Raw genomic sequence first — 230,686 nt, 5'->3', positions numbered from 1 at the left:
CCGGTACGTCATTCGGGTCGTGCCAGTACCTTATCAGTGTCTTGGGAACGAGAGCGGACTGGGTTGGGCCGCCAATGCTGAAAGTTGTGAAGCGGTCAAGCTGCTGCAGCGTGAGGTCTCGGATGAAGGCAGATCGCAGGCGATCGTCATCCTCGAAGCCGACTGGGTACGAATCCATATTGTGCATGTACTTGCTGAGGTCTATAGATCTGATTGGAGCATCCTACCGACGTGTCCTTTTCCGGGCGTGAAGCGCGGCGTAAATGCACCCTAGCCGCTGCTAAGCGAACGTGCCGCCGCAGCTGTATGACCCGATGTCCCTTTGTATGCTTGATACCGTTGGGAATTCTTTAGAAGATAGGCCCGCCCTTCAATCACGAACCCGTCCAGTCCGCGCTCCACGGCGTAGGCATCGAGATCAACTATGTTGTTGATGAAACCTTTCCCGTTAAAGTTCAGAGACGTGTTGCACAAGACTCCGTAACCGGTGCGTGCTTGAAATGCGACAAGTAGGTCATAAAGTCTCTTGTTGGTTGCAGACGTGACGGTCTGGATGCGCGCCGTTCCGTTCACATGCGTGACGGCTGCCAGCAGATTTGTCGTTGCACGGTGCGTGAAAAGCATATGTGGACTTTCGTGATCGCAGCCAAACCAATTTTCTGCATCATCTCGAAGGCATACGGGGGCAATCGGACGGAACTGCTCGCGCTGCTTGATCTCGTTCAGTCGTATTCGTGTGCTATCTCGGAACGGAGCAGCGAGGATCGACCTATTGCCAAGTGCGCGCGGACCGATTTCGTATCTGCCGCTTACCCATCCGAGGATAAGGTCGCTCGCCAGCATGTCGGCAATCTGCGCGCAGTCCGTATCGTGAATGTCATATTTTCCAGTATCGAATGAGCCGTCCGCGCGAAAAGTCAAGCCGGCATAGACATCCCATTCGATCTTCGGATTGCCCGTAAAGCGGAACTGAGCATCGATAGCCGTGCCTATGGCGGATCCAGAATCGTTGGCGACCGGGGGTACGAATATCTCCGAAAAAAGGTTAGTCTCCTTCCATTTAGTGTTCCAGTCGCAGTTGAGGCCGCATCCACCCGCGATGACCAGCGGTAGTTTTTTCTTCAACTTTGCCCTCGCGAACTGATGAAAAATATCGAAGATCGCGTTGCTATATATTCCCGAGAAGTTGCGAAACTCCTGATCGTCCAATCCCACATTGAAGTGAGGCGCATGCTCAAGACCCTCATACGCGCTCAGTTCCTGGAACGGGCCATCCAACAGAAAATTAAGCAGTTTCTTCTCTTCAGCAGAGGGCGTGCTTCGATTCGAAAATGACGCTAATGCCATGAGCTTTCCCGCGTCCGAGTTGCGGGGATATGGTCCATTCTTGGGGAAGCTCGGGTCGGCTAAGCCGTAGAGCAGGCCGTAGCGATTTCCAGGTTGACCTAGAACATCTGCAAGTAAAGTGATGTTTAACTCTGAATCGATCTCGTAGAATGCACCTATTGAGCCCTCCCACACCAGCGCATAGCATGGGGTACCTCTCGGTAGAGCTGACATACCGAAAGCGCAAAGTACGTGTGCCCGTTCGTGAGAAGATGAAAAGTATTTAACTTCTCTTCCTAAAAAACGCCGTTGGCTTACGATAACATCGCTATTCGATACACCGCGATATCCGACATTAGTTTTTGAACCATATAAGTATTCGTGGTGATCTCGAGGCCACCAACCTCCGGCACAAATGACATCAGGTATTTCTTCTAGGTTACCGATGGCATCCAACACATCAGGAATAGAAAGTGAAGAATATCGATAGTTCGAATCCTTCTCCGCTTCGAGAGACGTCATTAGGCGGCCATCTTGAAGAAGTACGATGGCGCCATCGTGGCCTGGATTGTAGGAGAGAATTTTCACGTGGAGGAAACCCCGTCATTCAGCAATTTACATTACTAATGATGCCGTCAACTATTAAATAGCAATCGACACACGATTTTATTTCGCAGCACAGCACCGTACCACAATTTGAGCCTGTTCTGCTGGCGCGCCTGTAATCATTCGCGTGCGACCGCAAACCGCTTCGGCCGAGGGCTCGTCGACCGTCATACTTACCCCAACGGCCGTTGTACCTTGGAGGCCGCCATTATGCGTACTCCGTCGAACTTAAGACTAGCTATGCGCCATCCCTGAAAGAAGGGTCTTCCATTCCGAGAAATAACTTCCTCCGTAACTTGCAAAGAAGCTTTGATTCAATCCTGTGTAGTCGGGGTCGGCAAGAGCATCCGCGAAATCTGCGCTATGACCGTACCCATTCCCTGTGGGCGTCCCTCTGAACATGACGAACTCCACTTGGTCATCGGGAAGAATCCTGACGAGCGCCATTCCAGAATTATTTGCGAACTCAAGAGCCTCGCTAGAATAGGCGCTCTTTGTAACCATGATCCCCTTTCTATTAAACGGAGCGACCTGGTTCAAGTGTGCAGAGAATGTCTCAAGTGCGGTCACCGGAACGGTGCGGGCGTAGTCTTTGCACTCGAATGCCCAGAGCATAGACCAGCGAGGCGCATTTGGAGCCCAAATCTCAATCGAGACATCCAAGTGGATGTCCCCTTTGCGCATATTCGCGGGATAGCCCTTCTCACGGTAAACCCTGCAATAACTTGCTGGGACGGCGAGTCCGCCTTTTGTTGCAATGTCGAGAACACGTGAATACACGCTATCGGAGAAAGCATCTCCTTTTTTGCGAGCTGGTTGGGTTCTCATTCTAATATCTTGCCTACAGAGAACGTCGTTTTGTCATTGACTAGCTTGAGTTGATGAGCTCGAACTCCGAGTGTTTCTATTGTCATGTCGGCGCGAGCACAATTTAGTATTATTTCAGCTTGGTCAGGGAGGCGTATTTGGTCGTGCAGCACAGATTGAAGTGCAGCCTTGGCTCCTTCTAGGCAGGCGATTCGATATTCAACTTTCCGACTAGACCTATATTGATCGAAATAAGTGTCAAGGTAGTGAAGGGAGGCGAGCGTTCGGACGTTGTTGTCGGGATGCACGCGTTTGCAGTCGGGAATCTTAGATTCCAATGCATCAAGGGCGCGAAATATGAAGCCGATTAGAAATCCGAAATCGTAAAAGCGGTCTGCATCTTCGGCGTAACGCAATGACGGATTGTTGGAGAGCGCGAGGTCTACTACAGCTAATAGCCATTTCGATGCCTGTCTGTCCGCATCATATTCGAGTGATTGCGATGCGCCTCTCACGTCCTCGTGCGATGCGGCCATTGGCAATTCAAACAAAGCTTGCTCGGAGCCTTGTGCACCTAACCAATCAAGGTGTCCGAGGACAATATGCGCCAACTCGTGCCAAAAAACAGCGCTTACCATGAAGTGGAAGAAGAAATCGTGCAATAGCCTAGCTTTTCCAAGCGCTCGCGCGGCATCAGTCAGGAAACGTGCGCTACGCATACCTTTGAGCACCGTTTCATCCGCAACCATCGCCTGAGCAAAAACGTCAAACTGCAAAAGCAGGCCCGCGCCAATTCTGATTCTGTAGCGATGCTGGTCTACTTTTCCAGCGTATGCGTTGTAAAACCTGAAGCGATCTTTGGGGTTCGTGTCGATATCAACCTCGACAGCGAGCGGATCGTCAGCCTTAGTCACTAAGCGCATCTTTGGTGTCAGTGACCGTACATGACCTAAGGCATCGTCACGAAGCCGCTTTATCACTTCTACCGTCACGTCCTCGGGGTGAATTGCCATCGACAAGTATATGATCTTCTTCACACCTTACTCTTAGCAGGCTTACGTTGCGCAGATCAAAAAAAGCGCACGCTTCATGGGGGAGCAATTGCCTCTTATGATTCGACAGGGAGAACCAACATTAATATCGACAGAAATCAAGAGAACTTAAGGGGTGCGGTTCTTCATCGTCGATGGCGAACCGACGTTTTAGGGCACTCGCGTTGTCCGGCGAATTCCAAGACGATGGCGACACTGCCAGTTCCAGTACATTGCAGCTCTTCGGGGATATGACGAGTTATTGGCATGATGGCGGTGGCTTTGAACCGCCTAGATCGACCGACAGCAGCGGGGTAGCGCCGCTGCGCCCCCGCCTAATCCCTACTTCACCGCCCCCAACGCCAACCCCTTAACCAAGAACCTCTGCAACCAAGCAAACACAATCGAAACCGGCAACGTCGCACAAAGAGTAGCAGCCATCACCAAATGCCACTCAACAACATACTTCCCAGCCACCATATCCGTAACTTGCACGGTCAAAGTCTTATTCTCCGGTGACCGAATCAACGTATAAACCACCGCAAACTCATTCCAAGCATTAATGAAGGTAAAGATCGCCGTAACAACAATCGCCGGCACAGCCAACGGCAAGAAGACCTTAAAAACAGCCCTCGTCCTCCCACACCCCTCCAACCAGGCCGACTCCTCCAGATCCCTCGGAACCGTCTGAAAGTAAGAAGACAACATCCAAACCGCAAACGCGATATTGAACGCAGCATAAGAAACGATGACACCAATCTTGGAGTCAACCAGATTCCCATCCCCATAAGGAATCATCGCCGCGAGCCGGAACAACCCAACAACCAGCAAGATCGGCGACAACATCTGCGTCACCAGCAGAAACTGCGAATACAACCCTTTCCCACGAAACGGAAACCTGGCCAACGCATAAGCCGCCGGCAAGCTCACCGCCAACGCCAACGCAGTCGACAAAAAGCTGATCACGCAACTATTCCTCAGCGCCACGCCGAAGTTAGCCGCAACCCACATATCCGAAAAGTTGCTCCACTGCCAATGCACCGGCAACCACCTCGCCGGATAAACAAAAATCTCAGTAGCCGGCTTCAAAGCAGTAAACAACATCACAGCAAACGGAAACAGCACGGCCACAATCAGCGGCGAAAGTGCCAACCAGCACCACAGTGAGCGCTTCATCTTGACGCTGAGACTCATGACGTTTCTCCTTCTTTCGCCGGCTGCAGGCGCAGATAGGCGATCGAGAAAACGAACAGCATGACGAGCATGATCAGCGACACCGCCGCGGCTTCGCCGGGACGTCCCAGCCGGAACCCGAGCTCATAGAGATACGTAACGAGAATATGCGTGCCGTTATCCGGCCCGCCTTGCGTCATCACCCAGATGATCGGGAAAGAATTGAACACGTAGATCACGTTCAACAGAATCGTCATGTTGATGAACGGCCGCAAGAGCGGCATCGTCAGCTTGCGAAACTGCTGCCACGCGCTGGCGCCATCCATCCGCGCCGCTTCGTAAATGTCTCCCGGCACCGACGACAACCCGCCCAGCAGAATCGTCACCGTAAATGGAATCGACACGAGAATACCGACGGCGATCTCCACCGGAAACGCGAGCTCCGGCGTCGCGAGCCAATGTATCGGACCGTTGATCAAGCCAAGCCGCTGCAACGTGACGTTGACCATGCCGTAGTCATCGTTGAAGGCCCAGCGCCACACCACGGCGGTCATCGTCAGCGAGACGGACCACGGCAGCATCACAATCGTGCGCGCCACGCCGCGTCCATAGAAATCCTGATTCAGTATCAGCGCAACCGGCACCGAAATCAGCACCGTGCCGCCCACCACGCACACGGTCCAGACAATCGTCCGCTTGGCAGCAGCGAGAAACGAGGGGTCCGTGAAAATCGTATAGAAGTTCTGCAGACCGGTGAAATCGCGGATCGCGCCGAAGCGCGAGACCTCGTGCAGCGATTGCCACACGATGTTGAAAATCGGATAGCTGATGATGAAAAGCGCCAACACCAGACTCGGCGCAATCAGCAACCAGGGCGCCTGGAGGCGCGAAGAAGCGGAACGGCTCATGCGTGCTCGATCGTAAGACGCGTTCACATTAAAAAGCGGACGCGACGGGATGGGCCGGATAGTGCACTACGGACATGACAACCGGAACGCGCGCCGCCTTCGCAACGGCGGCGCGCGTTCCGTATTCAGCAAATCACTACGAGACTACGCGATTACTTACCGAGCGATTTGTTCGCTTGCGTCGCTGCTGCATTCAACGCGTCCGCCGGCTTCGCCTTGCCCAGGTAGATCGATTGCATTGCATCGGTCACAGCCTTCGCGGTGTCTTCCCAACCGGTCACAGTCGGCGCGAAGTGAGCCGTCGGCAGCAGCGCGACGAAAGCTTTGGTATCCGGATCGTTGAACGCCGGATCGGTCGCCTCAGCCTTGGTGGTCGGCAGGAAGCCTTCGGTCGTCGTGAACTCGACGCGCGGTTCCTTCGTGAACAGATAGTCCAGGAACTTCCAGGCCGACTTCTTCACCTTGGAGTTCTTGAACATCACGATCGAGTCGGTCACCGCATACGTGGCGTGCGTCGTGCCCATCGGGATCGGATCGATGCCGTACTTCAGGTTCGGCGCTTCCTTCTTGATCTGTTTGGCGAGGAACGGTGCGGAGATCATCATCGCAACACGGCCCTGCTTGAACAGGTTCTGCACGTCTTCACGGCTGTAGCCGGTCACGCCAGGCTGCGTCAGGCCGTCGTCGATCATCGTCTTGTACAGCGTGGCCGCCTTGATGCCGGCCGGCGAATTGAACGCCGCCTTGCCGTCCTTGCCGACGACGTCGCCCCCGTTGGTCCACAGGGCGTAGTAATAGTAGACGTCGGTTTCAATTTCCTTGCCTTGCAGACCGAAGCCGGCAATGCCCTGCGCCTTCAGTTTCTTCGACGCTTCGATCACGTCATTCCACGTTTTCGGGCCGTCGGGATAGCCGACCTTCGCGAGCAGATCTTTGTTGTAGTAGAGCGCGCGTGCCGACGCGGCGATCGGCAGGCCGTACACCTTGCCGTTGATTTCGCCCGGTGCGAGGAACGGGCCGATGAAGCGGCCCTTGAAGCTGGCGTCCATGTAGCCGTCGAGCGGTTCGGCGACGTCGTCCTTCACGAAGTCGAGCAGCCAGCGCGTGCCGACAATCGCCAGGTCGGCGTTGGCGCCGCCAGAGATGTCCGTTTGCAGTTTCTGTTGCAGCGTGTCCCAGTTCACGTCTTCGATCTTGATCGTGGTGCCGGGATTGGCCTTCTCGAAGTTACGGGCCATCTTTTCGAAGTACGGCGCGGTCGCATCGCTGTAATGCGCGACCGTCACGCGAACCGTGTCGGCGTGAGCCGCGACGGCGATACCTGCAAACGCGAGCGCCACGGCAACTTTGCCTAGCGCGAGGGAAGCACGGGCATGCAACGACATTTCTCTCTCCTGTGTCGATCGGAGTTAGCGTTTTGGCGCTTGCTCCGGTCCCATCCGATGATGGTGGGGGTGGTCTGCTGCCGTCGCCGGCCGCTTTGGGTTAAATTGTTTGAAAAAATCCTACATGACGCAAAATAGCTTGTCACGTAGGGTCTGCCATATTTTTTCTCAGCCAGTTTTGTGCATAAGATGCTGTAAAGCAGGGGTATTCTGCGTAACGCGAAGTCACGGATACCCAATCTTCGGGATGACTAGACAACTGTTCGATGCCGGTTTTGTAGGAAATTTACACGCTAAACCGGCTCTGCAACGAGGTTGATGGGCGAGGGCAGACATGAATCGTGTGGTGTTAGTGACGGGCGCTTGCGGTGGGATCGGCAGCGTGTTGTGCAAGCGTTTCGTGGAGCAGGGCGACACGGTGCTGGCGCTCGATGTCGACGCGGTCGCGCTGCACGGATTGGTTGCGCAACTCGGCGACGCGCATGTCACGCCGATCGCGGTCGACCTGGGTGACGCTGCCGCAGTGCAGCAAGCGGTCGCCGAGGCGGTGAAAACGCGCGGTCCGGTGGACGTGCTGGTCGCCAACGCGGGTGCCGCCAAAGGTTTGACGCTCGCCACGACGGATGCCGCCAGTTGGCAGCGCGACATCCATCTGAATCTGAACGGCACGTATCACTCGGTGGAAGCGGTGCGCGCGTCGATGATCGAACGGCAGAAGGGCGTGCTGGTGCTGATCGGCTCGGTGAACGGCATGGCCGCGCTCGGGCATCCGGCGTATAGCGCGGCGAAAGCGGGTCTCATCAGCTACACGAAAGCCCTGGCGATCGAACTGGGCCGCTATGGCATTCGCGCAAACATCGTCTGTCCGGGCACGGTGAAGACGCAGGCGTGGCAGGCGCGCGTCGACAAGAATCCGCAGGTCTTCGAGGATCTGAAGAAGTGGTACCCGCTGCGCGACTTTGCGACACCGGACGACATCGCCGATGCGGTGCTGTTCCTTTCATCGCCGATGGCGCGCGTGATTACCGGCGTCGCATTGCCGGTCGACGGTGGACTGATGGCCGGCAACCGTTTGATGGCGGAAGAGCTGACGCTCGAATCGCTTTGAATGGATTGGATTCGCTTTGAACTGCTTTGACCCGATAGCGCGGCGTGTTCTTTGCTCGATGAAGCAAGGCAACACGTTCGCATGACAGCACGACGATGAGGACAGCATGGCAGCAGTGCAACTAAGCGGCATCTTCAAACGCTATGGCGACACGCAAGTGGTGCACGGCATCGATCTCAACATCGACGACGGCGAGTTCGTCGTGCTGGTCGGCCCGTCGGGTTGCGGCAAGAGCACGCTGATGCGCATGGTGGCCGGGCTTGAAGAAATCAGCGGCGGTGATCTGATGATTGGCGGCACGCGCGCGAATACGCTCGCGCCGCAGCAGCGCAATATTTCGATGGTGTTCCAGAGCTACGCGCTTTATCCGCATCTGTCGGTCTACGAAAACATCGCGTTCGGGCCGCGAATTCGCAAGGAATCGTCGGCGAGTTTCAAGCCGCGGATCGAAGCTGCGGCGAAGATGCTGAACCTTGGCAGTTATCTGGATCGCTTGCCGCGTGCGTTGTCGGGTGGTCAACGTCAGCGGGTGGCAATGGGCCGCGCGGTGGTGCGCGAGCCGTCGCTGTTTCTGTTCGACGAACCGCTGTCAAATCTCGACGCCAAACTGCGCGTGCAGATGCGCACGGAAATCAAGGCGCTGCATCAGCGTCTGAAGAATACGGTGATCTACGTCACGCACGATCAGATCGAAGCGATGACCATGGCCGACCGCATCGTCGTGATGAACGCGGGGCGGATCGAGCAGGTCGGCCGTCCGCTCGACTTGTACGACCGTCCGGCGAATCTGTTCGTCGCGAGTTTCCTCGGTTCGCCGTCGATGAATTTTGCGGAAGGCGTGTTGGTCAATCGCACGGATGGGCAGGGTTTCGCGTTAAAACTCACGGACGGTGGCGAGATCGTGCTGGAAGGCACACCGGCCTCGGCGGTGCTCGGCGCAAAAATCACGCTTGGCGTGCGTCCCGAACACATTGAAACGATGGCTGACAAGCCGGACACCACGATGGAAGTCGAAGTGGTCGAGCCGACTGGCGCCGAGACCCATTTGTACGGGAAAATAGGCGGCAACACGTGGTGCGTGACGACTCGCCAGCGCTCGAAAGTCGAGCCCGGTCAGCGCGTCACGCTGCGTCTGCCGGCCGAGCATATTCATCTGTTCGATACGGAGAGTGGACGCAGGCTGGTCTGAACCGCGTGTTGCCGCTTGAGGCTGATTCAAGCTGACTGAAGCTGCGACGCGACGCGGATTCAATTAACCCTTAAGGAACACCGGGTGTCCGCACCGAACTTGATTCCCCACATCCGCGGCGCGCTGGCCAATCTGCGGCCCGCCGAGCGCAAGGTTGCCGAGATGGTGCTGAGCGACGTCGACTTTGCGATGCGCGCGAGCATCACCGAGCTCGCCCAGCGCGCGGACGTGTCCGAGCCTTCCGTCACGCGCTTTTGCCGCGCGATCGGCGCGCATGGTCTGCGCGACTTCAAGATGCAATTGGCGCAAAGCGTGGCGGGCGGGGTGCCGTATGCGTCGACGGCGGTTGCGCGTGACGATGACGTGCAGACGTTGATGGACAAGGTGGGTGAGGCAGCAGTCGATGGGATCACGCATGCGTGTAGCGCGTTGGATCCGGCGGTGGTTGAGAGTGCGATTGCGGCGTTGTCGAGCGCGGGGCGGGTTTTCTTCTTTGGTGTTGGGTCGGGTTCGGGGCTTGTTGCGCAAGATGCGGCTTTGAGATTTTTGCGGCTTGATATTGCGGCGACTGCGTTTACCGATGGTCATTTGCAGCGGCTTTATGCGGGGCTCATGGAACCGGGTGACGTGGCGTTTGCGATTTCGCATTCGGGCCGTAGTGTCGAGGTGAATGAAAGCATTCAGATCGCCAAGGAGCGTGGCGCTACTACGATTGCGCTGACGAATGTCGGCTCGCGGTTAGCGTGGCTGGTCGATATTCCGCTGCTGCTGCGCGTGCCGAGTCCGATCGATCCGAATACGCCAGGCGTGTCCCGGCTCGTGCATCTGTGCATCATGGATGCGTTGGCGATCGGCGTCGCGTTGAAGGCAAGGCCCAAGACACTTGAAAAGATGCGGCACGCGAAGGCGCGGTTGTCGTCGCATGAGCCGGAAGCGGCGGGGGATTGATTAGGATGGATGGCCCGCTTCTTCAGCCCTGCGACGAACGCGTGAACAGTTACGCTGCTTGAGGACGCCAGGCGATCATGCCCGCCGTCCGTGCTCGAACCTCCGGCGAGGCTAAACAGGTCGCAACGGCTTCATATCCCGGTGTTCCCGGATAGGCGGCGACGAGAGTGGGCGGGCTGTGATTGGCGGGGCACAGAATAATTGATTCGCTAGGGCCGATTGCAGTCAGATCCAGGATCGCTGAAGAGCGCGTCATCAGAAACAGCGGACGTCCACCCACTTCGGCGCGTTGACGGAGATGGATGATCAATGCTTCCTGCGTGGCCTGATCTAACCCTTGCTCCACCATGTCAACGACAAGGGCAGCCGGCCCTTCAGATTCCAGGCCGACGAGTAGAGCGATTAACGCTTCCGATTCTGCTGCACCTTCTCCGATAAGCCACGCCAGAGTCTGATCCACTCGCGATTTGAGCGCGGCGTCCGCTTCAAGGCGGCCTACGGTCGCGGCATTTCCATCCTGCAGCCGTTCAAGACCTAGGAATGCGGCATTCGGTAAGTTCTCAGCCAGGCATTTCGCCAGCCGTGTCTTGCCGCTTCCCAACGGACCGATGATGTAGTTCAGTGGCCGGATGTCGCGAAGTTCGAATCGTTCGCCACCCCACGGCCACGGAAGATCAAAGGCAGTGGCGAATTCTGAGGAAGGGTTGAGCAGGCGTGCCAGCTCTCCGTCCGCAGGCGCCTGACCTCGGGCAAGATCGGACCGGAGTCCCCTGACCTTGGCTATCGCATCCACGAGCTGGCGAATTTCCGCTTCAAGCGTCGCCTCGTGGGCAGCCAACGCGGGTTCCAGACTCTGAGGGTCGCCTTTCAACACCTGTGCCACTTGAGCGAGGCTGAGGCCAAGCGCACGCAGGGCCACGATCTCCGCAGCACGATTCATCTCCTCGGGACCATAGGTGCGATACCCGGAAACTGTGCGTGCCGGCGTCACCAAGCCTCGCTGTTCATAGAGTCGCAGGGCCTTGGTCGAGACGCCAAGCTGTCTCGCCGCTTCGGAAGCACTTAAAAATGGAGTGGAACAACGCATGAGTCACCTCTTCGTTTGCTGATCACTCACATCATGGAGTTGGCCCTTGGGGCCGAGTCAATCGAATAGTTACGGGGCGGCATTTTTTCAGCGTTTCGATTACTTCGCTCGTAAAACGATTACAAACGGCCTGTTTTCTCGCAAAACGATTACGAGATGGCGTGTCGTCTTGTTGAGATGACTTCGGCTCGCTCAAGCTTTGAATTGCCGACGCTTCACGACGCCACCGCCATCCACCCAAACCGCCGCGACAATCTCAACGTCGCCGCGCGCAAAGTCTGCGCCGGGCCGCCCGTCAGCTCGCTATCGAAGCTGCCGCTCGGTCCCATCACCGCGAGCACCAGACAGATGCTGCCGGTATGGTCCAGCACCGGCGCGGCCAATGTATTGATACCCGGCACGGGCTTGCTCAACGCGGTATCGATACCATCCGCGCGGATTTGCGCGAGCCGCTGCGCGTAGGCTTTTGTCAGCTGCTGCGGTGACGGTGCCGTCCCCGCAAAAATCTCCCCCGCCTCAGCCCCCGCCAACCGCAAATGATCCTGCGCCAACAACCCAGCACGCACATCATCCGCGACATAAGCAGCAAACACCCGCCCAATCGCCGTATTCACGAGCGACATCACCGTGCCGACCCGCAAGCTCACATGCAGCGGCCGCGTCGACTCTTCCAGTCGCACGACGGTCGGCCCGAGCGGCCCAAGCACTGCCATCGCGACACTCATTCCCGTCGATACCGCCAGTTCGACGACTTCCGGCTCAGCTTCCCGCGTCGGCGACAAACGCTGCAAGCCGATCAGCCCAAGCTCAAGCGCTAAAGGCCCGGCTTCAAAACAACCCGCAGCATCGCGGTTCAGCAAACCGATCTTGAGCAGACTCACCAGATGCGGAAACGCTTTGGCCGGCGGCATGCCCGCAGCGGCCGCAAGATCGCGCAAGCTCAATGGCCGCGCAGCCGCAACCAGCGCGCCGAGCAATTCGCCCGTGCTATCGAGCGACTGGATACCGCGCTGCGGCTTCGCATCGGCAGAAGCGGCGGAAGCGCCGGAGGCAGCGTAAGAAGGGTCGAGAGAGTCAGTCACGATGCTGAAGAAGCTAACAAAGAAGGCGCTGCCGCAAGTCCAGCGCTAATGTCATGAGCCGCAGCAAGCAGCGCGCGAGCCGTCGGACCATCGGCGGCAACGTCGATCACGCCGGTCGAGCCGATCACCGTCAGCGCGAGGCACAAGCGGCCGTCCGCATCGAGCACCGGCGCGCTCAAACTGCTGATACCCGGACTCGGCGCATCGACGCTGCATTCCAATCTGTGTGCACGGATAGCATCCAAAGCTGCTTCGAACGCAGCACGTTCATCAGGCGGCGTCATCGCGCTATCCTGCGATCCCGACTGATTCGCCCACATCCCCGCCAACGCCTCGCGCGGCAGATAAGCGCAAAACACGCGACCCGTCGATGTCGCCGGCAGCGACATCACCGTGCCCACATGCAGATTCACATGTAACGGAAAGCCCGCATGCTCATAGCGGACGATGGTCGGCCCTTGCGGCCCGGCAATACAGATCGCGACGCTGAACCCGATCGCTTCAGCCAGAGCCGCGACGCGCGGCACGGCGGCGCGAAATGCCGGCTGGTTCTCCAGATGCATCAAACCCAGCCGCAACGAAAGCGGACCCGGTTCATAACGGCCGGACAGCTCGTCGCGTTTGATCAGACCTAAGCGGCTCAGGCTCACCAGATAGGCATGCGCCTGCCCCGGCGCGATCTGCGCGGCGGTGGCGAGATCGGACAAAGCCAGCGGGCTGCGTGCCTGCGCGAGCGCCAGCAACACGCGGCCGCCCACTTCAACGCTCTGAATCCCGCGCTGCGTCTTGCCGCCGTCCGTTGTCTCGCTGCCGCCCGCGCCTTTGCCGGCGGCCGATTTCGCTGCTTTGCTCACACCCGCGCTCGTCCGTAAAAAGGGTCCATGTTAGCCGAAGCCCCGCGCGAAAACCGCGCCTTCCTGTCCTTATCTTAGGCGCTCTGTTATTTGCGTATGGCGATACATTTCGCTATTGACAAATAAACTGGCCCGGCCATAAGATGCATTCACCCCGACATACCGGTGCAGTCACAGAGTCAAAACGGGGCGAGACAACCCCCAATACCGTCAGCCCGCGCCTCTGAAATCCGAACGCGCAGCCGGCCGTCTCGCCTCACGTCCAACTTTTGAGGGAGACAAGCATGGCAAAGGCATTCGCATCCCAGGCCGACCTGGAAGTCAAGAAAGTCACGTGGACCAAGCTGTCCGAGAACGCTTACGCGTACACCGCTGAAGGCGATCCGAATTCGGGCGTGATCATCGGCGACGACGGCGTGCTGATCGTCGACACCACCGCCACGCCGGCCATGGCGCAAGACCTCATCGCGAAGATTCGCAGCGTTACCGATAAACCGATCAAATACGTCGTGCTGTCGCACTACCACGCAGTGCGCGTGCTCGGCGCGTCGGCGTATTTCGAAGAAGGTGCGCAACAGGTGATCGCGAGCCGCGGCACGTACGAGATGATCGTCGAGCGCGGCGAGCAGGACATGAAGTCGGAAATCGAACGCTTCCCGCGTCTCTTCGCCGGTGTCGAAACGGTACCGGGCCTGACGTGGCCGACGCTTGTGTTCGAAAAAGAAATGACGCTGTTCCTCGGCAAGCTCGAAGTGCGCATCGCGCATCTGGGCGCAGGGCACACGAAGGGCGATACGGTGGTGTGGCTGCCGTCGCAGAAGGTGCTGTTCTCGGGCGACCTGGTCGAATACGACGCGGCCTGCTATTGCGGCGACGCTCAACTCGAACAATGGCCTGCCACGCTCGAAGCGCTGCGCGCGCTGAAGGCGGAAAAGCTGGTGCCGGGCCGCGGTCCTGCATTGACCACGCCGGAAGACGTCAACAAGGGCCTCGATTACACGAAAGACTTCGTCACCACGCTGCTGCAGCAAGGCCGCGAAGCTGTCGAACAGAAGCTCGATCTGAAGGCCGCGATGGCGCACACGCGCAAGGCAATGGATCCGAAGTTCGGCCACGTGTTCATCTACGAACACTGCCTGCCGTTCGACGTCTCGCGTGCCTTCGACGAAGCGAGCGGCATCACGCATCCGCGCATCTGGACCGCGCAACGCGATAAGGAAATGTGGGACGCGCTGCAAGCCTGATAACAACATAGAAACGCCGGAAAGCGTCAAGCAGAGCAGAGAAGGACGGAGACAAAAGATGAGCATCAACTACCAGACGCTGTCGTTCGACTATAAGCCGTGCCGGGAGCAGGCCGGGCAGGGCGATGCGGAACAGGCGGCCTATCCCGTGATCGTGGTCGGCGCAGGGCCGGTGGGCCTCGCTACCGCGATCGATATCGCGCAACAGGGTGTACCGGTCGTATTGGTGGACGACGATTGTTCGTTGTCCACCGGTTCGCGGGCGATCTGCTTCTCGAAGCGCTCGCTCGATATTTTCGACCGGCTCGGCTGCGGGCAGCGCATGGTAGATAAGGGCATCAGTTGGAATGTCGGCAAGGTGTTCCTGAAAGATGAACTGGTGTACACGTTCAATCTGCAACCGGAAGCGGGCCATAATCGGCCCGCGTTCATCAACCTGCAGCAGTACTACGTCGAAGGCTTTCTGCTCGAACGCGCGCAGGAGATGCCGAATCTCGAGATCCGCTGGAAGAGCAAAGTGGTCGGCGTGCAGCAGAACGGCACGGCTGGCACTGCTGAAGCCAGTGTGACGCTCACGATCGATACGCCCAATGGCCAGTACCCGTTACGCGGCCGCTATGTGGTGGCCGCCGACGGCTCGCGCAGCCCGATGCGCAATCTGATGGGACTCGACAGCCACGGCGTCACATTCAAAGACCGCTTCCTGATCGCGGACGTGAAGATGGAAGCGGAGTTTCCGACCGAGCGCTGGTTCTGGTTCGATCCGCCGTTCCATCCGAATCAATCGGTGCTGTTGCATCGTCAGCCGGATAACGTGTGGCGGATCGATTTCCAGTTGGGCTGGGACGCCGATCCAGTGCTGGAGAAAACACCGGAACGTGTGATCCCGCGCGTGCGCGCGTTGCTCGGACAGGATGCGAAATTTGAACTGGAATGGGTCAGCGTTTATACGTTTTCGTGTTTGCGCATGGACCGTTTCCGGCACGGCAACGTGTTGTTCGCGGGCGACTCCGCGCATGGCGTGTCGCCGTTCGGCGCACGTGGCGCGAATAGCGGCGTGCAGGACGCGGAAAACCTCGCATGGAAACTGGCGATGGTGCTCGAAGGTAACGCCTCCGACGCCTTGCTCGATACGTATGCAAGCGAGCGCGAATTCGCCGCTGATGAAAACATCCGTAACTCCACCCGCTCGACCGATTTCATTACGCCGAAGAGTCCGGTTAGCCGGGTGTTTCGCGATGCTGTGCTGAAGCTCGCGCGGCATCACCCGTTTGCACGGCAGTTGACGAATAGCGGCCGCCTGTCGGTGCCGGCGGTGTTGCGAGATTCCCCGCTGAATACGGCGGACAGTGACGGCTTCGAAGGTCTGATGGTGCCGGGGGCATCGTGTGTCGATGCGCCGGTTCATGCCGCCGGGCAACCGGCATGGCTGTTACAGCAACTCGGTCAGCAATTCACGGGCGTGTTGTTCTGCGGCTTGCAAGGTATCGATCAGGCGACGCAAGCTGCGCTGGATACGTTGCGTAGCGGGCCGATTCCGCTGAAGCTCGTCGTCGTGGTGACGGGCAACGATGCGCGAGTTGCTGCGGCTCCGGGTGCGAAGGTAGTGCACGACGTCGACGGTCTTGTAGCCGCTCGTTACGACGGCAAACCCGGCACGTTCTATTTGATCCGGCCGGACCAGCATGTCTGCGCACGCTGGCGGCAACTCGACGCGAGCTTTGTTGGAGGCGCGTTGAAGCGAGCGTTGTGCGTTGAGGGCACGGCCTGAAGGCAGGGCAAACGCAGCACATCGGCAAAAGAAAATAGCAGGAGACAGTGATGGCATTAAACACGCAACCCAATCTCGCCCGCCCCGACGATTTCTACGAGGCATTGATCGACATGCATCGCGATCTGGACGATGCGCAAAGTCAGTCAGCCAACGCGCAACTGATCCTGTTGCTCGCCAACCATATCGGCGATCACGCAACGCTGCTCGAAGCAATGCAGCACGCACGTGAAGGCGTGACCGATGCTTCGGGACAAGGTGCGCAGACGCATTCGCTGGCTGCCTGAACCCGAATCACGACAAGCGGTAACGATATAACGCTGCACGCGCGTGGCCGTTCGAGCCACGCGCAATTCACCACGGCGCGCGACGCATCGATACCGCCGCATGCCGTTCCAGTAGAAAACCGAAACGCGGCGCATCAAGACGCCGGACCCAGCGGGTCCGTTGGACCCTCACGTTTGGAGATAACCGATGAGCCAATCCCTCGCCCCCGCGCTCGAGCCGGGCGCATCCGCTGCTGCGCACGACGACCTGTTATATCGCAAGGTCTCGATGCGGATCATTCCGTTTCTGTTCCTGTGTTACGTAGTGTCGTTTCTCGACCGCATTAATATCGGCTTCGCGCAATTGCAGATGAAGCACGACCTCGGTTTCAGCGACGCCATGTACGGTTTGGGCGCAGCGGTCTTCTATATCGGTTACGTGTTGTGTGAAGTGCCGAGCAACATGCTGCTCGCGCGCTTCGGCGCGCGCCGGACCTTCACGCGGATCATGCTGCTGTGGGGCATTGCATCGGTCGGCATGATGCTGGTGTCGAAACCCACGCACTTTTACGTGCTGCGTTTCATGCTCGGCGTTTTCGAAGCGGGGTTCTTCCCCGGCATCGTGCTGTATCTGACCTACTGGTATCCGGCGCGGCGGCGCGCAGCCGTGCTGTCGATTTTCTTTGCGGGCGTCGCCGTGGCGGGGGTGCTCGGCGGCTTGGTGTCCGGCTGGATCATGCGCGATATGGGCGGCGTGATGGGGCTGTTCGGCTGGCAGTGGATGTTCGTGATCGAAGGTGCGCCGGCCATCGTACTCGGCCTGCTTGCCGCGTTTTATCTGGTTGACGGTCCGCAGCGTGCAACGTGGCTCAACGCCGCTGAGAAGGCGAAACTGATCGCGCAGCGCGATGAAGATCGCCGCGTTTCGTCGGACGCGCATTCATCGCGTGCCGTCATAGAAGCGCTGCGTAACCCGCGGGTCTATCTGTTCGCGTTCATCTATTTCTCGCTCACCTGCGCGTCGCTGACGCTGAACTTCTGGATGCCGCTGATGATTCGCGACTTCGGCATTCACGATGTGCTGGCGATCAGCCTGTACACCGTGATTCCGAATGCGGTCGGCGCAGTGGGCCTGATTCTGATTGCGCGGCACTCGGATCGTCGTGGCGAACGGCGCAGGCACTTTGCGGTGTGCACGATCGGCGGCGGCATTGCGCTGTCTCTGCTGACGCTGCATTTGAGCAGCTTTCCGGCGATGCTCGCGATTCTCTCGCTGGCGGCCGTGCTGATCTTCGCGGCGTTGCCGATTTTCTGGACCGTGCCGTCGGGCTATCTGTCCGGCACTGCGGTAGCGGCCGGCATTGCGTTGATCAGTAGCATCGGTATTACGAGCGGGATTGTCAGCCCGTGGGTGATCGGTCTGATCAAGACGCACACGGGCAGCATGGACAATGCGTTGTATGTACTGACCGCGCTGCTGTTCGTCAGCGGCGTGGCGTTGTTGATTGGCGTGCCGAAGGAAGCGAAGCGGATCTAAAGATCGAAAGGGTTCGGACGTCATATCGGGTAGAGTCACGCATATTCCTTGCGACTCTTAGGAGTGAGGCCCGAACCTGCAATGCATTCCGTTGAACCTGTTCCCTTACCGCATGACTGCCCGTCCGACGTTTCGTTGTGGCGAATCGATTTCGCTTTCGACGCGTCCTTGGAGGATGCTGCCTTCGCCGCACTCAGCGACGACGAACACGCGCGAGCCGGCAAATTTCTCCGTCACGAAGACGCGCTTCGTTTCGCATCAGTGCGTGTGGCGCTGCGCGAGCAACTCGCGTGGCATCTTGGCATCGCGGCGCACGCGGTTCGGTTCAAGCTGGATGCAAACCGTCGCCCGCATCTAGCCGATTCCAACACGCTCGACTTCAACGTATCGCATGCAGGCTCGCATGGGCTCATCGCGATGTCGTCCAAGCGGCGTGTCGGCGTCGATATCGAACATCGCGGCGAGAGCTTCGATTGGCATTCGATCACGACATTGACGCTCGACGCAAGCGAAGCGGCGTGGATCGACCACCTCGATATTGAAGCGCAGCGCGCCGCGTTTTACGACGCATGGGTCGCCAAAGAAGCGCTCGTCAAAACGACGGGCGTGGGCATCGCGCGCGGCTTGCAGCATCTGACCGTGCTGCCGCGTGACAGCGCCGAGGTGACGCTACGCAATGTGATTCCGGATGACATGCGGGAGATTACCGCGCGCTGGATCGCGGCGCCTGAGGCCTATGCGGCATGTGTGGCGTGGTCGACGAAAACCTTCACCCGCTAAACGTTTCGTTCGCCAAACGCCAACGCCTTCGGCCATCCAACTGCATGCACGTGCGTGACGGGCTGGGCGAGTGCAACCGCCGCGCGAATCTTGCCCGACATCGGCAGATCGAGCACATGCCAGCGGCCATGTTCGGCAAGATCGAACGCACAGGATGCGGCATTGCTCGAGAGCAGATCCAGATCGATATCGACAGGCGCATAGCGCAACGCATTGCACAAGCTGCCGTAGCGCGCGCGTTGGCGTGAGGCTTCCTGAGCCTCGTCAAGCACGGCGCCCGGCGCGGGCACAACAACGCTAAGACCTAGTGCTGTCGACGCAATGCCGATCACGATCCAGATACCGGCGTACGCGATATCGATTGTGATGCCGCGGCCGTCGTGCGGGTGTCGGGCGCGCAGCTTCTCGCTGCCGTCGTCCTGCAGATCTACCACATGCGGCTCGCAGTCGAACAGATTCGCGACGATCCAGCGCGTCACCACGCGTGCGCTGACAAAGCGTTTGCGTAGCGCCGAATTCGGGTGAAGCCGTGCGCGTTCGCGCTCTCCCTTCGAAATCCACGTTTCGCCTTCCTGCACCGGCACCGGTAGCCATTCGCAGCGGAACCGCCACAAATGCAACTCGCCCGCGCGAGGCGCCGCGACGCGGTGCGGATAGTGCCGCGTTAGCGGATACGAGACGAATTGCGGCGCGGCCGCGCTGACGATCGCGTGTGCGGTTCGAGCAGATTGAGCAGGTTGATCGGCGTGCAAGGCGTTAGCGCTATTCGTCGCCTGCGAGTCGATGCTGTCACGCACGCGCGAGGGTGCGAGATAAGCGAGTTCCGACGGCATACGCTCGGGTCCTCAATGCATATAGGTGACGCGGCGCGCTTGCACGTCGAGTTCGACACCGGCGTCGAGCAGATCGATGGCGAACCAGCGGATCAGCTTCAACACGCCACTCACGGCCGGCGCCGGCAGCCATTCGCTCAGCATGCGCAATGCCGCGCCGCTGTGCGTCTTTTGCAGCAGCGCGATGGTTTGCAGGATCACGGCTTCGTCCTTGCCGAGATCGCTGGCGCAGCGGCATCGCATGTCGAGCGGACGATAGGACACGTGCATCAGCGAACGCATCAGCAGATCGAAATGTTCGATGCCGTCTTGCCGCAAGCCCACGCCGGTCAGGATGTCGCGCCAGTGCACTCCGCCGCGCACGGTTTCACACGCCGGCCGCAGCCAGGTGCGCACGGCGCTGAGGACCGTACGATCGGGCGCATCGGTGGAATCCGTGACGTGATCGTCGACCAGTTCGGGACGGCTGCTGTATTGAGAGCGGAAGTTCATCGAGGCTCCTGAATGGACACGGTCCAATGAGTCGCGCCGGCCTGATCGGAGGAGGCCACGTCGCAGGCCAGCGCTTGTCGCTCGCGACGGATAGGCGGTGACGCGGTGCTTGCGCCAGGTGCTTGTTTCAATTTTTGGCCGGCTGCGGCGGCAGCCATTCGCGCACGTGTTCGCTGCGTGCCGGGCGTGCCGTTGCTTGGCCCGGGTTTTTCGGCGTGCCGACAAAGAGGAAACCGAGCAATCGCTCGTTCGGCGCGAAACCCAGCGCGTCGTGCAATTGCGCCTCATAGCTGTCGGCGCCCGTGGCCCAGAAGCCGCCGTAGCCGAGCGCGTGGATCGCATTCAGCATGTTCATCGTCGCCGCGCCGACCGCCAGCAATTGCTCGGTCTCGGGCACGGTCGATTGGGACGAGATTGCCGCGCCGAGCGCGATCACGATCGGCGCCGCGTAGGCCTTCTGCCGCCGATGCGCATGCGCGGAGCGCGGCTCGCCTGGCGAACGGGCGCAGGCGAGGTCGACCAGCACGTCGCCGAGCGGGCCGCGTGCGTCGCCGCGGATCGTGACGAAGCGCCACGGCCGCAGATTGCCGTGATCGGGCGCGCGCAAGGCGGCATCGAAGATCAGATCGAGCTCCGAGTCGGCCGGGGCCGGCTCGGTGAGCGGCCAGTGGGACTGGCGCGACAGCAGCACTTCAAGCGCAGCCGTCGCCTTCGATCCGGCGGCGGTGTCAGGCGTCGCGGCGGCTGTGCGTTCGCTTTCGGTTTCGGGGCGGCTGAGGTCGACTGTGATCATGATTTCGGTATTCGTCTGATGGCATGGGCTGAATGATGAGCTAATTTCCACGTAAATGCAAATCATTCTCATTTAGAAAATGAATTGGACGAAGCATCAAACGGAGGCTTGGCATCGGCCGCGCGCGGCCAGAAGGCTTTGCAGCCGAGCGTCGGGCGTCCGCTCCGCAACTAACCGTCAGCCGAACGGGGCGCCCCCAGATATGATGGCGAAATGCCGCAGCAAGCCTGCCGCATCCTTGTCTACCCACGCTAGCCAATGCCAACAAAATCTCTCGACGCCGCATCGACCGCCACGCCCACCGAGGCGGCGCAGCGCTTCCCCACCTTGATGCTGGCCGCCGGCCTGTCCTTAGGCAGCGCGATCGCGCTGGGCCTCGCGCGCTTCGCCTACGCGTTGCTGTTGCCCTCGATGAAACTCGACCTCGGCTGGAGCTTTGCTCAAGCCGGCGCGATGAATACCGCCAACGCGCTGGGCTATCTGCTGGGCGCGCTGGCTTATCCGCGGCTCGCACGCCGCTGGTCGGCCGGTGCCTTGTTTGGCGCTGGCTGTGTGGCCACGGCGCTGCTGATGGCCATCAGCGGTCTGCTGGACGACACGCATTCGCTACTCGTGTTGCGCGTGATCACCGGCGTAAGCAGTGCGGCGGTTTTCGTCAGCGGCGGCGTGCTGGCGGCGCGGCTTGCTTCGGCGAGACCGCACGATGCGGGGCTCGTGCTCGGCTTGTATTACGGCGGGACGGGGTGGGGCATCGTCGCTTCGTCGGTGCTGGTGCCATTGACGATTTTCAACGTCGTGCACGGCTGGCAGTTCGCGTGGTTCGCATTGGCAGTGGCGTGCGCTGCGTTCTCCGCGATCGCCATCGGCGCCGCGAGAAAAATCGAAAGCGTGCACACGATTCGGGCCTCGACCGCGGATGCTTCCGATACCGCCGACGCGCCACGTTGGCCGCGTTTCAGCCCCGCACTGGCAGGCTATGGATTGTTCGGCGTCGGCTATATCGGCTACATGACGTTCATCGTCGCGCTGTTGCGCAACGCGGGCATGAGCGCGGCGGTGGTGACGGGCTTCTACTTGCTGTTAGGCGTGGCGACGGTCGTTTCAGCACGCCTGTGGTCCACTTTGCTCGACCGCATGCGCGGCGGCCACGCGCTCGCGATACTCAACGCGTTGCTCGCAGTGGCGACGCTGTTGCCCGCGTTGTTCACGCAACCGTGGGTGGCGTTTGTCTCCGGCGTGCTGTTCGGCGCGACGTTTCTCTCCGCCGTGGCATCGACCACGGCTTTCGTTCGCCACAATCTGCCGGCGAGCCACTGGGGCAAGGGCATTAGCGCGTTCACGATCGTGTTCGCGTTCGGACAGATCGTGGGGCCGATGATCATCGGCTGGGTCTCGGACGGCGCGGGTCTCGCACGGGGGCTGGTCTATTCCGCGTTGCTGCTTGCGGCCGGTGCGGTGCTGGCGGCCTGCCAGAAGCCGTTACGCGGCGCCTGACTGAACGATCCCCAGGTATTCCCGGAGTACCAGGCTACTGTCTTAAGCACGTACACTCATCGCTTGTTCCTTGCGCTGAGAGAAACCGTGCCTGTCATCACCTGCATCGAAGATTTACGCGTGCTTGCCGAGCGGCGTGTGCCGCGCATGTTCTACGACTACGCCGATAGTGGTTCGTGGACCGAAAGTACCTACCGCGCCAATGAAAGCGACTTCCAACGCCTGAAGTTGCGCCAGCGCGTGGCGGTCAACATGGCGGGCCGCAGCACGCACACGGAAATGATCGGGCAGGCGGCCGCCATGCCCGTGGCGCTCGCACCGACGGGGTTGACCGGCATGCAGCATGCCGACGGTGAAATCCTCGCGGCACGCGCGGCGGAGAAATTCGGCGTGCCGTTCACCTTGTCCACCATGAGCATCTGCTCGATCGAGGACGTGGCCGCCCAGACCACCCAACCGTTCTGGTTCCAGCTTTACATGATGCGCGACCGCGATTTCATCATGCGGCTGATCGAGCGCGCCCGCGCGGCACGGTGCAGCGCCTTGATGCTGACGCTGGACCTGCAGATCCTCGGCCAACGCCACAAGGACATCAAGAACGGCTTGTCAGCGCCGCCCAAATTGACTCCCGCGAACCTCATCAATCTCGCGACCAAACCGCGCTGGTGCCTCGGCATGCTCGGCACCAAGCGGCGCACGTTTGGCAACATCGTCGGTCATGCGAAGGGCGTGGGCGATCTGTCGTCCCTGAGTTCGTGGACCGCCGAACAGTTCGATCCGGCGCTGAGCTGGGCAGACGTCGAGTGGGTCAAGAAGATGTGGGGCGGCAAACTCATTCTGAAAGGCATTATGGATGTCGAAGATGCGCGCCTTGCCGCCGAAAGCGGCGCTGACGCGTTGATCGTCTCCAACCATGGCGGCCGACAACTTGACGGCGCGCCTTCTTCGATCTCGGCGCTCCCCGAGATCGCGCGCGAGGTCGGCTCGCGCATCGAAGTGTGGATGGATGGCGGCATCCGCAGCGGACAGGACGTGTTGAAGGCCGTTGCGCTCGGCGCGAAAGGCACGCTGATCGGCCGCAGCTTCCTCTATGGGCTGGGCGCAATGGGAGAGGAGGGTGTTACCACGTGCCTGCAGATCATCCAGAAGGAACTGGACATCACCATGGCCTTTTGCGGGCACACCGACATCCGTCAGGTGGACGAGCGGATCTTGCTGCCTGACAGGCGGTGAACGGTGAAGACAGACGCCAGGCGTGACGTCTGACGTCTGGCGCTTGGCGGCGTTCAGCCAGATGTCCGGCCTGTGCCGTTCTCCGCCACTTCATTCGGCTCGCAGTCTTCCAGCGTTTGCAGAAACGTCGAACTCCACCAGTGCACATCGAACTTGCGGATGCGGTTAAGAAGCGCTTCATGCCGATTGATCCGCTCATCAAGCGACATGGTTAGCGCCCGCTGAATGGCCTGCGCCGTTCCTTGCGTGTCGTAGGGATTGACCAGCAGCGCTTCCTTCAATTGCTCCGCGGCTCCCGCAAAACGCGAGAGCACCAACATGCCCGGGTCGGCAGCGTCTTGTGCGGCGATGAATTCCTTTGCGACCAGATTCATGCCGTCCCGCAAAGGCGTGACGAGCGCCACGCGACTCGCGCGAAAAAGACCCGGCAGGCGCTTACGGGCCACGTTCCGATGAATGTAGCGCACCGGCATCCAGTCCAGTTCACCAAAGTCGCCATTGATCGCGCCGCACAGGCTATCCATCTGCCGCCGCAGATTGTCGTAGGCGCCGACGTCCTCGCGGCTGGGGGACGCGATCTGGATCAGCGTCGCGCTATCGCGGTTTTCCGGGTAGTAGGTCAGCAGTTCGCGGAAAGCATGCACGCGTTGCGGCAGCCCTTTCGAGTAGTCCAGCCGGTCGACACCCACCAGCAATCGCCGCCGCGAATACTCGTCGCGCATCCGCACGAACATGTCGCGCCCTTCCTTCGAGTCGGCAAGACGCTTGAAATCGTCGACGTCGATGCCGATGGGATAGGCACCGACCCGCAGCGTTCGATTGAATGCCCGAAGGCGATCCGGACTCAAGCGTTGCGCGTGCGCTTCCGATTCGACGTAGTGAGAAAAATGCGTCAGGTCGGCTTCGCTCTGGAAGCCCACCAGATCGTATGCGAAGAGCGAGCGCATCAGCCATTCGTGTTCCGGAATCGCGGCCATGATCAGCGGCGGCGGCATCGGAATATGCAGGAAGAAGCCAATGCGGTTGGTGCAGCCCATGGCGCGCAACTCGGCCGCGAGCGGGATCAACTGGTAATCATGAACCCAGATGAGGTCGTCCGGCTTCAGGAGCGGCAGCAGCTTTTGCGCGAATAACTGGTTGACCCTGCGATAGCCTGCTGCGAATCGCGTGTCGAAATTGGCCAGGTCCAGCCGGTAGTGGAATACCGGCCACAGGACATCGTTGGAGTAACCGAGGTAATACGTGTCGTGATCCTCGCGGCTCAGATCGAGCGTCGCGAGCGTGACGTTGCCGGCCGTTTGGACATGAACTTCCCCCTGGCCGGATTGCGTGCCATCCGCGGCTTCGCGGATCTTGCCGCTCCAGCCGAACCAGAGGCCGCCGGTTTGTTGGAGGCTTTCTCGTACCGCTACGGCGAGTCCGCCGGCTGCGGGCTTGCGAGGGTCGGCAGTGCGATTTGAAACGACGACGAGACGGCTCATGAGGTCCTTGTGTTGTTGCTTCCATTTGCGATATCCGGCGCGGCCAGCCGTGCCGGACAAGGATCACTTCCTGATTGACGCAGTTTACTCTGTCCTCAGCACATGCTTACGACTGCGCTGCACCTGAACGCTTCGCTCCTGCTGCCTCGCATGTGCGCGGGGCCGTGCAAGTTAACGATTTCTTCAGATTGCCTCGATAGTGATTTCTGCAGTCAGACCGCAACATGAGGCAAGCGCTACGAACGGGACGCTACGCGCGAAATCGTTCGAAACGCCATTGCGGCCAACCGTCTGTTCGTCTGTTGACCGTGTCCGCATGACCTTGCTGGAGTCAGTCAACATGAAAACACTTCGACTCGTAGTGACGTGCGCCGCCGCCCTCTCGCTTGGACAAGTGTGGGCGCAAGACAACCCGGTGCAGTCTGCAACACCACCTGCCGCTCAGGATGTCGGCGGCACAATCAGCTCGTCGACAGGCGAATCAGGATCCACAGCGGCGCTCTCGCGACAACAGGTGAGCCAGGAGCTCATTCGTTCACAGCAAAGCGGAGAACAAAGCCGCTTGCGGAACGGGCTCTACCACGGCAAATGACGAACCGGCAGCCCGCGCCGCAAATCGGTATTCACGCCGAAAGGCGTCATACGCACGACGTATGACGGTGTGTGCGCGGGCTCAACGGAATCCAGTCGACAAGCCGCATGCAAGGATTACTTCCGGGCTTTGCCACGACTGCCCGATCAGTAACCAACATGCTTTTCGACTTTCCGGAACCGCCCTGTCGACCGAAAGTGCAGGAACCATGGATTAGTGCGCAGTTCACATAGTCGTGGCGAGCGCTCGGCAACCGCGACCTCGAGCCAGTGAAACATCTCGTCTGCTTGTGCGAGGCGTGCGTACAATTCCGCAAACAGGAGCGGCGATGTATAGCGCGTTCGGCTCCTTGCCTGTAAATCCTGCAGATACCACTGCAGAACCTTCTGATAGCCACCCGAGTCCCAGATCGCTCGAATGGACGCCGCGCGGGCAAACTCGTTGCAACGTGTCAATGCATCGACGGTCGCTTCGATCGCCTCTTCGTGCTGCCCCTGGACTTCAAATGCAGTAGCCAGCAACTGGTAGATCAACGGCGATCTATTCCCGTGCCGGCTGTGAGATACTCGCGGATCACTTCCTCGTATCTGCCCGACTGTATGAGACCGAATACGCGCGACCCTTCGCACCCCAGTGGGTCGACACTCTCGGCGAGCTCGAACTGCGCTCTTCCTTCTGCTTCCCGCCCGAGCACCAGTAGAAGTCGTCCGTACAGGCGGCTGGTTTCCGCATGGCTCGGGTTGAGCCGCAATGCCTTCAGAAACTCGGCTTCCGCGCGCTGCCAGTCCCAGTCGTAGAAGTAGTGCACACCGGCAAGCGCCTGGTGAGCCTCCGGAAGATTTGCGTCGAGCGCGAGGGCGCGAAGTGCCGATTCGCGCGCTTTAGGGTAGCCCTGCGACGGCGCATAGAACCCATGCGTGGCGGTCGAGCCGAAGATATTCGACAAGCCGACGTAGCCGAGCGCGTAAGTCGGGTCCCGATCGACTGCACTTTCGAAATAGCTCCGCGCGCGAATGAAGTCCTCGTCATTTAACGCATGATGTGCGGCGAATCCCGCATCGAAATGAACGCGCCGGGTCCAGAAGTATCGGCCACGCAGGTAGGCATCGTGCGCCAACGGATCGACCGGCAGACGCCTTGCGAGCATGTGTTGCTGCTGTTGCGCGAGCGCCGGCGAGACTTCCTGGGCAAGGGCGGTTCCGACCTCTTTCTGGATATCCAGTGCGCCGCGTGTCATCGGCTCATGCGCGCGGCTCCAGATCTGCACCTGATCGACACAGCGGATCAGTTGCGCCAGGATGCGAACCCGTCCTGCGTCCCGTGTCAGCGAACCTTCGAGTACATAGTCGACTGACAGCTCGTGCGCGATCTCCGCGATGCTCTTGTTCACCCGCCGGTAGCGGGCGGCCGTTGTCCTCGCAATCACGAGAATCCGCTCGGGATTGAGCACTCCGATGTTGGCGGAGGTCTCGTCTGCGAGCGCGTCGCAGAGACTGTCCTCGCTTGAATCGCCGGTCTTGTTTTCGAAGGGCAGCACCAGCACGCGAACCGCTTCCACGGGAATATGCGAAGGTTCTTCGGAGAAAGTCCGCGTACCGTTCAGGCGATACCCCTTCCCCTTGACTGTAGTCAGATGCACTGGGTGATCGGGATTTTCATCTAGCGCAATCCGGATTTTTCTAACTGCTGTATTAATGCTGTTGTCCGTTTCGCGAAAAGCGTTACCGCCCCATAGCGCCCTGACGATGTCCGCGCGCGTCACAAGTTGTCCGTCGCGGGATGCCATCAGGATCAGCAACTCCATCGGCAGGCGCTCGAGAGGGATCTGCTGTCCAGCCCGACGCAATTCGTAGCGCTGGATATCGAGTTCGGTGCCGCCAATCCTGACGAACTCCTGAGGATTCATTTGCGCTCCTGCAGCAGCGACTCATTGCCCATTTTGACGCTTGCGGCCTCCTCGCGGTGACGCTTCATTCGGAACGACGCAACGAATGCGAAGGTCGCGCAAAGCACCATGACAAGCGCGGGTGAAAATGCCCAGTTCGTCGTGGCTGCAAGAATGCTTGCGGCGAGCGGCGCCATTGCCATCGGCGCGGCCAGACCGACATTCATGGCGGTGGCGAGGCCGCTGAATCGCACGTCGACGGGAAACATCTCCGCAATCGCACACGCGTAGGTTCCATTTGCAAACGAAGCGACGACACCGGCCATCAGAAAGAGCAGGGGCAAGCTGGCTTGATGACGGGTCACCTCAACGTAAAAGAAGGGGGCGAACAGCGCCGACAGTACGGCCCCGGTCATGAAGACATAACGTCGCGACAACAGCTCGCCGAAGTACGCTGTGACGAGGATGCAGCCCGAGATGGCGGCCACATACAGGGCCTGGGCGTTTGTAATCTTCCGCGGGTCATAGTGCAGCGTCTGAAGATAGGCTGGCATGTGCGCCACGAAGAGACCACTCGACGCCCCTACCAGTGAGGCCGCAGCGACGCCCGTCAGCACGGACGCGGCATGCTTGCGGAACAGAACAGCAAGCGGCTCCCGATGCCGGGCGCTCATTCTCCCCGCATATTCGTCGGTTTCCGCCAACGTGCGCCGCACAACGAAACTCAGCAGACCTAGAAGACCACCAACCAGAAAGCCGATCCGCCAGCCAAAAGCGTGGACCTGATCCGAAGTAAAAATCATCTGCACGCTGAGATTGATGCTGATGGCAAGCATCAGCGCAATATTGACAGCGAGAAACACCATGCCGCACAAGATCCCGGGTCTTGCGTGCGCTGTTTCGACGGCATAGATGACCGCGCCCGGCAATTCACCGCCAAGGCACAGACCCTGTGTGATTCGCAGCAGAACCAGGAGCGTTGGCGCGGCAACACCCAGTGATTCGTATGAAGGAAGTATTCCAATGAGCAAGGTCGACACAGCAGCGACCATCGCCGACGAGGTGAAAACAATGCGCCGGCCGTACTTGTCGCCGAGCCGGCCGAGAAAGATGCCGCCCACGAGCCTCGACATGGAACCGGCAGCCAGAACAGCGAACGACAGTGTCTCCGCGGGCACACCTATTCGTGCCGGGAAGAATTCGCGGCCAATGCTTTGTGCGAAAAATCCGTAGACGGCGAAATCGAATACCTCGAGGGCGCCGCCTGTGCTCGCGACGAAAATCATCCAGCGTTGGCGGGGGCTCAAGGAGCAGATCTCAGCTCTTTCGGGACGTCTTGGCGACAAATGGTGTCGGTACGTGCTGACACGTCTCGCTTCCGCATTTCGGGCAACGCGGATGGGCGACCTCATGTTCCGCGAGATGTTCAGCGTGTTCGAATAACTCGCCACATTTTTCACAACGATATTGGTACGTCGGCATTGCGCTTCTCCAGCACGAATCCCACCTGCGTTGGCCAGCTACGGCTCGCCAGCGCTTTCCGGTAGTCTGAAAATGAATTCTAGTGCAGCAAATGCGCAGTCATGCGTCTCATCGTAGGCAGTGCGCGCTGGTGACTACGACGCCACCCGCGCCTCACGCTTCCGCTGACGACGGGTTCGTACTAGGCTTGATCGTGGAAGGCAGTCGCCGGCTGGCGAAATTTGATGATTGGGATAGGTTGATGCAAGCAGCCCTTCCCGCTGGTGTTCCCGCCGCCACACAGCGAGGTCCGATATGCAAATCCAGCCCGGCACCCTGTGGCCGGCCATCCTGCGCCAGACTGAGCATGCGCTGCGTTGTGGTGCTCTGCGACCAATTGATACAACCCAGGCGCTGATCGACGAATGTGGCGTGAGCTTCCTTGTCCGCCAGGTCTCAAGCCTCACTCGCAAGGATGAAGCCCGACGAGCGCCTAAGCTCAACGCTGCGATGTTCAATCCGTTCCTTCCTTATGACCCGGACCTTTTTGTGGCCGATATCTCGGACACTCATGTTGCGTTGCTCAACAAGTTCAACGTCATCGATCATCATCTTCTGATCGTTACCCGCAGTTTCAAATCGCAGGAAACGCTGCTCGATCTGACGGACTTTGCTGCGTTGGTCGCGTGTATGGCCGAGTTTGACGGCCTGGGCTTCTACAACGGCGGCGAGGAGGCCGGCGCGAGTCAAGTTCACAAGCATCTCCAGATCGTGCCGCTGCCGTTAGGAGAATCAGGTCCGTCGGTCCCTATTGAGTCGGTTCTTGGGTCCGCGTGCATGGACGATGCGATTGTTGGCACGATAGCCGGTCTGCCTTTCAGGCACGCGTTCGCCCGTCTGGAGTTGGCGCCTGCCGCCTCACCGCACGCCGCACACGCCGCGTTAGATTGCTACCACGCGTTGCTCGAAGCGGTTGGCCTGCAAGCGATCGAAGTGAACGGCGAACGGCACCCTTCGGCGCCATACAACCTGCTTGTCGCCCCTCGATGGATGCTGCTCGTGCCGCGGTCTTCGGAACGCGTCGAGGGCATTTCGGTGAATGCGCTGGGCTTCGCGGGATCGCTCTTCGTGCGAGACACAGCGCAGATGAACGTCATCAAGAGGCTCGGTCCGATGACCGTGCTGCAACGAGTCGCGGTCTCCGCAGATGAATGAGAACGGCCAGGCGCGATTTCTCTGGTCACCTAAAATACAGGCATGGTCCTGACCTCAAAGGAGGTTGCCATGACCCAGTCGATGACCAGTTTTGTAGTGGGAATCGTGGTGGTGCTATGCATCGTGATATTCACCGCGATACGTTACAGGCGGGAACACAACGACCAGCCGGTTGCCCGCTGGCTGCACGCGCATCCAATCAAGGACTGGCTGCACCATAAGCACTGAATGGCGCAACGTGATGTCTACTAGATCGCAATCGACGGAATGCTCTTCATGCAGCGCAGGGCAAACATCGAGCGACTATGGCGAATACCCGCGATTTTATAGAGCTTCTCGCGCAGAAATCGCTCGTAGCCCGCCGTCCCGTCGACTGCGACTTTGACCAGGTAGTCGTAATCGCCTGATACCAGATACGCCTCCAGCACTTCGCTCAACGTCGCCAGTTCGGCGCCGAAGCGGGCGAGGGCGTCGTCGTCGTGACGGTCGAGCGTCACTTCGAGCAGTACCACGTCGGCGAAACCGAGCTTCTGCTGATCGAGCAACGCGACGTAGCCGCGAATGTACCCCTCAGTCTCCAACTGGCGCGTGCGATTCCAGCACGCCGTGGTCGACATGCCGACCAGCTCGGCGAGTTCGGCATTGCTCAGGCGCGCGTTCTTCTGCAACTCGCGCATGATCTTCCGATCCTGGTTGTCCAGTGGGCGATTTCGAGTGGTCATGGCATTCTCGGAAGTCTATTCAGATAAATGCCATTCTAGAGGAAGATTGTCCTGTCCCCGGCCAATTCTACGAACTGTGTCAAACATGCCGTGTGGGTGCGATGCGCATGAGGCAATGGAAAAACCCGGTCTCACCAAGGGACGGAAGCCTTAGGCGATAGCGACGCGTAGTAAAACTAATCAGCCTCGCGCAGGGCATGGAGATTGTCCAACGCTTCGGCGAGGCACTCGGCAAATGCATGACAAGTTCCGCTGATCGGATCGGATTCGAGGGATGCTATCCCGGTCTCGAAGCTGATCGTCGGCACGAATGGCCTCATCACGAACTGTTCCGAGTCGCAGCATTGCGCGATCAAGCGGTTGACGATCGCCGCGCCGACCCCACGCGCCGCCATCGCGCATGCCACGCTCACCGAATGCACCTCAGCCACCACATTGGGCGTCACCCGCGCGCTGCGGAACGCCGCGTCCACTTCGTGACGAAGCGCGCTCTGGCGCCATAGCAGCACGAGCGGTACGCCGTCCAGATCGCGCGCGGAGACGGTCGCGTTCTGGGCGAGCGGATGCGAGCGTGGTATCACGCACACCGATTCACTGTTGAACTGCCACTTGACTGAAAAGCCGGACAGGCGCGTTGGTAGTCGAACGAACGCCAGATCGACCTCCCGGCTCAGCAATGCGCGTTCTGACGCGTCGTAGGTGCCCGAAAACACCTCCAATACCGCATCGCGATGCGTTTCGTAGAAATGCTGCATCACAGCGGGCAGCAGGAACTGCGCAAAGGTATTCGGAACCATGATGCGTACGAGCTTGCGCTGCGTGCCGGCCAGCCGCAGTTGCTGGGCATGCCGTTCGAGGCACCGCGCCGCTTCGACGATCGTCTCCACTTCCTGCACCAGCGCGTCTCCCTCACGCGTTGGCGTCAGGCGGCCCTGTTCGCGCACAAACAGGCTCAGGCCGAGATCCTCCTCCAACTGGCTCAGCAGGCGACTCACCGCCGACTGCGAGCATCCCAGCCGCTGCGCGGCCGCCGTCGTCGTATGCAGCGTTGAAATCGCCACAAAAGCCTCGAGTTGCTTAAGGTTCATTTCAGGTTCTGCATAGGGTTATGTTGATTCGACATAAGGTTGCGGACAGTTTTTTGCCATCGAATGATCGGGGCGTTGCATGAGCCCGGTGTCGTTTGCGCCACCGGACCCCCCGCATTTTCATCATTTGAGGTTTCACACGCAATGATCGCCTTCATCATCCGGCGGCTCATCCAGAGCATCGGCGTGTTGCTGCTCACGTCCGTGCTCGTCTTCTGTGGCGTGTTCGCCATCGGCGACCCGATCGCGATTCTCGTCCCGGCCGACGCGAGCCCGGCCGAAATCGCGCAGGCCGTGCAATCGCTCGGACTCGACCAGCCGCTCTGGCAACAGTATCTGCATTTCATCGGGCGAGCACTGCACGGCGATCTCGGGCGCTCCTTCGTGTTCAACCAGCCGTCGATCCAGCTGATTCTTGAACGCCTGCCGGCAACGCTGGAACTCGCGCTCGTGGCGCTGGTGCTTGCGCTGATAGTCGGTCTGCCGCTCGGCCTGATCGCCGGGCTGAAGGCGGGATCGGTGTTCGACCGCACGGTGATGACGGGCTCGATCCTCGGCTTCAGCCTGCCGAACTTCTGGCAAGGCATCATGCTCGTGCTGATCTTTTCGGTCACGCTGGGCTGGCTGCCGTCGGCCGGCCGTGGCCAACCCGGCATGCTGTTCGGCATCCACACCAGCCTCGCGACGTGGGACGGGTTTCGGCACCTGCTGCTGCCCGCGCTCAATCTGTCGCTCTTCAAGATGTCGCTCGTCACGCGCCTCACGCGCGCCGGTGTGCGCGAAACGCTGCCGCTCGACTACGTGAAATTCGCCCGGGCCAAAGGCCTGCGCGAGCGGCGCGTGATCTTCGTGCATGTCCTGAAGAACATCCTGATTCCCATCGTCACGGTTGTCGGCATGGAGTTCGGCTCACTGATCGCATTCGCCACCGTGACGGAGACGATCTTCGCGTGGCCAGGCGTCGGCAAGCTGATCATCGACAGCATCACGAAGCTCGACCGTCCGGTGATCGTTGCCTATCTGCTGATCGTGGTCGCGATGTTCACGCTACTCAACCTCGCCGTCGACATCATCTATTCGCTGCTCGATCCGCGCGTGCGGCTGGAGGCGGCATGAGAAGCAGCGCAAGCTTTTCTGCGTGGCAGGTTGATCGCAATACGACCTTGGGCATCGTGCTGCGCAGCCTGTTCGGCAAGCCGGCCGTTGCCGCCGCGACCTGCATATGTCTGGCGCTCGTCGCGATCGCGCTGCTTGCGCCGTGGATCGCGCCGCAGAATCCGTATGATCTCGCCGCGCTCAATATCGTCGATGGCCGCCTTCCACCCGGCGCGCGTGGTGTGAATGGTCATCTGTACCTGCTCGGCAGCGATGCGCTTGGGCGCGACATGTTCGCCGCGATGATGTACGGGCTGCGCATCAGTCTTGGGGTGGGCCTGCTGAGCGGCGTCTTCGCGATGACGCTTGGCACGACGCTCGGCCTCGTCGCCGCGTACTTTGGCCGTCACGTCGATACGCTCGTCATGCGCGCGGTCGATCTGATGCTCGGCTTTCCGACGATTCTCGTCGCGCTGATGATGCTCGCGATTCTCGGCCAGGGTGTCGACAAGGTGATCCTCGCGCTGGTAGTCGTGCAGTGGGCCTATTTTGCCCGCACCGTGCGAGCAGTCGCCGCCGTCGAACGCCGCAAGGAGTATATGGAGGCCGCGCTGTGCCTCGGCTTGAGCCACCGGCGCGCGTTGTTCAGCCAGTTGCTGCCGAACTGCCTTCCGCCCGTCATCGTGATTGCCCTCGTACAGATCGCCGCCGCCATTTCAGCCGAAGCGACCTTGAGCTTTCTCGGCATCGGCCTGCCGGTCACACAGCCCTCGCTGGGTCTGCTGATCGCGAACGGCTATCAGCAACTGATCGCGGGCTTTTACTGGATCAGTGTTTTCCCCGGCCTGTTGCTGCTCGTGCTGGTGTTCAGCATGAATATCGTCGGCGACAGTCTGCGCGAAGCATTGAACCCGCGTCTGCAGAAATAGGATTCCGCATGTCCACCCCTACCTTGTCCGTGCAGAATTTGCGCACGCATTTCTTCACCGGCGCGGGCGTCGCGAAAGCCGTCGACGACGCGAGCTTTGACGTGGCGCCTGGCGAGATCGTTGGGCTCGTCGGTGAATCCGGCTCCGGCAAATCGATTACGGGCTTCTCCGTGCTCGGCTTGATCGACGCACCGGGACGCATCGTCGGCGGGCGCGTGCTGTTCAAAGGCGAAGACTTGACGACGCTCACGCCTGAAGCGCTGCGCCGGCTGCGTGGCAACCGCATCGCGATGATCTTCCAGGATCCGATGATGACGCTGAACCCGGTACTGCGTATCGACACACAGATGATCGAGGCGGTCCAGGCCCACACGCGCGTATCGAAACACGCGGCGCGGCAACGGGCGCGCGATGCGCTCGCGTCGGTCGGTATTCCTTCACCGGATGAACGCTTGCGTGCCTATCCGCACCAGTTGTCGGGCGGCATGCGGCAGCGCGTGGCGATTGCGATCGCGCTGCTACACGACCCGGAACTGATCATCGCCGACGAACCGACCACCGCGCTCGACGTCACGATCCAGGCGCAGATTCTCGCGGAAATGCAGAAGCTGTGCGCCCGCTCGAATACAGCGATGGTGTGGGTCAGCCACGATCTCGCGGTGGTGGCGGGGCTGGCGAACCGCATTTGCGTGATGTACGCCGGCCGGGTCGTCGAAACGGGCAGTGTCGACGAGATTCTCGAACGGCCGCGCCATCCCTACACGATCGGGCTGATCGACTCCGTGCCCGAAAAGGCCCGGCGCGGCGAACCGCTCAAACAGATTCCGGGTATCGCGCCGAGCGCACTCAAGCTACCGGTGGGCTGCGCGTTCGCACCACGCTGCGCGCACGCCACCGCGTTGTGCCGGAGTGCCGAACCACCCGTCACCGGCGACGGCACACATCTGTACCGTTGCTTCCACCCACGTTCCGGAGCGCCCGCATGAACGCACCCCATGTCATGGCGCCGCTGGTCGAAGTCGATCACGTGTCGCGCCGCTTTGTTCGCCGCCTGAACTACGCGGAGCGGATCGCCGGCTGGCTCGGCGCGCGCGCAGAAGAACAGGTCGTCCATGCAGTGGACGATGTCAGCCTGACCGTTCATCGCGGCGAAGTGGTTGGCCTCGTCGGCGAATCCGGTTGTGGGAAATCGACGCTCGGCCGGATGCTGGCCGGGATCGTGGCGCCGTCGAGCGGCTCGATCCGCACCATTGAGAAGACCGCCGAGCTATCGGCGCCGGGCAGCGAGCACGCGAGCATTCGTGCTGGACAGCGCGCACCGCGCCACCGGCTCGCCACCCAGATGATTTTCCAGGACCCGCTGTCGTCGCTGAATCCCCGCAAACGGGCGCGCGACATCATTGGCGAGGCACCGCTCGTGCACGGAATCGTGGAGCGCAAACAACTGGATGCCTATGTTGTCGACGTGATGGAGCGCGTTGGCCTGAATCCCGATTTCCGCACGCGCTTTCCGCATCAATTTTCCGGCGGCCAGCGTCAGCGCGTCGGTATCGGCCGAGCGCTGGCGGTCAAGCCGGACTTCCTGATCTGCGACGAATCGATCGCGGCGCTCGATGTGTCGATCCAGGCGCAGATCATCAATCTCTTCATGCAACTGCGCCGCGATCTCGGTCTCACCTATCTGTTCATCAGCCACGATCTCGGCGTGGTCGAGCACATCAGCGATCGCGTCGCCATCATGTATCTGGGCCGTATCGTCGAAACCGCGCCGACTGTCGAGCTGTTTGCCAATCCGCAGCATCCCTACACGATTGCGCTCCTTGCGCAGGTGCCGCGCCTGTCGAACCGCAAACGGCAGTTCGAATCGATTCAAGGCGAAATTCCGTCGCCGCTTGCGCCGCCTGACGGCTGCCATTTCCATCCGCGCTGTCCCCATGCAACGCAGCGTTGCCGCACCGAGCGCCCCCTGTTGCACCCAAGCGGCCTCGCTCATCAGGTCGCGTGTCATCTGGTGGAGGTGCAATGACGGCGGTGATTTCATCCATGCGCCGACGCGGCCTCAAATGCACGGCGGCAGTCGGACTCCTCGCGTGCGGATTGAGCTTTGCCGGCGCGGCCATCAACGCGCAGGCGCGCTCGCTGACGATGGCGCTCGCCTCCGAGCCGCAATCACTCGATCCGCTGTTCTCACGTACGCAGAACAACATGCAGACCGCCGAGAACATGTTCGAGCGGCTGATCGAACAGGACGACAACCTGCAGGTCCGGCCAGGTCTTGCGGTGTCATGGCGTGCGGTCGATCCGCTGACATGGGAATTCCATTTGCGCCCGAACGTGCGCTTCTCGGACAACTCGCCGATGACTGCCGACGACGTCGCGTACTCGTTGCGCCGTGCGCGGTCCGTGCCGAACAGCCCCGCGCCGTATTCGGGCGCGGTCGCGAACATCGAGCGCATCGAGGTCGTCGACCCGCTAACGCTGCGCATTGTGACGAAGACGCCGTCACCCGCCTTCGTCGAACAGATCGGGCTCGTTTATATCATCTCGCAGCATGCGACGGCGGGGCACGCGAGCAACGACTACCGCCTGCCCGCCGTCGCGGTCGGCACCGGTCCGTATCGCCTTGCGCGCTGGATTCCGGGCGACCGTCTTGAACTCGTGCGCAACGAACATTACTGGGGCAAGCGGCCCATTTTCGACACCTGCACCATTCGCTTCGTGTCGAACGACGCCGCACGGCTGTCGGCGTTGCTCTCCGGCTCGGTTGATCTGATCGACAACGTACCGCCTGTCACGATCGGCCGCCTGCGCCGCGAACCCAACGTGACGCTGTTTTCCGGTCCGTCCGCACGACTCATCTATCTCGCACTTGATTCGTCGCGCGACGCTTCGCCGTTTGTCGCCGCTGCGGACGGCTCGACGATCGCGCGCAATCCACTGCGCGACGTGCGCGTGCGCGAAGCCATCTCGAAGATGATCGACCGCGATGCGATTACCCAGCATCTGCTCAACGGCGCCGGACTACCGGCCGCGCAGATCGTGCCGCCCGGCATGGGCGGCTACGACCCGCAGCTTCAACCGGATCGGTACGACCCCGTCGGCGCGCGGCGCCTGCTGGCTGCCGCCGGCTATCCGGACGGTTTCCGGCTGACGATCCATTCGTCGAACGACCGCTTCGCGAGCGACGGCGACCTCGGTCAGGCGCTCGGCCAGATGCTTGCGCGCGGCGGCATCGCTGTGAACGACGTCGTCACGCAGCCCTACAACGTGTATGCAGGCGCGGCCGCACGGCGCAGCTACAGCGCCTTCATCTTCAGTTTCGGCAATACGACGAGCGATTCCGCGATTGCGCTGACCAACGTGCTCGAAAGCTATTCACGCGAGAGCGGCACGGGCGCCTTCAACCGCACGCGCTATTCGAACCCGACGCTCGACCGGCTGTTGCGCGAAGCCGCGGCAAGCTTCGATCCGGCGCGCCGCAACCAGTTGCTTCAACAGGCGGCGCGCGCGGGATTCGGCGACTACGGCATCGTGCCGCTCTATTTCCCGGTGGACTACTGGGCGGCACGCAAGGGCGTGATCTTCCATCCGAACAAATCTGAACGCACCTCGCTGCTCTTCATCGAGACTCAACCATGACTGATGCTTCTTTCCGTAGCGGAGTGCTTTCCGCTGATTCGACGTTCAACCCGCTTTGTGACGCGATGGTGCCAATGCGTGATGGCGTGCGCCTCGCCACCGATGTGTACTTTCCCGCTGGCTACCGCGCCGGCACCGATGCGCCGCTGCCCGTGATTCTCGAACGCACGCCGTATGGAAAATCCGATATCTCGCGCTCGGAAATCCATCACGGCCAGCCGCCCGCGAATCGCGCCGACGTGGCGCGTTATTTCTCTGCGCGCGGCTACGCTGTCGTGCTGCAGGACTGCCGCGGGCGCTACAACTCCGAGGGCACGTTCACAAAATATGTCGCCGAAGGACCGGACGGCTTCGACACGATCGAATGGATCACGCAACAGCCGTGGTCGAACGGCAAGGTCGGCACGATGGGACTCTCGTATGCGGCCCACACGCAGCTCGCGGCGGCCTGTCTGAATCCGCCGGGGCTCACGTGCATGGTGCTCGACTCGGGCGGCTTCGCCAACGGGTATCGCTGCGGCATCCGCCAGGGTGGCGCCTTCGAACTGAAGCAGGCAACGTGGGCGTTCAACCGCGCGAAGAACAGTGCCGCGGCCGCTGAGAATCCGCTAGTCGCGGCGGCGCTGGACGCAAGCGATCTGCGCCAATGGTTTGCACGGATGCCGTGGCGGCCCGGTCACTCGCCGCTCGCGACAGTGCCGGAATACGAGAGCTATCTGTTCGAGCAATGGACGCGTGACGTATTCGACGAATACTGGAAACAGCCCGGCATCTATGCTGAGGGCTACTACGACACCATGACGCGCGTGCCCACGGTGCTGATGTCGAGCTGGTACGACGCGTATGTGCGCAGCACGCTGGATAACTTCGCCGCGCTCTCCGGCACTCCGGGTGCTCCTGCCTATCTGATCATGGGCCCGTGGCTGCATGGTGACCGCAACCTGTCATACAGCGGCGACGTTGAGTTCGGGCCGGACGCGGTGATTGAAGGCCAGATTGCGAAAGACTGGCTGGCGTTCCGCGCCGACTGGTTCGACCGCTGGCTGAAACCGCACGAGGTGTCGCATGAATCCGCCGATGCTGTCGCCCGCATCTTCGTGATGGGTGGCGGTAGCGGGGTGCGCAATCCACAGGGCCGCATGGAGCATGGCGGACGCTGGGTTAGCTCATCGCAATGGCCGCTGCCCGGCACGCGCTTCACGCCGTTTTATCTGAGCGCGAACGGCTCGCTCTCAGCGTCGGACGACGCATTGCATAGCGAGCCCGCTGCAACTTCGTATGCGTTCGATCCGTCGAATCCTGTGCCGACGATCGGCGGCGCGCTGACCTCGGGCGCGCCGGTTTTCGAGGGCGGCGCGTTCGATCAGCGCGAAGACCCGCGCTTCTTCGGCACGCGGTACGCGGGCATGCCGCTCTCGGCTCGCTCCGACGTTCTCGTGTTCCAGACGGAGGCGCTCGAAGAAGACGTCGCCGTGGTCGGACCGATTATCGTGAAGCTCTGGATTTCGTCCGACGCGCCCGATACCGATTTCACCGCGAAGCTGATCGACGTGTATCCGCCCAATGCAGATTACCCGCATGGCTACGCGATGAACCTAACCGACGGCATTTTTCGTTGCCGCTTTCACGAATCGTGGACCGAGCCGCGCATGCTCGAAAAGGGCCGCGTTTACGCGATCGAAATCGAGCCGTTCGCCACGGCGAATCTGTTCAGACGCGGCCACCGCATCCGTCTCGATGTTTCGAGCAGCAATTTCCCGCACTTCGACGTCAACCCGAATAGCGGCGAGGCGCCCGCGCTGGCTCGCGCGCCACGCATCGCGGTGAACCATGTGCATTTCGGCGCCGGACAGGCGTCGCATGTCGTGCTGCCGCTTGTCCCGGCGGCTTCGCTCGAAGCAATGCCGCCGAACTCCGGCGGGTAGCCGCAACGCTAGCCAGAAGAGGCTAGCTGCACCTCCGCATCACTCCATTGCCGGTCATTGAGGCGTCGCGTTCAGCGCGACGTCCGGGGCCCCTTTTTGCCCGAAATTTTTGCGGACACCCCAAAGCGACCCGAAACAGCACGACAGCTTTCCGTTCGTTGCACGCCGATTTTCAACAGCAAGTCCCACTCCAAGAGGAAAAAAGCACCATGCGCAAACAGACACTTCCGGCGACGCTGCTCGCTCTCGGCGGCATCGGCCTATCGGCTGGCGCGGCACACGCACAGTCGAGCGTCACGCTGTACGGTATCGTCGACGGTGGTTTCGCCTACACCAGCAATCAGGGCGGCAAGTCGAATTATCAGGCGACGTCCGGCAACGAACAGGGGTCGCGTTGGGGTCTGCTCGGCAGCGAAGACCTGGGCGGCGGCAATCATGCCGTATTCCGGCTCGAGAACGGCTTCAATGTGATGAATGGCACGGCCAGCGCGAATGGGCGCATCTTTGGACGACAGGCATGGGTCGGTTTGTCGAGCGATCGCTATGGCACGTTGACGTTCGGCCGTCAGTACAACGCGTCGCAGGATTCGCTGGAGCCGCTGCAAGTTGCCACCGATACCGTGCAGTACGGCACGCATCCGTTCGATGTCGACGATATCAACAACACGTTTCGCACCGACAACTCGATCAAATACGTGACGCCGATCTTCTACGGTCTGCAGATCAACACGATGTATGCGCTGTCGGGCAATGCGGGCAACTTTGCTACGAACCGTTCATACAGCGTTGGCGCGACCTACGCGAATGGTCCGTGGCATCTGGGCGCGGCCTACGTGATGCTGGATCATCCGGCCACCGACACAACCGGCGCGATTCCGTCCGATAACTACTTCACGTTTCTCAAGGGCATCAGCAAACAGCGCATTTACGGCGCGGGCGGACTGTATGACATCGGCAATGCAAGTGTCGGGTTGATGTACACGAACACGCGCTTCGAACTGACGCCCGCGAGCCAGTACCAGACCTACCAGAACGCTGAAGCGAGCTTGCGCTACCGCATCACACCCACCGTGCATGCAGCGCTTGGCGAGACCTATACGAATGTGTCGACGAACGGGAAGGTGGACTCGTGGCACTACTGGCAGACGACGGCAGGGCTTCAATACTTCCTCTCCAAATCGACTGACGTCTACATCGATCTGCTGTATCAACGCGCCACGAACGCGGTTGCGCAGATCGAGGGGGCATCCGGCCCGTCGAGCAGTCACACGCAATTTATTGCCGTCACGGGCATCCGTCACAAGTTCTAATCATTCTCGGAATTGTGTTCAGGAAAATGCCATTTTTGCGGAAGATTGTCCTGGCGCCGGTGGGCTGGCACATCGCTTTAGGAAGCATATCCAGCCTGCGTCCGGGTATATTTTGAGGGTGCATTCATGCCCGGGACAACCGTCCGGGCCGCTGGCCTCGGGGCCTGCGGTTTCGCGCGGCCACAAGCTGCCATCCGGTGTCTCGCTGCCTTCACAGGAAGACAGCATCGCAGGCGTATTCCGGTGTTACCCGCGCCGGAAGACGCGCTCGCCGGGCATGGACGCATTTTCTTAACCGAATGTTTGCCGGCACCGACTGTCCGTACACGTTCCTTGAACGCTCTTCGAGCGCGGCGGCTGCTGTACGCAACGCCCGCGAATCAACAACTTCTCCTGCTCTTCAGCTCGTCTTGGTCGGCGCTCTGGTCGCGCTTTGTACCGCGACATTGCGATACACGTCGCGACAGAATTGCATGCCGCCTTCATGCGCGCCATTGACGGCGGCCGCTATATGCACGGCGCTCACAACAGGTTCAGGCACCGGCGGATTGATGAGGGCGGCGTCGACGGCGAGTGGATCGGTAGGCGAGGCCCGCATGATGCCGATGCCCTTGATCGTTACCGCGAGGCAAGGGTCCGGCACGAGCGGACCGTGAGTGGCGGCGACGTTGAAATTGATGTTCAGCGTCCAGAAGCCCTCATGAATGTTCTGATGAATGATCACTGCCTTCACCACGTCCTGGTGTGACAACGTGTATTCGTCGTGTGCCATCGGTCCCTCCATGCTCGTACGCAGTTTGTGCGTGCGTGTGCAGATATGGCATTTTTGCGCGGGCTATTTTTGCGCGGGCTAATAGGCCTAGTTTTACGCACCGTTTTGTACAGCGCAAGCGAAAAGGCAGAGGCGCCGACGCGTGACTTTGCGCAGACGGAAGGAGGGTGACACCGAGGGGTTCGAAGATCTCGGGGCGCGCGGCCGCCGGGATAGGCAGGGCCGCGCGGAATGACCTTCAGGTGAACTGCGTCTGTTGCAGAGGGTTAGTGGAAAATGAGGTACAGGATAACCAGCACGATCAGCGGGACGCCAAGAAGCCAGCCAAGAAGGTAAGGCATGATGTGATCTCCTTTCGTATCAACGTTTGAATACGATGGTGACTCAGCATCCGGCGTGCCTGACTGGATTCGCCTGCCGACACGGGCCTGCGAAAGAGGCCAAAATTCCCCACGAATCAAGGCAAATTCTCCCTCAGCACAATACTGAACTGCACCGGCTTAACGTCACTCAGCGCATCGCGCTTCTCACGCACGTTGCGGAAAATCCGCAAACAATTCCCCACCATTGCCTGCGGTGTTTGTGTGATCAACGCATCCATCGTCCCGTCGATCAGCAGTGCTCTCGTGTCAGGCGTCAATCCGTGCCCGATAAACAGGATCTTCTGTTCGGAACGCGTTTCTACAATCGCGCGCGCGACGCCGTCCGATCCGCCGCCACTGTTGTAAATTCCCGCGAGATCGGGATGCTGTTCCAACAACTTGCGCGTCTGAATGTAATTCCGTTCGCTGTCGTCGTGCCCTTCGCGTAGGCCTATTACCTTGACCAAAGGAAACGTCGACTCGACCAGGTGCAGAAAACCGATCTCACGTTCCTCATGCCCACGATAGTTTAGGCTGCCCGCCAGCATCGCAATCTTCCCACTCGGCCGCGGCCCCATGAAGCGCCCCAGCAGCAGCGCGGCTGTGCGCCCGGCTGAACGATTGTCGATGCCCACATACGCCAGCCGCCGCGCATTCGACAAATCGGAAATCAGCGTAATCGCCGGCACGCCCTGATCGGCCAGCGTATTCACTGCATCCCGCACGACGGGATGCTCGAGCGCCATGAACACCACGCCGTCCGAACGTTGTCCGTAATGCAGTAGACGGTCGGCGAGTTCTTGCGGGTTGAAACTCTCGACGTAATGGACGCGGCATTTCATGTCCAGCGCGTTCCACTGATCGTGCGCGAAGTCGATGTAGTCGCCGAGCATGTGCAAATAGCGATTGGTGCCGGCAGGTAGAAGAAACGCAATGCGCATTGGTCTTGAAGCAGATGCTGCGGGCGCTTCCGGCGTCAGCAGATAGCCGAGTTGCGCCGCCGCTTGAAGGACACGTTGCGCGGTGACGGCGCGCACACCTTCGCGGCCATTGAGTACGCGATCCACCGTGGCGGTCGAGACGCCGGCGGCGCGCGCAATGTCGGGAATACGCGCCCGTGCAGCGCCGGTGAGGAGAAGCGGTTCGGACATAGCCGTCCTTCGCAGAGTGGAAGTCCATCAAAAACCATCAGGTTCGCGGTTTGACAGCGGTTGTCACGCAAGCCTAGTCTTGCACCTATCGCACGACGACTGATACGCAGTGACCGGAAATCAAGCCGGTGTCAGTGGGTGTTGATGGTTTTTGATGGATTGAACAGTCACATCAATTATAAGCAAGGAGACACCCAAATGACCAACCTCGCGAGACGCACGTTGCTGCGTGCCGCTGCCGCCGTGCCCATTGCCGGCGCGTTGGGCTTTCCGGCGATCGTGCGCGCAGCGTCCGGCCCGGAATTCGTGTTCAAGTACGGCAACAATTTGCCGCTCACGCATCCGCTGAACGTGCGCTCGCAGGAAGCGGCCAATCAGATCAAAGAGGCGTCGAAGGGGCGCATGGAGATCCGGATATTCCCGAACAACCAGCTTGGCGGCGATACCGACATGCTTGCGCAAGTGCGCAGCGGCGGCATCGAGATGTTCACGCCGTCGGCGCTCGTGGTTTCGACGCTCGCACCATCGGTGGCGATCAATGCAGTCGGCTTCGCCTTCAGCGACTACAACCAGGTGTGGAGTGCGATGGACGGCAAGCTCGGCGCGTACGTGCGAGCTGCGATGCAGAAGGCCGGGCTCGAGTCGTTCGAGAAGATGTGGGACAACGGTTTTCGGCAGACTACGACCAGCAACGGCCCGATTACCAGCGCGCAAAACATGCGTGGTCTGAAGATTCGCGTGCCGGTCAGCCCGCTTAGCATCGACATGTTCAAGGGCCTCGGCGCGGCACCGACCAGCCTGCAATTCAGCGAAGTCTATTCGTCGCTGCAAACGCATATCGTCGATGCTCAGGAAAACCCGCTGCCGATCGTACAGGTCGCGAAGCTCTACGAAGTGCAGAAGTACTGTTCGCTCACCAACCACATGTGGGATGGCTACTGGTTCGTGTTGAACCAGCGCGCGTGGCAACGCTTGCCGAAGGACTTGCAAGGCATCGCTAGCGATGCGTTCAATCAGGGCGCGATGAAACAACGCGAGGACGTTCGTAAGCTCAACGCCGCCGCTGTCGCGGATCTGCAAAGCAAAGGACTGGCGATCAACCGTCCGACGCCGGACTCCTTCCGCGCAGCGCTGCGTCAAGCGGGTTTCTACGCCGAATGGAAGGCTAAGTTCGGCACGCAGGCGTGGGACCTGCTCGAACAGTCGGTCGGCAAGCTGGCTTAACGGTACGCCGTGGGCCCTGAACCCCGACCGTGCGGCACATCGGCGAGCATGAGACGAAACGCGGCGAGCAGCCGCGAGGAGGCATCCGTATGGCGAATCACGCATTGAATCCTGCTGAGGCGGCCGTCGCGTTGCACGCAGCGAGCCTGCCGCGTCGCTGGCTGAGCGGCTTCGATCGCGGCCTGATTGCGCTCGTCGAAGTCTGCGCTGCGGCGCTGCTGGCGGTGGAGATTGTCGTGATGCTGGCGGGCGTGATCTGCCGCTATGCGCTGCACCAGCCGCTGGTGTGGTCGGACGAACTCGCCGGGATTCTGTTCCTTTGGCTCGCCATGCTCGGCGCCGTACTCGCATTGCGACGCGGCGAGCACATGCGGATGACAGCTTTTGTCAGCCGCCTTTCACCGGAGCGGCGCGCATTCGTCGATACGCTGGCGATCGCTGCATCGATCGCATTGCTCGCGCTGTTGATCGGACCCGCATACGACTACGCGTCCGGCGAGGCTGCGATCGTCACCCCCGCTCTGGAGATCAGCAATGCATGGCGCGCGCTCGCGTTGCCGATCGGTGCCGTACTCATGCTGATCGTCGGCTTGATTCGTCTCGCGCAGGTGAGTCGCATGCGAGACGTGCTGATCGTGCTAATGATTGCCGCACTCTTAGGCGTAGTGGTTGTGTTCGGCGGCCCGTGGTTCCAGACACTCGGCAAGGCCAATCTGGTGATCTTCTTCGTCGGCGTGGTCGCGGTCGGCATTTTTTCAGGCGTACCCATCGGTTTTTCTTTCGCGCTCGCCACATTCGGCTATCTCGGGCTCTCGACCTTCACGCCGCTCGAGGTTGTAGTCGGTCGCATGGATGAGGGGATGTCTCATCTCGTGTTGCTGGCAGTCCCGTTGTTCGTGTTCCTCGGCTTGCTGATCGAAATGACCGGCATGGCGCGCGCGATGATCGAGTTTCTCGCGAGTCTCGTCGGCCACGTGCATGGCGGTTTGTCATTCGTGCTGATTGGGGCGATGTATCTGGTGTCGGGCATCTCCGGTTCGAAAGTCGCGGACATGGCGGCGATCGCGCCGGTGCTGTTCCCGGAAATGAAAAAACGCGGTGCCTCAGAAGGTGATCTGGTCGCGCTGCTCGCGACAACCGGCGCGCAAAGCGAAACGATCCCGCCGAGCATTGTGTTGATTACGATCGGTTCGGTGACCGGCCTGTCGATCTCCGCGCTCTTCACCGCAGGGATGCTTCCGGGCGCAGTACTGGCGTTGATTCTGTGCGTGGTGGTGTGGTGGCGCTACCGCAAGGAGGACCTGAGCGGCGTGCAGCGTCTCAACAAGCGGCAGATCGGGCATCTATTCGTCGTGTCGCTGCCCGCGCTGGCCTTGCCGTTCGTGATCAGAATGGCGGTGGTTGAAGGCGTGGCGACAGCGACTGAAGTATCGACCATCGGCATTGCGTATTCGATGGTGATCGGGCTGCTCGTCTACCGGCGGTTCGAATGGACGCGCCTTGGCCGCATGCTGGTGGACGCGGCGACCTTGTCGGGCGCGATCCTGTTCATTATCGGTTGTGCGACGGCAATGGCATGGGCGCTGACGCAGTCCGGCTTCTCGCAGGATCTCGCGCACCTGATGGGCTCGATGCCCGGCGGCGCGTATGGTTTTCTGGCTGTGTCGATCATCGTGTTCGTGATGCTCGGCAGCGTGCTCGAAGGAATCCCCGCCATCGTGCTGTTCGGACCGCTGCTATTTCCGATCGCGCGACTCGCGGGCGTCAATGAAGTGCACTACGCGATCGTCGTGATTCTCTCGATGGGCGTCGGTCTGTTCTCGCCGCCGTTCGGCGTCGGCTACTACTCGGCGTGTGCGATCAGCAAGGTCAATCCCGATGCGGGCATTCGTCCGATTGTCGGCTATATGGGTGCTTTGATCGTCGGCCTGATCCTGGTCGCGGCGATTCCCTGGATTTCTATCGGTTTTCTCTAAGGTCTCTTTTAAGTCTCGTTACAGGTTCGACATTCGGGCGCTGCGTTTCCGCTGCGCCGGGGCGTCGCTCGTCTTTTAAAACTGGCAGCATCGGGAGAGTTTCATGAGTCGTTTCTTTGGCGAGATCCGTCAGGCCGGGTATGTCGTGCGTGATATCGAGGCCGCGATGGACTACTGGAGCCGTGTACTTGGCGTGGGTCCGTGGTTCTACAACGAACGTGTGCCAATCGAGAACTACACGTATCGCGGGCAATCGTACGACGTGCACAACTCGGTGGCACTGGCGAACTCGGGATCGCTGCAGGTCGAGCTGATCCAGACGCGCAACGATGCGCCATCCATGTATCGCGACTTTCTTGCCGCGGGCCATACCGGTTTGCAGCACAACGCGTATTGGACCACTACATTCGACGCCGACCTCGCCCGTTTGCAGGAGCAGGGCTTCAAGGTCGCGATGAGTGGCGAGGTGGGACGCAACGGACGCTTCGTTTACTTCGACACTGAAAATCATCCGGGCACGGTGATCGAGTTATCAGAAATCGCCGGGCCGAAAGGCAAACTGTTCGACATGATCTATGCGGCCTCCCGCGATTGGGACGGCCGTGATCCGGTGCGCCGGTTTCCCGATCTGGGCGCGCTATGAATGCGACGTTGCAAGGGCAGACCGTTAACGACGATTGCGTCGAAGCCGAGTATCTGATCGAGACGCCGCTCGATCCCGCGCGCGTCGCCGATGTGATGGCAGGCGAGCAGTCGAGCGGCACATTTGTGCGCGTTGCCAACGAGTCCGACGCGCTGCGCGCGCGTAGCCGCGCGAGCGTGGTGAGCATCGACGAACTCGAGTCTGCCGCGCAACCCAGCTTGCGGAGCGCATGGCTCGCGCGTCAGGGTACGCCGGGACCGTGGCGGCGCGCGCGCGTCACGCTGTCGTTTCCGCTGGCCAACATCGACGCGAATCTGCCGACACTCGCCGCGACCGTCGCCGGCAATCTGTATGACCTCGGTGAAGTCACCGGCATGCGGCTGTTGTCGTTGCGCGTACCGGCGTCATATCGCGCGCGCTTCGAACTGCCGCGCCATGGCGTAGCGGGTACACGGGCGCTGACGCACGTCACAGGCAGGCCGATTATCGGCACTATCATCAAGCCGAACGTCGGCTTGAGTGCCGGAGAAACAGCTGCGCTCGTCCGCGAGTTATGCGAGGCGGGCGTCGACTTCATCAAGGATGACGAGGTGTGCGCGAATCCCGCACATGCTCCGCTCGCCGAGCGCGTGCGTGCGGTGATGAAAGAAGTGCGCAACTACCGCGAGCGCAGCGGCCGCTCCGTCATGGTCGCGTTCAATATCACCGATGACCTCGACGCCATGCGCCGCCACGCTGAACTCGTTGAGCAGGAAGGCGGCAGTTGCGTGATGGTGAGCATCAACTGGTGCGGCTTTTCCGCGATCCAGACATTGCGCCGGGCAACGCCGCTCGTGCTACACGCGCATCGCAACGGCTACGGCATGATGTCGCGCGATCCGGCACTTGGCATGTCGTTTCAGGCGTATCAGACGCTCTGGCGTTTGACCGGTGTCGACCATATGCACGTGCATGGTCTCGCCGGCAAATTCGCGCAGAGCGACACTGAAGTGATCGAGTCCGCGCGCGATTGCGCCACGCCGCTCGCGCCGGATCGTGACGATATCGTGCTGCCTGCGTTTTCGTCGGGACAATGGGCGGGCACCGTGCCGGCGACGTTCGATGCCGTGCGTTCCACTGATTTATTGTTCATGTCGGGCGGTGGCATTCTCGCGCATCCGGACGGTCCCGCGGCTGGTGTCATGAGTGTTCAACAGGCATGGGACGCGGTGCGGGCGCGTACGCCGCTGGAGACTTACGCCGAACACTCGCCGGAACTGCGGCGAGCATTGGAATTCTTCGGTAGCCGTACTTGAGCGAGACACGAGAGGCGAGCGGTATGAGTGACATCAGCGGCGGTGGCCCTGCCTATGGCTTCTACGGCGACGACTTTACGGGCGCGACCGACACGCTTGCTCATCTCGCCCGCGCCGGGTTGCGCACCATTCTGTTGTTCGTCCCGCCGGATGCCGCGCGTCTTTCCATGTTAGGCCGACTTGACGCAATCGGCATTGCAGGTGCGGCGCGGACTATGCCGCCGCACGAGCAGCAGCCGGAGCTTGCGCGCGTGGGGGCCGCGTTCGCTACGCTTGGCGTGCGCGTGATGCACTACAAAGTGTGCTCGACCTTCGATAGCGCGCCGCAGAGCGGCAGCATCGGCGTGGCGATTCGTACGTTGAAAGAGTACTGCGCGAGTCCGTTGGTCGCGGTGGTTGGCGGTCAACCGAATCTGCGTCGCTATTGCGTGTTCGGTGAATTGTTTGCGGCAGCTGGTGCGGACGATCATCGGCAGTCGATCTACAGGATCGACCGTCACCCGACAATGAGCCGTCACCCTGTCACGCCGATGAATGAAGCAGACTTGCGCGTCCATCTGCGGCGTCAAGGGCTGGAAAATGTGCAATCGATCGATTGGCGTTGCTACGCACGCGGCGACACGGCGCTGCAAACAGAGCTAGATGACCGGCTCAAATCGAAACCTGATGCTGTGCTATTCGACGTACTCGACGAATCTCATTTGCAGATGATTGGCGGCTTGATCACTTGTCATGCCTCGACGCAAGCGCCATTGCTCGCGGTTGGAGCGAGCAGCGTGGCGCAGGCTTATGTGCGTGCACTCAATGAAGCGGCTGAACAAGGAGAACGAAGTGCGGCGCCCACGCCGCTGGCTCGCGCATGCGGGCCCGTGTTCGTGTTGGCCGGCAGTCTTTCGCCATTGACCGAAATGCAGATTGCCGCTGCGCATTCTTATCTGCGTGTGGAACTGGACCCGCTGCAAATGACCGGCGATGCCGCGCCGGACTATGTGGCCGCGCGTGTCGCAGCGATTGTCGGCCCGTTGCGTGATGGGCGCAGTGTGCTCGCTTTCACAACGCGCCGCGCAGCGCTCGCAGCCGACGACACACGCAGCGCGTTGCCGCAACTTCCCCACGCGTGTGCCGTGCTGCTGCAAGCGGTACTCGGCAAGGTGAAATTGCAACGCGTCGGGATTGCCGGCGGAGATACGTCGAGCATCGCCATCCGCGCACTCGACGCATGGGGATTGTCGTATCTCGCGCCCTTGTCGGCAGGTGTCACGGTGTGCCGGCTGCATGCCGACAGGAGCGAACTCGACGGCATGGAGATCATGCTCAAGGGCGGTCAGATGGGGGATGCCGATCTGTTCGAACAACTGCTGAACGGCTATACCGGGTAGCTTTTCCATTGCATGCTCCGGCGTAACAACGCAACGCGAACGCGTATCGACAATTGACATAGGAAGGCCGCCGGATACCCGTGCAACGAATTGCATCGATATCCGGCGGCCGGTTTGCTTTTACTGCTGACTTCGTTACCTCAATTCGGCTATATCACGCCGGCGACAAGCAACACGATCACGACGATCAACACGATGCCAATCCCGCCGGTCGGTGCGTAACCCCATGAACGGCTATGCGGCCACGTCGGGAACGCACCGATGAGGATAAGGATCAGCACAATCAGAAGAATAGTTCCCAACATATTAATAACCTCCGCTTAGGTTCACAGGACCCGCCTGTCAGGACAGCCATGGAGCACGCGGTTTAGGCGAGCTTGCGAAAAGGCCGTATCGATTCCTTGGGGTCCAGCAAGCCATGTGCCCAAGGCAGAAGTTCTGCAGCGAATTGTTTAAAACGATCGTTGCTTACTCGCGTCCGTATCGACTCGGGTTGGTCTGATGAATCAACCGTCGAGGCGGTTCGACTTACATCTGGAGCGCTGCTCGCGCTGCACAAAAACCCTTCTCTACCCGCTTTTCCTCAGACATTTACCGCACCTCGCAACGTCTCACTGACGTTCCTCGATCGATCGAGACCGTTACGGGCGGTGTTACGTAACGGGCGCGTTACCGCACACGATTTCGCGTCTTTTTTCGCTGACTTCCTGAGAGGTCGGCTGGGATAAAAACTTATATCTAACAAGGGTTTGCCCGATGCGCTCCGATCAATTGTGAAGAAAATCTAACGATTGGCATGCTTGCTGCTTTAAAGGTTGCGCGGTGCACAACACAGACAAGACAAGCAGTACGTGTTGGTGAAGTTCGAATCAACGATTGGCCTGGTCGGGGGTTATCAGGTCAGTCTCCTCAACGCACAAGCGGTGTGATCTTTTGTTCGGATTCGTCGTGGCGGCGTTTTGCCTGAGTACCCAGGTCGGTCGGGTGCGAGCGGCTTGTAGTCAATCCCCCATCGTTGTTCCAGGAACGTCCAGTCGTTTTGCTTCGCGCTGGATGGATGAAATCCAGGTTGTGTTGCATTGCGCGCTTCTTCGCGTGCCGGGGCGGTGTTGTTGTCGCGAAGAGCGTGGTTGTGGAAGTACGAGAGACATGAGCTGTTGAAGCGAACACAAGTTGAGCAGCTCGACAAGAACGTTTGGCGCGAGAGACCAGCGCGGGGGATAAGAATGGATACGGCGAATTTTGCGCAGCAAAGAAGAACGATACCGGGGCTGCAAAGCCTGATCGCGCGCTTGCTCGATGTGATGCTCGTCGTCCTCGGGGCGGTGGCCGCTTCGCAGGTGCGATTCGAAGAGCTCACGCAAAGCCGTATCGATACCGCCTTCGTTGCGTTTGCCGCGGCTTTTACGCTGGTTCTGTTCCCTGCATTCGGCGTGTACGGCTCATGGCGTGGGCGGGCGATGCTGCGCATGGCCGGTCAGGTATCGCTCGCGTGGTTCGTGGTTCAAGGCTGTGGTCTCGCGCTGATGTTCTCGCTGCATCGCACGGATTTCATCTCGCGTCTCTGGTTTGCCTACTGGATGGCAATGACGGGCGGCGCGCTGATTGCATCGCGTCTGGCTGTGCACGCGGTGCTCGCTCGCGTCCGGCACGCAGGGATGAATCTTCGCCGGGTTGCGGTGGTGGGATGCGGGTCGCATTGCCACCAGGTCGTGCGCAATATCGAAGGCTCGACGACTAGTGGCTTTCGCGCAGTGGCGGCCTTTGATGTGCGGCCGGTGATGGGAACGATAGGGTCAGGCGTGCCTGTGTACGACGACATCGTCAAGTTCGCCGCCTACGTGAGATCTCACGACGTGCAGGAGTTGTGGCTTGCGTTGCCGCTTTCTGAAGAGCGCACGTTGTCGCGCTTTGTGGCCGAGTTTCGCGACGACCTCGTGAATGTGCGCTTTGTACCTGATATGCGCAGCGTTGCGCTGTTCGATAGCGGCATGATCGATTTGATCGGGATGCCTGCGATCAACCTGGTTGCGTCACCGGTGCCGGCTCGCGCTTTGGTGAAGAAAGAGATTTTCGATCGTGCGTTTGCGGCTTGCGCGCTGGTTGCGCTTGCCCCGGTGCTGATCGCGATTGCGATAGCCGTCAAGTTTTCTTCGCGTGGACCAGTGTTCTTCACTCAGAAACGCAAGGGTGCGGATGGCCGCATCTTCAAGATCTACAAGTTTCGTTCGATGCGTACTCACGCCGTGGAAACGGGTGTGGTGAAACAGGCCACGCGAGGGGATCCGCGTATTACGCGAGTGGGTGCGTTTCTCAGGCGTACTAGCCTGGATGAATTGCCGCAATTCTTCAATGTACTGCGGGGCGATATGTCGGTAGTGGGGCCGCGGCCTCATGCGATTGAACACGATGAGCTCTATCAGAAAGTGGTGAACGGCTACATCCATCGGTACCGGATAAAGCCGGGGATCACAGGATGGGCACAGATCAACGGATTCAGAGGAGAGACAGACCAGATCGAGAAGATGCAAGGACGCGTCGAACACGATCTGTATTACCTGCGCAATTGGTCGTTCGGGCTCGACATGCGGATTGTCGCGGCGACGATAGCGAAGGGTCTGGTTCATAGCAACGCGTACTGACACCTGCACACAATAAAAAAATACATGGCCATGAAATTACGCGGACAACAACCCCGATCGGCGCCGAACGCGCTGACGCTTGCTGCAGCCTTGGCGTTTTCCGCTTCGGCGCACGCGGCTGATCCAGCGCTCAATGCGCTCGGGCAGGCGGGCGGTTTGGTGATTCCGTACGCGTTTGCACTGCCGGAAGGGACGGTGGAGGCGCAGTACAACAACTACATCGATCCGCGCTATGGGAAGCAGGCGACGGGCTCGCAAATGTATTGGGGCGCGGTGGGGTTGCTGCCTTATGTGGAGTTGTCGGGTGGACTCGCCAATTACCCGGCTGATGTCCACGCGCCATTCAGCAACGCTGATCACTTCCTGTTTCGTCACCTGATGGGTGACGTCAAGCTCGAAGTACCGAAGTTCTTTAAGTATCAACCGAGCATCGCGTTCGGCATTAGCGACATTGGCGGGCAGACGCATTTCTTCCGTTCGAAATACGGCGTGGTGTCGCAAGCATTTGGACCGGTGACGTTGACCGCCGGTTATGGCCAGGGTGATCGCCTCGATGGTTTGTTCGGCGGCGCGCAGGTCTCGCTGTGGAACACGGGTTTGTCGCTGCTCGCAGAAGACGATTCGAAGACGCCTTATGCCGGCGTGCGCTATCAGTCTCCGCGGATTAGCTGGCTAGCTGATGCGAACGTGATTGGCACGTTCATGCGCTCGATTCGCTCGACGGATGGCGTGTCGCCGCGCACGTCGTTCTCGGTAGGCATTCAGATTCCGCTGGGAAAACGCTTTAGCAGTGCACGTTGTGCGGACGGTTTGTGTGCAGGCCCGCAAGTGCCGGTCACGCAGACTGCGGACGCCGACGATGACGGTCCGATCCGCCTCGCCAGCCTGCAACCGGTGGACCTGCGTGCCGCTACCGCTAACAACAACCCGCTGGCCGCAGCGCCGATCACGTATGTGCCGCCGCTGCAGTCGTATGCGTCTGTGATGCTAAGTGATGTGACGGCGGCCAAATCGGCGGATGCGCAGTCTCCCGCCATTCTGGAAGCGCTGGACACCTCCGCGCTCGACGAAATCGCCGCGCGACTCTTTGCCGCCGGTCTCGAGCGTGTGCGTGTCGGGATGAGTGGTCGCGATCTGGTGGTTGAGTACGAGAACCACCGATACAACCAGAACGAAGCCGACGCGCTCGGCATTGTGCTTGGTGTGGCGAGTGTGAATGCGCCGCACGGCACGGACAAGATTCATGTGGTGATCAAGAAGGCCAATGAGCCGTTGGGCGAAGTCATTGTCGATCGCGATGCGTTTGCGCAGTTCGTTGCGGGTGGTGCGCCGACGGCCGCAAGCGCGTCGCTGACGATGCGCACGCGTCCGACATATGACGCGGATTCGATCGCATGGCATGGCAACGAGCACACGCATGGGCTGACGCGTATTCAGATCGAACCGATCGTCAGTTACCTGTACGGCACCGAGTACGGCAACTTCGACATTTCTCTCGGCGCCAACATTGAAGGATTCGTGCCGTTGTGGCGCGGCGCGGAGTTGTACGCCAGTTATATCGCACCGATCTACAACACCAAGAACATGGACGAAGGCCGCGTGTTCAGCAATTACCGCTTGCGCGGCGGTCTGAATGCGGTCGCATTGGCACAAAGCTTCTGGATCGTGCCGCAAGTGTTCAACGTGGCATCAGTCGGCAAGTTTGATTACTCGTATGTCGGCGTGCAAAACGAAACAACGGTGTTCGTGCCGGGCCGTCCCGATCTGATTCGTTTGCGGCTTGCCTATTTGCACCATGAGCCGGGGCATGACGAATTGCCGAGTGAGAAGAATGCCGAGCTGACTTACCGCTGGGTGCAGCCGTCCTGGAAGTTGTGGATCGAAGCGGGCGTGGCGCGCTTTGTGGGTGGAGACAAGGGGCCGGTCGCGACGCTGACGCGCTGGTTCGACGACGTATCGGTGAGCGTGCATGGCGAGCATAGCGGGCAGGGCACGTTTGTGGGTGCTGCAATCAGCTTCCCTCTGACGTTGCGTCAGGGGATGAAGCCGGGGATCAGCCAGGTTTATGGCTCTGAAGAGTTCGGGCTTGATTTCCGCACGCGGGTGGGATCGACGAATTATCTGTCGGCCAATGCGGCAGAGAACATGACCTTTCCGTATAGCACGCAGCAGTACTTGCTGAATCAGGGCCGCTTTAGCGGTGAGTACTTCTCGACACAGCTCTACCGGATGCGTGATGCGTATCTGCGCTACGGGCGGCCTGGTAGTGACGAAAAGAAGCCGAAGCCGCAAGTGAGTGTGCCTGCTGTAACGACGGGCGCGGCGCTTTCACACGGCGTCTGCGGAAACGGTTTGCAGGGTGTAAGCGACGGACTGGCGTTGGCGCCGGTCAATTGTGAATGACTTTCTTTGGAGATAGGCGATGAAGCTTCTAAATGGCGCCACGCTGCGCACGCTGCAGTTCGGATCGATAGTGCTTGCGACCAGTGCGCTGGTTGCATGCGGTGGTGGAACCAGCAGCGGCGGCTCGCCGGTCGGAACGGTGGGCGGTACGGCCGCTGTTGGCGCGGCACTGGCTAACGCGAGCATCACGCTGACTTGCAAGAACGGGTCGGGTAGCGCTACGGCTAATGCCAACGGTGCTTATACGGCGACGTTTGCGTTTGATGGTCCTTGCACGATTACGGCGACAGGTGGTGCGGTCACGATCCATTCGTTTGCGGCCGGTGCGGGTACGTACAACGTGACGCCGCTTACCGAATTGCTGCTGGACTACCTTGCGGGGCAATTGGGCACGACGGTTAGCGGGTTGCTCGCCGGGATTACTTCTAATCCGTCGTATCAGAGCGCGCTGTCGAATAGCACGGTGATTGCGAATGCTCAGGCGGCGGTTGTGAAGCTGATCAAAGACACGTATGGGATCACGCTTTCTTCCTCGTCGTTCTTGACGGTTTCGTTTACGCCGGGCGCTCCGGGGGCGGATGCCGATCTCGATACGTTGCTGACGGCTGGCGCGATTACGAGTAATGGGCAACCGGCGGCTTCGTTGGCTTCGGCTGCGCAGGCGGCCGGGGCGGCGGCGCCGATTGGGAGTGGCAGTAGCGGGTCGACGGGTGGGACGGGGGGGAGTGGGGGGACGGGGACTGCGACGAAGTAAGCGACGCGGCGGGAGGCTGCGCGCTCCCGCCAGTCCGCATCACCGTGCGGATGCTGCATAGGCTTGACCGACGCGGGCGCCTGATGAGAGCACGGCGTCAGAAGTACAGGATTCGACCAACACAAAACGTGCGACAGCCGCCGCAGGAATTTGTAAGCGACGGCGTCAAGCACGTTACCGGCCAACAAGTTTTACGGAGCAGTGAGATGAGAGTGGATGTTAAAGCGATCGGCAAAAGCCTGAGGATCGCGCGTGGCTTGTGCGTCGTCACCGCGTGCATTGGTTTGGTTGCGTGCACGGCCGCGCCGGGCATGAAGATGAGTACACCGACGGCGCTTCAGGTGACGAGCGGAGATGCGCAGACGCCGCCCACAAGTCTGCCGGTACAGGTCGAAGACATTAACGTCACGCTGATCGCGCAGATGCAAAGCCAACTCGCGCAGGCGCGCTCCGATCAGCTTCGGGACCTCATGTCTGCTCCCTCCGCATATAGGCTCGGCAAGGGTGACGTGCTGCAGATCACGGTGTGGGACCATCCGGAACTGGCCGCCGCGCAGGCGCCATCCGGTCAGACCGCGACGCGCGCGTCCGATCCCGTGCCCGGTTTTGTAATCGACGAGGACGGCAACCTGCAGTTTCCCTATGTCGGTAGCCTGCACGTCGAGGGGTTCAAGCCCGCGGAAGTTCAGCGAGAACTGACGATGCGTCTTGCCAACGCATTCATCAAGCCGCAGGTGACGGTGCGCGTCGCATCGTTCCGCGCGAAACAGGTGTTCGTTGACGGCCAGGTGCATACGCCGGGCGCACTGCCGCTCAACGACATTCCGATGACGCTCTATGACGCAATCAATCGCGCGGGCGGCTTCAGCGACACCGCCGACCAGAGTCGCCTCGTGCTCGTGCGTGATGGACGTTCGTATCCGATCAGCCTCACCGACATGCTTGACGCGGGTGCCAACCCCGCCAAGATCGTGTTGCGCGACGGCGATCTGCTGCGCGTACTGGCGCGCGACGAGAACGGCGTGTACGTGATGGGCGAAGTCAACAAGCCGATAACGGCGATTCCGCTGCGTAACGGCAGGCTCACGCTGAGCGAAGCCATCTCGCAGGCAGGAAGTCTGAACAGCAACACCGCCGATGCATCCGAAGTCTACGTGATCCGCAATTCGCTCGGGCCGAATCCACAGGTCTATCACCTCGCGGCGCGTTCGCCGGTGTCAATGCTGCTCGCGAATCAGTTCGAAATGAATCCACGCGACATCGTCTATGTCGACGGCAATGGCCTCGTGCGCTTCTCCCGCGTGCTGAGTCTTCTGCTGCCTGCCGTCAACGCGGCACTAACCGGGGCGATCGTGACCAAATGATCAAGACGATATTGGTCGTGTGCGTCGGAAATATCTGCCGCAGCCCGATGGCGCAATACCTGATCGAACGTGAACTCAACGGCGTCACTGTGTTGTCGGCCGGGCTCGATGCGGTTGTGGGTTCAGGGCCCGATCCACTGGCGATCCGCGTCACTGCAGAATCGGGGCTCGACATCACCGCGCATCGTGCGCAGCAGCTGAATGTGAGTCTCGTCAGCGGTGCCGATCTGATTCTTGCGATGGAAGCAGCGCATAAGCACGAGATCATGCGCCGGCATCCGGGCGCGTCGGGCAAGGTGTTCCGGCTTGGAGAAATCGGACGCTTCGATGTACCGGACCCGTACACAAAGCCGATTGCGCACTTTCACGATGCATTCGAGCTGATCCGACAGGGCGTCTACGCATGGGCGCCACGCATAAAAGCAATGGCCTAACGAGAGAACAACATGAACAACAGATTAGACCTGATGGTCGAGGATCGCGCCGAAGAGGACAGCGACCTCATCCGTTATCTGGACATCGTGATCGCGAACCGCTGGCTTATCGCGAGCATCTTCGCCGTCGTCGTGCTGTTGGGGACCGCATATGCGTTTCTGGCGAAGCCGACGTACGAAGCGGACATCATGATCCAGGTTGAAGAAGACAATCCGACGAGTGCGAGTTCGCTGCTTGGCAACGTATCGTCGCTGTTCGACGTGAAGACGGAAGCCGAAGGCGAGCTCGAGATCCTGCAATCGCGACTGGTTGTCGATCAGGCGGTGAACAACCTGCGTCTCTATATCGACGCGCGTCCGCGCTACTTTCCGCTTATCGGATGGCGCATCGCTGACAGCGCGAAGTCACTGTCAAATCCCGGCCTGCTCGGTTGGGGCGGTTTTTGCTGGGGCACCGAATCGATCGACGTGCGCGAATTCGACGTACCGAAGGATCTCGAAGACGAACGCTTCAAGTTGACACTACTCGACAACCACCGCTTCCGACTTACACAGTCCGATCTCGACGCGCCGATCGAAGGCACGATCGGCAAACCGGTCGACGTTGATCAGAGTGTCGGCCATCTTCACCTGCTCGTGGCTGACGTGCGCGCGAAGCCGGGTGCTGCGTTCAACTTGATACGCGAGCCGAAGCTCAAGACGCTGACCAATCTGCAAGAAAAGCTCAACATGCAGCAAAAGGGCAAGCAAAGCGACATCATCACCGGCGCGCTACGTGGTGGCGATCCGAAGCAGATCTCGGCAATCCTTAACCAGATTGGCGAGGCGTATGTCGCGCAGAACGTAAAGCGCAAGGCCGCCGAAGCAGAGAAGTCGTCGCAATTCCTCGAGAGCTTGCTGCCGGGCCTCAAGCACGATCTTGAGGTCGCGGAAAAGCGCTACAACGCGATGCGCGACCGGCGGGGAACGTTCGACGTGAGCCTCGAGGCGCAAACGTTCCTGCAGGAAAGCGTCGCGACGCAAAGCGGCCTGCTTGACCTGCAGCAGAGGCGCGCCGATCTCGCGACGCGCTATGCGCCGGGTCATCCAGCGATCGTTGCGCTCGATCAGCAGATCGACACAATGAAGGCCAAGCTCGGCGACGTGAACAGCCGCGTGAAACGCCTGCCGAACCTTGAGCAGGACACTGTCTCTTTGATGCGCGACGTGCAGGTCGACCAGGACATCTACGTCGGCACGCTGAACAACATCCAGCAGTTGAAGCTCGTCGCCGCGGGCAAGGTCGGTAACGTTCGTCAAGTGGACGACGCACGCCTGCCGGAAGAGGCGGTATGGCCGAAGAAGCCGCTCGTAATTGGCCTCGCGGCGATCGCTGGCCTCATGCTCGGCATCGGCACCGCGTTCGCGCGGGAAATGTTGTACGGAGGCGTAACGGACGCGCAGGACATCGAGCGCTACGCAGGTCTCAATGTGTACGGCACGATTCCGCTTTCGCAGATACAGAAGTCGCTGAACACGAGCATGCAAACGGGCAAGGCAGCCAGGTACCTTCTCGCGGAATCGAATCCGACCGACCCATCGATAGAGAGCCTGCGCAGCTTGCGCACCGCGCTAAGCTTCGCGATGCTCGAGGCACCGAACAATCGATTGCTGCTGACCGGCCCCGCACCGGGCGTCGGCAAGTCGTTCATCTCTGCCAACCTCGCAGCGGTGTTGTGCGGTGGCAGTAGGCGCGTGCTGCTCATCGATGCGGATATGCGGCGCGGCCATTTGCATCAGTACTTCGGCCGCACACGTGGTCAAGGTCTGTCCAACGTTCTTGCAGGTCAAGCGACGGTCGAGGCCGCGATTCAGCACGAGGTGTCGCCAGGGCTCGACTTGATGACGACCGGCAGCATTCCGCCCAATGCTTCGGAGCTTTTGCTCAGCGATAGCATGAGCCGATTGATGGAATCGTTGAGTGAGCGTTATGACATGGTAGTTATCGATACGCCGCCAGTGTTGGCGGTCTCCGATGCGCCGGTGATGGCGACCATCGCGGGGACGGTGTTCCTCGTCGCGCGCTTTCAACAGACGGCGATCGGAGAGATCACTGAAAGCGCGCGGCAACTGCAACGCGCGAACGCACCGCTCAAAGGCGTGATCTTCAACGGTGTCGACGCACGCGCGTTCGGCTATCGGTCGAAATATGGCGCGTACCGTTATGTTGCGTATCAATATGAGAACCAGAAGAGGCTGGCGAAATGAGTGCGGCGCGGGCGACGTTGCGCCGGCCGCCGCGACAACACGACAAGCTGCCGTTTCTCTGGCTGCTATCCGGCGGCTCCGCGATGGCGGGCCTCTTCGCGGCGCTCTGTCTTGGCGGCACCAATACGCTGACGGCTTGTTTGTTGCTGCTTGGGGCGGTGAGCATCTGGTGCATCAAGGCAGATAGCGAATTGATGCGGCTTTGGCGGCTGTTCGCGCTCGCATATTTCTGCGTGCTGCCAGCCGGTCAACTGATCGCGCGCGACGAGATCTATCTAACGCTCTTGCCCGAGCAGAACCCTGCGACGATCGCGTGGTTCACGCTGAACATTGTCGGCATCTGGGCGATGAACTTTACCCTCATCGCAATGCGCAACAAGCGCGCGGCGCCAGCCGCGATGCCGGACATGCAAGGGACCGTCGTCGTGAGCCGCTGGGTCTATGTGTTCGCGCTGCTGGCTTTGGCGGCGCTCGCGCTCATCTACGTGAAGCTGGGCGGCTACCGACAGATCGCACAACTCTATGCGGATCGCCTCGAAACGTCGGTCACTCAAAACGACCCGCTGGAAGGGCTTGGTGTCGTGCAGGCGCTCGCCAATACAGCCCCGCTCTGGGTTTTCGCATGCGTGATGCTCCGGCCGTGGCGCAGTCGCGTGATGAGGATTGCGGCCTTTGCCCAGCTCGTCGTGCTTGGATGGCTGTCGTCCGGCGTATTCGGCAATCGGCAGGGGATCGTATTCGTCGTGCTGTTCGCGTGCCTCATCTACCACGCGTTTGTTGCGCGCATCAGCCGGCGAGCGGCGAAGATCGTCGGCATCTGTGTCGCCGTCGGTGGCCTCGCGATGATTCCGCTCAAGTTTGGCATCGACTATTCGGAGATCGGCAACCTGTCTAAAAACTTTGCGGATCAGCGGATGCTGCAATTATCGATGGGGCCGCTAAGTTTCTTCCTGTTTCGCGACTTGTCGCGCTTCGATGTCCAGGTACAGGCGCTCGACTCGGTGTCGAAACCAGGCTACACGCTCGGCATGGGTCGCAGCTTCGTCGGCGCGGTGGCGGCAGTCGTGCCGAAGGCGATCTGGAAAGACAAGCCCGAAACTTTTGCTCGCGAGAAGAGCGACATCGTTCGAGAAACCGAGACCAACGAATCCGATGAGACGACGCTGCTGTTCGGTATGCCCGGTGAATTTCTCGTCAATTTCGGCGTGTTCGGCTATCTGATGTCGTTTGTAGTGGTGGCGTGGTTGATCGCGCGGATCAACCTGATGGGCCACGGCACGAGCTGGCGATGGCTGCTCGTAAAGGTGGTGTCCTATCCGTTGCCGTTCCTGTTTTTCTTGTTCGATTCGAACGTCCTTGCTTACTACGGGATGCGATGGATCGTGCTGTTCGCTTTGCCGATGGCGCTATTGCTGAGACCAAAAAAACGCAACTGGCGCCTTTTCCATCGAAACGCTGGGGTGCGTAATGAGAATAGTCCACGTAGTTGAAACATGGATAGGTGGCATCGCCAATTATGTGACGGGGTTGATGATCGAGCAGCGCAATCGCGGGCACGACGTTGTGCTTGTATGCGATCCGTGCACGATGGACATCGCCAAGCTGGACGTCGACGGCATTCATGTTGTGCCGTACCGGTCGAGCCGTAGCCCACTCAGGTTTATAGCAATCGCACGCGAAGTTCGAACGCTCGTCAAGCCGCTACGTGCCGATGTGATTCATTGCCACAGCACCTATCCGGGCGTTTACGTGCGCCTCAGCCGCTTCGACGATGAAAAAGTGCTGTACACGCCGCACGCGTGGTCGTTCATGAAGAAGGACATCTCGCGTGCGACCGCGTTGACCTTCGCGTTGGTGGAGAAATGGCTGGCGCGGCGTTGCACGCGCATTCTCTGCATGTCGTTCGACGAAGTGCGCGCGGCGCGTAGGCATGGTATCGCGCCCGACAAGATCGAGCTTGTCTACACGGGTATTCCGGCAGACGCTGCGGCCGAGCGGGTCACCGATCAAACGGAAGCAGCCGCGCAGCCGTCGCAACAGATTCAGATCGGCTATTTCGGCCGGCTCGACTATCAGAAGGGGTTCGACATTCTCGTCGATGCATTGCCGCTACTGAAGGACAACTTGCATGTGCACGTGTTCGGGGTGTCGGTGCGTGGAGGCGCGGCGACGCCGGGCGAAGCGTCGCACATTTCGTATCACGGTTGGGTTGACCCAGAAGAAGCGAAACACGCGATGCACAGCATGGACGTGATCGTGGTCCCGTCGCGCTGGGAAGGGTTCGCGCTCGTACCGATCGAAGCGATGCGAGCCGGCAAAGTGCTGGTCGTATCGAGCGAAAGCTCGCTGCCGGAGCAGGTCATTCATGGCTACAACGGCCTGATTCTGCGCCAGCTCACGGGAGAGTGCCTCGCCGAGCAACTCAATTCGCTGTCCATTGACGAATGCCGCCGCATGGGCGCGAATTCGCGTCACGTGTTCGATCAAGCGTTCAACGCCGATAAATTCTTCAAGTCGCTGATGAACTGCTATGAAAACGCCTGACGTCTATCTTCTACACGCTTACAGCTCACGCAACAGCGGCGATGGGTTGCTGGTCAAGCTGAGTCTGCGTGCGATTCGCGAGGCCGGTTTCAGCCAGTGCATCACTGTCGTGTGCCTGGATCCGGCGTCGTTCGTCGGCTATCTTGATGACTCGCAAGTCGAACTGATTTCCCTCTGGCAGTTCGTCGCCAGGACGTTCGCGCATGCGTGGCACCGGCGCGCGCCGGTGTTCTTCGGTGTGGGAGGCGGCTATTTGCGCGCCGGCACATGGAAGGAAGGCTGCAAGACGCTGGTTGCGCACGGCTTGCAGATCGTGTGCGCGTCGCTCTGGGGGCCCCGCTCGCGAATCTATCTGCCGCAAAGCGTCGGGCCGTTTTCGACGGTGCCGGGCCGCGTGCTTAAGTGGCTAGTGCGTCATTATGTCGACACGATTTTTCTGCGTGATGACAAGAGCGTGCGCGAGCTGAATCATGGGCATGCAGTGCGGATCGGCGATCTGGTCGTTCTGGAAATCAGCAAACGGCCTCACGCGCCGCAACTCGCGCCCAACGATTCCTCCGGGCACGATCGGCGACGTAAGGTGTATTTCGTGTTTCGCGACCTGAGTGACAAGCCGTATGCGGACGCTTACATTGCGAAGCTGCGGCGCCTTGTTGAACTGACTCCGGATGCGAGTCTGGCGGTACAGAGCGCCGGACGCGGCAACAGCGACGACGTATTCTATCAGCGAGTTTTCGGCGTCGAGTCGGCGCCAGCGCTGCGTGATGTGATCCGATCCGAGGATGCGATCGTCGTGTCGGTGCGACTGCATGGCAGTCTTGAAAGCGTGCTCGGCGGGTTACCGAGCATTCACATCGCCTACGAGCGCAAGGGGCAGGCTGCGTATGGGGACCTCGGACTGTCCGAATACGCGTTCCATGCGGAAAGCTTTGATCCCGACGCTGTCGCTGCAGCAATCGAAAATCTCAGGCGCGACCCCGCACCGTTCTGGCAGAAGTTGGCCTGTCTATCTGTGAATCGCTATGCAGAGCTAGTCGAGTTGTGCAGAGCTGAAACCAATCCCTCGATCACGCTTTTGATCGACGGTAATTTTTCGAAGGTAGGGGACCAGATATTTAGTCCACACATGGGGCATCGCAAGTTCGCGGCCCGCTTCACGGAAAGCTTCGCGCGCGTGCGCATCGCAGCCCGATCATTTCCGGTGCAACTCGCGCATGGCGAGTTGGTTACTGGCGAGTACACGCAATTCATCGACCTCGGCGCGTCCCGCGGGGTGAGGGCATTGATCAGGAATTTGCCCCGACTGGTGTGGCGCATCTGGCGTGTGATTCACGATGCAGACCTGTTGCTGCTGCGTTTTCCCGGCAACCTTACGCTCATCGGCATGTTGCTGTGTCGCGCGACGGGCAAGCCGTTCTCAGCGGAGATCGTTGCTGATCCCGCTGACTATTTCAGCGATGCGGCGTCCCGTCATCCGTTGCGGCACATCGCTCGCCACGTGCACTGCTGGGCTACGCGTCATGCGGCGAAACACGGTCGAACCGTGCGCTATGTGACAGCCGGCGCGTTGCAGGCTGCTTACCCGCCGCGCGCGTACGCGCATTCGTTTGGCTTCAGCGATGCGTATCTGCCCGACGAGTTGTTCGACCGTTGCGATGATGCGCGCGTCAAGCGTGATGCAGATGTTGGCGTGCTTCGCATCGTCAACGTTGCAATGATGCACAATGAAAGCAAGGGCCACGGCATCCTGCTGCACGCGGTGGCTGCGCTGCGTGAACGTGGGCTCAGCGTCAAACTCACGCTTATCGGAGACGGAGTGCTGCGGGCGGAACTCGAACGACTCTCAGCGCGACTTGGACTTGGCGACGACGTCCGCTTCACGGGTGCATTGAGCGGGGACGACGTGCTTCGCACGGTGAGCCAGCATGCGCTCTTCGTGCTGCCTTCGCTACAGGAGGGCATGCCACGAGCACTGCTTGAAGCAATGGCTCTAGGCATTCCGGTCATCGCGACGCACGTGGGCGGAATCGCGGAAGTGCTTGAACTGGCAAGCCTTGTGCCGCCCGGCGATGTTGATGCGTTAAGCGAGAAGATCGCGCACATTGCCGCCGATGGGCAGTGGCGCGATCAGCAGAAGCAGTGCCAGCACGAAGCGGCGCGCCGTTTCCGCTATTCGGATCTGCAGGCCCAGTACCGTCGCTATTGTGAGGCCTTGAAAGCATATGGCTGACATGAAGCGGGATGTCGTCTACGTCATGCTTGCGTCCGCGTTGCCGGCTTTCGGCAATTTTGTTGCGGTTGCGCTTGCGCTGCGCTATCTGGACGCAGTGTGGCTGGGTAAGTCGTATGCGCTGGTCGCATTCTTCTTCGTTGCAATCGATCTGTTCAATTTCGGGTCGCCGCGCATCTTCACTATCGAGAGAGTGCGCTCGCACGTATCGACGCTGATCTTCCTCGATTGCCTGAGCGCGCTCGGCTCGACGGTGGTGTTCGCGACTGTCGGCACATTGCTCGCAAATTATGGCGTGTTTGCGAGTACGCAGTTCGGCGTGGTGATGGTGCTTGCACCGATGGCCTATGGACTGTCGCATTTCTCGCTAGGCGTGTTGCGTTTTTATGGGCGCAGCGGCACGATTTGCGCAATTTCGACGGCATCCGCGCTTAGCCGCGTGTTGATCCTCGTGCTGCTGATCGAACGGCGCTCGCTCGATGCATACCTGCCGGACATGCTGCTGCTTGTCGAGGCCTTGTATGGCGTGATGCTGCTCATCGCGTATCTTCACTCGCTGCATCGCGGGTTGCCGCGCGACTCTGAATTCTTCCGTCCTGAAGCAGAGAAATTCAACTTCCGTACCTTCGACTATAAAGCGTTTTTCGTGCAGAACCGCAAAGAGATTCTCGGCAGCTGGTACGGGAACGCAATCTTCTCCGGCGCGAAGCACGTTGACATTATGATCGTCACGTTTGTCGTCGGGCCCGCGTCGGGATCACTGTATCGAGGTGTAAAGAGCGTGCATAACCTTGCGTTCAATTGTGGACAAGGGGTGGCGCTTGTGTTGAGTGGACGTTTCAAGCGGGTCATGGATGCGCTCCTGCAGCTTCCGCATGGTCGCGTGATGGCGACGGGCGTAGTCTCTCTCTTTGCGCTAGTGTCATTCGCAAGCTGGCTCGCGTGCCGCATTCACCTGTTTCCGGTTGTCGTGCTCGGCTCCTACGCGATGCAGTTTGGCTTCATGTTCGTCGCTTTCCTCGGCGCCATGCTGATCTTCGTCTGCCGCGTGCTGTCGCTGCTGGTTTTTTCAACGAATCGTGCATCCTTCGTCACGATTTCGACCCTCGAAGTCGGTGCGTCGCTGCTGTTCGTTTCGGTGTTGTCGTATGAATTTGGGCTGATCGGCGCGCTAACCGGTATCGTGATTGCGGGTGTACTCGTGCTGGTACTGTCATTGACTATAAGCCGACGTGCGGCGCGGCGCTCGCTCGCGTCAATACAGACGGCCGATTCGTCGGTCATCGGAAAACTGCGTGGGAGCCTGCAGGAATGAAGCGTAGAACGCTGCTTTTGGGATGTATTGGCGTGCCGCCCGTGTGGATGGCCACGCGTGCGTCGGCTGCTGTCGCGCAAGCGGCTGCGCCGCAGTATGGCAAGCGGGTGTTTGCGCACTACATGGTCGCGTGGCCGCGCGGCGGCCCGAATGCCGGCATCGACGATTACATCGCGGAGTTCCACGACGCGCAGCAGCGAGGCATCGACGGTTTCGCACTGAACTGCGGCGGCTGGAATCGCAACGAGCCACTTTATCGTGCACGCGTGCTGACGATGTATCGCGCCGCCGAGCAGTTAGGCAACGGTTTCAAGCTGTTCGTATCGGCGGACGGCAAAGCCCAGGATGAACTCGACGACATCGTGCATTCGACCGCCGGTCTTCCGGCGCAGTTGATGGTAGACGGGAAGCCGGTGGTCTCGGCGTATGCATTGGGCGGCAAGGACACAGCGCGTTGCGAAGCGCTGATTGCGCAAGCGGAATCGCTGGGCGCGTACTTTGTGCCGCACTTCATGCCTTTGACAGGAGAAGCGGAGATCGGCGGCGCCGTTGCGAGCGAAGTTGGGAATCGCTGCCATGCCGCGCAGGGCTATTTCTATTTCGGCGCGGCGGGCGCTCCAGATTCGCTAGCGCGCTCCATCGAACATCTGGCTACAGCGCTCAAGTCGGCCCACAAGCTGTTCATGGCACCCGTCACACCGTACTACCGTGGTCTCGCGAGTGGCACGAATTACCGCGCATTCGAAACCAACGGTTTCTCCGGCATGGCGACCGAATGGCTCGCTGCGATTCACGCCAATGTCGACTGGGTTCAGATCGTCACGTGGAACGATTGGGCCGAATCAACGTATGTGGCGCCGATCGGCAGCAGCACGCGTGCGCAGGTCTATAACCCGCGTTTCGGTGCGTTGCTGAGCCACAGTGCGTATCTCGACGCCAGCCGCTACTTTATCGAATGGTTCAAGAATGGCGCCGAACCGGTGATTACCCAGGACAAGTTCTACTACTTCTATCGCCTACATCCAGTAGCGGGGGCCGCAATGGCGAGCGTTGGCGCGTCAGTTGGCAACGCAACCGCACCACGCTCCTCCACACCACTGACCGCGCAAATTCACGTAACGGCGTTTTTGACCGAGCCGGCGATCCTCACCATCGTTCAAGGCAACGCACGAACGGCGCGCGATCTGCCGGCCGGCGTTAGTGAAGTCGCCGTGCCGTCGATACCGGGTGCGCCGCGATTTACGCTGATCCGCAATGGCAAAACAATCGCCGACAAAACGGGCGAGGAGTCTATCCGTACAATCGACTTTAGCGGCGCGTTTAACTACTTTAGTGGATCGTCGGTCTCGAATTGAACTTGCAGAGAGACCAAATAGGCGCAGCCATCTGTCTTTGGTTCTTTATGTTCGCGCATTTGGTGAGAGCGAGTTTGTAATCGCCGTGCAAACGTCGAGGCTCGAGGTCAGAAGCCAGAATCGCCAGGTGCATTCAAGAAACGCTTCAGTCGCATTGTTTCTCTGAGAAAATCTTTCGCGATACACGGTCACTTTCGTCTCCCGAAGTCGCCCCCCCTCTCCGCCTCAAACCGATCCAACTCCCCCAGCAACCGCTCAATCTGAAACGTTTGCAACTCGGTCAGGGGGAATTCATCCTGTATGCGCTGTAGTCGTTTTCGCCAATAGGCTGGCGGCAGCACAGGTTCACCACGAAAGGCGCGCAAAGACGGCGCCATTACTCGCGCTACGTGCGCGATGTCTTCATCCATTGTCATGCAAGAACCCCGGAAGACCTCGTTGTTTAGTTTTGGCCTTGTTCTATGCGCGCGCGTGGTCGGAAACGAGTTGGTCTTAAGTGTGCAAGCGGCGACGTCCATGGTAAGAAAACTCAATCGTTCGGTCAAGCTTTCCTACGATCATTCGTTCGAGAAGTGCGTCGAATGTCCCTTGATTTGAGGGCTATTTCGATTACGGATGGATTTCAAGAGGTACTTGCCGTGCCCCAAATATGGAGGCTTTTACTCGCAGTTTCGCTTCGGCGTGACACATGTCAAACGGCACAAGTTAGTGCCTCCAAACCTCAAGAGGCAGGCAGAAGAACAGAGAGCCCTTCTGGTGGAAGGAGGCCAGCTCGGTAGCGTTAGGCCTTTCGTCGCGCGCACCACTATTAGGGCGAAGAGAGAATGCAGGCAAGCTGATGAAATGAGACCAAGAGGGGCCAAGCCCCACAACCACTTAAAGCGCATTCCCCCGCGGCGGAATCGCATCCGCTTGCGCCGGTCCACCCACCACCAACTCCGCCTCCGAATAACTAATCCTCACCGGCGGCACAAACCACGCGAGACACAACCCAATCAACGCCGCCGCCCCCGCCACCAGAATGCCGATATGAATCGACTGCACGAGCGCATCCCGCGCAGAATTCATCATCGCGTCCCCCGCATGGCCGGCGCTCACCAGGCGATTGATCAACGCCGCCTGCTCCGCACGGTCCACGAGCAGTTCGGGACTCGCAAACGATTTGAACCACTGCGTCGCCTGATACGAGGCAAGCGAGCGATGCACCCCCTGCGTATAGAGATGCCCAAGCAACGCACCGGTCATCACCGTGCCCAGCATCCCACCAAAAGTACGCATCGATTGCAGCAACGCCGTTGCCGCGCCGATCTGGTCACGCGCGACGATCTGCTGCGAACAGACCGTCAGACTGGTTGCCACTAGACCGAGCCCGAGACCGCTGATGCCCATGCACGACATCCACACCAGGTGCGGCTCGGTACCTCTGAGTACGATCACGCCAAGGCAGGCCAGTGCGGACAGCGCGAAGCCGACATACATAATGCCGTTCGCGCGACGGATCCGCGTGACGATACGATTGTTCACCACGCTGCCGATCGTCGTGCCGAGCAGCAGCGGCGTGATCAGCATGCCCGAGTCGTGCGCGGACATCGCATAGCCGCCTTGAAACAGCAGCGGCACATAAAACACCAGCGAAAACAGCGCGAAGCCGCCAAGCACTGACATCGCGAAGAGCGCGGATAGCTTGCGGTCCATCAGCATATCCACTGGAATGATTGGATACTTCATCCTCCGCTCCCATAGCCACAGCGTCATTGCAAAGCTCACTGCAACGACGGCCAGCACGATCGTTATCGTGTCGACGCCGTACCTCGGAAACAATTCGATCAGCAATTGCAACGAACCGAACGTGACTGCAACTACGAACGCGCCGAGCCAGTCGAGCCGAACGGGGCCTTTGTGTCGAAGGTGACGTAGGGGCGGCAAAAAACGCAGCACGAACAGCAGCGACACGAGACCGACCGGCACGTTGACGAAAAACACCAGCCGCCAGCCGCCGTATTGTGTGAGCATGCCGCCAAGCGTCGGCCCGACCATATTCGCGACTCCGAAAGCAGACGTAACGAACACGAGCCAGCGCAGCCGGAGCTTCGGATTGGGGAACAGATCGGCGACAGTGGCGAACACCGTGCCGATCAGAATGCCGCCGCCTATCCCCTGCAAGCCGCGCGAAATCACCAGCAACAGCATGCTGGTGGCAAACCCGCACAATACGGAAGCACCGGTAAACAACAGAATCGCAGCGATCAGAAACGGCTTGCGGCCGAACAGATCCCCCAGCCGCCCAAAGATCGGAATGGTGATCACCGAAGCCAGCATATACGCCGTCGCGACCCATGCGTACAGATCGAAGCCCTTCAGATCGGCGACGATGCGCGGCAGCGCGGTGCCGACAATGGTTTGATCGAGCGCCACGAGCATCGAGACGAATGCAACGCCGAGCATCGCCAGCAGCGACTCGCGAAACGGCAGCAGTTGTCCGGTGGGTAGAGGCGTGTCAAGGTTGGGCGTCATGACTGTCTTACTTGCGCACTTATTTTCGCTTCGCCTGATGCGCACCCAATGCCGCGCCGAGGTCTTCGTCAGTCGCCGCAGGGAAGATGCTCATGGTTAGCAAATCGCCCCATTCGAGCGCCAGCGCCGACAGTCCGCGCGAATCGTCCGCCTCGACGACTGCAAAGCCATGCAATCCGCCGATGGCATGCCAGCGTCCCAGCAATTTGACACCTTCAGGCGCCTGGCCGCCGGTTTTCATGAAGCGCTCGATGACGGAGTTTTCCGCGGTCGGCAGGCCATTCCATTGCACGATGAATTTCATTGCGTGTCTCCTATATGGTTTGGCGATGCCGGCTCGTGGCGGGTCGCGATCGCCATTCGCGCTGTGCGACGCTTTTGCATGCCTCGCGCCACCAACGCTTCTGCGCCAGAACGCTGTCCGGATAGCAGGTGCTATCGGCGAACGGCATAAAACCACGTGGCGTCCTAAACATCATAGGTGAGTGATCGGTCGCTAACGTCGCCGCGTGCGGACATTCACCAGGTTAATCGAACAAATTAATCCGTCGGCGGAATAGCTTGGTGGTCGCGCTCGTTTCCAATTGCGGACCTCTCGTGCGTCCTATAAGAAGGACCTTTTAATGCGGCTGTCGAAGATGTCGATATCGATCTGTTTCGAAGCGAGCCCTGCAGTGTTCCGGCACCACCGGCACGCATGCGAACGGCACGTCGAACAATCGCCGATGCATCAAACGAAAACGGCACGCGCGGGAAGCGCGTGCCGTTGCTGCGAATGTCTGATCAAAGGCCTAGCTGCGCGACGAATTGCGCGGCACCGTATCAATGTGCACATCGACAATGGCCTGATGCGCTGCGGGAAAACCCGGCGGGTAGTCGACGACGCGTGCGGATCCTGGCGCCACCTGCACGGCGATGCTCGCACGTGCACCAATGCGCGCGCCGCCAACAATGGCGGCCATCGCCTGGCGGTCGAGTTCGACACTGTCGGTGAGGTCTTTGATAGCGAGCTTTGCCATGGCGGCTCCAGGGAAACGATCGAGCCGGCGGCTGGTGCGATTGGCCAGCCGTCGCCCGGGTGTGTCTATAAGTGTGCTGAGGTCTCGTCGCACTATCAGTATAGGAAATCTGCTTGCAGCTCGCCTGCCGGATATGAGCAGGCAGCAGTAGGGAAGCCCCCGGTCCTTCGCTACTGCATGCCGTTAAACGTTGGCGTAATTGGCGGCCCACAGCGACGGGCTGACATTCAGATTCAATGGCACGAAGCCGGCGCCGATCACGCCGATGTTGTTGAGCGCGGCAACATTGACGGTTTGAATCTGGCTGAGGTTCTGGTTCACCGAGACGTTGACATTGGCGATGCCGCCAAGGCCGGCTACGGAGGGCAGCCCGGGAACGCTGCTGCCGGTGCCGCCGGCCACCGCCGACATTGCGCGGCGGTCGAGCTCGCGGGTGCGGGATAGATCGCGAATCATGAGGGATGACATGGTGATTCTCCAAAGGTGCGCGGAAGACGGGCGTGATCGGAGCGAAGCGGAAATTGCCGAGGGCCTCTCCGCTTCGCCGAATCAGGCGTCAGACGTTGATGTTGTTGCTCGACGTGACGCACGGGTTGATCGACGAAGTGAGGCCGGCAGCGAACGCAACGTTGTTGCCGTTGGCGTTCTGGATGTTCATTTCGTTGCTGATCAACTGCGTGGCGCTAACCTGCTTGCTGTTGTTCGGCGCGAACACCGGGCTGATGTTGGTGTACGACGTGCTGGGGTAGCCAAAGCCGAAGCCGAGGCCGCCACGCACGGCGCGCATGGCCTTGCTGTCGAGTTGTTCGGTGATGGACAGGTCTTTGATCATCAGCGTGTTCATGGTAAATCTCCTGGAAGGGAACATCACAGTGTTGCGGTTGGGTTCGAGCATCTTGTCTGCTCGAGTGTCACTAACGCATGGGCTGTGCCAGTTTTACTCTCGTCTCCTAAGAAAGTTGCCGAATGCTTGATGCACAAGGCTTTCACGCCAGGCCGCCACATCGAAACGGCAACAAGGTCGCAAGAGGACGACTCGCGGCTGATGGCGCGTACCCAACAACGCAGCGGATTCTGTTGGATGTCGCAAGACACTCGCCGGCCGCGCACGCAGCGGGGCAATCCTGGTTTGCGAAAGACCGGGTCGGGAGCTAGTATCGAAGCGGCACATGTAACTGATTACGACAGGTTTTCTATCAGCCCGAAAGGCTCCGGTCGCATGCGATCCGGCCCAACGGCAGCGGGGGCGCTTCGCACAAATGGCTAGCCTTGCGCATGTGATTCGCGACTATCAGAGCGGCGAGCTGTCACGCGACGAGTTCGTGGCTCAGCTCGACAGCACGTTGACGACCGATGGATTCGATCGCACGCAGCTGCTGGAAATGCTCGGCGCAGCGCATCGCAAAGCTGCTCTCCCCGACGATCTCTACGCCGAAGTGCGGCGGCGCATCGAACAGTTGCGCGTCTCGAACGTGGCGGCGGGCGGCGACGAAACCGGCATGCGGACCACCGTCGAGATACCGTCGGTACGCTCTGCCAGTGCGGCCAACGCCGCAAGCTCGACAGGCGCACCGAGCGCCGCTGGTGCGCCGGGACATGATCAGATCAAAGGTACTGGCGACACACTGAACAATCGCTTCGTCCTCGAGGAATGTCTGGGTGTCGGCGGGATGGGCACGGTGTACAAGGCGCTCGATTTACGCAAGCTCGAGGCGTCCGATCGCAAACCGTATCTTGCGGTCAAGGTGCTCAACGTCCAGTTCCGCGGCAACCCGAATTCGCTCGTCGCACTGCAACGCGAGGCGCGCAAGGCACAGGTTCTCGCGCACCGCAACATCATCACGGTGTACGACTTCGACCGCGACGGACCGATCGTCTACCTGACGATGGAGTACCTGACCGGCAAGCCGCTCAGCCAGCTATTGCGCACGCCGGGCTATAAGGGGATGCCGGTTCGCGCCGCGCTGCCGATCGTGCGCGGCATGTGCAATGCGCTCGCCTATGCGCATGAGCACGGCTTCGTGCATTGCGATTTCAAACCCGCCAACGTCTTTCTCACTACGAATGCCGAAGTGAAAGTGATCGACTTCGGCATTGCCCGCGTGTTCCAGCGGCCGGAGGAGGAGAGCGATGCAACCGTCTTCGATCCTGGCAGTCTCGGCGCGTTGACGCCCGCGTATGCGAGTCCGGAAATGATCGAGCATCGCGAGCCGGACCCGCGCGACGACATCTACGCGCTCGGCTGCATCACCTACGAGCTGTTGACGGGCCACCATCCGTTCGACCGATTGTCGGCGACGCAGGCTCGCAATGCGGATTTCAAGCCGCAGCGTCCGCCCAATCTCGACGCGAAGCAGTGGCGCGCGTTGCGGGCTGCGCTTTCGTTCGAGCGCAACACGCGCATGCCGAGTGTCGCGCGCTTCATCGCGGAGTTCGATAACGAAGCGCGTGCGGAGAAGTCGGGGACCTTGGTCAAGGCGGGATTCGCGGGTTTCGCGGTGGTGTGTGCCGCGGCTGTCGGCGTGTTTGCTTTCCGCTCGGCGCCGAATCGTCAAGATGGCCAGCAGCCGGCTGCGGCGGCTTCGGAGGCGTCGGCGGATCAGGCCGCTTCGGCGGCAACGAATGCGCCGCAGTTGTCCGCAACTGCCGGACCAGGCGCCGGAGACGCCGCAAAGTCGGCGGCGGGCTCATCTGCCGGGATAACCACAGCGCCAACTGCCGCAGCGTCTGCGGCACCACCGCCAGTGCAGCCTCCCGCGCCGCCTGCGCCCAAGCCCGCGTTGACCTTGGCCGCAGTCACACCGGTTTTGGCGCAAGTGCCGTGCTCGGCGCTGTCTGCTTCGACACAAGACCATTCGTTGACGGTGCGCGGCTACGTCTCGCAACACTACGGCGCAGCGCATCTGAAGAACACGCTAACCGCATTGCCGGGCGTCGATACGCTCGCGCTCGAGGTCGAGCCAATCGCCGACGACAAATGCGACACGATCAAAGCGCTCGCACCCTACTGGACCCACAACTGGCAAGCCGGCCACGTTGCGTCGCTGCATGTGCGGCCACCCGGTGGACTGTTGAGCGAAGGCGATCCGCTGGTGGTGGACGTCACCACGCCCGCTTATGACTCGTACGTGAACCTCGATTACTACCAACTCGACGGAAGCGTCGTGCACATGGTGCCGAGTCCGCGTGCGAAGGACAATCAGGCGCCCCCGCACTATGCAGCCACTATCGGCGGCGCGGGTGACTGGATCATTTCGAAGCCGTTTGGATCGGAGATGGTGGTGCTGTTGATCACGCCGGCGCAGCTATTCGACAAGCCGCGGCCCGAAAGCGAATCACGTGCGGATTATCTGCGCGCGCTGGAGACACGACTCGCGCAGATCGCCGGCAAATACGGCCAGGATCATATCGTCGCGGATTTCGCGCCGATCACGACGAAGCCGCGCACGCCCTAAGCTACGCGTTTGGATCACTCACGACGCCCCTGAAGTGCTCGAAGGCCCGGAAGCACGTATGGCGTGGAATCACGGCGCAGCCCCCCAAGCGCGCACTAATCGACAGAAGCGGCAGCAGCCCACGCTCTACTTAAGGTCCTTAACCACCCTGAAGCCATCCTGCGACTGGCGCACGCTCGCGCTGTACTTGAAGCGAGTCGCGCTCAGCATGTAGCCGCTGCCTTCGCGCCACGAACCGCCGCGAATCACCCGCATGTCGCAGCTAGGACTTTCCCATGCGTGGCCGTCGGCGGGTGCACCCTGGTAGGAGTTGTGCCAACAATCGGCGACCCACTCCCAAACGCTGCCGTTCATGTCATACAGGCCGACCGGATTTGGCGCGAACGAGCCGGCGGATTCGGGCCCTTCCTTGTGCCACGGATCGCCGCAGTCCTTGCAATTGGCGTTGCCTTTGCGCATCTGATCGCCCCACCAGTACGCCGTCGTGGTGCCGCCACGGTCCGCGTATTCCCATTCGGCCTCGGAGGGCAAGCGGTACGGTTTGCCGGTCGTTTTGCTCAACCACTTCACGTACTGTTGTGCGTCTTCCCAACTGAGGTCGCGTGCCGGTGCGGCTTTGTTTGTATTGCTTTCGGCCGTCAGCTTTTGACAGGCGTTTGCTGCGACGCACGCGTTCCATTGCTCGACGGTCACTTCGTATTTGCCGATCGCGAACGGCGCGCTGATGGTCACGTGATGGACGGGCTTTTCGGAGGGGTCGTCGGTGCTGCTGCCCATCGAAAACGAGCCCGCAGGCAAGGCGATCATGATCGGGCAGGTGGCGCAGTCGCGGCTTTCGCCGGCGCTTGGCGGATGCGTCGTGGGCTTTTGTGCGGCTGCTTGCGCGGCAGGTGCCGCGGGCGGGGCAGTCGTTGCAGGTGGCGTAGTTGGCGTTGGCGTGGCGGCGCGCGGGTGGTCTTGCGGCGCGACGCTGGCCGGTGCGGCTGGCCGCGCGACTTGTGGCGATGGCGCAGCCGGCGGTGCTGCAGATGGCGCACTCGCCGCTCCAGCAGCGCGTAGCCGATCGATGCGCGCGTGGGCGAGCGCGGCGAAGCGGCCGTTCGGATAGGCCTTCAAATAGGCCTCGTAATCGCTCGGGTAGTTGCTGTCCTTAATGGAGTCCCAGAAGGTGATCTCGTATTGCTCGCTGCTGTCCTTCGGCAGAATGCCTCTACTGTGCAGCGCGACAATTGCGTCGTCGCTGGCTGCGGAGAGGAGCGCTGCACTAGCGCCGCGAGATTCCGGCGCTAGTGCAGCGCTCGCGTTGTTGGCAAGCGAAGAGGCGATCCAAGGCATTTGCGCGCCGCCAGTCACCTCGCTAACCCTCGCCGCGACACGTTGAAACAAACCCGCAAGTTCCTGTGATGAAGAAACCTCGTTGAACGTGCGCAGCAATGCGCCCGTATAGACGCCGTGCTGCACGCCGTCCGCTGCAAAGCCGCCCGGCGCCGTTGCGTACGCGACCAGGGTATTGGCAGGCAGCGCGGCCGTATCGACTGACACGTCAGCGGAGAACGGGTTGTTCAGGCAAGTATCGAGAATCACGAGATTGAGCGCGCTTGCTCGCGGTGCGCGCATCGCCTGCAATACGGTATTCAAATCGACGCCTTGGCTGATCAGCCGAGCCGGCGCGCGTGCATCGAGACCGGCGGGCACGAGCAGCGTCTGCCGTCCGATTTGCATGCCGTGTCCCGCGAAATAGAACAGCCCAATGCCGCCTTCATGCAGACGTTGGCGGAATTCGCCGATCGCCTGCTGCATTTGCTGCGGCGTCGCATCGGTGCGCATGATGACCTCGAAGCCGTGCGCACGCAGTGTGTCGCGCATGGCTTCAGCGTCGCGCGGCGCGTTACCACGAAGCGGGTCTGCATGATCGCCGTACGCGCCGTTGCCGATCACCAGTGCGATACGCGCGGGTTGCGGATTGTCCTGTTGCAATGTGAGCGGCGCACTGGACGTAGCCGCCGTACGCATAGCGGCCGCGCCGTGTTCCACGCCGTCACGCTGCGCCGCGGCATAAACACTGCCCCCGTGCGCCTGAATCGCCCCGACCATGCACACCAGCAGGAATGTTCGCCACATATTCGTATCCTGTTTGTTCCGGACAGAACATAGAGTTTCGACGACCGCGACGCTCGCATCAGGCTTTGGCGCGAATCGATCGCAGCATTGATGCCGTGATCGACTTTCCATCGACAACCTATGAACAACGATAGCACGCGGTTTGCGCGTGACAATGGTCCGCGCATCGTTAATGCGTTATACGGTTAACGAGTATGGCGTATCTTTTTGGCAAGTTACGTCCTAAGCTAATTCACAAAGTAGCGCTGTACGGCCGTTTTAATAGAGCGGCTGCTCATCGACGTCGACCCGTCACGTGAACCCACGTGCAACTACGCGAGCGCCCGCGACATCCAGTCGGAGCCTCCGGCCTGCGCCTCGCGCAGCCGGGGCGGAGACGACTATTCTTCGGGAGAGTGCGCAATGCGAAGAACCCTCACACCTGGCGTGCTCGACGTACATCGTGGAACGAAGGCGAGCCTTGTAACGCTCTGCACGGCTTTGTGCGCCGCCTTGTCACTCCTGCTCGGTATCGCGCTCACGTCTGAGTCCGCGCGTGCCGAACAAACGCCTTCGCCACCGGGCGCCGAGGAATACATCATCTGGCCGTCGGATGGCACTGTGATTCACGGCGGCAAGCTGTGGGTGCGCATGGGGCTGCGCAACATGGGCGTGTGCCCGAAGGGGGTGGCAGTTCCGAACACGGGGCATCACCATCTGCTGATCGACACCGACCTGCCGGCGCTCGACCAGGAAATTCCGTCGGACCGCAATCACCTGCATTTCGGCGCGGGTGAGACCGACGCGCGCATCGAGTTGCCACCGGGCAAGCACACCTTGCAGCTCATTCTCGGCGACCAGAACCACGTGCCGCATGTGCCCCCCGTGTATTCGAAGAAGATCACCATCACCGTGCTAAAAGACTAGCGCGTCCCGTTCATTCATAGCGGGTCCGTCAGGACGGAGAGACCAACATGTACAAGATCATCGCGCTCGCAGCGCTTGTGGCACTTGCGACATTGGCGTCACTGGCCTCGCCGAATCTCGCCACGGCCGGCACGACGCCGTCGCCGGCCGGCGCGCACGCCTATATCGGCTATCCGAACGACGGCCAGGTGGTGCAGGCCAACAAACCGTTTCGGGTATGGTTCGGCCTGCGCTATATGGGTGTGGCGCCGAAAGGCGTCAAGTATCCGAACACCGGGCACCACCATCTACTGATCGACACTGACCTGCCACCGATGGACCAGGAAATTCCCTCAGACCGCAACCACCTGCACTTCGGCGCGGGTGAAACGGAAACGATGATTCAACTGCCGCCCGGCAAACATACGTTGCAACTGCTGATGGGCGACGACATGCATATCCCGCACAACCCGCCGGTGTATTCGAAGAAGATCACCGTGATTGCGCGCTGACACGGCGCTCCGCTTCAGTGTCACGTCACAGCCAACACAGTTGCAGGCGTTGTTGGTTGTGATCCACCAGCATCAACCGGCCGCATCGTCGCGGTCGCACAGCCACTAGCGGCATACCATCCCCGAAACCCTTTATCTACGGCCATTCGCAATATTTCTTAGGATCGGAAAGCAAAACTGGCACAGCCCATGCATTAGTGACACTCGAGCAGACAAGATGCTCGAACCCAACCGCAACACTGTGCTGTTTCCCTTCCAGGAGATTTACCATGAACACGCTGATGATCAAAGACCTGTCCATCACCGCTCAACTCGACAGCAAGGCCATGAGCGCCGTGCGTGGCGGCTTCGGCTACGGCTATCCGTCGTCGTCGTTCTTCAACTACTCGCCCGTGTATGCACCGAACAACAGCAAGAGCGTCAGCGCCACGCAGTTGATCAGCAACGAAATGAACATCCAGAACGCCAACGGCAACAACGCTGCATTCGTCGCCGGCGTCACCACCACGATCGACCCGCATGTGACTTCGAGCAACAACATCAACGTGTATTGAACGGCGCAGGCCGCCGCGGAGGCTCTCAGGCCTCCGCGGGACGCGCAAGCTCGGGCCACCCCGGCGCGTCAAAAAGATTTCGCATCCAATCGTTCTTTCCACACGACCCCAGCGTCACCGCCCGATCCCCGCGCCGACCTTCCTGCACCGCTTCGATGGTGAAGCCGGGCAGGACATGCTTTACTTAAATAGCGCGTTCTTCTCGTGCAGCGTAGCGGGTGTCATCGGAGACAATCGTGTCAGCGTTGCTTGATTCAATGCTTCGTCAGCGCTTTTTCAATGCGGCAGCGCGGTGCTGTTCTGGCCGTCAGCCGGCGAGTGCGGGCCGCATGGCCGCGGCGCTGCGTGGACTCTGCGCCGCAACGGTCTGCGCTCTGTCACTGAGTGCGTGTATCGATGTCAGCATGCCCGACTACAAGCGGCCCGATACGCCCGCCAAGGCCTCGTGGTCAGATCAGAAAGGCGCGCCGGTATCGGCGGCCGCGACCATCGAGCCGGACTGGTGGAAAGGCTTCCACGATCCGTATCTGGACACGCTGATCGCGAAAGCGATCGCGAACAATTTCGACATCAAGGTGCTGGCCGCGCGTATCGACGTAGCCGGCACGCAAATCGGCGAAGCCAAAGCAGGCGCGTTGCCGACCATGGATCTCGGCGGCGGCGCCGATTTCGAAAAGAGTACCGGTCAGACGTTTGCCAAACAGTACAACGTCGCGACGCAGGTGAGCTGGGACATCGATATCTGGGGCAAAGTAGAGAAGGGCGTGCAGGCGCAAAAGGCCGAATTCCACGCCAGCGAAGCCGATTGGCGCGCCGGTTATCTGGAACTGGTGGCGAACGTCTCCAGTACCTACTTCCAGATCCTGCAATTCGACGACCAGATCGACCAGCAGCAGCAAACGCTGGTCACGAACCGGCAGATTCTCACCATCTACGACGGCCAACGCCGCAACGGTCTCGTGCCGCAGACTCAGGTGTTGCGCCAACAGGCCGAGATCAACCGTCTAACCAATCAGTTGCTCGAACTGCGCCGCTCGCGCGCTGTCGCGAACAACGCGTTGTGCACGCTGCTCGGCGTGCCCGCAGGCGAGTTCCAACTGCCCAAAGGACATTTGCAGCAGCGCGTGCAACTGCCCGTGGTGCCGGACGGCTTGCCCGCGCAACTCCTTGCGCGCCGCCCTGACGTGGTGGCCGCCGAGTTCAGGGTGCTGGAAGCCTATGACCTGGTCGGCCAGGCCAAGCTCGCGCAATTGCCCACCATCAACCTCACCGGCCACGGCGGCACCGCGAGTTTCGCGTTGACCGATTTGCTGAAGTCGTTCACCTACGGATTCATGCCGAGCATCAACATTCCGCTGCTCGATCCCGGCGTGCGGGCTCATGTGAAGGTCACGAAAGCGCAATCGACGGTCGCCGAACAACAGTACCGCGTGGCCGTTATGGGCGCGTTCGAGGAAGTGGAGAACGCGCTGGTCAATCTGAATTCGCACAAGGAACAACGGGTGGAATTGCAGCAGCAGGTATCGCGTTTACAGATCGTCGCCGACCAGATTCAGTCGCAATTGCGCCTCGGCGTGGTGTCGCAACTGGAGGTTTTCGAAACTGAACGGACCTTGCTGGAAGCGCAGCAGGACCTGCTCGCTAACCATCAGTTGATTCTGTCCGACACGGTGTTGCTTTATAAAGCGCTGGGCGGCGGGTGGCCGAGCGTGGATGTCCAGGCGGAAGTAAAGGAACACTGAGCTAATCCGATCGGCTGTATATGACGCATGAATGGCCCTTCCAACCGACGATCAGAAAATTGACACTTGCCATGCGTGACTTAAAATTTGTAAGGAGCCCGGTTTTGCCCGGCTCACCAGAACATTCGAAATTCGCCGTAGTTCTTCTTTCCGTTCCCGTTGCGCTCTCGTCGCAGCGGGTAAACGATTAGTGATCCAGATAAAATGACCGCCGGCGAAGCCCCGATTGCTGAGATGCGCGCAACACAGGACTCCGCGTTCGACGTGGTGCTGTCGCCGGTTGCGTCCGCACAGCGTCCCGCCCTCGACGCGATCCGGATCGTCGACAACCTGTTCGCGATCGGCCGCAGCGAGGCGCCATTCTCCGAGTATCCCGCCGAGCGCATTACCCGCCTGTCGCGCCGCCATGCGCGGGTTTTCACGGAGCACGGCGCCGTCTATGTCGCCGATCTCGGCAGCAAGAACGGCACGACGCTCAACGGCAATGCGGTGCGGCAAGCCCCCGCGCGGCTGCGTGCCGGCGACGAATTGTGCTTCGGCGGCGAGCTTTGCTATCGCGTGAGTATCGAGCCGCGCGCGCGGATCGTCGTCGCGCGTGCGGCTGCCGCACCCGGCCTGCTGCTGGTGCCGCAGCGCGACGACCTCGAGCTTCAGCCGATCGACGTGCAGGCATTCCCCTTTCTCATCAGCAAGGCGGACGAAGTCTTCTCGCGCTACAAGGATCGCTATCCGCATCAGGTCAACTACATCTCGCGGCGTCATGCTCATATCTTTTTGAAGGGCGGTGAGCTTTACCTCGAAGATCTCGGCAGCACCAACGGCACATTCGTCGGCGGAAAGCGGCTCGACGAAACCGCGGTGCCGCTTGTGGAGGGGGACCTCCTTGCATTTGGCGGCGACCACTTCGTCTACAGGGTGACGCTGCAGAAACCCCCTGAAGTCGAGCCGACCGTGACCCAGCTATTCCTCAATCCAGCTTCCGACGAGGCTGCCGATACGGACAAGACCACGTTCGTTGGCGCCGCACATTCGTTCCTCGATATCTTTTGCGTGGACCCGGGGCTACAACGCGAGGACGAAATCAACGAAGCGGCGCAAGCGGTGTCTGCGCACGCGAAGCGCGACACGCCGACAGGTGGTGCGAACAGCACGAACGGAACTAACGGCACGCATGGCGCGAACGGCACTCATGGCAAGCAAAGCGCAAACGGCACACATGGCACGAGCGCAGCAAAGAGCCGGCCGCAGCGGTGGCGTCTGCTCGCGGGAGAACTCAGCAAGGCCTTTGCGGGTGGCGATCACGCCATGTCGCGTCGCGCGGTGTGGTGGAGTGGCGCGGCCTTCGTCATGCTGGTGGCCATTGCGCTGACGCTCTACTTGCGCGGCTCGTCGGAGCGCGAGTTGAGAAATCTGCTGGCGAGTGGCGACTACACCAGCGCGGTGACGGCGGCGAACGGCTATCTGGAGAAGCACCCCGCAGACACGAAAGTGAGCGCGCTGGCAAGCGAGGCGCTGCTGAAGGCGAAACTCCCCGGCTGGCTGAATACGCTGCAGAAGGCGCAGTTCGACCAGGCCGATACGCTGCTCAAGGAGATGAGAGCGTTGAGTGCGAACAATGCGGACGCCACTTCTCTGGTCGGCGAGTTGCAATGGGTGGGCGACCTGGAGCGCTTCGTGGCGGGACGCGGTGGGGTGGACGCACCCATCCGCATGTACGCCGACGAGGCGACCATCAGCGGCCTGCTGCAACGCTGGGACGACGACGCCAGGAGCCATCAGCGCGCACTCGACCGCATCGCCTCGTATGTGCCCATTTTTGCGGAGCCGTATGCGCAGGCGTTGAGCCATCTGCGCAAACTGGAAAGCGACGACTCGGTCTATCTCGCTGCCATCGACCGCCTGAACGGCACCATTCGCACCGAACTGGCGCGCGACAAACCCGACGCGCTGCCTGCCGTTCTCGACGATTACGCGCAGCGCTATCCGCGCCTCGCCGGCCTCGATCGTGTGCGGGAAGATTTGCGCCACTACACCAATGTGCTGAACGCGGCGCTCAGCCGGCAACTGACGCCATTGCTCGCCTTGCTGAAGACGGTGCGTTTCAACACCCCGCCGTTTCAGGCGCAGTTCCAGCAACTGTCCGCGAGCCGTTTGCCGTCCGCGGACGTTATCCAGCGTCATGACGCCGCGACCGCCGCCTGGCAGCGCGGCGATACTCAGCAGGCGCTGGCGGATTTTCAGGCTATGCCTGCCGGACCGTGGTCCGACGTGATCGCCACGGAACTGGCGCACAAGAAAGCGCAGCTGGACCAGTTCGCCGACTTGCAGAAGACGCGCGGCGGCAAGGATTATGACGAGCGCCTGCTGTCGTTCTACGCCAGTCTCGATCCGGTGGCGGACGTGTGGTTCGTGCAATCGATCCAGAAAGACGTCGCCGCGTTGCACGACAAAGCGCTGGCGCGTGCCCAGGATCTGATGCTGCGTGCGCAGAGCCTGTGGAAACAGTATCGGGCGAGCGGCCCCATCGGCGGCACGCAGCGGCTGGAAGCGGGAATTTCGCCCGGCTTTCGCAGCGAGGCGCGTCTGCTTTCCGATGCGCAGTCGGCCGCGCAACAAGGCATGCGCATCTATACGCAACTGAAGGCGGATCATCCCGCCGACTTCGATCGCCTGCTCACGGATATCCAGGCCGAAGCAGATTTGCAGCGCCGCTCGCTGACCGAGTTGCGCATGGTGCTGGACCCCGGGCTATTGAAGGCGAAGCTGGCGTTGATCGGAGGCGAGCAGAGTGAAGCGCGACAATCACCCTAGACCGTTGTCGGAGGCGCTGGAGGATCACAGCGTCGAAGGCATCGCGATTCTGACCGCCGAGCCGGTGCGGATTGCTCGCGCGCTGATCTGGGCGATGGTCGCGCTGGTGGTGGCCGGCTTGCTGTGGTCGTTCGTGGGGCGCGCGGATGTGATCGTCAGCGCGCAAGGCACACTCTCGCCGGAATCGGAGGTGCGCCGCATCTATGCGCCGATCGACGGTGAACTCGCTGATCTGTACATCGCCGAGGGGCAGCCGGTATCGAAGGGCGACGTGCTGGCGCGGCTGAATGCGCGCGGTGCGATCGAGGCGGCGAGCAACGCGCTGCAGGCGCAGCTCAAACTCGAAGACGCCGAGCGCGACTGGAAGCAGTTTCCCGAGAAGAAGGCACTGATGGAGCGCAAGGCGGCAGCGCTGAAGGCGCAGATGGAAGTGGAAGCGCGGCTGCACGAAAATCGCGTCTCCGAGGGTACAACCAAGCTCGCCGAAGGCCAGAAGGCCGAACTCGACGAAGCGCGCAGCGTGCTCGACAATGCGCGCCGCACGCGTGAGGCGGCGCGTCAGGAACTGGATCGTTACTCGCGGCTGTTCGCGCAGCCGGGTGGCGGCGGCATTGCCGAGTTGCAGGTGGAGCAGAAGCGAACCGCCGCGATGGAAGCGGATAACGCCTACCGCGTCGCGCAATCGAAACTCGCGGAGCTGGATTTCCGCCTGAGCCACGAATACGCGCAGGCCAATGCGCAACTCGAAACCAGCGGGCAGCAGACCACCGACCTGCAACTCCAGTACGACTCGGCAGTGCGCGACATCACCGACGCCGAAGACAAACTGCGCCTGCAACTTCAGACCGCGCGCCTCGTGTCCGAAGCCGCCGCGCGGATCCGTTTCGAGAACATCGACAAAGACAACTTCCTGCTGATCCTCGCACCGGTCTCCGGCGTCATCACCGATGTGACCTCCACGCAGCGGGGCGACAAGATCCAGGCGAACGCGCCGCTCGGCGGCATCGCGCCAAAAGATGCGAAGCCCGTGCTGAAGATCGAAATCGCCGAACACGATCGTGCTTTTCTGCACGAGGGCCAGCCCGTGAAGCTGAAATTCAACGCGTTCCCGTATCAGCGCTATGGGCTGATCAACGGCACGCTCGCCTATATTTCGCCGGCCACCAAGCCGTCCTTGCAGGACAAGCAGCCGGTGTATGAAGGCCGCGTCACGCTAGACAAGAACTACTACCAGATCGCGGACACCCGCTATCCGCTGCGCTACGGCATGACGGCGAGCGCGGAGATCGTGGTGCGCGAACGGCGCCTGATCGATCTGGGGCTCGATCCATTCAGACAGGTGGCGGGATGAGCGCGCCGATCACACGTCAATTAAAGGAGCGGATGACATGACCGCGATAGTGCGAATCGATGACGAAGTCGTGGACGTTTCCGAGTTCATTCGTCTTCTGAAACTGACCGGCCAGTTCGATAGCCTGATCGAGCAGATCGTGCGCGACAAGCTCACGGTGCATGCGGCCCGGAAGCAGGGCATTGCCGTCACGGCCGACGAAATCCAGCAGCGCGCCGATCAGTTCCGCCGCGTGCGCGGTTTGCATCGCGCGACGGATATGAACCAGTACCTCGATGCGCTCGGCGTGAGTCTCGACGAGTTCGAGGCCTTCATTACGGACGGGCTGTATCAGGAGAAGATGCTCGACGTGGTCGGCAATGAGGCGGCGATCAAGGATTACTTCGCGCTGAATTCGCCGAAGTTCGACGCGATCGAGGTGAGCCATATCGTGCTCGACAGCGAGGGCAAGGCAAAGGAAATGATCTCGTACCTGCACGACGACCCCGACAGTTTCGCCGACATGGCGCGCGAGCATTCGATCGCGGATACGCGCGAAGCCGGCGGCGTGATCGGCAAAGTGTTGCGCGGATCGCTGAAGCCGGACATCGAGGCGAAGATTTTCAACGCGGCAGTGGGTGACCTGCTTGGACCGTTTCCGTCGGCGGATCGCTCGTGCTTCGAGATTTTCGCCGTCACGGCGAAATATCCGGCGACGCTCGATGCGGATGTCGCCTCTGAAGTCAGACGTCTGCTGCGCGAGAGCTGGCTGATTGCGCGCTCGCAGGAACATGTGATCGAAGCACGCTAGCCGAATCGAGGTCCGCAAGCCCATGGATGCACCCCAGACCGCGCCCTCCGCTGCCGAGTTTCTCACCTCGGTGGAAATTCTCTCGCCGTTTTCGCGCGACGAGATCGACCGTCTTGCCGAATATGCGCAGGCACGCTTCTATTCGTTCGGCGAAACGGTGTGCTCGGCGGGCGAGACGGCTGACGGTCTTTACGTGGTTCGCTCGGGCTCGGTACGTATCTTCACTGAGGAGCATGGCAAGGAAACCAGCATGGGCGTGCGCAAAACAGGCGAGATTTTCGCCGACATTGCGATGTTGCGCGCGTATGTGCATGAGGCGTCGGTAAGGGCGTCCGCGAAAACCGAATTGCTGTTCATTCCCCGCGCCGCGATCGAGCCGGTGATTGCCGGCAACCAGGCCGCGTTGGCATTTGTCGCGAGCTATGTGGCGATCAATTCGGCAGGCGGTTTCGTCGCGCAGTTGTTCGATCTGCGCGGCAAGCTCAACAAGGCGGAACTCGAAGAATATGTGCGCAGCGTCGGCGTGAAGCGGGTGGCCGAGGGCAAGGAAATCCTCAAGCAGGATGGGCGGGACGATCGGCGGCTTTACGTGGTGCGGCAAGGCGGCGTGCGCATCGTCCGTCATGAGGAAGGCCACGACTACACGCTTGCGACCTTGGGCGAAGGCGAAATCTTCGGCGAAAAGGCGTGTTTGATGCGCCAGGAGCAAATGGCGTCGGTGGTGGCGACGACCGATACGCGGCTGCTGGTGATCCCGGAGCGAACCGTCCATTTCATCCTGGAGCGCAACCCGAAGCTGCGCGAAGTCCTGGATGAGCGGATTCGTTACGGTGACCGTGAATTGCAACGGCAAAAGCGCCTCGAGCAGCGGCGCAAATTGCCTTTGATGCTCGACCTGCAGACCAAACCTGAGTTCGGCGAAAAGGTCATCAAGCGCTTTGCGCTGGTCGAGCAGGCCGAAGAAATGGACTGCGGCGCCGCCTGTCTCGCCATGGTCTGCCGCCACTACAGCATCCCGATGACGCTCGGCAAACTGCGCGAACTCGCCAACGTCACGACACAAGGCGCCACGCTCGACAGCCTCGCGCGCGCCGGCGAATCACTCGGCTTCACCGCACGCGGCGTGCAATGCACGTTCGATTCATTGCGCGGTTTCGATCTGCCCTTCATCGTGCATTGGGAGGGCTACCACTATGTAGTGGTGTACGGACTCTCGAAGGACTACGTGTGGGTCGCCGACCCGGCACTCGGGTTCCGGAAAATGACGGTTGAGGATTTCGAGCGCGGCTGGAGCGGCACGTGTCTGCTCTTTACTGGCGGCCCGAATCTCATGCAGATGTCGGCCGCGCGTTCGCCGTGGATACGCTTTGTCGGCTACCTCAGGCCGTACAAAAAGATTCTCGGCCACCTGTTTCTTGCCACGTTCGTGATTCAGGTGCTCGGCGTGATTCCGCCGCTAATCATCCAGAACATTCTCGACGGCGTGATCGTGCATCAGAACGTCAGCCTGCTGCATCTGCTGATTGGCGGCCTGATTATCGCCAATGTGTTTTCGCAATTGATGTCGACGATTCGCGCATATCTGGCGAATTTCATGGTGCGCAACATGGACTTCGCGATGATGTCGCAGTTCTTCAAGCACACCATGTCGCTACCGTTCTCGTTTTTCGCCAAGCGGAAGACCGGTGACATCTTCGCTCGCTTCCAGGAGAACCAGACGATCCGCGCCTTCCTCACCGAATCCACGGTGACCACCGCATTGAATCTGCTGATGGTATTCATCTACTTCACGATCATGTTCGTCTACAACGTGAAGATGACACTGGTGCTGATCGCGTTCGTGATACCCATCATGGCGTTGACCGCGCTCGCCACGCCGAAGATCAAGAACTATGCGCGTGAGGTGTTCACGGCCTCGACCGAGTCGAAGTCATTTCTGATGGAAGCCCTCGCCGGTGTCGAGACGATCAAGGGCATGGGCATCGAACGGCCGGTGCGCTTGCGCTGGGAGACGAAGTACGCGAAGGCGCTCGAAGTGCAATACCGCGCGCACGCCTTCAACATTCTCATTGGACTTGGCAGCCAGTTGCTGAACGCGGCGACGACGATCGCCATCCTCTGGGTTGGCGCGAATCTGGTGTTGGCGCGCGAAATGACCATCGGTCAGTTGATTGCGTTCAATGCATTCATGGGCAGCGTGCTGGGGCCGCTGATGGGCCTGGTCGGCTTATGGAGCATGTTGAACGACGCGGGCGTGGCGATGGAGCGCCTCGGCGACGTGCTCGATATCGCGCCGGAGCAGAAGCCGGAGGATTTGCCTTCGCGCGTGATGCTGCCGGAACTGCAGGGTGAAATCAGTCTCAGCGGCGTGTATTTCCGCTACGGCGAGGACGACTCGGCGTATGTACTGGAAAATATCAGCTTTGACATCAAGCCCGGTGAACTGGTAGCGATTGTGGGCCGCAGCGGTTCCGGCAAGACGACGCTCGCCAAGTTGCTGGTCGGCTTCTACGCGCCGACCGAGGGCAAGATGACCATCGACGGCTACGACCTCGGCGTGGTCGATAAAGCCTATTACCGTGCGCAGATCGGCTATGTGATGCAGAGCAATCTGCTGTTTTCCGGCACGATTGCCGAAAACATTGCCAGCGGCGACGATGCGCCCGAACGGCGCCGCATCGAGGAAGTCGCGAAAATGGCCGATGCACATGCGTTCATCAGCAAGATGCCGCTCGGCTATGAACAGATTGTCGGCGAACGCGGCATTGGCCTATCCGGTGGGCAGATTCAGCGGCTGTGTATCGCGCGGGCGCTGTATCACGATCCCCGTCTGCTGGTTTTCGACGAGGCGACTTCAGCATTGGATTCGCAATCGGAAAGCAATATCCTTGGCAATATGCACGACATTCTGAAGGGCCGAACAGCAGTGATCATTGCACACCGGCTCAGCACCATCATGCGTGCGGACAAGATTCTGGTGCTGTACGAAGGGGCGATTGTCGAACAGGGCCGTCACGATGAACTGATCCAGCGCGGCGGCATGTACTACCAGCTGGTCCAGAAACAGTTGAGTGCGTGATGAAGATACTCGACCAGGTAGAAGAACTCAGCCCGGCGATTTCATACGCCGGCTTGATCGAGCGCATCGAGATATTGCGCTCGACGCTGCGTTGGTCGTCCCGGCTCGAGCGCGCCGATATCGACAAGCTGCTCCGGCAGGCCACCTCGTTGCGCGACGAGGTCATGCAGCTCTCGCACAAGGAGCGCTTCGTGCAGGCCGCAACGGCCGCTGAGCCTGCTGTGTCGGCGGATCAATCTCGTGGCGCGCGTAGGAAAGCGTTGATCGAGCGCAGTTTCATTTTCGAGGGGACGTTCGGCGACAATCCGCGTTTGCTCGAATCGCTCGAAATCGCCGAGAAGGCGGCGCCGACCGATTTGCCTGTGTTGATCGACGGCGAAAGCGGCACCGGTAAGGAGCTGATGGCGAAGGTGATTCATGCGAATGGTTCGCGCTCGGATAAGCCCTTTATCTCCGTGAATTGCGGGGCGATTCCGGACAATCTGCTGGAGTCGGAATTGTTCGGTCATCGCAAGGGCGCGTTCACGGGAGCGTCGAATGACCGCAAGGGAAAATTTGAAAGCGCGCATACCGGCACGATCTTTCTCGACGAAATCGGCGAATTGCCGCTGGCCGGTCAGGTGAAGCTGCTGCGCGTGCTGGAAGCGCACGAAATTCAACGCGTGGGCTCCGATGAAACGATTGCTGTCGATACGCGTATCGTCGCGGCGACTAATCGCAATCTGCGGAAGCTCAGCGAAGAGGGCAGGTTCCGCGAGGACCTGTTCTACCGTCTTAGTGTGATTCATGTGACGTTGCCGCCACTGCGCGAGCGGCGCGATGAGATACCGCTGCTGATTGCCTGGTTCGGCGATGAAGCTGCAGGTACGTTGAAACGCAGGCCCGTCAGATTGACGCCGCGTCTGCGGGACTTTCTGCTGAACTATGCGTACCCGGGCAATATTCGCGAACTGCGCAACGTGATGTATCGCGTGTCGTGCCTCGCCGGCGACATGGCGGATGTCGATCATCTGCCGGTGGATATGCGGCCGGCTGCGCCTGGGTCAGCCGCGGCTGCTTCCAATGTAGCCACTGCGACGGGACAGGAGCCGATCAGCGTGGCGAATCTGATGTCGCTGAGCGACGCGAAGCGCGCCGCGAGTGACGATGCGGAAAAGGCCTTCCTGGAGCGCGGCCTGCGCGAAGTGAGCGGCACGGTTGCGGAACTGGCACGGCGCATCGATATGAACCGCTCACATCTGCAAATGCTCCTGAAGAAGCACGGCCTGCATTCGAAGGATTTTCGCAATCGCAATGCGCCATCGACCGGCAGAAACGGCGCTGACGAGCACGAGGAAGACGACAGCGATAGTTGATGCTGGGCGCGTGCGTACTGCAATCACCCCTTTTTAGCCTCCGCCAGCCACTGGTCGAGACCGATGCGGCCGATCCGCGCGTCGCCGAGCGGCACGAGCGATTGTTCCTCGACACGGCCCCCGTAGTACGGCGCATCGCGATCCGTCACCACCGGGCGTGCGTCGCCTACCGATTTCAGATAGCGGGTAACGATCTCCGCGAAGGGCGCGCGGTCTGGTCCGGCGATATCGACCGTGCCGTTCAGTGGGGCTGCGAGCGCGACCTGCGCGAGGCTCGCGGCGACGTCGTCGGCGGCGATTGGCTGAAACAGGCCATCGCTGATGCGCACCGCGCCGTCGACCGTGCCGTAATCCGCGATACCGCCGATGAACTCCATGAACTGGGTCGCGCGCACGATCGTGTACGGCACGCCCGCCGCTTCGATCACTTCTTCCTGCGCGACCTTGGCAACGAAATACGCGTTCTCCGGTGTGCGATCACAGCCGACGATTGATAGCGCGACGTGATGGCGCACGCCTGCGGCTACTTCGGCTTTGCCGAGGTTACGCGCGGAGGTGCGGAAAAAATCGAGCACCGCCTGCGGCTCCCAGGACGGCGCGTTCGTCACATCCACGACGACGTCCGCGCCCACGAGCGCGTTGCTCAGGCCTTCGCCCGTAACGGCGTTGACGCCGGTGCGCGGCGATGCGGCAAGCGCCTCATGCCCCGCGTTATTGAGCAGCGTGACGAGACGCGATCCGATCAGGCCGGAACCACCGATTACGACGATTTTCATGGCAGATTCTCCAGATGAGAGTAAATGGACGCGTGGGGCGCCGGGCGGGCGTTGTATTGCGTGAAAGTGTTCGCCGCAGTCGCATCGCGTGAGGCTATTGTGGAAGAATCATGCTCTATCGAAAAGTGACAAGAATTGTCGATCCGACTAGTCCATGTCAGTTGCCGCTCCCCTTGCCCGCGAGACCGTCATGACCGTAGCAACGTCCGCATTAACCATCGAAATCGATCGGCAGCAGCAGTTGCCGATCTATCTGCAGATCTGCGAACGCTTCAGGACTGCGATCGCCGCGGGGCATCTGCGTCCCGGCGATCGCGTACCAGCGCTGCGCGGTCTCGCCACGCAACTGAGCACGGCTCGTGGCACGGTCGAGCTCGCCTACACGATTCTCGTCGACGAGGGCTATCTGCAGATGCGCGGCGCGGCGGGCACGTTCGTATCGTCGTCGCTGCCGGCATCGGTGACGCGCTCGTCGCGTGCGCAGGGCGTTCAGGACGCGCGCGGCAGGCAGGGCACTGAAGGAACGGGCACATCGCAGACGTCGGGCGAGTCGCGCAGTGGTCAAGCGGTGACACGTCAGCAGGCCCTCGCCGTCGCTATGAGCGGCGCGCCGCGGCCGTTGCAACCAGGGCTGCCCGCGCTCGACGCATTTCCGAACAAGCTATGGAACCGGCTCGTATCGCGCCGCGCGCGCAGCGGCGACCGCGCGATGCTCGCGTACCCGGATCCGTCCGGGTACCGGCCGCTGCGCGAACATATCGCCACGTATCTCGGGCTCTCGCGCGGTGTGACCTGTCTGCCGGAACAGGTGTTCGTGACCGGCGGCTACCGTGCAACGCTCGAACTCGTGTTGCGCAGTCTCGCCCGCCCGAACGATCATATGTGGTTCGAGGATCCCGGTTATCTGCTCGCGCGCGGTTATCTGGCCGAAACCGGCGTGCAGCTCGTGCCGGTGCCGGTGGATAGTGAAGGGATCGACGTCGAGCGCGGCACACTGCTGGATGCAGAGGCGCGTTTCGCCGTGGTCACGCCCTCGCATCAGAGTCCGCTCGGACACACGCTGTCGCTCGCACGACGCATGGCGCTGCTGGACTCGGCAGAGAAAGCATCCCGCTGGATCATCGAAGACGACTACGACAGCGAGTTCCGTTATCTGGGCCGGCCATTGCCGGCTTTAAAGAGCCTCGACCGGCGCGATCGCGTGATCTATTCCGGCACGTTCAGCAAGGTGATGTTTCCCGGGCTGCGGCTCGCGTATGCGGTGATGCCGGAGCGGGCCGTCGAGCGCGTCGAGCGGGTGGCGCACAGCATGAACGCCGGATCGCCGACGCTATTGCAGGCGGCCGTGGCGGATTTCATTGGGCAAGGACATTTTGCGCGGCATCTGAAGCGCATGCGTGCGTTGTACGGCGAGCGGCGCGTGCTGATCGTGAACGCGCTGGAGCAGGCGTTTGGCGAACGGCTGATTGTCGATTTGCCGCCAGGTGGAATTCAGTTCGCGGTGCAGTTCGCCGATGGCCCCGATGGTCCGGTCGATGACGTCGCCGTCGCCGCGCGCGCCCGCAAGGCGGGGCTCGGGGTGCTGGCGCTTTCGATCTGGTACGCGAATGGCCGCGCGCGGCGCACACCGCGCGGCCTCGTGATGGGCTTTGCGAATATCGCCGACGCGCGTGAGGCCGGCCGTCTCGCGCGAACGTTGAGCGCGTGTCTGGACGGCTGACGTGCTTTATGCGCTCCGCGCAGCGGTACCCGCCGCCATGCTCGCGCTGCGGGCCGCCTGCGCGGCAAGCGAGGCGAACACCGCATCGCCGGTCAGTTGTGCACGTGCCGCATCGAGCGCCTCGGCTACCGCCGCTTCGCCCATCACAAGCCCCTGCAGGAGAAGAAACTGCACGCTGTGGATGCCGATCGTTCCGAGTGCATAGCGCAGATACGGCGTCAGGAAGTCCGGCTGCCGAGCGCGTTCGCCGCTATGAACACCGCCCGAGCCAACGATCACGATGGTCGGCCGGTCGCGCATCAGTCCAACCTTGCCTTCCGGTGTCGAGGCAAACGTCCGATGAATGCGCAACGTGTAATCGATCCACAGCTTGAGCGCTGCCGGCACCGTGAAGTTGTGCATCGGCGTGTTGATAATGAGCGCATCCGTCGTTTCGATTTCATTGATCAGTTGTTCGGAGACATCGAACAGAGCCTTATCCGGCGTGCGCGATGTGACGGCGCGCGCATAGTCGCGGGCGACCGGCGGCAGCGGCGTAGCTGCCAGATCGCGTTCGATAACTTCGATGTCCGCTGCAGCGGGTGCGGTGTGCTCGCGCAGCACACCGACGATCTCGTCGGCAAAACGGTAGCCGTGGCTTTCCTCGCCGTGTGGGCTGGCGTTGATCAGTAGAATTTTCATGACGTGAACGTCGCGGAATGGGCAAGAGGAGCGAGGGGTTCGACGAAGTGCATGCCGCGAGCGAGCAGCCCATTGCGGAAATAGAAGCGTTGCGCAAGCGGCATGTGCAGGCCGGTGTCGAGAACGAAGTGCACGCAGCCGGCTTCGCGCGCAATTTGCCGTACCGCGTCGAGCAGTTGCGCGCCGATGCCGCCACGCTGCGACTTGTCATCCACAACCAGATCGTCGACATAGACGAAGCGGCCATACAGCAGATTAGTCAGCGTGCGATAACCGACGAGGCCGACAATGCTACCCGCGTGTGACGCAGCGAGGAGGCGATATCCTTCAACATGCTGTTTTGCCACCTGCGCGACGAACGAGTGCGCGTCCGTCAGATGCGGGCGCAACTGACGCATGACGTCGAATGCGGGCAGCAGTGAATCGGGCGTGTCGAGGTGAACGAAGCGAAGCGGGGCAGGCATGGGCGTCTCCATAGGGAACGACGCTCACGATACCTGGCGCACGGCCTGGTCGATAGAGCCAAGAATCTGCAATTGGACCAGGCCATCCGGCGGACACGCCGGCAATCAAACCTGTGTTTTCAAGGCGCCGGGTTCAGCAAGGTTTTGTCGGACGCATACGGATCTTCAGCGTGCACGACTACGGCGGTGACATTATCACGTCCGCCGCGCGCAATGGCCAGGTCGACCAGTTCATCAGACGCGCGCTCGCACGTCACCGTGGTCAGCACGCCCAGTATTTCCTCGTCGCTGATTTCGTTGCTCAAGCCGTCGCTGCAAAGCAGAAAAACGTCGCCGTCCGCGACTTCGATCGCATCGTCGTCGAGTTCGAGCAAGTCCGTGGCGCCGACCGCACGCGTGATCATGTGCTGTGCCGGATGATGTCGCGCCTCTTCGTCGGTAATCACGCCGAGCGACTTGAGTTCTTCCACCTGACTATGATCGCGCGTGAGTTGCCGCAATTGCCCTTCGCGATACAGATACAGCCGACTGTCGCCGGCCCATAGATAGCCGCAGAAGCGGTCGCACGCGAGCAGCACGACGACGGTGCTGCCGATCCGCTGCACCTGGCGGCGCGCCGCTTCGTCCCTCAGTTGGCGGTTGGCTTTTTGCAGCCGTGCTCGCGCGTCGGCGATACAGGTTTTCATCGCGAGCGGCGGCGCGAGGCGGCTCAGCGCATCGATCACCAGCCGGCTCGCCAGATCGCCGACCGCGTGCCCGCCCATGCCATCGGCGACGGCCCAGCGTCCGGGTTCGGGCTGGGCGAGGCAGGCATCTTCGTTGATTTCACGGACGCGTCCGGCGTCGGACCGCGCGGACGACGTCCATCGAAATTGGCTCGGACAGGTCACAAGAGCTACACCGTATCGTTTCTACTGCGTGCGTCCGGGGAGACGTTGATGTTCGAGTTCGCGCCGGTGTTGCGTACGTCGACCGACTGGAACGTGTTGATCATCTGGTTAGCATAGAAGTTGTTCGAGATGTCGTACAGGTTCACAACCGGACCAATGCTCGGCGTTTCCCGCACATAGGGCTGAATCCAGCCGTACACCCACGGCGCACCGCCGCCGCCGCGGATTGCCGCCATCGCTTTACGGTCGAGCGCGAGGTTAAGCGAGAGGTCGTTTACTGTGATGGAAGCCATTTCGTTCTCCGGTTGGCCGCGTGCGTCGGGCGCGCGGTTGAAAAGGAATTGAACGTGATGGTGCAAGTGCCATGCCAATTTGCGGCCCGAGCGGGCGCTTTTTCGTAGCGCGTTGATTGGTGGGCGATTCCGCGGGCCTGCCTGGCAGTACTTGTTCGTACGGCGCCGAAGAGGTCGGAATGCAGCCAACATCCGGGCGCTCACACCGGTGCAGGACCCAACACATTGGCCGGACTCCCGGGCCCTGGCGAACCCACTCGCTGCGGCTCAGCCGACACGCAAAATGATCGACGTCTGCCAACAGATCGGCTCGATTTGTGTCGGCTCCCAGCTGACACATGCTGCACTCAAAATGTCTCCCAATTCCTGCCAGCCCTTTAAATAAAGGCTTTTCGCCACATGGCCCGGATGATGCAAAAGATCTCGCAACGGTGTTGGATATTGAAGCGAGACCAGCCATGAACACGAACCACCTCCCGACGAGCAGCGAAGATCAAGACGAACGCTGCAATGAAACGTCGACCATCGACCTGCCGATCGGCGCGCATCTCGTTACGCAACGGCGCGGTTACGAACACCACGGCATTTATGTCGGCAATGGCCGCGTGGTTCATTACGCGGGTTTTGCGAGCTCGGCGCATCGCGGTCCGGTGGAAGAAGTGGAATTAACCCGCTTCGCCGCCGGTCATCCATTGAAGATCCGCTCGACCCCGAGCGCCCGTTACGTCGGCGATGAGGCCGTGCGCCGCGCCCGCTCCCGCCTCGGCGAAAACCATTACCGCCTGCTGACGAATAACTGCGAGCACTTCTGCGCATGGTGCCTGCTTGGCGAAAGCCGCAGCGAACAGGTGCATTGCTGCTTGACCCATCCGCGTGCCGGCGTGCTCACGCTGGTGTGTCTGGTGAAGGCGTTTGTCGAACGCGCCGCGAAGAATGGTCAGGTTGCCGCTCAACTCGCTTAAGCGAACAGGAACGAGCAGGAACGGGTTCAGCAATTCAGGGTTTCAAGGATCGAGGAGAGCATCATGGTTGCCGCAGAAAAAACCTTGCACTGGGCCGTCGACAAATGGCTCGCACCGACCCCCTCGATGCCCGCGCGTGTCGTGCAGTTTTGCCACCGCGCGTCGCAGCATCAACGATACGTTTGCGTGGAAGCCCTGCGGCCGGGCGGGTTGTTGTCGATCTTCTTCTTCCGTCACGACGACGGCTCGTGGAACGTGTTCCCGCCGCAAGCTGAGCGGCCCGCCATGAACGGCCATCGACGCGCGGCAGTTTGCTAGCTTTGCGTATGCGTATGCGCGGCGGCTTCCTTGACGATCCACTGACTGAACAGCAGCATCGCCGACGTCATCGGTTTGCCCTTCAACCACGTCAGCCAGTAGCTGCCGGCGTGAACTTCCACCTCGAACGGCCGCACCAGCCGGCCCGTGTTGATCTCGTGATCGAACATCAGCGCCGGCGCCAGCGCGATACCCGCACCCTGCATGGCCGCTTCCACCATGAGCCGCGATGAATCGAACACCGGGCCGCGAATCGGCCGCGGTGGGATGCCGGCGGCCGTGAACCAGCTCATCCAGTCGTCGACGCGATAGGAACGCAGCAACGTTTCGTTGGCGAGATCCGTTGGCTCGGACAGACGCCTGGCGATCTCGGGCGCACACAGAATGGCGAGCGGTGCGTCGAGCAGCCGGGTGGCGAGCGAGCCTGGCCAGGTGCCGTCGCCGAAACGAATTGCGAAGTCGAGGCCTTCGGTGGCGAGATCGACCAGATTGTTGTTCGTCAGCAGCCGCAACTCGACAAACGGATGCGCGTCGCGAAACGACTTGAGCCGCGACATCAGCCAGCCCACCGCGAAAGTGCCTACCACCCCGACCGTCAACACTTCGTGAAAGTGGCCGCCGTCGAACTGTTTGAGTACGGCTTCGATGCGATCAAACGCATCTGTGAGGACAGGGCGCAGCGCGAGTCCTTCGTCGGTCATGGCCAGTCCACGGGGCAGACGTTTGAAGAGCGCGGTGCCCAGCCGCTCTTCCAGCGTTCTCACCTGCTGGCTCACGGCCGCCTGGGTGACGTTCAATTCGAGCGCAGCGCGCGTGAAGCTCAGATGTCGCGCGGACGATTCGAAGGCGCGCAGCGCATTCAACGGGAGATACGGTCTCATGGCGGAGGCATAAGATTTTCTAGGGGATCGACTAACTTATCATCGTTTGCCAGCGGGCGCCGAAAAACCGATAGTTGCGGCTTCACATAAGGAGCGGCGATGATCACAAGACGGAAATTCGCGGGCGCGATGCTCGGCGTTTCGATAGCTGGGGTTGCGGTTGGCAGTGGCGGCGCGTTCGGGAAAGCGGTGAAGGCGGGCGCCGCCAAGCAGGGCGGCAGCGTGGCCAAGGCGGACGCCATTCGTCAACGGCTCGCGCAGATCGAAGCGGAAAGCGGTGGACGGCTGGGCGTTTCGATCGTCGACACGACCTCTGGATTGCACGCCGGTTTGCGGACGGACGAGCGTTTTCCGATGTGCAGCACGTTCAAACTGCTGGCGGCGGGTTTCGTGCTGACGCGAGTGGATCGCGGGCAAGAAGACCTGGAACGGCGCATCGTGTTTTCCAAAAGCGATCTTGTGCCGTACTCGCCCGCCACCAGCCAGCACACGCGCGAGCGCACCGGCGATGCGGGGATGAGCGTCGCCGACTTGTGCAAGACGGCCATTACGCTCAGCGACAACACCGCGGCGAATCTGTTGCTGGCCAGTTTTGGCGGCCCCGCAGCTTTGACCGCGTTCGCGCGCAGTATTGGCGATGGCATCACGCGCTTGGACCGCAACGAGCCGACGCTGAACGAAGCGACGCCCGGCGATCCGCGCGATACCACCACGCCCAACGCCATGCTCGGCAATCTGCGTGAGCTGCTGCTGGGCGAGCGTTTGTCTTCGCCGTCGCGTGCACAACTGCTGGCCTGGCTCGCCGCCAACCAGACCGGTGGCGAACGGATTCGCGCGAAGCTGCCGAAGGATTGGGGCGTCGGCGATAAAACCGGCACCGGCGATCACGGCACGGCAAACGACGTCGCGATTCTGTGGCCGCCGGGACGCGGGCCGATTCTCGTGACGGTCTACCTCACCGAGACAAGCGGCGATGCGGCGCGCAGCAATGCGGCGATTGCTAACGTCGGAGCGTTGATCGTGGCGTCGGTTTGATGGAGTGAGCACGTTCAGCGCATGAACCGGTTCGTGGTGCAAACGCGCTGACCACGGGAGAAAGGCGGACCGTTCGTGTGAAAAAACGGCACGCGTCCTTCGCTGACGGTTGAAAGACGAATCGTGCGACACTAGGGCCACACCGAAGGGGGCGACGAATTTGGCAACTGAACCGACAACTGGGGATCGGCCTCGACTTACGCGGTGAGAAGTTGATTGTGCAAGTGATTGCGTGACACCTCCCGCCGACGTTTGTGCAGGTAAGCCGTCGGCTTGTCCAACCGCGCAGTATTGGTCTTGGTTCGGAGTCCCCTATGCCTCTCTATGTCGTTGCATTGCTAATCGGTGTAGTGGCCGGACTCCGCGCGATGACCGCTCCCGCGGCCATCAGTTGGGCGGCGCATCTGGGGTGGTTGCCGCTGCAGGACACGCCGCTGGCATTTCTCGGCTTTGCTGCCACACCGTATATCTTCACTGTGCTGGCGATCGTCGAACTGATTACCGACCAATTGCCCAAGACACCTAGCCGTACCGTGCCGATGCAATTCGGCGCGCGTATCGTCCTGGGTGGGTTGAGTGGCGCGGCGATCGGGGCCGCACATGGCGGCTTGGTGGGTGGTTTGATTGCCGGGGTGGTGGGTGCGGTGATCGGCACCTTGGGTGGCGCGAGAGTGAGAGCTGCGTTGGCGCGCACATTCGGCCGTGACTTGCCGGCCGCGTTGATCGAAGACGCGGTGGCGATCGTTGGCGCTGTGGTGATCGTGATGGCGTTGCGTTGACTTAAGTGAGTTTTTGTCCGCATCAGTGTGCGGAAGTCATTGGTGCCGTTTGACAAAATACCCATCGACGCGCATAATCAGCTCTGCCTAAGGGCTACGATAAATACCTGACTAGCAGCAGACGGTTGGCTATCCGTGGACTTAGGCATTTTCATTTCTAGGCCGCGTCGCGGTCTTTTTTCATTTTCGGCTTAGGTATTGGACTCGGCGGTCGCAGTCTCTTCCACCTTGGCTGCCGGTTCGATGGTGACTTCAACCACCGGCTCGCGCTTCCAAATCAGAAGCCCATTTGCCTCCCAGCGCTTGACGATCTCGGGATCGTTTTTCGCATAGGCGCTCACCATCCAATGCATGTTCGGTTTGTTCGCTGAGTCTGGCACGTCGACACGGATCGCGACAAGCAGCGGATTGATACCGTCGGGCATTTCGATCGTAACCACCACGATGCTATCGCGCTCAGTGGCTGACTCATACACAGCGACGGGTTTGAGGATCAGTTCTCGTAGCGAGGCAACCGTTTCGGGAGGCAGGCCATGCTTCTCCATGATTTTGACAAGAAGGCGGACTGACGTAACAACGGCGCGATCAGGGATGTTGATCACTGTCAGCGCCTCCTTCGTGAAACGGCCGATGAGCACTTGGTGACGGTAGTCGCTGTCCGCGAGGTGACCTGTTTGGTGCCTTCGCAGCAACTCTGTTGTCAACTCTACTGACAGATCGAATCGTACAAATCTGCTCATTAATGCCCTTGTATTTTTGCCTGACAGGCATCGGAGAAGATCGGAATTTTATCCGCCCCGTCAAAGCGAAAGGCATCTCTTTATAGTATGTTCGGACACGACCGCACCCTGCCTTCCGAAAAAACGTAGGGTTCCTAGCTGATGCTCGCCGTCCGAGAGTCAACGGGAATCCGAGGCGCGGGCCGTGCCTCAACAACAGCCGGAATCAACTTCCCTCGCATCAGCAACCCAAGCGTCTTCACCACCAGAATTCCAATCACCACATTCGCGGCGACGAACAAAACCGGCGCGATCCATTCGAGCGGACCCGTTGCGCCTCGTTCGACCATGCGAATCGCCATCGTCGGCAATGCGGCTACACCGAAGCTGAACGCCCAGTATCCCGGCCCGAATGCTTGCTGACGAATCCACGGCAGCAGACGCAACAGCATCAACGCCTGGTAGAGCCCATAGCCAAGCAGCATCAGCGCGATCAAATCAGGCGTACCACTGCTTAAGCTCATATACGTCACACCGCCCACCACCGGCGGCGCGAGTTGAATGCCGAGGACCGGACGCAGGGCTTCGGGCAGCGCTTCATGCACGGCGGCGCGGTGCAGAATCATCGATTCGATCGCGAGCCAGGACAGCACGCCGGCGCCGAAGAACAGCCCGCCCAGCTGATGAAAACCGAACGCAGCCGCAGCAGTGCCCGCGACAAAACTCGACGCGACAGTCGGCAGATAAATGGCTGCTGTGATCAATTCAGGCTTGCGCCCACCTTGCCAGAGCCGTCCATGCAGGTACACGCCGAGCACCAATTGGGCGACCGCGGCCACGCCGAACAGTGCAAGCGCAACCGAATGCGCATAAGGCTGCAAAATCTGCGCGGCCAGCAAACTCGAAACCGGCACTAGTGCCGCAAACGACGATTGCACCGGATGCTGCATTTCCGCGCGGGCCTCGGCGACATGCGTCAACCACTTATGCGCGTACGCGAGCAGAACGACGACCCACACTGCAAGCGCTGCGACGCTCAACACATCTCCCGCAATTGTGGGCAAATGCCACACCCTGATCGCCACGCGCCACAAGTTGGCGAACGCCAGCGCGCCCACCGCGATCCCGAAGAAAGAAACCGGAATCGTGCCACGATTGCTGTTCATGTCTGATCCTCCGAAACGTTGCGACGCGCTCCAATGCTCCAGCGTTGCGCGTTCGATAACGTACTGTAGAGGGGGGCGGCAAAACGCTGAATGCTGGGGCGGCTCAACAAATGGCGCGATCGTCTCAACGTGCATTCACAGCGCGTGCTTTGCCCCGGTTGCGTCACGTTCCGTCGGATTCCACCGTCCAGCCGCTGATTTCCGGCTGTTTCGCCCCCGAAGAGCCACTGCCTGGTATGACAGCCCCGCGTCATGGCGTAAAATTTCCACTTCGATATGAAGTAACGTCATTTACGCTAACTCATGCCAACGCCTGCGGACAAATCAAACTCAAAGGAAAGCGAGGGCGTTGCCGTCATCGATCGTGCTTGCGCGATTCTGTTCGCCTTCAGGCCGGACGACGTCGCGCTCACGCTCGCCGAGCTTGCGGCGCGCACGGGCCTCTACAAGAGCACGCTGCTGCGGCTTGCGGGCTCGCTGATCCAGCACCGTCTGCTGCTGCGTCTGGACGACGGCCGCTATCAACTCGGCTCCGCCACTTTCATGCTCGGCGCGTTGTATCAGCGCAGTCTGAACGTCGGCGACATTGTGGTGCCGCTGATGCGCGAACTCGCGGAAACCAGCGGCGAAAGCGTGTCCTTCTATGTGCGCGACGAGGCGGTGCGTGTGTGTTTGCATCGTGTGGATTCGACGCATGCGGTGCGATTTCACGTGCGCGAAGGTGACGTGCTGCCGCTGGAAAGCGGCTCGGGCGGTCTCGCATTGCTGGCGTTCGGCGGCGAGCCGGGCGAGCTGTACGAGAAGATTCGCGAGGACTTCTACTGTGTGTCGATCGGCGAGCGTGATCGGGAGACGGCGGGGGTTTCGATGCCGGTATTCGGTGTGCGCCAGACTTTGCGTGGCGTGCTGACGCTTGCTGGCCCGAGTTCTCGCATCGATCAGGCGTTCCTCGAGAGCAATCTCGGCGCGCTGTTCGATTGCGCCGCACGCGCAACGGATGCGTTGGGCGGCGACTCGCGCGCAATGCGCAACGCGCAGCGCCGCGCGGCCGAAGTTCAGGACAGGTGACGCTCGGGCTTGCCTGTGTACGTGTAGTTCATCTGGCGCGGCATCGGGCCTTTATTGCGCTCGTTGCGTCCGCGTTGCTCCCATGCATGCGACAGAATACCGACCGCGCGTGACAGGCAGAACACCCCGCGCGCCAGCTCCGGTGCAAAACCAAGTTCCGCGTAGATCACGGCGGTGGCGCCGTCGATATTCATCGGCACGGGTTTGTTCTTGCGCTGCTTGAGCAAGGCTTCAATGCCGCGCGCGATAGCGGCATATCGTCCGCTGATACTTTGCTGTTCGACGCTTTCGTCCACGAGCGAAAGAAGCCGGATTGCCCGCGGATCGATCGGATGAAAGCGGTGCCCGAAGCCGGGCAAATACTTGCCGTGTTTGGCGGTAAAGGCATTGACGCCTTGTTCGACCGCATCTTCCAACGTGGCGCCTGCTTGCATGCGTTCGGCAATCGAATCGTACAGTTCGACCGCCTGCTGACCGGCACCGCCATGTACATCATCCAGCGCATTGATCGCCGAGGCCATCGCGCCGTTCAACGGCAAACCGCAACTGGTCGCCATCCGCGAGATGGCAATCGACGGTGCATGCGGCCCATGATCGACCGATGCCACCAACGCCGCTTCGAACAAACGCGCTTGCGCGGAATCGGGCAGTTCGCCGCGCAGCATCAGCCAGATCATCTGCGGAAAACTGACGTTGCCGATCAACTCCTGAATCGGGAAACCGCGCACCTTGATCGAGCCCGGATGAATGTCGATGATCGAGGTGCTCCAGTACTCGGCGGCGAGCTTGGCGGCGTCGAATGCATGCGTCATGTTCAGATCACTCCTTCGGAGCGTAGGTGGTCGATTTGTGCGTCGTCGTAACCGAGCGAGGCGAGATGCTCACGTGTGTGAGCCGATAGAACCGGCGCGGGTGCGGTCGGCGCCGTGTCGGCATCGGATAGCCGAAAACCTGCACGGGTGACGCGTTGCCGCTCAACGGTGCCGTCGCCGGCAAATTCGCGGATGAACTCGCGCGATTCCAGATGCGGGTGCGCGAGAATCTCAGGCACCGACATCACGCGCCCGGCCGGCACACCGGCTTCGAAGAATTTGGCTTCCCAGTTTGTTGCGCTGTCGCTTGCCAATGCCGCTTCGATTTCGGCTTTCAACGCCGCGCGATTCGCTTTGCGCGCGTTGCGCTCGGAAAAGCGCGCGTCGTCGAGCAGATCGGCTCGGCCGATCAGATGGCAGAGGCTCGCGAACTGCTTGTTCTCGTTCGCGGCGATATTGAGCGGCCCGTCGCCGGTTCTGAAGGTGCCCGAAGGCGCGGCGGTGAAGTTCTCGTTGCCCATCGGCTCGGGCGTGACCCCGGCGTTCAGATAGTTCGATACGACCCAGCCCATCGTTGCCAGCGTGGCTTCCAGCATCGAGACATCGAGCATGCGGCCGTGTCCGCTCGCGCGGGCATCGACCAAGGCGGCGCAGATGCCGAACGCTGCCGTGAGACCGCCCACCGTGTCGGACACCGGATATCCGACGCGCAACGGCGCGCTGTCGGCATCGCCGGTCACGCTCATCACACCCGAGATGCCCTGGACGATCTGATCGTAGGCCGGGCGTTTCGAAAACTCGCCGTCCATGCCGAAGCCGGAGATCGCGCAATACACGAGCTTGGGATTTACTTCACGCAGGGCGTCGAAATCGAGGCCGAGCCGCGTCATTACACCGGGCCGGAAGTTTTCGACCAGCACGTCCGCGGTTTTGACGAGCTCGCGCAAAATGGCCTTGCCGCGCGGGTCTTTCAGATTGAGCGTGATGGACTGCTTGCCCGCATTCACCGCGACAAACGAGGCGCCCATGTTGCGCATGGACGCGCCCTTGTCGGCGCCTAAACGCCGCGCAAGATCGCCGCCCTCGGGGTGTTCGACCTTGATCACCTCCGCGCCGAGCAGCGCGAGTTGATAGGCACAAAACGGCCCAGCCAACACATTCGATAAATCCAGTACCCGCACTCCAGCCAACGGCAGCGTCATGTTTGAAGCCTCTTGTTCAATGCATTCAATGCGTTCAATGCGAAATTTCGTCGAGATTGCGATTGTTGGTACGCGGCCCGAAGATGCCGATCGCGCCCATCACCATCACCATCGACACAGTGATCAACGCGAACACGCCCGGCACCTCGAAGTGGCGCAGCGCGAAGGCGATCATGAAGCCGGAAAACATAGCGGATAAACGCGACATCGAATAGACGAAGCCAACGGCGCGTGCCCGCAAGCGCGTGGGGAACAGTTCGGTCTGGTACGCGTGATAGCCGACCGAGAGCAGCGTGCCGCTAAGCGTGATCAGCACACCAAGCGTCATCAGCATGGCGGGCGAGGTTTGCATCGCGAACAGGCTGCCGAACACGGCGATACCGAGTGCCGACAACACGATCAAGGTCTTACGTTCGATGCGGTCCGCGATCGCCATGCCGATCAGCGGTCCGAACGGATTCGAGGCCGCGATAACGAACGAGTACATCAGGCTGTGCGTGATCGTTATGCCTTTCGAAACCAGCAGGGTCGGCACCCAGGACGCGAAACCATAGAAGCCGATCGCCTGGAACAGGTTAAACACGAGCATCGTGATCGCGCGTTTGCGATACGGCGGCTGCCAGATTTCGCGAAAGGCCGCCTTGGTGGTGGCCGGCTCGACTGTCGGGACAGGGGCGGGCAATGGCTTGCCGTATTGCTTCGCGACTTTTGCTTCGATCGCCTGCAGGACCTGTTCCGCTTCGGCGGCACGGCCTTGCTGCGCGAGCCAACGCGGGCTTTCGGGCACGCGCCGGCGAATGGCCCACACCACGACCGCGCCGAGCGCGCCGATGATCACGACCCAGCGCCAGCCGTCGACGCCATACGGCGTTTGCGGCACCAGCCACCATGCAAGCAGGGCGACCGACGGCACGGCGGTGTACTGCACCAGATGAACGAAAGCGAACGCGCGGCCGCGCAGATGTTTCGGCACGAGTTCGCTGACGTATGTGTCGATCGTTACCAGTTCGACGCCCACGCCGATGCCCGCGATCAGGCGCCACAGGTTGATAGCCGGCGCACTGGTTTGCAGCGCCATGATCAGGGTGGCCGCGGAATACCACAGGAGCGAAACGGTAAACACGGTTCTGCGGCCATAGCGATCCGCCATACCCGCGAAAAAGAACGTGCCGATGAAGAGCCCCGCGAACGACGCCGCCACGAAGGCACCCAACCCGGACACGCCGAAGAACGACGCGGTGGTTGTCGCGTAGAGCCCGCTTTTGACGAGGCCCGGGCCGACGTAGGCCGTAAAAAACAGATCGTAGAACTCGAACCAGCCGCCGATCGACAGCAGGAATACCAGCATCCATACCGTGCGCGTCGCGGGAAGTCGGTCGATGCGCGCGTTGATGCCGGTCGTAAGTCCCTGCGCACCGGCGCTTGAATCGGGCGACGCGCCGGGTGCTTCGATCGGCAGGCTTGCCATGAAATCCTCCTTGGAGTGTCTCGTGCTAGGTCGTTCTGTCTAATAGAACGACGTTCTATTTAATGGGTGTGCCGAGATTAGTCCGTGTGGCGTCTGCCAGGAATTCGGGGTTTTACCTAGCCGTCAAACTCCCATTCGCTGCAACATCGCGAGAAGGGCGTCGAAAGAAAGCGGCTTGCGCGCGTATGCGATGGCGGGATTCGGTTGCGCGGGAATATCCGCGGCTGCGCTGCACAGGATGATCGGAATCGCGCGCAGATTGGGGTCGTTGTAGAGCGCGGCGCACAGTTGCAGCCCCGACATGACCGGCATCATGCAGTCCGACACAATGATGTCGGGCCGGGTCTTGTGGATCTGCTCAAGCGCGGCCGCGCCGTTGGACGCCGTCAATACGGTATAGCCGTGCCGCTCCAGCAACAGTCGCCAGACCGTGAGGATGTCGAATTCGTCGTCCACGACCAGAATGGTTTTCATGGGTGGCTACGTTTCTCGTCGCGGCGTCAGCGTGGCCGAGAGGCCTTGCGCTGAAACCACGTTGGCGGGGCTGAGCGGGCTTTCGATCACGTCGAGGCCCTGAGACGAAATGAAGAGTTCGCGCAGTGACGTGTCGTGCGCGCTTTCACGCTGCTTGACCACCGAAATCATGCGCCGCAAACCCGTGTCCGTTTCGGCGTAGCGCAGCAGCACCAGGTTTTCGGTCAAGGCGGAGACCCGCACGCTCTTCGCGTGTCCGGGGTCGGCGTAAAGCGGCAACTCCTCAGTCAGGATCGTGGTGACACAGGCTTCCCTCAGTTGATGAAGCAGCGCATTCAGAAACAAGCCGAAGCGTTCGGTTCGCAGCGCGGAATCGCGAAAGCCTTCCACGCCGTCGATCACGATCCGCTTCGCGCCGCTCTGCTTGACCGTGGCAAGCGCAACCGCCGCGAGTTCGTCGATCGCCAGTTCGATGGCGGGTTGCCATTGAATCATGAGGCGGCCGTCGTCGTACGCGTCGGCAAGATCGATCGAGACGGCCTCGGCTTTGCCGACCAGCCGCTGCGGCCCTTCGTAAAAGCCCAGATACATGCAGCGCTCGCCGCGTGCCACGCCGGCCGCGAGAAATTGCAGGCAGAGCAGGGTCTTGCCGACACCTGACGGCCCGATCAGCGTGGTCGTGGAACCTTGAGCAAAACCACCGCCGAGCAGATTGTCGAGATGCGGGAGACCGAAGCCGAGCCTTGTTTTCAGATCGACCGGGCCCGGTTGCGCGGCGCATTGCGATTCCAGGCGCGGGAACATCAGAAGCCCGCTTTCGGCGATGCGAAAGAAATGCTTGCCCATCAGATGGTTGCGCGCCCGCATCTTGTGCACTTCGATTTCGCGTCCACGGCGCATGCCGTCGTTATAGCGGTTCAGTTCGATCAGGCCGTCGACCAGCGTGTGCTCGGGGTGCGGTTCGTTGCCGGAGAGCGGCGCGAGCAACAGCGTGGTGCAATCCATTGCCGCAGCCAGCGCGTTCAGCTCGTGGATGAACTTCGACAGCGACAATTCGGTTTCGCTGAATTCGCGTGCGCTGCGAAAGCCGTCGATGATCATGAGGCTTGGCCGATGGTCGTAAATGCTCGACGCAATCAGTTTGAGGAAGCCATCGAGACCGTCCTGCATCAACTCGTGATAGCCGGACACGAACAGCATTTGCTGTGCGACGGCGGTTTCGTCGAAGAAGCTGAGGCCTTTGAGGTGCGCCAGCAGCTTGTCGTGCGACTCGGCGATCAGGGTCACGTAGAGCACCTTTTCGCCCTTGCTGACACGATGAAAGCCGACCTGGCTCGACAGTATCGTTTTGCCCGCACCGGCCATGCCTTCCAGCAGATAGACGCCGCCGCTGACCAGACCCCCGCCCAGGATCTCATCGAAACCGGGGACACCTGTTTCCATGTTGGTGCGGGAGGATGTCTGAGATTCGTGGATAGTCATTGTCGATATGTCGTTCAAAGTACGGAGGAGCGACAGCTTGCAAATGAAATCTAGCGGAGGTGCATCGCTCAACCTAACCGCGCCAGCAATTCGCGTTCCTGGTCGTGAGCGGCGCTGCGGGTGCCGGCATTCGATGAGGGGGAACCCGGCTGCGCCCGCCTCCCGCTTGCTGAGCAGCAAGGGATAGGCCAGCGCGTAGCGTGTGTAAGGGGAGCGGGAGAGGGGGACTTACAGGGCGGGGCAGTGAAAGCGTGGCGGCGTTTTTTTCAAATCGATGCAACGAAGGAGGCACGGCAGGGGATGCGACGGGCATATCCCTCGCGCATGCAAAGTACCCGTCATGCGCGAGGATGAGGCGTTTTCTGCTGGGTCGATAATGGCTCGGCAATGAGCCAGTTACGCCTTAGCTACACGCGAAACTGCTCGCGGCATTAACGTCGCCGCCCTGATAACGGGCGACTTTCGGATACGCACAGAGCGGCCGCGTGCGTCCCGCCCCCCAATCGGCTGGCACGTCCGTATTCGGCACGACATTGCTCGCATCGCGTGCGGTGGCGACCACGCTGTCCGGCGCCTTGCCCTGTTCGACCCACGCAATCATCGGCGTGAGCATGTCGAACTGGTCGGTGCTCGGACCGCCGGAGCAGTGGTTCATGCCGGCGATCGTGTAGAGACGGGCGAAGTTCGAGGCGTCGCCGCCGTTGGCTGCCGTGAGCCGCTGATACCAGTCGGTCGTATCGTTCGACGAAAACACCGGGTCGCTCGTGCCGTGATAGATCATCAGCTTTGCACCGCGTTGCTTCAACGCACTGAGGTTGGTCTCGTCGGGCGGCGTCATGAACGACCAGGCGGACTCGCTATACACGCCACTCGTGGCGAAGATCTTCGGCGCGTCGGTATCCATGCTGAAGTTCAGCGCGTAAGCCGACAACTGGCTCAACACCGACGCACTCTGTGGCGGCGTGGTGAACGTGAATGCCGCTGCGGCGGGATCAAGGGTGATCGAGTTCGCCTGCTTCCATGCCGACCAGCCCGGGCCGAGGCCGGCGTCGTACGGAAAGCTCGAATACAGCGCCGTGCCGGCGCTGTTGCGTGCGCCCGAGAAGACGTTGCCGATCGCGTCCTTCTGCGCGCTCGTCAGACAGGTTCCGTCGCGCACGTTGTTCGTGCAGGTGGGAACGTCGGTCGCCAGGCTGAAATTTGCCTGGCATGCCTTGATATCCTGAATGAGGCCGTCGCTGGCGCCGTCGAGTGCATCGCATTTGGCCAGTATCTTCGACGCCACCATCTGACGTTCCGCCGCGGTGAAGCCGGTCGTGATGTCGGGCAGACCGTTCGCGGTCGTGGCGGTCGCGACCTTGGCCAATTGCTGCGCGCTCCACATCTCGCCGATTGCCGCTTTCGGCAAGTGAAAGCCCGGGTCGCCGGCAATGATCCCGTCGTATTGCGCCGAAGAACGTGCCGCCGCGACCAATGCATGACGGCCGCCGTTGGAGCATCCGTCGAAATAACTGCGGTCCGGCCCCTTGCCGTACGCGAGTTTGATCACCTGCTTGGCCATTGGCGTGAGCGTGGCGACCGCGTTGTAGCCGTAGTCGAGGCGCGCTTGCGGGTCGAGGCCGAACAGCGGATTCTGCGACGCGCTGTGGCCCGCGTCCGAACTGATCACAGCAAAGCCCATGTTGAGTGCGTCGTTAGTCGGGCCGCCGCCGCCGATTTCACCGGTAGCGGTCACTACATTCCCGTCGAGGCCGCCATTGGCCTGATAGAAGAAGCGCCCGTTCCATGCCAGCGGCAGACGCATCTCGAAGCCGATGGCGTACGTCTTACCATCGACGCTGCTCACGCGCTGATTCATGCTGCCCTGAATCAGGCAGTGCTCGGCAATCGGTTTGCCGGCCACCTTAAGCGTGCCGGCCGCGACGTCTGACACCGAGGTGAAGACGGTGTTGGCGAACGTGAGTTTCGCAGCCAGCGCGGCGCAATTGCCGGCGAGTGTGCCGGGAGTCGCCGCATTCAGTTGTGGCAGGGCATTCGTGCTCGTGGTGGCCGGGTCGCTGACATCATTGCCGCCACACGCGGCGAGAGTCAGTGCCGCCGCTGCAGCCAGCGCGATGGATGTGTGCTTCATGCGGTGTCCCCTAGAACGAATGACGAATGCCGAGCATCACGCCGGTCTGGCCGGTGCCTGCCGTGGGTGTCGTGCCGCCGCCACCGGCGCTGACCGAGTAACGCGCCTTCGCGCTGTTGGCGAGATACGAGCCCTGCGCATAGACAGCGGTGCGTTTCGACAGCAGATAGGTGGTGCGCAGCGTGCCCATCGCGGCGCGCGTGTCGTGTTCGCTATTGGTGATGTGATAGACCTCGCCGTCGACGATGAAAGCCGGTGTCACGAAGTACGAGGCGCCGACGAAGAACAGATCCGAGCGCACGGATGCAATCGTGACCGCCGACGGTTCGACCCGGCGATTGAGCCAGCCCGCGCCGATCTTTGCCTTGCCGATGTTGGCGTATGCGCTGACGTGGGTGCGGACGTCTTTGTCGGCGGCATTGGTGAGTGGAATGGGCGCAACGCCGTCGAAGAAGTTCGCCGCAGCAGTGCTCCCACCGCGTTGCTCTTCATACGACGCAGCAACGCCGAACAGCGGCGCGTCGTACTTCAACATCACCGACCACTCGCGGCATTCCGTTGCGTGCCCGGCCACCGAGCCGGTGCAGGTGCCCTGGCCTGGCGAGTTGCCGGTGCCCGCGGCGTCGCGGCCGAATGAATAGTTCGCGCCGAGCGTTACGCCCGCATAGGTGCCCAGGTAGCTCACCGAGTTATCGGCGCGGGCGTTCGGCACGTAGGCGTCGAGCGAGCCCAGGCCGTAGATATCCGGGCCGATCAGATCCGCGCCCATCAGCGCGAGATACGTCATCGTGTACTGTCGTCCGAACGACACAGTGCCGTACGGACTCTTGATGCCGATGAAGGCCTGACGCCCGAACAACCTGCCGCCCTGGCCGAGATCGCCGGCGCGCACGTTGAAACCGCTTTCTAGCGTGAACACCGCGCTATAGCCGCCGCCCAGGTCTTCATTGCCGCGCAGGCCCCAACGTGAAGGCAGCTCGCCGGTGACCGACGGCATGCGAAAAACGCTTTTGCCCGCGGCGTTTGCATGCGATACGTATTCGATGCCGGTGTCGATGATGCCGTAGAGCGTTACGCTCGATTGAGCCGCCGCGGCGCCGCTGACGGCGCACAATGCGCCGCAAAGAAGGATGCGTGTGGATGCTTGCATGCAGGGTGTCTCCAAACCGTTGATCGAATGTGTTTGTTGTTGGGTCTTCTTGAATCTTCTTGAATCTTCTTGAGTCTTCTTGAGTCTTCTTGCCTGGCCGGTCAGTCGTCGGCACGCGGGCGGCGCAGCAACAACAGCGCAGCCGCAGCGGCGATCAGCGTGACGGGAATGCTCGCGCCGATCACCGTCGACGAACTGCGCCCCATCGCCAGCAATTGACCTGCTGCAAGCGGTCCGACCACCGAGCCGATACGGCCCACCGCCACGGCCGCGCCGACGCCGGTGCCGCGCATGGCAGTCGGATAGAACGCCGCCGAGAGCGCGTACAGCACAGATTGCCCACCGATCACGAACATCCCCGCGAAGAACGCTGAGGTGGCGAGTGCGCCGAAGCCGGGCGCCATCGAGAGCGCCGCGAGCGACGCGATGATTCCGGCATACATGCCCGCCACGACGAGACCCGAACGCATCCGGTCCATCAACATGCCGATGCACAACGCGCCGATGCCGCCGCCGATGTTGAAGAAAATCTGCACATAGCCCACTTGTGCGCGTGACAGACCGCTTGCGGCCATCAACGAAGGCAGCCAGTTGAGCAGGAAGTAGAGGACGATCAGCGTGCAGAAATAGCTGACCCAGATCTGCACGGTCGAGAGGCCACGTGTGCCGCCGAACAGGATCTCGCCGACCGGCGCGGGCTTCGCATGACCGTCTCGCGAGGCTTGGGTGAATGCCTTCGAATCCGCGAGAAACACAAGCAACAGCGGCACCAGAACCAGCGGCCCTGTGCCGCCGACGTAGAAGATATGCCGCCACTCGGTGTCGCCCGCGCTTAACACGCCGATCACCGAAGCGATCACACCGCCGAACGGAATGCCGCAATACATCACGCTCACGGCGGTGCTGCGCGAGCGTGGCTCGACCGCTTCCGACGACAACGCGATCAGGTTAGGCAATGCACCGCCAAGACCAATGCCCGTCAGCACCCGCACGATCACCAGTGTGTGAAAGTCGCTTACGAGTGCGGTCGCGATCGACAACAAGCCGAACAGGCATGCGGAAATCACCAGCACGCGCTTGCGGCCGATGCGGTCAGCAAGCCGTCCGCCGAACATTGCACCCGGCAGCAAGCCGAAGGTCCCGGCGCTGAACGCGAGACCCATCTGGCCGACCGACAAACCGAACTCGCGTGCCATCCGTGGCGCGGCGACACCGACCGACTGCAAGTCGAGCCCTTCGAGCAACGCGACGGCAAAACACAATCCGAGTGTGACAAAGGCGCTTGTCCGGCTGGACGTCGCCGGTCCGGCAAGGCTTTCTGTCGAAGGTAGTATTCCGGCTCTTTTCACGTTAGTGATCCTTATTAAAATGCGTGGTTTTCCGGTGTCGATCAAGAGCTGCAGGTGCGGAGTCGCCGTCTGGTGTGCCGGCTTGGCGCAAAAACGGTTGCGTTTGCTCAGCGCAGGGGCGGTCCGGTGTTCGAGACCACCTGGGTGAAACGGGATTCAGACCGCCGTCGAGGTCACCGTGGAATGCTTAAGAACCGCCCGGCAAAAGCCGCAGCGCGCAGCACATCGGTTCGATGCCTGCGTTGCTGTCCGTTTGTTTCGACGCGATGCAACGCGTCTCCACACGCTGCATCGTGGATAGGATTTAATATCAGGTAGACTGATAAAACAAGTGCAAATGCTTCGGTGAAAACACCTAGCGATTTGCAGTGACGGGAAGGTTAGTCGCGCAGGTTGCGCACGAAAGTTTCGAGGTGGGTTTGTACGACGCCGGCCGTGTCGAGCTCGAGGCCTTCCATCATCTGTTTCTCGATCGTCTTCACCGCCTGCTCGCATTCGCGCAGCACGGCCCGCCCTTCATCGGTCAATTGCAGCAGCACGATGCGGCCGTGCGTCGGGTCCGGCTCGCGGCTGACCCAGTTCCGGCTCGCCATGGCGTTCATCACTTCATTGGCCGATTGCGGCGTGATGAAGGAGCGTTCGGCCACTTGCGCATTGGAAGCCTGCCCCTTTGCGTCGAGTACCGAAAGCGCGGTGAATTGCGAGAGCGTGAGACCGAGTGGCGCGAGTGCCTCGGTCATGCGGCGCCGAAGAATGCGGTCGAGACTTCCGATCACATAGGCCAACCGCAGGTGCGGGCGACGGGTACGCGTGGTGGTGGGTTCGGCGGGCGAATCTGGATTTTTGCTCATGGTGGGCTGGAGGTCCGGTCTAGCCTGCATCTTAGCGCGCCTCTGCGCTAATTCGGCCGATAGGGGTTTGCACCGAGTCCGCGAAATTCCGCTTTACATATCAGGTAGCCTGATATTAAATGCAGTCATCGGGCCGCTGCTGGGGCCAACATTCACGGAGAAAGTAGATGAGTTACGAAGGTCGCTGGAAAACCGTCAAGGTCGATGTAGCAGAGGGCATCGCATGGGTCACGTTCAATCGCCCAGAGAAGCGCAACGCAATGAGCCCGACGCTGAACAAGGAAATGATCGAGGTCCTCGAGGCAGTCGAGTTGGACGCCGAAGCCCAGGTTCTCGTGCTGACAGGCGAGGGCGACGCGTGGACCGCCGGCATGGACTTGAAGGAATACTTCCGTGAAGTCGACGCCGGCCCGGAAATCCTGCAAGAAAAGATTCGCCGCGATGCATGCCGCTGGCAATGGCAGTTGCTGCGCATGTACGCGAAGCCGACCATCGCGATGGTCAACGGCTGGTGCTTCGGCGGTGGCTTCTCGCCGCTGGTGGCATGCGATCTCGCGATCGCCGCGGACGAAGCCGTGTTCGGCCTCTCCGAAATCAACTGGGGCATTCCGCCGGGCAACCTGGTGAGCAAGGCGATGGCGGATACCGTCGGACATCGTCAGGCTCTTTACTACATCATGACCGGCGAGACGTTCACGGGTCAGGAAGCCGCGCAGATGGGTCTCGTCAACAACAGCGTGCCGCGTGCCGAATTGCGCGAAGCCACGCGTGTTCTCGCAGGCAAGCTGTTGCAGAAGAATCCGGTGGTGCTGCGCGCGGCCAAGCACGGCTTCAAGCGTTGCCGTGAACTGACGTGGGATCAGAACGAGGATTACCTGTACGCCAAGCTGGATCAGGCACAACTGCGCGATCCCGAAGGCGGCCGCGAGCAGGGCCTGAAACAGTTCCTCGACGAGAAGGCGATCAAGCCGGGTCTGCAAACCTACAAGCGCTGAACTATCGCTGGCGCTAAGGTAGCGTCAGCCAGATACACGCGTGGGGAGACTGGCGGGACGAGAGACATAGCGAGGAGACGAGACACATGCATGAAGTGACATTGTTGATCGGCGGCGAGAGCCGCGGCGCATCGGACGGCAGAACATTCGAGCGGATCAATCCCGCAAGCGTTACGGCGGCCTCGCGTGCGGCTGCCGCCACGCTGGCCGATGCAGATGCGGCTGTTGATGCCGCGGCGCGCGCATTCCCGGCATGGTCGGCACTAGCGCCGACTGAACGTCGCAGACGTCTATTGGCCGCAGCCGATCTGATGGATGCCCGCACCGCGCAGTTCATCGAAACCGGTGTGGCCGAAACCGGCGCGATGCCGAACTGGTACGGCTTCAATGTGATGCTGGCCGCCAACATGTTGCGCGAAGCCGCCGCGATGACCACGCAGATCGACGGCGACGTGATTCCGTCTGATGTGCCGGGCAGTCTCGCGATGGCCGTGCGCCAGCCGTGCGGTGTGGTGCTCGGCATGGCGCCGTGGAATGCGCCGGTGATTCTCGGCACCCGGGCAATTGCCATGCCGCTCGCATGTGGCAACACGGTCGTGCTTAAGGCTTCGGAAGGCTGCCCGGGTGTGCATCGGCTGATCGGCAGCGTGTTGCAGGAAGCCGGCCTCGGCGACGGCGTGGTGAACGTCGTCACGCATTCGGCCGAAGATGCGCCGGCGATCGTCGAAAGGTTGATCGCTCATCCGGCGGTGCGACGGGTCAATTTCACGGGCTCGACGCGGGTCGGACGCATCGTCGCGCAACATGCCGCGCAGCATTTGAAGCCGGCCTTGCTCGAGCTCGGCGGCAAGGCGCCTGTGGTGGTGCTCGACGACGCCGATCTGGATGCGGCGGTGGACGGCATTGCGTTCGGCGCGTTCTTCAACCAGGGGCAGATTTGCATGTCGACGGAGCGGCTGATCGTCGACCGCAAAATCGCCGACGTGCTGGTCGAGAAACTCGCGGCCAAAGCGCGAACCCTGAAGGCGGGCGATCCCGCTGCGGCCGATTCGGTGCTTGGCGTACTCGAAAGCGTGGCGGCCGCGCGGCGCATCAAGGCGCTCGTTGAAGACGCGCATGAGAAGGGCGCGAAGCTGCCGGTCGGCTGCTCGGTTGAAGGCGCGGTAATGCAACCGGTGATTGTCGACGGCGTGACGCGCGACATGTTGCTCTATGCCGAGGAATCCTTCGGCCCGGTGGTGACGGTGCAGCGCGTGGACAGTGACGAGGAAGCGATTCAGGTTGCCAACGATAGCGAATACGGTCTCTCCGCAGCGGTATTCAGCCGCGATATATCGCGCGCGTTGAATGTGGCGAAACGGATCGAATCGGGCATCTGCCATATCAACGGGCCGACTGTGCACGACGAAGCGCAGATGCCGTTCGGCGGCGTGAAGAAGAGTGGCTATGGGCGGTTTGGCAGCAAGGCATCGATAGCGGAGTTCACCGACCTGCGCTGGATCACGATTCAAACCGGCCCGCGGCACTATCCGATTTGATTGTCCGCGGTCGAATAGCCGCGTTGGAGCATTAAAAGAAGATCGCTCCGCTTTAGAGAGCGGTGCTTTCCATGGAGACAGGCGTTGCATTCCGAGCCGAGACAACCGAACACCCCCGTCGCGCACGACAACGCGCCGGCGCATTACCGCGCGACGACGATCGGCGCATCATCGTTGCACGCACAACGGCACGGCGACACGTGGTATTTGCGCGCTGCCGAGCCGCTCGGCGAACACCCGCAACGTTTGACCGACCGGCTCGCAAGCGGCGCGCGCGAGCACCCGGGGCGCTGGCTGGCGGCGCGACGCGGCAGTGACGGTCAATGGATCGGCCTGAGCTACGCGAAGGCGCTGCAAAGTGCTCGCGCGATTGGACAAGCGCTGCTGGCGCGCGATCTTTCCGTTGAGCGTCCAGTCGTGATTCTCTCGGGCAACGATCTCGAACACCTGCAACTGGCGCTCGGCGCGATGTGGGCCGGCATTCCGTATGCGGCGATCTCCCCGGCGTATGCGCTCGCTTCCGGCGACTTCGGCAAGCTGCGCCATACGATCGATCTGCTGACGCCGGGTCTGGTCTTCGCAACAGGCTACGACGCCTTTGCGAGGGCGATCGATGCCGTGGTGCCAGCCGACGTCGAGGTCGTCGCTGCAACAGGACCCAAAGAGCCGCAGGCGGCGCGCAGCGTGACTTCATTCAGCGCCCTGCTGAATAGAACGCCGACCACAGTCGATTCCGTTCAGGCGGCGCTGAGCCCGGACGCCATCGCCAAGTTTCTGTTTACGTCGGGCTCGACCAAACTACCGAAGGCCGTGCCGACCACGCACCGCATGCTGTGCAGCAACCAGCAGATGCTGCTCGAAACGTTTCCTGAGTTCGCGAACGTGCCGCCGGTGCTGGTTGACTGGTTGCCGTGGAATCACACCTTCGGCGGCAGCCATAACGCGGGCATCGCGCTCTACAACGGCGGCACGCTGTATATCGACGATGGCAAGCCGGTCAACGGCAAGTTCGAAGAAACGCTGCGCAACCTGCGTGAAATCGCACCGACGATCTACTTCAACGTGCCGAAGGGTTGGGAAGAACTGGCCATCGCGCTGGAGCAGGACGCTCAATTACGTGAGACGTTTTTCTCGCGCGTGAAGGTGTATTTCTTTGCGGGCGCGGGGCTCTCGCAGGCGGCGTGGGACCGGCTCGAACGCGTCACCGAACAATATTGCGGCGAGCGCATTCGCATCATGGCCGGACTCGGCATGACCGAGACCTCGCCGTCCTGCCTGTTCACCACGGGGCCGATCATGCGCGCCGGCTACGTCGGCTCACCGGCACCTGGCTGCGAGGTCAAACTTGCACCGGTCGGCGACAAACTCGAAGCGCGCTATCGCGGACCGCATGTGATGGCCGGCTATTGGCGCGCGAATTCCGCGGAATTGGACAACGCCTTCGACGAAGAAGGTTACTTTTGCAGCGGCGACGCGTTGCGCTTTGTCGATGTCGAACGGCCGGAACTCGGGCTGTTGTTCGACGGGCGCATCGCTGAAGACTTCAAGCTGAGTTCGGGCACCTTCGTTAGCGTCGGCCCGATGCGCGCTCGCGTGATCTCCGAAGGCGCGCCGTATGTGCAGGACGTGGTGGTCGCCGGGATGAATCGCGATGACGTGGGTTTGCTGGTATTTCCGCGGCTCGACGATTGCCGGCGGCTGGCAGGTTTGCCTTTGTCTGCCAGCGCGCGCGAGGTGATCGAAGCCCCCGTTGTGCGTGCCCATTTTGCGGCCTTACTGGCGACGCTCAATCGCGGTGCGACTGGCAGCGCGACGACGATCGCCCGTATCCGGCTCATGGACGTCGCCCCTTCGCTCGATCTCGGCGAGATCACCGATAAAGGATCGATCAATCAGCGCGCGGTGCTGACACATCGGGCGGCGCTCGTCGACGCGATGTACGACGCGGCACAGTGCGACCCCGCCGTGATTTACGCGGCCGCGTGTGGCGCGACGTAAGGCGCGCATCGTTCGCCGACTCTGGGTCTCTGGTCGCACGGCAAAGGCGCTTCGCCGTATACAATTCGGCAGCGCCTGATTTTTGCCCAATACCGACCTGATCCCATCCATGCCGAATCCGACCCGGGCCTTTCTTCTCGGCCCGCTCCTGAAAGGCGTTTCACGCTCCTTCTATCTCACCCTGCGCGTGCTGCCCGCCGGGATGCGCGATCCGATCGGCCTCGCGTACCTGCTCGCGCGCGCGGCCGACACGATTGCCGACACGTCGCTGATCTCGCCCGAGCAACGCCTTGCAATGCTGCTGTCGCTGCGCGACCAGGTCAACGGCGCCCCGAACGACGGCGCGCTGTTCCAGCGCATGGCCACTGAAGTAGCGGGCCAACAGATCCAGTCCGATGAAAAGGTCCTGCTCGAATCGCTAGGGCCCGCGCTCGAGGTGCTGTCGCAACTGCGCGAGTCCGACCGCAAAGCCGTACGCGAGATCGTGTCGACGCTGACCGAGGGCATGGAATTCGACCTTCGCACGTTCCCCGACGAACGTTCCGGCCAGATCGCCGCGCTCTGCGAGTACGACGAACTCGACCGCTATACCTACCTGGTGGCCGGCTGCGTCGGCGAATTCTGGACCACCATGACCTACGCGCACATGCGCGGCACGCTGAAAGAGCGGCCTGAAATCATGGCGCGCCGCGGCGTGCGTTTCGGCAAAGCGCTGCAGATGACCAACGTGCTGCGCGATTGCGGCAAGGATCTGCGGATCGGCCGCTGCTACCTTCCGCAGACGATGCTCGACCAACACGCGCTGAGCGCGCAGGACCTCCTGCAGCCGGCAAATTCTATTCGCGCCCGGCCGCTGATGGTCGAACTCGTGCGCAAGTCGCTCGATCATTTTCGCGAGGCGTTGGACTACACGCTCGCGATTCCCGCGTTTTCCGTGCGTTTGCGTCTAGCCTGCTTGTGGCCGATTCTGATTGGCCTGGATACGCTGCTGTTGCTGGTGGATAACAATGACTGGCTCGACCCGGCCAAGGTCTCTAAAGTCCGGCGCAATCAGGTGTATCAGATCATTGCGTCTTCACTGCTGCTGGTGCCTTCGAATGGTCTGGTGCGCGCATCGGTTGAAAAGCGGATCAAGCAAATCGAAGCTCGACTCTGAGCGTGGGGCGCGATGTATTTAATGTGGATTCAGCCATGCCGCATAGCCGATTCACGCGGCATTGCCTTTCAACTTAATCCGCATCATTGAATCGCCACCAATCGGGAAACCCCTAGCATCCTGCATTGATGGTTCGCGTTAGTCTCTTCAAAAGAGGAGACGATTCATGAGACAAGCGTTCAATATTGCAGTGGTGTTGTTGCTTGGCTATTTGATGGCAGATAGAGCGCTGATGCGCGCGCAAGCCGGAGAGATGGGGACAATTACGTGCCACCAGGGCGCGGAGCTGGTCAAAGCGAATGCGTTGAAAAAGGGTTTCGGTGACGCCGGGGCCAGCAGCCAGGGTGAAAATTTCCTGTCGAGCTGTCTCGTCACGGGTCGTGGCCAGGTGGGCGATCTGATTGCTCGCGAATAACGCAAGCAGGCTGGCGCCGGTGAGGCTCAGGCCAGACGTAGCACCAGATAAACAAAAAGCGCCCAGACCGTGAAGGTCCAGGCGAAGTCATCGGGAGCCCGATGACGGAGGTATCGAATACAGAACTGGCCCGCGATCGGGGATACTCGGTCGCGGGCCAGTTCGTTTGAATCAAAGCGTGCGGCTGTGTTGCGGACTTCGCGGTCGATCAGTGCAAACGGCGTGGCCTCTGCTTCGTTACGCTGGACGGCTCAGCCGCCTGCCCGGTTGCCAACTCAGTTACCAGCTTAGTTGCCGAAATAAATCGACTTCGGACCGTTCGCCGGAACCGCGCGGCCCGACTGCGACGAGCCATTCACCACGCCGCCGTAACTGCTTTCCGCGGCTTGTGCGGTACCGTTTTGCTGGGCGACACGGGCTTGTGCAGCCTGGATGTCAGCCGGGTAGTACGGGTCGGAACGGCCCGGCTGGTAGCCGGCCTTTTCGAGTTGAATCAGTTGCGCGCGGACTTCGGCGCGGGTCACGGGCTGGTTGGACTGCGCAAACGAGGCAACAGGAGCGGCCAGCACAGCGGCGACAACAACAGCTTGAATGAGCGATTTCATGATGAACTACCTCCAGTTCGGTCTTTATCTTGCTACGAGCGGTGTTGTTCGTAGTCAGTGATTGCATTGTAGTTTTGCGATCTGGCCGGAGTAATCGTCAATTCAGGTAATGTTTGTTGCGAGATTTGCAATAAAAGAAGAGGGTTCGGTTGACGCACTCTCGTGCGCGCGGCTTGCTAGGACCGCGATGCCGTAATTGGGGCGCCGTCTTGCGGAGCCTTCGCGAGGACCTTCGAGGACTGCGTGAGCCGCGTGAACGCCTGGCCGGTGCGCGCTTCGCGATCATCGCGGGCTTGATAGAAGTCTCTGCTGAGCCACTGGCCAAACCGCATCATCGCGGAGCCGAGCGCGCTCTTTAGCCGAACCCACCCCGTTTCGGTAAGTGCGAGGTGCGAAGCGGACTCCACCACGTCCGCGGCCAACTTATCCAACTCTGCGTGTAAAAAGTCCGCGAAATGATGGAGTCCGTGCTGATTGCCGTTCGACGATTTCCTTTCGAGCTCTACATGCTCCGCAATCAGCGATTGATTGGTCACGCGAATAAAACGTGGCGTATCGGTCCGGGCAATTCCCGTTGAGCGGATTGCGAGTCCGACGCTTGCCGCAGCTTGTGTGCGATTGCCGAGCGGCGCAAGCTCCCACTTGTCACAGAGGTATTTCAGCAGACTGCAATGATCGAATTGCGTATTGCACACGCCCGGGTCGCACCATGGGGAGACGAGAATGGCGGGAACCCGTACACCGAGCTGGGTGAAGTCGAAGCTGTCCGTGTGTTCGTCGGGCGCCATTGCATTCGACGGTGGATGCACGTGGTCGAAAAAGCCGCCATGCTCGTCGTACAGGATGACTAACAGTGTGCGTTCCCACAATGCCTGATTGGAGCGCAGCGCATTGTAGGTGTCGGCGATCAGCTTCTCCGCCTTCATGATGTTGTGCGGTGGATGGTCGTCGTTCTGTGCTTCGCCGAAGTATTTCGGCTCGATGAGCACGAACTCGGGAAACTCGTTCGCGGGGCCGGCTGCGTCGTCGAAGAACGTGTCGAACCGCCGGTAATTGGCGAGGTTTTTCGCTCGACGCTGGTTTTTCAATAGCAGCGACGCGGGAAAATCGTAGAAGTAGATCTTCCACGTTTTCTCCTTGTCATTGAGGCGGTCGAAAATCGTGTCCTGGTTCTGCTCGGTGTACCACCTCGGATTCAGGGCGTCGATCCCTACTGGCATCCCCACTTCGCCCATCGACGTACCCGTCAGCGCGAAATAACGGTTCGGCCAGGTTGGACCGGGTAACGATGCGAACCACTTGTCGCACACCGTGAATTGCTCGCCCAGCGTGTGTAGTGCCGGGAGAAAGCCGCGCGGGTAATAGCCCATGATGTCTTGCCGCGCGGCAAGGGTGCTTTTCGGGTAGTCCTTCGCGAACGATCGAACGAAGCCGCCGTTGTCTCCCGCGATCTGGGCCAGCACGGCCTCGTATCCGTGGTCCGGATCGTGGCGCATCTGCCGCTCTTGTGTGACCTGAGGGAAGAAGGTGTGGCCTTCGCCGTCGTCGTTGGACTTCGACGCGGCGTTGCGTATTCCATCCAGGCCGGTGTGTACTTCGTCGAGACAGCCGAGCATCTGATCGAAGGAATGATTTTCCATCAGCAGCAGAACGACGTGTTCGATCCGATCCTTCGGCACATTCGCTGCATTCGACGTGTTTGCCTCGCTTGCTGCTTTGCCGTCTTGGACGTCACTCATATTCATCGCTCCAGCAGGGGATTGGATGGATTCTTCGTGCGTACTGCCGTGTCAGCTCGCTCAGGTGATGCCAGCGTTGCAAACGTAGCGCAAAACGCGCCGTCGCGAAAGCGTGTCGTGCTTCGCCTCGTTATGCTTAATGAGTGAAAAGCGAAATAAAAAAAGGCGCCGACGGCGCCTTTTTTCTTTTTACGGCTTGACGGTCAACTCAAACCGCTGCGGGCCGCCACTTCAACAGCCGCTGTTCGACCGCGGTCAACAGATAGTCCGCAGCCAGCGCGACCACAGCCAGCACGATCATCGCCGCGAACACGCCGCTTGCGTTGAACGCGCCTTGCGCAGTGGAGATCAAGAGGCCGATACCTTGCTTCGAGCCGAGGAATTCGCCCACCACCGCGCCGACCAGCGCAAAGCCGAAGCTCACGTGCAAGCTGGCGAGAATCCAGCTCAACGCCGACGGGATCACCACCGAGGTCGTCACCTGACGGCGCGACGCACCCAGAATCTGCGCATTCGCGATCATGTAGCGGTCCGCTTCACGCACACCCTGGAACGCATTCGCAAACACGACGAAGAACACCATCACCACTGCCAGCGCCACCTTCGAAGCCATGCCAAGACCGAGCGCAATCACGAATACCGAGCCGAGCACCACGCGCGGAATCGAGTTGGCGATCTTGATGTAGAGGCTGAATACATCGGAGAGCAGCTTGTTGCGCCCGAGCACGATGCCGCAGAACACGCCCGCCACCGAACCGATAATGAAGCCGAGCCCGGTTTCTTCGAGCGTGACCCACACCTGCGTCAGGAGCGGTCCTTGCGACGTGCCGTTCACGAACCAGTCGATGATCTGATCGAAAATCGCGCTCGGCATCGAGAAGAAGAACGGATCGATCCACTTCAGGCGCGCGGACAATTCCCATCCGCCGAGCACAACCACCAGCACGACAATACGCAGCGTGATCACCAGCGCATGACGTTGGCGGATACGTTTTTGCGCGACGCGTTCGACTTGCGCGAGCGACGCGGGATCGATGCCCGAAGGCATCGTCTGTTGAGGAGTTGTAGACATGTTTGCCGTTCCTTGGGTTATCCGATCTGCACTTCTTCGCGCAGGTCGTGCCAGATGTCGCGCGAGATTTCGATAAAGCGTGGGTCGTAGCGAACTTCCGACGTGACGCGCGGACGCGGCAGATCGATTTCGTACACCTTCTTCAACGTCGCCGGACGCGCGGTCAGCACGAACACGCGATCCGCAAGCGCAATCGCTTCTTCCAGATCGTGCGTGACGAACACCACCGAACCGGCGCCGCCCCACAGTTGCAGCAGTTCGTCCTGCATCAGCGTGCGCGTTTGCATGTCGAGCGCCGAGAAGGGCTCGTCCATCAGCAGGATTTCCGGCTTGTTGATGAAGGTTTGCGCCAGCGCCACGCGCTTTCTCATGCCGCCGGACAGTTGATGCGGATAGTGCTTGCCGAACTTGTCGAGGCCCACGCGGCGCAGCCATTCGTTGGCTTCGTCGTACGCGGCGGATTTCGAGCGGCCGCGATAGAGCGGGCCGGCCGCGACGTTGTCGATGACCGAGCGCCACGGAAACACGGCGTCCGCCTGAAACACGAAACCGATGCGCGGATCGATGCCGTCCACCGGTGCGCCCATTACGCGCACTTCGCCGGTGGTGGGCTTCAGCAAGCCGGTGATCATGCTGAGCGTGGTCGACTTGCCGCAACCCGTTGGGCCGACAACCGCGACGAATTCGCCACGCGCCACCGACATGCTGAAGTCGCGCAACGCGATCGTCGCTTTGCCATCCGGAGAGATGAAACGGCACGATACGTTGCGCATCTCGATGGCGGGCGTATCGCGTGACAGAGGTTGATTCATCGGCTGGTGCCTCGCAGTTCTCTTGATGTTGAAAGGGCGTGACGCAGAGGGCGTTACTTCGCCGCGGTCTTGACCGTTGCCGACACGTAGTCGTTGCTATAGGTCTTGGCGAGGTCGATGTGCTTGCCCTTCACCGAAGGATTGAACGCCGACAGCACCTTCAGGACAGTGTCCGGGCCGTCGGCGGGCATCTTGCCGTCCTTCGTGAACATCGGCAGCGATGCTTTCAGCGCGCCGACGTACAGGTCCTTGTTGTTGCCGTAGTAGTCCTTCGGCATCTTCGCGGCGATCTCTTCCGCGCTATGCGTTGCGATGAAGTTCAGCGTCTTCGCGAATGCGTGTGAGAGCTTCGTGGCGTCATCCTTGTGCGACTCGGCCCACGCGCGCTGCACGTAGAAGCTCGAAGCCGGATACGTGCCGCCCAGCGCGGCGCGGGTGCCTTCCAGCGTGCGCATGTCGACCAGCACCTTGGCGTCGCCGGTCTTAAGCAGTTGCGAGACGGTCGGCTCGGTGGTCATGCCCGCGTCGATGCGGTTCTGCTTGATGGCGGCGATAAAGCTGTTGTCCGCGCCAACCGGCAGCAGCGTGTATTGCGTGGACGGCACGCCCGCGCGCTGCGCGAGGTATTGCGTGAGGAAGCTGGTCGACGAGCCGAGGCCGGTCACGCCCAGCGTCTTGCCCTTCGAGTCGGCCATGCTTTTGAAGGTCTCTGCCGACTTGGTGGCGACCATTTCCACTTCACCCGGCACCTGGCCGAAAATCACCAGCGCCTGGACTTCCTTGCCCTTGCTCTGCAGGTCGATGGTGTGGTCGTAGAAGCCCACCACGCCTTGCACCGCGCCCGCTAGCAGTTCGTTTTCCGCGTCCACGCCGGCCGGCTGCGAGAGGATTTCGACGTCGAGGCCTTCGTCCTTGAAGTAGCCGAGTTGCTCGGTCAGCTTGGCCGGCAGATAGATGATCTTGGTGGCGCCGCCGACCATGATCGTCAGCTTCTCCGCGTGAGCCGCGGCCGAAGCGGCGGCAAGGGTAAACGCAACACCTGACACGGCGGCAATCTGGCGCAAGGTACGCATGAAGCAGTCTCCTGAGGTTTAGTCGCCGCCCTGTGCGGATGCGGCGCTTTCTGGATGAATGACGGGGATTATAGAAATCTGAAACCTTCTGGCAGCTTTCGGGGCTGCGAGCAAATCATGGGTGTTAACCCGAAAATCCTCCGTAATCTTCGGGGCGCCCCCTGGCAAACCCCATAACGTGGGCCACAAAGCACCCAAGCCGCGCGCAAAGCCCTTGTTTTACGGCACAATCGGCGTCCTGACTTTTGCCGCGCATTGAGTTGCCTAATTCGCCGTTCTCCCCATGAAGCTGCTGCTCATCGAAGACAACCCCACGCTGGCGCACTGGCTCGCGAAGATGCTGGAGCAGGAGGCGTTCGCGCTCGACGCCGTGCAGGACGGCGACGCCGCCGACCGCTTGCTGCGCACCAATCACTACGACGTGATCCTGCTCGACCTGAATCTGCCGAAGCTGTCGGGCAAGAACGTGCTGCGCCGTTTGCGCCAGCGGGGTGACGCCACGCCCGTGCTGATCCTCACGGCGAGCGGTTCGATCGACGAAAAAGTCGAACTGCTCGGCGCCGGTGCGGACGATTACCTGGTCAAGCCTTTCGAAGTGCGCGAGCTGATCGCGCGCATCAAGGTGGCGATCCGCCGCCAGTCGCCCTCGAAGGCAAGCGAGGTGGTGTGCGGCGATCTCGCGTTCGACATCGACACGCGCCAGTTCACGCTGAAGGGCGCGCCGCTGAACGTGACGCCGCGCGAGCGTTCGGTGCTCGAAACGCTGATCCTGCGTTTGGGCAAGACCGTCACGAAGCCGGCCCTGGTCGACGCGATCTTCACGCTCGCGGACGAGCCGAGCGAGGACGCGGTCGAAATCTACATTTCGCGGCTGCGTAAGAAACTCGACGGCAGTTCGGCCGCGATCGTCACGTTGCGCGGGTTGGGCTATCTGCTGCGCAAGAAAGAAGATGACCAATAGCCTGCGCATGCGCCTGCTGTGGTGGCTGCTGGTGCCGCTCGCGTTGTACGTGTTCGTCACCGGCAAAGCGGAATACGACAACGCGCGGCGCACGGCGGACCTGGTGCAGGACAACCAGCTTATCTCGTCGGCGCGGATGATCGCCGGCGAAGTGGAATGGGTGGACGGTTTTCTGCGCGTGGATGTGCCGCCCGCCGCACTTGAAGTGTTCGTGTCGCCCTATCGCGATCAGGTGTTCTACAGCGTGCGGGTCGACGATGGCCGCCTGCTGGCGGGCACGCCGGATTTTCCGCAGCGCGCGGTGCTTTCGCCCGACACGGCCGATCACTACGACACCCAACTCCATGGCCAGCCTGTACGCGCGGTCGGTCTCGTCCGCCTGATGTACGACAACGGTGCGACGCGCCGCGTACGGGTGACGGTGGGCAAGACAGTGCGCTCGCGTGACGCGATGGCGCAGCAATTGTGGCAACCGCAACTCGTGCGGCAGATCGAGATGATCGTGCTGGCGGTCGCGCTGGCCTGCATCGGCCTCACCTTCGAATTGCGGCCGCTGATGAAAGTGAAGGAAGAGGTCGCCGACCGCGATCCCATGCAACTCGAGCCGATTCGCGTCGAGCGCCTGCATACGGAGTTGCGGCCGATCGTCGAAGCGATCAATCAATGCATCGCGCGGCTCGGCGTGCAGGTGGCCGCTCAGCGGCGTTTTATCGCCGACGCCGCGCACCAGTTGCGCACGCCGCTCACGCTGCTCGGCACGCAGTTGCAGTTCGCGCGCCAGCAGGACGGCCTGAATCCCGCGCTCGACGAGGCACTCGCCGCGATGCACCGCAGTAATCGTTCGATGGTCGGACTCACTAACAAGCTGCTGTTGCTCGCGCAGGCCGAGGCGGCCGACAACAAGCAACTGGCGGTGGAAACGGTCGATCTGGTGCCGCTGGCGATGGAAGTGGTGGAAGATCTGGCGTTGCTCGCGCAGGCCCGGGACATCGATCTGGGCGCGGAACTGAACGGCCCCGCGCCGGTGGCAGGGCATCGTGGCCTGCTTCAGGCGCTCATCGCCAATCTCGCGGAAAACGCGATCCGCTATACCGGCAGTGGCGGCCACGTTACGGTGGCGGTCAGCGCTGAAGCCGATACAGTCATTGTGACGGTGCTGGACGATGGTCCCGGCATTCCAGCCGAATCGCGTACTCGCGTGTTCGAGCCGTTCTTTCGGGCGTCGACAGATACTGAAGGGACCGGGCTGGGCCTCGCCATCGTGCGTGAAATCGCGGACGCGCATCACGGGGAGATCGTGCTCAAACCGGGTGAGGGCGGCAAAGGCGTGCACGTGACCGTCTCGTTTCCGCGTACGTCGACGGAAGGATCTCAGGCTGGTTAGATCGGTCGCGTCAGATCGGCGGCTTCAACAGTACTCGGGACAAACCCGCAATCGGTACAGGAAACGCGTGATCGAAAGCCTGTAGAAGGATTTGTACCCCTAGAATTTGAGGCAGGCGATTCATCGAACGCCCACCGCGCACGCGGGATATAGCGGAGACATCCAGTAGAGAGGAACGACGAATCGTGTTTTCAGGCAGTCTGCGCGGACGCTTGCTGTGGTGGCTCCTGCTGCCGCTGGCGGCGTTCGTTTCCATTTCCGGCATGATTTCGTATCGCAACGCGCAGACCACCGCCGACCTGGTTCAGGACAACGCGTTGTTATCGTCGATGCGCATCATTGGCGAGGACATCGACTGGGATAACGGCAACGTGTCGATCCAGATTCCGCCGGCCGCGCTCGAACTGTTCGAATCACCGGAACAGGACAGCGTGTTCTATCGGGTCGAAGCGAGCGGCCACCGGCTGCTCGCCGGCAGTCCCGACTTGCCGGTGCCGCCCGGTGCCGGCGACGTTCCCATGCTGTACTCCACGCATCTCGAGGACGGCCGTGCCGTGCGCGCCGCTACCTACGTGCGGCAGCTATACGACTCGGGCCGCACCGAAGAAGTCGTCGTTGCGGTCGCGAAAACGGAGGGTTCGCGCGACGCCATGGTGTGGCGCCTTTTGCGGCCGCAACTGTTTGGCGAGGTGCTCACACTGGTGCTCGCGATGGTGTTCGTCTATCTCGGGCTGACCTTCGAATTGCGGCCCTTGATGAAGGTGAAAGACGACGTCGCCGATCGTAACGCGTCGCAACTTGAACCGATACGCGTGGCGCGCTTGCACGTCGAATTAAGACCGATCGTCGAGGCGATCAACCAGTGCATCGCGCGCATGGGCCAGCAGGCCGCGACGCAGCGGCAATTCATCTCCGACGCGGCGCATCAGCTGCGTACGCCTCTCGCGCTGCTGGTGGCGCAGATCCAGTTCGCGAGGCAACGTGAGAATCGGGACGCGCCGCTCAGCGAAGCACTGGCCGGCATGCACAAAAGCAGCCGCAAGCTGACCACCTTGACCAACAAACTGTTGCTGCTCGCTCAGGCCGAATCCGCCGCGCCCTCCAGTACGCGCGAGCGGGTCGATCTGAGCGCGTTGATCGCGGGGGTGCTGGAGGAGTTGATAGCGTTCGCGCAGTCGCGTGAAATCGATCTGGGCGCCGAGCTGGAAGACGGTCTATACGTGACCGGCGACGAGGCGCTGACCGCGGCGCTGGTGACCAATCTCGTCGACAACGCGCTGCGCTATACGCAAGCCGGTGGCCGCGTCACCGTGCACACGCAGCGCGGTAATGACAGGGCGATCGTGCGGGTGATCGACAATGGGCCGGGTATTAAAGCCGAAGCGCGGGTGCGCGTGTTCGAGCGTTTCTATCGCGCGTCGAGCCACGCTGACGGAACCGGCCTCGGTTTGCCGATTGTGCGCGAGATCGCCCGCCGGCAAGGCGGCACGGTTACGCTCGAGCCGGGAGAGGGCGGTGTCGGCCTGGTCGCCACCGTCGAGATGCGACTATGGTCGGCGGCGGTGTGATGCGCCGCCAAATCAGGGGAAATCGATGAAACTGCTGCTCGTTGAAGACGACGCTGACCTCGCGCGCTGGGTAATGAACCTGATGCAGGTCGAGAATTTCGTGGTTGACTGGGCGCAGGACGGCGAGCGTGCGGAAACGCTGCTCGGCATGCAGTGCTACGACGCAGTGTTGCTCGATCTGCGCTTGCCCGGCATTGGCGGCAAGGACGTGCTGGCGCGTCTACGACGCAAACGCGACAACGTGCCGGTGCTGATGCTCACCGCCAACGGCTCGACCGACGATAAAGTGGCCTGTTTCTCGGCCGGCGCGGACGACTACGTGGTCAAACCTTTCGACGCGCGCGAGCTGGTGGCGCGCATCAAGGCGCTGATCCGCCGTCAGGCGGCCGGCGATAAGGGCCAGTCGATCGACTGCGGCGATCTGCGCTATCTGTTCGATTCCCGAGAATTCGTCTTGCAAGACGAGCCCTTGCCGTTACGGCGGCGCGAACACGCCATCCTCGAAACGCTGATGCTGAAGCAGGGCAAGACCGTCTCGAAGTCCACCCTGATGGACAAGGTATTCACGCTCGACGACGAACCCAGCGCCGATGCCATCGACATTTACATTCACCGCCTGCGCAAGCATCTGGCGAGTTCCAGCGCGAAGATCATGACCTTGCGTGGGCTTGGCTACATCCTGCGCGAAGAAGTGTCGTGCGAAGCGTTTGCCGAGTCGTTATAGCGCACCAGATCAGTCCTTAAGGATTTCTTAAGGTTCGCACAAGACGCCTCTTGACCGCCCATTTCGCTGCCGCGATCCGGCCGTTTCGTCGGCATCTTCCGTAAGGTCTTCCTAAGGTTCCCCACTGCATTATTCGCCGCATCGAGCGAGCGCAAGCGCGCCTGCTCGCAACGTCGAATTAAATGCCTATTGATGGGAGAACCCGCTTGCTAGAGACCTCGACTTATCGCGTTGCCACGATGCGCAACAAAGTGCCCGAGGCAACACTTGTCTTCTGGGCAATCAAGATCATGGCGACTACCGTCGGCGAGACCGGCGCGGACTATCTGGCCGTGCACGTCGGGCTCGGCACCGCGCTCACCGGCGGGATGATGCTCACGTTGCTGATTGCCGCATTGGCCGTGCAGCTTCGCATGCGCAAGTACGTGCCGTGGATTTACTGGCTGACCGTGGTGCTGGTCAGTGTGGTCGGCACGCAGATTACCGATGCGCTGACCGACAAGCTTGGCATCAGTCTCTATGCCAGCACGATCGCGTTTTCCCTCGCGCTGGCCGTGGTGTTCGCGCTCTGGTACCGCAGTGAGCGAACACTCTCGATTCACACCATCTATACGACGCGGCGGGAGCTTTTCTATTGGGCCGCTGTGTTGTTCACTTTCGCGCTGGGCACCGCGGCCGGTGATCTCGCCACAGAAGCGCTGGGGCTCGGCTTCATGATCGGTGTGGTGGCATTCGGCGCGCTAATCGCATTGGTGTGCGCCATCTACTACGTCGGCGCGAATCCGGTGCTGACGTTCTGGCTTGCCTACATTTTGACGCGGCCGTTGGGCGCTTCGTTCGGCGATCTGCTCTCGCAGTCGCGCGCATACGGCGGTCTCGGCCTCGGCACGATCAATACGAGCGTGCTCTTTCTGAGTGCCATCGTCGTGCTGGTCGTCTTCGCGAGTGCAGTCGAACAGCGCTCCACGCGTGCTATAGCCACGCGTGAACCTTGAGCGCGCGTCGCGCGACAAGTCGTAGACGCAGCTTTTTTAAATCGCATATTGAATCAAACGGAAGAGCACAAACATGAACCAACGCACGCTCAACAAAGCCGTCATCGCTTCTTTCATTGCGCTCTCCGCCATCAGCTTCGGGCATCGCGAGGCGGGTGGGATCGGCTTTCCGTCGGCCGAGGCGGCTGAGCCCGTCAAGGCGTCGAAGCTCGGCGACCTCTCGCCGTTCCGCAAGATCGCCGCCGACACCGCGGTACTCGTCGACCAAGGCAATCTCGCCGGCGGTAAGGCGCGCATCAAGGATCTGGAACTCGCATGGGACGACGCAGAGCCTTCGCTGAAGCCTCGAGCCGCAGCTGACTGGCACACCGTCGACAAAGCGATCGACCGCGCGCTGAGCGCGTTACGCGCCGGCACGCCGAACGCAGCGGAATGCAAGCAGGCGCTCGCCGATCTGCTGGCGATGATGGATCGAATGAACGGAAAGGCCTGACGCGCCGAAGGGCACGAGCGATCGCCGAAGCCACCTGTGAAACGTCTGTTCGCCGCTGAATCTATACGGTATGCAAAATAATTATTACCGCTGATTCAGCAAGTTGAAAGCTCGTGGTCGCACAGTGGCAGGCGCTCGTTCACCTGGTCAAGAACGCCCGCTTTTTTCCAGGCCATATATCGAAGATAACAAGTCTGCTGCGGCGGAAAAGTCGCCGGCAGCCTGTGCCACTTTTCCTTCGTCTGCTGAACCCAGAGTATCGCGTTGAGGATCTCGCGATCACTGCGACGGGGCCGCCCGCGACCTGACGAAACCTCGGGAAAAAGACTCTGAACACGCGCCCAATCGGCGTCGGTGAGGGGAATCTGAAGCATTTGCCGCCTTGAATGACTGTGTGGGGAATGCGCAGTCGTTACATGCTGCGTTTGGTGCCGATACTAGTAAATCTTTTTTTCTCGGTCAAATTTTATTGTTGCGGTGCGAAGCCTTCATTCATCGCTTGTTGTTTAGCGACATTATTCACAATGCATGACATGGTTTCCCCGTTTGAAGCGATCGACTTGTGGTAATCGGCGCGTTCAGCCTCTTGTGCGTTGCTCCCGTAACGTCGATGCGAAACGCTACGTAACACCCGCGCTCATACAACCGTTTGCAGATTGAAATTACGCGTCGCCAGGTTTGATCGAATGGCCGTAAACCATTGAACTAAAGGGCTTGTTGGCCAGGGCTATGGATAGGTCGCGCATTGAACGTGCAGCTTGGCACGACATGTGCATGCGTTAGCCAGGTTAAAAAATTGTGCCTACGCCATGCTATCGCTCGACTATGAAAAGCCTGTATCGCTCGCTACGATGTTCGGCACGCGTAACGCTTGCGTTGAACAGACCAATTGGGACGACTCGCGCGACGATGCCATGGCGCTGAGCGAACTCGAAAGCCGTGTCCGCCAGGGTCTGTACGCGGGTGAGTTTCATCTCGTGTTTCAGGGGGCTTATCGCGCGGCAGGCGGCGCGCTGGCGCGCCTCGAAGCGCAGGTTCGATGGACGCATCCCGACTACGGGTTGCTGCTTCCCGGTATTTTCATGATGCCGCTCGAGCACCCGCAAGTCGCGCGGGAGATGGCCTTGTTCGTCATCGATGGTGTGTGCCGTGAGCTGCGCGATTGCCTCGCGTCGAAGATGGTGTTGCTGCCGGTTGCGATCACGGTGCCGGCGCAAGTAGCCGTGCTCGAATCGTTTGCCGACGACCTCACGCGCATCGCGCGATCGTATGGCGTGCCGGGCAACCTGCTTGAAATCGAAGTGCCCGATAGCGCAGATGCTGTACGTCTCTTGTCTTTGCGTACCTTGACGACCGGCCTGCGGGCTGCGGGAACCGGCATCTCGCTGGGCAAGTGGGGCAATGGCGCGTCTTCGCTCGCACTGCTCGGCGCACTCGATGTGGACACGGTCACGATCGCGCCTGAGTTGATGGCAGCGCTTCCACGTGATCCTCGTGCCTGCGTAGTGACGTCGGCGTTGCTGGATCTGCTTCATGCGCTCGACGTGCAGGTCGTGGTGAACGGCGTCGAGACCAAAGCACAGTTGCAATGGTTGAGCGCGTCATGGCCACAGGCGTTGGTGCAAGGCTTTCTGTTCTCTCGCCCGAAGGCCGGGCTCGCCAGTGTGTTGGCGCCAAGCCACGAATCGTGATCACGGCAGAGGACGTTACGTAACGTCCTGCGTGCAATGTCGTTGAGGCGAGCACGCGCTGCTCGCGGAAATTTGGCAACGGGCGCTATCGTCTGCTTCCATCGGCGACTGCCTATAGGCGGTCAAAGATACTCATCACCATCCTCGCGCGGTTAAATAATGGTGCGTTGCAAAAGATGCGCTCGACTGCGTTCGTAGCATAAACATCTCATTGAAACGCACGTGTGATCCTGGCGAACAAGCCGTTCTTCGCGATCCATTCTGCGTAGGCACGATAGTCGGGATCGTTCATCAGATGCCGCTCCTCGGTTTTAGCGCGCATGAAATACAGCAGATTGACGCACGCCAGCGCGAAGCAGTGCGTGAGCGCGACTTGCCAGCCCATGGGTTCGATGAACGGCACGGAGACCATCCAGAACGAGAGATTCTTCGTGATGTAGGCGGGATGCTTCGTGAAGCGATAAGGGCCCGACGTGATGATGCCGCGATTGGTCAGGTTCGAAAACCGCAATCCGAATGCGATAGTGGAAAGCGCGTAGCAGAAGACCAGCGCGATAATCACAGTGCCCCAGATGATTCGGATGATGGGCATGGATATCAGCCAGCTGTCCCAGAACATCGCGCCCTGGTAGTGCATGTACTGGGCCGAGATCACCGACCAGAACGGCTGATAACAGAGAAGTGCAACCAGCCAGCCGAGCGTGGTCGGCTCCGCGCTGCGCACGTGGGTATCGAGAATGCGCAGTGTGCACAGATAACCCACCGTGCCGAACATCAGATCCATCGTGAAGGACAGGTCGTACATGAACCTGAACGTTGCAAGCGAGAACGGTGCGTTCATGGCGGTCGCAAGCGATGCGCCGATATGGTCCGCATCGGTGGAAAGATAGGTGATCATCAGCGGCAGGAAGAACGCTTTCACCATCCATCCGGCGAGCATTTCACGCACCGGCTTCCAGTTACCTGGGCGCTGCCCGAGGAATACGAGGCGGCCCCACAACATATAGGCATCGTCGACTTCGCGTTGACGCCTGTCCATCCACGCAAAGTAAAACGGCGCGGCCACGATCAGATACGGTGCGAGCGTACGGATCAGAGACCAGAAGGGGTTATAGAACGTGCCGTGATATTCGGGCAGCAGCCAGTAGAGCACGCCGATGCCGACATACACGGAAGCTAGCGCGGCAAGACGCAAACCCACACGCGCGATGCTGAGCGGTCTAACCGCCTGACCCGTAAGTCCCGCGCTTGGGCGTAGATACACGCGTGCGACGAACAGTTCGTATAGGGCGATCGTTGCGATGATCGCGAGGCAGGCGGCGGTGCTGCGGCGCGCGCCATCCAGCGCAGTACTGTCGCGTAGCAGCCAGAGCGTCAGAAGGCCGACGGCGATGCCAAGCAGGCCGACGGAAAACGGCGTCGCCGAACGCGGCCGCTGCTCCTGCACGTGCGCCACGTTATCCAGAGTGGAGTTCATGTCATCCTCGTAGTCATGACATTGATAGCGGCCGGGCTTTTGATTTTTTAAGTCCCGGCCGCTGTGCTGATTACCGCTTATTTACCTGCGACGCCACCCAGCAATCCGGTGACAAGGTTCGTCACCGGCGCCAGCGGATTCGTGCTGGACGAACCACTCCCGGCACTGCCCGCGCCACCGGTCAGGCCGCTCACGATGCCAGTGACCGGCGCGAGCGGCGAGGCCTTGCCGGATGATGCGCCGCTCAGCGTCGAAGTCAGCGTCGTAACGAGACCGGTGACAGGCGCGAGCGGTGAGTTTTGGCCCGCAGCGCCACCCAGCGTCGAGGTCAACGTCGTGACAAGACCCGTGACCGGTGCAAGCGGACCGCCGCCGGCGCCTGAAGTGCCGCCGAGCGAACCCAGGTTGCCGAGAAGTCCGGTGACCGGTGCGAGCGGACCACCGCCGGTGCTGGAGGTGCCGCCGAGCGAACTCAGGCCGCCGAGGAGTCCGGTGATCGGCGCGAGCGGATTACCGCTGCTACCGGTCCCACCGAGCGAGCCGAGGTTGCCGATCAGACCCGTCAGCGGCGGGATGCTGAGGCCGCCACCCGATCCGCCCGATCCACCCAGTCCGCCGAGCGGGCCCACCAGGCCGGCGATCGGCGCCAGCGGGTTGGTCGTTGCGCCCGTCAGCAGTCCGCCCGTGCTCGTGACTGTCTTGCCCAACTGGCTCACTACACCGCCGACATCTTTACCCACCTGATCACCCGTCGCACCGGACACTTTCTGACCGGCCGAATCGAGTCCGTTGCCGATGGTGCTCAGCAAGCCGTTGAGCGGCGCGCCGAGACCCGTGGTGTTGCCGATGGTCTGCGTCGTATTCGAAACGACGAGCGTGATCGGGTTGATGACCGTGCTCAGCTGGGTCTCGACCTGTTGAACCGGCGAACTGGTCAGCGCCGAGTTCAGTCCCGCGCCCACTTTGACCACGCCGGCGCCCACACCGGCGACCACGGTACCTACCGTCGACGTGACGGGTGCGAGCGGCGCAAGCGGCCCGGTTCCGAGGCTCGTCACGACACCGCCGACCGCCGTGACGGCCGCGCCTGCATTAGTAACGAGACCCGATGTGGAGGTCAGGGTCGGGCCAAGCGGATTGGTCGAACTGCCGAGCGTGCCGAGGCCTGCCGCCGTGCCGTTGCCGAGTACCTTGACGCCGTTGCCGAGATCGGTGATCGCGGCGCCGAGATTCGCAGTCGTTGCGCCGTTGACGCCAGGGACTGAAGTGCCGGTGATCTTGGAACCCGTATCAGCGACGGTCGTGCCCACGGCAGTGATGAGGTTGCCGCCTTGCGTGACGACGTTGCCGATAGGAGTGGAGGAGGTGCCTGAGGTGCCGGAGCTCGTGCCAGAGCTGGTGCCGGAGCTCGTACCGGAGCTGGTGCCGGAACTCGTACCGGAGCTGGTGCCGGAGCTGGTGCCGGAGCTCGTACCGGAGCTGGTGCCGGAGCTCGTGCCGGAGCTCGTACCGGAGCTGGTGCCGGAGCTGGTGCCGGAGCTGGTACCGGAACTCGTACCGGAGCTCGTTCCAGAGCTCGTACCAGAGCTCGTACCAGAGCTCGTACCAGAGCTCGTACCGGAGCTGCTGGAACCGGAGCTGCTGGAACCGGAGCTACCCGAAGTGCCCGAGCTAGAACCGGAGCTACCCGAGCTACCCGAACTGCCCGAACTCCCCGAGCTAGAACCCGAAGTGCCGCCTAGCCCACCGCCGCCAAGCCCCGTTTTGGGCGTACCGATATTACTGGTTCCACAACCGTAGAGCGCGAGTAATGCTGATGTCGCAACAGCGATGGCTGTCCGACCGGCGAATCTTTGCATGATGATGGTCCCCGTTGAACGACTATTGGTGGGGCCAACACTGCAAGTTGCACGCCAAATGCGAGTTATGGCTTCATCTCAACGATTCGGCGCATATATGGTTGAACAATCTATGATATGAAGAATTTATCGCGCCATAAACGCGATTCTGCTTAAAGACGCGATGCCGTGTTCCACGTGCATGCTACGTAACGTGTCCGCCGGGCGTAACGGCGCGCCGCCGTCGCTAAACATCGCAGCGACTCGCGCCCTCAATTACGCCCCGCGCCGATTAAAACGCAGCGGTGTAAATCGCCAACGCATCGGCCTCAGTAACAGGCCGGGGGTTGTTCACCAGAAGCCGCGTTTGCAGCATCGCGTCGCTCGCCATCCGTTCGAGCCCGCTACGTTCGATGCCGACATCGCGCAACCTGGCCGGAATCGCGGTCGCGGCAATCATCTGTTCGAGCCGTTCGATTAACGCCAGCGTCCGGCTTTCGGCGCTGCCCGTGATATCCGGCAGGACCACGTCCGCGAGTTCCGCGTACAGATGCGCCGCCGCCTCGGCGTTGAACCGCAACACGTGCGGCAGCACGAGCGCATTCGAAAGACCGTGCGGGACGTGATAAATGCCACCGATCGGATACGCGAGCGCATGCACCGCAGCGACCGGTGAATTAGCGAAGGCCTGGCCAGCGAACGCCGCGCCGAGCAGCATCGCTTCGCGCGCCGCGCGGTTCTGGCCGTTCTCGCACGCGGGCAACAGATTACGCGACAGAAGTTCGAGCGCCTTCACCGCCAGCATGTCGGACACCGGGTTTTTCAAATGCGCGGACGTGTACGCCTCGATCGCGTGAACCATCGCGTCGACGCCGGTTGCAGCCGTCGCGGCAACCGGCAGCCCGAGCGTGAGTTCCGCGTCGAGAATCGCCAGGTCGGCGACCAGTTGCGGCGCGACCACGCCCATCTTCTTCGCCTCGCCCACCGTCACGATCGATACGGCCGTGACTTCGGAGCCGGTGCCCGCGGTGGTCGGCATCTGCACGAGCGGCAGGCGCGACACCGCCACCTTGTTCACGCCGTACATCTCGCTGAGTGCTTGTTGATCCTGCGGTGCCAGTACGGCAATCAACTTGGCCACATCCATCGAGGAGCCGCCGCCGAGTCCCAGCACGATCTCAGCGCCGGACTCACGCGCGCGCGAGGTCGCTTCGAGCACGATGTGCTCTGGCGGATCGGCGATCACGTCGTCGATCACGGTGGCATCCCAGCCGTGTGCCGCGAGATCGGCGAGCGCCGGATTCAGCAGTCCACTCTGGTGAAGAAACCCATCCGTCACCACACACAGGCGTGTAAGCGACGGAAATTGTGCGCGCAGCAAAGCGCCGAGACGGCGCGCTGCGCCAAATTCGACGACCATTGTCGGCACGGTTTGAAACCGGAATGCGTTCATCTTTTCACCTGCAGGTCGGTGCTGGCGATTGATTGCGCCAGCAAGATCGGTACTTCCAACGTTCGGAGTCCGGACTCCACCATTCGCTATCGCGGGTGGATAGGCAGACATCAGTTGTACCAGATTCGGATCGCTTTGCTCCAGGCACCAGGCTCCAGGTGTCGAGATCCGCTTAACTTTGTTTTTCAAGCTCGACCGCGGCGCGAGTCTCGCCACGTCGCTGGGTTGAGGCAGGCGCGACGACGTCGTACGAAGCCGCATGCCGGCATGCGTGAGTGGCGCGGGTCCAGTTGATCCGCGTTTTTTTGTTGTGCGAATTTGCATCTATGCAAAATTCTCGCGCATAAAAACCGTGACGAAGTTTCTTAAAGTAAGCACGGGAAATTTTTTTCGCAATTTGATTTCGGATCAAATTCTTTAGAATTTGAATCAGAGCGCGGGTCAGGCTTGTCTGGTGTTTTGAAGCGACGTTGACCTTTCCGGAGGGTGCAATGGGTAGCCTGGATTCGCATGATATGTCGAGGGCGGATTGGGATTGGATACTGCGGGCATCTGAATTCACGCAACTGTGCATCGTTGTCGACGGGAGCATTCCGACTTCGGTAGCACACGCGCTGGCGCAGCGTTTCACCGCCGTGTCTCAGGTCTCGATGCTGCGAATTCCCGAGCCTGTATCTCTGCATCGAGCATGGATCGAATCCAGCGAACACGAGACATTCTCCGGCGCTACGGCGACGGGGGACGCCGCAAAATCGATGCGGCAGTTATCCCGGGCCGTACAGCTGTTGCTGTGGTCCAGCGCGCCGGAAGAGCTGGATTGGCTCGGCGGTGTTCACGGGCAGCCCGTCTTGCACATGCGCTATCGAATCGATATGAACGAGGCGTCGGCAGTACGGATCGGGGTCGAGCGAGTCTTTGCTGTTCTCCGCGCAGCAGTCCTACGCAACGTAGCGACCGGTTATTGACCACATCGGGTGTATGGCCCGCAGGTTCACTGCTAAGCCCTTATGGAGCATGTCATGGATACATCCGCAAGTGCGAGCGCCAGTCTTCTTTCTCAGCCGAAGAAGACCAGCTTCTATCTCACCATATTTGCAGCGACTATCGGAAACGCTTTGGAATGGTTTGATATCCTGATTTATGGATTTTTCGCCACGACCATTGCGAAGACGTTCTTTCCGGTATCCAGTCCTGCGGTATCGCTGTTGGTCACGCTTGGCACTTTCGGTATTTCCTATCTTGTGCGACCGATTGGTGCTCTCGCACTTGGTTCCTACGCTGACCGGCACGGTCGGAAAGCGTCGATGCTGGTGTCAATCATGCTGATGATGGTCGGCACACTCACGATCGCCGTCATGCCGGGATACGCGTCAATCGGCATGGCTGCACCTATCGCCGTGCTTGCTGCCCGGCTGCTGCAGGGCTTTTCCGCAGGCGGCGAGTTTGGCAGTACGACCGCGTTTCTGGTTGAGCAGGCGCCGCACAGAAGCGGCTTTATGGCGAGCTTCCAGTTCGCGAGTCAGGGACTCAGTTATCTACTGGCCGCAGCGTTCGGCGCGGTGCTGACCAGCACCCTGGACACGGCATCCATGGAGTCATGGGGCTGGCGCGTTCCGTTTTTCTTTGGAATTCTGATCGGGCCAATCGGACTGTACCTTCGCAGGCAGATGAAGGAGGAGCATGACCTTCATAACCTGGGCAAATCGCCTGTCGCGTGTACGCCTGTCAGGACTGTTTTCGCGCAACAGAAACTGCGCATGCTGCTCTCGATCGGCGTGTTGGCCGTGTCGACCGGCACGAGCTACGTGATTCTTTATATCCCGACCTATGCGGTCAAGCAGCTTCATATGCCGGCGAGCTTCGGATTCACCGCGACCGTGTTGACGGGTGCAATTCTGATGTTCGTACCGCCGTTCATCGGTCTCCTCTCCGATCGGGTGGGCCGAATTCGCTTGATGGCGGCCTCTGGCGTGATCTTCACGTTGTCGATCTACCCGGTGTTTGCCGCATTGATCCGTCATCCGAGCCTGGCCGCGTTAATGGCAATGATGGCGTGGATCGGTCTGCTGAAGGCCGTGTATTTTGGGGCGCTGCCCGCGTTGATGGCAGACGCCTTTCCGAAAGAAACACGCGCTACCGGTATGGCAGTCAGCTACAACATCGGTGTAACCGTCTTCGGCGGGTTCGCGCCGTTGATAGTTGATTCGCTAATTCAACTCACCGGCAACAAGCTTTCACCTGCGTTGTACCTGGCATTTCTCGGCGCACTGAGTCTTGTGGCCTTGTGGAAATGCAAAACCGCCTTGCGGTTGCGCTGAGCGTTGCGAACTGCTTCTCGACCTTATCAAGGTGCTAGCGGCGCACTTTGACGCCGAACGTCAATTGACCGTTGGCATTTAGCAGGAGTCGCATCGAACGGACTGCCGCGTCGGGATCGTTTCTATTTTTCTCAGCCTTCTCGAAGCACTGCCCGAAATCACAAAACTCAGTGCGGCGAGTACCCAGACTCCGGCGCCGCCATAGAGCATCACCCAGCCAAAGCCGTCTATTAGTGCGGCGTGAACGGCGGTGCCGGATGGGTCGAGTGTGGCTAGTGCAGGGATTCCCTGTCTGACCGCTTCGACGTCTCCCGCGGCGATCTTTTCCGCCAGCCGTCCGAGCGGCGCGGTGTCGAGCGTAGCAGGCAGTCTCGCCCGCAGATTGACGAGGATGCCGCCAACCAGGATCGCCCCCATCAAGGCGATGTTGATCGCAAGCGTAATCATGCGCGCGCTCATATCGATCCCGGATGCCATGCCCGCCCGCTCCGCCGGAACCGCACCGGTCGTCGTATTGGTGACAGGCGTGTTGGTGAGGCCGAGGCCGGCGCCGGCGAGGATGCAACCGGGCAGCATGGTCCACACGCCGGGATGCGGGGCGTGACTGCCGTATTTCATCAGCATGAAACCAAGGCCGATCGTAAACAGGCCTGCTGGTATCGCGATTCCTGATCCGTAACGCAGCGCAAGACGTTCACCGAGCGGCGGAAATAACAGTGTCGGCAGCGTGTATGCGAGCAGCGCAAGACCGGCGTTCACGCTGTCGTAGCCGAGACCGATCTGGAAATAGATCGGCAGATAGATCATGAACGGCCAGAAGCTGAAGTTCATGCCCGCGGAGCCCATCAACGCGCCTGAAAATTTCCGGATCCTGAATACGGAGAAGTCGAACATCGGGCGCGCACTGAGTCGCTCGGCGCATAGAAAAGCCACGAAGGCGACGACCGTTGCCACCAGAATCAGGATCGCGCGAAGACTCGCGAAACCAAGATCCGAACCCTGTGTGATGTAGTACGTGAGTCCAAATACCGCCAGCGAAAGCGTGACGATGCCGGCCACATCGAGCGTGTGCGCGTGCGGATCGCGCGACTCCTGGACGCCGCCGAAAACGAGCGTCAACGTGACGGCGGCAAGCAGCGCGTGAATCCAGAAGACCCATTGCCATCCCGACACCGCAACGATCATCCCGCCGATGATCGGTCCAAAACCAAGCCCGATGCCGAGAATAATGCCCCACGCGCTGAAGGCCCGGACACGTTCAGGTCCCTCGCTAAATTGATGCGAGAGCACAGCGACCTGGCATATCAGCATCGCGCCGCCACTCGCGCCTTGCAGTAGGCGCGCGACGATCAACGTCGGCACGCTCTGCGCGAAACCGCAGATCAGCGAGGTGAGGCCGAACAGCGCGATCCCGACGACGAAAATACGTCTGCGGCCGAAGCGGTCCGCCAGCGCGCCGGTTGCCATCAGCACAGTCGTCACGCCGAGTGTGTAGGCATTCATGATCCACTGCATGCCCTTGAAGTCGCCGTGCAGGACACGCTCGAGTGTCGGCAGGATCACGGGCACGCTAGAGATTTCAAGGCCGAACATCAGCGAAGCCAGGCACACGGCGCCCAACGCCAAGGTGTTCTTGCTGATGGAGAAGCGAGTGGTCGGTTGCGCGGCGTCGCTCGAAGAGGCGTCTGCTGCCCGCGTATCCGGCAAGCTTGATGGATGTTCTTCCGCGATAACCGCCTGGGAACCTTCGTCGTAGGACGGCGGCGCGTTTCTGGACCCGGACATAGGAATTCACCTCGATAGTCGATGGCTTTGGCCACCATGGACTGTGTAATATAGAGGGAATTTAAGTCCCGATTGACGCGAATAAATCCCGGAAATGCGTCCTTCAAGGAACCAATAAGGTAAGGGTGTGAGCGACATTCTCGACGGCGTGACAACGTTCGTGCGTGTGGTTGAGACGGGCAGTTTCGCGTTGGCTGCCGAGCGCATGGATCTCACACGCTCGGCGGTTGGCAAGGTCATCGTGCGGCTCGAAAAGCGTCTCGGCGTGCGTCTGCTCAATCGCACGACGCGCAGCCAGAGTCTCACCGAGGCCGGGCAAGCGTATTACGACCGCTGCGTGCGCGCGCTGGCTGAACTCGAAGCCGCCGAAGCCGATCTGGACTCGGGGCGCCGCGAACCGAAAGGGCGTCTGCGGGTGAGCGTGCCGCAGGCCTTCGGCCATCATTGCGTGGCGCCGGTGCTGCTTGGGCTTGCGCGCAGGCATCCGCAACTGAAGATCGACATTTCGGTCACGGACCGTTTTGTGGATGTCGTGGAAGAGGGCTTCGATCTCGTCGTTCGGATTGGTCCACTGGTCGATAGTGTGAGTCTCGCGGCGCGGCGGCTCGGTGTTCAGTACGCAAGCATTGGCGCCGCGCCGGCGTATCTCGCGCGCTGCGGCACGCCGGGCCGCGTGGCTGAATTCCACGGGCACACGATCATTGCTTACTCACGTAACGGGGTTATCGAGCCGTGGAATGTGCTCGATGTCGATGGGCAAATCCGCCGCGCGGATGTCGTGCCGCAGCTTAGCTTTGACGATATGCAGGGGATCGTGGATGCCGCGATTGCGGGCTTCGGGCTGGCGTGGCTACCAAGCTGGCTGCTCACGCGTTTTGAGGCAACAGGTCAGTTGCAGACCGTGATGGAGAACTGTTTTCGACCTTCACAGGAGATCAACGTCGTGTGGCCGAAGAGCCGGTATCTCGCGTTGAAGACGCGCTGCGCGATTGATGCGCTCGTTGCCGAGATTCCTGGGATGCTTGGAGCGCCCCCAGCGAACTGATGAGGAGGCGTGCCCCCGCTGCTACGGTGGGCGCGCTTCCGTTCCTACGTAATGCTTAGAACTGCAACGTAGCGCTCGCCACGGCAGTCCGTGTCGGCGACGGCGCCACGTAGTAGCCCCATGCCGTGGTCCAGTAGCGGCGGTTGAACAGATTGTTGATCCCCGCACGGAACGTCACATCCTTGCCGGCGATTTTCGTCTCGTAGCGGCCACTCAAATCGTACGTGACATAAGCCGGCACGAACTGCGTGTTGGCCGCGTCGACCGCCTGGTTGCCGACGTACTTGCCGCCGAACGCCAGCGTCAGCGGACGCAGATACGACGGGTTGTATTCGATCCGGCCGGTCACGGTGAATCTCGGCGCGCCATACACGCGCTTGCCTTCGACGCTGGCGTCGTCCACATCGACCGCCTTCGTGTCGAGCCACATCACGCCGCCCATCACGCGCCATTCGCTCGTCAGCGCAAGCCAGCCGCTTGCATCGACGCCGGTATAGCGCTTCGTGCCGTCCTGCACGAAGATGTTGGCCGAGTTCGTATAGTTGTAGCCCTGATCGACACGGAACAGCGCAAGATTGGCACCCCACTTGCTGTGGTCCGTCTTGAAGCCGACTTCGTACTGCTTGCTCTTCAGCGGGCCGAACGTATCCGGGTAATTGAGGTTGGTGTTCGATGCCGCGCCGCCCTGTTCCAACGATTCGACATAGCTCGCGTACACCGTCGAATACGGATCGGTCTTGAACATCAGCGCAAAGGTCGGCGTGACCGGATCCGCGCTGTATTGCGACGATACGGCGCCGCTCGTGCCGTACACATGCTCGCGGTATTGCGTGTAACGTACGCCGACCAGAGCGGACAAACGCGACGTGAGTTGCACCGTATCGCTCGCGTACACGGCAGCCTGCGTGGTGCGCTGCTGACGATAGAGGTCCGAGCCGATACTGACTTCGTCGTTGGTCAAGAGCGTGCTGTTGTACAGATTGCCGTTGCCGAGGAAGTAGCCGCTATTCCAGCCTTCGCTGTTGCTGTACTCGCTGGTTTGCGTCTGGAAACCCGCACCGACCACGACGTCGTGCTTGATGCTGCCGGTGTTGAATTTGCCCTGCACCATCGCGTCGACGTTCTGATAGAAGTAACGCGTCATCGCCGCATAAAGCGTGTTCGAGTAGTTGCCCGCGTTATCGGTGACATACAGGAAGCTGTCCGAATTGGTGCGGTTTTCCTTCGCGAAGCGGTACTTCACGCTCGCGTGCCAGTTCTCGGAGAGGCGGTAATCCAGGCCCGTGCCGAACGAGGCCATCTCGGTCTGGTAGTAATTCTGCGGTTGCGTCAGCGCGTGGGTGACGGTGCTTGCGTCGGGAATGCTGAGTCCGCTGCCGAACATCAGGCCGAATAGCGTGCCGTTGGTTTTGCGCTTCTGATAGAAGGCGTCGGCGGTAAAGGTCAGGTCCGGCGTAATGCGGAAGTCGAACGCAAGCGAGGCTACCTGGCGGCGGATGTGGCCGTGGTCTTCAGCGGTGTTGCCATCTTCGTTGACGAGGTTCAGGCGATAGCCGAAACGGTTGTCATTGCCAAAGCGGCCACCCAGATCGACCGCTTCGCTGAACACGCCAGCCGACTTGTAGCCGATCGAGATGCTGCGGTAGGGATCGTCGGTCGGGCGCTTGAGCACATAGTTGACGATGCCGCCCGGCGAACCGAAGCCATACATGAAGCCGGACAGACCCTTGAGCAATTCGACCTGCTCGAACGGTTCGAGCGAGAGATCGGTGTCCCACGAGGGGAAGGTCTGGCCATCCACCTTGATGCTGTTCAGCGTGTCGATCGGCATGCCGCGCACGGTGAACATGGAGTTTTCGCTGATCCCGTTTTCGCTGATGGTCGCGACCGCCGGGTCGTACTTGAACAGATCGTTGGCGGTTGCCGCCATCAGGTCCTGCGCTTCGTCGCTCGTCACTATGCGCGTCGAAAACGGCGTATCCACCTGTTTGCGCGAGCCCAGCGCGCCGGCGCTGATGGTATCGGCCTGCGCCACGGTCGTGTCTTTCGTGGCCGACACACTCACGGCGGGCAGGGTGGCGGCCGTGTCGCTTGCCGCGACCTGCGCCCATCCCGAGGATGACAGCGTAGACAACGATAAGCCGACGCTGACGAGGAGCCCTGCGCTGAGTAAGGACGGAGTACGGCGGTGGCCGCGCAAAAAAGTTGGGCGCGCTGGGCGTCCCGCGACAAATGAATTCTGCATGTTGTTTGAATTAGGCAGCACGACGCCGCGCACCAAAAATGTGCGAAATGACGCCGATCGAGCGAATGGTAATTAAGCGGACAGTCCAACCTACAAATCTTACGAATGTTAATGCATCTGATTCGCATTCACAATCGTTAATTTCAAACGGCAAGTCATCTATAAGACACTTGTCTTAAGACATAGGGCAATCGGCTCAAAGCCTTATCTGGCGGGGCCTCACCCTGTGCGGGGTGTGACGGCGGCATGTTTGTTTAGCAGCGAGTACTGGAAAACACGCATATACTCACGTCCGTGCCGTAAAAAGTAGTGCCGTGGGTCGCGCTGCGTTCTTGCTGCTTTGTCGCCATCGCGCGACTCAGCGCCACCAACGCTCTGTCTAACACTTCACCTAGCAAAGCATCAAACATGTCCACATCGCCGAAGATCATCTACACCCTGACCGACGAAGCGCCTGCTCTGGCGACTTATTCGCTGCTGCCGATCGTCAAGGCGTTCACGCGCTCGTCCGACGTGATCGTTGAAACGCGCGATATCTCGCTCGCCGGCCGGATCATCGCTGCATTTCCGGACTACCTGACCGCGGAACAGAAGGGTTCCGACGATCTGGCGGAACTGGGTGGACTCACCACGCGTCCGGAAGCGAACATCGTCAAGCTGCCGAACATCAGCGCATCGGTGCCGCAACTGAAGGCCGCGATTACCGAGCTGCGCGATCAGGGCTTCAAGCTGCCGCCGTATCCGGACGTGGCGAATACCGACACTGAAAAAGACGTCAAGGCGCGTTACGACAAGATCAAGGGCAGCGCGGTGAACCCGGTGCTGCGCGAAGGCAATTCGGATCGCCGCGCGCCGTTGTCGGTGAAGAACTACGCACGCAAGCACCCGCACAAGATGGGCGCGTGGAGCGCGGACTCGAAGTCGCATGTGGCGCACATGAGCGGCGGCGATTTCTACGGCAGCGAAAAATCGGCGCTGATTGCAGCAGCCGGCGCTGTGAAGATCGAACTGATCGGCGCCGACGGTTCGGCGAAGGTCCTGAAAGAAAAGACGGCCGTGCAAGCGGGCGAGATCATCGACGCTTCGGTGCTCTCCAAGAACGCGCTGCGCAGCTTCATCGAAGCGGAAATCTCCGATGCGAAGGCGAAGGGCGTGCTGTTCTCGGTGCACCTGAAGGCCACCATGATGAAGGTGTCGGATCCGATCATCTTCGGTCACGTGGTCTCGGTGTTCTACCAGGACGTGCTGACCAAGCATGCCGACGCGCTGGCGCAAGCCGGCTTCAACCCGAACAACGGTATCGGCGACCTGTACGCGCGCCTGAAGGATCTGCCGACCGAAACGCGCGAAGCGATTGAAGCCGACATCAAGGCTCAATACGCGCAACGCCCGCAACTGGCGATGGTCAACTCGGACAAGGGCATCACCAGCCTGCACGTGCCGAGCGACGTGATCGTCGACGCTTCCATGCCGGCCATGATTCGCGAGTCGGGCAAGATGTGGGGCGCGGACGGCGCACTGCACGACGCCAAGGCGGTGATTCCGGACCGTTGCTACGCCGGCGTCTACCAGGCCGTGATCGAAGACTGCAAGAAGAACGGCGCATTCGACCCGGTCACCATGGGCACGGTGCCGAACGTCGGCCTGATGGCGCAAGCCGCTGAAGAATACGGTTCACACGACAAGACGTTCCAGATTCCGGCGAACGGCGTGGTTCGCGTGACCGACGCAGCCGGTACGGTGCTGATCGAGCAGGCAGTTGAAGCCGGCGACATCTGGCGCATGTGCCAGACCAAAGATGCGCCGGTCCAGGATTGGGTCAAGCTCGCGGTGAACCGCGCACGCGCCACCAACACGCCGGCTATTTTCTGGCTGGACGCGGCACGTGCGCACGACGCCCAGATCATCAAGAAGGTCGAGCAATACCTGAAGGACCACGACACCAGCGGTCTGGATATCCGCGTCATGACGCCGGTTGAAGCGACGAAGTTCTCGATCGAACGCATCCGCGCCGGCAAGGACACGATCTCGGTCACCGGCAACGTGCTGCGCGACTACCTGACCGACCTGTTCCCGATCATGGAACTGGGCACCAGCGCGAAGATGCTCTCGATTGTTCCGCTGATGGCAGGTGGCGGCATGTTCGAAACGGGCGCGGGCGGTTCGGCGCCGAAGCACGTTCAGCAACTGGTCGAAGAAGGTTTCCTGCGTTGGGATTCGCTCGGCGAATTCCTGGCGTTGGCGGCTTCGCTCGAACACCTGAGCGGCGCGTATCACAACCCGAAGGCGCAGGTTCTGGCTAAGACGCTGGATCAGGCAACGGGCAAGTTCCTCGACAACGACAAGTCGCCGGCGCGCAAGATTGGCGGTATCGACAACCGCGGCAGCCACTTCTACCTGGCGATGTACTGGGCGGAAGCGCTGGCCGCGCAAACTGAAGACGCTGCCTTGCAGGCGCAGTTCGCCGGCGTGGCGAAGGCGATGGCCGAGAACGAAGCGAAGATCATCGAAGAGTTGGGTGCAGCGCAAGGCAAGCCGGTGGATATCGGCGGTTACTACCGTCCGAATGTCGAACTGACGAGCAAGGCCATGCGCCCGAGCGCCACGCTGAACAAGATCGTGGACGCGGTTGCCTGATGGTCGGAACGAAGTGCCGAATGAGGTACTGAAGCTGTTCCTCAACGTACCGAAGCAGGCACTGAAGTAAGCAGCAAACAAGACGATGGCGCTCCCGAGGAGCGCCATCGTCGTTTCTACACGTACGTGGGTGGCGGTCATGCCTGTCCTCACACGTGAACGATTTCCCAATCGCTGAGTTTTTCTGGAATGTCGAGCGTGGACGTGTCGATTTCGGTCAACTGCGGGCAGGTCAGGCCGCGTGCGACTTCATCGGCTGCCTGTTGCGGGCTGGAAAATTCACCGAGCGTCTCGTTGCCGTAGGTTGCCTCCCAACCGCCCTGGCCCGGCAAAATGTAGAACGCTCCCTCGGTCGATCCAAAGCGAAAGCCTTTCATTTTTAGTCTCCCAATTGCCATTTAAAAACCGCTGTGCCGCGGCGGCTTCATGCGTGGAGCGGGGGACATACTGCGACTGCGTTTTCGTCCCGTCTATTTCGCTGCACCACATGAAGCGCCGGCTCTTGTAAAAGAGTCTACGTCAGCGGGTCTCGGCGCAAGGGGCTGTTAGACAGTTCATTCGATCAAAAAATATCGTTTAAAAATAACGGCTTGCCATCTCAATTTTACGATGTGCAACGTGGGGCGGCATTGCGAAATGGCGAATTTGTGCCACGCACCACGATTTTTTACGAAGCAAGGCTTCATTCCACATCGTGAAATTTTGGCGGGTTGGCCAAATAGTGGGGCAGGGTGCATTCGGGGCGGAGCGCGGCTTCGCCCGTGATCGTTCTGTTCAGGAAAGAACCTGGCCTAGAAACGCCAGCAGCACGCGGTTGAACTCATCCGGCCGTTGCAGCGGGGCGAAATGGCTCACGCCAGGCAAAAGAATCAACTTCGCGCCGGGAATGGTGCGGGCGAGATAGTCGGCGTGTTCGGGCTTGATGAATTCGTCGTGCTCGCTCTGGACGATCGCAACCGGCACTCGGATCGCGGCCAGATCGCGCGCGGAGTAGTTGGGCTGGGTTCTCATCATTTCGCTGACCGCGCCGACAAATGCGTCGAAGTCGTCCGGCGTGGCCGAGAGTTGCGCGTAGTCTTTGGCATGCCGTCCGAAGCAGCGATCGATGATCGGCGTCGGCACGAATTCCTTCGTCCCGCTCGGGTCCATGTTGCAGCCGAAGAAAAACACGCCTGCAACCCGCTCCGGGACCTGGCGGCCCAGCACCAGGGCGACGCAGGCGCCGTCGCTCCAACCGGCTAGCGCGGCCTGGTCGAGCTGCAGCGTGTCCATCACGGCCAGAACGTCGGAGGCCATCAGTTCATACATATAGGGACGCGCGTCGCGGGTGCTGCGGCCGTGGCCGCGGCTATCGATAACTATCACGCGATGCCCCGTGCCGACCAGCGCCGGAACCTGATAGCCCCAGTTGCCGCTGTGCCCCAGACCGCCATGCAGCAGGATCACCGGTTTGCCGGTTCCATATGACGCGTACCAGATTCGCGCGCCTTCGTGCTCGACGTAGCCGTGATCGTTCGGGGCAGGCAGCGGGGCTGCGCCGTGGGCTTCGAAATGGGTGAGATCGTCGTCGTGGGATTGCATGAACGGTGCCTTCCTGGTGAACTCAGTAATACAAGGATCCACCAGGTTGCCAGCGCCGCCACCGGAAAATCAACAAAGTTACGAATTTTCGCGCCGGGAGGGTGGGTGAGCGGCGTCTTTCGGCAGCGGAGCCTCCTGCTCACTGATGCGTCTGACCGAACCCGTGTTGCGCTGACGCATTCGCATTGCCGCCGCCGGTTATGGACGCCGCGACTTTTCTCCCAGGCGCCGGAAACACCACCAGCATCAACAAGACCCCGGCCAGCAGCACCACCGCCAGGCCAATCAACCCAAATTGCGCACTGCCGGTCTGCGTCTTGACCCAGCCGACAAACGCCGGACTCACGAACCCACCCGTGCCGCCGAGACTCGTGATCATCGCGATGCCCCCCGCAGCCGACGAGCGCGGCAGGAAGGTCTGCGGAATCGTCCAGAACACGACAAACGAGCCGTACGACGCAGCCGCCGCCAGCGCCAGCAAGCCAACACCGAACGCGACGTTATGGCCGGCGGCAGGCAGCAACGCGAACGCCAGCGCGGTCACGCAGGCGCTTGCCGCGACGTGCCAGCGCCGTTCCATGGTCCGGTCGGAACTGGCACCCACCACATAGGTGCCGAGCGCAGCCGCGATGAAAACAAGCGCCGACAACAGTCCGACATCCAGCACGTTGGCGACGCCCATGTCGCGGATGATGGTCGGCGCCCAGAAGCCGATCGCGTTGAACGGCATCATCACCGCGAAATAGACGAGTGCCGCGAAGTACACGCGTGGATTCGCGAGCGCGCCGCGCAGTCCATCGAGATGACCGGTTTGCTTGGTCTTTTCGTCGTCGGCGAGTTCATGCGACACCAGCGCTTTCTCGCGCGCGTCGAGCCAGCTCACGTCTTCCGGCTTATCGCCGAGCATGAGGAACGCAACGATGCCGAGCGTCACGGCCGGCACGCCTTCTAGAAGAAACAGCCACTGCCAGCCCGGCAAGCCGCCGACGCCCGCAAGCCGCGTCATGATGAACCCGGACATCGGCCCGCCGATGATCCCCGCCACCGCGGTCGCCATCATCAGAAATGCGGTCACGCGTGCGCGCCGCGCGCCGGGAAACCAGCAGCTCAGATAGAAGATGATGCCGGGGAAGAAGCCCGCTTCGGTCACGCCGAGCAGGAAGCGCATCGCGTAGAACTGCGTCGGCGTGCGCACGAACATCATCAGACTCGACACGAGCCCCCATGCGAACATGATGCGCAACAACGTGCGGCGTGCGCCCACGCGCTGCATCCATAGATTGCTCGGGACTTCGAACAACACGTAGCCGATAAAGAAAAGCCCCGCGCCCAAGCCGTAAGTCGACTCCGAGAAGCCGAGGTCGTGCATGAACTGCAGCTTGGCGAAGCTGATGTTGACGCGGTCGATGTAGCTGATCACGTAGCAGAGAAACAGCAACGGAATCAGCCGGAAAAAGATCTTGCGGTAAGTGCGTTCGACTTCGACGGGCGTGAGGTTGTCCGTGGTCGATGTGCCTGAATGCGAATAGCCGTGCATGATGGTCTCGCGAAGAATGCCAACTGCGGTGGGTGTCGCTGCGCGTGGTGCATAGCACTGTATTTAGCGCGGCAGATCAGCGACGCCCGGTCTCAAAGCGGCCTGGCACCGCGTCACTATCCGTCCACGACATCTCGAGCGCAATGCTCGCTTTCGTGCATGGCGTTGGCGGCGTTGACGGAGCCGGCTGCATGGGCGGCGCGCGGCAGGCAGCGCGCCAGCGCGTCGCCGGCTCGCACGCCCTTGCCAGCGGGCAGCACGAAAAGCGGATTGATATCCAGTTCCTTGAGGCTCGCCTGCTGGTCGAGCGCCATGGTGGAAAGCGCGACGATCGTCTCGACGAGGGCTTCGATATCACCAGGCGGTTTGCCGCGCGCACCGTCGAGCATTGCGAAGGCGCGCAGTTCGCGGATCATCGCGTGGGCGTCGGCGTGAGTGACTGGGGCCAGCCGGAACGTCACGTCCTTCAGCACCTCGGCGTAGATTCCGCCTAGACCGCACATCACAGCCGGTCCGAACGTCGCATCGTTCTCGATGCCGACGATCATCTCGATCGCATCGCGGATCTCTTCCTGCACCAGCACGCCTTCGATTCGCGCGTGAGGCACATGGCGGCGCGCATTCGCGACGATTTCGTCGAAGGCATCGGCAAGCGCCGCTTCATCGCGGATGCCGATTCGCACTGCGCCGGCTTCCGTCTTGTGCGGAATGTCGGGAGATTGCACTTTGATGACGAGCGGAAATCCGATCGACCGCGCGATGGCGCGGGCTTCGTCGCTGTTGTGCGCGAGCGCGCTCCTGGGCGTTTCGATGCCGTAATCGCGCAGCAACGATTGCGAGGCATGTTCGGTCAGATCGCCCTGACTGACAGCCAGCAACGCGCGAGCTTGCTTGGCGTCGTATTGCGGACGTGCCAGCGGTTTTGCACTACGCACTGCTGCACGTGCGCGCTGCGCCTGCGCATAGTCCGACAACGCCGCGAATGCGCGTCCGCAACGCACGGGTGTTGCATACAGCGGCACGCCATGCGTTTCGATCATGTCGTATGCGCCGACGGCCATGTCGCGGCGGGCGTTCCAGGCGAGCATCATCGGCTTGGTCGTGGCGTCGTAGACACGCACGATTGCCTCCGCCATCACGCGCGCGACTTCTCCACTCGCGGCGGCTGCCATGATCGCGATCGCGTCGATATTCGGATCGTCGGCAATGATCTGCAGCGCGTCGGCAAAAATCTTCGGCTCGGCGAGGATGCCCGCGGTGAGATCGATCGGATTGTTCAGCGAAGCGAACGCGGGCACGATCGGTTTGAGCCGTTCGAGCGTATCGGCCGACAACGACGGCACGGACATGCCACGTTCAGCACAGGCATCGGTGATCAGAATGCCGGCGCCGCCCGAGAGCGTAACGACCGCGATCCGGTTGCCGCGCGGCAGGCGTTTGGCTTCGAACGCCTTGGCGTAGTCGCCGAGGTCCGCGACATCGGTGACTTCGATCACGCCGGTCTGACGGAAAGCCGTGCGATAGAGCGCGGATGCGCCGCCCAGATTCGCCGTGTGCGACGCGGCTGCTTTGGCGCCGTCGGCGGTGTTGCCGACCTTCCACGCGAGCAGCGGTTTGCCGGCGTCGAGCGCACGGTTGGCCACGTCGACAAGCCGCCGTGCATCCTTCAAGCCTTCGATATACGCGGCAATCAACGACGTTTGCGGATCCGAGATACAGGCATCGACGAGGTCGAGCAGGCTGACGTCGGCCTCGTTGCCGGTGGTGATGAAATGGCGCAAGCCGATGCCGAGTTCGTCGGCCATCAGCAGCAGCGCGCAGCCGAAGCCGCCGCTTTGCGAAATCAACGACAGGCCGCCGCGCCGGTAATCGACGCCGAACGGTGCGCCGAATCCGGCGTAGACGCCGGCGCCCGTGCTGACGAATCCCTGGCAGTTCGGGCCGATCACGCGGATGCCGAACGTCTTCGCGACTTCCGCGCATTCGCGCTGCAACGCGGCGCCGGCTTCGCCCGCTTCCGCGAATCCGGAGCTGTAGACGATCGCGAAGCCGATACCTTTTTCGCCGCACTGGCGCAGCATGTCGGGAACACGGCGCGCCGCGACGAGGATCAACGCGAGATCGGGTGTGGCGGGTAACGCGGCGATGCTGCCATGGCACGCCACGCCGGCAATCTCGGCGTACTTCGGATTCACCGGATACAGCGCGCCCTGATACCCGTGCTGCATGAGAAAGCGCATCGGTTGGCCGCTGATCGACTTCGGATCGTTCGAGGCGCCGATGATTGCAATCGAGCGCGGCTCGACGAGCCGTTGAATGTCGAGCGTGTTTGTGGTGTGTGCGGTGGTGTTCATGGCGGCGCTCATGCGGCACGCGCAGCGTCGGTGTGAACGCTGTCCTTCTGTTTCGCCTGAGCCCGTTCAGCCGCGCGCCGCAGCGTGATCTTCGCGATGTTCAGCTGATGAATCTGCGTGGTGCCTTCATAGATGCGGAACGCGCGCACGTCGCGGTAGAAGCGCTCGACCGCATTTCCCGCGAGATAACCGCGCCCGCCGAGCATCTGGACCGCACGGTCCGCGACGCGTCCGCACATCTCCGAAGCGAACATCTTGCACATCGATGCTTCCAGCGCGACGTCTTCGCCTGCATCGCGTTTGCGGGCGGTTTCGAGAATCATCGAGCGCGCGGCGAAAATTTCAGTCTGGCATTCGGCGATCAGCGCCTGCACGAGCTGGAACTCAGCGACGGGTTTGCCGAACTGCTCGCGTTTCGATGTGTACGCAACGGCTTCGTCCAGCATCCGCATTGCCGGGCCGGTGCACAGCGCGGCCAGGTGGATGCGCTGCTTGTTCAATACCTTCATCGCGGTCCGGAAGCCTTGACCTTCGACACCGCCGATCAGATTGGCTGCGGGCACCCGGCACGCATTGAACACCACGTCACCGACCGGTGAGCCCGCCTGGCCCATCTTGTCGTAAGGCGCGCTGGTGGAGAGACCCGGCATGCCGCGTTCGACAAGAAACGCGGAAATGCCGCCGGCGCCCGGCGTGGCCGGATCGGTGCGGGCCATCACCGTGAACAGGTCCGCGATCGGCGCGTTGGTGATGAAGCACTTGCTGCCGTCGAGAATGTAGTCATCGCCATCACGCCGCGCGGTGGTGCGCAACGCGGTGGCGTCCGAGCCGGCGTCCGCTTCGGTCAGCGCGAAAGCGCCGGTCAATTCGCCCGAAGCGAGACGCGGCAGATAGCGCTGCTTCTGCGCGTCGGTGCCATCGGCGACGAGCGCTTCCGACCCGATGCCGGTATTCGTGCCGACCCGCGCGCGAAATGCCACCGAGGCTTGCGAAAGCGCGAATGCGCCGCGCACGAGTTGCTCCGTCGACAGTCCTGCGCCGCCGAAGTCGCGCGGAATGCTCCAGCCGAAATAACCGAGTTCGCGCATGCGTTCGACGAGATCCGCCGGCACGGCATCCGCCTGCTCGATTTCGTTTTCGCGCGGAATCGCTTCTTCACGAACGAAACGCGCGACGTCGGCGAGCATCGAGTCGAAATGCGAGGGGTTGCTGATCATGCTTGTCTCCGTCATGTGAGTCGATTTATGACTGCACTATCGAAGATTTACAGGTCACCGGCGCGATTTGTTCGACTCTGCAGAACAGAGTTTGGATATGCTGAACAGGAGGCGCAAAATTGGCTATCTGAAGGGAGACGACCATGGCAGCCAACAACAAGCCTTCCGAAGCCGCGGCGCTGGCAAGCGACTATCTGGATTCGAAGGCGCGCTACGTGCCCGACGAATTCGACGGTGATCGGCAGTTCGCCACCACCTTGGCGCGCGGCCTCGACATCCTGCATTGCTTCACGCCGCGTGAATCGCAACTCGGCAATGCGGAACTGGCGGCGCGCACCGGCATGACCAAGGCCACCATTTCGCGCTTCACCTACACGTTGACGCGGCTCGGCTACCTGCGCGTCAATCGTATGAACAACAAGTTTCAGCTCGGCTCGGCCGTGCTGTCGTTGAGCTATCCGTTGCTCGCGAGCCTGAGTGTGCGGCAGATCGCGCGGCCTTCGATGAAGGACCTGGCCGATCAGATTCGCGGCTCGGTCTCACTCGGCATGCGCGACCGGCTCAATGTCGTGTACCTGGAAAGCAGCCGTAGCACGACGCCTTTGGGTTTGCCCGCGGATATCGGGCTTAGCTATCCGATCGTGCGAACCGCGATGGGCCGCGCACTGCTCGCCGCGCTGCCGGCCGAGCGGCGCGAGGCGCTCTGCAACGAGATCGCGGTGAAGTCGCCGAATGAATGGACTACGTTTCGCGAGCGCGTGATGAGCAGCATTGATTACTTCTACGAGCGGGGCTTCTGCGTCTCGTACGGAGACTTGCGACGCGAAGTCCACGCCGTCGCCGTGCCGATGAAACCTTCAGCCGATGGCGAGATTCTGGTGTTCAACTGCGGCGTGCCTTCTTATCTGCTGAAGGACAATCAGCTCGAAGGCGATATCGGACCGCGGCTGGTTTCGATGGTGCGGAGTATTGAAGGGGCGATGGGGATTTATTAGGCGAAGGCGCTCGTGCAGATTCGGCGCCACTAAAAACAAACCCGGCGCTCAGGCCGGGTTTGCTTGCAGAACCACTACCCCTCAACTCGAAACATACGCCACATAAGGCCCCGTGCCCCCACCCGTGGACGTCTTGCCCGAAATGCCGTAGTACACGTGCCGCCCGTAGAAAAACGGCATGCCGAAGTCGAACTGCCGCGACAGATAAATACCGAGGTTATTGAACGCGTTATTTCCTGACGCGTTCAGCGTCGTTCCGTTGGCGATATTGAAACCGAGTGAGACACTCGCCGGACTGGTTGCCACCAGCGTGGACGTTCGCCCCACCGTCGTCGTCGGGATGTAGTATCCGGACGCGCTATCAACCGGGATCGTCAGGTCGGGGAAGAACAACACCGTCGATCCGGAATCGAAGAACGTCTTCGTCAGCGTGGAGCCGCCGTAGATCGACGCGAAGTCGCCGTTCCCGTTCGTCCTGATCAGCGTGGCGCCGGTGCCTGACAACGCATTGTTGGTCTGCGTGTCGATCCCGAACACCAGCGTACCCTGAGCCGTCGTGCTGCCGCTGTCGGAAACCTGCGCCATCTCCAGAATCACACCGTTGCTGTCCTGCCCGAACAGTGTGACCGGATTGGTGATCTGTCCGCTTACGGGTACCGAGGTGGCCGTGCCGGCGTTGGTGTAGTAGAACGTCGAGACCGCTGCATTCGCACATGCCGTGCCGCAGTCATTCGGGCTCACGCCGATTCCGAGGATGCCGTTTGCGCCGATATCGGCCGTGGTGACCAGTGCGCGGCCAACCTGGCATTCGGTCGGCGCGGCCACGGTCAGGTCCGAATCGCCGATCACGTGGATCGGCAAGCTCGGGGCAATCTCACCCGAAAGCGCAACGTCCGCAAGATGGACGGAGCCCCATGCATAGCCGCTGCCGAACAATGCGCATTCGGCGAGCGGCAGACCGCTCGGCTGAGCGTTTTCGGCTGTCAGCGCGCTGAAGGTGGCGGCCGGAATCGCTGAGCGAACCAGACGTAGCCCGAACGATCCGGTATCGACGATCACGTTCGGAATCGTCGCGCAGTTGGTGCCTGCGCTAGATCCTGGGGCGCAGATCGTGACGCTGACCATGGGCTGATTGTGGATGCCCGTTCGGCTGACCGTCACGGCTATCGTATTGCCGGGACCGACCGCAGTAGGCACTGCCGACGCGTCCACCGCGAGGGCGTTGGACGAAGAACTCGTGCCGCTCGGCGTCGCCGGCGAACCGCCAGGTGCGTTTATCGATGTGTTGCTGTTGGTTCCGCTGTTGCTACCCCCGCTACCGCCCCCACCGCAGCCAGCCAGACTCAGGCCGAGCGCCGCGGCAATGATCCATGCGATTTTGCGCACTTTTATTCTCTCGATTGATTTTTAAAGACTTACTTGATGTCGTCAGCGCTAACGCCTTGCGGCAAGGCTTGCGGCAGGTAGGCTCGACCCACGAAGGCGCCCATATGGCCACCTGTTTCAACAACCAGAGCCGACTGACGCACGACCGCTGCGCCATAGCCACCGCCTTGCGCTGCGTGCGCATCGGTGAGTCCCTGCACGTAAGACGGGAAGTAAGTCGCGAGCAGCGTGTTGAGCGGCGGCATGGTCGGACCTTCCCAGCTCAACGCGAACACGGTATTGCCCGCCGCGATGTACTCGTTCACCACCGTGCCCGACGCAAGCGTGGTCTGACTCACGGTGTAAGTGGACGAAGCCGCATTGCCGCTGGCAGCAAAGCGGGCCACCGCGCTGCCGCCCAGGCTGGCTGCCCCTGCGCTGGTGCTGCTGGCGGTCACGGGGTAGGTCGGTGCGCCGCCTAACCCTGCATACGCCGGCGCGATCGTGGCGAACGAGGCCGCGGCCACCACGAGCATTCGAAATTGGCTGATTATCATTTTTTGGTTTTCGACGTTTTTCGGAAAATGCGCGCGAACGTTTCCTCGCGCCCGCGCGATGTAAATACTAGCGTGCTGTTCTTCGATTAAAACAGACGAATAGCGCGGCGATTCGGGTTCTGTTTGAAATTGAAAGGTAAGCTGCGGGAAACTGATAATGCGCGCCGCGGCGAACTGGCGCGTCTGGCCGCCCCTCGATCTCAAGCCTGTCCGGCCGCTGCAATCCTGCCGAGCTTGTCGATCAACACCGCAACGAAGGTTTCCGTGACCGGCGGCAGGGTCTTGCCACGCTTCTTGATAAGGGCGATAGGGCGCGTGAACGCGGGATCGTCGATGGGGCGCACGATCAGTTCAGGTTCCGCTCTGACCTCGCGGGCCGACGCCGGCAGGATGGTCACGCCGAGCCCCGCGCGCACCATCGCGACCGCGCTCATCATGTAGGTCGGCTCGCACGCAATCTCCGGCATGGCCTGCGCATCGGCAAACGCGCTGTCGACTACAGCTCGCACGCTCGTGCCTTGCGCCGTGAGCACGAGCGGAACACTGGCAAGGTCGGCCAGCGTGATGCGTTTGCGGCGCGCCAGCGCATGGCGCTTCGGAAACACCGCCACCAGTCGGTCGATGCCCGCATGCAGCACCTCGAAGCCGGCGTCGCCCAGTTCGCCGCCGGTCAAACCGATATCCACTTCCTCGTTGCGCACCAGCGTGTTGACCATGCTGGCGACCACGTCGCGCACATGAAAGCTCACGCGCGGAACGGTCTTCTTCAGGTCCTGCACGAGTTCCGGCAATACGCTCGCCGCGAACGTGGGCAAGCACGCGATCCGCACCGTGCCGCTCGATCCTTCGCCGAGCGCACGCGCGTCGATCAGCACGTGCTCCATGTCATGCAGGGACTTTTGCAAGAGCGGTAACAGTTCGCGGCCGGTCGGTGTGAGCGCGACGTTGCGGCTGTTGCGATCGAACAGGCGCAGGCCGACCGTCTCCTCGAGGCGCCGTATTTGCACCGTCAAGGCCGGTTGAGAGAGATGCAGGCGCGTGGCCGCGCGCGTGAAACTGCCGGTTTGCGCCACGGCGATAAACGCGCGAATGTCCCGAAGGTTCAGATCCATGATGGTTTGTAATAGCTGCGATCAATTCATTTCAATTGATTTATCGCCGCCTCGAACTTACGCTGGATCACAGTAAAAAACAACATCGGAGACAAGGACATGCTGCCACTGCTGGGGCTAGCCACCATCGTCGTGCTACTCGGCGCGATTCTGTCGAAACGGATGTCGCCCTTGGTGGCGCTCATCATCGTGCCGCTCGCTGCTTCGCTGATCGGCGGGTTCGGTTTTCAGACAAGCAAATTCGTGATCGACGGGCTCAAGAGTCTCGCGCCGGTTGTCGGCATGTTCGTGTTTGCGATTCTGTACTTCGGCACCATCACCGATGCCGGCACGCTCGATCCGATCATCGACCGCATTCTGCGCGCTGTCGGCACGCGGCCCACACGGATCGTGATGGGCACCACGTTGCTTGCGCTGCTGATTCACCTCGACGGGTCCGGTGCGGTGTGCTTTCTCGTCACGATTCCCGCGATGCTGCCGCTCTATGACCGTTTGAAGATGGACCGGCGCGTGCTGGCCGCGGCCGTTTCGATGGCCGCCGGCATCAATTTTCTGCCGTGGACGGGGCCGATGATTCGCGCGTCGGCTTCGCTGCATCTGCCGATTTCAGCGTTGTTTAATCCGCTGATTCCCGTGCAGCTGATCGGCCTGGTGTTTGTCTTCAGCATGGCGTTCTGGCTTGGGCGGCGCGAGGAAAGGCGGCTCGGCCTCACCGCCGCGAACGGCTCCGCGCCGATGCCAAAACGCGAGTTGACGCCCGAAGAGCAGGCCTTGCGCCGGCCGAAAAACTTCTGGTTCAACATCGTCCTGACGCTCGTCGTGCTCGGCACGATGGTGGTGATGGGCGAGAAGATTCCACCGGCCATCATGTTCATGGTCGGACTATGTATCGCGTTGATGGTGAACTATCCGAACGTCGACATGCAGCGTAAGCGGATCGACGCTCACGCGCGCGCCGCGTTGATGATGGCCGGCATTCTGCTGGCGGCCGGCGTGTTTACCGGCGTGATGCAGGGCAGCGGCATGCTGAAGGCAATGGCACAGGCGGCAGTCGGCTTCGTGCCGCCCGCCATGGCGGGCCACATCCCTGTCGCGCTCGGGTTGGTGTCGATGCCGTTGAGCATGCTGTTCGATCCGGATTCGTTTTACTTCGGCGTGCTGCCGGTAATTGCCGAAGTGGCCGGCCAACTCGGCGTGCCCGCCGTGCATGTCGGCCAGGCCGCGCTGCTCGGCCAGATGACCACCGGCTTTCCGGTCAGCCCGCTGACGCCGGCGACTTTCCTCGTGGTCGGCCTGTGCGGTATCGATCTCGCTGACCACCAGAAATTCACGTTCCCCCTGCTGTTCGGCGCGTCGATCGTCATGACGATCGCCTGCGTCGTGCTGGGGATATTCTCGTTGTGAGCTTGACTGTTTGACTGAATGGAAGCGACCAGCATGACAGCTAATCCACGTAGGCAGCCGGTCCGAATCGGCGCGGGCGCGGGGTATTCCGGCGACCGTATTGAACCCGCGGTCGAACTGGCGGAACACGGCGCGCTCGACTACCTCGTGTTCGAGTGCCTCGCCGAACGCACCATTGCGATCGCGCAGCAGGCGCGCAGCAAAGACCCGGAACTGGGCTACGACCCGTTGCTCGAAACGCGCATGGCGGCCGTGCTTCCCGCAGCGATTCGCAACGGCGTGCGGATCATTTCGAACATGGGCGCCGCCAATCCGCTTGCGGCGGCGCGAAAGACTGCCGAGGTCGCGCGCGCGCTCGGTCTCGGCGATGTGAAGATTGCCGCCGTCACCGGCGACGATGTACTCGACGTCGTGCGGCAGGGCAATTTCCGTTTCGAGGAGTCCGGGGAAAGTGTTGCTTCGTACCGTGATCGACTCGTATCCGCGAATGCCTACCTTGGCGCGGCGGCGATTGTCGAGGCGCTTGCGGCCGGCGCGCAAATTGTCCTGACTGGACGTGTCGCCGATCCGTCGTTGTTCGTCGCGCCATTGATCCACGAATTCGGCTGGCAGATGGACGACTGGCAGACCCTTGGCCAGGCGACCGTGACCGGCCATCTGCTCGAATGCGCGGGACAAATCACCGGCGGGTATTTTGCCGATCCAGGTTTCAAGGACGTGCCCAATCTCGCGAGGCTCGGCTTTCCCATCGCCGAAGTCGCGGCAGATGGCACGGTGGTCATCACCAAGCTCCCGCAGGCCGGTGGCCGGGTAAGCGAGGCAACCTGCAAAGAGCAACTGCTGTACGAGATTCACGATCCGCAGCGTTATCTGCAACCGGACGTGGTCGCCGATTTCACGCAGGTGCGTGTTGCGCAGGAAGCGCCGGATCGCATTCGTGTGAGCGGCGGGCGCGGCGCGCCGCGTACCGATACGTTGAAGGTGTCGGTCGCTTACTTCGACGGCTATATCGGCGAAGGGCAGATTTCGTACGGCGGTCCCGGCGCGCTGGCGCGTGCCCGGCTTGCACTCGATATCGTGCGGGAAAGGCTTGCCCTGACGGGCGTCGAAACGCGTGAATTACGCTTCGATCTGATCGGTGTGAACGCTCTGCATGGCGACACGTTGGCTGCAGGTCACGCCGAGCCTTATGAAGTGCGAGTACGGGTCGCGGGGCGCACTGAATCGCTGGCGCAAGCAGTGAAGATCGGCAACGAGGTAGAGACGCTTTACACGAACGGCCCGGCGGGCGGTGGCGGCGTGACCAAGTCAGCGCGCGAAGTCGTCGCGGTGCAATCGGTATTGTTGCCGCGCGAGCATGTCAAGCCGGCATTCTCGCTGGTGGAGGCGTGATATGAAACTACGTGAGCTTGCTCATTCGCGGACCGGCGACAAGGGCAATACGCTGAATATCTCCGTCATCTGTTATGACGCGAAACACTATGAGCATCTGCGGGCGGTGTTGACACCGGAGCGGGTCAAGGCGCATTTGAACGACGTTGTACGTGGCGAAGTCGTGCGCTACGAACTGCCTGGCATCGCCGCATTTAACTTCGTACTCGGCCATGCGCTTGGCGGAGGCGTGACGCGCTCGCTTGCGCTCGACGCGCACGGCAAATCGTTGAGTTCGGCGTTGATGGGGCTGGAGGTTGAGGATCCGGCTGCGGTCCCTTAGCCGGCTTCTTGTCCTGGTTAGCTGGTGCCGTCAGGCAGCCCGAAGCGTGAAGCGAAGAGAGAGCTCGCCGGTTATCCGGCTCAGCCGCTCGCCTTGCTCAACTCGTGCGCGCGCCGAAGTCTCTCGCGGCTATTGCTCAGATGCATGCGCATCGCGGCGCGCGCATCATCCGCGTCCTGGCGTTCGATGGCCCGGTAGATCATCTGATGCTCGCTGAGCACGTTGCGCAGGATCTCGATATGGTCGAGTTCCGCGATCTCGGCGGTGCCGAGCCGCGTTCGCGGGCTCACCGCGCGGCCGAGTTGACTGAGCACGTCGAAGAAGTAGCGGTTGCCGCTGGCGCGCGCGATCTGCAGATGAAATTCGATGTCGTGCGCCAACGTGTCGGTGCTTCCCCGTTCGAGTTCGGACTCGAAGCGCTCCAGTGCGGCGCGAATCTGCTTGAGATTCTGCTCGGTGCGTCGCGCTGCCGCGAGCGCGGCCGAGGCCGCTTCGACGTCGATGCGGAATTCGATGATCGCCATGACGTCCAGCATGCTGGAGAGGTCGGCGGCGGGCAGCTGCATGGACTGTTCCGTGGCCGGCTCCAGAACGAACGTGCCGATGCCGTGACGCGTCTCGACCACTTTGGCCGCCTGCAGGCGCGAGATGGCCTCGCGGACCACGGAGCGGCTCACCGAGAGCTGCTTCATCATCGCGACTTCAGTCGGGATACGGTCTCCGGGCCGCAGGCTGCCGCGGCGGATTTCATCGGAAAGGGTGGCCACCACCTTCTCAGTTAGGCTGCTCATCGCTGTTGCTTATTGACTAATCGGCTGGAAATTCACAGGTTGCGTGGGCGAGTGACGTCGCGCGTCGCCTCGACATAGCCATCATAGCGTCTGTCCGAAAGATGCCGATTTGAATCTCGTGCTCTCGATGCCGGCGGCAATGACTCGTTGACCGGACCTAGCCGGCACAGCCGTCAACCTTTTATCATGTCATCAGACGTCTTAATTCGATTCTACGATGTCAATGGTTGTGGTGGTGCTGCGGTGGCTGCACCCCGGCATACATAGCTTGAATGGCAGGGTAAACACCCCATTGGATTCGGTGATTGGAACGCGGTAGACTGTCGTCAGACAACGTATCACGCATTTTGAGACCGAATCACCCGGCCTGCTCGAATATGCCGGGGTGCGTTCGATCTGGCCGCCGGAGTGACCGGAACTGGAGACAACCTTGACATCTGCTCTCACCGCCGCCGCTGACCCGCTCGAGTCCGCGGTCTCGAAGGTCAAGCGGCACGTGCTGCCGCTTTTCCTGATCATGTTCATCGCGAACTACATCGATCGCGTGAACATCGGCTTCGTCAATTCCCACATGCAGACGGACCTCGGCATCGGCGCTGCCGCCTATGGCCTCGGGAGCGGGTTGTTCTTTGTCGGCTATGCGTTGTTCGAGGTGCCGTCGAACGTGTTGATGCAGAAGTACGGCGCGCGCGCCTGGCTGACCCGCATCATGGGCACCTGGGGACTGGTCGCGGCGGCCATGGCGTTCGTCTGGAACGATACGTCCTTTTACGTGCTGCGATTCCTGCTCGGCATCGCTGAAGCGGGCTTCTTTCCGGGCGTGGTGTTTTACTTCACCCAATGGCTGCCGCAGAAAGAGCGCGGCAAGGCCGTGGCGGTTTTTCTGTCGGGCTCCGCGCTTGCGTCGGTGCTGTCCGGTCCGATCACAGGCAGTCTGTTGTCGATTCGCGGTCTTGGCCTGCACGGCTGGCAATGGATGTTTCTCATCGAGGGCGGCTTCTCGATCCTGCTGTGCGGTGTGAGCTGGCTGCTGCTGAAGTCGCGCATTCGCGATGCCTCCTGGCTGACGGCGGAGGAGCAGACCGTTCTCGAAAGCTCGATCGCGGCGGAGCAGGCCGAGCGCGTGGCGCAAGGCGGCGCGCATCTGCCGGCCATGAAATTGCTGAAGGACCCGCAGATCCTGCTGTTCTGCTTCCTGTACTTCGCGATTCAATTGACCATTTACGCGGCCACCTTCTGGCTGCCGACGATCATCCGCAAGATGGGCGGACTCTCGGACTTCGAAGTCGGCATGTTCAATACCATTCCCTGGCTCATCGCCATGGTCGCGATGTACTGCTTCGCGGTGTTGTCCGCGAAATGGCGTTTTCAGCAAGCGTGGCTGGCGGTGGCGCTCGTCATCGCGGCGTGCGGGCTGTTCGCTTCGACGTCGGGTAATCCGGTGCTGTCGTTTGTGGCAATCTGCTTCTCAGCGATCGGTTTCAAGGCCGCGTCTTCGCTCTTCTGGCCGATTCCGCAGGGTTATCTGGACGCACGCGTGGCCGCCGCCGTCATCGCGCTGATCAATTCGGTCGGCAACCTCGGCGGCTTCTTCGCACCGGCTGCGTTCGGTTATCTGCAGCAGCACACCGGCTCGATCACTGGTGGTCTGTACGCCTTGGGCGTGGCTTCGCTGATCGCGGCGGCGGCCGGCTTCCTGACCCGCAATCGCCGTGTGAACCGCGACGCGTTGGCTGAGCCGCTTCATAGCAAAGCGCATTGAATTTCGATCGACCGCCGCCAGTCGGCTCATTCACTTACCTGGTCCCACTATCATGTCCACGAACTCATCCCAATCGAACGCCACGCCGATCGTGACCGAGCTGCGCGTCGTGCCCGTCGCCGGCCGTGACAGCATGCTGATGAATCTGAGCGGCGCGCATGGCCCGTTCTTCACGCGCAATATCGTCATTCTGCGCGACAGCGCGGGACACACCGGCGTCGGCGAAGTGCCGGGCGGCGAGAGCATCCGCAAGACGATCGACGACGCGCGTCCGCTGGTTGTCGGTCAGTCGATCGGCAATCTACAAGCGATCCTGAACAAGGCGCGCACGCAGTTCGCCGACCGCGACGCCGGCGGCCGCGGCCTGCAGACTTTCGATCTGCGCACCACCATTCACGCAGTGACCGCACTCGAAGCCGCGCTGCTCGATCTGCTCGGCCAGCATCTGGACGTCCCTGTCGCGGCACTGCTCGGCGAAGGCCAGCAACGCGACGAAGTGGAGATGCTCGGTTATCTGTTCTATATCGGCGACCGCAAGAAAACCGATCTGCCCTATGACAGTGGCGCGGAAGGGCGCGACGACTGGGAGCGCCTGCGTACCGAAGAAGCCATGACACCCGAAGCGGTGGTGCGGCTTGCCGAGGCAGCACAAGCGCGCTATGGCTTCAACGATTTCAAGCTCAAGGGGGGTGTGCTGACGGGCGACGCCGAAATCGAAGCGGTGACGGCGCTCGCTGAACGCTTCCCCAATGCCCGCGTCACGCTCGACCCGAACGGCGCATGGTCGCTCGCGGAAGCGGTGCGCCTGTGCCGCGATCAACACGACGTGCTGGCTTACGCGGAAGATCCGTGCGGCGCGGAAAACGGCTACTCGGGCCGCGAAGTGATGGCCGAATTCCGCCGTGCGACCGGTTTGCCGACGGCGACCAACATGATCGCGACCGACTGGCGTCAGATGGGTCACGCGATCCAGTTGCAGTCCGTGGATATTCCGCTTGCCGATCCGCATTTCTGGACCATGCAGGGCTCGGTGCGCGTGGCGCAAATGTGCAACGAGTGGGGGCTCACCTGGGGCTCGCATTCGAACAATCACTTCGACATTTCGCTTGCGATGTTCACGCATGTCGCGGCAGCGGCGCCCGGCAAGATCACGGCGATCGACACGCACTGGATCTGGCAGGACGGTCAGCGCCTGACGCGCGAGCCGCTGCAGATCGTCGGCGGCAAGGTCAAGGTGCCTCAGGCTGCCGGCCTCGGTGTCGAGCTGGATATGGACGAGATCGAGAAGGCGCACGCGCTGTATCTGCAACATGGCCTCGGCGCGCGCGACGACGGCGTGGCCATGCAGTACCTGATTCCGAACTGGAAGTTCGATAACAAGCGCCCGTGTCTGGTGCGCTGAGTTTCTTCATGATCTGAGCGGCGCTTCGTGTGGCCGCCCGCTTTTACCCACTATTCAAGCTGTCACGCTATTCACGCTATGACCTCACCCCAAGAACTCAAAGCGATCGTTTCTGAAGGCCTGCTGTCCTTTCCGGTGACCGACTTCGACGAACAAGGCGATTTCCGCGCCGATACCTATGCTGCGCGCCTCGAATGGCTCGCGCCCTATGGCGCGACCGCGCTGTTTGCCGCCGGCGGCACGGGCGAATTTTTCTCGCTGACCAAAAGCGATTACACGAACGTGGTTCGTACGGCGACTGAAACCTGCAGAGGCAAGGTGCCGATTCTCGCCGGCGCGGGTGGTCCGACGCGCGTGGCGATCGATTACGCACAGGAAGCCGAGCGCCTCGGCGCGAGCGGCGTGCTGCTGATGCCGCACTATCTGACCGAGGCATCGCAGGAAGGGATTGCCACGCACGTCGAGCAGGTCTGCAAGGCCGTGAAGAACATCGGCGTGATCGTTTATAACCGCGCGAATTCGAAACTGAATGCGGACATGCTCGAACGTCTCGCGGACAGTTGCCCGAACCTGATCGGCTTCAAGGACGGCGTGGGTGAAATCGAGGCGATGGTGACGATTCGCCGCCGCCTCGGCGACCGTTTCTCGTATCTCGGCGGCCTGCCGACCGCGGAAATCTACGCCGCGGCTTATAAGGCGATGGGCGTGCCGGTGTATTCGTCGGCTGTGTTCAACTTCATTCCGAAGACGGCGATGGATTTCTATCGCGCGATTGCGGCGGATGATCACGCGACCGTCGGCAAGCTGATCGACGAGTTCTTCCTGCCGTATCTGGCGATCCGCAACCGTCGTCAGGGTTATGCGGTGAGTATCGTGAAGGCCGGCGCGAAGCTGGTCGGCCACGGCGCGGGTCCGGTGCGGGCGCCGCTGACCGATCTGACCGAAGAAGAAATGGCGCAACTCGATGCCCTGATCAAGAAGCTCGGTGCGCAGTAAGTGGGGCAATAAGCGGCACAAGCAGTGAGGGCGGTTTCGCCGCCCTCAACTCCGGCGGAACACAACGTGCGAGATGCGTTGCACGAGCAAGGCGGCCGCAAGTGCCGCCACCGCCGTCAGCCACACGCCGATATGAATCGACTGCACCAGTGCATCGCGTGCCGTGTCGATCAACGCCAGCGTATTGAGCCCCGACGTCTTCATATCCGCAATCAGTTTCGCGCGCACTGCTTCATCGATCAGGATACGTAGATCGACAAAACGCGGCTGCCACTGCGAAACGGCCGGCTCGCCGAGCACGCTCATCGTTCGCGTGACGACGTTGCGGTAGTGGTGCTGCACGACGGTTGCCACAATGCTGGTGCCAAGCATCCCGCCCACCATCCGCGTGGACTGCAGCAGTGCGGTCGTGATGCCGAAGCGTTCACGTCCGGCAATCTCCTGGCCGAACACATTCAGATTGTTCAGGATGAAACCCAGGCCGATGCCGACGGCCGCCATCGGCAATTCGATCCACACGTGCGGCGTCTCAGGATTGGCAAACGCCAATGCGATTGATGCGAACAGCAGCAGCGCGAAGCCGATCGACAGAATTCGCGTGGGTTTCTTCAGATGAATGACGATGCGCGTATTCAGGAGACTGCCGAGTGCGATACAGGCGGCAATTGGCGTAGCGAGCAGGCCGGCCTGTTGCGGCGACAGTCCAAAACCGCCTTGCAACAGCAGCGGCGCGAAGAAGATCAGCGAGAACATCACGAAGCCGGACAGGAAGCCGAGTACGAAGAGCGTGACGAGTTGCGCGTCCTTGAAGAGGTCGAGCGGAATGATCGGATGCGTGGCGCGTTTCTCGCACACCAGCAACGCAATCGCGCCCACGATCACGAAAGCCGCCAGCGCCAGGTTGCCGGGTGTCAGACCGTGTTTCGGCACCGCTTCGATAAAAGCCTGCAAGCCGCCCAACACGGCGGCGACCAGCGCCGCGCCGAGCCAGTCGATCTTGACCTCGCCCTCGTGCGGACGCCGGAAATTGGGCAGATGCGCCCAGATGAAATAGAGCGCCGCGGCGCCGACCGGCAGGTTGATCAGGAAGGTGGAGCGCCAGCCCCAATGCTCGCTCATCCAGCCACCGAGCGACGGACCCGCCGCGGTGCCGATTCCGTAGGCGGCCGCCATCACCACTTGCCAGCGCACCCGTGCGCGCGGATCGGGGAAAAGATCCGGGATCGACGCGAACGCCGTGCCCACCATCATCCCGCCGCCGACGCCTTGCAGACCGCGCGCGATGACGAGGAACAGCATGTCGTTCGCCACGCCGCAGAGCACCGAGGCCACCGTGAACGTGATGACCGCGGCGATCACGAAACGCTTGCGGCCGAAATAGTCGCCGAGCCGGCCGAACACGGGGACCGTCACCACCGACGCCAACAGGTACGCGCTGGCAATCCACGCGTAGTACTCGAAGCCATGCAGTTCGGCGACAATCGAGGGCAACGCGGTGCTGACGACGGTCTGGTCGAGTGCGACCAGCATGTTGACGAGGCCGATGCCGAGCATCGCGAAGAGGGCGTTTCGGAAAGGCAGGGCAGTCGCAGTCGGATTCACGGGGCTGGGAAAGAAGGGCTTGTCAGGGTAGGCGCTGCGCGGCAGGGCGCGGCCAGGTCTCGACCACTATTGTGTCCTATAGTTGTCTGACCTCTCGCCTGGCGATTATACGGGTTTTCCCTTACATGAAACTATTCGCGACGACAAGAATTCCGCAAGAGGCCTTCAAGAACGACAGCAGAGTGTCGACAATGCGTACGGAAGCCTTGCCAAAGAAAATCTTGCAGGCTCGCAGCACATCGGCGACGCGTTGGAGCGGGAAAACTTCCCGAAATGTGTGATAAAAGTCAGATATTTAAAAAAAGCCTGTCTGAACAGGCCGTCAGATTGTGATCACTGATAAGAATTTAACTGGGCGTCGTTCCGCTACGGAGGCGTTGTGATTCGAAGCTGGCTTACCGGGGTGCTGTTTGCAGGGTGTTTCATCAGCAATGCGTTCGCAGGCGGACCGGCTTGTTCCCGGCCGTTTACGCTGGGATTGCACGACCACGGGCTGCTCTATTCGCTCGATACCGATAGCGGTATCGACAAGGACTTTGCCGACGAGCTGATCCGGCGTAGCGGTTGCAAGATCAGGGTCAGTCTGATGTCGCGCGCGCGTATCTGGAAACTGATCGAGTCAGGCGCACTCGACTTCAGTCTTTCTGGAATCGCGAATGACGAACGCAATCAATATGCTTCGTTTGCGTGGTACTTCAGCAATAAATACTATCTGCTCGTGCGCAAGGATGCCGGCATCCAGAACGTCGCGGACTTCGAAAACAATAAACGCGCGCAACTCGGCGTGATCCGCAGTTTCCGCTACAGCACCTCGGCCAACGAACTGGTCGACAGACTGACGGCGGAAAACCGGGTAAGCCTCGCGGGCGGGCTCGAACCGCTCTATCAGGCGCTGGTTCTCCGACAGATTCAGGGCATGATTATCGAGCCCTTCGATTACCCCGCGCTGGATGAGAAAAAGATCCGCGACGTGACGACGATCGTTGAGTTTAACGATCCCTCGGTGCCGCACGGTCTGATCATGTCGAAGAAAGCGCTGCCGGCCTCCGAGCGGGAGAAGTGGCGGGCGCTGGTCGATGAAATGCGTGCTGACGGAACGGTGCGCCGTATCTTCGAAAAGTACTTCAGGCCGGAACTGGCCGACGCCATGGTCAACTTCAAGGCGTCACCGTGAGCCGGCTGCGCTCGGTCCTGCTGCCGTTGCTGGTGTTATCCGCGTCGCTTGGCGTGACGTGGACAGTGTGGGATCACGAACGGCAGGCGACGCGCAAAGAGTTTCAGACGCAGTTCGATTACACGCTGAGTGATGCGGTAGGCCGCATCGAACAGCGGATGGCGACCTACGAGCTGATGCTGCGGGGCGTGCAGAGCATGTTTGCCGCGAACGGAGAGTTCGATCGCGGCAGGTTCCGGCGCTACGTGAGCGCGCTCAATCTTGACGCGAACTTTTCCGGGGTCCACGCCGTGGGGGTGGTCGAATGGGTGCCGGCGGCGCGTAGAGCGACCCATATAGCGGACATGCGCGAGAGCGGCGTTCCAGGCTACACGATTCATCCCGACGGGTTGCGCGAGGACTATGCGCCGATCGTTCAGCGCGAGCCCTTTGTTGGCCTTGCACGCAGCTCGCCCGGTTTTGACGCCTGGAACGAGCCGGTGCGTCGCTCGGCGTTGGAGAAAGCCCGCGACTCCGGCCTCGCGGTTCTCTCGGGAAAGGTGCGTCTGTCGGTTGATATGGATGCGGACCCCCGGCCGGGCTTCATCCTTTATCTGCCGATCTACGCTGCCGGCAAACCGCAGGACAACGTTACGCAGCGTCGGACGAACATAGTCGGTTGGGTCTATGCATCGTTCCGTATGCACGATGTGATGGCCAGTCTCTACGGCGAACAGCCTCCCGGCATTTCGCTAGCCATCTACGATGGCGTGGAGCCATTGGAGGCAGCACTGCTGCATCGCACTTCGGATGCAAACAACCGGCATGCGCCCGCGCTCATCTCCGCAAACGAATATCTGGTTGTGGACGGACACGACTGGATGCTGTCGATGAGCGCCTCCGACGAGTTTCGATCCCGGATGGGACGTAATGCGGAGGTGTTAATCGCAGGGACTGGCACGGGGCTGAGTCTCCTGCTGGCGCTGCTGACCTGGCTCATGATGACAGGGCGCGAGCGTGCCATGCGCCTCGCCTCGGCGATGACGCGGGAGTTGCGCGAGAACGAAGAGAAATTTCGCGCCATTGCCGACTGCACCGTGAACCTCGAAATCTGGTGGGGACCGGACGGCACACCTCGCTGGATCAATCCCTCGGTCGAGTACTACACGGGCTATACGGTTGCCGAATGCATGGCGATGTCCGATTTCGCCCGCACGCTCATCCATCCGGAGGACATCCCGCGCGTTGCACCGGAATTTAAAAAGGGGCTTCAGGGTTCTCGCGGCGACGATCTCGAGTTTCGTTGCGTGCGCAAGGATGGATCGCTCCTTTGGCTGTCGGTCTCCTGGGTGCCGATCAGCAATCAGAGGGGCGACTTCATTGGTTTTCGGACCAGCGGCCGCGATATCACCGAGCGCAAGAAGTCGGAGGAGAAGATCCGGGAACTTGCCTTCTATGACACGCTGACGCGTCTGCCTAATCGCGCGCTTCTTCTGGATCGGTTGAGGCAGTCAATGGTGGCCAGCCGGCAGAACAAGGTCTGCGCCGCCCTCATGTTCATCGACCTTGACCACTTCAAAACGCTGAACGATACGCTTGGGCACGACAAGGGCGATCTGCTTCTGCGACAGGTCGCGTATCGCCTGTCGAGTAGTGTCAATGAGGGAGACACGGTTGCCCGGGTCGGCGGCGACGAGTTCGTTGTCGTGCTGGGCAATCTGAGTCTGGACCTGGCGGATGCGACCATGGAAACCGTGGCGGTGGGAGAAAGAATTCTCGCCGTGCTGGGGAACGCTTACGAACTCAATGGCGTTCAGTTTCGCAGCACCGCCAGCATCGGGGTTACCGTATTCAATGGGGAGCAGACGTCCACCGACGAGCTTTTCAAACAGGCCGATCTCGCCATGTATAAATCGAAGGAGCGCGGCCGCAATGCCATGTGCTTCTTCGACCCCGCGATGCAGACGGCGGTGCTCAAGCGTGCCGAGCTGGAGGTGGGGCTGCGCAACGCCATCGAGCAGAACCGGTTTGTTCTGCACTATCAGGCGCAGGTCGTCGACGGCAATCACATCACCGGTGCGGAAGCGCTGGTGCGCTGGGAGCATCCTGAGCGCGGCTTGATACCGCCGGGCGAGTTTATTCCGCTCGCTGAGGAGTCTGGGCTGATTCTGGAGATGGGGCGAACGGTGCTGGCGTCCGCATGCACCCAGTTGGCTGTATGGGCGACGCGGCCATCGATGGCGCATCTGTCCATGGCTGTGAACGTGAGTGCCCGGCAATTTCGCGAGCCGGACTTCGTGGACAGTGTGCTTGAAGTCATCAACCGGACTGGGGCGAGGGCGGACAGGTTGAAGCTCGAACTGACAGAGAGTGTTCTCGTTGAGAACGTGCAGGACATTATCGAAAAGATGACCGCTCTTCGCGCTCGAGGCGTGACTTTTTCGCTGGATGACTTCGGGACGGGCTACTCTTCGCTGTCTTACCTGAAACGGTTGCCGTTGGACCAGTTGAAGATTGACCGGTCGTTCGTGCGCGACATTCTGGTCGATTCCAACGACGCCGATATCGCGAGAACGATCGTGGCGCTCGCCCGAAGTTTTAACCTGGGTGTCATTGCCGAGGGCGTCGAAACTGAAGCGCAACGAGACTTCCTGGCAGTCGCAGGATGCCACGCGTATCAAGGGTTCCTCTTTTGCAAGCCGCTGCCGATTCAGGGTTTCGAGCAGTTTGTGAACCTGTTCAGCACCCGGAGCCGGAGGGACGTTCGGTCGACGGGGAGCGACGAGAGGAATGTCGGTTCGGGTACGGTAAGCTGATCAACCGGTATGGTTATGACACCCCGATCCTGGCTAACGTAATGGCCCGTTTGGGGCACGCCGTCACGCACAGGCCGCACGCCCGGCACGCATCGGCGTTTGGCGTGTACGCGACTTTCATCCCGTGCACGCGCAGCTTGAACTTGTTCAGCGCGCCCAATTGCTGGTAGTCGGCCGTATCGATCCGGCGGATGTCGAAAACATTCTCCGGACAGACTACCGCGCAATCTCCCTTGCCTTCGCACCGTTTCAGATTGACCACGGGAGCAATCACGCCTGGGGCCTGTTTGCAGGCGGATGTCGAAGCGGTGCTCATGCGCGATCCTCTGGACGCTTGCCGTCAACGGACGACAGGTTCTTCTGAAAATTTTCGCGCTCCTCGGGCGTCATCCGTTCCCACCGGCGCCAATGCCGGCGTCCGTGACAACCGCCGCGTCCTCGAAACCCGCCAAACAGAATCCGGCTCAGAATCAGCAGGCCAAGCGCGTGCGGAAAATCGATCGCACGGCCACCGATGAATAACGCCGGGATCACCCAATTCCATAGCGTCATCACCATCCATCCCAGCACGGCGATGCCCACCAGAACCAGCAGTGCCATGCCGAAGCATCTCAGTTTGAATCTCATCTATCTGCTCCTTTAGATATCCAGTTCGTCATACACGGCTTGCAAGCGAACGCGTAGATGCAGAACCGCGTAACGCTTGCGTGCCAATAGTGTGTTCACGCCGACGCCGCTTTCGGCTGCGAGCTCCTTGAAGCTGCGCCCTTCCAGTTCATGAGCGACGAACACGTCGCGCTGATCCGCCGGCAATTCGTTGAGCGCCTCTTGCAGCGCTTCCAGCAACACCGACCTTGCATAGAGGGCTTCCGGGCCGGCGTCCGTTGCCGGGAGGGCGAGATCCAGTCGATACTCGACGTCATCCGGGTCGCCGGCCATGTCGGCCAGCGGTTCCTCGCGGCGCTTGCGAAAGCGGTCGATGATGCGGTTGCGCGCCACACGGAACAGCCACGCGCTAGCCTGTTCGATCGGCGCAGGGAGACGGTAGGCTTGCACGAACTCGTGGAAGACATCCTGCAAAATGTCTTCAGCGTCGCCCTGGTCGTGCACGCGGCGCCGGATGAAATTCCCGAGCTTCGTACGCTCACGCAACACAGTTGCAGTGATGTCCGTGTCTCGTTCGATCATCGATTTTGGGGTGCGCGGCGGTTCCATACGTCTGTAGACGGTTCAGGATCAGGAATATTGTCGGCGCCGGAAAAAAAGGCGTTGCGACGCCGATGGCGGGAGTGTTTGGTCCGAATACGGTGATATCGGCCGTTCGCTGCGCGGCAAGGCGCGCCGGTGCTGCAAATTCGACATGGCCGGACTCATGGAATAGAAAGGGCGGAGCGACGTGAGACGGAGGCGCTCATGCCGCCCACTGTCGCTCATTGATGCAGAGTGTGTCAGAGTAACGACTCTCACTTGTGGAGCGCCCCGCATGACCAGCTTACCTATTGCCGACCGGTGGTTCGAACTCAAACGCATCAGCGACGACATCACGCTGCTTTGGGAACCTCATGTCGTCCCGCTGATGCGTTGCAATATCTGGCATGTGCGTGGCCGTGACCGGGATCTGATGATCGACACGGGGATGGGTATCGCCAGTCTTCAGGATGCCGCGAAGCACCTGCTGCAGAAGAACGTCACCGCCGTCGCGACGCATACGCACTCGGACCATATCGGCGGACATCACGAGTTCGAACACACGCTGGTGCACGAACTGGAAGCAGACAACCTGCGCGCGCCACGCGAGCGAGGCACCTTGCTGGCATCGGTAATGGGCGAGGCGGCTATTCGCCGGTATCGTGAAGTCGGCTATCCGTTCGACGGCGATCTGATCACGGCGCTTCCCAGCGCCGATTACTCGATGTCCGACTATCACGTGCGAGCCGCAACGGTCACGGAGATCGTCAAGGAAGGGAACATCGTCGATCTCGGCAACCGGCATTTTGAGGTGCTGCATCTGCCCGGCCACTCGCCGGGCAGCATTGGCCTATGGGAAGCGGCATCCGGCACGCTGTTCTCGGGTGATGCGATTTACGACGGCCCGCTACTGGATGAGATCGGTGGCGCGGATATTCCAACTTATGTGCGCACCATGAAGCGGCTGCGCGAATTGCCCGTGCAAGTGGTTCACGCCGGGCACGACGGCAGCTTTGGGCGGGAACGACTGCTCGAGTTGGTCGACGCGTATCTGGCTAAACGCACCTGATCGCGTCTGTTTCTAACCAGTTTCTAACCCCAATAACCCGTCTTACGCGTCTTTCAACCAGGGCATTTCCACGGGCGACACCACGAGATGCCGGGATTCCCGTTTCAGCTCGAATATGAATCCGACCAGAATCATGGAGTCGGCATACGGGATCGGGAATACCTGAGGATTTTCCGCCGTGCGCAGCGGGTGGGCGGGCGTGTTCGCCGTGGTCGCGGCGTTTTCGCGGACGCTTTCCAGTTCGTCGACCATTGCCTGACCACTTACCTTCAGCACGCGGCTACGCAGGTCGCTGAACGGTTCGATGCGCGCCCCGTCTTCGTTGTATTCGGGCACTTCATAGATGAACCAGGACATGTGCGTCTCCAAGGAAAAAGGCAAGTATTCTAGCAGTGGGCGTAACGCATCCCCGCTTTCCTCGCTCAGGAAGTCAAGTTGCGCTCAGGCCCCACAACAACAGAAAGACTGAGACAAAAGTCTCATCCGGAATGATGGTGCACTGCAATGTGCTGTTCCGGAACCCGCATGTTAAAAGTCATCCTAAGCGTGCCACTGAATGACGATGCGCGCCGAGCAGACCGGAGACATTCATGCCCTATGTTCCGCAAGTGAGACACATCGATCGAATCCGCAGATTGATCGAAGGCCGAATGCCTGATCGCGGCGGCGATGCTACGCGGCTGACTTCATCGTATTGGCGCTCGCTCGAGCAACATCATCTCGATCCTGGCGTGACAAAGGGGCCGCGGATTCTGAGCGCGCCGGAACTGCGCGACGTACAGCATCGGGAAGAATCGGTTTTGCGGGCGTCGGGGGAATGCCTTTCACGTCTGCACGAGACGGTACGCGAGGCGGACTACTGCGTGATGCTCACCGACGCGCAGGGCGTGACGATCGATTATCGCGTTGACCGGGATCGGCGCCACGACTTCAAACGAGCGGGATTGTATCTGGGCTCCTGCTGGTCCGAGCAGGAAGAGGGAACCTGCGGCATCGCGACCGTCTTGCTCGATTCGCAACCGATCACGGTACATAAGACCGATCATTTTCGGGCTGCCTTCACCACGTTGACTTGCAGCGCCTCGCCCATCTTCGGGCTGGATGGCGAATTGATCGGCGTGCTGGACGCTTCTGCGATTCGCTCGCCTGACGAACGCGAAAGTCAGCGTCTGATCAACCACATCGTGCGTCATAGCGCGGTGTTGATCGAAGACAGCTTCTTTCTCAACGCGACCACGCATTACTGGGTTTTGCTGGCGCACCGCAATCGCCACTATGTGGAAGCACAGCCGGAAATTCTGATCGCCTTCGACGCGCACGGAAACGCAGTCGCGGCGAATCGCCGGGCAAAAGAGTGCGTGCCTGGACTCGATCGGCTGCCGCGACCTGTCTCCGAGCTTTTCGATGTCCGCGCCGAACGTCTTCTGGATGTCAGGCCAGGCCGCGACATGGTTTCGATCAAATTCGCGGGCAACGGCTCGCCGCTCTATGCCCGCGTTCGTCCGCCCGTCACTCGTGCGCAACGGCAACCTGTATCGAAGCCTCGCAATCCCGCGCCTCAGGCGCAAGCCGCACTCACCGATATCGACGCCCTTGAGCGTGACCGCATCGTCGCCGCCCTGACGGATGCGAAATGGCATCCGGACGAGACAGCCAGAACTTTGGGCATCTCGCGCGCGACGCTGTACAGACGGATCGCGAAGTTCGGCATAGTCCCGCCTCACCGGCGCTAGCGGTCCACGCTTATCCAGCGGGCAAAGAACCCGCGCATTACTTAGACGTTTCACCAATCCGTATCGAATGGAGGAGCAACCATGCCTGAAAATAATGCAAGCAAGATTATTGGAAATGTTCTGGAATCCCTGGAAGCGACGCTTAAACGTGGTGATACCGCTGCGGCCGTCGCGTTGTTTCAGCCTGAGTGCTATTGGCGTGATCTGGTTGCGTTCACATGGAATATCAAAACCATGGAGGGCCGGGACCAGATCGGCGCCATGCTCGACGCGCAACTCGGCGCCGTCAAGCCGACCAGGCTGCGGATCGCCGAAAATGAAGTACCCACCGAAGCCGACGGTTTGGCCCAGGCGTGGATCACCTTCGAAACGGAAGTTGCCCGCGGCAGCGGTTTTATCCGCGTGAAGGATGGCCTGATCTGGACTTTGCTGACCACCATGGGCGAGCTGAAGGGCCATGAAGAACCCAAAGGCAATCGTCGGCCGATGGGTGCGGAACATGGCGCACGTATGGACCGAACCAGTTGGAAGGAACGTCGGGAAGCCGAAGCGCAGAAGCTGGGTCGAGCGGAGCAGCCGTACTGTTTGATTGTGGGTGGAGGGCAGGGTGGAATTGGATTGGGCGCGCGTCTGCGGCAACTGGGTGTGCCGACGATCATCGTCGATAAGAATCCCCGTCCTGGCGACCAGTGGCGTAACCGTTACAAGTCACTGTGTCTGCATGATCCGGTGTGGTACGACCATATGCCTTATTTGCCGTTCCCGGATAACTGGCCGGTTTTCACGCCCAAGGACAAGATCGGCGACTGGCTCGAGATGTACACCAAGGTCATGGAGTTGAACTATTGGGGATCGACTACTTGCAAGTCCGCCCGCTATGACGAAGCGAAGGCGGAATGGGTGGTCGAGGTCGAGCACGACGGCGAAACGCTGACGCTGCGGCCCAAGCAGCTTGTGCTTGCGACGGGCATGTCGGGTAAGCCGAATATTCCCTCGTTCAAAGGCATGGATGTGTTCAAGGGCGAGCAGCATCACTCGTCGAAACATCCTGGACCCGATGCGTACAAGGGCAAGAAAGTGGTTGTGATCGGCGCGAACAATTCGGCGCATGATATTTGCGCGGCGTTGTGGGAGGCGGGCGTCGACGTCACGATGGTTCAGCGGTCGTCCACGCATATCGTGAAGTCAGATTCGCTGATGGAACTTGCTCTTGGTGATCTCTATTCCGAGCGCGCTGTGGCGTCAGGCATGACGACGTCGAAGGCTGATCTGACGTTTGCATCGATCCCGTACAAGATCCTGCACACGTTTCAAAAACCCGTATGCGATGCGATCAGAGAGCGCGACGCGGAGTTCTACCAGCGTCTGGAAAAGCGCGGTTTCATGCTCGACTTCGGGGATGACGACTCGGGGCTCTTCATGAAATATCTCCGGCGCGGGTCGGGTTACTACATTGATGTGGGCGCCGCCGATCTTGTAGCGGACGGCAAGATCAAGTTGAAGAGTGGTGTCGATGTGGTCGAACTGAAAGAGCACTCTGTCCTGCTAAGCGACGGCACTGAGCTGGAGGCGGATCTCGTCGTCTATGCAACCGGTTACGGATCGATGAACGGCTGGGCCGCCGACCTCATCTCGCGTGAAGTGGCGGATAAAGTGGGCAAGGTGTGGGGGCTGGGTTCGAATACGACAAAAGACCCGGGGCCGTGGGAAGGCGAGCAACGCAATATGTGGAAGCCCACGCAGCAGCCTGCCTTGTGGTTTCATGGCGGCAACCTGCATCAGTCGCGCCACTACTCCCAGTATTTATCGCTGCAATTGAAGGCGCGCATGGAGGGAATTGCGACGCCGGTTTATGGCCTGCAGGAAGTGCATCACCTTTCCTGACGTAGGTGTGTGGTCGATGCGCGCGCTCCTTACGGCCCAGTGTTAAGACGGCCAGATGGGGGCGACGCGCATCGATGCAATATCGTTGCCGGTGATGTTAATCGACGCGCCGCCTTCCGGAATGAAGCAGTACGCGCCGAGCACGCGAGAAACACGCTGAACGGCTTAAGCCGGATTGATTTCGTCCTGGCTGCGTCGTGTAGTGCGAGGTCCAAAGACTCGCACCGTGATAGCCACGACGATCAGCGCAGCGGCGATGATGCCGAACATAGCGCCTGCTCCTTGCTGGTTCAACACGGGGAGCAATACGAAAGGCAGCATGCCACTCACGATGCGGGATAACGAGTAAGTACTGCCGATGGCGGTTGAGCGCACGCTGGCCGGAAAGATCTCAGACTGGTAGACGTGATACGCGTTGCTGAACACGTTCGACGCACATGTTGTCAACACACCAAAGAGAACGATCAGCGCTGAGCTGTTGGAATAGGCAAAGCCCAGACCAAAAACTGCAATGGACAATATGGCGCCGATCACCAGTGTGCGGCGTTCTATCCAGTTGAGCAGCGGAATCGAAAGCAACGATCCGACCGGGTAGCCGAGAAACGACAGAGCGATAAAAAGCGTGCCGTCCGTCACGTCAAAGCCACGGCTTTTCACCACGGTGCTGGCGAGCGTGCCGAAACCATAGTAACCAAATCCCTGAAGCAGATGGAAGATGGTCAACATCAGGTAGCGCTTGTCATAGGGAGCGCGGCGCAGCAAGGCAATGCGCTCACCCAACGTCATGGGATTGCGCTTGACGGTGGTTTCGGGTGAGATGACCGACACCGTCACGCCGGCGCTGGCGGCAAAGCGCCGAAGCATGGCATGAGCTTCTTCGACGCGACCCTGCGCCAGTAGCCAGCGCGGGCTTTCGGGCAACTTATGTTGCACAAGCAGAACCAGTACCGCGCCCAGGCTGCCGATCACCAGAATAACGCGCCAGCCGGCCACGGCGCCAAAGTGAAGAGGATTGAGCCAAAGCGCCAGGAATCCAACCAGTGGCACGGCGATATAGGAGGTCGTGTATGCCCACGCGGCCATTCTCCCGCGACGTTCCTTGGGCAGAATCTCGGACAAAAAACTATCAGCAACGGGATAGATCGCACCTACGCCAATGCCGGTGAGGAAGCGGCAGATCACCAGCATCTCGGCGTTGACCGAGAATGCGCCGATCAGCGAAAAGGCGCTGTACCAGATCAGGTTGAACAGGAAGGCCTTGCGACGGCCGATGCGGTCGGCCATGCTGCCCAGAAAAAATGCACCGAAGAACATGCCGATAAACGCCGAGGCCAGCAGCAGCTTGAAGTCCGTGCTGTGCCTATCGATACCGTATTCCCCCTGCAACGCCGCGCCGATCGAGCTGACAAGGAAAATCTCGAACATGTCGAAGAACAAGCCTATGCCGATCACCCACACCACAAATCGATGCAGCGAGCCTGCAGGCATGTTATCCATCCAGCCGCCCAAGGTCGTGGCTTTGGCATGAAGGGCGTGTGTATCGTCGGCTGCGCTCGGCTCGGGGGGCGCAATGCGCGAATGGGCGGTCGCACTGCCGCCTGCGTGCAGATTCCTGGTGTTCATGTTTGTCTCCGTTTCTTTGCTTTCGGGTCGGCTTATGCGCCGTTCACCACGTTGATCGGCGCGCCCGTATGGAACGCAGCGAGATTGGCTTCGATACCGGCATTGAGGCGGTGCGCGGCATGCGTCGCCGCCCAGCTAATGTGCGGGGTGACGATAAGGTTGGGATGCGCACAGGCGAGCAGCGGCTCATGCGGATCGGGCGGTTCCTGCGGGAGTACGTCGAGCGCGGCGCCGCCGAGGTGGCCGCTCATCAGCGCCTCGACCAGCGCCGCGGAATCGACAAGACCTCCGCGGGCGCTGTTCACGAGCAGCGCGCCGCGTTTCATGGCGCGAAGCGTGGGCGCGTCGATGAGATTGCGAGTCGATTCGGTAAGCGGGCAGTGGAGCGAGAGAACGTCGGCGGACTGCACCACGTCGTCGAATGGTGTGAAGCCTTCGCGAACCGTCGGCCGTCCGCGATGCTCCGCAAACATTACGTTGATGCCGACCGCGCGAGCCAGCCGTCCAAGCGCATTGCCGATCGCACCGCGCCCGACAATGCCGAGCGTCGAACCGGCGATGTCGAGAATCGGCGCATCGTGCACGCAGAAATGCGGCGACCCGGGCCAGGCGATGCGAGCGGCTTCACGATAAGCGAACAGCTTGCGCCGCAACGCGAAGATCGACGCGAGCGCCCACTCGGAGACACTCTGCGCCGAATAGCCCGGCACGTTGGACACGATCACGCCGGACTCGCGGCAGGCATCGATATCGATGCAATCGAAACCCGTCGCGGCGACGCAGATAAAGCGGAGTTTCGGCAGACGTTGCAGATCGGCCGAACGGATGGGCACTTTGTTCGTGATCGCAATGGTGGCATCTTCGAGTGCATGGACCACGTCAGCGGCGCGCGTGGCCTGACGAACGGACCATTCGCTCGCCCAGGTCGGCGCGGTGAGCGGCGTGGGCAACGTGCCGCTGTCGAGCAGGACGATGTTCATTGACCCCCCGCCTTGGGCAGCGTGGGCCGCAAAGTCACGCTGTTCAGTTCGCTGAACGGCACGTGAAGATCGCCGGATCGTGGATAGCAGGGTGTCATTCCATCAGCCCATCAGTTCGGAAATCTCGATCAGATTTAGATCGGGGTCTCGCACATATACGGAACGAATCTTCTGCGTAGCGCCGGTGCGCATCACTGGACCTTCGACAATCGGCCATTCGCAACGGGCGAGATGCGAGATCACTTCGTCGAGTGGCACGGTGGCGATGAAGCACAGGTCGAGCGCGCCCGGTACGGGAACATGGGCCTTCGGCTCGAATTCGGCGCCACGCACGTGGACGTTGATCTTCTGATTGCCAAAGCGAAATGCAATACGTCCTTCGCCAAACGTCTCGAGTTGCATCTGCATGACCTCGGTGTAGAACCGCTTCGTTGCAGCGAAGTCGACGCAGGTGAGTACGAGGTGATCGAGGTGGTCGATGAGTGCCACGTCCTGCTCCTTATGAAAATGCGTGTTGTTCCGGCAGACCGTCAGCCGCGCTGCAAGGCATCGAGTGCAGGTCCAGGCGCCGTCCGGCTTTTAGCAACTGACTCGGCGCGTCGTGGCCGATCAGTCCAGGAAGTAGGGCGGATGCGGACAGCACGGCGGCGAGGTCCACGCCGGTGTCGTAGCCGTCGAGTTCAAGCATGTGCACCAGTTCTTCGGTGCAGACGTTGCCCGTTGCGCCGGGCGCGTAAGGACATCCGCCGAGTCCGCCGAGCGACGCGTCGAAGCGGTCGATGCCGGCATCCAGCGCGGCGAGCGTGTTGGCGAGCGCCATGCCGCGCGTGTTATGAAAATGCAGCGTGAGTTCGAGCGCGGCGAAGCGCCCGCGCGCGGCGGCGCACAGCGCGCCGACCTGCGACGGGTAAGCCATGCCGGTGGTGTCGCACAACGTTACGCCGTGCACACCGAGATCGGCGAAGCGCTGCATCCAGTCGAGCACTTCAGCCTGGTCGATATCGCCTTCCATGGGGCAGCCCATCGCGGTGGATAGCGACACGTTAATCGCGACCTTCGTTTGCCTGACCACGCCGATCACGTCACGCAATTGTGCGAACGATTGCTCGCGGCTCATGCGCAAGTTCGCGCGGTTGTGACTCTCGCTGACCGACATCACGAGATTGACTTCATCGACGCCGCTCGACAGCGCGCGCTCTGCGCCGCGCAGATTCGGAACGAGCACGGTGTAGACGATGCCTTCACGTCGCGCGATCCGTTGCATCACCGCTTCGGCGTCACGCAGGGCGGGAATCGCTTTCGGCGAGGTGAACGAGGTCACTTCGATCTTGGCGTACCCGCACGCGCTCAGACGATCGATCAGTTCGATCTTGGCGTCGGTGTCGACGAAACGGGCCTCGTTCTGGAAGCCGTCGCGGGTGGCGACTTCCTGGATATACAGACGCTTGCTGCTCATGCGGTGCTCCTGTTCAGATGATGCCGCGTGCGCGCCAGGCGTCGCGGGTCGTCGTGTCGATGCCGAGGTTTTCCAGCACCTCGTCGGTGTGCTGGCCGAGCGTGGGCGCCTGGGTGTTCACCGTACCGGGCGTCGCGCTCAGCTTCGGGACGATGCCGGGCAGTTGCACCGGCGTGCCGTCCGGGAGCTGGCCGTCGAGAATCATGTCGCGTGCGTGGTAATGTGGGTCGCTCGCAATGTCGGCGACGTCGTAGATTTTTCCTGCGGGAATGCGCGCTTCATTGAGAGCAGCGAGCACGTCATCGAGCGTGTGGTGAAGGGTCCATTCGGCGATCGCGGCGTCCAGCCGCTCGACGTTCTTTACGCGGCCGTCGTTTTGAGCGAGTGCGGGATCGTCGGCCAGATCCTGACGGCCGATCAGTTCCATCAGACGCCGGAAGATGCTGTCGCCATTGCCTGCGATCAGCGCATATTTACCGTCGCTGCAGCGATACGCATTCGACGGCGCGATCCCAGGCAAGCTGCTGCCTGCCGGTTGGCGCACGGCGCCGAACGCGGAGTACTCGGGCAGCAGGCTTTCCATCATGTTGAAGACCGACTCGTAGAGCGCGACGTCGATCATCTGGCCCGCACCGCCGTTCTGATCGCGATGGCGCAGTGCGAGCAGGATGCCGATCACGCCATGCAAAGCCGAGAGGGAGTCGCCGATGGAGATACCCACGCGCACGGGTGTGCGGTCGGTTTCGCCGCTCAGATGCCGCAAGCCGCCCATCGCTTCGCCGATGACGCCGAAGCCGGGCCGGTCGCGGTAGGGACCGGTCTGCCCGTAGCCGGACACGCGCAGCATCACGAGGCCCGGATTCAGCGCATGCAGTTCTTCCCAGCCGAGGCCCCATTTCTCGAGCGTGCCGGGACGAAAGTTTTCGATCAGCACATCGCTTTGCGCGACCAGTTGGCGAACCACGTCCTGACCTTCGGGCGAGCGGAGATCGAGCGTGATGGATTCCTTGTTGCGCGATTGCGCCGCCCACCAGACGGACGTGCCGTCATGCAGCAGACGCCATTTGCGCAGCGGGTCGCCCGTGCCGGGTGGTTCGATCTTGATGACATGCGCGCCGAACTCGGCGAGCATTTTTCCAGCGAAGGGACCGGCGATGAGCTGGCCCATTTCAAGCACGCGAACGCCTTCCAGCGGCTTCGTCATGGTTGTCTCCTTGCAAACGTCGTTCTCTTGACGCTCACTTTGCGACAACCTGCGCGTGCTGAAAATCAATGGATTCTCAACGACCCTTTCCGTTCTGGAAAGGGTCGGCGAGCTTAACCGTCGGTGCTATCTGTTCGGCCGGACATGAAGTCGAGGAGACGCAGCGCTTCGGGCGACAGAGTTTCGCGCGACAGCGTGCCGATCCACAAGGTGCGATGCGCCCATGCGTCGGTGAGGTTCACGGCGCGCAGGCCTGTCGCGAGAATTTCGGTGCGTACGGCGCCCTCGGGCAATACGCCGATGCCGAGCCCGTGCTCGATCATCCGGCAGATACCGTCGAAGCTGTGCACCTGGATGCGGAGCTTGAGGGCCCGGTCTGCGCTGAATGCGGCATCGAGCAGCCGGGCGAGCAGTGAACTGCCTTCGTTCAGGCCGACGTACTCGAAGTCGAGCGTATCGGCGAAAGCGACTTCTTCGAGGGACGCGAGGGGATGGTCTTTCGGCACCAGCAGAACGAGCTTGTCCTGACGATAGGCGGTCTTCTCGATACCTGGCGCCAGCACGTTGTCCGCAAAGATGCCGATGTCGGCGGTGCCGCTGCGGATCGCCGCGACGATTTCGTCGCTCAAGCGCTCCTCGAGCGATATCTTCACGCTGGGGTTGTCGGAGAGAAACGCCTGCACGTCGTGAGGCAGGAACTGGATGACCGACGATGTGTTGGCCCAGACTCGCACGTGGCCGCGCACGCCGGCGGCGTAGTCGCTCATCTCGTTGGCCATGCGGTTCACGCGGTCGGCGACTTGCCGGGCATGCGCGAGCAGACCCTTGCCTGCGGCGGTCAGCTCGATGCCGCGCGGCTGCCGTAGCATGAGCGTGCAATCGATGCTGCGCTCCAGGTCGGCCATGCGCTTGCTGACTGCTGACAACGTCATGCAGGTGCGCTCAGCCGCTTTTGTCAGGCTGCCGAGTTCTGCTACGACGATGAAAAGGCGCAGCGATTGCAGGTCGTAGTGTGAGGAGCTGGTCATGGGTGTATGGCGTTGGCGCGACTGGAAGTCGAAGCCCCGCGCGTCGGGTGCTGGCCCGGCATGGCGGGCTGACTTCGTGTGAAGCATAGCAGGGAGCGGGGCGCCGCCGGTCTGGGCAGTGCTGGACGTTGCTGGACGCTGCGATAGGGGAGGCGCTTCGCAGCGGATTTAATCCGGCGCGACAGCCTTTACCCGCGCGCGTTTCGACTTGCACAGTTGTTGTGCAGGCGTATGCGGATTTTCGTTGTGATTTATTATCTGCTCCAGTAAACGATACGTGGAGTCGGGGCATACGGAACACCGTGTGCAGTGCGTTTCTGCATTGACTGATCTGAGCGTCACCGTACAGACTTGCCGGGTCAGCCGTACGATTCTGGGATCTCAACGATCTGCTGCCTCATGTCCTCGGGCTTTGCGGGCAATCCAGCAGAACGATCGCGCTACTACGATGAAACTGTCCGTTCTCCGCATGCTGATCGCCATTCCGTCATTGGGCGTGGGATTCTCTGCAGCCGTTTGCAATGCCTATGCGCTCGATGCAAAACTGGACTGCCAGTCGAGTCCGCATGATTTCATCGCGCCGCTTCTGGACGAGCAGTCGATCGATGCCAAGCCAATGCGCATTGAAGCGAACTCGGTCAACGCATTTCGTCCCACGCGCGGCAGCGACCTGACGGCATTCGGCTTTCATGTCTATGCCGTCTTCGGGTATGAGCAAAACGATCCCATCTTCAAACAAGGCACCGGCCAACCGGTTACGCCCCCGACGTACGGGGTTGTCGTGACCGGCTCTGCCGCGGCGGTTGAGGCAAGCGTACGACGGGCCGGCAGCGACGCGGCCATTCGCGATGTCGTGCCACTTTTTCTCACAGCCGTGTTCTGCAATGGGCATTGACGGCTGTGCTGCGTGCGCACGAAGAACGAGGAGACAATCATGCATATGCTCACCAATGCCGGTCCGCTGGTTTCATTGATCGCCGGCATTCTGATTCTTGTCGTGCCACGCCTCTTGAACTACATCGTCGCGATCTATCTGATCGTGATTGGACTGCTGGGGCTGTTCGGAAGTCACATTCGTTGAACGTGCATCCTTCTTTTTTCCCCAGCCTTTTCGATCAGCCCTTCGCCCACGCAGCGGCCGTGGCAACTGCGAAGTCCCGGTACGATCGCGGCTGCCGCCCGAGCAGCGCAGCCAGACGATCGACTTCCGCTTTCGAAGCGACTGCGCCGTCCTGTTGATACCGGCGCATCATCAGGCGCATATCGTAGGCGAGCCAACCCGGCGCGACCGCCTTGAGACGTTGTTCGAGGGTATCGAGATCGTCGCCGCCGTAGCGGACCGGACGTCCCAGCGTCTCGGCCCAGATCGCCGCGATGCTTTCCGAAGTCAACGCGTCAGGACCGACGAGTTCGTACGTTTCACGCGGCAGCGGATTGGCGGCGCGCTCGCGGCGCAGGAGTTCGCGTGCCGCGGTTTCGCCAATATCGCGGACATCGACCATGGAAATCCCTTTGCCGCCAATCGGCATGCCGTAGACACCGTGCGTCAGTAGCGGGTCTTTCTGCCTGACGTCGTTCTGGATGAAATAGGCGGGGCGCAGCACCGTCGCCGGCAAGTCGCAATGTTCGATCATGCGCTCGACCGTGTGCTTGCCGGTGAAGTGAGGCACGTCGACATACTCCGCGCCCTTGAAAACCGACAGATAAACAATGCCTTTCACACCGGCCTCCCGCGCGATGCTCAGCGTCTGCAGCGCCTGTGTCAGTTCGTCCGCGGCGTTGGGGGCCAGCACGAACACCGTGCTGACACCGTTCAATGCGCGCCGCATTGCGTCGAGGTCGGACAGGTCGCCCTTGACCGCGGTGACGCCAGCGGGGAATTGCGCTTTTTCCGGCGAGCGGGTCAGTGCCCGCACTTCGATGCCGCTACCGTTCAGATGATCGAGAACCTGCTTGCCGATCACGCCTGTGCTGCCAGTTACGAGGATTGCCATGATTTTCTCCTGGGGTTGAATGGACTGGGTTAGTCCGTGAGACGAACAATAGTCGTTCCATTGGATGGCCGAAAGTGCCAGAATCAAGACATCTCGTCTCACAAATGGAACGATTATGGATTTGACGTCGCTGGCGGATTTCAACGCCGTCGCACTGCATGGCGGCTTTGGGCCGGCCAGTCGCGCTCTCGATCGCCCCAAGGCGACACTGTCGCGGCGCGTGGCCGAGCTGGAAGAAGACCTCGGCGTGCGGCTGCTCGAGCGGGGCGCACGCAGGCTGCGTCTGACCGAGGAAGGTCTCGCACTCCACGAGCGCACGCGGGGGCTCATGACGGAGATTCAGGAGGCGGGTGAAGCGGTCGCGTCGCGTGCGCCGGTGCCGCGCGGGCGCCTGCGCATCAGCGCGCCGGTCGTGTTCGCGCATGTCTTGCTCTGTCAGATCGCTGCGCGCTTTGCGCTGGCCTATCCGCAGGTCGAACTCGAAATCATCGCGGAAGACCGCGTCGCGGATCCGGTAGAGGACGGTTACGACCTGGTGATCCGTATCAATCCACCGCGTGACGAGCAGCTCGTCGGGCGGCGCATTCTCGGTGACGAGCGCCTCGTGGTCGCTGCGCCGACTTTGTCGATACCGTCGATGCCCGCAGGCGAAGCCGACGAGTTGCAGGTGCCGGCGGTCGTGTCGATAGCGGCGCATGCCGACCTGCTCTGGACCATGCGCACGGAAGGCGGCGTGAGGGTCATCAAGCCGATGCCGGTGTTGCGGATGTCATCGCTGCTGATGGTGCGCGAGGCCGTCCTGCAGGGTGTGGGCGCCGCGCTCCTGCCGCGCTTGCTGGTCGAACAGGATGTGGCGACGGGGCGGCTGGTTTGCTGGGGCGCAGAGGCGGGGCCGCCCGTGGAAATCTGGGCGCTTTATAGTTCGCGCCGTTTGCTGAGCGCGAAGGTGCGCGCGTTTATGGACATGCTGAAACCCGACTCAGTCAGGTTCTGACGGCTGCTCCTTCAACAGGGCGAACGGCGTAGAAACTCATTAGGCACGCCAGTGCCACGTACATTGTTCTTCCGTTTTAGTCATGCTTGCTGGTCTTATGCGTATGCGATCCTTAATGACAAAAACTTGAGCGATACTCGCGAATTTGCGAACAGCCGGCAATAAATATGCTTGCTGAATTTCTCACGTTTCACTCGATGATTTACGGTGATTTATGTTGTCGAGGGACAGCCGTCAGGAGAGCATCGCTCATGCTTAAGAAACGAATTCGTGCTGCCCTGCTTGGCGCACTGATCACCGTGCTTGCGCCGGCGTGTCAGGCGCAATACACCACCGACTGGCTGGCAAACACATTCGGAACGCTTGCCGCGCACGTGGGCAACGCTGCACGTTCGATGTGGGTCGCGCCCGAAGGCGTGATCTATACGGCTTCCCTATGGGATGAAAACGAGGGCGGCGTCGCGATCTACCAGAATGGCAAAAGCATCGGTTCTATCGGGATCAACAGCGAGTTTCAGGGTGGGGCTATCACGGGGAATGCCACATCGATCTTCGCTGCGTTGCAGTTCAGCAGAGTGTATGGCAGCGGGGCGGTAGGGCGATACAACCGCGCGACTCAGAAGCGCGATCTCCTTATCCCCGTGAGTGCCTGGAACGCCGTCAAGCAGGCCGATGTCATCACCGGACTTGCAACAACCGGGTCTCTTCTCTATGCGAGTGATTTCCAAGGCAATCGCGTCCGGGTCTACACCACCGACGGTGTGTGGCAGCAGGACATCACCGTCTCCGGTCCCGGCGCACTCGCTTTGGATGGCGCGGGAAATCTCTGGGTAGCGCAGCAAAGCGCCGCCACGATCCTCGAGTTCAGTCCGGCCGGCGCTCCGCTGAACACGATCCAGATGCCCACGACGTCACGACCGTCCGCGCTGTATTTCGACGCGTCATCAGGACAGCTCATGGTCGGCGACCAGGGCCCCGACATGAATATCAAGCTCTACAACATCTCGGGTACGCCGACTCTGGTCGGCACGTTCGGCATTCAGGGCGGCTATCTCGACAGCACCACAGGCATCAAAGGCCAGGTTGGCGACAAGCGCTTCACCCGCGTTGTCGGCATCGGCAAAGACGCTGCCGGCAATCTGTATGTGCTCAACAACCCGTGGGGTGGTGGCTGGGACCTCGGCCGCAACGGCGGCACCGACATTCACGCGTATGACAGTGCCGGCAATCTGCAATGGAAACTTCAGTCCCTCAACTTCGAGGCGGTCGCAGCACCAGACCCGGTTACGGACGGCGCCTACTTCTATGGTGGCACCAACATTTACACCGGCACCGCGGGTGGCACCTTCGTCGCGAATACCGTCGACCCGTTCAGCTATCCGTCCGATCCACGTCTCAACATGAACGATACGCAGCGCGACGAGCATTTCGGTCAACTCGTTAGCGTGGGTGGAAACCGGATCCTCGTTGCGTCCGGTCAGAACCCGGGCATCTTTTACTTCTACCATTTCAATGCGGCGAGCGGCTATATCGCGATTCCGGATGCGTCGATTCCAGGCACTGCGTTCAATACGACGCGACAGATCACCGGCGGATTCTGCATCGATAGCAGGGGAGACATATGGGCCGGTCTGGACAGAACGAATCACATCTATCACTACCCGCTAGTCAGCTTCGATGGCAGCGGCAAACCGACATGGGGACCCGGCATCGCCATCTCGATTCCGCAGAGCATCCGGCCGTTGACACGCATCATCTATCTGCCGGAGAGCGACACCATGATTCTCGCGCAAGGCATCGCCGGGAGCTGGGACTGGACGGCGATTCAATCGAGGATCGAGGTGTATCACGGCTGGAGCGCGGGCAACACCACGAAGCCCAATCTGGTAATCAATCTCACCAGCGCCAACCCGAAGTCGATCACAGCCGTCGGGAATTATCTTTTCGTCGGCTATGTGCATACGGTGCCCAACATCGACGCCTTCAATCTCACCACGGGTAACCTCGATACCACATTGATCAACTCGAGTGCGGGCACGGTGGATGTAGGCAACGACGTGGATTCGATGTATGGCCTTAGGGCATACCTCAGATCGGCTGGCGAGTACGTGATCACGAAAGACAACTACAACGGTTCCAGCATTGTTGTTTATCGCTGGACGCCTTAATTGGTTTACTTCGAGGCTATGATCAGACGAGAAAAGATGCGGTGCTCGGTCCACGTTTCGCCGAATTCGCATCGTTCAGTTCTCTCTGTCCATGCATTTGGTACGCGGATGTATTGGTATTAATAATATAAAAAAGAGCCGCGTTGTTCGTTGCTTCGGTCGATTTATTTTTCTTCGAGAGAAAGTCAAAGACCTGCGTTTTCCGCCTCCGGTGAGGCAGAGATTTTCCGTTTCCTCTGCTTTGGAAAACCGTCGGGAGCGTTTCCCATAAGATTCTTTGAACTACTACTTATCGTCCCTGGTCGTGCCCACGTTACACAGATGAAACGTTTATAATTCGTCTGCCAATACACTGGCTGTAAGTAATTCCGGGCACGCGCCGGGAACGGCATCGGTCAAGTAAAGCTTGCGTGGGTAGGCAGTTTCGCGGCGCTGGACCAGCGTCTCTCATACGAATGGGTTGCGAACGAGTCGAGCGACTTTAACGCTACCTGTCAGCGGTTTTCACAGATTTTCCTTATCGGGAATTGGGCTCGAAACCTAATTAGTTTTAGGTTCCGGACGGGCCTTGTCACGCCCTGGATTTGCCTCGACCGACATCGAGGACGCCGGGTTCGCCGTCGATCACTGATAGAACTTCATCGCGCAAACATTCTTGTTCAATAGTAAGGATGACGTAATTATTTTCTGTTGATGGGTGACAGCATCAAGATGCTGAGTGCACTGCCGCCAGGCGGCGTTCAGTGTGCGTTCGAATGCGTAACGGCATCTACCGGCGGCTACCGGCACATCGGAAGCGCCAGTTTCATCAGCAATGAACGCGATCATCGCGTTCGCCGCTTCAACTCTCTCAGTACTCAAAGAACGCCAAAGCGGGACGGCTTAGATCGATCTTGCTCAATCCTCGGGGACAACCTGCTTTTTAGCGATACATACGGACAATGACGAGAAACTTCAAACTTTTAGGAGTTGCGGCAGCAACGGTGTTTGCATGGTTTGGTGCAGAGAACGCGCAGGCTGCTACGAGCACCATCACCGTCGCAGGACTGCAATACAAGTTGTGTGCGCAAGAGAACGGCACCTGCAAATTCCTCGGAACAGGCTCGGTGGTGTTCGGTGCAGTGCCGCCCACCTCGCCGTCGGTCATGCTGACAACCCCCGCTACGTTTAGCAACGGTGTCGGGTGCTATGTCGGCGCGGTCTCGCAGACAGATCCCGCATTCGGCTACGGCAAATCATGCTGGGTGAGAGCGGTTGCCGCGAGCCCAACGCCGGCTCCGACGCCAACTCCGGCACCAACTCCGACGCCGACGCCAACTCCGACGCCGGCTCCAACGCCAACTCCGACACCAACGCCAACTCCGGCACCGACGCCGACTCCGACTCCGACTCCGGCACCCACGCCAACTCCGACGCCCGCTCCAACTCCGTCACCGTCCAGTTCGACCCTCTCGTGCGGCACGCCCACGCACACAGCCGGCGGAACCGCCAATGGCGTGATCAGCGCCGACACGCCCACCACCGACGGCATGCGCATTTTCCAGAACAACGCAGCGTTCAAGCTCGCGATTACGACAAACGCACCGAGCGCGGATACGGTCGTCTGGTCCGTGGCGGACTCGACCGGGGCGATCAAGGCGCAGGGCAGTTTTGCGGTTAGCAGCGGTGTGCAAACCAACTCGATTCCATGTACGTCGACGTGGTCAGGCTACGGCGCGCTGACGGCGACGTTGCGCTCGAACGGCGGCACGTTGCCCAACACCGGTACGCGTCCGGTGGGTATTGCGACGTTCGGCGTGTTGCCGAACCTGACGTCGGCACTCGGCACCGTAACGTATGCGCATCAGGATCAGCACCGCTTCGGCATGCAGGGCTTCAACGGCAACATCGCCGCGCTGCATGATCTGGGCATCTCGTGGACCATCGACGACCGTGAGGTATCGGCCATGGAACCCAATGGCCCCAACACGTACACGCCGAACGTGAACGACCTCGATCCGTTCTATAAGGCGAATCCTGATCAGATGCGCATCGTGCGTCTCGATGGGCTGCCTGCATGGGATTCGAAGACGGGCCAATTCAACGACAGCTACTATGCGCCGTCGAACATGCCTGAGTTCCAGAGCTTCATGGCCAAGGTCGGTACCGATACGAGCCTGATTCGCGCTGCCAACTATCCGAACCAGCAAAGCAACTATTACCAGGTGACGTGGGAGCCGAGCCTCGGCTGGGCGGATAGCGACGCGAACTTCGTCGCGATGTACAAGGCCGCGTATCAGGGCATTCATTCGACCGATCCGAATGCCGTCGTGATGGGTACCGGCAACCCGTTCCCTGCGAATTGCGACACCTGCACCACCGGCTATCTGCAGAAGTTCGGTGCGCTCGGTCTGTGGAATTACATCGATGCAGTCTCGACGCACGGTTACTGGAATGCGGGCACCTATCCGGCTCATCCGCCGGAATTGCAGGACTCCGATCCGGATCCGGCGAACCAGGCGAACGCGCTCGACAACCAGATGAAGCAATTGCGTTCGGTGATGCAGGCGGGTAAGCCGAACATGAAGCTCTTCTTCACCGAAGCAGGCACGAGCTACGATCCGGGTCTCAACTACGGTCCCACGGTGCCGTCGCAGAACCAGTTGTTCGCCCACGCTGCGGTTGGCGTGCGGTCGCACATCATCGTGCTTGGCGGTGGCGCACAGTTGACGACGCTTTTCTATGGTGCTGACTATCCGGGCGAAGTGGGATACGGCTCGTTCTTCGACCTGAACGACGCGCAAGGGGCTTACGGTGCATCGAACCTCTCGCCGAAACCCGAAGCGATGGCCTTCGCGACGATGACGCGTGTGCTGGACGGCACGAACACCTTGGGCCGCGTTACGGGTACGCCGTCGGGAACCTTTGCGTATGCGTTCCAGCAGCTTGGCAACGGCAAGGTGGTGACTGCTGCATGGGCGCACAGCAACGCGCAGTGGCCTGCGAGCAGTGGCCTCTATAGCCAGACCTATTCGACGAGCTATTCGCTTCAGGTCGATGGGGCCGGTACGTCGGGCAATGTGACGAAGATCGATGGTTACGGCAATACCAGCACGCTGGCCTATACCAACGGTGTGGTCACGCTGACGCTCACCGAGGTGCCGCAGTACATCGTCTCGAACAACGCAACGGTCGCCAAGGCCAATGCGACTGTTCCGGTCGGGTATACGGGTCAATAAGGCCTGAGTCGTATCGACGTGCCGCTGGTGACAGCGGCGCGTCGATCAACCCGTTCTGGCCGTTCTCCGGTCAGGAGCTGAACGCCTAACCCGTTGTCAAAGCAACGATCTGCACGGACCAGGTCGGCACACGCTATACGATAGTGATTGCCTTACCGCCGAGCCAGGTGGATCCCTGCGAGCATGCAGCGCACTGAGCCGCCAGCCAGTTCGATGGTCGGCACGCGCAACGGCAGCAATTGCGCGGAACGCTCGATGAGCATTTTCTGTTGTGCCGTCAGGCACGACATCGCCCGTTCTGATAACGCAAGAACGCGGCCATCCTTCCCCGACAATTCCAGTGCATTCCCGGCAAAATTGCCGATCTGGGCGTGCGTGAGCGCGATAACAGTCCGGCCGCTCTCGCGCAGGCGCGCGTGCACCTCGCCGCGGCGTCTTTCGTCGCGAATAAGGTCCAGCCCGATCAATGCAAATTCGGTTGCAACGCTCATCATGACGTTGGTGTGGTAGACCGCTCGGCCGTTCGCGTCGGCGGTATCGAAGCACATCGGTTCGAAGTTGAAATGCGTACAGAAGCGCTCGAGCGCCACTGGGTCGGCGCGATGTGAACGCGCCGTATACGCAACGCGTGTGACGTGGTCGAGTACCATGGCGCCCGTGCCTTCCAGAAAGACATCGTCTTGCTCCAACCCGGAATAGTCGATCACGTCCTGCACGCGGTACTCGGTCTTGAGCATCTCGACCACGTCGAGCCTGCGCTCGCGCCGGCGGTTGACCGAGTGCATCGGAAAGAGCGCGACATGGCCGCCCGCATGCGTCGAGAACCAGTTGTTCGGAAAGACCGAGTCGGGTGTCTCGTTCTTTCCGCAATCGTCGAATACATGAACGCGTACGCCGGCCGCTTCCAGGCTGGCGGCCGCAGCACTGACTTCGTCGCGTGCTGCCGCAGCGAGCGCTGTCGCTTCTGTGAAACTAAGGGCGTGGCTGGCACGCTGGAAGGCGTTGTCGGCAGCCGTTTCCGGATTCGAATGAAAGCGGTGGGGGCGAATCATGACAACGGCGGCGGGCGCCTGCATCGACAGAAGGCTCATGGGGTTCGTTAACGGGTTGCGGAAAGGGGTTGCGGAAAGATGAGGCGAAACGGCCGGATGCCGGGCTCGATCAGCGCGCGAAGGCGAATGAGTCAGCGGGTGCCGGGGTGAAGGCGGCCGGCGTGGCTGCTGTCTGTATCAGGCCACCAAACAGGTCTTTGGGATCGCTAACTGACGGGATCAGCGCGACATCGATGCCCACGTCGTGGCGCTGTGCCAGTGCGTGGAGATAGCGAAGCGCCGAGTAGTCCTCGAGTGCGAAGCCGACGGAGTCGAATACGGTGACCTGCTCCGCGCTTTCCCGCCCCACAACCTCTCCGGCAAGCACGCGCCACAGTTCGGTGACGGGCGAATCGACTGGGAGTTGCTGGATGTCACCTTCGATGCGCGTTTGCGGCTCGTATTCGACAATCACGCGGCTCATACGCAGCACGTCCGCATGCAACTCGGTCTTGCCAGGGCAGTCGCCGCCGACTGCGTTCAGATGCATACCGGGCTCGACCATGTCCGGCGTGACGATCGTTGCATAGGCTTTGTCGGCGGTGACGGTCGTGACGATATCGGCGCCGCGTACCGCGTCGGCTGTCGATGTCGCGCGGACGATACGCAGGGCTGACCACCCGGCAAGATTGTGCGCCAGTTTATCGGTTGCGCGCGCATCGACATCGAACACGCGAATCTCGTTGATGCCGAGCAGTGTGTGAAACGCGATCGCCTGAAATTCGCTTTGCGCACCGTTGCCGATCAAGGCCATGCGTCGCGAGTTGGGACGGGCCAGGCTGCGTGCGACGAGTGCGGACGTTGCCGCGGTGCGCAGGGCCGTGGTCAGGGTGAGTTCGGAGAGGAATAACGGGTAGCCGGTATCGACGGATGCGAGCGCACCGAACGCCATCACGGTGTGAATGCCGCGCTCGGCGTTGATCGGATGGCCGTTTACGTATTTGAAGGCAAACAGGTTCGAATCGGCGACCGGCATCAATTCGATGACGCCTACCTCGGAGTGGCATGCAATGCGCGGCGACTTGTCGAATTCGCGCCATCGAAGATAGTCCGCGCGGATGGTGTCGGCGAGTTCGCTCAGGAATCGCGGCACGCCGATATCGGCGACGAGTCGGTACGTGGCGGGTACGTCGAGAAAGCGGGTCATGGTCATGTCTCCGTGATTCACGTGGGCTCCCGTGTGGGAGCAATGACGGAATTATTCCTTTGGCCCGCGCCAACAAAAAGACAGCAAACCTCACAAATTTCACAGACAAGGTGGCAAAATGCGCAGTTGAAATGGCATTTTGTATAGTTCCGCATGAAGGCCTCGCCAGGTAACGTGCGAACGGCGGAGCACCGTCGCCCGCCACTCAGGTAACCACCATGATCAATCTCGATGACATCGACAGGCAGCTCATTTCGCTGTTGCGTGACAACGCACGCATGTCGGTGGTGACACTGGCGAAGCAACTGCGCGTGGCGCGTGCAACGGTGCAGAACCGGCTCACTCGCCTCGAAGAAAGTGGCGTGATCGTGGGCTATACGGTGCGGCTGAAACCGGCCGCCGAGGCGCATCGGATTCGGGCGCTTATGTCGATTGCTGTAGAAGGCAACCGCGCGGCTGACGTGCTCAAGGTGCTACGTGGCCATCCCAATGTCGCAACGATTCACAGCACCAATGGCCGGTGGGACCTTGTCGCGGAGTTGCGGGCGGACTCGCTGGAGAACTTCGATCGGGTGCTCGGTGCGATCCGCTTGATCGACGGAATCGCGAGCACCGAGACCAGCATCTTCCTATCGACACACAAGATGTGAGCGGCTGGGAGAGGGCGCGCGCTTTGTCGACTTCATGTGGGTTTCAGGCGCGATTCGCGTCACCCTGCAACGAGCCCCGGCGTGAGTTTGAAAGATCCGAGCGCGAACATCTCAAAGAATTTTGGCGGGATAATCTCGCCAGCTTCGGACCGCCTCGCCAACGTGTCATGCCTCGCGGAACGCTACAACAAACGTCAATTCAAACTACTCCATGCGACGACGCAGATTCTTTGAATCAGTTGGCTTACTGGCAGCAGGGTTATTGTCAAAAGGCGCCAGCGCCGCTTCGCCGACATCGGTGCCTGCCGGACACTCGCTGTTAATCGCAGACGGCGAGACAAGCGCCACGCAGGCCCTGCGTCACGCTCTAGGCCGCATCGAAGCGATCGACCGGCGCGGCCCGCGGTTGCGCAGCATGATCGAACTGAATCCCGACGCCATGCAGATCGCGGCCGCGCTGGACGCCGAGCGCCGCGAGGGCAAGCGCCGCGGCCCGTTGCATGGTGTGCCCGTCGTCATCAAGGACAACATCGCGACCGGCGACAGGATGGCAACAACGGCAGGTTCGCTCGCGCTCGACGGCGTTCGCGCAACCCGCGATGCCGACCTCGTGCGCCGCCTGCGTGAAGCGGGCGTGGTCATTATCGGCAAGACGAATTTGAGCGAATGGGCGAACATCCGCTCCACCCGCGCGACTAGCGGCTGGAGCGCGCGCGGCGGCCTGACGCGCAACCCCTATGCGTTGGACCGCAACACGAGCGGATCGAGCTCCGGCTCCGCGGCAGCGGTCGCCGCCGGGTTGGTGGCCATGGCGATCGGCACGGAGACAGACGGGTCGATTGTGTCGCCAGCATCGATCTGCGGGGTGGTCGGACTCAAGCCCACTGTCGGGCGGATAAGCCGTGACGGCATCATTCCGATTTCACACACACAGGACACGCCCGGTCCCATTACCCGATCGGTCCACGACGCGGCGTTGCTGCTTTCGGCGATTGCCGGCATGGACTCGCGCGATCCGCAAACGTCGGCGGCGCCCGCACCGGACGACTACCTGCGAGCGTTGAACAAGGACGCGTTAAAAGGCGCCCGGATTGGTGTCGCACGAGAGTTCTTCACTGGCCACGACGAAGTCGACCAGCAGATCGAACTGGCTATCGCGCAACTGCGGCTGCTCGGCGCGGACGTGATCGATCCCGTCGATTTGCCGCGAGTCAGTTATGACAAGGAAGAACTCTCTGTATTGCTGCATGAATTCAAACACGATCTGCCGCTGTGGCTCGATACGTTCGCGCCGCATGCACAGGTTCGCAATCTTGCCGATGTGATGGCTTTCAACAACGCGCATCGCAATCTCGAGCAGCCTGACTTCGGCCAGGAACTCTTCACGCAAGCTCAGGCGCTGGGTGATCTCGATAGTGATGCGTATCAGCGCGCGTTGGCAACGTGCCACACGCAATCTCGCGACGAAGGTTTGGACCGCGTACTCGCTCAGCATGGTCTGGATGCGATCGTCGCGCCGACCGGCGGGACCGCATGGCTGACCGACTTTATCAACGGCGACAGCAGTAACGGCGGCTTTTCAACGCCGGCCGCCGTGGCCGGCTATCCGCATCTGACCGTGCCGGCCGGACAAGTGCGAGGCTTACCGGTCGGTTTGTCGTTTGTTGGACCCGCCTGGAGCGAGGCACGGTTATTGGCATTGGGTTATGCGTTCGAGCAGGCGACCCTGTGGCGTAGGGACCCGCAATTTCTGGCGCGTTCCAACGTACCTCCGTTGATCCGCGATTGAGCAAGCCACCATTGCGACTGCGACTCAAGCAAGCGCCCGAATTGGCCGCCCATTTGCCGCGCTTAATGAAGGGGGGCGAACCCTGATCACTTTCAGGTGTTCGCCTGACATACCATCAGCTAAGATTAGCGACGTTGTCGGCTTACACAAGAGAAGCTGAACCGCCATCGGCTTCGCGATGGCTTTCACCTGGCTTCCTCAAGTTCGGGGTGAAATCTTGGACCGCTCGCCAAAATCGATACATCTCGCATGGTTCGCCTTGGCTTTCCTGGGCGCGCACGCAGTTTGCCTGATGCTGTTTCGATCCCGGGCGACGCTGCTTACTTATCCGTTTCTCATCCTTGCTCCGTCGCTCGCGCTTGCGGCCGCCTGTTGGCGCGCCCGCGCCGCCGAGCGGCAATCTCGCACGCCGTGGATTCTGCTCGCTGCCGGCCTGTTTCTGTGGACTTGCGGCATTGGTCTCAGCGCCTGGGAAGATCTGTTCCAACAGATGCCGGTGGGCATTGCGTGGTTTTCCGACTTCTGTTTTTTTCTCTATGGCGTGCCGATACTCCTCGCCATCTCGTCCGTTTCAGGCAGACAGCGAATCCCGCTCTTCGTGTGGATGGATGGAATCCAGGCGGCATTGACCGCCTATCTTGCCTACATCACCATTTTTACCGTAGTGCCGTTTTCCGACACTGCGCTCGAGCCAATCTCGGCTTCGGTCCTATTGCTGACCTACAACGTCGAGAACATTGTTCTTGCTGTCGCGGTGACACTGCGTCTCCGTCTGTTGCCACGAGAAAAAGACCGCGGATTCTACAAGCTCCTGTGCGGCTACTTGTGGATCTATGCAATCGTGGCCGGCGTGTACAACAGTTGGGCCGCCTCTTCAGACGGTCACGCAGTGATCGACGTGATAATCGACGTTCCTTTTCTGCTATTGGGCGTGGCGTGCATGATGCGCTCACCGCAAGAGAGTGAAGCCGATGTCGATGAGGAGAAGCGGCCGCTCGCCGTTGTCATCGAGAACGGTAGTCCAATCTTTTATACGTTGGCATTGCTCGCGTTGAGTATTCCGCTGATGCGCGAACATTTTTATGTCGGGACGGTTGGCATACTCACCGCATTAGTCGTGCACACCATACGAACGGCAGCTTTGCAAAGCCGGTTGGTGCGGACTCAGCATGAGTTGCGCGACGCCAGAGACCGCCTCGAAAAGATCGCACTCACGGACGCGTTGACCAATGCGGCGAATCGTCGTTGCTTCGATCAGACGCTCTCACTCGAATGGAACCGTGCGGCTCGCAACCAGCTTCCGCTTGGCTTGCTGCTTATCGATATCGACCACTTCAAGAAGTTAAACGACCGCTACGGCCATCCAACGGGAGACAAGTGTCTCGCTGCGGTGGCGAGCGCTTTGCAAGCGGCCCTGCCGCGCAGTGGCGATCTGCTCGCACGTTATGGTGGCGAAGAGTTCGCCGCGATCCTGCCTGCGACAGACGAAGACGGAGCACGTCTGGTGGCGGTGAAAATGCTGGCTGCCGTCAGCTCGATGCATATCAGGAATGAGACCTCGCTTGGCGACTTCGTGACGGTGAGTATCGGGATCGCAGTTTTCGGCTCGGCCGGTACGGGTTCGGCGCATCAGATCGTCGAGGCTGCGGATCGAGCGTTATATCGCGCGAAAGAACGAGGGCGAAATCGTATCGAATCGATCGGTCAACGGGATTTCCAGGGAACTGGATCAGTCTAGCGATGGCGCCGTACAACGTGCGGCTGGTCCCCTTTAGATACCGCGAGCACCGGTAGTACGATGGTTGCGACGGCTGGTGTTTGCCGGCATCCGTCTATTGTTCATACAAATATATTTCAGATATCTTATACGAGAGAGTTAATGATCCTTTCTCTCGATTCCGGCACCTCGATCTGTCTGGCGTGGCAGTGCCAGCTATCTGGTCTGTCCAACGGCGATTTTTCGCAAAGGGTTTAATTCGGCAAAGGTTTGCGGAAGAATTAATTTCTCCATTGAATTAATGACTTGGGAATCAGCCGGATTTCTATTTCAATAAGTAATCGGCAAAAAAAAGGCCGACACATTGTGTCGGCCGGAAAGACTCTGGCGTCCGAGGATTGCATGCCAGAACCTGAGAGACGTTAATCAGTCAATTTTACGGATTACAGTACTGGTTGCGCGCATTATTGCCACATACCAGGATTTAACAATTGGGCAGCGTGTTTTCTCAGAACAGGGTTATTTTTAGAGCGCCAACTTCACTGCGGAGTGATCATAAACGAAAAGCTTTGGCCAAGCATAAGGACATCAAAAAAATTTGTCGATCGGCGGTCACCGAATTCGGCATCGGGCAACCCTGATGTTCGAGTAGGGATTTCCTTAATTGAATTTATTCCGTACTAATGTGGTGTCTGATCGCATAGCGAATCAATTCTGAATTATTAGTGATCCCCAGTTTTTGCATGAGGCGCATTTTATGTGTGCTGATAGTCTTCGCGCTGAGCGCGAACGCTTCAGCGATATCGTTGATGCTCTTTCCAGCGGCTAAAGCTTGCAATACCTGGAATTCGCGATCGGACAGCATGTCGTGCGGTGGCGTGTCGCCGGAGTGAGTGCCGAAGATCATCGAGTCCACCAGCTTCGGATCGATGAATCTCCCGCCTTCGGCCAGCTTGCGAATTGCGGCAAGCAGGATCTCCGGATCGCTGTCTTTGGTGAGGTAGCCGGTTGCGCCGGCGCGCAGCGCGCGCGAGACGACCTGGGCCTCGTTGTGAATGCTCAGCACGAGCACGGGCAGGGCGGTGTACTCGGCCCTGATGCGCCGGATCAGGTCGATGCCGCTGATGCCGGGCATGGTCATGTCGAGCAGCAACAGGTCGGGACAGCGGGCGCGTAGTTTCTCGAGTACTTCGGCGCCTTCGGCCGCCTCGTCGGCGACGATCATATCGGTGGTGGTCGCGATGATCTGCTTCAGCCCACCTCGCACGATCGCATGGTCGTCTGCAATGAGGATCTTTATCATGTGCTTTTCTCAGTCCTGAGCGGGATGTGAATAGAGACGGTTGTGCCCGCGCCGGGCGTGCTTTCGATCTGCAACGTGCCGCCAATCAGGCGCGCGCGTTCGCTCATGCCGAGTAATCCGTAGGAATAGCGCCGGCGCGCCGCGGGCAGATCGAAGCCGCATCCGTTGTCGCTGATATGGAGTGTCAACGCGCCGTTGCTTGTGCTCAGTGTGACGTCGACACGCGAAGCGTCGGCGTGGCGTGCAACATTGGTCAACGAGGCCTGCGCGATGCGGAACACGGCCGTTGCATGCGCATCCGGCAGAACCGGTTCGCTGCCATGAATCGACAACTGGCATGGCATGCGATTACGTCGAACGAAGTCGTCCACGAGCCACTCGAGCGCCGACAGGATGCCAAAGTTTAGCGCAGCCGGTCTGAGGTGGCTGGCCACATTGCGCACCATCCAGATGGTCTTCTCGACCAGTTCACGCATGTCCTCGGTTTTTCTGGCTGCTTCCGAATCGCTACCGAGCCGCATCCGCAATAACGACACGTCCATTTTCAGCGCGGTCAGCAATTGCCCGAGTTCGTCGTGAATTTCCATGGCGATCCACTTTCGTTCTTCTTCGCGAACCGCCTCCATGTAGGCGGACAACTCGCGCAGGCGCTCGCGCGACTCGAGCAGTTCCTGTTCGACCCGCTTGCGTTCCGTCATGTCCTGAATCGTACCGACCAGCTTGAGCGGATGGCCGGGCCCCTCGTGCGCCGCTTCAGCGTGAAGCTGTACGATGCGTGGCTCGCCGTCCGAACCGGTCAGGCGGCAATCGAGAAAATGCGGCTGCCGGTCGGCGATCACCGCGCGCACGGCCCGTCGCACAGCGGCCCGGTCCTCAGGATGAATCGCCGCGCGCAGTGTTCGATAGCTGGGCCGCACGCCGTTCGGCTCCAAACCGAGGATCCGGTACATCTCATACGACCAGTGCGTCACGCCGGCGGCCGCAGTCCATTCCCAGTCGCCAAGTTTGGCCAGCCGCTGGGCGTTCGCCAGACTGGCTTCGCTGGCGCGCAATTTCTCTTCTGCCTGTTTGCGCGCGGTGACGTCGTTGAGACCGACATAGATTGCCGGGGCGTCGGCGAACGTCGCTATGCGAGCGGTTGCTACCGCCCAGAAGAGCTCGCCTTCCGAATTCTTGAACTGGATTTCGTTGTTGGTGAACCCGCCTTCGTGGCGCAGAAGTTCGATCGCTTTGTCGCGCTCCGTCGGGTCGACATAGAAGTCGCTCATGTAGGTGGTGGTGCAATCGTCCACGCCGAAACCGAACAGCCAGCGAAATGGCCCGTTCATGTAGAGGACCTGTCCATCGTCCATGGACGTAATGCACAACGGCACCGGGCTCGTCTCGACGATCGTGCGAAAGCGCGCTTCGCTCGACACGAGTTTCGTTTCGGTCCGTATGCGTTCGTCGATTTCGACCAGCAGGCTTGCATTGGCGCGCGCGAGCTGTCCGGTCCGTTCGGCGACGCGATCTTCGAGTTCGTCGCGCACGCGAGAAAGGGCTTCTTGCGCCTGCTGGCGAACCGCCACCTCGCTCGAGAGACTTTCGTTCTGCGACCGAAGTGCCTTGTGCATGGCGCGCAGCGCAAGGTGGGTGCGAATGCGCGCCAACATTTCGGCGATCTGGAACGGCTTGGTGACGTAGTCGATGCCACCCGCCGAGAACCCTTCGACGAGGTCGTCGGGATCGGCGAGCGACGTCATGAAAATCACCGGAATTTCGCGGGTCAGCTCATTGCGCTTGAGCCGGCGACAGGTTTCGAAGCCGTCTATGCCCGGCATTTTCACGTCGAGGAGGATCAGGTCAGGCTGCGAAAATTGCGCCCGTTCGAGCGCCTCCTCGCCGTCGAGCGCAACGAACACGCGAAAGCCCTTATCCTCGAGACTTTCGGCCACGACACCGATGTTAATCGGTGCGTCATCCACAACCAGAATGGTGGCCGGCTCTGCCGCGCTCGTTGTGTCATTCATGGCTGGCCTTCCTCTCGAGATATTCCTCCGCGAGCAGCAGGATGGCCTTTGACTGATAGCCTTTCACGAGCGCACGCAACTCTGTTGTGAATACCAGATTGCGCGCGTCGAGGGCCGCCATCCTGTCGGTCCATTCGGCGATGGCACGCATGTCGCCCAGGCGGGCGAGGCGGTGCAGGTTGTCGAGTTCGTCATCGGGCAACACGGGGGCGTGCGTGTGCGATGCGTCAGCTTGCTGCGAGCGGGGCGCTGGCGAGTCGGTCCACTTCAGCGCCAGCAAATCCGCCAGATGGGCCTGCAGCCGTTCGAAGTCGACCGGCTTGGGCAGGAAGGCATTCGCGCCTGCGTCGGTGCTTCGTTTCGCATCGCTCCAGGAAGGATTCGCCGACACGGCGATGATCGGAATATCACCGTGTCCCGGCAACCGGCGCAATCTGCGCGTTGTTTCGAGCCCGTCCATTTCCGGCATCAGAATGTCGGTCATGATGAGCGACGGCGCCTCGCTGCGCGCCTTCGCGAGTCCCTCATGGCCGCTCGCGGCCTCGATGGTGTCGAAGCCCAGTTGATCCAGAAGCTCGACCAGGACCGCCCGATTGACGGGCTCGTCGTCGATCACCAGCACTTTGCGGCGCGGACCGGTGTAGCCCGTCACGCGCGGCGCGGCCGGCGTCGCCGGATCGGTGCGCGCTAAGGGCGCATCGGCGACGGCCGGCGCGAGATCGAACCAGAAGACGCTCCCATGCGCGAGCGTGCTTTCCGCGTGGATTTCGCTACCCATTGCGCGCACGAATTGCTGGCTGATCGCAAGACCGAGTCCGGCGCCACCGGCGCGTCGTTCGGGGCCGCCGGCCTGCTCGAAAGGCTCGAAAATCGCGTCGAGCTTGTCGGCCGCGATGCCGATTCCCGAGTCACGCACGCAGAAGCGCACGGCGCCCGAGGGCGCACGGCTGACTTGCAGGCTGACACAGCCTGTGTCCGTGAATCTGACCGCATTCGCCAGCAGATTGAGCAGCACCTGGCGTAGGCGGCGCTCGTCTGCCCGCACGGCGCAGCCCAGGTCGGGGGCCAGCTCGCATAGGAACCGCAGGCGTTTTTGCTCAGCCTTCACATTGATGATGTCGCGGATCGTATCGAGGACGCCCGGCAGCGATACGTCGGCCATTTCGATGCGCATTTTGCCGGCTTCGATGCGCGCGAAATCGAGCGTGTCGTCGATCAGCGTCAGCAGATGTTCGCCGCTACGGTGGATCACTTCGACCGCGTTGCGTTGGCGCTCGCTCTGGCTGCCGTCGCGCAGCAAAATCTGCGTATAGCCGAGAATGCCGTTCAGCGGCGTGCGCAGTTCGTGGCTCATGTTCGCGAGGAATTCGCTCTTGGCCCGGTTGGCGGCTTCGGCAAGGTGCCGCGCTTCGCGCTGCGCAGTGGCGTCGCGCTCGGCGAGATAGGCGTCATGCAGCCGCGCGCCCATGCTGTTGAACGCGGCGACCACGCGATCGAGCTCGTCTGGCCAGCGCGGCTGGCGGCGCGGCAGGACGAACGGCTTCGGCGCCGCACGGAAGTCGTATTCGCCGACCAGCCGCGCAATCGTGGCGAGATGCCGCGTCACGAGGCGCGAGAAGATGTAGATGGTGAACAGCGCAACGATGAACGTATAGGTAGCCTGACTGATCAGAATCACCAGCGCGGTTTGCGCTAACGCCTGATAGAGATTGGCAAGCGTCGCTTGCACATAGAGGGTGCCGATCTTCTGCGGGGCGCCGTGGATGCGATAAAAGATGGGAAATTCGCGGGATATCACGGCCCCTGTCCTGCGTTCGCCAGCCGTCACCACCAGTGGCGTCGCGCTCGCGCCGGTCTCGCGCACCTCGGCGGCGCACATGTCGGCGAGCCGCAAGATGCCGTTCAGTTGAAGCTGAAGTTCAGTGCGGTTGAGCTGCCAAAGACCTTCGCCGAGGCTGTCGCGATTGCTTCGGTCAATGTCTGATAAACGTGTTTCGATCAGTTCGACGCCGCGGCTATAGTCGCGATAAAGCTGTAGTGCGGTGAGCAATAACGTGACCGCGCAACTGAATAGCAGCACGGTGGCCAGCAGCCGGAAAACCACGCTGTGCCTGAATCGGCCGGGCGAGACAAGGAGTGAACCAACGCTATTCGCCAGCATATTTCCCCGCGAGTGCTGTGATTCTTGTTTGTGTATTCTGCACTCGTCGCCGAATTGCGGTCTATAAGGGGCCGTCGAGGAAGTCCGCTGCGGCGAACGCCGGCACTTGACCCGCTGCCTTTGCGAGCCGCACTCGCTCCCACATAACGCCCGCGCCGTTCGCGGCAGTGGCGCCACGCGGCAATGGCTCGCCAATGATTTCGCGGGCGTTGCCGATGATTTCGCGCACCAGGGTCGACTCACGAGCACTGAGTTTCGCTGCCTGGAACTGGCACAGATCCGACATGGCATCAGCCAGACGCTTGACCACAACCGTATCGTGACCGGTCAACGGCCAGCAGTGCAAAAGATAGGCGAGCGGCACCAGTTTTCTTTCTTCACACCAAAGCTCGAATAGACGTACGCACAGCTCGTCGATGCGTTCGACTGTTTTCTCGCGCGGCAAAAAGTAGTCGTTCATAACGGGGATCCGGCGATGGTATGTAAAGAACCACTTTAAACTCACCGCTTGAGTGTTGCCGTCAGGTAGTCCGGACTATGGGCTGGTGGTTTCCTGATTTTTGGGTCAGGAAATCCTTAACGCCTATCGTCCCGCGCATCAATTCCGTTTCTTGCCGTCGAACGGGTCGAGCCAGAGTTCTTTGCGATCCAGAGGCACCCATGACGGGAGCAAGGGATTCTTCAAATCGATCAGCACGCGGCGCTCGAGGTGCAGATCGGCGATGCCTTGCGCGAAGTGTTCGCGGAATAACGCCTCGAAACTCCCATCCTTCAGCATGGCTTCGAGGCCGTCGCGAATCCGCTTCGCCAGCAACGGCTCGCTTTGGCTGACATAGAAGAACTGCGCGTACGGGTAGCGGATCAGCAGGTGGGAGTCGATCCTCATATTGGGGTAGCTCGGCTGAAAGGCCTTGATTTCACGTGTGATCTCGACTACTCCGCGCGGGAACATATCGAAGCGATGGTCAGCCAGCATCGGGAAAAGCAGATCGTAACGGCTGGCGGTGACGAGTGGAACGCCGGCGGCGCGGTAGATGGGGACGTCGCCCCAACCCTGGCCCTGGCCAATGCTGAGTGTGCGAAGACCCTGAAGGTCGTGGACGCTGTCGAGCTTCGCCTGCTCGCCCTGATTGATCAGCGCCACGCGATAGCCGAGCAGGCCCCGGTCGATGGGGATCGGCACCGGAATCGCCGCGGCGTCGAGTTCCGCGTGTCCGGGCTCGCTCGCCATGACGTTGATCAGGCGGCCCGATATCACCTCGTCGATCTCGCGCTGGGCCGACATCGGTGAAAAATAGGCGTCGATGACGTACGGGCCGTAGGCCGCTACGGTGTGGTTCAGCGCGGAGATAAGAAAGGCCCAGCGGCCCTCTCGCACCACATCCCCGGATAGGCGAAGAATGCGCACATGGGTGATGGGGACGGTCGACGGGCCGGGCGCGCCGGTGCTGCCAAAGGCCGGGCTCAATAGGGCACAGGCGATGAGGGAGAGCACCGCTGATGGTTTGAAGCGTCCGCGGAATCTGAACCGGCGGATTCCATCAAGGTGATCGAGGACGAACATGAGTAGCCTGAACCGGAAACGACGCGTAAGCCGCAGTATGGGTTCGAGGGGCCGCTTTGGCCAAATTCAATAAGGAACTGAACCATGCATCGCAATGATGTGACGAAGAGGCTCATCGCCGCAAAGTCGGGACGCGCAGGTCGTATTGACAGGCTTGCCGGGGGCCCCGCAGAACCTGCCACTCTGGCGCTATGCTACCGGCTTCGGCTACTTCGAGGAGCAACTGATGCAACGGACTGCAGGATCGATGATCACGTTTAACCGCCCTGACGGCAAAGACGTTCAGGGTTATCTGGCCAAGCCGCAGAAACTGGAGGGCGCGCCTGCCATCGTCGTGATTCAGGAATGGTGGGGCTTGAACGACCAGATTCGCGGCGTGGCGGACCGGCTCGCGCAGGCCGGCTATCTGGCGCTGGTGCCCGACCTCTTCCGCGGCAAGTCGACGGTTGAGGAGGCGGAGGCGAACCATTTGCTGAGCGCGCTCGACTTCGGCGATGCCGCGACGCAGGACGTGCGGGGCGCCGTCCAGTATCTGAAGCAGCACTCGGCGAATGTCGGCGTGACCGGCTATTGCATGGGCGGCGCGCTGACTTTGCTCGCGCTATGCAATATTCCTGAAGTGTCGGCCGGGGTGGTGTGGTACGGCTTCCCTCCGCTCGAGTACATCGACGCATCGAAAATCAAGGTTCCGGTTCTCGGTCACTGGGCGACGCAAGACGAATTCTTCCCGGCTGAAACGGTCGATGCACTGGAGTCCAAGCTCAGCGCGGCCAATGTCGACGTCGAGTTCCATCGCTATCTTGCGTACCACGCGTTCGCGAACGAAACGGCAGTCGGGCCGGGCCGCATCTCCAGGACCCAGTTCGATCCGGTCTGGGCTCAGCAGGCCTGGGACCGCACACTGACCTTCTTCGGCCGCACGCTCTGGAAGTAAGCGGCAAGCGCGGATCCACATTGAAAGGTGGACGCAAGCCGCGATCTGATCCCGCCAGCCAGCCAGCAGCGAGTCGGGTCGGCGTTCTTTATGCCGACCGGCTCTCGCGCCCGGACACCTCATGAAGCATTCGATTGCAAAATTCGTGAAGGATGAGGCTGGCGGCGCGCCAATCTGTTTACCTATACTCCCCTCAGTCTGTATGTAAGGCAGCCCAATCGCCGCAATACCAACAAGCGCCAACAAGAGCCAACAAGAGCCAACAAGACGGAGCCTCACATGCCTGTAGCAATGCGGAACGCGGCCCTTGTGCTGCTGACATGTTTCACGTTGGGCGGCAGTGCTTATGTGCAAGCCGGCTCCGGGTGCGATGAGGGATGCAAGGCCCGCGGCCAGCTACTCGAACAGCGCGTCACGCTACGGCTCAGCGCCACGGCGTTTGCGAAACTGCTTGCATCGAACGCATCCGGTCAGCAACTTGAGCAGATCGCCGGCGCGCCCGCTTGCGGGGTGGAGATCGTGACCTTCCGCTACCGCACCATCGGCGGCGCGGGCGAGCCCACTACTGCCAGTGGCGCAGTGATGATTCCGGGTGGACGGTCGGCGGCATGTAGCGGGCCGCGTCCGCTCATGCTCTACGCGCACGGCACGACCGCGTACCGCAACTACAACATCGCCGATATCACCCAAACCGATCCGGGCAACGGCGACGGCGCCGGAGAAGGCATCAGCGTGGCTGCCATGTATGCGGCCCAGGGCTATATCGTGGTGGCGACTAACTACGCGGGCTATGCCGGCTCCGACCTCACGTACCATCCCTACCTGAACGCCGACCAGCAATCCGCCGATGTGATCGATTCGTTGCGGGCGGCGCGGGCTGCACTGAGTGCAGCGAAGCCGGAGAGAAAGACGCGCGAGAACGGCAAGCTCTTCGTCACCGGCTATTCGCAAGGCGGCTTTGTGGCGTTGGCGACGCATCGTGCGTTGCAGGCGTCCGGCGTCAAGGTCACGGCATCCGCGCCGGGATCGGGTCCGTATGCGCTTGCCGCCACTGCGGACGCGCTCATCGAAGGCGAGGTGAACCTGGGGTCGACACTGTTCACGACTTTGGTCGTGACGGGCTACCAGCATGCCTACGAGAACATCTACCGCAAGCCCGGCGACTTCTATGAAGCGGCCTATGCCCCGGGCATCGAGAATCTCCTGCCGAGCCTGCAGCCGCTCGATACGCTATTTTCGAAAGGGAAACTGCCCTCGACGCAACTCTTCAGCAGCGTTCCACCCGCGCCGCAATATGCTTCGATGACGCCGCCGACTTCGCCACCCCTCACTCCGCCCTCATTGACGCCGGTGTTTGCTGCTGGATTCGGCAACGCCAATCTCGTGCGCAACGCCTATCGTCTGAGTCTTCTGGAAGATGCTTCCGCCAATCCCGATGGCGCGTTTCCCAACAGCACGGTGGCCTTGACGCCGGCGGCGAATCCGATGCATCCGCTGCGCCAGGCGTTCAAGCGCAATGACTTGCGCAACTGGCTGCCGCGCGCGCCGGTTCTGCTGTGCGGCGGCGGCTCGGATCCCACTGTGTTTTTCTTCAACGCACGCATCGAGCAGGCCTACTGGCAGAACGCCAAAGTGCCGGCAGGGCTCACGTCCGTGCTGGACGTGGACTCTCCGATCTCCGGGCCCAACGATCCGTACGCGCCCATCAAGCAGGGTTTCGCAAGTGCGAAGGCGACACTCGCGAATCAGGCCGTAGCGGGCGGTGCAACCGACGGTGGCGCCTCGGCTGTGCTTCAGGCCTATCACGGTGAACTGGTCGCGTCGTTCTGTATGGTCGCCGCCCGGGCCTTCTTCACGAACTTTTGAGCGCTGCCGTCTGCGGCTATCATGCGCAGAGAACAGGACTGCGCAGGGGAAAGCTTTGACGACCGATTCCGTGGCCGGGGACGCTGCGCCCTCGGCGTGCATTCACAGCCACTTTGATACGCACCGCGAAGCGCCACGCGAGCAACTGCCCGCGTGGCGGGACCGGCTCGGCCACTTTCTCGACGTGCCGATCTCGCGCTGGCAACGGGCCGACGGCTTTAGCGGCACGATCGACAGCTACAAGGCCGGCGATCTGACGTTCATGGATTGCCGCACGGACCCGGTTTCGCAGGCGCGATCCGTCGCGCGCATTTCCACCGATTCGGTCCGCCAGTTTGTGTTTCACGTGGCCGTGGAGGGCAGCATCGAGACCGGAACGGGCCTGTATCCGAAGCGCAAAGCGCTGCAAACGAGGCCGGGCATTCTCGCGCTGGATATGAATCAGCCGATGCAGATGGTGCGTAGTGCGTGCCGTGTGCAGGCTTTTTTCCTGCCGCGTGCGCTGGTGGAATCCGTCTTGCCGGAAGCGGAGTCGATTCATGGCAGCGCGATCGAATACGACTCGCCGCTCGCGCGCATGATTCCGGGCCATCTCGCAGATCTTAGCCAGAACCTGCACAAGATGAATGGGCAGGAAGCGTATCGCGCGATGCGCACCTGTGCGTTGTTGATTGCGGCGGCCTTCGGCAAGGAGGCGCGTCTGACCGGCAACGCACGTGCGGCCGCTCGCACCGCCATGTTCGCGACGGCGCGCCGCTATATCGAAGCCAATCTGGGGCAGGCGGATCTCACGCCGGAGAGCGTGCTCGCCGCGTCGCAACTTTCGCGGCCCACGTTGTATCGTCTCTTCGAACCCGAAGGCGGATTGGCCGCCTATATTCGCAACCGGCGGCTGCGCGAGGCGGCCGATGAACTGCATCGTTATCCGGGGAAAGCGATCATCGAGATCGCTTATGGCGTAGGTTTTAATAGCGCGTCGGATTTTAATCGCGCGTTTCGTCGTGCGTACGAGATGTCGCCGAGTGATTTTCGGGCAATGACGCGGTAGAGGCAAAATGCGCGCACGGCGACTTCACGCCGACGCGCATTGCCGAAGAGCCTTATCGCGATCAGCGATAGCGGCATGAGATCAATGACGTCAGGCGCAGTGGGGGAGGTGATCGTGATGAACCCGGACGAGCACCGTGACTTTATCGTGCGCACCATGTCGGCCGACGACGTGGCGCTGGCGGTCGAATGGGCCGCGGCGGAAGGATGGAACCCCGGCCTGCACGATGCCGAATGCTTTCGCGCCGGGGACCCTAACGGGTTTTTTATCGGAGAGTGGCGCGGCGAACCGGTTGCCTGCATTTCCGCGATCGCGTACGGCGAGCACTTCGGCTTTATCGGCCTGTATATCGTGAAGCCGGCGTTTCGCGGCAAAGGCTTCGGCATGCGCGTCTGGCAGCATGGCATGGACTATCTGGGTAAGCGCAATGTCGGATTGGACGGCGTCGTCGCTCAACAGGCGAATTACAGAAAGTCTGGCTTTCGGCTTGCGTATCGCAACATTCGCTTTCAGGGTGTCGTTCAGGCATCGGCCCAAAACGCGACGGGTTCGAACGTCCGTTCGAACATTTTGAATGCGTCGGCGCTCCCGTTCGAACGACTGCTTGACTACGATCACCAGTGCTTTCCCGCCGTGCGTGAGCATTTTCTCGCGACATGGCTCGGCCAGCGTGACGCCACGGCTCTAGTCGCAGTTCGTGACGGTCAGATTGCAGGCTACGGCGTAGTGCGTCGTTGCAGAACGGGGTGCAAGATCGGTCCGCTCTTCGCCGATAGCGACGAGATCGCGAGCGATCTGTTCGATGCGTTGGTGGCGCGCATGCCGGGCGAGGTCATCGTCCTCGATGTGCCGGAGACTAATGCCGCTGCCATCGCGCTGACGGAACGGCATGGCATGACAAGCGTCTTTGAAACCGCGCGGATGTATACGCAGGACCCGCCTGCTATTCAAATCGAACGCGTATTTGGCGTGACGTCATTCGAACTCGGGTGAGCGGAACACACATCTGCGCCTTTGCGTGCGCTGCCGTCTGGGGTGCGTCTTATGAACCGCAGACGGCAAGTCCATCGTTTGATACGAACGTATGCGCTACTTCCATTTTGAGCCGAGATTCTCCAGTCCGGCTTTCATGAGGTCCTGCGGCAACATGACGACGCGAAACTCGCAGTCGGCGTTGAGCTTCAGAAAAAATGGTTCTGCGAGTGCGGGAATTCCCGATGGTTCATCGAGGTTCACGATGAGTACCGCGCCACGTGTTCCGTTCTGCTCGGTGAAGTAGGCAGCTTCTGGTTTGATGTCTTCAAGTATTCGCCCTATCACTTCGCCGACAGTGCCATCGCGCACTAGCGTGTTAAACGGTTCGTGCGGAATACGTACGTTGAGTAGCATGCGCATGTCATCCTCCTGGTTGGTGCCCAAAGGGCATCTTAAGGATAGGAGCTTTATGCGCTGTGAGCGCCAGGGTTAGCACTGCCGAGTACCGCCGTCGTTATTCTGTTTCGCTGTCGTCGCTGTTTGCATTGGCGTTCGCTACTTCATGAACCATTGCGTTGGCCGCCAACGCGCTCGCCAGTTCCGGATGCGCCTCCTTGCGTTCGCTGTAGCGATCGGTCAGGTAATCCGAACGGTCGCGCACCAGCAACGTGAACTTGTACAACTCCTCCATCACGTCAACAACGCGATCGTAGTAGGCGGAGGGTTTCATCCTGCCGTCGGCGTCGAATTCCTGATACGCCTGCGGCACCGACGACTGATTGGGGATCGTCAGCATCCGCATCCACCGGCCCAACACGCGCAACGCGTTGACGGCGTTGAACGATTGTGAACCGCCGCATATCTGCATCACCGCGAGCGTGCGTCCTTGCGTGGGGCGCACGCCCCCGCTTTCGAGCGGCAGCCAGTCGATCTGATTCTTGAACACCGCAGTGAGCGTACCGTGACGCTCCGGACTGCACCACACTTGTCCCTCCGACCATTCCGACAGTTTGCGTAGTTCGACGACCTTCGGATGGTCGGTCGCTACGCTGTCCGTGATCGGCAAGCCGTGCGGATCGAAGACCCGTGTTTCAGCGCCGAATTGGCGCAGGATGCGTTCGGCTTCGAGAGTGAGCAGTTTGCTGAACGAAGTGGGACGCAACGACCCGTAGAGCAGCAAAATTCGCGGGGCATGCTGCGAAATCGCGTGCGGTTCGAGTTTTTGCAGATCCGGCGCGTGGAAATGTGGGGCGCTGATGTTAGGCAGATTCCCGGACATCAACGAACCCTCCGCCCCGCGCTGTCAATCACAGGCTCGCCGTCCTCTTTGATAAACGCCCCCTGTTGCGCTGCGGGCAGGATATCGAGAACAAGCTCGGACGGTCTGCATAAACGCACGCCGAGCGGGGTGACCACAATGGGGCGATTGATGAGAATCGGATGCGCCAGCATCGCATCGAGCAATTGCTCATCGCTCAAGGACACCTCCGCGAGACCGAGTTCGGCATATGGCGTGCCTTTCTCGCGCAGTGTGGCGCGCACGGTGAGCCCGGCGCGTTCGATCAGGTCCTTCAGTGTGGCCCGATCAGGTGGGTTCTTCAGATACTCGATGACCTCCGGCTCGATGCCGGCATTGCGAATCATTGCAAGCGTATTGCGCGAGGTGCCGCAATCGGGGTTGTGATAGATCGTAACGCTCATACACCTTGTCCTTTAACGCTGTGTTTTTGCCTCGTACCAGTGCTGCGAACGATTGACGACGCCGACCACTAACAGCATCACCGGCACTTCGATCAGCACACCGACCACCGTGGCAAGCGCCGCGCCCGAATGAAATCCAAACAGGCTGATCGCCGTGGCCACCGCAAGCTCGAAGAAATTGCTTGCACCGATCAGACTGGACGGACCTGCAACACGATGCGCGACGCCAAGCCGGCGATTGAGCAAATAGGCGAGGCCGGAATTGAAGAACACCTGAATCAGAATCGGCACCGCGAGCATCGCGATGACTAGGGGTTCCTTGACTATTGCCTGCCCCTGGAAGGCGAACAGCAAGACGAGGGTTGCCAGCAACGCGCTGATCGAATAGGGCGCGAGATGCGCGACCGCCTGCTGGAAATACGCATCGCCCTTGGTGAGCAGATGGCGGCGTAGAAACTGGGCGAGGATGACGGGGATGATGATGTACAAGCCGACTGAAACGATCAGCGTGTCCCATGGCACCGTAATCGCCGACAACCCCAGCAGGAGGGCGACGAGCGGCGCGAATGCCACGATCATGATGGCGTCGTTGAGCGCCACTTGCGACAGCGTGAAATACGGGTCACCCTTGCAGAGTTGCGACCAGACGAACACCATCGCCGTGCAGGGGGCGGCGGCCAGCAGAATGAGACCGGCGATATAACTGTCGAGTTGATTCGCAGGAAGCCATGGCGCGAACACGTGCCGAATGAAAATCCAGCCGAGCAATGCCATCGAAAACGGTTTGACGAACCAGTTCACAAACAAGGTCACGCCGATACCGCGCCACTGACTTTTCACCTGCGTCATCGCGGCAAAATCGATCTTGACCAGCATCGGAATGATCATCGTCCAGATCAGCACGCCAACTGGAAGATTGACCTGCGCAACTTCCATGCGGCCGATCGCCTGGAAGAGTTGCGGAAGCAGTTGCCCGACCAGGATGCCGCCTGCGATGCACAGCGCTACCCAGACAGTCAGGTAGCGCTCGAAGAATCCAATCGCCGGCCGTGCGCCGCGCGCCACTGTGTTGGCGGTGCTCATTTTTTGCGGCAGCCGGGGAGCTCGCTCGCGGCGCATGGTGCGCCGGCGCAGCAGTTTTCGGTCAGGAAGGCGATCAGGCCCGTCATCGCGTCGAAATTCGCCGAATAGATGATGAAGCGCCCGTCTTGCCGGGGTGTCACCAACTCGGCATGTGACAGGTCTTTGAGGTGGAAGGAGAGGCTTGATGGGGAAAGTCCGAGCTGCTGCGCAATTTCACCCGCGGCCATGCCATCAGGGCCAGCGACGACCAGCAAACGGAAGATCGCCAACCGCGATTCATGAGCGAGCGCGCCAAGGGCGCGTACAACGAGGTTCGAGTCCATGGTCGAACGATACCCTGGTCGTTTTCATATTTCAAGAATTATTGAAATGACGTAGCCGATGAGCGCATATTTGAGCGAGGCCTGGTTGCATTGGTGATGTGGTGCTTCAGGCGGCGGTGAACGCCACCGCCTGAGGCCACGGCTGTGGCCTCGAACGGGCTCAGTTGCCGAACAACGAGTGCTGGGTCCCACGGCTTGGCGCCGGGCGTGCCGGTTTCACAGACGTTTCCCGGACGACCGTTCCCGGAGTCGCGCCTGAAGCCGCAGCCGCAGCCGCTCAGACAGCCTCAGCGCCATTCGAATCCGCAGCTGCTTCCAGCGAAGTCTGCCCGGCTTCCAGCGATAGAAGAAACATCTTGTTCGCCAGTCCGCCGGCAAAGCCGGTCAGATCGCCGGACGCGCCGATCACGCGATGACACGGCGCCACGATCGAGATCGGATTTCTGCCGTTCGCTGCGCCCACGGCGCGCACCGCGTTGATGTTTCCGATTTGCGTAGCGATGTCCGAGTAGCTGCGCGTTTCGCCGAACGGAATCGTCAGGAGCGCCGCCCAAACTTTCTTCTGAAAGTCCGTCCCCTGAAAATCGAGTTCGAGGTCGAACCGGTCTCTCGCCCCAGCGAAATATTCGTTCAATTGCCGCTCGGTTTCGATCAGGATCGGGCGTTCATCCGCCTCGACCATTTCCGGCAGGCGCACCCGGTTCGGCTTGTCGTTCTCCCACAAAATAGCGGCGAGCCGGTTGCCGTTTGCCACGAGCTTCAGTTCGCCCACGGGCGAATTCATTAACTTGTATGCGTATGTCACTTTGCTGGGTTCCTGACTGGCTGGAGACTGAAATGGCTTCATGCGAAGCTGCGAACTCGCTCTGCCATGGCTCCGATACCTGACAGCTTAACCCTCGTCCTCGCCGAGGTCACGCCGGATCTTGCTATCCAATTCCGCGCGCGGCCCGCGACTCAGTAGAATTGATACCCTCGGCACATCGCCCACCGGCAACCGGAACTCTTCTCTACGACTGTGACAACCACCCTCGAACAACTGCGGGCCGGACACCTGGCGGGTACTCGCCGACTCAAACTGGCGTGCGGGTTGAGCGAATTTCCACGCGAGATTTTCGATCTGGCGGACACGCTGGAAATTCTCGACCTATCGGGCAATGCACTCTCGAAGCTGCCCGACGATTTGCCACGGTTGAGCAAGCTGCGCATCATTTTTGCGTCTGACAACCCCTTCACCGAATTGCCGGAAGTCCTCGGGCAGTGTTCGCAGCTGAGCATGGTCGGCTTCAAGGCGAACCGCATTCGCACGGTGTCGGGTCAATCGCTGCCGCCGCTGCTGCGCTGGCTGATCCTCACGGACAACGAGATCGACACACTGCCTGCGGAGATCGGCGCGTGCACGCAACTTCAGAAGTTGATGCTGGCCGGCAACCGGTTGCGCACACTGCCCGAAGAATTGGCCGCCTGCTCGCGGCTCGAACTGCTGCGTCTCGCGGCGAATCAACTCAGCGGACTGCCTGCATGGTTGTTACGCTTGCCACGGCTTTCCTGGCTGGCTTTCGCCGGCAATCCGTTTAGCGAAGCGCTGGAGACGGCGGCACTCACCGATACGCCGAGTGCCGATATTCGATGGGATGAGTTGAAACTCGAACAGCAGTTAGGCGAGGGCGCCTCGGGTGTCATTTATCGCGCGGCGCTTCTTGCTCGTCATGAACATGCGAGCAGGCCTGTGGCCGTCAAGTTGTTCAAGGGCGCGGTGACGAGCGATGGATTGCCGGACTGCGAGATGGCAGCCTGCATTCGCGCCGGCGATCATCCGAATCTGATTCCGGTGGTGGGCAAGGTGAAGGACCATCCGGCGGGCACGCATGGCCTGGTGATGGAACTGATCGACTCGCAATTCACAAACCTTGCCGGACCGCCGAGCCTCGAGTCATGCACGCGTGACATCTACGATGCCGACACGCGCTTCGAGTTGGCTTCGGTGTTACGCCTTGCATACGGCATGGCGTCGGCAGCATGTCATCTGCATCGGCAAGGTGTGATGCATGGCGATCTGTACGCGCACAATATTCTGCACGGTGGGCAGGGCCGCGCGCTGCTGGGCGATTTTGGCGCGGCGTCTTTCTATGCGACTGATGATCGAGACTTCCGCTCCGCGCTGCAGCGCCTGGAAGTCAGGGCGTATGGTTGTCTGCTCGAGGAGTTGATCGACCGATGCGACTGGCCGGCTGAGGAAGCGGATATTGTGGCGAAGCTGGTGGCGTTGAAAGAGAATTGCCTGAGCGAGGATATCGGCAGCCGGCCGTTGTTCGACGAAATCGCTGCCGTTTTGCGGCAGCTAACGGGCGCCGGCGATCGGGACACGGCAGCGTTCGCGGTGGTTTGAGCCGTCGTCTGTGTGAATGCACAAGGAGAGAAAATCGATGACGCAGAGAATGCGCCGCCGCGTGCTGGTTGCCGGCACGCTCGCTGCGGCAGGCCTGACAGGTACGGCTCGTGTCGATGCCATGCAGGGCGGCAAGCTGAAGATCGCCCTCGTGTTGAAGTCGATGACTGATCCGTTCACGGTAGCAATGGCGAACGCTGCGCAGAACTATCAGAAGCACTTCGCGTCGCAGTTCGCGTTGACCGTTCGCGGCACGGCAACGGAGCACGACACTGCCGCGCAGATCCGGATGGTGGATGAATTGATCAAAGCGAGAATGAACGCGATCGTCATCGCGCCGACTGACTCGAAGGCGCTGACAGCGGTCGTGGCGCGGGGGATCAAGGCCGGCATCATCACGATCACTATAGATAACCCGCTCGACGACGCGTCGCAGGATGCCGCCCATATCTCCGTGCCCTTCGTCGGTCCGAATAATCGCAACGGCGCGAAGCAGGTGGGCGATTATCTTGGCGGGCGGCTCAAGGCGGGGGATCAGGTCGGAATCATCGAAGGCATTTCCGCCGACCGCAATGCGCAGCAACGCACGGCCGGCAGCAAGGAGGCAATGAACGCGGCCGGCATGAAGATCGTCGCTATCCAGGCAGGCGACTGGGACTATGGGAAAGGGCGGGACGTTGCGTCGAAGATGTTGGGAGACTATCCGCAGATCCGAGCGTTGATTTGCGGCAACGACAACATGGCGATGGGGGCCGTTGATGCCGTTCGCGATGCGGGGAGAACCGGCGGCGTCTACGTCACCGGGTACAACGGAAGCGACGCGATCAAACCGCTGCTCCTCGACGGCCGCGTGCTCGCGACGATGAACCAGTTTGCCGATCGGCAAGCTGTGTTCGGCGTCGACGTGGCATTGAAGGCGGTCAGTGAGCATAGAAAGCAGAGCGAATTGTCGCGGACCATTGAAACGCCGCTGCAACTGGTGACGAGCGCAAATCACTGAGGAAAAAATCTACTGCACGCCGCCGATGTGTTGCTCACCCGGATCGGACTTTCCGTTGCCACGAATCGCACTTCTCGGCGTTGACATCATCTCTTTCGACATCGCTTTCCTCGTCGATCCACCGCCGGGCCCATTCGAGCGCGTACTGCTGCGCAGCCTCGAAGTTCGTGAAGCTCGGACCGATAAGCCCGGAACGGGCGACCCGCCGCGCGTCCCTCGCGATCTCGGCCCATCCACGGAACCGGGCGTTCGCTACCCGGTCGGCCGCAACGTAGATGACGTAGCCACGCGGGTCGGATTCGCGCTTGCCTTGTGAGGCGAGGCCCATCCATGGCGAGGCAGGCCGGTGGATGGATTGAGGGGCGTTCATCGAAGGGCGGGATTCGACGCGATCAGGCGCAACAGGCGAAGAATCCTGGAGCTGCTGGGCGACTTGAGTGAACGTATCCACGGTATGGGGGGGCTGGCGTGCGCCATGCGGCATTTGCCACGACGCCTGACTTGTCCAGAACACCTTGCGAAGGCCCTCGTCCTTGGATTGACGGTCGATGGAGCGCGGCTGGACGTGCTGCGGTTCCAACCGGCCATCCGGACCGCAACGGAACGTGCGGCCGCGGCTCGAAAGAAGCCCGTGCATTTGCGCAAGGGCGCCGGTCCTGCGCCACTTTTCGAAGCGTGACCGGCACGTCGGCACCGACGGATAGATGTTCGGCAACCTGGACCAGGGTTCGCCGGTCACCAGTACCCACAGCACGGCATTCGCCACCAGACGAACTTGCGCGCGAGGCCGGCCGCGCTGCCCATGAACGATGACGTCATCCGACAGAACGGGCGCCAGCAGAAGCCACTCTTCGTCACTGATTTCGTTTAACTGCACGCTATTTCCCCCATACCAGTCGCGTTACGCGGGTTCGATCTCCACGTTCACGCTACCCGCTGTTTATCGCCCACGTTGTCATGGCCGACAGAACAAGCAGGTCTTCGACGCAATCCGATAACTCGCAGAGTTCCTGAAATGACGCGCCGTTGGCGTCAAGCAGATGGTGTCGTCTGAGATCGCGCAGCGCGTTGCCGAGGCGCCGGATGGCCTCGGGATCGCTGTTCGTCAGTGGCCAGCCTTTTAGCAGATACGTCAGCGGCACGACGCTTCGGCTTTCGCACCACAGATCGAACAGGTGGATGCACTTCGCGTTGATATGCTCAACCGCGTTTTCTCGCTCAGACAGATACGGAACCATAGCCACGCTCAGCAACAGGACGATTGACGAGTCTTCATCCTATGTGGATAGTTATCGCAGCGCTGTCAGGACATCAAGAAAGAAGGGCCGGTCGATGCTGAACTTCGTGTCAGGAAATCCCTATACGTTGCCTGTGTTTTCTCTGTCGATTCGGCGTAACGGTAGTCTGAACTGACCGCCATGCGATCAGACACCGCCTCGCCGCCGAAAAAATGAAGCTGTATTAATCGGCGCAGCGGTTGGATTAGGGGAATCCTGACATGCGAATCAGCCGTTCCTTAATGAACTATCCGGCGCTCCCGACGGAACCGCCGCTTCCAGGACCTTACGATGACTTCACTTGCATCATGGAGTGCAGACATCGTGGCTGAAAAATCGTTGCGTGGGATCGTTGGAAAACTGCTTGGCACGGAATGCCGCCAGTCGGTCCGCGTGCTGTCGATACATCGGTCACGATCTGGCCGGACTCGTCGTGTGTGCGTCGAAGTGCAACGGCCGGGCGGTTCGCTCGCGCTGTTTTTCTTTCGCCACAGCGACGGAATCTGGCATGTGTTTCCGCCCAGAGACGCTCGTCCTGCGATGAGCACCGCCGTGTTGCCACAGAACGGCGAGACAATGGCGAAGGAGGCAGTACATGGCTGAAGACCTATCCAATGAATTTTCGCAGGACGAAGCGGGTCTGCGCGCATGGATGTTGGCATGGTACGACCATGCCGTTTCGGTCGGCTTCCTCTGCCCGCCCTTCATCATGAACGACGTGATGGCTGAACGGCTTGAGGGATATTTCAGAGTGGGACTCACGCCGGCCGAAGGTGCGGAAGCATTTTTCGGCGTCGCGCACTGACTTCGGCACTTCAATATTCGACGTCAGGGCGTTACTTGCATGCCGCAGTCGAGGTTAAACGTCCCTGTTCAGGTCCCCATTTTCTGCCGCTTGACTGGCTGGCCGTGGCCGTGGGCGTGGGGTCCCCGCAGCTTACGATAAAGTTCTGATGATTCTCGTCGTGCCATGCCAGGCAAGCTAACACGGCACACGAGAAGTTAACACGGGGCGTTTATGAAACCACTTCTGGCGTAGCACGGTGGCGTGTGTCTCAAGAGCCGAAAAAAATATCGCAGAAGCTGGCAGGTCCGACGCAGGTCGACGGATTTGAGGGATGCATATCCTGTTTTTTGTGGCCAGAATCGCTCGTGCCTTTCATTTCGGCGCCCATGCCACTGTCGCTTTTTTGCTGCTGGGGTGTGGCGGCTTGCTGTTTAGCGTCCTGGGCGGCTACTTTCGCCTCCGCAGCCTGGATATCGGTAGGATAGGTCGCGTCATCGCTGGTCGACGGATTGTATCCAGCCTGTTCGAGCTTGATGAGGTCGGCGCGTACCTGCGCTCTGGTGAGCGGGACGGACGCGGACTGCGCAAAAGTCGATGTGGAGATGACGGCCGCACTGAGCGTCAGTGCCAACAGGGTGAGCTTTTTCATGATTGCGACTCCTTCCAACAAAGACCCCGGTTTGCGGGGGAACTAGTGAAGCACGTTGACGTGTGGCTCAAGAGCCGGAATAAAGAGTGCAGAAGCTGACAGGTCCAACGCAGGCTGACGGATCTGAAGGAGGCGTCTTCCGTTTGATGTGGCCGGCATCGCTTGTGCCTGTCGTTGCGACACCCATCCCACTGTCGCTGTTTTGCTGCTTGAGCTGCGCGGCCTGCTGTTCAAAGATCGGTGCAACGTCCGGGTACGACGTGTCACTCACAAAATTCAGACCGTTGCGTTTGGCTTCAATCAACTCCTGCCGCACCTGCGCCCGGGTCTTTTCTTGAGCCTGCGCGTTGATCGCGATGCTCGCTGCCGCAGCTAAAATCAGGGAGAAAATCAGGGTTCGCTTATTCACTTTGGACTCCAATTTAAGTAACAGGAAGTTGCTGGTTCTGCATCATGAAAGTGCGCGGAAAACTCAACCGGGTTCCGTCGGGCCACATGCGCCGTAGAGGTCTTGCCGTCGGAGACAGGCCCGAAGCAAAGCCGCCGTTCTTTGCTACAAGGATTCCTTGATGCACGGCATAAACACATTCTCGTCGTATGCATCGCAACACACCGGAATCCAGTGCTCGAGAACGTTGGACACCGCGTTCCCCCTTTTCTCTGCTTGCTTCAATGCGAGAGGATGGAACGCCACGGTCTTCATCAAGCGCGCTCACACTACGGTATACCGGGAGTGGGCGCCGCTTATTCCCATGCGTCCAGCAACGCAGTCGCGGTCGACGAACTTCTGTTTCAACGCGTCTGCGACATGCGCAATCATCAGGAGTGCAAGCATCAGCACCAACCCGCGGTGCAGCGTGCTATTCCCGGTCGGTTGCATCGAGGGAACGGACCCGACAATTCCGGCGTTTCCGTGACGCTCTGTCATGCCATCTGGTTCCATCGCAATGACATGGTCCGCACATGACGTGCGGACCAATTTGAACGACAGAAAGCTCGTTGTCGTGCGGGGCGGTGCGGCGATGTGGCACCCTCGCCCGGACGCTGCGTTTTACGTTGCACAATCATCGCCCGCGGTAACACCTGACTACCGTGTCACGATTCAATGCAGCCAGGCATTCGCTGTACATCGTGCACCAGGCCGACTCGTCTCGGCCATCAATTCTTCGGCGGCACGACATAGGTCCTCACGCCGGCTAGTGGCGATCCATATCCACCAGACTGCGCATTGTTCGGCAAACCATTGGCGAGTTGCGCGCGCGGATCCGTCGGATTCAGATTCAGCTCTCCGGCCTGCCGATCACCGTGGGTGGGATACTCGCTCCCGCGTGCAGCCTGCGGCATCAACCGGGTGCTGTTTTCAGGCGAGTTGATATCGTCATATGGGGCGAGACCTTGCGCCGCGACGCTGCCCGCGGCGATACACGATATCGCTAGCAGGAGTCCTCGCAATGCCATTAGTGCTTGCGGCGTGCTCGCTCTGTCGAAAACGCTTTTCATATCAAACTCCTTAAGGTGCAGAAAACGTGAGACCGGCCCGTTCTGGGATATGCAATGAGTAGACGCTATTTCGTCGCCGGATATTCCCGCAGCCTAGCCGTGACTGTGGCTCCAGACGCTACCAGGCAGAACACGACCGCAAGTACGGATTTCGGTAGCGAATGATTTTTCACGATGATCTCCTTGAAGCGTCTGCAGTTGCTGAATCGTGAACTTCCGAGCTTTCGTCGCCGGAAAGCGCGAACAGCGTTCCAAGTCCGCCATAGGTCATGCACCTCAAAGCCCTGCGACGTGACGCATTGGATGGGGGCTGTGACGACATCGGATCCTCGCAAGCGAATCAGCAAACTGAGCGGCCGGATCGCCTGGGAAGAAACCGGCGCCTTCAGCGGGGAGTACCTGCCCGATTGGAGATTTATTCCCATTGCCTCAGTTCGCCAGGCTTGCGAAGTCGCGAATGTCTGAGGGCGTCCCGGTGTCGATTGGCTACAAGCCGCCAATGCGGAATTGCAATGCAGCAAGCGATTCGGTGCGCAAGCGCCGATGCGTCGGCAAGATCCGTCTCGTCGCTTTCACCTGCGGATGCTAAAGTCCTTGCAGCCGCCGGCTTTCAACGAAAAGAAGGGGACCGTCATGCCAAACAGAACCTCCTTGCTCCAGCGCGTGGCAACCACCGCTGCTTTCTTTGTGCTGATCGCAAGCCATGTGGCCCGCGCCGAAGATAGCGTCGCGCCGGCTCATCCGGCCGCTCGCGATATTGGCCAGGAAGAGCGCAACCGCGCGCTAGTCGTGAACTTCTACGATGCGGTGTTCAACAGGCACGATCTTACGACTGCTAGCACCGTGCTCGCACCGAATTACATCCAGCACAATCCGCATGTGCCCACCGGGTCCGCGCCGTTCATCAGCTTCTTTACCGAATACTTCAAGCATGCCCCCGATGCCCGTTCGACCATCGTGCGCAGTGCGACCGACGGCGATCTCGTCTTTCTGCATGTTCACTCGACCAGCAACCCGCAAGACCGCGGCAACGCCATCGTGGATATCTTCCGCGTCGAGCACGGCAGGATCGCCGAGCACTGGGATGTGATTCAACCGGTGCCCGAGCAGTCGGCCAACGACAACACGATGTTCTAGCCGATCCGGCGAAACACGCTGTCTGCCGCGGGCCTCTCCTTGCGCCAGACAGCGCGCGGCGGTTTAGTCGAGGCTGCCGAATACCGTTTCAATCGAACTAAAGATGCAAGCGCCTGGGTGGCCAAAAGCCACACCAATCAACGAACTGGTCGCATTGGCTCAATTGATTGCACTTCGGTTTCCCTTGATCTCACTGTTGCACTTGAAACGACGCACCTTCATTCCCGCTATTCGACCGTCCGTCCAACAGGAAGCCGCATCTGGACCGGTTCGGCTCTGATCAAGAAAGCTCGCAAAAACTCGGGCAAGTTGCACAGGCGCGCTGGAAATCGCGGCATGCCGCCACGTTCGAGGCTCGGGAATAAAGCGGACGCTGGCGTGGTTAGCTAAGGGTACGCAGCACGATCGACAGGTCGCAGGGTTCCGCTACCGACAGCCGATCGTCGTGAGCTGCGGCAGAAATGGAAGGAGGCGAACATGAACATCGCCGAGAAGTCTCTGCGGTTCCTGGTAGATTCTTCAGTTCGAAGCTGGAATAAATTTCGAGCGACGTCGGTATAGGCTGGGAGAGCATGCCAGCGATCAAGCAGACGGTCCGGTCCGCCGCCATCTAATTCCGGCGACATGATTCCGCAAAGCGAAGTGCCTGAACACATCAGTATCGATCGCGGCCCGCTAATGCCAAACCAAACTTCATAAACGTAGTTAGACGGGCTCCGTAACGCCGATGAATAGCGTTCTGACGGGAGCCACGTCGGATTCGCCGCGACGTGTAAGTCATTCGAAACCCGAGTTGTTCGTCGCGCCGATGCGCGCCCTGTCTAGTACTCGTGTATGCCTGAGGTCGATGATGAAATCGCTGCTGAGTCATCATGAGATCGCGATTCTGTTTCTACTGCTCGATGCGCCCAACCAGGTCGCACCTGGTGATCCAGATGCAATCGCTCTTCAAGAAGCGAGGCTCGTCGAAATTGTGCCTACGGCTTTCGACGATGGCAGATTTCGGGTGACGCCAGCTGGGGCGGAACTACTCCGTCGTCTTCGCATGACAGCGGATTGAAGTACAAATTGGTTCTCGAGCCGCAATCGGCGACCGCGCATGGGTCGTAGCCGCCGATCGCCGCGGTGGTAGCAAGTGCTGGGTTTTCTAGAACTTGTGACGCAGGCCGAGGTTGACCATTTCCTGCGTGCCGGTGCCAGCGTATCCGTACCAACCTGCTGTCGGACTGCGTGGGCCCGCCGACGCTGGACTGTTTGCTGCATAGAAGTAATCGGCGGCGAGGGCGATCGGGCCATTGTTATAGGCGGCCGCCGCCGAATACGATTGCTCCGAGCCAGTGCTGCCCGCGATGCCGCCGAACGAGTACATCGCTTCAAACTGCAGACCCGACCAGACCGGCGACGTGTACTTGACCGCGTTGTTCACGCGGAAGCTGTTGTCGTAGTTGTCGACGTCGCCCGCGGTCGCGAATGCGCTGCCGAAATAGTTGTCCTCGGTGATGCCCTGTACGAGATCGATCAGCGGATCGTACTGGCGGCCGAGCGTCACGGAACCCAGCGAATCGCTTGTCAAGCCAACGTAGGCCTGCCGCCCGAATAGCCGGCTCCTTGCCCCAGTTTGCCGGCGCTCGGATCGAAACCGTTTTCGACCTGGAAGATGGCCTTCAGGCCGGCGCCAAGATCTTCCGTTCCCTTGAGGCCCCAACGTGTACCCGACAGATTGCCTGCACTACTGTTACCGAGAGCCCAGAGATTCTTGTTGCCCTGTGCGTTGTGCACGTAGGTCAGTGACGTGTCGATCGCGCCGTACAAGGTCACGCTGCTTTGGGCATGCGCGGCGCCGGCGGATGCGAGCGCAGCCAGCGAAATCGTCGAAAAGGCGGTGCGTTTCATCTCATCTCCTGCGTTGGACGTCAATCCTCATGCAGGGAGACTAATCGCGCAAAACAGTAACGTAAAAAGTTGAAATACAGATCGTGTCCGATATGCGACACCTGATAATAACCATCCGTTCAATTAATGAAAAAACAGAGTTGTGGTCATAGAGGAATTTTTCGAAATGTCCCTGAATCCGGCCGAATTCCGTCCCGCGAAAGCAGAAAGCATGCTTGCCGTTTACCGTATCCGTAGACAGCCGATGCCCGGAAGATAGCGTGCCGCCCAAGCATTGCTGCCTGGGCGCTCAGCAACCGTCTGAAGAAAGCGAGCCCTTGCGGCGTACTGATCTTTGGGGACTCAAGCGACAAGTGATTTTGGGCATCAGCTTATGCTTTATTCGTCACGCCTTCACACACCGGAACCCCGCATACACGTATTGGTAGTGCGGTTGAAACCAGTTGCGGAAAGCCGGTCGCAACATACATTGCGCGGTGCGTGGTGAACCGCCTTTGATCACGTAATGCTGCCCGTCGAAAAAGTTCGCGGAGTAGCCCGGATAAAACGGAAACGCTTCAAAGCCCGGCAATGCGTCGAACACCGTGGAAGTCCACTCCCAGCCATTGCCGAATTGACCTTCCACGCCGAACGCGCTGACGTTGTCCGGATAGGCGTCGACCGGCTGCGGGTCCCAGCTGCGAAAATCGAAATTTCCTGATGCGGCATGCGGTGCACCATGTGCCGCGCGTTGCCACTGCGCTTCGCTGGGTAGCGCCTTACCGGCCCAGCGCGCGTAGGCGCTGGCTTCGGCGTGGCTCACGTACGCCGGCCAGTCGAGCGGCAGCGGCACTTCGTCGAACATCGTGCGCAGCATCCATACGCTGTTCCGATCGCTCCCGGTTGGCTGCGACCAGCAGGCGGGATGCTCGATATGTTCGGCTTCTTTCCAGGCCCAATCCTTGTCCGTCCACCACTTTGGTTCGCGATAGCCACCCGCCTCGATAAACTCGCGGAACGCACCGTTCGTCACCATATGACGGTCGATCTCGAACGCGGGCACGTCGACGCGCTTTTCGCCGAACTCATTGTCCCAGCCGAACTGGCCGCTCTCGCGCGACATGCCGAGCACCGTTGCGCCCGCCGGCACGCTGACCGTCGACGACAACGCCTGCCGCGGTTCGGCACGCGTGAGCACCGGCTCCCGCAACCCGGCGACCTTCTGTGCAAGCGGCAACTGATGCAGCATGTACGCGAGCGTTTCAGCGTGCATCAGCCGATGCTCGATCGCGACGTTCAGCAACTGCTCGGACGCGTCGGCATGGGCGCCCTTGCGGCCAACGCGTGCGGAGTCGCTCAGTGCGTCGAGTTCGCGGTCGATCTGCTCGCGGGCGCGCAACCCGTAGGCGCGCACGGCGTCGAGTGAGGGCCAGTCGCTGGGTTGATCGGTCGGAAAGCCACCGTCGACAGGATCGATGCCGAAAGCGAAGAGCTGGTCGAGGTGTGGATCGAATGCCGGCAGATCGCACAGGCGTTGATCGAAAAGATTACGATCGAAAGCCTCCAGATGGCCGACGTAAAACACGATCCGGTGGCGCTCACGGATCGGCCGGTCGTACAGAAATTCGGGTTTGACGATGGCAAACAATGCGTCGGTAATCTGACGCGCGTCGATCAGACGCTGGACGAGCGGGTGATGCGGGGCGGGGTCGCGATTCATTTCGCCAAGTCTCCTTGCGGGGGACGGACTAAAGACTTTACCCGGTCGCAGGAGCCATGCCAAGACGAATGCGCGCTAAAAAGCAGGTGGCCGGGGACGTGGCGGCGCGGGCCAGGTCCTCCGCGTACGGCTTACACCTTCTGCAAGCCTTCCAGATCGACGATCCGGATGTGTTTGCCTTGTGTGTCGATCAGGCCGCGCTTTTGAAATCTTGACAGGGTGCGGCTCACGGTTTCGAGCGTCGTGCCGAGGTAGCTGCCCATGTCCTCGCGTGTCATGCGCAAATTGAATTCCGCCGACGAATAGCCGCGTTGCGCGTTGCGCTCCGACACGTCGAGCAGAAATGCCGCCACGCGCTCGTCGGCTGAAAGGGAGCCGAGCACCATCATCTGCGCGGCTTCGCGGACGATCTGTTCGCCCAGCAGTTTGTGCAGGCGGTCCTGCATCGAACTGATTTCACGGCACAGGGATTTGAGGGCGGGGTAGGGAACGATACACACGGTGCTGTCTTCAAGCGCGACGGCGCTGCATGCATGCACGTCTTCGCTGATACCGTCGAGGCCGAGCGCTTCGCCGGCGAGGCGCAAGCCTGTGACCTGTTCGCGGCCGTCACGGTGGGCCATGACGGTTTTCATGGAGCCGGAACGCACGGCGTAAATATTGTCGAAGCGGTCGCCGCTGCGATACAGCGCTTCGCCGCGCTGCACCGAGCGCGCGCTGCAAATGAGCGCTTCGAGTTTCGTGAGTTCGTCGGCCGACAAGCCTTGCGGCATGCAGAGCGCCCGCATCGAACAACTCGAGCAACGAGCGGCGGTGCGCGCCGTCGCCCTCACCGGCGCGGCACGACGGCCGCCACGCGCCGGCGACGGGATCGGAGTGGAATCGGCGATGCCGGTGGAGCGAGTCACAGCGGTAGGAGTAAGCATGTTCTGCAACCATTTGTCAGAGTAACAACTGATTGTCCCACCGCCCATGCCCCCCGTTTAGCGGCAAAATGACGCGTTCGCGCAGTTAGGCATCTTGAGCGAGGTCACGCTCGCGTTCCTGCTTGTGGTTATGGACTGCTACGCATCGTGGAGATGCGTGCTGTTCTCTGATTCTGGAGATATAGCGCTGCGTGTGCCGCCCAATGCGGCACGCACACGCACTTGCAATGTGTCTCGCCAGGTGTTCAGGCGTCTTCACCGACCTTGCCGGCCGCGGAGGGGATCAGCAGGACAGGCAAGGTCGCCTGACGCACGCAGCGCTCTGCGACGCTGCCGAGAATCAGGCGCTGAAAACCGCGCCGGCCATGCGTGCCCATCACCAGCAGATCGGCGTTGAAGTCGGCGGCCGCTTTTAGCACGACCACCGAAACGTCGTCGAGCGAGGAGGCTTCGCCCACGATGAGCTCCCCCTTGACGCCTTGCGCTGCCATGGCCTGGGCGAATTCCGTGCAGAGTTCCTTGCCTTCTTCGACGAGGCGGTTGCGCAGAATGGACGGATCATAACCGGGCGCTTCGAAATACATCGGTGTGTTTTCAACGACGTAGAGCGGCTGCATGACAGCGCCGGTGGATTTCGCCAGTGCGAGCGCTGCTTCGAATGCGCGGCGCGAGGTGTGGCTGCCGTCGACCGCTACGAGGATGCGTGTGTACATATCGACTCCGCGTCTGAAGGATTGGGATGCCGCGGCCATTGCGCACGACCGGGCTCATTGTGGATTTATTACCGACGCCAGCTTAAATGATCGCTGAAAAAGGTGCATCCTGTCAGGATGTAAATCAAACACTTGTCAAATTTTGCGATAGCGGCGCCTCGCCCGGCAAACACCGTGCAGAAGGCGTTTGCGGGATTCCTGTGAAGCCGGGGCGCATCTATCAAATCAAGATAGGGTCAGGTTTGCCTTACAATCAGGACCTACTCAGACAAGCTGCTTCCGCACCGCTGATGAACGAGCGCAAAACGACGGGCTTGCCCGACAAGATCTACGGCGACATCCTCAATCGCATTCTTGAAGGCGAGTACAAGGAAGGCGAGCGGCTGCCTACCGAGCATGCGCTGGCCGAACGCTTTGCGACGTCGCGGCCCACCGTGCGCGAGGCCTTGGCGCGCTTGCGGGCGGACGGGATCATCATGACGCGGCACGGTTCGGGCACCACGGTCGCACGGCGCCCGGACCCGGATGTGCGGCGATTTGCGCCACTCGAAACGCTGTCCGACATCCGCCGCTGTTATGAATTTCGCATCGTGACCGAAGCGGGTGCGGCCGAACAGGCGGCGCTCAAAGCCGATGCGGACGACATCGCCGCGATCCAGCATGCGTGGGACCAGCTGGAACGCATCATCGAAACCCGGGGCATCGGCGCGCAGGACGATTTCATGTTCCACCTCGCGGTGGCGCGCGCCTCGAAGAACCCGTTTTTCATCACGGTGATGTCGTTCATCGAAGAACAGATTCTGTTCAGCATGAATCTGTCGCGCAATCTTTCGCTCGTGAAAACGGTGGAGCGGCAGCGGCTCGTGCAGGCCGAACATATGGCCGTACTCGAGGCGATCCGCCGTAAGGACGGCCCTGCAGCGGGGAGGGCGATGCGCGCGCATCTCGAGAATGCGCTCGAGCGGATGTTCGGTTCCTGATATCCCGCGTGTCTCCACCGCGGGTCGCAAATATCAGGTAACCGGGCCACCGCAAGCGCGGCCCCAGTCGTGTCCAGGCGTCAGGCGGCGACAGCCATCGGCCCGAACAGGGCGGTGCGGGTCTTCGGACTGACCGCGATATCCAGCGCTACGGCCCGTTCCACGCCGATCTGCAGCGGTGACCCGAGCCGGCTGATGTCGATCCCGGTCTTGCGCAGCAGCCGTTCGATCGGCGTCGTGGTCACCGTGACATAGCGGGTGATGCCCATCCGGTCGGCGAACGTCACGAGTTCGTGAATCGCCTGCATCGTCAGGTCGGCAAAGCCGAACGACTGTTCCTCGCCGCTGGTTTCGATCGCAAACCGGCTCAGTTCCCAGATATGCCGCCCGACCGGCGCATCCGCGCCATGGAGCAATTGCGGGAAGGTGTCCTTCAGCATATTCGGCCCTTCCGTCGGCATCAGGCGCCAGCAGCCACGCACGTGCCGATCGTCGCCCTGAATCAGCATGTAGTGCGGCCCGAGGGCGTCGTAGCCGTCGATTTCCATGCCCGCGATGGTCGGGATGTCCCACCCGAGCCGCCCGTGAAATACCCGAGCCCGCAGACGGTACATCTCGTTGATGTCTGCGTTGTCGAATTCCTGCCGCATTCCAATCCGAATTGCTGTTTGCATGACGTTCTCCTGAACGTGTTGGGGTACCCAATACGCAAGAAAACTTATGCATTTTGAATCTTTCCGCCACCTACCTACCTGGATAGGTGTGCATGCTTATCGGATAACGCAGAATTCGAGACAAGCCTCAGCCCTCAACCGACGGGACACAAAAATGGAACTTCTCGAAAACCACTGGCAAGCGCAACCTTCGATCCAAACCCGCCCGGCAGAGCCGTCGTCGGCGGTGGATCGTGTTCTGATCATTGCCTACCGCAAGAAGAAGAAGGAAAGCCAGCGCCGCTTCTGGGCACGCTTCGGCGTGACGCAGTCGCGTGGCAGCCGGTTCGAATCGGGGGCCGAAATTCCGGCGCCGGTGTCGATCCTGCTGGGCCTCTACTTCACCAAAACCGTTTCCGACGCCGATCTCGGGCGGGCCGAGCGGGTGCTGTACAGCCGCGACGCCGCCGCCTTGCTCAACCCGGGTCAATAAGCCCCAACTGCGCGGCGATCACGGCCGCCGCGCGCCGCGAATTCACACCGAATTTCGTCCTGATGTTCTTCATGTGGAAGTTCACCACGGCTTCCGAGCAGCTCAGGATATGGGAGATTTCCCAGGTGGATTTGCCGCGCGCGGTCCATTTCAGACATTCGCGTTCGCGCGGCGTGAGCTTGGGCAATAAAGTCTGAGCGTGCGTATTCAAATGGCGCTGGCTGGTATCGATCACCAGATCGCGCAATAACACCAGATTCGGCAACGCAACGTTGACGTGACGCCAGAACGCATCGGTCGGATTGCTGTCATTGACGAAGCACATCATGCCGGCTTCCTGGTTCGGCCCATGAATCGGCAACGTCACGCCGGAGCGCAGGCCGTGCGCGCGGGCTTCCTCATACATCGACTGCTGCGGTGCGGTCATAAAAATGTCCGGCGACCAGATCAGCGGCGTGGCGCGTGTCGCGCAATGCGAGACAGTCGGGTCGATATGGACGAGCCCCTGCTCGTCATAGGTGCGTCGCCAGGCCGGTGCGTAGGTGCTCCGCACATAGGCGTCTTCAAGGCGAATGGTCGGGCGCGGCAGCATGGCAATCAGAAGCTTGTCGAAGCCCCATGTGTCGGCCAGGCCCGCGATCGCGCCGAACCATTCCGCTTCGTCTGCGGCGTTCAGTAGCGGTGCCATTTCCTCGATAAAATGTAGCGACAATTGGGTTCTCTCAGACTCGCAAACGTCCCGTTGCGGTTAATTGCGGTACGGCGATCCGTCCGGCTGTTTTTATCTTCACAATCTATCACTAAAAATTATTTCGCAAGCCGAGGGCGATTTCTAAAGAAACGCCACCAGCGCGGGTTCTGCAACCAGGCGAACGAATTACTCCTTATATCGGATTTCTTCGACCTGATTAACATTCACGGGTCGATAAAGTGGGTAATTTTCTCGTAGTGGCCTTTTTGATGCTTTTGATTTGCAACATTATTGTCAAACCACTTTGAATGAGCGTGCGTGTCGGGATTCCGGACAAAACCACGCCAATTACCAAATTGACAATTTCCGCCTGGCCCTTCTCCATTCTCTAACAGCGGCCTGTCACCGTCTATTGTCATACGAAAACGACGCGCCGCGCTTTGCCAGCTTCGGCTTCTTCGCATCGACTTCGACCTGAGATCGCGCGATGACAACCATACGCTGGTTGTTTGACAACATTGCGAACCCGGTGCTAACTTGAACGCCCAGTCCCCGTGCGTTTGAGGCGTCATGAACGAATCCCCGATTCTCGACAGTGAGTTCGTCGCATCGGTGATGGCCGTGCCGCCGCTTGCGCGCCGTGCCGACTACACGCTGGACGTTGCCGAAAACCGCGCGCTGATCCGCCACATCGAGGCTGGCGGGGTGCGCACCTTGCTGTACGGCGGGAATGCGAACCTCTACCACGTGGCCGTCAGCGAGTATCGGGACTTGCTGGATATGCTGGCTGACGCAGCCGGTGCAGGCACGCGCGTGATCCCGTCAATCGGCCCCGACTACGGGAAAATGCTCGATCAGGCCCGTATCCTTGCGCAAACCCGCTACCGTACGGCGATGGTGTTGCCGCTGAGCGGTTTTACGACGTCCGAAGGCGTGGAGGCGGGGCTCTCGCGCATCGCGGGCGCGGCGGGCATGCCGCTCACCCTGTACATCAAGAGCGAAAACTACGTGGAGCTCGACACGCTCGCGCGATTGATCGAGCGCGGCATGCTGCTGGCCGTCAAATACGCGATCGTCCGCGACAATCCTGCGGAAGATCCGTATTTGCGCCGACTTCTGCAATCCGTGCCTGCGGCCAAGGTGGTGTCGGGCATGGGCGAGCGGCCTGCGCTCGTCCATCTGCGCGAGTTCGGGCTAGCCGCATGGACGACGGGTTCGGGATGCATTGCACCACGCATGGTCATGGCTTTGCTGCAAGCCGTCAGAACCGGCGATGCCAACACAGCGCAGCGTCTCCATGACGCTTTCCTGCCGCTCGAAACCCTGCGTGACGAAATCTCGTTGATCCGTGTGTTGCATGACGCAGTCACGTTCTCGAACATTGCT

Annotated in this window: 200 protein-coding genes and 1 pseudogene (2 of these 201 only partly in view); 99 read left to right on the top strand and 102 right to left on the bottom strand. The window is 60.8% G+C overall.

The genetic code is table 11. The features are described 5' to 3' along the window. The 7 genes from KHO33_RS17995 to KHO33_RS17965 form a co-directional block, all read right to left on the bottom strand. On the bottom strand, window positions 1-187 hold part of the coding region annotated (locus KHO33_RS17995; RefSeq protein WP_200565424.1) for a glycosyltransferase family 32 protein (this coding region is incomplete at its 3' end). Its footprint begins 408 nt before the window's first position; 187 of 595 annotated nt are visible. Window positions 188-270: 83 nt separating this feature from the next. After that, on the bottom strand, window positions 271-1,914 hold the full coding sequence (locus KHO33_RS17990; protein WP_236074683.1) for a carbamoyltransferase C-terminal domain-containing protein: 1,644 nt from the start codon (window positions 1,912-1,914) through the stop codon (window positions 271-273). 252 nt (window positions 1,915-2,166) lie between these two features. Further along, complete coding sequence (locus KHO33_RS17985) at window positions 2,167-2,760, bottom strand: restriction endonuclease (protein WP_200565423.1); 594 nt, start codon at window positions 2,758-2,760, stop codon at window positions 2,167-2,169. After that, window positions 2,757-3,776, bottom strand: a complete 1,020-nt coding sequence (locus KHO33_RS17980; RefSeq protein ID WP_200565422.1) for a hypothetical protein — start codon at window positions 3,774-3,776, stop codon at window positions 2,757-2,759. Before KHO33_RS17980 ends, KHO33_RS17985 begins: the two co-directional genes overlap by 4 nt. Before the next feature lie 336 nt (window positions 3,777-4,112). Continuing rightward, entirely contained in the window at window positions 4,113-4,964 is an 852-nt protein-coding gene (locus KHO33_RS17975) for a carbohydrate ABC transporter permease (RefSeq protein ID WP_097395558.1), read from the bottom strand. Beyond that, the gene (locus KHO33_RS17970) at window positions 4,961-5,851 is read right to left on the bottom strand and encodes a carbohydrate ABC transporter permease (RefSeq protein WP_054035601.1); all 891 of its coding nucleotides are present in this window, start codon (window positions 5,849-5,851) and stop codon (window positions 4,961-4,963) included. The genes KHO33_RS17975 and KHO33_RS17970 overlap by 4 nt, the downstream gene beginning before the upstream one ends. A gap of 152 nt (window positions 5,852-6,003) precedes the next feature. Further along, window positions 6,004-7,236, bottom strand: coding sequence for an ABC transporter substrate-binding protein (locus KHO33_RS17965; RefSeq protein ID WP_054035600.1), 1,233 nt, complete (start codon window positions 7,234-7,236; stop codon window positions 6,004-6,006). Between the two features lie 334 nt (window positions 7,237-7,570). Here KHO33_RS17965 and KHO33_RS17960 point away from each other — a divergent pair, with 334 nt between their 5' ends. From KHO33_RS17960 to KHO33_RS17950, 3 genes are all read left to right on the top strand, one after another. Next, entirely contained in the window at window positions 7,571-8,344 is a 774-nt protein-coding gene (locus tag KHO33_RS17960) for an SDR family oxidoreductase (protein ID WP_054035599.1), read from the top strand. A 106-nt stretch (window positions 8,345-8,450) separates the two neighbouring features. Beyond that, complete coding sequence (locus KHO33_RS17955; RefSeq protein ID WP_200565421.1) at window positions 8,451-9,533, top strand: ABC transporter ATP-binding protein; 1,083 nt, start codon at window positions 8,451-8,453, stop codon at window positions 9,531-9,533. 84 nt (window positions 9,534-9,617) lie between these two features. Then, complete coding sequence (locus KHO33_RS17950; protein ID WP_093641958.1) at window positions 9,618-10,481, top strand: MurR/RpiR family transcriptional regulator; 864 nt, start codon at window positions 9,618-9,620, stop codon at window positions 10,479-10,481. A 49-nt stretch (window positions 10,482-10,530) separates the two neighbouring features. Here KHO33_RS17950 and KHO33_RS17945 read toward each other — a convergent pair whose 3' ends face one another. From KHO33_RS17945 to KHO33_RS17935, 3 genes are all read right to left on the bottom strand, one after another. Further along, complete coding sequence (locus KHO33_RS17945) at window positions 10,531-11,568, bottom strand: MerR family transcriptional regulator (protein ID WP_200565420.1); 1,038 nt, start codon at window positions 11,566-11,568, stop codon at window positions 10,531-10,533. A gap of 215 nt (window positions 11,569-11,783) precedes the next feature. Further along, window positions 11,784-12,650, bottom strand: a complete 867-nt coding sequence (locus KHO33_RS17940) for an IclR family transcriptional regulator (protein ID WP_200565419.1) — start codon at window positions 12,648-12,650, stop codon at window positions 11,784-11,786. Beyond that, window positions 12,647-13,504 (bottom strand): IclR family transcriptional regulator, encoded by an 858-nt coding sequence (locus tag KHO33_RS17935; RefSeq protein WP_200565418.1) that lies wholly within the window; start codon window positions 13,502-13,504, stop codon window positions 12,647-12,649. Before KHO33_RS17935 ends, KHO33_RS17940 begins: the two co-directional genes overlap by 4 nt. A 284-nt stretch (window positions 13,505-13,788) precedes the next feature. Between KHO33_RS17935 and KHO33_RS17930 the strand changes: the two genes are divergently transcribed. From KHO33_RS17930 to KHO33_RS17910, 5 genes are all read left to right on the top strand, one after another. Then, window positions 13,789-14,748 carry an MBL fold metallo-hydrolase gene (locus KHO33_RS17930; RefSeq protein WP_054035596.1) on the top strand — a complete coding sequence of 320 codons (960 nt, stop codon included), beginning with the start codon at window positions 13,789-13,791 and terminating at the stop codon, window positions 14,746-14,748. A 58-nt stretch (window positions 14,749-14,806) separates the two neighbouring features. Continuing rightward, window positions 14,807-16,519 carry an FAD-dependent oxidoreductase gene (locus KHO33_RS17925; RefSeq protein WP_200565417.1) on the top strand — a complete coding sequence of 571 codons (1,713 nt, stop codon included), beginning with the start codon at window positions 14,807-14,809 and terminating at the stop codon, window positions 16,517-16,519. A gap of 50 nt (window positions 16,520-16,569) precedes the next feature. Further along, window positions 16,570-16,806 carry a DUF2783 domain-containing protein gene (locus KHO33_RS17920; RefSeq protein WP_200565416.1) on the top strand — a complete coding sequence of 79 codons (237 nt, stop codon included), beginning with the start codon at window positions 16,570-16,572 and terminating at the stop codon, window positions 16,804-16,806. A 187-nt stretch (window positions 16,807-16,993) separates the two neighbouring features. Beyond that, on the top strand, window positions 16,994-18,322 hold the full coding sequence (locus tag KHO33_RS17915) for an MFS transporter (RefSeq protein ID WP_200565415.1): 1,329 nt from the start codon (window positions 16,994-16,996) through the stop codon (window positions 18,320-18,322). An 81-nt stretch (window positions 18,323-18,403) separates the two neighbouring features. After that, a complete protein-coding gene (locus tag KHO33_RS17910; RefSeq protein ID WP_200565414.1) occupies window positions 18,404-19,102 on the top strand; it encodes a 4'-phosphopantetheinyl transferase family protein in 699 nt (232 codons plus the stop codon). On the opposite strand, the gene KHO33_RS17905 is transcribed toward KHO33_RS17910, so the two are convergent. The 3 genes from KHO33_RS17905 to KHO33_RS17895 all read right to left on the bottom strand — a co-directional run bounded on the left by KHO33_RS17905 (window position 19,099) and on the right by KHO33_RS17895 (window position 21,220). Then, window positions 19,099-19,935: a 4'-phosphopantetheinyl transferase family protein gene (locus KHO33_RS17905; RefSeq protein ID WP_234480589.1), complete on the bottom strand. Its 837-nt coding sequence runs from the start codon at window positions 19,933-19,935 to the stop codon at window positions 19,099-19,101. The two genes, KHO33_RS17910 and KHO33_RS17905, sit on opposite strands and share 4 nt — an antisense overlap. A gap of 12 nt (window positions 19,936-19,947) precedes the next feature. Beyond that, window positions 19,948-20,427: a hypothetical protein gene (locus tag KHO33_RS17900; RefSeq protein WP_054035590.1), complete on the bottom strand. Its 480-nt coding sequence runs from the start codon at window positions 20,425-20,427 to the stop codon at window positions 19,948-19,950. Between the two features lie 127 nt (window positions 20,428-20,554). Beyond that, window positions 20,555-21,220: a nitroreductase family protein gene (locus KHO33_RS17895; protein ID WP_200565413.1), complete on the bottom strand. Its 666-nt coding sequence runs from the start codon at window positions 21,218-21,220 to the stop codon at window positions 20,555-20,557. A gap of 258 nt (window positions 21,221-21,478) precedes the next feature. Here KHO33_RS17895 and KHO33_RS17890 point away from each other — a divergent pair, with 258 nt between their 5' ends. Together KHO33_RS17890 and KHO33_RS17885 are read left to right on the top strand one after the other, a co-directional pair. Further along, window positions 21,479-22,714 carry a YbfB/YjiJ family MFS transporter gene (locus KHO33_RS17890; protein ID WP_200565412.1) on the top strand — a complete coding sequence of 412 codons (1,236 nt, stop codon included), beginning with the start codon at window positions 21,479-21,481 and terminating at the stop codon, window positions 22,712-22,714. Between the two features lie 87 nt (window positions 22,715-22,801). Next, window positions 22,802-23,947, top strand: a complete 1,146-nt coding sequence (locus KHO33_RS17885) for an alpha-hydroxy acid oxidase (RefSeq protein WP_200565411.1) — start codon at window positions 22,802-22,804, stop codon at window positions 23,945-23,947. Window positions 23,948-24,000: 53 nt separating this feature from the next. Here the strand turns inward: KHO33_RS17885 and otsA are convergent, their stop codons facing one another. The 5 genes from otsA to KHO33_RS17865 all read right to left on the bottom strand — a co-directional run bounded on the left by otsA (window position 24,001) and on the right by KHO33_RS17865 (window position 29,387). Then, on the bottom strand, window positions 24,001-25,428 hold the full coding sequence (gene otsA / locus KHO33_RS17880; RefSeq protein ID WP_200565410.1) for an alpha,alpha-trehalose-phosphate synthase (UDP-forming): 1,428 nt from the start codon (window positions 25,426-25,428) through the stop codon (window positions 24,001-24,003). 738 nt (window positions 25,429-26,166) lie between these two features. Continuing rightward, on the bottom strand, window positions 26,167-26,553 hold the full coding sequence (locus tag KHO33_RS42125) for a hypothetical protein (RefSeq protein ID WP_234480588.1): 387 nt from the start codon (window positions 26,551-26,553) through the stop codon (window positions 26,167-26,169). Beyond that, window positions 26,550-27,926 (bottom strand): winged helix-turn-helix domain-containing protein, encoded by a 1,377-nt coding sequence (locus tag KHO33_RS17875; RefSeq protein WP_234480587.1) that lies wholly within the window; start codon window positions 27,924-27,926, stop codon window positions 26,550-26,552. Before KHO33_RS17875 ends, KHO33_RS42125 begins: the two co-directional genes overlap by 4 nt. Beyond that, on the bottom strand, window positions 27,923-29,212 hold the full coding sequence (locus KHO33_RS17870; RefSeq protein WP_200565435.1) for an MFS transporter: 1,290 nt from the start codon (window positions 29,210-29,212) through the stop codon (window positions 27,923-27,925). Before KHO33_RS17870 ends, KHO33_RS17875 begins: the two co-directional genes overlap by 4 nt. Window positions 29,213-29,222: 10 nt before the next feature. Beyond that, the gene (locus tag KHO33_RS17865; protein ID WP_093642035.1) at window positions 29,223-29,387 is read right to left on the bottom strand and encodes an FmdB family zinc ribbon protein; all 165 of its coding nucleotides are present in this window, start codon (window positions 29,385-29,387) and stop codon (window positions 29,223-29,225) included. 294 nt (window positions 29,388-29,681) lie between these two features. Between KHO33_RS17865 and KHO33_RS17860 the strand changes: the two genes are divergently transcribed. Together KHO33_RS17860 and KHO33_RS17855 are read left to right on the top strand one after the other, a co-directional pair. Then, entirely contained in the window at window positions 29,682-30,581 is a 900-nt protein-coding gene (locus tag KHO33_RS17860) for an ATP adenylyltransferase family protein (protein ID WP_200565409.1), read from the top strand. 69 nt (window positions 30,582-30,650) lie between these two features. After that, the gene (locus KHO33_RS17855; RefSeq protein WP_172737667.1) at window positions 30,651-30,809 is read left to right on the top strand and encodes a hypothetical protein; all 159 of its coding nucleotides are present in this window, start codon (window positions 30,651-30,653) and stop codon (window positions 30,807-30,809) included. 20 nt (window positions 30,810-30,829) lie between these two features. Here the strand turns inward: KHO33_RS17855 and KHO33_RS17850 are convergent, their stop codons facing one another. Further along, window positions 30,830-31,303, bottom strand: coding sequence for an Lrp/AsnC family transcriptional regulator (locus tag KHO33_RS17850; protein ID WP_054035587.1), 474 nt, complete (start codon window positions 31,301-31,303; stop codon window positions 30,830-30,832). A gap of 176 nt (window positions 31,304-31,479) precedes the next feature. Continuing rightward, window positions 31,480-32,391: a LysR family transcriptional regulator gene (locus KHO33_RS17845; protein ID WP_200565408.1), complete on the bottom strand. Its 912-nt coding sequence runs from the start codon at window positions 32,389-32,391 to the stop codon at window positions 31,480-31,482. Between the two features lie 144 nt (window positions 32,392-32,535). On the opposite strand from KHO33_RS17845, the gene KHO33_RS17840 reads away from it, so the two are divergent. The 7 genes from KHO33_RS17840 to KHO33_RS17810 all read left to right on the top strand — a co-directional run bounded on the left by KHO33_RS17840 (window position 32,536) and on the right by KHO33_RS17810 (window position 41,289). After that, window positions 32,536-33,507 carry an ABC transporter permease gene (locus KHO33_RS17840; RefSeq protein WP_054035585.1) on the top strand — a complete coding sequence of 324 codons (972 nt, stop codon included), beginning with the start codon at window positions 32,536-32,538 and terminating at the stop codon, window positions 33,505-33,507. After that, window positions 33,504-34,415 carry an ABC transporter permease gene (locus KHO33_RS17835; RefSeq protein ID WP_128576329.1) on the top strand — a complete coding sequence of 304 codons (912 nt, stop codon included), beginning with the start codon at window positions 33,504-33,506 and terminating at the stop codon, window positions 34,413-34,415. The genes KHO33_RS17840 and KHO33_RS17835 overlap by 4 nt, the downstream gene beginning before the upstream one ends. 8 nt (window positions 34,416-34,423) lie before the next feature. After that, window positions 34,424-35,401 carry an ABC transporter ATP-binding protein gene (locus KHO33_RS17830; protein ID WP_054035584.1) on the top strand — a complete coding sequence of 326 codons (978 nt, stop codon included), beginning with the start codon at window positions 34,424-34,426 and terminating at the stop codon, window positions 35,399-35,401. Further along, window positions 35,398-36,441 carry an ABC transporter ATP-binding protein gene (locus KHO33_RS17825; RefSeq protein WP_200565407.1) on the top strand — a complete coding sequence of 348 codons (1,044 nt, stop codon included), beginning with the start codon at window positions 35,398-35,400 and terminating at the stop codon, window positions 36,439-36,441. The genes KHO33_RS17830 and KHO33_RS17825 overlap by 4 nt, the downstream gene beginning before the upstream one ends. After that, window positions 36,438-38,054 carry an ABC transporter substrate-binding protein gene (locus KHO33_RS17820; RefSeq protein ID WP_200565406.1) on the top strand — a complete coding sequence of 539 codons (1,617 nt, stop codon included), beginning with the start codon at window positions 36,438-36,440 and terminating at the stop codon, window positions 38,052-38,054. Before KHO33_RS17825 ends, KHO33_RS17820 begins: the two co-directional genes overlap by 4 nt. Further along, entirely contained in the window at window positions 38,051-39,979 is a 1,929-nt protein-coding gene (locus KHO33_RS17815; protein WP_200565405.1) for a CocE/NonD family hydrolase, read from the top strand. Before KHO33_RS17820 ends, KHO33_RS17815 begins: the two co-directional genes overlap by 4 nt. 209 nt (window positions 39,980-40,188) lie before the next feature. Further along, window positions 40,189-41,289 (top strand): porin, encoded by a 1,101-nt coding sequence (locus KHO33_RS17810; RefSeq protein ID WP_200565404.1) that lies wholly within the window; start codon window positions 40,189-40,191, stop codon window positions 41,287-41,289. Window positions 41,290-41,689: 400 nt separating this feature from the next. Here the strand turns inward: KHO33_RS17810 and KHO33_RS17805 are convergent, their stop codons facing one another. Together KHO33_RS17805 and KHO33_RS17800 are read right to left on the bottom strand one after the other, a co-directional pair. Continuing rightward, window positions 41,690-42,061, bottom strand: coding sequence for a hypothetical protein (locus KHO33_RS17805; RefSeq protein ID WP_054035646.1), 372 nt, complete (start codon window positions 42,059-42,061; stop codon window positions 41,690-41,692). Window positions 42,062-42,518: 457 nt separating this feature from the next. Continuing rightward, window positions 42,519-43,574 (bottom strand): LacI family DNA-binding transcriptional regulator, encoded by a 1,056-nt coding sequence (locus KHO33_RS17800; RefSeq protein ID WP_054035579.1) that lies wholly within the window; start codon window positions 43,572-43,574, stop codon window positions 42,519-42,521. Window positions 43,575-43,772: 198 nt separating this feature from the next. On the opposite strand from KHO33_RS17800, the gene KHO33_RS17795 reads away from it, so the two are divergent. The 5 genes from KHO33_RS17795 to KHO33_RS17775 all read left to right on the top strand — a co-directional run bounded on the left by KHO33_RS17795 (window position 43,773) and on the right by KHO33_RS17775 (window position 50,091). Further along, complete coding sequence (locus KHO33_RS17795) at window positions 43,773-44,798, top strand: TRAP transporter substrate-binding protein (RefSeq protein ID WP_200565403.1); 1,026 nt, start codon at window positions 43,773-43,775, stop codon at window positions 44,796-44,798. Window positions 44,799-44,887: 89 nt separating this feature from the next. Next, entirely contained in the window at window positions 44,888-46,774 is a 1,887-nt protein-coding gene (locus KHO33_RS17790; protein WP_200565402.1) for a TRAP transporter large permease, read from the top strand. 103 nt (window positions 46,775-46,877) lie between these two features. After that, on the top strand, window positions 46,878-47,417 hold the full coding sequence (locus KHO33_RS17785; RefSeq protein WP_054035576.1) for a VOC family protein: 540 nt from the start codon (window positions 46,878-46,880) through the stop codon (window positions 47,415-47,417). Further along, entirely contained in the window at window positions 47,414-48,712 is a 1,299-nt protein-coding gene (locus tag KHO33_RS17780) for a ribulose-bisphosphate carboxylase large subunit family protein (protein WP_200565401.1), read from the top strand. Before KHO33_RS17785 ends, KHO33_RS17780 begins: the two co-directional genes overlap by 4 nt. 23 nt (window positions 48,713-48,735) lie before the next feature. After that, window positions 48,736-50,091, top strand: coding sequence for a four-carbon acid sugar kinase family protein (locus KHO33_RS17775; RefSeq protein WP_200565400.1), 1,356 nt, complete (start codon window positions 48,736-48,738; stop codon window positions 50,089-50,091). 149 nt (window positions 50,092-50,240) lie between these two features. On the opposite strand, the gene KHO33_RS17770 is transcribed toward KHO33_RS17775, so the two are convergent. Next, the gene (locus KHO33_RS17770) at window positions 50,241-50,396 is read right to left on the bottom strand and encodes a DUF3309 family protein (protein WP_093642071.1); all 156 of its coding nucleotides are present in this window, start codon (window positions 50,394-50,396) and stop codon (window positions 50,241-50,243) included. Window positions 50,397-51,317: 921 nt separating this feature from the next. On the opposite strand from KHO33_RS17770, the gene KHO33_RS17765 reads away from it, so the two are divergent. The 11 genes from KHO33_RS17765 (at window position 51,318) to KHO33_RS17710 (ending at window position 67,379) form a co-directional block, all read left to right on the top strand. Then, window positions 51,318-52,733 carry an undecaprenyl-phosphate glucose phosphotransferase gene (locus KHO33_RS17765; protein WP_200565399.1) on the top strand — a complete coding sequence of 472 codons (1,416 nt, stop codon included), beginning with the start codon at window positions 51,318-51,320 and terminating at the stop codon, window positions 52,731-52,733. Window positions 52,734-52,757: 24 nt separating this feature from the next. Beyond that, window positions 52,758-55,136 (top strand): YjbH domain-containing protein, encoded by a 2,379-nt coding sequence (locus tag KHO33_RS17760; RefSeq protein ID WP_211629219.1) that lies wholly within the window; start codon window positions 52,758-52,760, stop codon window positions 55,134-55,136. Window positions 55,137-55,155: 19 nt separating this feature from the next. After that, window positions 55,156-55,890 (top strand): hypothetical protein, encoded by a 735-nt coding sequence (locus KHO33_RS17755; RefSeq protein WP_054035572.1) that lies wholly within the window; start codon window positions 55,156-55,158, stop codon window positions 55,888-55,890. Window positions 55,891-56,096: 206 nt separating this feature from the next. Next, a complete protein-coding gene (locus tag KHO33_RS17750; RefSeq protein ID WP_200565397.1) occupies window positions 56,097-57,254 on the top strand; it encodes a polysaccharide biosynthesis/export family protein in 1,158 nt (385 codons plus the stop codon). Further along, entirely contained in the window at window positions 57,251-57,688 is a 438-nt protein-coding gene (locus KHO33_RS17745; RefSeq protein WP_200565396.1) for a low molecular weight protein-tyrosine-phosphatase, read from the top strand. Before KHO33_RS17750 ends, KHO33_RS17745 begins: the two co-directional genes overlap by 4 nt. Window positions 57,689-57,700: 12 nt before the next feature. Further along, on the top strand, window positions 57,701-59,935 hold the full coding sequence (locus KHO33_RS17740; protein WP_200565395.1) for a polysaccharide biosynthesis tyrosine autokinase: 2,235 nt from the start codon (window positions 57,701-57,703) through the stop codon (window positions 59,933-59,935). Further along, window positions 59,932-61,425 (top strand): hypothetical protein, encoded by a 1,494-nt coding sequence (locus KHO33_RS17735; protein WP_200565394.1) that lies wholly within the window; start codon window positions 59,932-59,934, stop codon window positions 61,423-61,425. The genes KHO33_RS17740 and KHO33_RS17735 overlap by 4 nt, the downstream gene beginning before the upstream one ends. Continuing rightward, a complete protein-coding gene (locus tag KHO33_RS17730; protein ID WP_200565393.1) occupies window positions 61,403-62,479 on the top strand; it encodes a glycosyltransferase in 1,077 nt (358 codons plus the stop codon). Before KHO33_RS17735 ends, KHO33_RS17730 begins: the two co-directional genes overlap by 23 nt. After that, window positions 62,466-64,709 carry a glycosyltransferase gene (locus tag KHO33_RS42120; RefSeq protein WP_234480586.1) on the top strand — a complete coding sequence of 748 codons (2,244 nt, stop codon included), beginning with the start codon at window positions 62,466-62,468 and terminating at the stop codon, window positions 64,707-64,709. The genes KHO33_RS17730 and KHO33_RS42120 overlap by 14 nt, the downstream gene beginning before the upstream one ends. Next, window positions 64,702-66,024, top strand: coding sequence for a hypothetical protein (locus tag KHO33_RS17715; protein WP_234480585.1), 1,323 nt, complete (start codon window positions 64,702-64,704; stop codon window positions 66,022-66,024). Before KHO33_RS42120 ends, KHO33_RS17715 begins: the two co-directional genes overlap by 8 nt. Then, window positions 66,021-67,379: an endo-1,3-alpha-glucanase family glycosylhydrolase gene (locus KHO33_RS17710; RefSeq protein ID WP_234480584.1), complete on the top strand. Its 1,359-nt coding sequence runs from the start codon at window positions 66,021-66,023 to the stop codon at window positions 67,377-67,379. The genes KHO33_RS17715 and KHO33_RS17710 overlap by 4 nt, the downstream gene beginning before the upstream one ends. 876 nt (window positions 67,380-68,255) lie before the next feature. On the opposite strand, the gene KHO33_RS17705 is transcribed toward KHO33_RS17710, so the two are convergent. The 5 genes from KHO33_RS17705 to KHO33_RS17685 all read right to left on the bottom strand — a co-directional run bounded on the left by KHO33_RS17705 (window position 68,256) and on the right by KHO33_RS17685 (window position 71,756). After that, the gene (locus KHO33_RS17705) at window positions 68,256-69,893 is read right to left on the bottom strand and encodes an MFS transporter (RefSeq protein ID WP_200565392.1); all 1,638 of its coding nucleotides are present in this window, start codon (window positions 69,891-69,893) and stop codon (window positions 68,256-68,258) included. Window positions 69,894-69,912: 19 nt separating this feature from the next. Continuing rightward, window positions 69,913-70,197, bottom strand: a complete 285-nt coding sequence (locus tag KHO33_RS17700; RefSeq protein WP_054035563.1) for a DUF3303 domain-containing protein — start codon at window positions 70,195-70,197, stop codon at window positions 69,913-69,915. Window positions 70,198-70,684: 487 nt separating this feature from the next. Beyond that, on the bottom strand, window positions 70,685-70,912 hold the full coding sequence (locus KHO33_RS17695; protein WP_200565391.1) for a hypothetical protein: 228 nt from the start codon (window positions 70,910-70,912) through the stop codon (window positions 70,685-70,687). Between the two features lie 183 nt (window positions 70,913-71,095). Next, complete coding sequence (locus KHO33_RS17690) at window positions 71,096-71,380, bottom strand: hypothetical protein (protein ID WP_054035561.1); 285 nt, start codon at window positions 71,378-71,380, stop codon at window positions 71,096-71,098. Between the two features lie 88 nt (window positions 71,381-71,468). Then, on the bottom strand, window positions 71,469-71,756 hold the full coding sequence (locus KHO33_RS17685) for a hypothetical protein (RefSeq protein WP_054035560.1): 288 nt from the start codon (window positions 71,754-71,756) through the stop codon (window positions 71,469-71,471). A 415-nt stretch (window positions 71,757-72,171) separates the two neighbouring features. Between KHO33_RS17685 and KHO33_RS17680 the strand changes: the two genes are divergently transcribed. Next, complete coding sequence (locus tag KHO33_RS17680; protein ID WP_200565390.1) at window positions 72,172-74,367, top strand: serine/threonine protein kinase; 2,196 nt, start codon at window positions 72,172-72,174, stop codon at window positions 74,365-74,367. A gap of 126 nt (window positions 74,368-74,493) precedes the next feature. Here the strand turns inward: KHO33_RS17680 and KHO33_RS43105 are convergent, their stop codons facing one another. Next, window positions 74,494-76,488, bottom strand: a complete 1,995-nt coding sequence (locus KHO33_RS43105; protein WP_200565389.1) for an SUMF1/EgtB/PvdO family nonheme iron enzyme — start codon at window positions 76,486-76,488, stop codon at window positions 74,494-74,496. Window positions 76,489-76,890: 402 nt separating this feature from the next. Here KHO33_RS43105 and KHO33_RS17670 point away from each other — a divergent pair, with 402 nt between their 5' ends. From KHO33_RS17670 to KHO33_RS17630, 9 genes are all read left to right on the top strand, one after another. Next, window positions 76,891-77,394, top strand: a complete 504-nt coding sequence (locus KHO33_RS17670; protein WP_200565388.1) for a DUF4399 domain-containing protein — start codon at window positions 76,891-76,893, stop codon at window positions 77,392-77,394. Window positions 77,395-77,441: 47 nt separating this feature from the next. Continuing rightward, window positions 77,442-77,885, top strand: coding sequence for a DUF4399 domain-containing protein (locus tag KHO33_RS17665; RefSeq protein ID WP_054035558.1), 444 nt, complete (start codon window positions 77,442-77,444; stop codon window positions 77,883-77,885). A 269-nt stretch (window positions 77,886-78,154) separates the two neighbouring features. Continuing rightward, on the top strand, window positions 78,155-78,439 hold the full coding sequence (locus tag KHO33_RS17660; RefSeq protein ID WP_054035557.1) for a hypothetical protein: 285 nt from the start codon (window positions 78,155-78,157) through the stop codon (window positions 78,437-78,439). A gap of 329 nt (window positions 78,440-78,768) precedes the next feature. Continuing rightward, on the top strand, window positions 78,769-80,181 hold the full coding sequence (locus KHO33_RS17655; RefSeq protein WP_054035643.1) for an efflux transporter outer membrane subunit: 1,413 nt from the start codon (window positions 78,769-78,771) through the stop codon (window positions 80,179-80,181). A gap of 204 nt (window positions 80,182-80,385) precedes the next feature. Then, entirely contained in the window at window positions 80,386-82,992 is a 2,607-nt protein-coding gene (locus tag KHO33_RS17650) for an FHA domain-containing protein (protein WP_200565387.1), read from the top strand. After that, window positions 82,970-84,343: an HlyD family efflux transporter periplasmic adaptor subunit gene (locus tag KHO33_RS17645; RefSeq protein ID WP_200565386.1), complete on the top strand. Its 1,374-nt coding sequence runs from the start codon at window positions 82,970-82,972 to the stop codon at window positions 84,341-84,343. The genes KHO33_RS17650 and KHO33_RS17645 overlap by 23 nt, the downstream gene beginning before the upstream one ends. 37 nt (window positions 84,344-84,380) lie before the next feature. Next, on the top strand, window positions 84,381-85,133 hold the full coding sequence (locus KHO33_RS17640; protein WP_200565385.1) for a peptidylprolyl isomerase: 753 nt from the start codon (window positions 84,381-84,383) through the stop codon (window positions 85,131-85,133). 22 nt (window positions 85,134-85,155) lie between these two features. Further along, a complete protein-coding gene (locus KHO33_RS17635; protein ID WP_200565384.1) occupies window positions 85,156-88,212 on the top strand; it encodes a peptidase domain-containing ABC transporter in 3,057 nt (1,018 codons plus the stop codon). Then, the gene (locus KHO33_RS17630) at window positions 88,209-89,567 is read left to right on the top strand and encodes a sigma-54 interaction domain-containing protein (RefSeq protein WP_200565383.1); all 1,359 of its coding nucleotides are present in this window, start codon (window positions 88,209-88,211) and stop codon (window positions 89,565-89,567) included. The genes KHO33_RS17635 and KHO33_RS17630 overlap by 4 nt, the downstream gene beginning before the upstream one ends. 23 nt (window positions 89,568-89,590) lie before the next feature. Here the strand turns inward: KHO33_RS17630 and KHO33_RS17625 are convergent, their stop codons facing one another. Continuing rightward, the gene (locus KHO33_RS17625) at window positions 89,591-90,343 is read right to left on the bottom strand and encodes an SDR family oxidoreductase (protein ID WP_200565382.1); all 753 of its coding nucleotides are present in this window, start codon (window positions 90,341-90,343) and stop codon (window positions 89,591-89,593) included. A 190-nt stretch (window positions 90,344-90,533) separates the two neighbouring features. Between KHO33_RS17625 and pdxR the strand changes: the two genes are divergently transcribed. After that, complete coding sequence (pdxR, locus tag KHO33_RS17620; RefSeq protein ID WP_200565381.1) at window positions 90,534-92,063, top strand: MocR-like pyridoxine biosynthesis transcription factor PdxR; 1,530 nt, start codon at window positions 90,534-90,536, stop codon at window positions 92,061-92,063. A 6-nt stretch (window positions 92,064-92,069) separates the two neighbouring features. On the opposite strand, the gene KHO33_RS17615 is transcribed toward pdxR, so the two are convergent. The 4 genes from KHO33_RS17615 to KHO33_RS17600 all read right to left on the bottom strand — a co-directional run bounded on the left by KHO33_RS17615 (window position 92,070) and on the right by KHO33_RS17600 (window position 94,391). Further along, entirely contained in the window at window positions 92,070-92,744 is a 675-nt protein-coding gene (locus KHO33_RS17615) for an FMN-dependent NADH-azoreductase (RefSeq protein ID WP_200565380.1), read from the bottom strand. Beyond that, complete coding sequence (locus tag KHO33_RS17610) at window positions 92,741-93,208, bottom strand: GNAT family N-acetyltransferase (RefSeq protein WP_200565379.1); 468 nt, start codon at window positions 93,206-93,208, stop codon at window positions 92,741-92,743. The genes KHO33_RS17615 and KHO33_RS17610 overlap by 4 nt, the downstream gene beginning before the upstream one ends. A 119-nt stretch (window positions 93,209-93,327) precedes the next feature. Continuing rightward, complete coding sequence (locus tag KHO33_RS17605) at window positions 93,328-94,098, bottom strand: PP2C family protein-serine/threonine phosphatase (RefSeq protein ID WP_200565378.1); 771 nt, start codon at window positions 94,096-94,098, stop codon at window positions 93,328-93,330. Window positions 94,099-94,103: 5 nt separating this feature from the next. After that, on the bottom strand, window positions 94,104-94,391 hold the full coding sequence (locus KHO33_RS17600; protein WP_054035641.1) for a hypothetical protein: 288 nt from the start codon (window positions 94,389-94,391) through the stop codon (window positions 94,104-94,106). A 458-nt stretch (window positions 94,392-94,849) separates the two neighbouring features. Between KHO33_RS17600 and KHO33_RS17595 the strand changes: the two genes are divergently transcribed. Then, complete coding sequence (locus KHO33_RS17595) at window positions 94,850-95,353, top strand: lecithin retinol acyltransferase family protein (RefSeq protein WP_054035552.1); 504 nt, start codon at window positions 94,850-94,852, stop codon at window positions 95,351-95,353. 63 nt (window positions 95,354-95,416) lie between these two features. Beyond that, complete coding sequence (locus KHO33_RS17590; RefSeq protein WP_054035551.1) at window positions 95,417-95,671, top strand: hypothetical protein; 255 nt, start codon at window positions 95,417-95,419, stop codon at window positions 95,669-95,671. Here KHO33_RS17590 and KHO33_RS17585 read toward each other — a convergent pair. Continuing rightward, complete coding sequence (locus KHO33_RS17585) at window positions 95,668-96,552, bottom strand: LysR family transcriptional regulator (protein ID WP_200565377.1); 885 nt, start codon at window positions 96,550-96,552, stop codon at window positions 95,668-95,670. The two genes, KHO33_RS17590 and KHO33_RS17585, sit on opposite strands and share 4 nt — an antisense overlap. Window positions 96,553-96,651: 99 nt before the next feature. Between KHO33_RS17585 and bla the strand changes: the two genes are divergently transcribed. Both bla and KHO33_RS17575 read left to right on the top strand, forming a co-directional pair. Further along, window positions 96,652-97,587 (top strand): class A beta-lactamase, encoded by a 936-nt coding sequence (gene bla / locus KHO33_RS17580; RefSeq protein ID WP_200565376.1) that lies wholly within the window; start codon window positions 96,652-96,654, stop codon window positions 97,585-97,587. A gap of 314 nt (window positions 97,588-97,901) precedes the next feature. Further along, window positions 97,902-98,366 (top strand): hypothetical protein, encoded by a 465-nt coding sequence (locus KHO33_RS17575; protein ID WP_054035548.1) that lies wholly within the window; start codon window positions 97,902-97,904, stop codon window positions 98,364-98,366. Between the two features lie 191 nt (window positions 98,367-98,557). Here the strand turns inward: KHO33_RS17575 and KHO33_RS17570 are convergent, their stop codons facing one another. Both KHO33_RS17570 and tehA read right to left on the bottom strand, forming a co-directional pair. Further along, the gene (locus tag KHO33_RS17570; protein ID WP_200659678.1) at window positions 98,558-99,106 is read right to left on the bottom strand and encodes a MuF-C-terminal domain-containing protein; all 549 of its coding nucleotides are present in this window, start codon (window positions 99,104-99,106) and stop codon (window positions 98,558-98,560) included. Window positions 99,107-99,240: 134 nt separating this feature from the next. Beyond that, a complete protein-coding gene (gene tehA / locus KHO33_RS17565) occupies window positions 99,241-100,251 on the bottom strand; it encodes a dicarboxylate transporter/tellurite-resistance protein TehA (protein ID WP_200565374.1) in 1,011 nt (336 codons plus the stop codon). 303 nt (window positions 100,252-100,554) lie between these two features. Between tehA and KHO33_RS17560 the strand changes: the two genes are divergently transcribed. Beyond that, window positions 100,555-101,319 carry an IclR family transcriptional regulator gene (locus KHO33_RS17560; protein WP_054035546.1) on the top strand — a complete coding sequence of 255 codons (765 nt, stop codon included), beginning with the start codon at window positions 100,555-100,557 and terminating at the stop codon, window positions 101,317-101,319. On the opposite strand, the gene KHO33_RS17555 is transcribed toward KHO33_RS17560, so the two are convergent. From KHO33_RS17555 to KHO33_RS17515, 9 genes are all read right to left on the bottom strand, one after another. Next, window positions 101,307-102,131 carry a citryl-CoA lyase gene (locus tag KHO33_RS17555; RefSeq protein ID WP_200565373.1) on the bottom strand — a complete coding sequence of 275 codons (825 nt, stop codon included), beginning with the start codon at window positions 102,129-102,131 and terminating at the stop codon, window positions 101,307-101,309. The two genes, KHO33_RS17560 and KHO33_RS17555, sit on opposite strands and share 13 nt — an antisense overlap. Before the next feature lie 2 nt (window positions 102,132-102,133). Then, window positions 102,134-103,333: a CaiB/BaiF CoA transferase family protein gene (locus KHO33_RS17550; RefSeq protein WP_200565372.1), complete on the bottom strand. Its 1,200-nt coding sequence runs from the start codon at window positions 103,331-103,333 to the stop codon at window positions 102,134-102,136. A gap of 34 nt (window positions 103,334-103,367) precedes the next feature. Beyond that, window positions 103,368-104,801, bottom strand: a complete 1,434-nt coding sequence (locus KHO33_RS17545) for an MFS transporter (protein ID WP_200565371.1) — start codon at window positions 104,799-104,801, stop codon at window positions 103,368-103,370. 123 nt (window positions 104,802-104,924) lie between these two features. Next, window positions 104,925-105,275, bottom strand: a complete 351-nt coding sequence (locus tag KHO33_RS17540; protein ID WP_054035542.1) for a response regulator — start codon at window positions 105,273-105,275, stop codon at window positions 104,925-104,927. 6 nt (window positions 105,276-105,281) lie between these two features. Further along, window positions 105,282-106,757: an ATPase domain-containing protein gene (locus tag KHO33_RS17535; RefSeq protein WP_200565370.1), complete on the bottom strand. Its 1,476-nt coding sequence runs from the start codon at window positions 106,755-106,757 to the stop codon at window positions 105,282-105,284. A gap of 403 nt (window positions 106,758-107,160) precedes the next feature. Further along, window positions 107,161-108,888 (bottom strand): tannase/feruloyl esterase family alpha/beta hydrolase, encoded by a 1,728-nt coding sequence (locus KHO33_RS17530; RefSeq protein WP_200565369.1) that lies wholly within the window; start codon window positions 108,886-108,888, stop codon window positions 107,161-107,163. A 10-nt stretch (window positions 108,889-108,898) separates the two neighbouring features. After that, complete coding sequence (locus KHO33_RS17525) at window positions 108,899-110,038, bottom strand: porin (protein ID WP_200565368.1); 1,140 nt, start codon at window positions 110,036-110,038, stop codon at window positions 108,899-108,901. Between the two features lie 101 nt (window positions 110,039-110,139). After that, on the bottom strand, window positions 110,140-111,372 hold the full coding sequence (gene mhpT / locus KHO33_RS17520) for a 3-(3-hydroxy-phenyl)propionate transporter MhpT (protein WP_407946180.1): 1,233 nt from the start codon (window positions 111,370-111,372) through the stop codon (window positions 110,140-110,142). 395 nt (window positions 111,373-111,767) lie between these two features. Further along, window positions 111,768-112,238: a MarR family winged helix-turn-helix transcriptional regulator gene (locus KHO33_RS17515; RefSeq protein WP_175049047.1), complete on the bottom strand. Its 471-nt coding sequence runs from the start codon at window positions 112,236-112,238 to the stop codon at window positions 111,768-111,770. 167 nt (window positions 112,239-112,405) lie between these two features. On the opposite strand from KHO33_RS17515, the gene KHO33_RS17510 reads away from it, so the two are divergent. The 5 genes from KHO33_RS17510 (at window position 112,406) to KHO33_RS17490 (ending at window position 118,340) form a co-directional block, all read left to right on the top strand. Beyond that, window positions 112,406-113,233 carry a p-hydroxycinnamoyl CoA hydratase/lyase gene (locus tag KHO33_RS17510; protein ID WP_054035537.1) on the top strand — a complete coding sequence of 276 codons (828 nt, stop codon included), beginning with the start codon at window positions 112,406-112,408 and terminating at the stop codon, window positions 113,231-113,233. An 86-nt stretch (window positions 113,234-113,319) separates the two neighbouring features. Then, on the top strand, window positions 113,320-114,771 hold the full coding sequence (locus KHO33_RS17505) for an aldehyde dehydrogenase (protein ID WP_200565366.1): 1,452 nt from the start codon (window positions 113,320-113,322) through the stop codon (window positions 114,769-114,771). 84 nt (window positions 114,772-114,855) lie between these two features. After that, window positions 114,856-116,769, top strand: coding sequence for a feruloyl-CoA synthase (locus tag KHO33_RS17500; RefSeq protein ID WP_200565365.1), 1,914 nt, complete (start codon window positions 114,856-114,858; stop codon window positions 116,767-116,769). A 109-nt stretch (window positions 116,770-116,878) separates the two neighbouring features. Then, window positions 116,879-117,925 (top strand): phytoene/squalene synthase family protein, encoded by a 1,047-nt coding sequence (locus tag KHO33_RS17495; RefSeq protein WP_200565364.1) that lies wholly within the window; start codon window positions 116,879-116,881, stop codon window positions 117,923-117,925. Between the two features lie 166 nt (window positions 117,926-118,091). After that, window positions 118,092-118,340, top strand: a complete 249-nt coding sequence (locus tag KHO33_RS17490) for a hypothetical protein (RefSeq protein ID WP_093637584.1) — start codon at window positions 118,092-118,094, stop codon at window positions 118,338-118,340. Window positions 118,341-118,627: 287 nt separating this feature from the next. On the opposite strand, the gene KHO33_RS17485 is transcribed toward KHO33_RS17490, so the two are convergent. The 5 genes from KHO33_RS17485 to KHO33_RS17465 all read right to left on the bottom strand — a co-directional run bounded on the left by KHO33_RS17485 (window position 118,628) and on the right by KHO33_RS17465 (window position 123,641). Continuing rightward, complete coding sequence (locus KHO33_RS17485; protein ID WP_200565363.1) at window positions 118,628-118,945, bottom strand: DUF4148 domain-containing protein; 318 nt, start codon at window positions 118,943-118,945, stop codon at window positions 118,628-118,630. A gap of 176 nt (window positions 118,946-119,121) precedes the next feature. Beyond that, window positions 119,122-120,684, bottom strand: coding sequence for an alkaline phosphatase family protein (locus KHO33_RS17480; RefSeq protein WP_200565362.1), 1,563 nt, complete (start codon window positions 120,682-120,684; stop codon window positions 119,122-119,124). A 208-nt stretch (window positions 120,685-120,892) separates the two neighbouring features. Further along, window positions 120,893-121,756, bottom strand: coding sequence for an ABC transporter permease (locus KHO33_RS17475; protein ID WP_054035533.1), 864 nt, complete (start codon window positions 121,754-121,756; stop codon window positions 120,893-120,895). 17 nt (window positions 121,757-121,773) lie between these two features. After that, window positions 121,774-122,568: an ABC transporter ATP-binding protein gene (locus tag KHO33_RS17470; protein WP_054035532.1), complete on the bottom strand. Its 795-nt coding sequence runs from the start codon at window positions 122,566-122,568 to the stop codon at window positions 121,774-121,776. A 53-nt stretch (window positions 122,569-122,621) separates the two neighbouring features. Further along, window positions 122,622-123,641 carry an ABC transporter substrate-binding protein gene (locus KHO33_RS17465; RefSeq protein WP_054035531.1) on the bottom strand — a complete coding sequence of 340 codons (1,020 nt, stop codon included), beginning with the start codon at window positions 123,639-123,641 and terminating at the stop codon, window positions 122,622-122,624. Between the two features lie 283 nt (window positions 123,642-123,924). Between KHO33_RS17465 and KHO33_RS17460 the strand changes: the two genes are divergently transcribed. From KHO33_RS17460 to KHO33_RS17435, 6 genes are all read left to right on the top strand, one after another. After that, window positions 123,925-124,602 (top strand): response regulator, encoded by a 678-nt coding sequence (locus KHO33_RS17460; protein ID WP_027778124.1) that lies wholly within the window; start codon window positions 123,925-123,927, stop codon window positions 124,600-124,602. Further along, window positions 124,592-125,986 (top strand): sensor histidine kinase, encoded by a 1,395-nt coding sequence (locus KHO33_RS17455; RefSeq protein WP_200565361.1) that lies wholly within the window; start codon window positions 124,592-124,594, stop codon window positions 125,984-125,986. The genes KHO33_RS17460 and KHO33_RS17455 overlap by 11 nt, the downstream gene beginning before the upstream one ends. Window positions 125,987-126,171: 185 nt before the next feature. Beyond that, on the top strand, window positions 126,172-127,554 hold the full coding sequence (locus KHO33_RS17450) for a sensor histidine kinase (RefSeq protein ID WP_200565360.1): 1,383 nt from the start codon (window positions 126,172-126,174) through the stop codon (window positions 127,552-127,554). A 25-nt stretch (window positions 127,555-127,579) separates the two neighbouring features. Next, window positions 127,580-128,278, top strand: coding sequence for a response regulator (locus KHO33_RS17445; protein ID WP_200565359.1), 699 nt, complete (start codon window positions 127,580-127,582; stop codon window positions 128,276-128,278). Between the two features lie 239 nt (window positions 128,279-128,517). Next, window positions 128,518-129,273 carry a COG4705 family protein gene (locus KHO33_RS17440; protein ID WP_200565358.1) on the top strand — a complete coding sequence of 252 codons (756 nt, stop codon included), beginning with the start codon at window positions 128,518-128,520 and terminating at the stop codon, window positions 129,271-129,273. Between the two features lie 73 nt (window positions 129,274-129,346). Then, window positions 129,347-129,766: a hypothetical protein gene (locus KHO33_RS17435; RefSeq protein WP_054035526.1), complete on the top strand. Its 420-nt coding sequence runs from the start codon at window positions 129,347-129,349 to the stop codon at window positions 129,764-129,766. 95 nt (window positions 129,767-129,861) lie between these two features. Here KHO33_RS17435 and KHO33_RS17430 read toward each other — a convergent pair whose 3' ends face one another. Continuing rightward, window positions 129,862-130,140, bottom strand: a complete 279-nt coding sequence (locus KHO33_RS17430; protein WP_054035525.1) for a transposase — start codon at window positions 130,138-130,140, stop codon at window positions 129,862-129,864. Between the two features lie 435 nt (window positions 130,141-130,575). Between KHO33_RS17430 and KHO33_RS17425 the strand changes: the two genes are divergently transcribed. After that, window positions 130,576-131,457 (top strand): EAL domain-containing protein, encoded by an 882-nt coding sequence (locus tag KHO33_RS17425; protein WP_200565357.1) that lies wholly within the window; start codon window positions 130,576-130,578, stop codon window positions 131,455-131,457. Window positions 131,458-131,665: 208 nt separating this feature from the next. Here the strand turns inward: KHO33_RS17425 and KHO33_RS17420 are convergent, their stop codons facing one another. From KHO33_RS17420 to KHO33_RS17410, 3 genes are all read right to left on the bottom strand, one after another. After that, window positions 131,666-132,934: an isoprenylcysteine carboxylmethyltransferase family protein gene (locus tag KHO33_RS17420; RefSeq protein ID WP_200565356.1), complete on the bottom strand. Its 1,269-nt coding sequence runs from the start codon at window positions 132,932-132,934 to the stop codon at window positions 131,666-131,668. 77 nt (window positions 132,935-133,011) lie between these two features. Beyond that, complete coding sequence (locus KHO33_RS17415) at window positions 133,012-134,793, bottom strand: collagen-like triple helix repeat-containing protein (protein ID WP_200565355.1); 1,782 nt, start codon at window positions 134,791-134,793, stop codon at window positions 133,012-133,014. 271 nt (window positions 134,794-135,064) lie between these two features. Beyond that, window positions 135,065-136,225, bottom strand: coding sequence for an iron-containing alcohol dehydrogenase (locus tag KHO33_RS17410; RefSeq protein WP_200565354.1), 1,161 nt, complete (start codon window positions 136,223-136,225; stop codon window positions 135,065-135,067). Window positions 136,226-136,716: 491 nt separating this feature from the next. On the opposite strand from KHO33_RS17410, the gene KHO33_RS17405 reads away from it, so the two are divergent. Beyond that, on the top strand, window positions 136,717-137,190 hold the full coding sequence (locus KHO33_RS17405) for a hypothetical protein (protein ID WP_200565353.1): 474 nt from the start codon (window positions 136,717-136,719) through the stop codon (window positions 137,188-137,190). 54 nt (window positions 137,191-137,244) lie between these two features. Next, the gene (locus KHO33_RS17400; protein ID WP_200565352.1) at window positions 137,245-138,543 is read left to right on the top strand and encodes an MFS transporter; all 1,299 of its coding nucleotides are present in this window, start codon (window positions 137,245-137,247) and stop codon (window positions 138,541-138,543) included. Window positions 138,544-138,621: 78 nt separating this feature from the next. Here the strand turns inward: KHO33_RS17400 and KHO33_RS17395 are convergent, their stop codons facing one another. Then, window positions 138,622-140,328, bottom strand: coding sequence for an MFS transporter (locus KHO33_RS17395; protein WP_200565351.1), 1,707 nt, complete (start codon window positions 140,326-140,328; stop codon window positions 138,622-138,624). Between the two features lie 127 nt (window positions 140,329-140,455). Between KHO33_RS17395 and KHO33_RS17390 the strand changes: the two genes are divergently transcribed. Continuing rightward, on the top strand, window positions 140,456-141,373 hold the full coding sequence (locus KHO33_RS17390; protein WP_200565350.1) for a LysR family transcriptional regulator: 918 nt from the start codon (window positions 140,456-140,458) through the stop codon (window positions 141,371-141,373). Window positions 141,374-141,428: 55 nt separating this feature from the next. Here the strand turns inward: KHO33_RS17390 and KHO33_RS17385 are convergent, their stop codons facing one another. Continuing rightward, a complete protein-coding gene (locus KHO33_RS17385) occupies window positions 141,429-143,618 on the bottom strand; it encodes a TonB-dependent siderophore receptor (RefSeq protein ID WP_200565349.1) in 2,190 nt (729 codons plus the stop codon). 408 nt (window positions 143,619-144,026) lie between these two features. On the opposite strand from KHO33_RS17385, the gene KHO33_RS17380 reads away from it, so the two are divergent. After that, window positions 144,027-146,255: an NADP-dependent isocitrate dehydrogenase gene (locus KHO33_RS17380; RefSeq protein ID WP_200565348.1), complete on the top strand. Its 2,229-nt coding sequence runs from the start codon at window positions 144,027-144,029 to the stop codon at window positions 146,253-146,255. Between the two features lie 149 nt (window positions 146,256-146,404). On the opposite strand, the gene KHO33_RS17375 is transcribed toward KHO33_RS17380, so the two are convergent. The 5 genes from KHO33_RS17375 to KHO33_RS17355 all read right to left on the bottom strand — a co-directional run bounded on the left by KHO33_RS17375 (window position 146,405) and on the right by KHO33_RS17355 (window position 152,944). Beyond that, the gene (locus KHO33_RS17375) at window positions 146,405-146,632 is read right to left on the bottom strand and encodes a hypothetical protein (protein ID WP_054035519.1); all 228 of its coding nucleotides are present in this window, start codon (window positions 146,630-146,632) and stop codon (window positions 146,405-146,407) included. Between the two features lie 397 nt (window positions 146,633-147,029). After that, a complete protein-coding gene (locus KHO33_RS17370; protein WP_200565347.1) occupies window positions 147,030-147,836 on the bottom strand; it encodes an alpha/beta fold hydrolase in 807 nt (268 codons plus the stop codon). Window positions 147,837-147,975: 139 nt separating this feature from the next. Next, entirely contained in the window at window positions 147,976-149,373 is a 1,398-nt protein-coding gene (locus KHO33_RS17365) for an MFS transporter (RefSeq protein ID WP_200565346.1), read from the bottom strand. 116 nt (window positions 149,374-149,489) lie between these two features. Then, on the bottom strand, window positions 149,490-151,727 hold the full coding sequence (locus tag KHO33_RS17360; RefSeq protein WP_234480581.1) for an acetate--CoA ligase family protein: 2,238 nt from the start codon (window positions 151,725-151,727) through the stop codon (window positions 149,490-149,492). A gap of 8 nt (window positions 151,728-151,735) precedes the next feature. Then, a complete protein-coding gene (locus KHO33_RS17355; RefSeq protein ID WP_200565344.1) occupies window positions 151,736-152,944 on the bottom strand; it encodes an acyl-CoA dehydrogenase family protein in 1,209 nt (402 codons plus the stop codon). 143 nt (window positions 152,945-153,087) lie between these two features. Between KHO33_RS17355 and KHO33_RS17350 the strand changes: the two genes are divergently transcribed. Further along, window positions 153,088-153,939 (top strand): IclR family transcriptional regulator, encoded by an 852-nt coding sequence (locus KHO33_RS17350; protein ID WP_200565343.1) that lies wholly within the window; start codon window positions 153,088-153,090, stop codon window positions 153,937-153,939. Between the two features lie 81 nt (window positions 153,940-154,020). Here the strand turns inward: KHO33_RS17350 and KHO33_RS17345 are convergent, their stop codons facing one another. The 3 genes from KHO33_RS17345 to KHO33_RS17335 all read right to left on the bottom strand — a co-directional run bounded on the left by KHO33_RS17345 (window position 154,021) and on the right by KHO33_RS17335 (window position 156,973). Continuing rightward, a complete protein-coding gene (locus KHO33_RS17345; protein WP_054035513.1) occupies window positions 154,021-155,325 on the bottom strand; it encodes a DUF3443 family protein in 1,305 nt (434 codons plus the stop codon). A 29-nt stretch (window positions 155,326-155,354) separates the two neighbouring features. Beyond that, on the bottom strand, window positions 155,355-155,861 hold the full coding sequence (locus KHO33_RS17340; protein ID WP_234476948.1) for a DUF2844 domain-containing protein: 507 nt from the start codon (window positions 155,859-155,861) through the stop codon (window positions 155,355-155,357). Window positions 155,862-156,061: 200 nt separating this feature from the next. After that, window positions 156,062-156,973: a LysR family transcriptional regulator gene (locus KHO33_RS17335; protein WP_200565342.1), complete on the bottom strand. Its 912-nt coding sequence runs from the start codon at window positions 156,971-156,973 to the stop codon at window positions 156,062-156,064. Between the two features lie 99 nt (window positions 156,974-157,072). Here KHO33_RS17335 and KHO33_RS17330 point away from each other — a divergent pair, with 99 nt between their 5' ends. The 3 genes from KHO33_RS17330 to KHO33_RS17320 are packed head-to-tail and all read left to right on the top strand — an operon-like array spanning window position 157,073 to window position 160,091. Then, complete coding sequence (locus tag KHO33_RS17330) at window positions 157,073-158,377, top strand: CitMHS family transporter (RefSeq protein WP_200565341.1); 1,305 nt, start codon at window positions 157,073-157,075, stop codon at window positions 158,375-158,377. A 33-nt stretch (window positions 158,378-158,410) separates the two neighbouring features. After that, a complete protein-coding gene (locus tag KHO33_RS17325) occupies window positions 158,411-159,769 on the top strand; it encodes an acyclic terpene utilization AtuA family protein (RefSeq protein ID WP_200565340.1) in 1,359 nt (452 codons plus the stop codon). Between the two features lies 1 nt (window position 159,770). Beyond that, window positions 159,771-160,091, top strand: coding sequence for an AtuA-related protein (locus tag KHO33_RS17320; protein ID WP_200565339.1), 321 nt, complete (start codon window positions 159,771-159,773; stop codon window positions 160,089-160,091). Between the two features lie 80 nt (window positions 160,092-160,171). Here KHO33_RS17320 and KHO33_RS17315 read toward each other — a convergent pair whose 3' ends face one another. Further along, window positions 160,172-160,882: a FadR/GntR family transcriptional regulator gene (locus tag KHO33_RS17315; protein ID WP_054035508.1), complete on the bottom strand. Its 711-nt coding sequence runs from the start codon at window positions 160,880-160,882 to the stop codon at window positions 160,172-160,174. 430 nt (window positions 160,883-161,312) lie between these two features. Between KHO33_RS17315 and KHO33_RS17310 the strand changes: the two genes are divergently transcribed. The 3 genes from KHO33_RS17310 (at window position 161,313) to kdgD (ending at window position 165,042) form a co-directional block, all read left to right on the top strand. Continuing rightward, a complete protein-coding gene (locus tag KHO33_RS17310; RefSeq protein WP_054035507.1) occupies window positions 161,313-162,644 on the top strand; it encodes an MFS transporter in 1,332 nt (443 codons plus the stop codon). A 52-nt stretch (window positions 162,645-162,696) separates the two neighbouring features. Then, window positions 162,697-164,046, top strand: a complete 1,350-nt coding sequence (gene gudD / locus KHO33_RS17305) for a glucarate dehydratase (protein WP_200565338.1) — start codon at window positions 162,697-162,699, stop codon at window positions 164,044-164,046. A gap of 78 nt (window positions 164,047-164,124) precedes the next feature. Continuing rightward, window positions 164,125-165,042, top strand: a complete 918-nt coding sequence (gene kdgD / locus KHO33_RS17300; protein ID WP_200565337.1) for a 5-dehydro-4-deoxyglucarate dehydratase — start codon at window positions 164,125-164,127, stop codon at window positions 165,040-165,042. A 45-nt stretch (window positions 165,043-165,087) separates the two neighbouring features. On the opposite strand, the gene KHO33_RS17295 is transcribed toward kdgD, so the two are convergent. Further along, a complete protein-coding gene (locus KHO33_RS17295; protein WP_200565431.1) occupies window positions 165,088-166,596 on the bottom strand; it encodes an MFS transporter in 1,509 nt (502 codons plus the stop codon). Between the two features lie 427 nt (window positions 166,597-167,023). On the opposite strand from KHO33_RS17295, the gene KHO33_RS17290 reads away from it, so the two are divergent. Both KHO33_RS17290 and KHO33_RS17285 read left to right on the top strand, forming a co-directional pair. Further along, complete coding sequence (locus tag KHO33_RS17290) at window positions 167,024-167,818, top strand: substrate-binding periplasmic protein (protein ID WP_200565336.1); 795 nt, start codon at window positions 167,024-167,026, stop codon at window positions 167,816-167,818. Continuing rightward, entirely contained in the window at window positions 167,815-170,613 is a 2,799-nt protein-coding gene (locus tag KHO33_RS17285) for a bifunctional diguanylate cyclase/phosphodiesterase (protein WP_200565335.1), read from the top strand. Before KHO33_RS17290 ends, KHO33_RS17285 begins: the two co-directional genes overlap by 4 nt. 13 nt (window positions 170,614-170,626) lie before the next feature. Here KHO33_RS17285 and KHO33_RS17280 read toward each other — a convergent pair whose 3' ends face one another. From KHO33_RS17280 to KHO33_RS17270, 3 genes are read right to left on the bottom strand one after another with little or no spacing between them, the layout of a single operon-like run. Beyond that, a complete protein-coding gene (locus KHO33_RS17280; RefSeq protein ID WP_200565334.1) occupies window positions 170,627-170,929 on the bottom strand; it encodes a 4Fe-4S binding protein in 303 nt (100 codons plus the stop codon). Continuing rightward, on the bottom strand, window positions 170,926-171,240 hold the full coding sequence (locus KHO33_RS17275) for a hypothetical protein (protein ID WP_200565333.1): 315 nt from the start codon (window positions 171,238-171,240) through the stop codon (window positions 170,926-170,928). The genes KHO33_RS17280 and KHO33_RS17275 overlap by 4 nt, the downstream gene beginning before the upstream one ends. A gap of 12 nt (window positions 171,241-171,252) precedes the next feature. Beyond that, entirely contained in the window at window positions 171,253-171,828 is a 576-nt protein-coding gene (locus tag KHO33_RS17270) for an RNA polymerase sigma factor (protein WP_200565332.1), read from the bottom strand. A 268-nt stretch (window positions 171,829-172,096) separates the two neighbouring features. Here KHO33_RS17270 and KHO33_RS17265 point away from each other — a divergent pair, with 268 nt between their 5' ends. Further along, window positions 172,097-172,870, top strand: coding sequence for an MBL fold metallo-hydrolase (locus KHO33_RS17265; protein WP_054035501.1), 774 nt, complete (start codon window positions 172,097-172,099; stop codon window positions 172,868-172,870). Window positions 172,871-172,912: 42 nt separating this feature from the next. Here the strand turns inward: KHO33_RS17265 and KHO33_RS17260 are convergent, their stop codons facing one another. After that, window positions 172,913-173,227, bottom strand: coding sequence for a helicase (locus KHO33_RS17260; protein WP_093637433.1), 315 nt, complete (start codon window positions 173,225-173,227; stop codon window positions 172,913-172,915). A 233-nt stretch (window positions 173,228-173,460) separates the two neighbouring features. Here KHO33_RS17260 and KHO33_RS17255 point away from each other — a divergent pair, with 233 nt between their 5' ends. After that, entirely contained in the window at window positions 173,461-174,603 is a 1,143-nt protein-coding gene (locus KHO33_RS17255; RefSeq protein ID WP_200565331.1) for a sigma-54-dependent Fis family transcriptional regulator, read from the top strand. Window positions 174,604-174,684: 81 nt separating this feature from the next. Then, window positions 174,685-176,487: an NAD(P)/FAD-dependent oxidoreductase gene (locus KHO33_RS17250; protein WP_200565330.1), complete on the top strand. Its 1,803-nt coding sequence runs from the start codon at window positions 174,685-174,687 to the stop codon at window positions 176,485-176,487. Window positions 176,488-176,652: 165 nt separating this feature from the next. Here the strand turns inward: KHO33_RS17250 and KHO33_RS17245 are convergent, their stop codons facing one another. From KHO33_RS17245 to KHO33_RS17220, 6 genes are all read right to left on the bottom strand, one after another. After that, window positions 176,653-178,110, bottom strand: coding sequence for an MFS transporter (locus KHO33_RS17245; protein ID WP_054035497.1), 1,458 nt, complete (start codon window positions 178,108-178,110; stop codon window positions 176,653-176,655). A gap of 32 nt (window positions 178,111-178,142) precedes the next feature. After that, window positions 178,143-179,090, bottom strand: a complete 948-nt coding sequence (locus tag KHO33_RS17240) for a D-2-hydroxyacid dehydrogenase (protein ID WP_200565329.1) — start codon at window positions 179,088-179,090, stop codon at window positions 178,143-178,145. Between the two features lie 102 nt (window positions 179,091-179,192). After that, window positions 179,193-179,579, bottom strand: coding sequence for a VOC family protein (locus tag KHO33_RS17235; protein WP_054035495.1), 387 nt, complete (start codon window positions 179,577-179,579; stop codon window positions 179,193-179,195). A gap of 10 nt (window positions 179,580-179,589) precedes the next feature. Then, window positions 179,590-180,546: a hydroxymethylglutaryl-CoA lyase gene (locus KHO33_RS17230; RefSeq protein WP_200565328.1), complete on the bottom strand. Its 957-nt coding sequence runs from the start codon at window positions 180,544-180,546 to the stop codon at window positions 179,590-179,592. 13 nt (window positions 180,547-180,559) lie between these two features. After that, a complete protein-coding gene (locus tag KHO33_RS17225) occupies window positions 180,560-181,750 on the bottom strand; it encodes a CaiB/BaiF CoA transferase family protein (protein ID WP_054035494.1) in 1,191 nt (396 codons plus the stop codon). Window positions 181,751-181,863: 113 nt separating this feature from the next. Further along, entirely contained in the window at window positions 181,864-182,778 is a 915-nt protein-coding gene (locus KHO33_RS17220) for a LysR family transcriptional regulator (protein WP_054035493.1), read from the bottom strand. Window positions 182,779-183,247: 469 nt separating this feature from the next. Between KHO33_RS17220 and KHO33_RS17215 the strand changes: the two genes are divergently transcribed. After that, window positions 183,248-183,673 carry a hypothetical protein gene (locus tag KHO33_RS17215; RefSeq protein ID WP_234475345.1) on the top strand — a complete coding sequence of 142 codons (426 nt, stop codon included), beginning with the start codon at window positions 183,248-183,250 and terminating at the stop codon, window positions 183,671-183,673. A gap of 39 nt (window positions 183,674-183,712) precedes the next feature. Then, window positions 183,713-183,859, top strand: a complete 147-nt coding sequence (locus KHO33_RS17210) for a DUF3096 domain-containing protein (protein ID WP_093637406.1) — start codon at window positions 183,713-183,715, stop codon at window positions 183,857-183,859. Between the two features lie 34 nt (window positions 183,860-183,893). Here the strand turns inward: KHO33_RS17210 and KHO33_RS17205 are convergent, their stop codons facing one another. Further along, complete coding sequence (locus KHO33_RS17205) at window positions 183,894-184,772, bottom strand: NmrA/HSCARG family protein (RefSeq protein ID WP_200565326.1); 879 nt, start codon at window positions 184,770-184,772, stop codon at window positions 183,894-183,896. A gap of 115 nt (window positions 184,773-184,887) precedes the next feature. On the opposite strand from KHO33_RS17205, the gene KHO33_RS17200 reads away from it, so the two are divergent. The 3 genes from KHO33_RS17200 (at window position 184,888) to KHO33_RS17190 (ending at window position 191,152) form a co-directional block, all read left to right on the top strand. Further along, window positions 184,888-185,766, top strand: a complete 879-nt coding sequence (locus KHO33_RS17200; RefSeq protein ID WP_200565325.1) for a LysR family transcriptional regulator — start codon at window positions 184,888-184,890, stop codon at window positions 185,764-185,766. Between the two features lie 251 nt (window positions 185,767-186,017). Next, window positions 186,018-187,934, top strand: a complete 1,917-nt coding sequence (locus tag KHO33_RS17195) for an SMP-30/gluconolactonase/LRE family protein (protein WP_200565324.1) — start codon at window positions 186,018-186,020, stop codon at window positions 187,932-187,934. Between the two features lie 941 nt (window positions 187,935-188,875). Next, window positions 188,876-191,152, top strand: a complete 2,277-nt coding sequence (locus KHO33_RS17190; RefSeq protein ID WP_200565323.1) for a hypothetical protein — start codon at window positions 188,876-188,878, stop codon at window positions 191,150-191,152. A 152-nt stretch (window positions 191,153-191,304) separates the two neighbouring features. On the opposite strand, the gene ctlX is transcribed toward KHO33_RS17190, so the two are convergent. Continuing rightward, window positions 191,305-192,243 carry a citrulline utilization hydrolase CtlX gene (gene ctlX, locus KHO33_RS17185; RefSeq protein WP_200565322.1) on the bottom strand — a complete coding sequence of 313 codons (939 nt, stop codon included), beginning with the start codon at window positions 192,241-192,243 and terminating at the stop codon, window positions 191,305-191,307. 70 nt (window positions 192,244-192,313) lie between these two features. Next, entirely contained in the window at window positions 192,314-193,390 is a 1,077-nt protein-coding gene (locus tag KHO33_RS17180; protein WP_200565321.1) for an ornithine cyclodeaminase, read from the bottom strand. A 218-nt stretch (window positions 193,391-193,608) separates the two neighbouring features. Here KHO33_RS17180 and KHO33_RS17175 point away from each other — a divergent pair, with 218 nt between their 5' ends. From KHO33_RS17175 to KHO33_RS17165, 3 genes are all read left to right on the top strand, one after another. Beyond that, a complete protein-coding gene (locus KHO33_RS17175) occupies window positions 193,609-194,040 on the top strand; it encodes an Lrp/AsnC family transcriptional regulator (protein ID WP_054040707.1) in 432 nt (143 codons plus the stop codon). Window positions 194,041-194,251: 211 nt separating this feature from the next. Continuing rightward, entirely contained in the window at window positions 194,252-195,829 is a 1,578-nt protein-coding gene (locus KHO33_RS17170; RefSeq protein WP_200565320.1) for an amidase, read from the top strand. A 178-nt stretch (window positions 195,830-196,007) separates the two neighbouring features. After that, window positions 196,008-197,567: a GGDEF domain-containing protein gene (locus KHO33_RS17165; RefSeq protein WP_054040706.1), complete on the top strand. Its 1,560-nt coding sequence runs from the start codon at window positions 196,008-196,010 to the stop codon at window positions 197,565-197,567. Window positions 197,568-198,216: 649 nt separating this feature from the next. Here the strand turns inward: KHO33_RS17165 and KHO33_RS17160 are convergent. The 5 genes from KHO33_RS17160 to KHO33_RS17140 form a co-directional block, all read right to left on the bottom strand. Beyond that, entirely contained in the window at window positions 198,217-198,849 is a 633-nt protein-coding gene (locus tag KHO33_RS17160; RefSeq protein ID WP_054040705.1) for a response regulator, read from the bottom strand. Further along, window positions 198,846-200,858, bottom strand: coding sequence for a hybrid sensor histidine kinase/response regulator (locus tag KHO33_RS17155; protein WP_200565319.1), 2,013 nt, complete (start codon window positions 200,856-200,858; stop codon window positions 198,846-198,848). The genes KHO33_RS17160 and KHO33_RS17155 overlap by 4 nt, the downstream gene beginning before the upstream one ends. After that, entirely contained in the window at window positions 200,851-202,962 is a 2,112-nt protein-coding gene (locus KHO33_RS17150) for a response regulator (protein WP_321207614.1), read from the bottom strand. Before KHO33_RS17150 ends, KHO33_RS17155 begins: the two co-directional genes overlap by 8 nt. A gap of 118 nt (window positions 202,963-203,080) precedes the next feature. Next, window positions 203,081-203,479, bottom strand: coding sequence for a hypothetical protein (locus KHO33_RS17145; RefSeq protein WP_054040699.1), 399 nt, complete (start codon window positions 203,477-203,479; stop codon window positions 203,081-203,083). A gap of 138 nt (window positions 203,480-203,617) precedes the next feature. Next, complete coding sequence (locus KHO33_RS17140) at window positions 203,618-204,583, bottom strand: amino acid ABC transporter substrate-binding protein (RefSeq protein ID WP_128576696.1); 966 nt, start codon at window positions 204,581-204,583, stop codon at window positions 203,618-203,620. Window positions 204,584-204,809: 226 nt separating this feature from the next. Here KHO33_RS17140 and KHO33_RS17135 point away from each other — a divergent pair, with 226 nt between their 5' ends. The 4 genes from KHO33_RS17135 to KHO33_RS17120 all read left to right on the top strand — a co-directional run bounded on the left by KHO33_RS17135 (window position 204,810) and on the right by KHO33_RS17120 (window position 209,424). Continuing rightward, window positions 204,810-205,517, top strand: coding sequence for a dienelactone hydrolase family protein (locus tag KHO33_RS17135; RefSeq protein WP_200565317.1), 708 nt, complete (start codon window positions 204,810-204,812; stop codon window positions 205,515-205,517). Between the two features lie 279 nt (window positions 205,518-205,796). After that, on the top strand, window positions 205,797-207,383 hold the full coding sequence (locus KHO33_RS17130; RefSeq protein ID WP_200565316.1) for an alpha/beta hydrolase family protein: 1,587 nt from the start codon (window positions 205,797-205,799) through the stop codon (window positions 207,381-207,383). A gap of 55 nt (window positions 207,384-207,438) precedes the next feature. Next, the gene (locus KHO33_RS17125; protein ID WP_200565315.1) at window positions 207,439-208,431 is read left to right on the top strand and encodes a helix-turn-helix domain-containing protein; all 993 of its coding nucleotides are present in this window, start codon (window positions 207,439-207,441) and stop codon (window positions 208,429-208,431) included. An 84-nt stretch (window positions 208,432-208,515) separates the two neighbouring features. Beyond that, a complete protein-coding gene (locus tag KHO33_RS17120) occupies window positions 208,516-209,424 on the top strand; it encodes a GNAT family N-acetyltransferase (RefSeq protein WP_234480594.1) in 909 nt (302 codons plus the stop codon). Window positions 209,425-209,520: 96 nt separating this feature from the next. On the opposite strand, the gene KHO33_RS17115 is transcribed toward KHO33_RS17120, so the two are convergent. The 6 genes from KHO33_RS17115 to KHO33_RS17090 all read right to left on the bottom strand — a co-directional run bounded on the left by KHO33_RS17115 (window position 209,521) and on the right by KHO33_RS17090 (window position 213,297). Further along, entirely contained in the window at window positions 209,521-209,826 is a 306-nt protein-coding gene (locus KHO33_RS17115) for a hypothetical protein (RefSeq protein ID WP_054040692.1), read from the bottom strand. 94 nt (window positions 209,827-209,920) lie between these two features. Continuing rightward, on the bottom strand, window positions 209,921-210,685 hold the full coding sequence (gene arsH, locus KHO33_RS17110) for an arsenical resistance protein ArsH (RefSeq protein WP_200565314.1): 765 nt from the start codon (window positions 210,683-210,685) through the stop codon (window positions 209,921-209,923). Next, complete coding sequence (gene arsC, locus KHO33_RS17105) at window positions 210,685-211,107, bottom strand: arsenate reductase (glutaredoxin) (protein ID WP_054040690.1); 423 nt, start codon at window positions 211,105-211,107, stop codon at window positions 210,685-210,687. The genes arsH and arsC overlap by 1 nt, the downstream gene beginning before the upstream one ends. A 12-nt stretch (window positions 211,108-211,119) precedes the next feature. Next, on the bottom strand, window positions 211,120-212,190 hold the full coding sequence (arsB, locus tag KHO33_RS17100) for an ACR3 family arsenite efflux transporter (RefSeq protein ID WP_200565313.1): 1,071 nt from the start codon (window positions 212,188-212,190) through the stop codon (window positions 211,120-211,122). Next, the gene (locus KHO33_RS17095; RefSeq protein WP_054040687.1) at window positions 212,187-212,513 is read right to left on the bottom strand and encodes an ArsR/SmtB family transcription factor; all 327 of its coding nucleotides are present in this window, start codon (window positions 212,511-212,513) and stop codon (window positions 212,187-212,189) included. Before KHO33_RS17095 ends, arsB begins: the two co-directional genes overlap by 4 nt. Window positions 212,514-212,790: 277 nt before the next feature. Continuing rightward, window positions 212,791-213,297: a methylated-DNA--[protein]-cysteine S-methyltransferase gene (locus KHO33_RS17090; protein ID WP_234480580.1), complete on the bottom strand. Its 507-nt coding sequence runs from the start codon at window positions 213,295-213,297 to the stop codon at window positions 212,791-212,793. Between the two features lie 234 nt (window positions 213,298-213,531). Here KHO33_RS17090 and KHO33_RS17085 point away from each other — a divergent pair, with 234 nt between their 5' ends. Further along, a complete protein-coding gene (locus tag KHO33_RS17085; protein ID WP_200565311.1) occupies window positions 213,532-214,902 on the top strand; it encodes a leucine-rich repeat-containing protein kinase family protein in 1,371 nt (456 codons plus the stop codon). A gap of 37 nt (window positions 214,903-214,939) precedes the next feature. Then, window positions 214,940-215,902 carry a substrate-binding domain-containing protein gene (locus KHO33_RS17080; RefSeq protein ID WP_200565310.1) on the top strand — a complete coding sequence of 321 codons (963 nt, stop codon included), beginning with the start codon at window positions 214,940-214,942 and terminating at the stop codon, window positions 215,900-215,902. Between the two features lie 34 nt (window positions 215,903-215,936). On the opposite strand, the gene KHO33_RS17075 is transcribed toward KHO33_RS17080, so the two are convergent. Together KHO33_RS17075 and KHO33_RS17070 are read right to left on the bottom strand one after the other, a co-directional pair. After that, on the bottom strand, window positions 215,937-216,779 hold the full coding sequence (locus KHO33_RS17075; RefSeq protein WP_200565309.1) for a transposase: 843 nt from the start codon (window positions 216,777-216,779) through the stop codon (window positions 215,937-215,939). A 52-nt stretch (window positions 216,780-216,831) separates the two neighbouring features. Beyond that, the gene (locus KHO33_RS17070; protein WP_200565308.1) at window positions 216,832-217,140 is read right to left on the bottom strand and encodes a hypothetical protein; all 309 of its coding nucleotides are present in this window, start codon (window positions 217,138-217,140) and stop codon (window positions 216,832-216,834) included. Window positions 217,141-217,774: 634 nt separating this feature from the next. On the opposite strand from KHO33_RS17070, the gene KHO33_RS17065 reads away from it, so the two are divergent. Next, complete coding sequence (locus KHO33_RS17065) at window positions 217,775-217,984, top strand: hypothetical protein (RefSeq protein ID WP_200565307.1); 210 nt, start codon at window positions 217,775-217,777, stop codon at window positions 217,982-217,984. Window positions 217,985-218,234: 250 nt separating this feature from the next. On the opposite strand, the gene KHO33_RS17060 is transcribed toward KHO33_RS17065, so the two are convergent. The 3 genes from KHO33_RS17060 to KHO33_RS17050 all read right to left on the bottom strand — a co-directional run bounded on the left by KHO33_RS17060 (window position 218,235) and on the right by KHO33_RS17050 (window position 220,073). Then, on the bottom strand, window positions 218,235-218,615 hold the full coding sequence (locus KHO33_RS17060; RefSeq protein WP_200565306.1) for a DUF4148 domain-containing protein: 381 nt from the start codon (window positions 218,613-218,615) through the stop codon (window positions 218,235-218,237). Window positions 218,616-218,682: 67 nt separating this feature from the next. After that, entirely contained in the window at window positions 218,683-219,024 is a 342-nt protein-coding gene (locus KHO33_RS17055; protein WP_200565305.1) for a DUF4148 domain-containing protein, read from the bottom strand. Window positions 219,025-219,773: 749 nt separating this feature from the next. After that, window positions 219,774-220,073 carry a hypothetical protein gene (locus KHO33_RS17050; protein WP_200565429.1) on the bottom strand — a complete coding sequence of 100 codons (300 nt, stop codon included), beginning with the start codon at window positions 220,071-220,073 and terminating at the stop codon, window positions 219,774-219,776. Window positions 220,074-220,748: 675 nt separating this feature from the next. Here KHO33_RS17050 and KHO33_RS17045 point away from each other — a divergent pair. After that, window positions 220,749-221,252 carry a nuclear transport factor 2 family protein gene (locus tag KHO33_RS17045; RefSeq protein ID WP_054040714.1) on the top strand — a complete coding sequence of 168 codons (504 nt, stop codon included), beginning with the start codon at window positions 220,749-220,751 and terminating at the stop codon, window positions 221,250-221,252. Window positions 221,253-222,099: 847 nt separating this feature from the next. Beyond that, entirely contained in the window at window positions 222,100-222,312 is a 213-nt protein-coding gene (locus tag KHO33_RS17040) for a hypothetical protein (protein ID WP_199203015.1), read from the top strand. Between the two features lie 150 nt (window positions 222,313-222,462). Here the strand turns inward: KHO33_RS17040 and KHO33_RS17035 are convergent. From KHO33_RS17035 to KHO33_RS17020, 4 genes and pseudogenes are all read right to left on the bottom strand, one after another. Beyond that, window positions 222,463-223,145: pseudogene (locus tag KHO33_RS17035) on the bottom strand (porin); the annotation flags it as partial. A gap of 385 nt (window positions 223,146-223,530) precedes the next feature. Continuing rightward, on the bottom strand, window positions 223,531-224,844 hold the full coding sequence (locus tag KHO33_RS17030) for an SUMF1/EgtB/PvdO family nonheme iron enzyme (RefSeq protein ID WP_200565304.1): 1,314 nt from the start codon (window positions 224,842-224,844) through the stop codon (window positions 223,531-223,533). Between the two features lie 131 nt (window positions 224,845-224,975). Continuing rightward, window positions 224,976-225,632: a helix-turn-helix domain-containing protein gene (locus KHO33_RS17025; RefSeq protein ID WP_200565428.1), complete on the bottom strand. Its 657-nt coding sequence runs from the start codon at window positions 225,630-225,632 to the stop codon at window positions 224,976-224,978. Between the two features lie 383 nt (window positions 225,633-226,015). Next, window positions 226,016-226,483 carry a universal stress protein gene (locus tag KHO33_RS17020; RefSeq protein WP_200565303.1) on the bottom strand — a complete coding sequence of 156 codons (468 nt, stop codon included), beginning with the start codon at window positions 226,481-226,483 and terminating at the stop codon, window positions 226,016-226,018. A 290-nt stretch (window positions 226,484-226,773) separates the two neighbouring features. Here KHO33_RS17020 and KHO33_RS17015 point away from each other — a divergent pair, with 290 nt between their 5' ends. Next, the gene (locus KHO33_RS17015) at window positions 226,774-227,463 is read left to right on the top strand and encodes a FadR/GntR family transcriptional regulator (protein WP_200565302.1); all 690 of its coding nucleotides are present in this window, start codon (window positions 226,774-226,776) and stop codon (window positions 227,461-227,463) included. Window positions 227,464-227,543: 80 nt separating this feature from the next. Here the strand turns inward: KHO33_RS17015 and KHO33_RS17010 are convergent, their stop codons facing one another. Then, window positions 227,544-228,137, bottom strand: coding sequence for an acyl-homoserine-lactone synthase (locus tag KHO33_RS17010; RefSeq protein WP_054040667.1), 594 nt, complete (start codon window positions 228,135-228,137; stop codon window positions 227,544-227,546). A gap of 154 nt (window positions 228,138-228,291) precedes the next feature. Between KHO33_RS17010 and KHO33_RS17005 the strand changes: the two genes are divergently transcribed. Continuing rightward, entirely contained in the window at window positions 228,292-228,609 is a 318-nt protein-coding gene (locus KHO33_RS17005) for a helix-turn-helix domain-containing protein (RefSeq protein WP_054040665.1), read from the top strand. On the opposite strand, the gene KHO33_RS17000 is transcribed toward KHO33_RS17005, so the two are convergent. Continuing rightward, window positions 228,593-229,297 (bottom strand): helix-turn-helix transcriptional regulator, encoded by a 705-nt coding sequence (locus tag KHO33_RS17000; protein ID WP_054040663.1) that lies wholly within the window; start codon window positions 229,295-229,297, stop codon window positions 228,593-228,595. The two genes, KHO33_RS17005 and KHO33_RS17000, sit on opposite strands and share 17 nt — an antisense overlap. A 573-nt stretch (window positions 229,298-229,870) precedes the next feature. On the opposite strand from KHO33_RS17000, the gene KHO33_RS16995 reads away from it, so the two are divergent. Beyond that, window positions 229,871-230,686, top strand: partial view of a dihydrodipicolinate synthase family protein gene (locus KHO33_RS16995; protein WP_200565301.1) — the 5' portion only. Its footprint extends 126 nt past the window's final position; the window shows 816 of its 942 coding nt (coding positions 1-816); its start codon is at window positions 229,871-229,873; its stop codon lies off the right edge, out of view.

This window comes from Paraburkholderia nemoris (genome assembly GCF_905221015.1).
Classification (GTDB): domain Bacteria; phylum Pseudomonadota; class Gammaproteobacteria; order Burkholderiales; family Burkholderiaceae; genus Paraburkholderia; species Paraburkholderia nemoris.
Note: the sequence above shows the minus strand (reverse complement) of the source record. Positions and strands in the feature narration are given on the sequence as shown.

Coding starts and splice junctions, on each gene's coding strand:
- KHO33_RS17460 (WP_027778124.1), top strand. CDS start 123,925: ATGAAGCTGCTGCTCATCGAAGACAACCCCACGCTGGCGCACTGGCTC.
- KHO33_RS17745 (WP_200565396.1), top strand. CDS start 57,251: ATGATCAAGACGATATTGGTCGTGTGCGTCGGAAATATCTGCCGCAGC.
- KHO33_RS17320 (WP_200565339.1), top strand. CDS start 159,771: ATGAAACTACGTGAGCTTGCTCATTCGCGGACCGGCGACAAGGGCAAT.
- gudD (WP_200565338.1), top strand. CDS start 162,697: ATGTCCACGAACTCATCCCAATCGAACGCCACGCCGATCGTGACCGAG.
- KHO33_RS17145 (WP_054040699.1), bottom strand. CDS start 203,479: ATGAACGACTACTTTTTGCCGCGCGAGAAAACAGTCGAACGCATCGAC.
- KHO33_RS17930 (WP_054035596.1), top strand. CDS start 13,789: ATGGCAAAGGCATTCGCATCCCAGGCCGACCTGGAAGTCAAGAAAGTC.
- KHO33_RS17790 (WP_200565402.1), top strand. CDS start 44,888: ATGGCGAATCACGCATTGAATCCTGCTGAGGCGGCCGTCGCGTTGCAC.
- KHO33_RS17350 (WP_200565343.1), top strand. CDS start 153,088: ATGGCAGCCAACAACAAGCCTTCCGAAGCCGCGGCGCTGGCAAGCGAC.
- KHO33_RS17700 (WP_054035563.1), bottom strand. CDS start 70,197: ATGAAATTCATCGTGCAATGGAATGGCCTGCCGACCGCGGAAAACTCC.
- KHO33_RS17640 (WP_200565385.1), top strand. CDS start 84,381: ATGACCGCGATAGTGCGAATCGATGACGAAGTCGTGGACGTTTCCGAG.
- KHO33_RS17780 (WP_200565401.1), top strand. CDS start 47,414: ATGAATGCGACGTTGCAAGGGCAGACCGTTAACGACGATTGCGTCGAA.
- KHO33_RS17665 (WP_054035558.1), top strand. CDS start 77,442: ATGTACAAGATCATCGCGCTCGCAGCGCTTGTGGCACTTGCGACATTG.
- KHO33_RS17635 (WP_200565384.1), top strand. CDS start 85,156: ATGGATGCACCCCAGACCGCGCCCTCCGCTGCCGAGTTTCTCACCTCG.
- KHO33_RS17470 (WP_054035532.1), bottom strand. CDS start 122,568: ATGAATCAACCTCTGTCACGCGATACGCCCGCCATCGAGATGCGCAAC.
- KHO33_RS17270 (WP_200565332.1), bottom strand. CDS start 171,828: ATGGAACCGCCGCGCACCCCAAAATCGATGATCGAACGAGACACGGAC.
- KHO33_RS17895 (WP_200565413.1), bottom strand. CDS start 21,220: ATGATCACAGTCGACCTCAGCCGCCCCGAAACCGAAAGCGAACGCACA.
- KHO33_RS17795 (WP_200565403.1), top strand. CDS start 43,773: ATGACCAACCTCGCGAGACGCACGTTGCTGCGTGCCGCTGCCGCCGTG.
- KHO33_RS17510 (WP_054035537.1), top strand. CDS start 112,406: ATGAGTTACGAAGGTCGCTGGAAAACCGTCAAGGTCGATGTAGCAGAG.
- KHO33_RS17230 (WP_200565328.1), bottom strand. CDS start 180,546: ATGAGCAGCAAGCGTCTGTATATCCAGGAAGTCGCCACCCGCGACGGC.
- KHO33_RS17415 (WP_200565355.1), bottom strand. CDS start 134,793: ATGCAAAGATTCGCCGGTCGGACAGCCATCGCTGTTGCGACATCAGCA.
- KHO33_RS17920 (WP_200565416.1), top strand. CDS start 16,570: ATGGCATTAAACACGCAACCCAATCTCGCCCGCCCCGACGATTTCTAC.
- KHO33_RS17660 (WP_054035557.1), top strand. CDS start 78,155: ATGAACACGCTGATGATCAAAGACCTGTCCATCACCGCTCAACTCGAC.
- KHO33_RS17315 (WP_054035508.1), bottom strand. CDS start 160,882: ATGAGCAGCCTAACTGAGAAGGTGGTGGCCACCCTTTCCGATGAAATC.
- KHO33_RS17735 (WP_200565394.1), top strand. CDS start 59,932: ATGAGTGCGGCGCGGGCGACGTTGCGCCGGCCGCCGCGACAACACGAC.
- KHO33_RS17680 (WP_200565390.1), top strand. CDS start 72,172: ATGGCTAGCCTTGCGCATGTGATTCGCGACTATCAGAGCGGCGAGCTG.
- KHO33_RS17610 (WP_200565379.1), bottom strand. CDS start 93,208: ATGCCTGCCCCGCTTCGCTTCGTTCACCTCGACACGCCCGATTCACTG.
- kdgD (WP_200565337.1), top strand. CDS start 164,125: ATGACCTCACCCCAAGAACTCAAAGCGATCGTTTCTGAAGGCCTGCTG.
- KHO33_RS17425 (WP_200565357.1), top strand. CDS start 130,576: ATGCTATCGCTCGACTATGAAAAGCCTGTATCGCTCGCTACGATGTTC.
- KHO33_RS17715 (WP_234480585.1), top strand. CDS start 64,702: ATGGCTGACATGAAGCGGGATGTCGTCTACGTCATGCTTGCGTCCGCG.
- KHO33_RS17040 (WP_199203015.1), top strand. CDS start 222,100: ATGATGAAATCGCTGCTGAGTCATCATGAGATCGCGATTCTGTTTCTA.
- KHO33_RS17775 (WP_200565400.1), top strand. CDS start 48,736: ATGAGTGACATCAGCGGCGGTGGCCCTGCCTATGGCTTCTACGGCGAC.
- KHO33_RS17420 (WP_200565356.1), bottom strand. CDS start 132,934: ATGAACTCCACTCTGGATAACGTGGCGCACGTGCAGGAGCAGCGGCCG.
- KHO33_RS17685 (WP_054035560.1), bottom strand. CDS start 71,756: ATGAACACGCTGATGATCAAAGACCTGTCCATCACCGAACAACTCGAC.
- KHO33_RS17200 (WP_200565325.1), top strand. CDS start 184,888: ATGGATTTGACGTCGCTGGCGGATTTCAACGCCGTCGCACTGCATGGC.
- KHO33_RS17275 (WP_200565333.1), bottom strand. CDS start 171,240: ATGAGATTCAAACTGAGATGCTTCGGCATGGCACTGCTGGTTCTGGTG.
- KHO33_RS17435 (WP_054035526.1), top strand. CDS start 129,347: ATGAACCAACGCACGCTCAACAAAGCCGTCATCGCTTCTTTCATTGCG.
- KHO33_RS17945 (WP_200565420.1), bottom strand. CDS start 11,568: ATGCGTTGTTCCACTCCATTTTTAAGTGCTTCCGAAGCGGCGAGACAG.
- KHO33_RS17050 (WP_200565429.1), bottom strand. CDS start 220,073: ATGGCATTGCGAGGACTCCTGCTAGCGATATCGTGTATCGCCGCGGGC.
- KHO33_RS17170 (WP_200565320.1), top strand. CDS start 194,252: ATGCGACGACGCAGATTCTTTGAATCAGTTGGCTTACTGGCAGCAGGG.
- KHO33_RS17225 (WP_054035494.1), bottom strand. CDS start 181,750: ATGACGAAGCCGCTGGAAGGCGTTCGCGTGCTTGAAATGGGCCAGCTC.
- KHO33_RS17490 (WP_093637584.1), top strand. CDS start 118,092: ATGAGACAAGCGTTCAATATTGCAGTGGTGTTGTTGCTTGGCTATTTG.
- KHO33_RS17915 (WP_200565415.1), top strand. CDS start 16,994: ATGAGCCAATCCCTCGCCCCCGCGCTCGAGCCGGGCGCATCCGCTGCT.
- KHO33_RS17025 (WP_200565428.1), bottom strand. CDS start 225,632: ATGCGGGCGCTCTGCATGCCGCAAGGCTTGTCGGCCGACGAACTCACG.
- KHO33_RS17835 (WP_128576329.1), top strand. CDS start 33,504: ATGAGAAGCAGCGCAAGCTTTTCTGCGTGGCAGGTTGATCGCAATACG.
- KHO33_RS17455 (WP_200565361.1), top strand. CDS start 124,592: ATGACCAATAGCCTGCGCATGCGCCTGCTGTGGTGGCTGCTGGTGCCG.
- KHO33_RS17560 (WP_054035546.1), top strand. CDS start 100,555: ATGCCAACGCCTGCGGACAAATCAAACTCAAAGGAAAGCGAGGGCGTT.
- KHO33_RS17205 (WP_200565326.1), bottom strand. CDS start 184,772: ATGGCAATCCTCGTAACTGGCAGCACAGGCGTGATCGGCAAGCAGGTT.
- KHO33_RS17900 (WP_054035590.1), bottom strand. CDS start 20,427: ATGAACTTCCGCTCTCAATACAGCAGCCGTCCCGAACTGGTCGACGAT.
- KHO33_RS17400 (WP_200565352.1), top strand. CDS start 137,245: ATGGATACATCCGCAAGTGCGAGCGCCAGTCTTCTTTCTCAGCCGAAG.
- KHO33_RS17380 (WP_200565348.1), top strand. CDS start 144,027: ATGTCCACATCGCCGAAGATCATCTACACCCTGACCGACGAAGCGCCT.
- KHO33_RS17245 (WP_054035497.1), bottom strand. CDS start 178,110: ATGAACACCAGGAATCTGCACGCAGGCGGCAGTGCGACCGCCCATTCG.
- KHO33_RS17385 (WP_200565349.1), bottom strand. CDS start 143,618: ATGCAGAATTCATTTGTCGCGGGACGCCCAGCGCGCCCAACTTTTTTG.
- KHO33_RS17695 (WP_200565391.1), bottom strand. CDS start 70,912: ATGGCAAAGCTCGCTATCAAAGACCTCACCGACAGTGTCGAACTCGAC.
- KHO33_RS17785 (WP_054035576.1), top strand. CDS start 46,878: ATGAGTCGTTTCTTTGGCGAGATCCGTCAGGCCGGGTATGTCGTGCGT.
- KHO33_RS17165 (WP_054040706.1), top strand. CDS start 196,008: ATGGCTTTCACCTGGCTTCCTCAAGTTCGGGGTGAAATCTTGGACCGC.
- KHO33_RS17625 (WP_200565382.1), bottom strand. CDS start 90,343: ATGAAAATCGTCGTAATCGGTGGTTCCGGCCTGATCGGATCGCGTCTC.
- KHO33_RS17485 (WP_200565363.1), bottom strand. CDS start 118,945: ATGAAATCGCTCATTCAAGCTGTTGTTGTCGCCGCTGTGCTGGCCGCT.
- KHO33_RS17985 (WP_200565423.1), bottom strand. CDS start 2,760: ATGAGAACCCAACCAGCTCGCAAAAAAGGAGATGCTTTCTCCGATAGC.
- KHO33_RS17615 (WP_200565380.1), bottom strand. CDS start 92,744: ATGAAAATTCTACTGATCAACGCCAGCCCACACGGCGAGGAAAGCCAC.
- KHO33_RS17575 (WP_054035548.1), top strand. CDS start 97,902: ATGCCTCTCTATGTCGTTGCATTGCTAATCGGTGTAGTGGCCGGACTC.
- arsB (WP_200565313.1), bottom strand. CDS start 212,190: ATGAGCACCGCCAACACAGTGGCGCGCGGCGCACGGCCGGCGATTGGA.
- KHO33_RS17180 (WP_200565321.1), bottom strand. CDS start 193,390: ATGACCCGCTTTCTCGACGTACCCGCCACGTACCGACTCGTCGCCGAT.
- KHO33_RS17395 (WP_200565351.1), bottom strand. CDS start 140,328: ATGTCCGGGTCCAGAAACGCGCCGCCGTCCTACGACGAAGGTTCCCAG.
- KHO33_RS17410 (WP_200565354.1), bottom strand. CDS start 136,225: ATGAACGCATTCCGGTTTCAAACCGTGCCGACAATGGTCGTCGAATTT.
- KHO33_RS17690 (WP_054035561.1), bottom strand. CDS start 71,380: ATGTCATCCCTCATGATTCGCGATCTATCCCGCACCCGCGAGCTCGAC.
- KHO33_RS17545 (WP_200565371.1), bottom strand. CDS start 104,801: ATGGCAAGCCTGCCGATCGAAGCACCCGGCGCGTCGCCCGATTCAAGC.
- KHO33_RS42120 (WP_234480586.1), top strand. CDS start 62,466: ATGAAAACGCCTGACGTCTATCTTCTACACGCTTACAGCTCACGCAAC.
- KHO33_RS17740 (WP_200565395.1), top strand. CDS start 57,701: ATGAACAACAGATTAGACCTGATGGTCGAGGATCGCGCCGAAGAGGAC.
- KHO33_RS17850 (WP_054035587.1), bottom strand. CDS start 31,303: ATGACCACTCGAAATCGCCCACTGGACAACCAGGATCGGAAGATCATG.
- KHO33_RS17280 (WP_200565334.1), bottom strand. CDS start 170,929: ATGAGCACCGCTTCGACATCCGCCTGCAAACAGGCCCCAGGCGTGATT.
- KHO33_RS17020 (WP_200565303.1), bottom strand. CDS start 226,483: ATGTACACACGCATCCTCGTAGCGGTCGACGGCAGCCACACCTCGCGC.
- KHO33_RS17090 (WP_234480580.1), bottom strand. CDS start 213,297: ATGAATTCGCCCGTGGGCGAACTGAAGCTCGTGGCAAACGGCAACCGG.
- KHO33_RS17525 (WP_200565368.1), bottom strand. CDS start 110,038: ATGCAAGCATCCACACGCATCCTTCTTTGCGGCGCATTGTGCGCCGTC.
- KHO33_RS17475 (WP_054035533.1), bottom strand. CDS start 121,756: ATGTCTACAACTCCTCAACAGACGATGCCTTCGGGCATCGATCCCGCG.
- KHO33_RS17710 (WP_234480584.1), top strand. CDS start 66,021: ATGAAGCGTAGAACGCTGCTTTTGGGATGTATTGGCGTGCCGCCCGTG.
- KHO33_RS17340 (WP_234476948.1), bottom strand. CDS start 155,861: ATGATAATCAGCCAATTTCGAATGCTCGTGGTGGCCGCGGCCTCGTTC.
- KHO33_RS17705 (WP_200565392.1), bottom strand. CDS start 69,893: ATGACGCCCAACCTTGACACGCCTCTACCCACCGGACAACTGCTGCCG.
- KHO33_RS17495 (WP_200565364.1), top strand. CDS start 116,879: ATGCCGAATCCGACCCGGGCCTTTCTTCTCGGCCCGCTCCTGAAAGGC.
- KHO33_RS17240 (WP_200565329.1), bottom strand. CDS start 179,090: ATGAACATCGTCCTGCTCGACAGCGGCACGTTGCCCACGCCGCTCACC.
- ctlX (WP_200565322.1), bottom strand. CDS start 192,243: ATGAGCCTTCTGTCGATGCAGGCGCCCGCCGCCGTTGTCATGATTCGC.
- KHO33_RS17585 (WP_200565377.1), bottom strand. CDS start 96,552: ATGAGACCGTATCTCCCGTTGAATGCGCTGCGCGCCTTCGAATCGTCC.
- KHO33_RS17210 (WP_093637406.1), top strand. CDS start 183,713: ATGCATATGCTCACCAATGCCGGTCCGCTGGTTTCATTGATCGCCGGC.
- KHO33_RS17095 (WP_054040687.1), bottom strand. CDS start 212,513: ATGGACTCGAACCTCGTTGTACGCGCCCTTGGCGCGCTCGCTCATGAA.
- KHO33_RS17250 (WP_200565330.1), top strand. CDS start 174,685: ATGCCTGAAAATAATGCAAGCAAGATTATTGGAAATGTTCTGGAATCC.
- KHO33_RS17365 (WP_200565346.1), bottom strand. CDS start 149,373: ATGCACGGCTATTCGCATTCAGGCACATCGACCACGGACAACCTCACG.
- arsH (WP_200565314.1), bottom strand. CDS start 210,685: ATGTCCGGGAATCTGCCTAACATCAGCGCCCCACATTTCCACGCGCCG.
- KHO33_RS17600 (WP_054035641.1), bottom strand. CDS start 94,391: ATGGCTTCCATCACAGTAAACGACCTCTCGCTTAACCTCGCGCTCGAC.
- KHO33_RS17890 (WP_200565412.1), top strand. CDS start 21,479: ATGCCAACAAAATCTCTCGACGCCGCATCGACCGCCACGCCCACCGAG.
- KHO33_RS17010 (WP_054040667.1), bottom strand. CDS start 228,137: ATGCAAACAGCAATTCGGATTGGAATGCGGCAGGAATTCGACAACGCA.
- KHO33_RS17755 (WP_054035572.1), top strand. CDS start 55,156: ATGAAGCTTCTAAATGGCGCCACGCTGCGCACGCTGCAGTTCGGATCG.
- KHO33_RS17595 (WP_054035552.1), top strand. CDS start 94,850: ATGAACACGAACCACCTCCCGACGAGCAGCGAAGATCAAGACGAACGC.
- KHO33_RS17215 (WP_234475345.1), top strand. CDS start 183,248: ATGCTGATCGCCATTCCGTCATTGGGCGTGGGATTCTCTGCAGCCGTT.
- KHO33_RS17335 (WP_200565342.1), bottom strand. CDS start 156,973: ATGGATCTGAACCTTCGGGACATTCGCGCGTTTATCGCCGTGGCGCAA.
- KHO33_RS17825 (WP_200565407.1), top strand. CDS start 35,398: ATGAACGCACCCCATGTCATGGCGCCGCTGGTCGAAGTCGATCACGTG.
- KHO33_RS17440 (WP_200565358.1), top strand. CDS start 128,518: ATGCGCAACAAAGTGCCCGAGGCAACACTTGTCTTCTGGGCAATCAAG.
- KHO33_RS17805 (WP_054035646.1), bottom strand. CDS start 42,061: ATGGCACACGACGAATACACGTTGTCACACCAGGACGTGGTGAAGGCA.
- KHO33_RS17975 (WP_097395558.1), bottom strand. CDS start 4,964: ATGAGTCTCAGCGTCAAGATGAAGCGCTCACTGTGGTGCTGGTTGGCA.
- KHO33_RS17955 (WP_200565421.1), top strand. CDS start 8,451: ATGGCAGCAGTGCAACTAAGCGGCATCTTCAAACGCTATGGCGACACG.
- KHO33_RS17860 (WP_200565409.1), top strand. CDS start 29,682: ATGCAAATCCAGCCCGGCACCCTGTGGCCGGCCATCCTGCGCCAGACT.
- KHO33_RS17970 (WP_054035601.1), bottom strand. CDS start 5,851: ATGAGCCGTTCCGCTTCTTCGCGCCTCCAGGCGCCCTGGTTGCTGATT.
- KHO33_RS17220 (WP_054035493.1), bottom strand. CDS start 182,778: ATGACCAGCTCCTCACACTACGACCTGCAATCGCTGCGCCTTTTCATC.
- KHO33_RS17445 (WP_200565359.1), top strand. CDS start 127,580: ATGAAACTGCTGCTCGTTGAAGACGACGCTGACCTCGCGCGCTGGGTA.
- KHO33_RS17810 (WP_200565404.1), top strand. CDS start 40,189: ATGCGCAAACAGACACTTCCGGCGACGCTGCTCGCTCTCGGCGGCATC.
- KHO33_RS17160 (WP_054040705.1), bottom strand. CDS start 198,849: ATGATAAAGATCCTCATTGCAGACGACCATGCGATCGTGCGAGGTGGG.
- KHO33_RS17750 (WP_200565397.1), top strand. CDS start 56,097: ATGAGAGTGGATGTTAAAGCGATCGGCAAAAGCCTGAGGATCGCGCGT.
- KHO33_RS17515 (WP_175049047.1), bottom strand. CDS start 112,238: ATGAGCAAAAATCCAGATTCGCCCGCCGAACCCACCACCACGCGTACC.
- KHO33_RS17080 (WP_200565310.1), top strand. CDS start 214,940: ATGACGCAGAGAATGCGCCGCCGCGTGCTGGTTGCCGGCACGCTCGCT.
- KHO33_RS17670 (WP_200565388.1), top strand. CDS start 76,891: ATGCGAAGAACCCTCACACCTGGCGTGCTCGACGTACATCGTGGAACG.
- KHO33_RS17070 (WP_200565308.1), bottom strand. CDS start 217,140: ATGGTTCCGTATCTGTCTGAGCGAGAAAACGCGGTTGAGCATATCAAC.
- KHO33_RS17005 (WP_054040665.1), top strand. CDS start 228,292: ATGGAACTTCTCGAAAACCACTGGCAAGCGCAACCTTCGATCCAAACC.
- KHO33_RS17115 (WP_054040692.1), bottom strand. CDS start 209,826: ATGCGCATGCTACTCAACGTACGTATTCCGCACGAACCGTTTAACACG.
- KHO33_RS17830 (WP_054035584.1), top strand. CDS start 34,424: ATGTCCACCCCTACCTTGTCCGTGCAGAATTTGCGCACGCATTTCTTC.
- KHO33_RS17550 (WP_200565372.1), bottom strand. CDS start 103,333: ATGACGCTGCCGTTGGCTGGAGTGCGGGTACTGGATTTATCGAATGTG.
- KHO33_RS17045 (WP_054040714.1), top strand. CDS start 220,749: ATGCCAAACAGAACCTCCTTGCTCCAGCGCGTGGCAACCACCGCTGCT.
- KHO33_RS17000 (WP_054040663.1), bottom strand. CDS start 229,297: ATGGCACCGCTACTGAACGCCGCAGACGAAGCGGAATGGTTCGGCGCG.
- KHO33_RS17840 (WP_054035585.1), top strand. CDS start 32,536: ATGATCGCCTTCATCATCCGGCGGCTCATCCAGAGCATCGGCGTGTTG.
- KHO33_RS17260 (WP_093637433.1), bottom strand. CDS start 173,227: ATGTCCTGGTTCATCTATGAAGTGCCCGAATACAACGAAGACGGGGCG.
- KHO33_RS17330 (WP_200565341.1), top strand. CDS start 157,073: ATGCTGCCACTGCTGGGGCTAGCCACCATCGTCGTGCTACTCGGCGCG.
- KHO33_RS17530 (WP_200565369.1), bottom strand. CDS start 108,888: ATGAAGCACACATCCATCGCGCTGGCTGCAGCGGCGGCACTGACTCTC.
- KHO33_RS17535 (WP_200565370.1), bottom strand. CDS start 106,757: ATGACTATCCACGAATCTCAGACATCCTCCCGCACCAACATGGAAACA.
- KHO33_RS17265 (WP_054035501.1), top strand. CDS start 172,097: ATGACCAGCTTACCTATTGCCGACCGGTGGTTCGAACTCAAACGCATC.
- KHO33_RS17815 (WP_200565405.1), top strand. CDS start 38,051: ATGACTGATGCTTCTTTCCGTAGCGGAGTGCTTTCCGCTGATTCGACG.
- tehA (WP_200565374.1), bottom strand. CDS start 100,251: ATGAACAGCAATCGTGGCACGATTCCGGTTTCTTTCTTCGGGATCGCG.
- KHO33_RS17375 (WP_054035519.1), bottom strand. CDS start 146,632: ATGAAAGGCTTTCGCTTTGGATCGACCGAGGGAGCGTTCTACATTTTG.
- KHO33_RS17355 (WP_200565344.1), bottom strand. CDS start 152,944: ATGATCAGCAACCCCTCGCATTTCGACTCGATGCTCGCCGACGTCGCG.
- KHO33_RS17730 (WP_200565393.1), top strand. CDS start 61,403: ATGAGAATAGTCCACGTAGTTGAAACATGGATAGGTGGCATCGCCAAT.
- KHO33_RS17140 (WP_128576696.1), bottom strand. CDS start 204,583: ATGTTCGTCCTCGATCACCTTGATGGAATCCGCCGGTTCAGATTCCGC.
- KHO33_RS17845 (WP_200565408.1), bottom strand. CDS start 32,391: ATGAACCTTAAGCAACTCGAGGCTTTTGTGGCGATTTCAACGCTGCAT.
- KHO33_RS17540 (WP_054035542.1), bottom strand. CDS start 105,275: ATGAAAACCATTCTGGTCGTGGACGACGAATTCGACATCCTCACGGTC.
- KHO33_RS17465 (WP_054035531.1), bottom strand. CDS start 123,641: ATGCGTACCTTGCGCCAGATTGCCGCCGTGTCAGGTGTTGCGTTTACC.
- KHO33_RS17770 (WP_093642071.1), bottom strand. CDS start 50,396: ATGTTGGGAACTATTCTTCTGATTGTGCTGATCCTTATCCTCATCGGT.
- KHO33_RS17875 (WP_234480587.1), bottom strand. CDS start 27,926: ATGAATCCTCAGGAGTTCGTCAGGATTGGCGGCACCGAACTCGATATC.
- KHO33_RS17060 (WP_200565306.1), bottom strand. CDS start 218,615: ATGAAAAAGCTCACCCTGTTGGCACTGACGCTCAGTGCGGCCGTCATC.
- KHO33_RS17175 (WP_054040707.1), top strand. CDS start 193,609: ATGATCAATCTCGATGACATCGACAGGCAGCTCATTTCGCTGTTGCGT.
- KHO33_RS17255 (WP_200565331.1), top strand. CDS start 173,461: ATGCCCTATGTTCCGCAAGTGAGACACATCGATCGAATCCGCAGATTG.
- KHO33_RS17135 (WP_200565317.1), top strand. CDS start 204,810: ATGCAACGGACTGCAGGATCGATGATCACGTTTAACCGCCCTGACGGC.
- KHO33_RS17905 (WP_234480589.1), bottom strand. CDS start 19,935: ATGCCGTCGGAACTCGCTTATCTCGCACCCTCGCGCGTGCGTGACAGC.
- KHO33_RS17555 (WP_200565373.1), bottom strand. CDS start 102,131: ATGACGCATGCATTCGACGCCGCCAAGCTCGCCGCCGAGTACTGGAGC.
- KHO33_RS17130 (WP_200565316.1), top strand. CDS start 205,797: ATGCCTGTAGCAATGCGGAACGCGGCCCTTGTGCTGCTGACATGTTTC.
- KHO33_RS17865 (WP_093642035.1), bottom strand. CDS start 29,387: ATGCCGACGTACCAATATCGTTGTGAAAAATGTGGCGAGTTATTCGAA.
- KHO33_RS17965 (WP_054035600.1), bottom strand. CDS start 7,236: ATGTCGTTGCATGCCCGTGCTTCCCTCGCGCTAGGCAAAGTTGCCGTG.
- KHO33_RS17590 (WP_054035551.1), top strand. CDS start 95,417: ATGGTTGCCGCAGAAAAAACCTTGCACTGGGCCGTCGACAAATGGCTC.
- KHO33_RS43105 (WP_200565389.1), bottom strand. CDS start 76,488: ATGTGGCGAACATTCCTGCTGGTGTGCATGGTCGGGGCGATTCAGGCG.
- KHO33_RS17120 (WP_234480594.1), top strand. CDS start 208,516: ATGACGTCAGGCGCAGTGGGGGAGGTGATCGTGATGAACCCGGACGAG.
- KHO33_RS17480 (WP_200565362.1), bottom strand. CDS start 120,684: ATGAGTGACGTCCAAGACGGCAAAGCAGCAAGCGAGGCAAACACGTCG.
- KHO33_RS17760 (WP_211629219.1), top strand. CDS start 52,758: ATGGCCATGAAATTACGCGGACAACAACCCCGATCGGCGCCGAACGCG.
- arsC (WP_054040690.1), bottom strand. CDS start 211,107: ATGAGCGTTACGATCTATCACAACCCCGATTGCGGCACCTCGCGCAAT.
- KHO33_RS17295 (WP_200565431.1), bottom strand. CDS start 166,596: ATGCTCGGCATCGGCCTCGTCAACATGCTGGTCGCACTCGACCAGACC.
- otsA (WP_200565410.1), bottom strand. CDS start 25,428: ATGAGCCGTCTCGTCGTCGTTTCAAATCGCACTGCCGACCCTCGCAAG.
- KHO33_RS17155 (WP_200565319.1), bottom strand. CDS start 200,858: ATGAATGACACAACGAGCGCGGCAGAGCCGGCCACCATTCTGGTTGTG.
- KHO33_RS17765 (WP_200565399.1), top strand. CDS start 51,318: ATGGATACGGCGAATTTTGCGCAGCAAAGAAGAACGATACCGGGGCTG.
- KHO33_RS17405 (WP_200565353.1), top strand. CDS start 136,717: ATGGGTAGCCTGGATTCGCATGATATGTCGAGGGCGGATTGGGATTGG.
- KHO33_RS17325 (WP_200565340.1), top strand. CDS start 158,411: ATGACAGCTAATCCACGTAGGCAGCCGGTCCGAATCGGCGCGGGCGCG.
- pdxR (WP_200565381.1), top strand. CDS start 90,534: ATGACCGTAGCAACGTCCGCATTAACCATCGAAATCGATCGGCAGCAG.
- KHO33_RS17800 (WP_054035579.1), bottom strand. CDS start 43,574: ATGTCCGAACCGCTTCTCCTCACCGGCGCTGCACGGGCGCGTATTCCC.
- KHO33_RS17855 (WP_172737667.1), top strand. CDS start 30,651: ATGACCCAGTCGATGACCAGTTTTGTAGTGGGAATCGTGGTGGTGCTA.
- KHO33_RS17190 (WP_200565323.1), top strand. CDS start 188,876: ATGACGAGAAACTTCAAACTTTTAGGAGTTGCGGCAGCAACGGTGTTT.
- KHO33_RS17910 (WP_200565414.1), top strand. CDS start 18,404: ATGCATTCCGTTGAACCTGTTCCCTTACCGCATGACTGCCCGTCCGAC.
- KHO33_RS17960 (WP_054035599.1), top strand. CDS start 7,571: ATGAATCGTGTGGTGTTAGTGACGGGCGCTTGCGGTGGGATCGGCAGC.
- KHO33_RS17655 (WP_054035643.1), top strand. CDS start 78,769: ATGGCCGCGGCGCTGCGTGGACTCTGCGCCGCAACGGTCTGCGCTCTG.
- KHO33_RS17015 (WP_200565302.1), top strand. CDS start 226,774: ATGAACGAGCGCAAAACGACGGGCTTGCCCGACAAGATCTACGGCGAC.
- KHO33_RS17065 (WP_200565307.1), top strand. CDS start 217,775: ATGGCTGAAGACCTATCCAATGAATTTTCGCAGGACGAAGCGGGTCTG.
- KHO33_RS17925 (WP_200565417.1), top strand. CDS start 14,807: ATGAGCATCAACTACCAGACGCTGTCGTTCGACTATAAGCCGTGCCGG.
- KHO33_RS17195 (WP_200565324.1), top strand. CDS start 186,018: ATGCTTAAGAAACGAATTCGTGCTGCCCTGCTTGGCGCACTGATCACC.
- KHO33_RS17430 (WP_054035525.1), bottom strand. CDS start 130,140: ATGCTTCAGATTCCCCTCACCGACGCCGATTGGGCGCGTGTTCAGAGT.
- KHO33_RS17370 (WP_200565347.1), bottom strand. CDS start 147,836: ATGCAATCCCACGACGACGATCTCACCCATTTCGAAGCCCACGGCGCA.
- KHO33_RS17820 (WP_200565406.1), top strand. CDS start 36,438: ATGACGGCGGTGATTTCATCCATGCGCCGACGCGGCCTCAAATGCACG.
- KHO33_RS17360 (WP_234480581.1), bottom strand. CDS start 151,727: ATGAACACCACCGCACACACCACAAACACGCTCGACATTCAACGGCTC.
- KHO33_RS17570 (WP_200659678.1), bottom strand. CDS start 99,106: ATGAGCAGATTTGTACGATTCGATCTGTCAGTAGAGTTGACAACAGAG.
- KHO33_RS17030 (WP_200565304.1), bottom strand. CDS start 224,844: ATGAATCGCGACCCCGCCCCGCATCACCCGCTCGTCCAGCGTCTGATC.
- KHO33_RS17505 (WP_200565366.1), top strand. CDS start 113,320: ATGCATGAAGTGACATTGTTGATCGGCGGCGAGAGCCGCGGCGCATCG.
- bla (WP_200565376.1), top strand. CDS start 96,652: ATGATCACAAGACGGAAATTCGCGGGCGCGATGCTCGGCGTTTCGATA.
- KHO33_RS17650 (WP_200565387.1), top strand. CDS start 80,386: ATGACCGCCGGCGAAGCCCCGATTGCTGAGATGCGCGCAACACAGGAC.